This window comes from Serratia surfactantfaciens (assembly GCF_001642805.2).
In the GTDB taxonomy this organism is placed as follows: domain Bacteria; phylum Pseudomonadota; class Gammaproteobacteria; order Enterobacterales; family Enterobacteriaceae; genus Serratia; species Serratia surfactantfaciens.
Window position 1 is genome coordinate 3,639,984 of record NZ_CP016948.1, and the last position, 228,870, is coordinate 3,868,853.

The 228,870-nt window shown below is 60.3% G+C and carries 202 protein-coding genes, 2 tRNA genes, 1 other RNA gene, 1 pseudogene and 1 riboswitch (2 of these 207 running past the window's edge); of the genes and pseudogenes, 113 read left to right on the top strand and 93 right to left on the bottom strand.

What is annotated here, in order from left to right; genetic code table 11:
- The 4 genes from ATE40_RS17130 to ATE40_RS25100 all read right to left on the bottom strand — a co-directional run.
- On the bottom strand, nt 1-1,276 hold the 5' portion of the coding sequence (locus ATE40_RS17130) for a cytochrome c biogenesis protein DipZ (protein ID WP_063919979.1). It extends 458 nt beyond the left edge of the window; the window shows 1,276 of its 1,734 coding nt (coding positions 1-1,276); the start codon lies at nt 1,274-1,276; its stop codon lies off the left edge, out of view.
- Between the two features lie 13 nt (nt 1,277-1,289).
- On the bottom strand, nt 1,290-1,790 hold the full coding sequence (gene msrB, locus ATE40_RS17135; RefSeq protein ID WP_019456052.1) for a peptide-methionine (R)-S-oxide reductase MsrB: 501 nt from the start codon (nt 1,788-1,790) through the stop codon (nt 1,290-1,292).
- A 181-nt stretch (nt 1,791-1,971) separates the two neighbouring features.
- Entirely contained in the window at nt 1,972-3,948 is a 1,977-nt protein-coding gene (gene speA / locus ATE40_RS17140) for a biosynthetic arginine decarboxylase (RefSeq protein WP_019456053.1), read from the bottom strand.
- Nucleotides 3,949-4,182: 234 nt separating this feature from the next.
- A complete protein-coding gene (locus tag ATE40_RS25100) occupies nt 4,183-4,326 on the bottom strand; it encodes a hypothetical protein (RefSeq protein ID WP_464017219.1) in 144 nt (47 codons plus the stop codon).
- Between the two features lie 530 nt (nt 4,327-4,856).
- Between ATE40_RS25100 and metK the strand changes: the two genes are divergently transcribed.
- Nucleotides 4,857-6,011 carry a methionine adenosyltransferase gene (metK, locus tag ATE40_RS17145; protein ID WP_019456054.1) on the top strand — a complete coding sequence of 385 codons (1,155 nt, stop codon included), beginning with the start codon at nt 4,857-4,859 and terminating at the stop codon, nt 6,009-6,011.
- 123 nt (nt 6,012-6,134) lie between these two features.
- On the opposite strand, the gene ATE40_RS24315 is transcribed toward metK, so the two are convergent.
- The 7 genes from ATE40_RS24315 to hrpB all read right to left on the bottom strand — a co-directional run bounded on the left by ATE40_RS24315 (nt 6,135) and on the right by hrpB (nt 17,831).
- Nucleotides 6,135-6,287: a Hok/Gef family protein gene (locus tag ATE40_RS24315; protein WP_071892068.1), complete on the bottom strand. Its 153-nt coding sequence runs from the start codon at nt 6,285-6,287 to the stop codon at nt 6,135-6,137.
- Nucleotides 6,288-6,599: 312 nt separating this feature from the next.
- The gene (fhuB, locus tag ATE40_RS17150; RefSeq protein ID WP_019456055.1) at nt 6,600-8,588 is read right to left on the bottom strand and encodes a Fe(3+)-hydroxamate ABC transporter permease FhuB; all 1,989 of its coding nucleotides are present in this window, start codon (nt 8,586-8,588) and stop codon (nt 6,600-6,602) included.
- Nucleotides 8,585-9,493 carry a Fe(3+)-hydroxamate ABC transporter substrate-binding protein FhuD gene (fhuD, locus tag ATE40_RS17155; RefSeq protein WP_063919672.1) on the bottom strand — a complete coding sequence of 303 codons (909 nt, stop codon included), beginning with the start codon at nt 9,491-9,493 and terminating at the stop codon, nt 8,585-8,587. The genes fhuB and fhuD overlap by 4 nt, the downstream gene beginning before the upstream one ends.
- Nucleotides 9,493-10,290, bottom strand: a complete 798-nt coding sequence (fhuC, locus tag ATE40_RS17160; protein WP_019456057.1) for a Fe3+-hydroxamate ABC transporter ATP-binding protein FhuC — start codon at nt 10,288-10,290, stop codon at nt 9,493-9,495. Before fhuC ends, fhuD begins: the two co-directional genes overlap by 1 nt.
- A gap of 47 nt (nt 10,291-10,337) precedes the next feature.
- Nucleotides 10,338-12,530, bottom strand: coding sequence for a ferrichrome porin FhuA (fhuA, locus tag ATE40_RS17165; protein ID WP_063919673.1), 2,193 nt, complete (start codon nt 12,528-12,530; stop codon nt 10,338-10,340).
- A 251-nt stretch (nt 12,531-12,781) separates the two neighbouring features.
- Nucleotides 12,782-15,274 carry a bifunctional glycosyl transferase/transpeptidase gene (gene mrcB, locus ATE40_RS17170; RefSeq protein WP_019456059.1) on the bottom strand — a complete coding sequence of 831 codons (2,493 nt, stop codon included), beginning with the start codon at nt 15,272-15,274 and terminating at the stop codon, nt 12,782-12,784.
- Nucleotides 15,275-15,392: 118 nt separating this feature from the next.
- The gene (gene hrpB, locus ATE40_RS17175) at nt 15,393-17,831 is read right to left on the bottom strand and encodes an ATP-dependent helicase HrpB (RefSeq protein ID WP_177342844.1); all 2,439 of its coding nucleotides are present in this window, start codon (nt 17,829-17,831) and stop codon (nt 15,393-15,395) included.
- Nucleotides 17,832-18,019: 188 nt separating this feature from the next.
- Here hrpB and thpR point away from each other — a divergent pair, with 188 nt between their 5' ends.
- The 6 genes from thpR (at nt 18,020) to folK (ending at nt 22,998) form a co-directional block, all read left to right on the top strand.
- Nucleotides 18,020-18,562: an RNA 2',3'-cyclic phosphodiesterase gene (thpR, locus tag ATE40_RS17180; protein ID WP_019456061.1), complete on the top strand. Its 543-nt coding sequence runs from the start codon at nt 18,020-18,022 to the stop codon at nt 18,560-18,562.
- Nucleotides 18,559-19,266 (top strand): DNA/RNA nuclease SfsA, encoded by a 708-nt coding sequence (sfsA, locus tag ATE40_RS17185; RefSeq protein WP_019456062.1) that lies wholly within the window; start codon nt 18,559-18,561, stop codon nt 19,264-19,266. Before thpR ends, sfsA begins: the two co-directional genes overlap by 4 nt.
- Before the next feature lie 183 nt (nt 19,267-19,449).
- Complete coding sequence (gene dksA / locus ATE40_RS17190) at nt 19,450-19,905, top strand: RNA polymerase-binding protein DksA (protein ID WP_004937569.1); 456 nt, start codon at nt 19,450-19,452, stop codon at nt 19,903-19,905.
- 72 nt (nt 19,906-19,977) lie between these two features.
- The gene (gluQRS, locus tag ATE40_RS17195; protein WP_063919675.1) at nt 19,978-20,889 is read left to right on the top strand and encodes a tRNA glutamyl-Q(34) synthetase GluQRS; all 912 of its coding nucleotides are present in this window, start codon (nt 19,978-19,980) and stop codon (nt 20,887-20,889) included.
- 61 nt (nt 20,890-20,950) lie between these two features.
- Nucleotides 20,951-22,498 (top strand): polynucleotide adenylyltransferase PcnB, encoded by a 1,548-nt coding sequence (gene pcnB, locus ATE40_RS17200; RefSeq protein WP_071532880.1) that lies wholly within the window; start codon nt 20,951-20,953, stop codon nt 22,496-22,498.
- Nucleotides 22,498-22,998 carry a 2-amino-4-hydroxy-6-hydroxymethyldihydropteridine diphosphokinase gene (gene folK, locus ATE40_RS17205; RefSeq protein ID WP_019456064.1) on the top strand — a complete coding sequence of 167 codons (501 nt, stop codon included), beginning with the start codon at nt 22,498-22,500 and terminating at the stop codon, nt 22,996-22,998. Before pcnB ends, folK begins: the two co-directional genes overlap by 1 nt.
- A 5-nt stretch (nt 22,999-23,003) precedes the next feature.
- On the opposite strand, the gene qseC is transcribed toward folK, so the two are convergent.
- Nucleotides 23,004-24,362, bottom strand: coding sequence for a quorum sensing histidine kinase QseC (qseC, locus tag ATE40_RS17210; RefSeq protein WP_063919676.1), 1,359 nt, complete (start codon nt 24,360-24,362; stop codon nt 23,004-23,006).
- Nucleotides 24,359-25,021: a quorum sensing response regulator transcription factor QseB gene (gene qseB / locus ATE40_RS17215; RefSeq protein WP_004937550.1), complete on the bottom strand. Its 663-nt coding sequence runs from the start codon at nt 25,019-25,021 to the stop codon at nt 24,359-24,361. Before qseB ends, qseC begins: the two co-directional genes overlap by 4 nt.
- 167 nt (nt 25,022-25,188) lie before the next feature.
- On the opposite strand from qseB, the gene panB reads away from it, so the two are divergent.
- The 3 genes from panB to panD all read left to right on the top strand — a co-directional run bounded on the left by panB (nt 25,189) and on the right by panD (nt 27,387).
- The gene (gene panB, locus ATE40_RS17220) at nt 25,189-25,983 is read left to right on the top strand and encodes a 3-methyl-2-oxobutanoate hydroxymethyltransferase (protein WP_004937548.1); all 795 of its coding nucleotides are present in this window, start codon (nt 25,189-25,191) and stop codon (nt 25,981-25,983) included.
- A 23-nt stretch (nt 25,984-26,006) separates the two neighbouring features.
- Complete coding sequence (gene panC / locus ATE40_RS17225; RefSeq protein WP_019456066.1) at nt 26,007-26,861, top strand: pantoate--beta-alanine ligase; 855 nt, start codon at nt 26,007-26,009, stop codon at nt 26,859-26,861.
- 145 nt (nt 26,862-27,006) lie between these two features.
- Nucleotides 27,007-27,387, top strand: coding sequence for an aspartate 1-decarboxylase (gene panD, locus ATE40_RS17230; protein ID WP_004937544.1), 381 nt, complete (start codon nt 27,007-27,009; stop codon nt 27,385-27,387).
- A 35-nt stretch (nt 27,388-27,422) separates the two neighbouring features.
- On the opposite strand, the gene ATE40_RS17235 is transcribed toward panD, so the two are convergent.
- The 3 genes from ATE40_RS17235 to ATE40_RS17245 form a co-directional block, all read right to left on the bottom strand.
- The gene (locus ATE40_RS17235) at nt 27,423-28,703 is read right to left on the bottom strand and encodes a polysaccharide deacetylase family protein (protein WP_063919677.1); all 1,281 of its coding nucleotides are present in this window, start codon (nt 28,701-28,703) and stop codon (nt 27,423-27,425) included.
- Nucleotides 28,704-28,881: 178 nt separating this feature from the next.
- Nucleotides 28,882-29,652 (bottom strand): ABC transporter permease, encoded by a 771-nt coding sequence (locus tag ATE40_RS17240; RefSeq protein WP_063919678.1) that lies wholly within the window; start codon nt 29,650-29,652, stop codon nt 28,882-28,884.
- Entirely contained in the window at nt 29,649-30,572 is a 924-nt protein-coding gene (locus ATE40_RS17245; protein WP_015379030.1) for an ABC transporter ATP-binding protein, read from the bottom strand. The genes ATE40_RS17240 and ATE40_RS17245 overlap by 4 nt, the downstream gene beginning before the upstream one ends.
- A 210-nt stretch (nt 30,573-30,782) precedes the next feature.
- Between ATE40_RS17245 and can the strand changes: the two genes are divergently transcribed.
- Complete coding sequence (gene can / locus ATE40_RS17250; RefSeq protein WP_019456069.1) at nt 30,783-31,439, top strand: carbonate dehydratase; 657 nt, start codon at nt 30,783-30,785, stop codon at nt 31,437-31,439.
- Nucleotides 31,440-31,476: 37 nt separating this feature from the next.
- On the opposite strand, the gene hpt is transcribed toward can, so the two are convergent.
- Both hpt and cueO read right to left on the bottom strand, forming a co-directional pair.
- Nucleotides 31,477-32,013 carry a hypoxanthine phosphoribosyltransferase gene (hpt, locus tag ATE40_RS17255; RefSeq protein WP_048234659.1) on the bottom strand — a complete coding sequence of 179 codons (537 nt, stop codon included), beginning with the start codon at nt 32,011-32,013 and terminating at the stop codon, nt 31,477-31,479.
- Nucleotides 32,014-32,111: 98 nt separating this feature from the next.
- Entirely contained in the window at nt 32,112-33,758 is a 1,647-nt protein-coding gene (gene cueO / locus ATE40_RS17260; RefSeq protein WP_063919679.1) for a multicopper oxidase CueO, read from the bottom strand.
- Nucleotides 33,759-33,975: 217 nt separating this feature from the next.
- Here cueO and ATE40_RS17265 point away from each other — a divergent pair, with 217 nt between their 5' ends.
- The 3 genes from ATE40_RS17265 (at nt 33,976) to speD (ending at nt 36,136) form a co-directional block, all read left to right on the top strand.
- Nucleotides 33,976-34,323, top strand: a complete 348-nt coding sequence (locus tag ATE40_RS17265) for a YacC family pilotin-like protein (protein ID WP_004937515.1) — start codon at nt 33,976-33,978, stop codon at nt 34,321-34,323.
- 127 nt (nt 34,324-34,450) lie between these two features.
- On the top strand, nt 34,451-35,314 hold the full coding sequence (gene speE / locus ATE40_RS17270; RefSeq protein WP_019456072.1) for a polyamine aminopropyltransferase: 864 nt from the start codon (nt 34,451-34,453) through the stop codon (nt 35,312-35,314).
- Between the two features lie 27 nt (nt 35,315-35,341).
- Nucleotides 35,342-36,136, top strand: a complete 795-nt coding sequence (gene speD / locus ATE40_RS17275) for an adenosylmethionine decarboxylase (protein WP_063919680.1) — start codon at nt 35,342-35,344, stop codon at nt 36,134-36,136.
- A 31-nt stretch (nt 36,137-36,167) separates the two neighbouring features.
- Here speD and yacL read toward each other — a convergent pair whose 3' ends face one another.
- The gene (gene yacL / locus ATE40_RS17280) at nt 36,168-36,530 is read right to left on the bottom strand and encodes a protein YacL (RefSeq protein ID WP_004937507.1); all 363 of its coding nucleotides are present in this window, start codon (nt 36,528-36,530) and stop codon (nt 36,168-36,170) included.
- Between the two features lie 468 nt (nt 36,531-36,998).
- On the opposite strand from yacL, the gene ATE40_RS17285 reads away from it, so the two are divergent.
- Both ATE40_RS17285 and ATE40_RS24325 read left to right on the top strand, forming a co-directional pair.
- Nucleotides 36,999-37,289, top strand: a complete 291-nt coding sequence (locus ATE40_RS17285) for a hypothetical protein (RefSeq protein ID WP_025160355.1) — start codon at nt 36,999-37,001, stop codon at nt 37,287-37,289.
- Nucleotides 37,290-37,373: 84 nt separating this feature from the next.
- A complete protein-coding gene (locus tag ATE40_RS24325; protein ID WP_071532881.1) occupies nt 37,374-37,730 on the top strand; it encodes a hypothetical protein in 357 nt (118 codons plus the stop codon).
- 72 nt (nt 37,731-37,802) lie between these two features.
- On the opposite strand, the gene acnB is transcribed toward ATE40_RS24325, so the two are convergent.
- The 5 genes from acnB to pdhR form a co-directional block, all read right to left on the bottom strand.
- A complete protein-coding gene (acnB, locus tag ATE40_RS17295) occupies nt 37,803-40,400 on the bottom strand; it encodes a bifunctional aconitate hydratase 2/2-methylisocitrate dehydratase (protein ID WP_004937504.1) in 2,598 nt (865 codons plus the stop codon).
- Between the two features lie 515 nt (nt 40,401-40,915).
- On the bottom strand, nt 40,916-42,340 hold the full coding sequence (gene lpdA / locus ATE40_RS17300) for a dihydrolipoyl dehydrogenase (RefSeq protein WP_004937500.1): 1,425 nt from the start codon (nt 42,338-42,340) through the stop codon (nt 40,916-40,918).
- A gap of 233 nt (nt 42,341-42,573) precedes the next feature.
- Nucleotides 42,574-44,457, bottom strand: coding sequence for a pyruvate dehydrogenase complex dihydrolipoyllysine-residue acetyltransferase (gene aceF, locus ATE40_RS17305; RefSeq protein ID WP_063919682.1), 1,884 nt, complete (start codon nt 44,455-44,457; stop codon nt 42,574-42,576).
- 13 nt (nt 44,458-44,470) lie between these two features.
- A complete protein-coding gene (gene aceE, locus ATE40_RS17310) occupies nt 44,471-47,134 on the bottom strand; it encodes a pyruvate dehydrogenase (acetyl-transferring), homodimeric type (RefSeq protein ID WP_063919683.1) in 2,664 nt (887 codons plus the stop codon).
- Nucleotides 47,135-47,299: 165 nt separating this feature from the next.
- Entirely contained in the window at nt 47,300-48,064 is a 765-nt protein-coding gene (gene pdhR / locus ATE40_RS17315) for a pyruvate dehydrogenase complex transcriptional repressor PdhR (protein WP_004937490.1), read from the bottom strand.
- A gap of 631 nt (nt 48,065-48,695) precedes the next feature.
- On the opposite strand from pdhR, the gene ATE40_RS17320 reads away from it, so the two are divergent.
- On the top strand, nt 48,696-50,072 hold the full coding sequence (locus ATE40_RS17320; RefSeq protein WP_019456078.1) for an amino acid permease: 1,377 nt from the start codon (nt 48,696-48,698) through the stop codon (nt 50,070-50,072).
- Nucleotides 50,073-50,138: 66 nt separating this feature from the next.
- On the opposite strand, the gene ATE40_RS17325 is transcribed toward ATE40_RS17320, so the two are convergent.
- Genes ATE40_RS17325 through ATE40_RS17335 form a run of 3 tightly spaced genes read right to left on the bottom strand, consistent with a single transcriptional unit; the run spans nt 50,139 to nt 54,711 of the window.
- The gene (locus tag ATE40_RS17325; RefSeq protein ID WP_063919684.1) at nt 50,139-51,374 is read right to left on the bottom strand and encodes a cytochrome c; all 1,236 of its coding nucleotides are present in this window, start codon (nt 51,372-51,374) and stop codon (nt 50,139-50,141) included.
- Nucleotides 51,371-51,925 (bottom strand): (2Fe-2S)-binding protein, encoded by a 555-nt coding sequence (locus tag ATE40_RS17330; protein ID WP_063919685.1) that lies wholly within the window; start codon nt 51,923-51,925, stop codon nt 51,371-51,373. The genes ATE40_RS17325 and ATE40_RS17330 overlap by 4 nt, the downstream gene beginning before the upstream one ends.
- Nucleotides 51,922-54,711, bottom strand: a complete 2,790-nt coding sequence (locus ATE40_RS17335; RefSeq protein WP_063919686.1) for a xanthine dehydrogenase family protein molybdopterin-binding subunit — start codon at nt 54,709-54,711, stop codon at nt 51,922-51,924. The genes ATE40_RS17330 and ATE40_RS17335 overlap by 4 nt, the downstream gene beginning before the upstream one ends.
- Before the next feature lie 208 nt (nt 54,712-54,919).
- On the opposite strand from ATE40_RS17335, the gene ATE40_RS17340 reads away from it, so the two are divergent.
- Nucleotides 54,920-55,504 (top strand): nucleotidyltransferase family protein, encoded by a 585-nt coding sequence (locus ATE40_RS17340; RefSeq protein WP_063919687.1) that lies wholly within the window; start codon nt 54,920-54,922, stop codon nt 55,502-55,504.
- Nucleotides 55,505-55,512: 8 nt separating this feature from the next.
- Nucleotides 55,513-56,565 carry an XdhC family protein gene (locus ATE40_RS17345; protein ID WP_063919688.1) on the top strand — a complete coding sequence of 351 codons (1,053 nt, stop codon included), beginning with the start codon at nt 55,513-55,515 and terminating at the stop codon, nt 56,563-56,565.
- On the opposite strand, the gene ATE40_RS17350 is transcribed toward ATE40_RS17345, so the two are convergent.
- Both ATE40_RS17350 and fumA read right to left on the bottom strand, forming a co-directional pair.
- The gene (locus ATE40_RS17350; protein WP_019456084.1) at nt 56,489-57,355 is read right to left on the bottom strand and encodes a helix-turn-helix domain-containing protein; all 867 of its coding nucleotides are present in this window, start codon (nt 57,353-57,355) and stop codon (nt 56,489-56,491) included. The two genes, ATE40_RS17345 and ATE40_RS17350, sit on opposite strands and share 77 nt — an antisense overlap.
- A gap of 153 nt (nt 57,356-57,508) precedes the next feature.
- Entirely contained in the window at nt 57,509-59,155 is a 1,647-nt protein-coding gene (gene fumA, locus ATE40_RS17355; protein ID WP_063919689.1) for a class I fumarate hydratase FumA, read from the bottom strand.
- A gap of 349 nt (nt 59,156-59,504) precedes the next feature.
- Here fumA and ATE40_RS17360 point away from each other — a divergent pair, with 349 nt between their 5' ends.
- The 6 genes from ATE40_RS17360 to ruvX all read left to right on the top strand — a co-directional run bounded on the left by ATE40_RS17360 (nt 59,505) and on the right by ruvX (nt 63,695).
- The gene (locus ATE40_RS17360) at nt 59,505-60,017 is read left to right on the top strand and encodes a SprT family zinc-dependent metalloprotease (protein WP_063919690.1); all 513 of its coding nucleotides are present in this window, start codon (nt 59,505-59,507) and stop codon (nt 60,015-60,017) included.
- Between the two features lie 101 nt (nt 60,018-60,118).
- Nucleotides 60,119-60,814 (top strand): deoxyribonuclease I, encoded by a 696-nt coding sequence (gene endA, locus ATE40_RS17365; RefSeq protein WP_063919691.1) that lies wholly within the window; start codon nt 60,119-60,121, stop codon nt 60,812-60,814.
- Nucleotides 60,815-60,883: 69 nt separating this feature from the next.
- On the top strand, nt 60,884-61,615 hold the full coding sequence (gene rsmE / locus ATE40_RS17370) for a 16S rRNA (uracil(1498)-N(3))-methyltransferase (protein WP_019456087.1): 732 nt from the start codon (nt 60,884-60,886) through the stop codon (nt 61,613-61,615).
- A gap of 10 nt (nt 61,616-61,625) precedes the next feature.
- On the top strand, nt 61,626-62,576 hold the full coding sequence (gshB, locus tag ATE40_RS17375; protein ID WP_015379045.1) for a glutathione synthase: 951 nt from the start codon (nt 61,626-61,628) through the stop codon (nt 62,574-62,576).
- Nucleotides 62,577-62,709: 133 nt separating this feature from the next.
- Nucleotides 62,710-63,273: a YqgE/AlgH family protein gene (locus ATE40_RS17380; RefSeq protein WP_004937452.1), complete on the top strand. Its 564-nt coding sequence runs from the start codon at nt 62,710-62,712 to the stop codon at nt 63,271-63,273.
- On the top strand, nt 63,273-63,695 hold the full coding sequence (ruvX, locus tag ATE40_RS17385; protein WP_019456088.1) for a Holliday junction resolvase RuvX: 423 nt from the start codon (nt 63,273-63,275) through the stop codon (nt 63,693-63,695). The genes ATE40_RS17380 and ruvX overlap by 1 nt, the downstream gene beginning before the upstream one ends.
- Here ruvX and ATE40_RS17390 read toward each other — a convergent pair.
- Nucleotides 63,692-64,714 (bottom strand): type IV pilus twitching motility protein PilT, encoded by a 1,023-nt coding sequence (locus ATE40_RS17390; protein ID WP_063919692.1) that lies wholly within the window; start codon nt 64,712-64,714, stop codon nt 63,692-63,694. The genes ruvX and ATE40_RS17390 overlap by 4 nt on opposite strands.
- 20 nt (nt 64,715-64,734) lie before the next feature.
- On the opposite strand from ATE40_RS17390, the gene ATE40_RS17395 reads away from it, so the two are divergent.
- Genes ATE40_RS17395 through hemW form a run of 6 tightly spaced genes read left to right on the top strand, consistent with a single transcriptional unit; the run spans nt 64,735 to nt 68,903 of the window.
- The gene (locus ATE40_RS17395) at nt 64,735-65,442 is read left to right on the top strand and encodes a YggS family pyridoxal phosphate-dependent enzyme (protein WP_063919693.1); all 708 of its coding nucleotides are present in this window, start codon (nt 64,735-64,737) and stop codon (nt 65,440-65,442) included.
- Between the two features lie 20 nt (nt 65,443-65,462).
- Nucleotides 65,463-66,284: a pyrroline-5-carboxylate reductase gene (gene proC, locus ATE40_RS17400; RefSeq protein ID WP_019456091.1), complete on the top strand. Its 822-nt coding sequence runs from the start codon at nt 65,463-65,465 to the stop codon at nt 66,282-66,284.
- A gap of 31 nt (nt 66,285-66,315) precedes the next feature.
- Complete coding sequence (locus tag ATE40_RS17405) at nt 66,316-66,870, top strand: YggT family protein (protein WP_019456092.1); 555 nt, start codon at nt 66,316-66,318, stop codon at nt 66,868-66,870.
- Complete coding sequence (gene yggU / locus ATE40_RS17410) at nt 66,867-67,157, top strand: DUF167 family protein YggU (RefSeq protein WP_025160357.1); 291 nt, start codon at nt 66,867-66,869, stop codon at nt 67,155-67,157. The genes ATE40_RS17405 and yggU overlap by 4 nt, the downstream gene beginning before the upstream one ends.
- Nucleotides 67,158-67,174: 17 nt before the next feature.
- Complete coding sequence (locus tag ATE40_RS17415) at nt 67,175-67,768, top strand: XTP/dITP diphosphatase (protein ID WP_019456094.1); 594 nt, start codon at nt 67,175-67,177, stop codon at nt 67,766-67,768.
- Entirely contained in the window at nt 67,761-68,903 is a 1,143-nt protein-coding gene (gene hemW, locus ATE40_RS17420; RefSeq protein WP_019456095.1) for a radical SAM family heme chaperone HemW, read from the top strand. The genes ATE40_RS17415 and hemW overlap by 8 nt, the downstream gene beginning before the upstream one ends.
- A 36-nt stretch (nt 68,904-68,939) precedes the next feature.
- Here the strand turns inward: hemW and ATE40_RS17425 are convergent, their stop codons facing one another.
- The 5 genes from ATE40_RS17425 to trmB form a co-directional block, all read right to left on the bottom strand.
- Nucleotides 68,940-69,374, bottom strand: coding sequence for a DUF29 domain-containing protein (locus ATE40_RS17425; protein WP_019456096.1), 435 nt, complete (start codon nt 69,372-69,374; stop codon nt 68,940-68,942).
- A 100-nt stretch (nt 69,375-69,474) separates the two neighbouring features.
- Nucleotides 69,475-70,197 (bottom strand): YggN family protein, encoded by a 723-nt coding sequence (locus ATE40_RS17430; RefSeq protein WP_060441034.1) that lies wholly within the window; start codon nt 70,195-70,197, stop codon nt 69,475-69,477.
- Nucleotides 70,198-70,227: 30 nt separating this feature from the next.
- Complete coding sequence (gene glsB / locus ATE40_RS17435; protein ID WP_004937414.1) at nt 70,228-71,151, bottom strand: glutaminase B; 924 nt, start codon at nt 71,149-71,151, stop codon at nt 70,228-70,230.
- Between the two features lie 95 nt (nt 71,152-71,246).
- The gene (locus ATE40_RS17440) at nt 71,247-71,573 is read right to left on the bottom strand and encodes a YggL family protein (RefSeq protein ID WP_019456098.1); all 327 of its coding nucleotides are present in this window, start codon (nt 71,571-71,573) and stop codon (nt 71,247-71,249) included.
- Nucleotides 71,573-72,292, bottom strand: coding sequence for a tRNA (guanosine(46)-N7)-methyltransferase TrmB (trmB, locus tag ATE40_RS17445; protein ID WP_019456099.1), 720 nt, complete (start codon nt 72,290-72,292; stop codon nt 71,573-71,575). Before trmB ends, ATE40_RS17440 begins: the two co-directional genes overlap by 1 nt.
- 177 nt (nt 72,293-72,469) lie before the next feature.
- Here trmB and mutY point away from each other — a divergent pair, with 177 nt between their 5' ends.
- The 3 genes from mutY to mltC all read left to right on the top strand — a co-directional run bounded on the left by mutY (nt 72,470) and on the right by mltC (nt 74,979).
- Nucleotides 72,470-73,570 (top strand): A/G-specific adenine glycosylase, encoded by a 1,101-nt coding sequence (gene mutY / locus ATE40_RS17450; RefSeq protein WP_230329026.1) that lies wholly within the window; start codon nt 72,470-72,472, stop codon nt 73,568-73,570.
- The gene (locus ATE40_RS17455) at nt 73,567-73,839 is read left to right on the top strand and encodes an oxidative damage protection protein (protein ID WP_004937404.1); all 273 of its coding nucleotides are present in this window, start codon (nt 73,567-73,569) and stop codon (nt 73,837-73,839) included. Before mutY ends, ATE40_RS17455 begins: the two co-directional genes overlap by 4 nt.
- A 63-nt stretch (nt 73,840-73,902) precedes the next feature.
- The gene (mltC, locus tag ATE40_RS17460) at nt 73,903-74,979 is read left to right on the top strand and encodes a membrane-bound lytic murein transglycosylase MltC (RefSeq protein ID WP_025160359.1); all 1,077 of its coding nucleotides are present in this window, start codon (nt 73,903-73,905) and stop codon (nt 74,977-74,979) included.
- 50 nt (nt 74,980-75,029) lie between these two features.
- On the opposite strand, the gene speF is transcribed toward mltC, so the two are convergent.
- The gene (speF, locus tag ATE40_RS17465; protein ID WP_063919695.1) at nt 75,030-77,195 is read right to left on the bottom strand and encodes an ornithine decarboxylase SpeF; all 2,166 of its coding nucleotides are present in this window, start codon (nt 77,193-77,195) and stop codon (nt 75,030-75,032) included.
- A gap of 703 nt (nt 77,196-77,898) precedes the next feature.
- Between speF and ATE40_RS17470 the strand changes: the two genes are divergently transcribed.
- The 14 genes and pseudogenes from ATE40_RS17470 (at nt 77,899) to ATE40_RS17535 (ending at nt 96,302) form a co-directional block, all read left to right on the top strand.
- A tRNA-Phe gene (locus ATE40_RS17470) sits at nt 77,899-77,974 on the top strand.
- A gap of 19 nt (nt 77,975-77,993) precedes the next feature.
- Nucleotides 77,994-79,510: pseudogene (gene tkt, locus ATE40_RS17475) on the top strand (transketolase); the annotation flags it as partial.
- A gap of 1,526 nt (nt 79,511-81,036) precedes the next feature.
- A complete protein-coding gene (locus ATE40_RS17480) occupies nt 81,037-82,332 on the top strand; it encodes a lysine N(6)-hydroxylase/L-ornithine N(5)-oxygenase family protein (protein WP_063918748.1) in 1,296 nt (431 codons plus the stop codon).
- A gap of 40 nt (nt 82,333-82,372) precedes the next feature.
- A complete protein-coding gene (locus ATE40_RS17485; protein WP_063918747.1) occupies nt 82,373-83,257 on the top strand; it encodes an ATP-grasp fold amidoligase family protein in 885 nt (294 codons plus the stop codon).
- 617 nt (nt 83,258-83,874) lie between these two features.
- Nucleotides 83,875-84,789, top strand: a complete 915-nt coding sequence (locus ATE40_RS17490) for an alpha/beta hydrolase (protein WP_063918746.1) — start codon at nt 83,875-83,877, stop codon at nt 84,787-84,789.
- Nucleotides 84,790-85,217: 428 nt separating this feature from the next.
- Entirely contained in the window at nt 85,218-85,628 is a 411-nt protein-coding gene (locus ATE40_RS17495) for a GNAT family N-acetyltransferase (protein ID WP_019453029.1), read from the top strand.
- A 27-nt stretch (nt 85,629-85,655) separates the two neighbouring features.
- Nucleotides 85,656-86,345 (top strand): helix-turn-helix transcriptional regulator, encoded by a 690-nt coding sequence (locus ATE40_RS17500; protein WP_019453030.1) that lies wholly within the window; start codon nt 85,656-85,658, stop codon nt 86,343-86,345.
- 20 nt (nt 86,346-86,365) lie between these two features.
- Entirely contained in the window at nt 86,366-87,667 is a 1,302-nt protein-coding gene (locus ATE40_RS17505; protein WP_025160095.1) for a cytosine permease, read from the top strand.
- Nucleotides 87,668-88,193: 526 nt separating this feature from the next.
- Nucleotides 88,194-88,808 (top strand): helix-turn-helix domain-containing protein, encoded by a 615-nt coding sequence (locus ATE40_RS17510; protein ID WP_004937341.1) that lies wholly within the window; start codon nt 88,194-88,196, stop codon nt 88,806-88,808.
- The gene (locus ATE40_RS17515; RefSeq protein WP_019453032.1) at nt 88,809-89,705 is read left to right on the top strand and encodes a queuosine precursor transporter; all 897 of its coding nucleotides are present in this window, start codon (nt 88,809-88,811) and stop codon (nt 89,703-89,705) included.
- Nucleotides 89,683-90,522, top strand: a complete 840-nt coding sequence (gene queF / locus ATE40_RS17520) for an NADPH-dependent 7-cyano-7-deazaguanine reductase QueF (RefSeq protein ID WP_019453033.1) — start codon at nt 89,683-89,685, stop codon at nt 90,520-90,522. The genes ATE40_RS17515 and queF overlap by 23 nt, the downstream gene beginning before the upstream one ends.
- Nucleotides 90,523-90,645: 123 nt before the next feature.
- The gene (locus ATE40_RS17525; protein ID WP_063918745.1) at nt 90,646-92,790 is read left to right on the top strand and encodes a phosphocholine-specific phospholipase C; all 2,145 of its coding nucleotides are present in this window, start codon (nt 90,646-90,648) and stop codon (nt 92,788-92,790) included.
- Nucleotides 92,791-92,878: 88 nt separating this feature from the next.
- Complete coding sequence (locus ATE40_RS17530) at nt 92,879-94,015, top strand: ABC transporter substrate-binding protein (RefSeq protein WP_063918744.1); 1,137 nt, start codon at nt 92,879-92,881, stop codon at nt 94,013-94,015.
- Nucleotides 94,016-94,178: 163 nt separating this feature from the next.
- A complete protein-coding gene (locus tag ATE40_RS17535; protein ID WP_063918743.1) occupies nt 94,179-96,302 on the top strand; it encodes a TonB-dependent receptor family protein in 2,124 nt (707 codons plus the stop codon).
- Nucleotides 96,303-96,330: 28 nt separating this feature from the next.
- On the opposite strand, the gene ATE40_RS17540 is transcribed toward ATE40_RS17535, so the two are convergent.
- A complete protein-coding gene (locus ATE40_RS17540; RefSeq protein WP_025160097.1) occupies nt 96,331-97,227 on the bottom strand; it encodes a LysR family transcriptional regulator in 897 nt (298 codons plus the stop codon).
- Between the two features lie 272 nt (nt 97,228-97,499).
- On the opposite strand from ATE40_RS17540, the gene ATE40_RS17545 reads away from it, so the two are divergent.
- The 8 genes from ATE40_RS17545 (at nt 97,500) to ATE40_RS17580 (ending at nt 108,507) form a co-directional block, all read left to right on the top strand.
- The gene (locus ATE40_RS17545) at nt 97,500-98,816 is read left to right on the top strand and encodes a M20 family metallo-hydrolase (protein WP_063918742.1); all 1,317 of its coding nucleotides are present in this window, start codon (nt 97,500-97,502) and stop codon (nt 98,814-98,816) included.
- Nucleotides 98,813-100,264 carry a M20 family metallopeptidase gene (locus tag ATE40_RS17550; protein WP_063918741.1) on the top strand — a complete coding sequence of 484 codons (1,452 nt, stop codon included), beginning with the start codon at nt 98,813-98,815 and terminating at the stop codon, nt 100,262-100,264. The genes ATE40_RS17545 and ATE40_RS17550 overlap by 4 nt, the downstream gene beginning before the upstream one ends.
- A gap of 100 nt (nt 100,265-100,364) precedes the next feature.
- Complete coding sequence (abgT, locus tag ATE40_RS17555) at nt 100,365-101,891, top strand: p-aminobenzoyl-glutamate transporter (protein WP_019453040.1); 1,527 nt, start codon at nt 100,365-100,367, stop codon at nt 101,889-101,891.
- Nucleotides 101,892-102,068: 177 nt separating this feature from the next.
- Nucleotides 102,069-102,995 (top strand): aminoimidazole riboside kinase, encoded by a 927-nt coding sequence (locus ATE40_RS17560; RefSeq protein WP_063918740.1) that lies wholly within the window; start codon nt 102,069-102,071, stop codon nt 102,993-102,995.
- Nucleotides 102,996-103,189: 194 nt separating this feature from the next.
- Complete coding sequence (locus ATE40_RS17565; protein WP_063918755.1) at nt 103,190-104,599, top strand: carbohydrate porin; 1,410 nt, start codon at nt 103,190-103,192, stop codon at nt 104,597-104,599.
- A 63-nt stretch (nt 104,600-104,662) separates the two neighbouring features.
- Nucleotides 104,663-106,033, top strand: coding sequence for a sucrose-specific PTS transporter subunit IIBC (locus tag ATE40_RS17570; RefSeq protein WP_063918739.1), 1,371 nt, complete (start codon nt 104,663-104,665; stop codon nt 106,031-106,033).
- Nucleotides 106,033-107,442 carry a sucrose-6-phosphate hydrolase gene (locus ATE40_RS17575; RefSeq protein ID WP_063918738.1) on the top strand — a complete coding sequence of 470 codons (1,410 nt, stop codon included), beginning with the start codon at nt 106,033-106,035 and terminating at the stop codon, nt 107,440-107,442. Before ATE40_RS17570 ends, ATE40_RS17575 begins: the two co-directional genes overlap by 1 nt.
- 21 nt (nt 107,443-107,463) lie before the next feature.
- A complete protein-coding gene (locus ATE40_RS17580) occupies nt 107,464-108,507 on the top strand; it encodes a LacI family DNA-binding transcriptional regulator (RefSeq protein ID WP_063918737.1) in 1,044 nt (347 codons plus the stop codon).
- Between the two features lie 57 nt (nt 108,508-108,564).
- Here the strand turns inward: ATE40_RS17580 and exbD are convergent, their stop codons facing one another.
- Nucleotides 108,565-108,987: a TonB system transport protein ExbD gene (gene exbD, locus ATE40_RS17585; protein ID WP_004937307.1), complete on the bottom strand. Its 423-nt coding sequence runs from the start codon at nt 108,985-108,987 to the stop codon at nt 108,565-108,567.
- A 3-nt stretch (nt 108,988-108,990) separates the two neighbouring features.
- Nucleotides 108,991-109,968 (bottom strand): tol-pal system-associated acyl-CoA thioesterase, encoded by a 978-nt coding sequence (gene exbB / locus ATE40_RS17590; RefSeq protein ID WP_019453041.1) that lies wholly within the window; start codon nt 109,966-109,968, stop codon nt 108,991-108,993.
- A gap of 431 nt (nt 109,969-110,399) precedes the next feature.
- Here exbB and metC point away from each other — a divergent pair, with 431 nt between their 5' ends.
- Complete coding sequence (metC, locus tag ATE40_RS17595; RefSeq protein ID WP_019453042.1) at nt 110,400-111,596, top strand: cystathionine beta-lyase; 1,197 nt, start codon at nt 110,400-110,402, stop codon at nt 111,594-111,596.
- A gap of 145 nt (nt 111,597-111,741) precedes the next feature.
- Nucleotides 111,742-112,404 carry a DedA family protein gene (locus ATE40_RS17600; RefSeq protein WP_019453043.1) on the top strand — a complete coding sequence of 221 codons (663 nt, stop codon included), beginning with the start codon at nt 111,742-111,744 and terminating at the stop codon, nt 112,402-112,404.
- Nucleotides 112,405-112,414: 10 nt separating this feature from the next.
- On the opposite strand, the gene ATE40_RS17605 is transcribed toward ATE40_RS17600, so the two are convergent.
- Entirely contained in the window at nt 112,415-113,335 is a 921-nt protein-coding gene (locus ATE40_RS17605) for a LysR family transcriptional regulator (protein WP_063918736.1), read from the bottom strand.
- A 108-nt stretch (nt 113,336-113,443) separates the two neighbouring features.
- Here ATE40_RS17605 and ATE40_RS17610 point away from each other — a divergent pair, with 108 nt between their 5' ends.
- Nucleotides 113,444-114,472, top strand: coding sequence for a zinc-dependent alcohol dehydrogenase family protein (locus ATE40_RS17610; protein ID WP_063918735.1), 1,029 nt, complete (start codon nt 113,444-113,446; stop codon nt 114,470-114,472).
- Nucleotides 114,473-114,491: 19 nt separating this feature from the next.
- On the opposite strand, the gene ATE40_RS17615 is transcribed toward ATE40_RS17610, so the two are convergent.
- Complete coding sequence (locus ATE40_RS17615) at nt 114,492-115,379, bottom strand: AraC family transcriptional regulator (protein ID WP_232094201.1); 888 nt, start codon at nt 115,377-115,379, stop codon at nt 114,492-114,494.
- 226 nt (nt 115,380-115,605) lie between these two features.
- Here ATE40_RS17615 and yqhD point away from each other — a divergent pair, with 226 nt between their 5' ends.
- The 3 genes from yqhD (at nt 115,606) to ATE40_RS17630 (ending at nt 118,606) form a co-directional block, all read left to right on the top strand.
- The gene (gene yqhD / locus ATE40_RS17620) at nt 115,606-116,769 is read left to right on the top strand and encodes an alcohol dehydrogenase (RefSeq protein WP_063918734.1); all 1,164 of its coding nucleotides are present in this window, start codon (nt 115,606-115,608) and stop codon (nt 116,767-116,769) included.
- A 265-nt stretch (nt 116,770-117,034) separates the two neighbouring features.
- Nucleotides 117,035-117,859: a 2,5-didehydrogluconate reductase DkgA gene (gene dkgA / locus ATE40_RS17625; RefSeq protein WP_019453048.1), complete on the top strand. Its 825-nt coding sequence runs from the start codon at nt 117,035-117,037 to the stop codon at nt 117,857-117,859.
- Nucleotides 117,860-118,000: 141 nt separating this feature from the next.
- Entirely contained in the window at nt 118,001-118,606 is a 606-nt protein-coding gene (locus tag ATE40_RS17630; protein WP_025160100.1) for a transglycosylase SLT domain-containing protein, read from the top strand.
- A 66-nt stretch (nt 118,607-118,672) separates the two neighbouring features.
- On the opposite strand, the gene ATE40_RS17635 is transcribed toward ATE40_RS17630, so the two are convergent.
- Nucleotides 118,673-120,841: a YgiQ family radical SAM protein gene (locus ATE40_RS17635; RefSeq protein WP_019453050.1), complete on the bottom strand. Its 2,169-nt coding sequence runs from the start codon at nt 120,839-120,841 to the stop codon at nt 118,673-118,675.
- 80 nt (nt 120,842-120,921) lie between these two features.
- Nucleotides 120,922-121,656, bottom strand: coding sequence for a GntR family transcriptional regulator (locus tag ATE40_RS17640; RefSeq protein WP_063918733.1), 735 nt, complete (start codon nt 121,654-121,656; stop codon nt 120,922-120,924).
- A 655-nt stretch (nt 121,657-122,311) separates the two neighbouring features.
- On the opposite strand from ATE40_RS17640, the gene ATE40_RS17645 reads away from it, so the two are divergent.
- Both ATE40_RS17645 and ATE40_RS17650 read left to right on the top strand, forming a co-directional pair.
- Nucleotides 122,312-123,709, top strand: coding sequence for a purine-cytosine permease family protein (locus tag ATE40_RS17645; protein ID WP_019453052.1), 1,398 nt, complete (start codon nt 122,312-122,314; stop codon nt 123,707-123,709).
- Entirely contained in the window at nt 123,706-124,638 is a 933-nt protein-coding gene (locus ATE40_RS17650; RefSeq protein ID WP_025160101.1) for a PfkB family carbohydrate kinase, read from the top strand. The genes ATE40_RS17645 and ATE40_RS17650 overlap by 4 nt, the downstream gene beginning before the upstream one ends.
- Nucleotides 124,639-124,672: 34 nt before the next feature.
- Here the strand turns inward: ATE40_RS17650 and ATE40_RS17655 are convergent, their stop codons facing one another.
- The gene (locus ATE40_RS17655; RefSeq protein ID WP_063918754.1) at nt 124,673-125,923 is read right to left on the bottom strand and encodes a nucleoside permease; all 1,251 of its coding nucleotides are present in this window, start codon (nt 125,921-125,923) and stop codon (nt 124,673-124,675) included.
- Between the two features lie 81 nt (nt 125,924-126,004).
- Nucleotides 126,005-126,826 carry a xanthosine phosphorylase gene (gene xapA / locus ATE40_RS17660; RefSeq protein ID WP_063918732.1) on the bottom strand — a complete coding sequence of 274 codons (822 nt, stop codon included), beginning with the start codon at nt 126,824-126,826 and terminating at the stop codon, nt 126,005-126,007.
- Between the two features lie 136 nt (nt 126,827-126,962).
- Here xapA and ATE40_RS17665 point away from each other — a divergent pair, with 136 nt between their 5' ends.
- Nucleotides 126,963-127,874, top strand: coding sequence for a LysR family transcriptional regulator (locus tag ATE40_RS17665; RefSeq protein WP_063918731.1), 912 nt, complete (start codon nt 126,963-126,965; stop codon nt 127,872-127,874).
- A gap of 17 nt (nt 127,875-127,891) precedes the next feature.
- Here the strand turns inward: ATE40_RS17665 and ftsP are convergent, their stop codons facing one another.
- The 4 genes from ftsP to parC form a co-directional block, all read right to left on the bottom strand.
- On the bottom strand, nt 127,892-129,307 hold the full coding sequence (gene ftsP, locus ATE40_RS17670; protein ID WP_019453057.1) for a cell division protein FtsP: 1,416 nt from the start codon (nt 129,305-129,307) through the stop codon (nt 127,892-127,894).
- A gap of 132 nt (nt 129,308-129,439) precedes the next feature.
- The gene (locus ATE40_RS17675) at nt 129,440-130,174 is read right to left on the bottom strand and encodes a 1-acylglycerol-3-phosphate O-acyltransferase (protein ID WP_019453058.1); all 735 of its coding nucleotides are present in this window, start codon (nt 130,172-130,174) and stop codon (nt 129,440-129,442) included.
- A gap of 60 nt (nt 130,175-130,234) precedes the next feature.
- The gene (locus ATE40_RS24800) at nt 130,235-130,417 is read right to left on the bottom strand and encodes a hypothetical protein (RefSeq protein ID WP_156785440.1); all 183 of its coding nucleotides are present in this window, start codon (nt 130,415-130,417) and stop codon (nt 130,235-130,237) included.
- Between the two features lie 3 nt (nt 130,418-130,420).
- Nucleotides 130,421-132,694, bottom strand: coding sequence for a DNA topoisomerase IV subunit A (parC, locus tag ATE40_RS17680; protein WP_019453059.1), 2,274 nt, complete (start codon nt 132,692-132,694; stop codon nt 130,421-130,423).
- A 325-nt stretch (nt 132,695-133,019) separates the two neighbouring features.
- Here parC and ATE40_RS17685 point away from each other — a divergent pair, with 325 nt between their 5' ends.
- Together ATE40_RS17685 and ATE40_RS17690 are read left to right on the top strand one after the other, a co-directional pair.
- Entirely contained in the window at nt 133,020-133,601 is a 582-nt protein-coding gene (locus ATE40_RS17685; RefSeq protein WP_019453060.1) for an NAD(P)H-dependent oxidoreductase, read from the top strand.
- A gap of 33 nt (nt 133,602-133,634) precedes the next feature.
- Complete coding sequence (locus ATE40_RS17690; protein ID WP_019453061.1) at nt 133,635-133,943, top strand: putative quinol monooxygenase; 309 nt, start codon at nt 133,635-133,637, stop codon at nt 133,941-133,943.
- Nucleotides 133,944-133,951: 8 nt separating this feature from the next.
- Here the strand turns inward: ATE40_RS17690 and ATE40_RS17695 are convergent, their stop codons facing one another.
- The 6 genes from ATE40_RS17695 to nudF all read right to left on the bottom strand — a co-directional run bounded on the left by ATE40_RS17695 (nt 133,952) and on the right by nudF (nt 139,375).
- A complete protein-coding gene (locus ATE40_RS17695) occupies nt 133,952-134,848 on the bottom strand; it encodes a LysR substrate-binding domain-containing protein (RefSeq protein WP_019453062.1) in 897 nt (298 codons plus the stop codon).
- A gap of 88 nt (nt 134,849-134,936) precedes the next feature.
- Complete coding sequence (parE, locus tag ATE40_RS17700) at nt 134,937-136,832, bottom strand: DNA topoisomerase IV subunit B (RefSeq protein WP_004937254.1); 1,896 nt, start codon at nt 136,830-136,832, stop codon at nt 134,937-134,939.
- A 46-nt stretch (nt 136,833-136,878) separates the two neighbouring features.
- Nucleotides 136,879-137,463: an esterase YqiA gene (gene yqiA, locus ATE40_RS17705; protein WP_063918730.1), complete on the bottom strand. Its 585-nt coding sequence runs from the start codon at nt 137,461-137,463 to the stop codon at nt 136,879-136,881.
- The gene (cpdA, locus tag ATE40_RS17710; protein ID WP_019453065.1) at nt 137,463-138,290 is read right to left on the bottom strand and encodes a 3',5'-cyclic-AMP phosphodiesterase; all 828 of its coding nucleotides are present in this window, start codon (nt 138,288-138,290) and stop codon (nt 137,463-137,465) included. Before cpdA ends, yqiA begins: the two co-directional genes overlap by 1 nt.
- A 27-nt stretch (nt 138,291-138,317) precedes the next feature.
- On the bottom strand, nt 138,318-138,743 hold the full coding sequence (locus tag ATE40_RS17715; protein WP_004937244.1) for a DUF1249 family protein: 426 nt from the start codon (nt 138,741-138,743) through the stop codon (nt 138,318-138,320).
- Nucleotides 138,743-139,375, bottom strand: coding sequence for an ADP-ribose diphosphatase (gene nudF / locus ATE40_RS17720; protein WP_004937242.1), 633 nt, complete (start codon nt 139,373-139,375; stop codon nt 138,743-138,745). Before nudF ends, ATE40_RS17715 begins: the two co-directional genes overlap by 1 nt.
- A gap of 347 nt (nt 139,376-139,722) precedes the next feature.
- Here nudF and tolC point away from each other — a divergent pair, with 347 nt between their 5' ends.
- Nucleotides 139,723-141,237: an outer membrane channel protein TolC gene (tolC, locus tag ATE40_RS17725; protein WP_019453066.1), complete on the top strand. Its 1,515-nt coding sequence runs from the start codon at nt 139,723-139,725 to the stop codon at nt 141,235-141,237.
- A gap of 150 nt (nt 141,238-141,387) precedes the next feature.
- Nucleotides 141,388-143,337 carry a dihydroxyacetone kinase operon transcriptional regulator DhaR gene (gene dhaR / locus ATE40_RS17730; RefSeq protein WP_063918729.1) on the top strand — a complete coding sequence of 650 codons (1,950 nt, stop codon included), beginning with the start codon at nt 141,388-141,390 and terminating at the stop codon, nt 143,335-143,337.
- On the opposite strand, the gene dhaM is transcribed toward dhaR, so the two are convergent.
- The 5 genes from dhaM to ATE40_RS25030 form a co-directional block, all read right to left on the bottom strand.
- Nucleotides 143,334-144,764 (bottom strand): dihydroxyacetone kinase phosphoryl donor subunit DhaM, encoded by a 1,431-nt coding sequence (dhaM, locus tag ATE40_RS17735; protein WP_063918728.1) that lies wholly within the window; start codon nt 144,762-144,764, stop codon nt 143,334-143,336. The genes dhaR and dhaM overlap by 4 nt on opposite strands.
- An 11-nt stretch (nt 144,765-144,775) precedes the next feature.
- Entirely contained in the window at nt 144,776-145,408 is a 633-nt protein-coding gene (dhaL, locus tag ATE40_RS17740) for a dihydroxyacetone kinase subunit DhaL (protein WP_063918727.1), read from the bottom strand.
- A gap of 9 nt (nt 145,409-145,417) precedes the next feature.
- Nucleotides 145,418-146,488, bottom strand: coding sequence for a dihydroxyacetone kinase subunit DhaK (dhaK, locus tag ATE40_RS17745; RefSeq protein ID WP_019453070.1), 1,071 nt, complete (start codon nt 146,486-146,488; stop codon nt 145,418-145,420).
- A 51-nt stretch (nt 146,489-146,539) separates the two neighbouring features.
- Entirely contained in the window at nt 146,540-147,640 is a 1,101-nt protein-coding gene (locus tag ATE40_RS17750) for a glycerol dehydrogenase (protein WP_063918726.1), read from the bottom strand.
- 153 nt (nt 147,641-147,793) lie between these two features.
- A complete protein-coding gene (locus ATE40_RS25030; protein WP_261799241.1) occupies nt 147,794-147,925 on the bottom strand; it encodes a hypothetical protein in 132 nt (43 codons plus the stop codon).
- Between the two features lie 68 nt (nt 147,926-147,993).
- On the opposite strand from ATE40_RS25030, the gene ATE40_RS17755 reads away from it, so the two are divergent.
- Complete coding sequence (locus ATE40_RS17755; protein ID WP_019453072.1) at nt 147,994-148,662, top strand: DUF1190 family protein; 669 nt, start codon at nt 147,994-147,996, stop codon at nt 148,660-148,662.
- Between the two features lie 3 nt (nt 148,663-148,665).
- Nucleotides 148,666-149,826, top strand: a complete 1,161-nt coding sequence (locus ATE40_RS17760; RefSeq protein ID WP_019453073.1) for a glutathionylspermidine synthase family protein — start codon at nt 148,666-148,668, stop codon at nt 149,824-149,826.
- 48 nt (nt 149,827-149,874) lie between these two features.
- Here the strand turns inward: ATE40_RS17760 and ygiD are convergent, their stop codons facing one another.
- The gene (ygiD, locus tag ATE40_RS17765) at nt 149,875-150,657 is read right to left on the bottom strand and encodes a 4,5-DOPA-extradiol-dioxygenase (RefSeq protein WP_063918725.1); all 783 of its coding nucleotides are present in this window, start codon (nt 150,655-150,657) and stop codon (nt 149,875-149,877) included.
- 325 nt (nt 150,658-150,982) lie between these two features.
- On the opposite strand from ygiD, the gene ATE40_RS17770 reads away from it, so the two are divergent.
- The gene (locus tag ATE40_RS17770) at nt 150,983-152,515 is read left to right on the top strand and encodes an alkaline phosphatase (protein WP_063918724.1); all 1,533 of its coding nucleotides are present in this window, start codon (nt 150,983-150,985) and stop codon (nt 152,513-152,515) included.
- A 55-nt stretch (nt 152,516-152,570) separates the two neighbouring features.
- Here ATE40_RS17770 and ribB read toward each other — a convergent pair whose 3' ends face one another.
- Entirely contained in the window at nt 152,571-153,224 is a 654-nt protein-coding gene (ribB, locus tag ATE40_RS17775; RefSeq protein WP_004937218.1) for a 3,4-dihydroxy-2-butanone-4-phosphate synthase, read from the bottom strand.
- A gap of 109 nt (nt 153,225-153,333) precedes the next feature.
- Nucleotides 153,334-153,494: riboswitch (FMN riboswitch) on the bottom strand.
- A gap of 145 nt (nt 153,495-153,639) precedes the next feature.
- Between ribB and ubiK the strand changes: the two genes are divergently transcribed.
- On the top strand, nt 153,640-153,915 hold the full coding sequence (gene ubiK / locus ATE40_RS17780) for a ubiquinone biosynthesis accessory factor UbiK (RefSeq protein ID WP_004937216.1): 276 nt from the start codon (nt 153,640-153,642) through the stop codon (nt 153,913-153,915).
- Nucleotides 153,916-153,966: 51 nt separating this feature from the next.
- Here the strand turns inward: ubiK and hldE are convergent, their stop codons facing one another.
- From hldE to ATE40_RS17795, 3 genes are all read right to left on the bottom strand, one after another.
- Nucleotides 153,967-155,397: a bifunctional D-glycero-beta-D-manno-heptose-7-phosphate kinase/D-glycero-beta-D-manno-heptose 1-phosphate adenylyltransferase HldE gene (hldE, locus tag ATE40_RS17785; RefSeq protein WP_019453075.1), complete on the bottom strand. Its 1,431-nt coding sequence runs from the start codon at nt 155,395-155,397 to the stop codon at nt 153,967-153,969.
- A 77-nt stretch (nt 155,398-155,474) separates the two neighbouring features.
- A complete protein-coding gene (glnE, locus tag ATE40_RS17790) occupies nt 155,475-158,312 on the bottom strand; it encodes a bifunctional [glutamate--ammonia ligase]-adenylyl-L-tyrosine phosphorylase/[glutamate--ammonia-ligase] adenylyltransferase (protein ID WP_063918723.1) in 2,838 nt (945 codons plus the stop codon).
- Nucleotides 158,313-158,357: 45 nt separating this feature from the next.
- The gene (locus ATE40_RS17795; RefSeq protein ID WP_063918722.1) at nt 158,358-159,665 is read right to left on the bottom strand and encodes a CYTH domain-containing protein; all 1,308 of its coding nucleotides are present in this window, start codon (nt 159,663-159,665) and stop codon (nt 158,358-158,360) included.
- Between the two features lie 278 nt (nt 159,666-159,943).
- Here ATE40_RS17795 and ATE40_RS17800 point away from each other — a divergent pair, with 278 nt between their 5' ends.
- Nucleotides 159,944-160,564, top strand: a complete 621-nt coding sequence (locus ATE40_RS17800) for a TIGR04211 family SH3 domain-containing protein (protein WP_019453078.1) — start codon at nt 159,944-159,946, stop codon at nt 160,562-160,564.
- A gap of 122 nt (nt 160,565-160,686) precedes the next feature.
- A complete protein-coding gene (locus ATE40_RS17805) occupies nt 160,687-161,931 on the top strand; it encodes a multifunctional CCA addition/repair protein (protein WP_063918721.1) in 1,245 nt (414 codons plus the stop codon).
- Nucleotides 161,932-161,970: 39 nt separating this feature from the next.
- Here ATE40_RS17805 and bacA read toward each other — a convergent pair whose 3' ends face one another.
- A complete protein-coding gene (gene bacA, locus ATE40_RS17810) occupies nt 161,971-162,795 on the bottom strand; it encodes an undecaprenyl-diphosphate phosphatase (RefSeq protein ID WP_025160107.1) in 825 nt (274 codons plus the stop codon).
- A 132-nt stretch (nt 162,796-162,927) separates the two neighbouring features.
- Nucleotides 162,928-163,287 carry a bifunctional dihydroneopterin aldolase/7,8-dihydroneopterin epimerase gene (gene folB / locus ATE40_RS17815; protein WP_019453081.1) on the bottom strand — a complete coding sequence of 120 codons (360 nt, stop codon included), beginning with the start codon at nt 163,285-163,287 and terminating at the stop codon, nt 162,928-162,930.
- Nucleotides 163,288-163,394: 107 nt separating this feature from the next.
- Between folB and plsY the strand changes: the two genes are divergently transcribed.
- Nucleotides 163,395-164,033, top strand: coding sequence for a glycerol-3-phosphate 1-O-acyltransferase PlsY (plsY, locus tag ATE40_RS17820; RefSeq protein ID WP_025160108.1), 639 nt, complete (start codon nt 163,395-163,397; stop codon nt 164,031-164,033).
- 30 nt (nt 164,034-164,063) lie between these two features.
- Here plsY and tsaD read toward each other — a convergent pair whose 3' ends face one another.
- Nucleotides 164,064-165,077 carry a tRNA (adenosine(37)-N6)-threonylcarbamoyltransferase complex transferase subunit TsaD gene (gene tsaD / locus ATE40_RS17825; RefSeq protein ID WP_025160109.1) on the bottom strand — a complete coding sequence of 338 codons (1,014 nt, stop codon included), beginning with the start codon at nt 165,075-165,077 and terminating at the stop codon, nt 164,064-164,066.
- A 325-nt stretch (nt 165,078-165,402) separates the two neighbouring features.
- Here tsaD and rpsU point away from each other — a divergent pair, with 325 nt between their 5' ends.
- The 3 genes from rpsU to rpoD all read left to right on the top strand — a co-directional run bounded on the left by rpsU (nt 165,403) and on the right by rpoD (nt 169,502).
- Nucleotides 165,403-165,618: a 30S ribosomal protein S21 gene (rpsU, locus tag ATE40_RS24330; protein WP_001144069.1), complete on the top strand. Its 216-nt coding sequence runs from the start codon at nt 165,403-165,405 to the stop codon at nt 165,616-165,618.
- Nucleotides 165,619-165,754: 136 nt separating this feature from the next.
- Complete coding sequence (gene dnaG, locus ATE40_RS17830) at nt 165,755-167,503, top strand: DNA primase (RefSeq protein ID WP_019453084.1); 1,749 nt, start codon at nt 165,755-165,757, stop codon at nt 167,501-167,503.
- 157 nt (nt 167,504-167,660) lie between these two features.
- Nucleotides 167,661-169,502: an RNA polymerase sigma factor RpoD gene (rpoD, locus tag ATE40_RS17835; RefSeq protein WP_019453085.1), complete on the top strand. Its 1,842-nt coding sequence runs from the start codon at nt 167,661-167,663 to the stop codon at nt 169,500-169,502.
- Between the two features lie 56 nt (nt 169,503-169,558).
- On the opposite strand, the gene ATE40_RS17840 is transcribed toward rpoD, so the two are convergent.
- Nucleotides 169,559-170,011: a nuclear transport factor 2 family protein gene (locus tag ATE40_RS17840; RefSeq protein ID WP_084799181.1), complete on the bottom strand. Its 453-nt coding sequence runs from the start codon at nt 170,009-170,011 to the stop codon at nt 169,559-169,561.
- A 16-nt stretch (nt 170,012-170,027) separates the two neighbouring features.
- A complete protein-coding gene (mug, locus tag ATE40_RS17845) occupies nt 170,028-170,516 on the bottom strand; it encodes a G/U mismatch-specific DNA glycosylase (protein WP_063918720.1) in 489 nt (162 codons plus the stop codon).
- A 146-nt stretch (nt 170,517-170,662) separates the two neighbouring features.
- On the opposite strand from mug, the gene ATE40_RS17850 reads away from it, so the two are divergent.
- Nucleotides 170,663-170,738: transfer RNA gene (locus ATE40_RS17850), tRNA-Ile, on the top strand.
- 114 nt (nt 170,739-170,852) lie between these two features.
- Here the strand turns inward: ATE40_RS17850 and ATE40_RS17855 are convergent.
- A complete protein-coding gene (locus tag ATE40_RS17855; protein WP_019453088.1) occupies nt 170,853-171,257 on the bottom strand; it encodes a winged helix-turn-helix transcriptional regulator in 405 nt (134 codons plus the stop codon).
- A gap of 96 nt (nt 171,258-171,353) precedes the next feature.
- Here ATE40_RS17855 and ATE40_RS17860 point away from each other — a divergent pair, with 96 nt between their 5' ends.
- From ATE40_RS17860 to aac(6'), 3 genes are all read left to right on the top strand, one after another.
- On the top strand, nt 171,354-171,962 hold the full coding sequence (locus ATE40_RS17860) for an FMN-dependent NADH-azoreductase (RefSeq protein WP_063918719.1): 609 nt from the start codon (nt 171,354-171,356) through the stop codon (nt 171,960-171,962).
- Between the two features lie 141 nt (nt 171,963-172,103).
- On the top strand, nt 172,104-173,006 hold the full coding sequence (locus ATE40_RS17865) for a pirin family protein (RefSeq protein ID WP_063918718.1): 903 nt from the start codon (nt 172,104-172,106) through the stop codon (nt 173,004-173,006).
- 138 nt (nt 173,007-173,144) lie between these two features.
- Nucleotides 173,145-173,585 (top strand): aminoglycoside 6'-N-acetyltransferase, encoded by a 441-nt coding sequence (aac(6'), locus tag ATE40_RS17870; RefSeq protein WP_063918717.1) that lies wholly within the window; start codon nt 173,145-173,147, stop codon nt 173,583-173,585.
- Here aac(6') and ATE40_RS17875 read toward each other — a convergent pair whose 3' ends face one another.
- Nucleotides 173,586-174,302: an HPP family protein gene (locus ATE40_RS17875; protein ID WP_025160111.1), complete on the bottom strand. Its 717-nt coding sequence runs from the start codon at nt 174,300-174,302 to the stop codon at nt 173,586-173,588.
- Nucleotides 174,303-174,464: 162 nt separating this feature from the next.
- Between ATE40_RS17875 and yfcF the strand changes: the two genes are divergently transcribed.
- A complete protein-coding gene (gene yfcF, locus ATE40_RS17880) occupies nt 174,465-175,100 on the top strand; it encodes a glutathione transferase (protein WP_019453093.1) in 636 nt (211 codons plus the stop codon).
- Nucleotides 175,101-175,173: 73 nt separating this feature from the next.
- On the opposite strand, the gene ATE40_RS17885 is transcribed toward yfcF, so the two are convergent.
- Genes ATE40_RS17885 through ATE40_RS17895 form a run of 3 tightly spaced genes read right to left on the bottom strand, consistent with a single transcriptional unit; the run spans nt 175,174 to nt 179,206 of the window.
- Entirely contained in the window at nt 175,174-176,415 is a 1,242-nt protein-coding gene (locus ATE40_RS17885; protein WP_025160112.1) for an aromatic amino acid transport family protein, read from the bottom strand.
- Between the two features lie 58 nt (nt 176,416-176,473).
- Nucleotides 176,474-177,928 carry an NAD-dependent succinate-semialdehyde dehydrogenase gene (locus ATE40_RS17890; protein ID WP_019453095.1) on the bottom strand — a complete coding sequence of 485 codons (1,455 nt, stop codon included), beginning with the start codon at nt 177,926-177,928 and terminating at the stop codon, nt 176,474-176,476.
- Nucleotides 177,929-177,940: 12 nt separating this feature from the next.
- Entirely contained in the window at nt 177,941-179,206 is a 1,266-nt protein-coding gene (locus ATE40_RS17895) for a 4-aminobutyrate--2-oxoglutarate transaminase (protein ID WP_019453096.1), read from the bottom strand.
- 121 nt (nt 179,207-179,327) lie between these two features.
- On the opposite strand from ATE40_RS17895, the gene pdxR reads away from it, so the two are divergent.
- The gene (gene pdxR / locus ATE40_RS17900; protein ID WP_063918716.1) at nt 179,328-180,800 is read left to right on the top strand and encodes a MocR-like pyridoxine biosynthesis transcription factor PdxR; all 1,473 of its coding nucleotides are present in this window, start codon (nt 179,328-179,330) and stop codon (nt 180,798-180,800) included.
- 22 nt (nt 180,801-180,822) lie between these two features.
- On the opposite strand, the gene ATE40_RS17905 is transcribed toward pdxR, so the two are convergent.
- Complete coding sequence (locus ATE40_RS17905) at nt 180,823-182,442, bottom strand: ABC-F family ATP-binding cassette domain-containing protein (protein ID WP_063918715.1); 1,620 nt, start codon at nt 182,440-182,442, stop codon at nt 180,823-180,825.
- Nucleotides 182,443-182,749: 307 nt separating this feature from the next.
- Here ATE40_RS17905 and ATE40_RS17910 point away from each other — a divergent pair, with 307 nt between their 5' ends.
- The gene (locus ATE40_RS17910) at nt 182,750-184,771 is read left to right on the top strand and encodes an NADPH-dependent 2,4-dienoyl-CoA reductase (protein WP_063918714.1); all 2,022 of its coding nucleotides are present in this window, start codon (nt 182,750-182,752) and stop codon (nt 184,769-184,771) included.
- 34 nt (nt 184,772-184,805) lie between these two features.
- Here ATE40_RS17910 and rlmG read toward each other — a convergent pair whose 3' ends face one another.
- Nucleotides 184,806-185,945 carry a 23S rRNA (guanine(1835)-N(2))-methyltransferase RlmG gene (gene rlmG / locus ATE40_RS17915; protein WP_019453100.1) on the bottom strand — a complete coding sequence of 380 codons (1,140 nt, stop codon included), beginning with the start codon at nt 185,943-185,945 and terminating at the stop codon, nt 184,806-184,808.
- Between the two features lie 149 nt (nt 185,946-186,094).
- Here rlmG and ATE40_RS17920 point away from each other — a divergent pair, with 149 nt between their 5' ends.
- From ATE40_RS17920 to sstT, 5 genes are all read left to right on the top strand, one after another.
- Complete coding sequence (locus tag ATE40_RS17920) at nt 186,095-186,601, top strand: M48 metallopeptidase family protein (protein ID WP_004937154.1); 507 nt, start codon at nt 186,095-186,097, stop codon at nt 186,599-186,601.
- A gap of 50 nt (nt 186,602-186,651) precedes the next feature.
- The gene (locus ATE40_RS17925) at nt 186,652-187,632 is read left to right on the top strand and encodes a Gfo/Idh/MocA family protein (RefSeq protein ID WP_019453101.1); all 981 of its coding nucleotides are present in this window, start codon (nt 186,652-186,654) and stop codon (nt 187,630-187,632) included.
- Between the two features lies 1 nt (nt 187,633).
- Nucleotides 187,634-188,365, top strand: a complete 732-nt coding sequence (locus ATE40_RS17930; protein ID WP_019453102.1) for a glutamine amidotransferase — start codon at nt 187,634-187,636, stop codon at nt 188,363-188,365.
- 252 nt (nt 188,366-188,617) lie between these two features.
- A complete protein-coding gene (locus ATE40_RS17935) occupies nt 188,618-189,586 on the top strand; it encodes a TerC family protein (RefSeq protein ID WP_019453103.1) in 969 nt (322 codons plus the stop codon).
- Between the two features lie 263 nt (nt 189,587-189,849).
- Entirely contained in the window at nt 189,850-191,085 is a 1,236-nt protein-coding gene (sstT, locus tag ATE40_RS17940; protein WP_063918713.1) for a serine/threonine transporter SstT, read from the top strand.
- 53 nt (nt 191,086-191,138) lie between these two features.
- On the opposite strand, the gene ATE40_RS17945 is transcribed toward sstT, so the two are convergent.
- The 3 genes from ATE40_RS17945 to ATE40_RS24805 are packed head-to-tail and all read right to left on the bottom strand — an operon-like array spanning nt 191,139 to nt 194,277.
- The gene (locus tag ATE40_RS17945) at nt 191,139-192,626 is read right to left on the bottom strand and encodes a UxaA family hydrolase (protein WP_063918712.1); all 1,488 of its coding nucleotides are present in this window, start codon (nt 192,624-192,626) and stop codon (nt 191,139-191,141) included.
- Between the two features lie 20 nt (nt 192,627-192,646).
- On the bottom strand, nt 192,647-194,059 hold the full coding sequence (gene uxaC, locus ATE40_RS17950; RefSeq protein ID WP_063918711.1) for a glucuronate isomerase: 1,413 nt from the start codon (nt 194,057-194,059) through the stop codon (nt 192,647-192,649).
- 50 nt (nt 194,060-194,109) lie between these two features.
- A complete protein-coding gene (locus ATE40_RS24805; RefSeq protein ID WP_156785441.1) occupies nt 194,110-194,277 on the bottom strand; it encodes a hypothetical protein in 168 nt (55 codons plus the stop codon).
- A 77-nt stretch (nt 194,278-194,354) separates the two neighbouring features.
- Between ATE40_RS24805 and ATE40_RS17955 the strand changes: the two genes are divergently transcribed.
- From ATE40_RS17955 to ATE40_RS18005, 11 genes are all read left to right on the top strand, one after another.
- Nucleotides 194,355-195,653, top strand: coding sequence for an MFS transporter (locus tag ATE40_RS17955; RefSeq protein WP_063918710.1), 1,299 nt, complete (start codon nt 194,355-194,357; stop codon nt 195,651-195,653).
- A 119-nt stretch (nt 195,654-195,772) separates the two neighbouring features.
- Nucleotides 195,773-196,549: a transcriptional regulator ExuR gene (gene exuR, locus ATE40_RS17960; RefSeq protein ID WP_019453108.1), complete on the top strand. Its 777-nt coding sequence runs from the start codon at nt 195,773-195,775 to the stop codon at nt 196,547-196,549.
- Between the two features lie 186 nt (nt 196,550-196,735).
- Nucleotides 196,736-197,182: a hypothetical protein gene (locus ATE40_RS17965; protein WP_063918709.1), complete on the top strand. Its 447-nt coding sequence runs from the start codon at nt 196,736-196,738 to the stop codon at nt 197,180-197,182.
- 136 nt (nt 197,183-197,318) lie between these two features.
- Nucleotides 197,319-197,999, top strand: a complete 681-nt coding sequence (locus tag ATE40_RS17970) for a DedA family protein (RefSeq protein ID WP_063918708.1) — start codon at nt 197,319-197,321, stop codon at nt 197,997-197,999.
- Nucleotides 197,996-198,370: an EnvZ/OmpR regulon moderator MzrA gene (gene mzrA, locus ATE40_RS17975; RefSeq protein ID WP_004937130.1), complete on the top strand. Its 375-nt coding sequence runs from the start codon at nt 197,996-197,998 to the stop codon at nt 198,368-198,370. The genes ATE40_RS17970 and mzrA overlap by 4 nt, the downstream gene beginning before the upstream one ends.
- 242 nt (nt 198,371-198,612) lie before the next feature.
- On the top strand, nt 198,613-198,984 hold the full coding sequence (locus ATE40_RS17980) for a DUF1090 domain-containing protein (RefSeq protein ID WP_019453111.1): 372 nt from the start codon (nt 198,613-198,615) through the stop codon (nt 198,982-198,984).
- 164 nt (nt 198,985-199,148) lie between these two features.
- Complete coding sequence (locus ATE40_RS17985; protein WP_063918707.1) at nt 199,149-199,454, top strand: ElaB/YgaM/YqjD family protein; 306 nt, start codon at nt 199,149-199,151, stop codon at nt 199,452-199,454.
- A 2-nt stretch (nt 199,455-199,456) separates the two neighbouring features.
- Entirely contained in the window at nt 199,457-199,858 is a 402-nt protein-coding gene (locus ATE40_RS17990) for a phage holin family protein (RefSeq protein ID WP_015379160.1), read from the top strand.
- The gene (locus tag ATE40_RS17995) at nt 199,855-200,142 is read left to right on the top strand and encodes a YqjK-like family protein (RefSeq protein WP_063918706.1); all 288 of its coding nucleotides are present in this window, start codon (nt 199,855-199,857) and stop codon (nt 200,140-200,142) included. The genes ATE40_RS17990 and ATE40_RS17995 overlap by 4 nt, the downstream gene beginning before the upstream one ends.
- Before the next feature lie 296 nt (nt 200,143-200,438).
- A complete protein-coding gene (locus ATE40_RS18000) occupies nt 200,439-200,834 on the top strand; it encodes a DoxX family protein (protein WP_025160115.1) in 396 nt (131 codons plus the stop codon).
- A gap of 70 nt (nt 200,835-200,904) precedes the next feature.
- Nucleotides 200,905-201,891, top strand: coding sequence for a glutathione S-transferase family protein (locus ATE40_RS18005; protein WP_063918705.1), 987 nt, complete (start codon nt 200,905-200,907; stop codon nt 201,889-201,891).
- Between the two features lie 51 nt (nt 201,892-201,942).
- Here the strand turns inward: ATE40_RS18005 and ATE40_RS18010 are convergent, their stop codons facing one another.
- Nucleotides 201,943-202,839 (bottom strand): LysR family transcriptional regulator, encoded by an 897-nt coding sequence (locus ATE40_RS18010; RefSeq protein ID WP_004937113.1) that lies wholly within the window; start codon nt 202,837-202,839, stop codon nt 201,943-201,945.
- Between the two features lie 107 nt (nt 202,840-202,946).
- Between ATE40_RS18010 and ATE40_RS18015 the strand changes: the two genes are divergently transcribed.
- Nucleotides 202,947-203,648, top strand: coding sequence for a pirin family protein (locus tag ATE40_RS18015; RefSeq protein WP_025160116.1), 702 nt, complete (start codon nt 202,947-202,949; stop codon nt 203,646-203,648).
- Nucleotides 203,649-203,710: 62 nt separating this feature from the next.
- On the opposite strand, the gene rnpB is transcribed toward ATE40_RS18015, so the two are convergent.
- Both rnpB and rsmI read right to left on the bottom strand, forming a co-directional pair.
- Nucleotides 203,711-204,088, bottom strand: an RNA gene (gene rnpB / locus ATE40_RS18020) — RNase P RNA component class A.
- Nucleotides 204,089-204,129: 41 nt separating this feature from the next.
- The gene (rsmI, locus tag ATE40_RS18025; RefSeq protein ID WP_004937108.1) at nt 204,130-204,993 is read right to left on the bottom strand and encodes a 16S rRNA (cytidine(1402)-2'-O)-methyltransferase; all 864 of its coding nucleotides are present in this window, start codon (nt 204,991-204,993) and stop codon (nt 204,130-204,132) included.
- Between the two features lie 62 nt (nt 204,994-205,055).
- On the opposite strand from rsmI, the gene ATE40_RS18030 reads away from it, so the two are divergent.
- Genes ATE40_RS18030 through dolP form a run of 4 tightly spaced genes read left to right on the top strand, consistent with a single transcriptional unit; the run spans nt 205,056 to nt 208,672 of the window.
- On the top strand, nt 205,056-207,095 hold the full coding sequence (locus tag ATE40_RS18030; RefSeq protein WP_063918704.1) for a penicillin-binding protein activator: 2,040 nt from the start codon (nt 205,056-205,058) through the stop codon (nt 207,093-207,095).
- Complete coding sequence (locus tag ATE40_RS18035; protein ID WP_019453117.1) at nt 207,092-207,445, top strand: YraN family protein; 354 nt, start codon at nt 207,092-207,094, stop codon at nt 207,443-207,445. Before ATE40_RS18030 ends, ATE40_RS18035 begins: the two co-directional genes overlap by 4 nt.
- 51 nt (nt 207,446-207,496) lie before the next feature.
- Complete coding sequence (gene diaA, locus ATE40_RS18040; protein ID WP_004937103.1) at nt 207,497-208,087, top strand: DnaA initiator-associating protein DiaA; 591 nt, start codon at nt 207,497-207,499, stop codon at nt 208,085-208,087.
- A 9-nt stretch (nt 208,088-208,096) separates the two neighbouring features.
- A complete protein-coding gene (dolP, locus tag ATE40_RS18045) occupies nt 208,097-208,672 on the top strand; it encodes a division/outer membrane stress-associated lipid-binding lipoprotein (RefSeq protein WP_021505102.1) in 576 nt (191 codons plus the stop codon).
- 39 nt (nt 208,673-208,711) lie between these two features.
- Here the strand turns inward: dolP and mtgA are convergent, their stop codons facing one another.
- The 4 genes from mtgA to mnmL form a co-directional block, all read right to left on the bottom strand.
- A complete protein-coding gene (gene mtgA / locus ATE40_RS18050; protein WP_019453119.1) occupies nt 208,712-209,443 on the bottom strand; it encodes a monofunctional biosynthetic peptidoglycan transglycosylase in 732 nt (243 codons plus the stop codon).
- The gene (gene elbB, locus ATE40_RS18055) at nt 209,440-210,093 is read right to left on the bottom strand and encodes an isoprenoid biosynthesis glyoxalase ElbB (RefSeq protein WP_019453120.1); all 654 of its coding nucleotides are present in this window, start codon (nt 210,091-210,093) and stop codon (nt 209,440-209,442) included. The genes mtgA and elbB overlap by 4 nt, the downstream gene beginning before the upstream one ends.
- A gap of 237 nt (nt 210,094-210,330) precedes the next feature.
- The gene (gene arcB, locus ATE40_RS18060; protein ID WP_019453121.1) at nt 210,331-212,670 is read right to left on the bottom strand and encodes an aerobic respiration two-component sensor histidine kinase ArcB; all 2,340 of its coding nucleotides are present in this window, start codon (nt 212,668-212,670) and stop codon (nt 210,331-210,333) included.
- A 92-nt stretch (nt 212,671-212,762) separates the two neighbouring features.
- Nucleotides 212,763-213,701 (bottom strand): tRNA modification radical SAM protein MnmL/YtqA, encoded by a 939-nt coding sequence (mnmL, locus tag ATE40_RS18065; RefSeq protein WP_063918703.1) that lies wholly within the window; start codon nt 213,699-213,701, stop codon nt 212,763-212,765.
- A 692-nt stretch (nt 213,702-214,393) separates the two neighbouring features.
- Between mnmL and gltB the strand changes: the two genes are divergently transcribed.
- The 3 genes from gltB (at nt 214,394) to ATE40_RS18080 (ending at nt 220,932) form a co-directional block, all read left to right on the top strand.
- Nucleotides 214,394-218,854 carry a glutamate synthase large subunit gene (gene gltB, locus ATE40_RS18070; protein ID WP_019453123.1) on the top strand — a complete coding sequence of 1,487 codons (4,461 nt, stop codon included), beginning with the start codon at nt 214,394-214,396 and terminating at the stop codon, nt 218,852-218,854.
- Nucleotides 218,855-218,868: 14 nt separating this feature from the next.
- Nucleotides 218,869-220,287 carry a glutamate synthase small subunit gene (locus tag ATE40_RS18075; RefSeq protein WP_019453124.1) on the top strand — a complete coding sequence of 473 codons (1,419 nt, stop codon included), beginning with the start codon at nt 218,869-218,871 and terminating at the stop codon, nt 220,285-220,287.
- Nucleotides 220,288-220,452: 165 nt separating this feature from the next.
- Complete coding sequence (locus ATE40_RS18080) at nt 220,453-220,932, top strand: hypothetical protein (RefSeq protein WP_019453125.1); 480 nt, start codon at nt 220,453-220,455, stop codon at nt 220,930-220,932.
- Between the two features lie 63 nt (nt 220,933-220,995).
- Here the strand turns inward: ATE40_RS18080 and sspB are convergent, their stop codons facing one another.
- The 5 genes from sspB to zapE all read right to left on the bottom strand — a co-directional run bounded on the left by sspB (nt 220,996) and on the right by zapE (nt 224,707).
- Nucleotides 220,996-221,496 carry a ClpXP protease specificity-enhancing factor gene (gene sspB / locus ATE40_RS18085; protein ID WP_063918702.1) on the bottom strand — a complete coding sequence of 167 codons (501 nt, stop codon included), beginning with the start codon at nt 221,494-221,496 and terminating at the stop codon, nt 220,996-220,998.
- Between the two features lie 5 nt (nt 221,497-221,501).
- Nucleotides 221,502-222,143 carry a stringent starvation protein SspA gene (gene sspA, locus ATE40_RS18090; RefSeq protein WP_004937082.1) on the bottom strand — a complete coding sequence of 214 codons (642 nt, stop codon included), beginning with the start codon at nt 222,141-222,143 and terminating at the stop codon, nt 221,502-221,504.
- Between the two features lie 325 nt (nt 222,144-222,468).
- Entirely contained in the window at nt 222,469-222,861 is a 393-nt protein-coding gene (gene rpsI, locus ATE40_RS18095; RefSeq protein WP_004937080.1) for a 30S ribosomal protein S9, read from the bottom strand.
- Nucleotides 222,862-222,876: 15 nt separating this feature from the next.
- Nucleotides 222,877-223,305 carry a 50S ribosomal protein L13 gene (rplM, locus tag ATE40_RS18100; protein ID WP_004937079.1) on the bottom strand — a complete coding sequence of 143 codons (429 nt, stop codon included), beginning with the start codon at nt 223,303-223,305 and terminating at the stop codon, nt 222,877-222,879.
- A gap of 274 nt (nt 223,306-223,579) precedes the next feature.
- Nucleotides 223,580-224,707, bottom strand: coding sequence for a cell division protein ZapE (zapE, locus tag ATE40_RS18105; RefSeq protein WP_063918701.1), 1,128 nt, complete (start codon nt 224,705-224,707; stop codon nt 223,580-223,582).
- A 231-nt stretch (nt 224,708-224,938) separates the two neighbouring features.
- On the opposite strand from zapE, the gene zapG reads away from it, so the two are divergent.
- The 3 genes from zapG to degS all read left to right on the top strand — a co-directional run bounded on the left by zapG (nt 224,939) and on the right by degS (nt 228,039).
- The gene (gene zapG, locus ATE40_RS18110; RefSeq protein ID WP_063918700.1) at nt 224,939-225,340 is read left to right on the top strand and encodes a Z-ring associated protein ZapG; all 402 of its coding nucleotides are present in this window, start codon (nt 224,939-224,941) and stop codon (nt 225,338-225,340) included.
- Between the two features lie 181 nt (nt 225,341-225,521).
- A complete protein-coding gene (degQ, locus tag ATE40_RS18115; RefSeq protein ID WP_063918699.1) occupies nt 225,522-226,892 on the top strand; it encodes a serine endoprotease DegQ in 1,371 nt (456 codons plus the stop codon).
- Nucleotides 226,893-226,980: 88 nt separating this feature from the next.
- Nucleotides 226,981-228,039 carry an outer membrane-stress sensor serine endopeptidase DegS gene (gene degS, locus ATE40_RS18120; RefSeq protein WP_019453130.1) on the top strand — a complete coding sequence of 353 codons (1,059 nt, stop codon included), beginning with the start codon at nt 226,981-226,983 and terminating at the stop codon, nt 228,037-228,039.
- Between the two features lie 70 nt (nt 228,040-228,109).
- Here the strand turns inward: degS and murA are convergent, their stop codons facing one another.
- On the bottom strand, nt 228,110-228,870 hold the 3' portion of the coding sequence (murA, locus tag ATE40_RS18125; RefSeq protein WP_063918698.1) for a UDP-N-acetylglucosamine 1-carboxyvinyltransferase. The gene runs 499 nt beyond the window's last position; 761 of the gene's 1,260 nt are visible here — the last part of the coding sequence; the start codon falls outside the window, past its right edge; its stop codon occupies nt 228,110-228,112.

A 228,870-nucleotide genomic window follows, 5' to 3' on the forward strand; every position in this document is an offset into this window, starting at 1 on the left:
TGGCGGCCTGCTCCACGCCCTGCCCATGCACCTGACTGATAGCGGTGCTGGTGTCTTTTCCTCCCGCCAGTCTCAACAGCGTCTGAATTACGCGCTCAGACTGCGTATAATCGCCCTCACCAAAATGTTGGTAGCGTATGCGCCCGTTGGCGTCGATGAAATAGTGCGCAGGCCAATACTGGTTGTTGAACGCCTGCCAAATGCGATAGTTGTTATCGATGGCTATCGGATAATCGATACCGAGTTTTTTAGCCTCTTTAGCAACGTTAGCGGTATCTCTTTCGAAGGCAAACTCCGGGGCATGTACGCCGATCACCACCAGCCCCTGGTCACGGTATTTTTCCGCCCAGGCTTTCACGTAAGGCAGAGAACGCAGACAGTTGATGCAGGAGTAGGTCCAAAAGTCTACCAGCACCACCTTGCCGCGCAGCGCTTCGGCCTGCAGCGGCGGTGAGTTCAGCCACTGCACCGCCCCCGACAGCGAAGGCATTTCCCCCAGTTCGGCCAGCGCCGGAGCGGCGTCGGCCGTCGTTTGCAGCGCCGCCGGTCGGCTCGCCGGGTTAAACGCCTGCACCAGCCGCTGCTCGATACCGCCGCCAGATGCGGTGGAAATCCGCGCCAGCACGCCGGTGTCCAGGCCGAATGCAATCGCCGCCACGCCGAGTAACATGGCCACTCCCAAACCGCGGCGTATCCATTCGCCGGCGCCCAGCGAACGCTTCATGGCGCTAAAGACCTTGCCGCCGATCAACAGCGCCAACGCCAGTGACGTAGCGGCGCCGGCGGCATAGGCCAACAGCAGCAACGTCGAACCGACATTGGCGCCCTGCAGCGCCGCGCCGGTGAGCACCAGGCCCAGGATCGGCCCGGCGCAGGGCGCCCAAAGCAAGCCGGTGGCAACGCCCAACAGCAACGATGAACCCACTGAATTCTGTTTGTCCGCTGCAACCCGATCCGATAACCGATTACCGGCGGAGACCAACGGTCGCATTACGCGTTCGGCAAGCGCTGGAAACAGCAGCGTAACGCCAAACAGCGCCATCAGAAACAGCGCCAGCCAGCGGCCATATTGATTGACGGCGACCACCCAGCCCCCGCCGACGGCAGCCAGCGTGGCGAACAAAGCGAAGGTCAGCGCCATGCCAACCAACAACGGCAAACCGGAACGCAAGAACGGACGGTCTGCGCGTGCAAAAACGAACGGCAGCACCGGCAAAATGCACGGGCTGGCGATGGTCAAAATGCCGCCTAAGTAAGCCAGTATCAGGATCCACATATCGTTCTCTCCGCTATGCCGCCCGCGGCGTAAATTGTAAGGCAGCCCCGTTCATGCAGTAACGCAGCCCGGTCGGTGGTGGGCCGTCGTCGAATACGTGCCCCAAATGCCCACCGCAGCGCCGGCAGTGCACCTCATCTCGCACCATGCCAAACGAGAGATCTCGACGCTGGGCGACGGCGTGCTCGAGGGGCCGATAAAAGCTCGGCCAACCGGTGTGGCTGTCAAACTTGGTATCAGAAGAAAACAGCGGCAGGCCACATCCGGCGCACGAGAATATCCCTGCGCGGTGTTCGTCGTTCAATGGGCTGCTATAGGGCGCTTCGGTCCCCTGTTCGCGCAGAATATGATATTGCGCGCCGGTCAGGCGCTGACGCCACTGTTGGTCGCTGTAATTGACTGCAAATTGCTCCGGCGCCCCCGCATTCGCTTGCAGCAAAGGCCGCCATCCCAACGCCAGCAGCGCGGATAAACCGCCGCCGGCCAGAATAAATCGCCGTCTGTTGATCATCATGACCTTCTCCGCATCCAACTACTGCAAAGCCGATAAAGACAACCTATAAAGAAAGTGTTGACCAAGTCCTCACGGGAAGTTAACAAATTTGTGATAACTGATTAGCGGGGAGGGGCGGTGTGAAGGGTACGCGTTGAAAAAAAACGGGCGCTTCGCCAGCGCCCGTTTTTTCCTTACGAAATTACTCGTCTTCCAGATACGTGTAGCCGTACAGACCAGCTTCAAACTCTTCCAGGAACTGCGCCTGCAGCTCGCCGTCCAGATCGGTTTCTTTCACCTGATCGCGGAACTTGGACAACAGCGCGCTCGGATCGAGCTGCACATACTCCAGCATATCCGCCACGGTGTCGCCCTCGTCGGACAGCTCGGTCTCAACGCTGCCGTCCGGGAACACGTACACGTCAACCGAGGCGGTGTCGCCAAACAGGTTGTGCATGTTGCCGAGGATCTCCTGGTACGCGCCGACCATAAAGAAGCCCAACGCCGGCGGGTTCTCCGGATCGTACGGCGGCATCGGCATGGTGGTCGCCACGCCGTCGCCGTCGACGTAATGGTCGATGGTGCCGTCGGAGTCGCAGGTGATGTCGAGCAGCACCGCGCGGCCTTCCGGCGGCTTATCCAACCCTTCCAGCGGCAGCACCGGGAACAACTGATCGATACCCCAGGCATCCGGCATCGACTGGAACAGCGAGAAGTTGACGTAGAACTTGTCGGCCATACGCTCTTGCAGTTCGTCGATGATCGGACGGTGCGCGCGGTTGCTCGGATCGAGCTGCTGCTGAATCTTGTTGCAGATGTTCAGATACAGCTGTTCGGCCCAGGCGCGCTTGGTCAGATCCAGCATGCCGTGCGCATATTGGGTATGCACGTCGTGCAGATCCATCTGGCTGTCGTGCAGCCATTCGCGCAGCGAGCGGCGGTTCTCCGGCTCGTTCATTTCCAGCCAGGTTTCCCACATGCTTTCCAGCGCGCGCGGCGCGTCGGCTTCCGGCGGCAGCGGTTCGCTGAACTCATTGCGCTCAACGCCGATCACGTTGGAGACCAGCACCGTGTGGTGCGCGGTTACCGCGCGGCCAGACTCGGTGATCACCGTCGGGTGCGGCAGGCCGTGTTCGTTACAGGCGTCGCCGATGCCCCAAATCACGTTGTTGGCGTATTCGTTCAGCCCGTAGTTCACCGAGCAGTCGGACTGCGAACGGGTGCCTTCGTAGTCGACGCCCAAACCGCCGCCCACGTCGAAGCACTGAATGTTGACGCCCAATTTGTGCAGCTCAACGTAGAAGCGCGCCGATTCGCGCACGCCGGTGGCGATATCGCGGATGTTGGCCAGCTGCGAGCCCAGGTGGAAGTGCAGCAACTGCAGGCTGTCGAGACGGCCCGCTTCACGCAGGGTCTCCACCAGCTTCAGCACCTGCACTGCCGCCAGACCGAACTTGGATTTTTCGCCGCCGCTCGACTGCCATTTGCCGGAGCCTTGCGATGCCAGGCGCGCCCGCACGCCCAGACGCGGTATGACGTTCAACCGTTCGGCCTCTTCCAGCACCAGGTTGATCTCGGACATCTTCTCGATCACCAGGTACACCTTGTGCCCCAGTTTTTCCCCGATCAGCGCCAGGCGAATGTATTCACGATCTTTATAGCCGTTACAGACAATCACCGAGCGGGTCATGCCGGCATGCGCCAGCACCGCCATCAGCTCGGCCTTGGAGCCGGCTTCCAGCCCCAGCGGTTCGCCGGAGTTCACCAGCGACTCAATCACGCGGCGATGTTGGTTCACCTTGATCGGGTACACCAGGAAATAGCCGCCCTGGTAACCGAAGGACTCACGCGCGCGTTTGAACGCGGCGTTGATCGAACGCAAGCGATGCTGAAGGATCTGCGGGAAGCAGAACAGCGCCGGCAGACGCTGGCCGTCTTTCTGGCGCTCTTTCACCAGTTCTGCCAGATCGACACGTGCCTGTGGGACATCCGGATCCGGGCACACGCTGATATGGCCCAGCTCGTTCACGTCATAGTAATTGTTGCCCCAGTAGGCGACGTTATAAGTGCGCAGCATCTTGCTGGCATTACGATCATTCATGGCAACCTCCTGCATGGAGCGCAAAGATAAAGACTCGCCCGCAACCGGCGGGCGGTGAATCAACAGATCATCAGACATGGTTCGCCTCACATTCCGTACTGACGAAACCGTCAGCCACTATCGCAGCTACAACCCGCGAGAACAACCCAACAAGCCGCGCTGGCGGCAGCGAAGAGAACTGCCGTTCGCGGTCAGCGATCGGTTTATCACTCATATAATTGTAAGACACCCTGTTCAAACCTCGTGAATCGGGCCAAGAAACATCCCACAGGAAGGCTGCAGGCTACCCTTGTTCAGTTCTTCAGACGACCGTTAGCCGGCCCGAGAATCCTGAGTAGCGGCCAAGTGTTTATCGCACCTGGTAAGTGACAGAGAGACAAGACGGGAAATAGCAGAAGAATGTGCGCCAGAACGGCACTGCTGTTGGGAACCAACAACCGGTAGACAACGGATCATTAATCCAACCACCTCCACGCGCGTCGTTCGGAGTGAACGACCAAGCCTCTAAAATAGTGTAAGAACGTGACCGTTCGATGAAGCGGCGGCGCTCACGGCGAACGCCTGCGACGGATAATAGCGCAACGCCGGCGAATGCAAAGCGGAAGTTTATCGCACCTTCCCCACGTCAGATCGCCGTACTGTGCAGCAAATGAACCGCGCGCGCAGTTTATACCGGTAAGCAGGTGAAAAAGCAAAATGAAAATTCGCCGAAAACTGTTTCAAGCGATGAAAATGGCGCCAACCGGTTTGCGCAAAAGAGCGAAAGCGCAAAAAATTACTGGCAATCTGGCTAAACCCTGACCTAAAATAGACGTCCAGATGTTAATCCATCTATACTGGTTAACTGATAAACTGCTTAACGGCTTTGCCTGAGGGGCGTTGCAGGATGCATCTCGCGCCATCAGCGGAAGACCCTTCGCTTCGATGCCGGATCTCCAGCGCTGTGCAGTAATTTCTAACCCGTCTTATGCAAGGTAAAGAACACAATGGCTAAACACCTATTCACGTCCGAATCCGTCTCCGAAGGACATCCCGATAAAATCGCCGATCAGATCTCCGATGCCGTCCTCGACGCCATCCTGGAGCAGGATCCAAAAGCGCGCGTCGCCTGCGAAACCTACGTGAAAACCGGTATGGTGCTGGTCGGCGGTGAAATCACCACCAGCGCCTGGGTCGATATCGAAGAGATCACCCGCCAGACCGTGCGCGAAATCGGCTACGTTCATTCGGACATGGGCTTTGACGCCAACTCCTGCGCAGTATTGAGCGCCATCGGCAAGCAATCCCCGGATATCAATCAGGGCGTTGACCGTACCGATCCTCTCGAGCAGGGTGCCGGCGATCAGGGCTTGATGTTTGGCTACGCCACCAACGAAACCGACGTGCTGATGCCAGCGCCTGTCACCTACGCGCACCGTCTGGTGCAGCGCCAGTCCGAAGTGCGTAAAAACGGCACCCTGCCGTGGCTGCGCCCGGACGCGAAGAGCCAGGTGACCTTCCAGTACGACGACGGCAAAATTGTCGGCATCGACGCCGTGGTTCTGTCCACCCAGCACTCCGAAGACATCTCGCTGAAAGATCTGCAGGAAGCGGTGATGGAAGAGATCATCAAGCCGGTACTGCCGGCGGAATGGCTGACGGCGGGCACCAAATACCACATCAACCCGACCGGCCGTTTCGTTATCGGCGGCCCGATGGGCGATTGCGGCCTGACCGGCCGTAAGATCATCGTCGATACCTACGGCGGCATGGCACGCCACGGCGGCGGTGCCTTCTCCGGTAAGGATCCGTCCAAGGTTGACCGTTCGGCCGCTTACGCGGCGCGCTACGTGGCGAAAAACATCGTCGCCGCCGGCCTGGCCGATCGCTGCGAGATCCAGGTTTCTTACGCTATCGGCGTAGCGGAACCGACTTCCATCATGGTGGAAACCTTCGGTACCGAGAAAGTGCCAACCGAACAGCTGACGCTGCTGGTGCGCGAATTCTTCGATCTGCGCCCATACGGCCTGATCCAGATGATGGATCTGCTGCAGCCGATCTACCGCGAAACCGCCGCCTACGGCCACTTCGGCCGCGAGCACTTCCCGTGGGAAGCGACCGACAAAGCTGAGTTGCTGCGCGATGCCGCCGGCCTGAAATAAGCTCCGGTATCAACATGAAAACGGCGAGCCTTGGCTCGCCGTTTTTTTTGAATGGATGGGTGCTCATGGATCAACGCATCGACTGCCGGCCGGCGGAGGCAAAACCCCCGCCGCCGGGTTGCCTTACCGTTCGGATTCGTAAGCCAAAATGGCCGCAACCTCCGAAGTGCCCGATCGGATCCGCAGCTCACACAGCGTGCTGCGGGTTATCCATGCCAGTGATATTACCGTGGCACAAATAACCACCAATTTTAACAGGCTCCGTTTGTTCGGCATCATGCCTTCTTCTCCTTGCCTCGCGGCGGGTAAGAGGCTAACTTAACGTTGTCGTGCGTTAGAGTAGGCCTCGGGTTGATGGATATCGACTCGGGGCTTTTCTCTTTGTCTCTTTCGCACGGGCTCCAGAGACAAAGATCCAGAGCACCCGCCCGCAGTATATTCATCTCACCGCCACGCCTCGTGTTCCTTTTCGCACGCAATATCGTTTTTGCGCAACCGCTCGCAGCGCCTTGCAACATCCTGAAAAAATAAAAAAAGGCTCAGCGACGCTGAGCCTTTGATGGCAGAAAAAGCACGGCGAGACGCCGATTACGACGTCTGCTTACGCAACAGATAAACGAAGTACGGCGCACCGATAAAGGTCGCCAATAACCCGGCGGGGATCTGGTACGGGAACAGCAGCATCCTCCCGCACCAGTCGGCAAACACCATCAGCAAGCCGCCCAGCAGCGCGGCGATCACCATCTGCGGCAGCGCACGGCGGAAGCCCAGCATGCGCGCCATATGCGGTGCCATCAGCCCGACAAAGCTCAGCGGCCCCACGGTCAGGGTCGCCATAGCGGTCAGCGTGGCGGCCAGCAACAGGATGGTCAATCGCGCAGGCGTCAAGGCGATCCCCACCGAACGAGCGGTAGCGCCGCCGAGCGGCAGAATGGTCAGCCAGCGGCGGCACAGCGGCGCCAATATCATCAATCCGGCGGCGATCAGCGCGGTGCGCAGCGCCTGCGCCGGCTCCACCGAATAGGTTGAACCGGAGAGCCAGGTCAGCAAGCCCCCCATACGCGGATCGCCGCTGGCCAGCAGCAGGAAGATGACGGTAGTAAAAGCCGTGCTGAGCGCGATGCCGGCCAGCAGCATCCGTTCGGTCGAGAAACCGCCGCGGCCAGCGGCGATCATGATGATCAGCAGCGTCGCGGCCGCCCCCAGACTGCCGGCGGGCAACAGCCAAACGAAGGCGTCGCCCGGCACCATAAACAACATCATCACGACGCCAAAAGCGGCGCCGGAACTGATGCCCAACACTTCCGGGCTGGCCATCGGGTTGCCGGTCAGTTTCTGAATCAGCGTGCCGGCGACCGCCAGCATCATGCCCGCGGCCAGCGCCGACAGCACCCGCGGCCAGCGCCACGGCAGCAGGGAGTCCAGTTCCGCCCCCTGGCTCCAGTGCCAGCCGCCGGCATTTTTGCCCAGCATCAGTGCCAGCGTCAGGCCAATCAGCAACACGATGCCGGCCAGGCCAATCCAGCCCGCCAGATGCCCGCGTTCGGCAGGCACCTTGTCGCCCAGGTTCATCGGTGGCGGCGTGGCGGCGCTGCGCAAACGCGGCAACAGCCACAGCAGCAGCGGCGCGCCGAACAACGCGGTGGCCGCACCGGTCGGGATTTCACGCCACACCTGCGTCACCCCGATCATCACCTGATCGGTCAACCACAGCAACAGCGCCCCCAGCAGCGGCGCCAGCATCATGCGGTGCGCCAGACGACGGGCGCCCAGCATCTTCGCCATCAGCGGCGCGAACAGGCCGATAAAGCCGATAACGCCCACCGCGCTCACCAACATGGCGCTGAAGATAATGGCCAACCCGAGAGCGCAGAAACGCGCCATCGACAGCCCCAGCCCCAGGTTGCGCGCCACGCCGTCGTCCAGCCCCAGCAGCGTCAGCGGGCGCAGCAACAGCGCCGCCAGCGCGCCGGCCACCAGCAAGCGCGGCAGGATAAACTGTACCGCGCTCCAGTCCTGTTGGTTCAACGCACCGGTGCCCCACAGGAACATGCCCTGCAGCTGATCGTAATTAAACAGCGCCAACAGGCTGTTGACTGCGCCGCAGTACAGCCCCAGCACCAGACCGGCCAGAATCAGCGTAACCGGCGACATACGCTTGCCCCAGGCGACGCCGAACACCAGTCCTCCCACCACGACCGCCCCCACCATAGCGGCCAGTTGCCGGGTGAATTCGCCCCCCGGCAGCACCCACAGCGTGGCGATGGTCAAGCCGAGCTGCGCGCCGGCGGCAACGCCGAGCGTCGACGGCTCCGCCAACGGGTTGCGCAACACCTGCTGGAACAGGACGCCGACCAGCCCCAGACCGGCGCCGGCCAACAGCGACACCGTCAACCGCGGCAGCAGACTGTAATGGAACAGCATTTGCCGCACATCGTCGATGTCCGGCGCGCTGAGCGCCTGCGCCCATTGCGCCGGTGGCAATTGCTGCATCAGGTTGTATATCGTCAGGCCACCTGACGCCGCCAGCAACAGCAGGATCAGCGTCAGCGGTAATTTCCGGATGCCCGAATTCATGACGCCCTCTCCTGGGCCTGCGCCAACAGGCGGCAAAAGCGCATCGTCGACAGCGTGGCGCCGTAGAACCACACCGCCGGCACCTGCCGCAGCTGGTTTTGCCGCACGAAGGGCAACGACTGCCACAGCGGCGTCGCGCTGACCTTGTCCATCATCGCCTGATTACCGTGGTCGAGATAAATGACCCGGGCGTTACGCACCGAGGCCAACCGTTCAATCCCCACTACCGCCGTGCCCCAGAAGTCGGTTTGCTCCTGCCAGGCATTGCGAATGCCCAGTTGATCCATCGCTTCCTGGAACAGGCTTTTCTGGCCGATGATCAACGCATGGCGCGTGTCGATCAGGGAAAACAACAGCAGCGGTTGCCGGGTGTAGCTTTGCAGACGCTGACGTGCGTCCTGCATAAAGCGGTCGAACTGCGCCAGGTGATTTGCCGCCCGGCTTTCTATGCCCAACCGCTGCCCCAACGCCAGCAGCGACTGGCGGGCCACGGTCAGCGGTTTGCCGCTGCCGTCGTTGAAGCCGAAGCTCATGGTTGGCGCGATGGGCTGGATTTTTCGCGGTGTCGGGCCATAGCCTTGCGACAGCAACACCAGCGAAGGCTGGAGCTGCTGCAACAGTTCGAGGTTAGGCTCGGTGCGCTGCCCGACGTCGACCACCGTCGCCGGCAGCTTCGGCTCCGCCACCCACAGGTTGTAGTTATGGACATCGGCCACCGCCAGCGGCGTCACGCCCAATGCCAACAGCAGCTCGATCGGCAGCCATTCCAGCGCCGCAACGCGCGCGATATCCGGCGGCGCATCTGCCGCTCGACCGGGCAACGAGCCCAACAGCGGCGACAACGCCAACGCCATCAGCAGACGGCGGCGCAGTGGATCGTGAGAAGATGTGAATGCAGAAGACATCAGTAGACAAAACTCACCGGCGCGCCGCCGCTCGGGTGCGGCAACGTGCCCATAGGAATACCGTAAATTTGCTCCAGCACCGGCCCCTGCATCAATTCCAGCGGGCCGCCCTGGGCGATCATTTCACCGCCGCGCAGCGCCACCAAATGGTCACAGTAGCGCGCCGCCATGTTGATGTCGTGCAGCACGGCGATCACCGTGAGATCGCGTTCGCGGCTCAAGCGCTGGATCAGCGCCAACACGTCGACCTGGTGCGCGATGTCCAGCGCCGAGGTCGGTTCGTCGAGCAGCAGGCAGCGGCTGTCCTGCGCCACCATCATCGCCAGCCAGGCGCGTTGGCGCTCGCCGCCGGACAGGCTGTCCACCAGCCGATTGGCGAACGGCTTCAAGCCCACCAGCGCGATGGCCTCTTCCACCTGTTGACGATCGTTGGCACCAAAACGCCCCAGCGCGCCATGCCACGGATAACGGCCGACGGCCACCAGCTCGCGCACCGTCATGCCTTCCGCCGCCGGCAACTGCTGCGGCAGGTAGGCCACCTGGCGGGCGAAAGACTTGCTGTCCCACTGCGCCAACGGCTGCTGATTGAGCAATACCTGGCCGTCGCTGGGCGCATGGTGCCGCCCGAGCAGTTTCAACAAAGTGGATTTACCGGAACCGTTATGGCCGATCAGGCCGCAGACTTTGCCCTGGGGAAAACCGAGCGACAGCGGTTGCAACAGCACCCGACCGGGGACGGCGAAGCTGGCGTTATCCAGCGCGAAGGTCGCGCCGGGATTAAGAAGTTTGTCCTGCATAGATCCTGCTTTGTCCGGGGCGACACGGCGCCGCCCCGGCTATCCGGTTAGAAACGGAAGGTTGCGGTGGCGACCACCTGGCGTTCTGCGCCCCAATAGCAGGCGTAGTCGCTGTAGCAGCTCGACACGTAGGTCTTGTCGAACAGGTTATTGATGTTAACGCCCACGGATGAGCCCGGCAGGCCAAAGCGCGCCAGATCGTATTTAATGGTAGCGTCCACCAGCGTGTAGTCCGGTACTTTGAAGGCGGAGTTATCGCTGTTGAAGCTCGAGCTGGAGCCGACGTAGCGCACACCGGAGCCCAACGTCAGGCCGCTCAACGCCGTTTCGTGGAAGGTGTAATCCGCCCACAGCGAAGCCAAGTGTTTCGGCATCTCGACGGTCGGTTTACCCTGATAGGTATTGTCCTTGGTGTACTTCGCATCGGTATAGGTATAGGAGGCGATCAGGTTGACGTTGGCGTTCAACGCCGCCTTGGCTTCCAACTCCACGCCGCGCGAACGGATCTCGCCGCTCTGCACGCTGAACTGCGGATTGGCCGGATCCGGCGTCAGATTATTGCTTTTGGTCAGCTGATACAGGGCGCCGGTCAGCACGATCGGGCGATCCTTCGGCACGTATTTCACGCCGGCTTCATACTGCTTGCCGATAGAAGGCTTGAAGGTGCTGCCTCCGCGGGTTGTACCCAAATTCGGCTCAAACGACTCGCTGTAGCTGAAATACGGCGTCACGCCATTGTCGAACAGGTAGTTCAGACCGCCGCGCCAGGTAAACTGCCGGTCGGTTTGCTGATCCGTCAAATTCGTATCACGATTGTAAGCGGAGGTCTTCGCCCAGTCATAGCGACCGCCCAGCGTCAACAGCCACTGGTTCCACTCCCCTTGTTCCTGCACATACAGGCCGGTTTGCTCCTGACGGTTCAGGTAATGGTAGGGGAAGTTGATGTTGACAGCGTCATTTCCGTATTGCGGATTGGTCATACTAAGACCTTCCGCAGAACCATATGCGGCATTGATATCGTTACGCATGCGCGAGTAATCCACCCCAAACAATAGGGTGTGATCAACCTGTCCCGTTTTCACCTTCGCCTGCGCCTGGGTATCTACGGAGAAATTGTTCAGGTGTTCCTTCGATTGAACATAGAGGCGATTGATCGTCGTCGGCGATGACAAACCATATCCATAAATGCTCTTCATATCGGTGTCCAGCTGCATATAGCGCAGATTCTGGCGCACCGCCCAGGTATCGTTGAAGGCGTGTTCGAAGCTGTAGCCGATCATCCGTTGTTTGCGGGACATGTAGTTGCTGGCTTCGCCCTCGTTGAAATCGGTCGGCAGTTTGCTGCCATCCGGCAACGGTATCAGCGTCCCCTGTTTCGGCAACCAGCCGTAAAAGCCGGTATAAGGATCGTTTTGAATGTTGGCCAACAGCGTGAGGTTGGTTTTGTCATCTGGACGCCAGCTAAAGGATGGCGCGATCGCATAGCGCTTCTCTTTGCTCATGGTCTGCTGCGTATCGCTGTCTTTCGCCAGGCCGGTCAGACGGTAGGAATAGATGCCCTGATCGTCCAGCGCGTCGCTGAAATCGAAGCCAGTCTGGAACAGGTTATCGGTGCCCATCTTGAACTGGATTTCGCGCAGCGGTTCGGTGGTTGGCCGTTTGCTGACCATGGCGACCAAACCGCCCGGGTTGCTTTTGCCGTACAGCACCGAAACCGGGCCGCGCAGCAGCTCGGCTCGCTCAAGGAAATAAGGATCGATGGACGCTTCGCTGTAGTTGTTGCCCAGCAACCGCAGGCCATCCAGATACTGGGTGGTGTTGGTGGCCGGGAAGCCGCGGATCGCCACCGCGTCATAGGTGGTGGAGCTGCCGCGGCTGGCGAATACGCCCGGCGCATAGGCCAGCGCGCCTTTCACCGTATCCGGCTGGCGCATGTCCATCTCTTCACGCGTCACCACGGAAACGGACTGCGGGTTCTTCTCGATCGGCGTATCGGTTTTGGTGCCGGTGGCGCTGCGTTTGGCGACATAGGTACCGACCGGCCCCCAGGCGCTTTCCTGCTGGGCGGTATTGCTGCCGCCCACAACGGTAATCGTGTCTTCCTTGGCGGCCGGCTTGGCATCGGCGGAGAAAGCCGGCATTGCCAGCGTGCCCAACGCCGCGGCGACGGTGATCGCTAACGCGCTGACGGGAGTACGGCCCTGCTTGGCCGCAGATGATGAAAGACGCTTGGTCGGCATAGTTGATTTCTCTGATGAATAATTAAATGACGAATGTAAACGATAATAATTATTATAAGCGTCGCATTTTATGCAGAAGCCAAATTAAACTGCAAGCCGAATTCACAGGGCAAATAGGTTAAGGATTAGGCGCTTAGCCTTGCGGTTAGCAGGGAAATAAAACGAGCGGAAAAACAAAAAAACCCGCAACCAAGGTTACGGGCTTAATAACAAAGAAAAAATTTTCACTGGGGCCGGCGCCCCGGTAGCGATTACTGACCGAACATATCCTTGATCCAGCCGGCGACGCCATCGCCATCTTTTTGCTCACCCGCCGCCGGTTGCTGCTGTTGCTGCACCGCCGCCTGGCTGGCCTGGCACAATCCCTGCGGATTGTCGGTCCAGACCGGGATGGTGCGCCAACTGCCACCGCCGCAGATAAAGTTGCCGGCAGAGTCGATGCTCATCTGGTTAATGCCTTCCGGCGGCTGCAGCATCAGCGGCAGCGGCGTCTGGTTTTCCAGATAACGGCGATACAGGGTCAAGGCACCGTTGGCGCCGGTCAGCTTGGCCGGGCCGTTGTTGTCGCGCCCCACCCAGGCGATCGCCACCTCTTTACCGTCGATGCCGGCAAACCAGCTGTCGCGCAAATCGTTGGTGGTACCGGTTTTCGCCGCCAGGTTGTAGTTCGGGAACTTCACCGACAGCGAACGGGAGGTCCCGCGCGCTACGCCCTGCTGCATCGCATACAGCGTCAGGTAAGCGGCCTGCGCCGGCACCATGCGTTCCGCCTGCGGGAAGCTCTGGTACAGCACCGTGCCGTCTTCGGCGATCACCGAACGCACCGCCGACAGCGGCGCACGGTTACCGCCGCTGGCGATGGTCTGATACTCCTGCGCCACTTCCATCGGCGTCAGGCCGATCGCCCCCAGCAGCATCGAAGGCACCGGGTTGATCTCCGCTTTTGGGATGCCCAGACGTTGCAGCGTGGCGCTGATCTGATCCAGCCCAACCGACAGACCGAGGTTCACCGTCGGCACGTTCAGCGAGTTGGCCAGCGCATCCACCAGCATCACCTGACCGCGGAATTTACGGTCATAGTTGTTCGGCTGCCAAACGGCCCCGTTCGGCTGTTTCAGCGACAGCGGCGCATCCGCCAGCCAGGTGTTGAGGCGGTATTTATCCGGTTCGGATAGTGCGGTCAGGTACGTCGGCGGCTTGGCCAACGAGCCGACCAGACGGCGCGCCTGCATGGCGCGGTTGAAACCGGCGAACTGCGGGTTGGCGCCGCCGACCATGGCGCGCACTTCACCGCTGAAGCGATCGACAATCACCATCGCCGCTTCCAGATCCTGCAGATGACGCGCGGCGCGCAGCGCCGGAATGCCGTCTTCGACCGCTTTTTCCGCCGCGTCTTGCGACACCGGATCCAGCGTGGTGAAGATCTTCACGCCGGACAGGTCATTGACCTTATCGCCCAGCTTGCTCTGCAGTTCCTGGCGCACCATCTGCATAAACGCCGGCTGTGGCGTAATGACGCCGCCTTTCGGCTGCACGCCCAGCGGACGCGCGCTCAGCATGTCATACAGCTCGCCGTCGATCACGCCCTGGTTCTGCAACAGCTTGAGCACCAGATTGCGGCGCTCCAGCGCCAGTTTCGGGTTGCGCCACGGGTTGTACAGCGACGCGCCCTTGACCATGCCGACCAGCAGCGCCTGCTGATCGAGGCTCAGCTCGTCCACCGGACGGCCGAAGTAGTACAGGCTGGCCAACGGGAAACCGCGGATCTGATCGCTGCCGCTCTGGCCGAGGTACACCTCGTTCAGATACAGTTCCAGAATGCGGTCCTTGCTGTAACGGTAATCCACCAACAGCGCCATATAGGCTTCGTTGGCCTTACGCCACAGCGAACGTTCGTTGCTCAGGAACAGGTTCTTCACCAGCTGCTGCGTCAGGGTACTGCCGCCCTGCACTGCACGGCCGGCGGTCAGGTTGGCCAGCACCGCACGGCCGATGGAGTAAGGGCTGATGCCGTCATGCTCATAGAAGTGGCGGTCTTCCGTGGCGATCAGCGTATCCACCAGCAGATCCGGGAAGCCGGAGCGCGGTACAAACAGACGCTGTTCGCCGTTCGGCGACTGCAGCATGGTGATAAGACGCGGATCGAGGCGGAAGAAGCCGAAGCTGCGGCCGCTGTCCAGATTTTCGATCTTCGCCAGGCGGTTGTTCTGGAAATCGAGGCGAGCGCGGATCTGGCCTTCTTTACCATCCGGGAAGTCGAACGGGCGGCGCAGCATCTCGATGCTGTTAGCCTGCACGGTAAACTCGCCCGGACGTGTCATGCGGCTGACCTGGCGATACTGCATGCCTTCCAGCAGGTTGACCATTTCCTTCTTGCTGTACGGCATGCCCGGTTCCAGGTTGACCATGCGGCCGTACACCGCCGCCGGCAGCTGCCAGACTTTACCGTCGATGCGGCTGCGGATCTGCGAGTCCAGGTAGACGCCATAGATCGCCAACAGGACAGCGATCACCAGGATCAGTTTGATAAACAGGCCGAGCCAGCGGCGTTTTTTACGCGGCGGAGTCGCTTTTACCTTACGCGGCATGCGTTCCTCCTCCTCTTCATACTCATCATCGTCATACTCGTCTTCTTCGTAATCGTCATAATCGTCGTCTCGGCGGCGGCGCGGCGGCTTGCGCGACGCGGTGCTTTTTGGTTGTTTTCCTTTGCGCCCGATGGGCTCGCGGTCATCCCCAGCCATGGCTGTTGTTCTCCGAGCTTGCCGACACTGCCGGCCATAATGAGTCGCTTAATCTGTGCCGACGCCATGGCGCTGACCAGAAGAAACATCTGAATTCCAAACCTTAAATGCTCGCGGCCTACTGATATTTCTTCGTTCGGCGCGTCGGTACCGCCGTGGCCGGGTCGTCCGGCCACGCATGTTTCGGGTAGCGGCCCTTCATCTCTTTTTGCACCTCACGATAGGCGCCTTGCCAGAAGGCCGCCAGATCGCCGGTGATTTGCAACGGCCGGTGCGCCGGTGAGAGTAACTCAAGCACCACCGGGATGCGACCCTCCGCCAGCATCGGGCTGCGCTGCTCACCGAACACTTCCTGCAATCGTACCGCCAGCGCCGGCGGTTTGCCGGCCTCATAACGGATTGGCAAGCGGCTGCCGGTCGGCACAGTGTAATGAGTGGGTAGCGCATTATCCAGCCGCTGCTTTTGCTGCCAGTCCAACAGCCGTGACAGCGCCTCGGCGATGTTGACCTGCTTCAACCCGCGCAGATCGCGCACGCCGCTCAGCGACGGCAGCAGCCACTGTTCCAACGCCGCCAGCAGCGGTTCTTCGTCCATCGCCGGCCATTCCGCCTCCGGCAGCCAGGCTTGCGCGCACTGCAGGCGCACCCGCAATTGTTCGGCGGCGCCCTCCCAGTTGAGCACCGCCAACCCCTGCGCGCGCACCCAATCGAGCAGCGCCTGCTGCAGCTCTTCATCCGCCGGTTTGGCCAGCGGCTGGGCGCGCAGCGTCAGACGGCCGATCTGCTGGCGCTTCCAGGCGCGCAGCGTGCCCTTCTCTTCATCCCACTCCACCGCCGTACGCGGCGTGACGATCGCCGGCAGCTGCGCCGCCAGCGCCTCGATATCGACCGGCAACGCCAGCAAAATACGCGCATCGGGGCTGTTGTGGCCCTGCAACAGACTGGGGACGATCAGCCACGGCGCACGCGACAGCGCTTCGTCCTGGTTCATCGCCGCACCCATGCCGTTGGCCAGCAGGTAGCGGCCATCCTGACCGCGCCGCTGGGCGATGCGATCGGTAAACGCCAGCGCCAGCAGACGCGGTGCCAGATCGATATCGATTTGCCCCGCACGCTGCGGCAGGCGTTTGGCCAACTGCGCGGCGCGCTGCCGCCAATTCGGCTGCGGGCGGCTCAGCCAGTAGCCGATATCCATCTGCCCGCCGCGCGGCGGCTCCTCCAGCAATGCCGCCAGCAACGCCGCCGTTGCCAGGCCATCGGCGCTCAGCGCCGCGCCGGCGACCAGCATCGCCGCCAGCCGTGGCTCACAGCCCAATGCGGCCATCTGGCGCCCCGACGCGGTGAGCTTGTCGCCGTCATCCGTGGCCCCCAGCCGCTGCAGCAACGCCCTGGCCGCCGCCAATGCCGCCGCCGGAGGCGCGTCAAGCCAGGTCAGCTGCGCCGGATCATGACAACCCCACTGCAGCAGTTCGAGCCAGAAACCGGTGAGATCGCTCTGTAAAATTTCCGGTTCAGCGTGTTCCACCGCACGCTCCGCCTGCTCCTTGGCGAACAGGTGCCAGCAAATGCCCGGCTCCAGGCGCCCAGCACGCCCGGCGCGCTGCACCATCGAAGCCTGACTGATGCGCTGCGTCGCCAGCCGCGTCAAACCGTTGCGCACCTCGTAGCGCGCCACGCGCTCCAGGCCGCTGTCCACCACCAACCGAATGCCTTCAATAGTCAGACTGGTCTCGGCGATGTTGGTCGCCAGCACCACCTTGCGGCGGCCAGACGCCGCCGGCTGAATCGCTTTTTGCTGCTGCGCCAGCGGCAACGCGCCATACAGCGGGCAAAGATCGGTATCGCTCGCCACCTCGCCGGTCAACCGCTCCAGCACCCGATTGATCTCCGCCACACCCGGCAGGAACAGCAGCAACGACCCCGCCTGCTCGGCCAGCAGGCGCTTCACCGCCGCCGCAACGCCGTCTTCCAGCCGCAGATGGCTGGCCAACGGCTGATACTGGCGCTCAACCGGGAAGCTGCGCCCTTCGGACACCACCACCGGCGCTTCCGGCAGCAGCTGCGTCATACGGGCGTTATCCAACGTAGCCGACATGATCAGCAGTTTCAGATCGTCGCGCAGCCCTTGCTGCACATCGAGCAGCAGCGCCAGCGCCAGATCGGCCTGCAGGCTGCGCTCGTGGAATTCATCGAGGATCACCAACGATACGCCCTGCAGCTCGGCATCCTGCTGCAGCATGCGGGTGAGAATGCCTTCCGTCACGACCTCCAGCCGGGTCTGCGGCCCGCTTTTACTTTCGGCGCGCATGCGGTAGCCCACGGTCTGACCGGGCTCTTCTCCCAGTTGCTGCGCCAGACGGTAAGCGACGTTTTTCGCCGCCAGCCGCCGCGGCTCCAGCATGATAATGCGCCCCGGCAGCCCGGCGTTAGCCAGGATCTGCAGCGGCAACCAGGTGGATTTACCGGCGCCGGTCGGGGCGTGCAACAGCACCTGCGGGGCAGACTGCAGCGCAGCCAGCAACTCATCGAGCACCGCGCTGACGGGCAATGAAGACACTGAATTCTCCGTAGTGGTTAACGTTAAACGGCGTACAGTGTAGCATTAGCTGTATCCCCGTAGCCTTTCAAACTGCGGCGGCGTTAGCTATAGTACGGAGCTCATCCATGTGCCCCGCCCCTCGTGGGGCCGTTGCAAGCCGCATTCATGTCTGTCCCGACGGATTTGTCATTATTTACCGAGCCCCCATGTCCAATTCGCGCCGCCTGTTTTTCGCCTTGTCCTTGCCTGATGCCCTGCAACAGCAGGTGATCCGCTGGCGCGCCGAGGCGTTTGCGCCAGAGGCCGGTCGACCGGTGGTGGCGGCCAATTTGCACCTGACGCTGGCGTTTCTCGGCGAGGTCTCCGCCCAAAAAGAGCTGGCGCTGCGCAAGCTGGCCGGCCGCATCGTGCAACCCGGCTTCAGCATGCGGCTCGACGATCTCGGCCATTGGCCGCGCCCCGGCGTGGTCTGGCTCGGCACCCGCCGCGCGCCGCGCGGGCTGTTGCAGTTGGCCGAGCTGTTGCGTTCGCAGGCCGCCCGCAGCGGCTGCCATCAAAGCGCGTTACCGTTCCATCCGCATATCACGCTGCTGCGCGCCGCCACCCAGCCGGTGGCGATCCCGCCGGCGACGCCGGGTTGGACATTCAGCGCCGACGCCTTTTCCTTGTATGAGTCGGTATTCGAACACGGCCGCACTCGTTACCAACACCTCGAACAGTGGCCGCTGGCCAAGCAGGCATCCGCATGATTTTCTCTCCACCGCTGCGCTCCGCCACGCTGATCAAACGTTACAAGCGCTTTCTGGCGGACGTGATCACCCCGGAAGGGGAAACCTTTACGCTGCACTGCGCCAATACCGGCGCCATGACCGGTTGCGCTACGCCTGGCGACACCGTTTGGTACTCCACCTCGGACAATCCCAAACGCAAATACGCCCACAGCTGGGAACTGACCCATACCCAACAGGGGCACTGGATCTGTGTCAACACCCTGCGTGCCAACGCGCTGGTGCGCGAGGCAATCGAACACAATTTAATCAATGAATTATCCGGTTACAGTAAAATTAGCGGCGAAGTGAAATACGGCGCTGAAAACAGCCGTATCGATTTGTTATTACAGGCAGAAAACCGGGTTAACTGCTATATTGAAGTTAAGTCAGTCACATTACTGCAACAACAACGTGGTTACTTTCCTGATGCGGTAACGCTCAGAGGGCAAAAGCACCTGCGTGAGTTGCTCAGCGTGGTTGAAAGCGGGCAACGGGCGGTGTTGTTCTTTGCCGTGTTACACAGCGGTATTGAGCAGGTCGCACCGGCACATCATATAGATGAGCGCTATGCGGCGCTGTTGGCACAGGTCCGGCAGTTGGGAGTGGAAGTGGTTTGCTACGGGGCAAAATTATCACCTGACGGTATTTATCTCTGCGATAAGCTGCCGTTTTTTATCGATTAGCGCAGTCGGGTCCCTATAAATAGACAACCGACCAGCACGATCGCCAAATACGCCTTCCTTCACACGATTGTCAAGCGGGCGACAGGAATAATTGCCAACCTACCTTCCTTCTGTTATTTATAGCGGCCTGTTTTTCCCCCGCATTGGGGATTCGATAGTGCGTGTGTATGTAGGAGAAGCAACATGCAAGAAGGGCAAAACCGTAAAACCTCGTCCTTGAGCATTCTCGCCATCGCTGGGGTGGAGCCGTACCAAGAGAAGCCGGGCGAAGAGTACATGAACGACGCCCAGTTGTCGCATTTCAAGCGCATTCTTGAAGCGTGGCGCAACCAGCTCAGGGACGAAGTGGACCGTACTGTATCGCATATGCAAGAAGAGGCAGCCAACTTCCCTGATCCGGCCGACCGTGCCACTCAGGAAGAAGAGTTCAGCCTTGAACTGCGTAACCGTGACCGTGAACGCAAACTGATCAAAAAGATCGAGAAAACGCTGAAGAAAGTGGAAGACGATGATTTCGGCTACTGCGAATCTTGTGGCGTGGAGATCGGTATTCGTCGCCTCGAAGCGCGTCCGACCGCCGATCTGTGCATCGACTGCAAGACGCTGGCTGAGATCCGCGAAAAGCAGATGGCCGGCTAATACCGTTGTTACCGCTGCGGCGTGCGCACCCTCGCGCGCCGCACAGAGAAAAGGGAACCTCTCCCCTCTGATATGCAAGAAAGTCATTATGTGGGGCGCTTTGCCCCATCGCCTTCCGGGGATCTGCATTTCGGTTCGCTGATTGCCGCTCTGGGAAGCTACCTTCAGGCTCGCGCCCAACGCGGGCAGTGGCTGGTTCGCATCGAAGATATCGACCCGCCGCGTGAAGTCCCCGGCGCCGCCGTTCGCATCCTGTCCGCGCTGGAACATTATGGTCTCCACTGGGACGGCCAGGTCATCTATCAATCCCAACGTCACGATGCCTACCGCGCCGCGCTGGATCTGTTGCAGCGCCAGGGGCTCAGCTATTACTGCACCTGCCCCCGCAGCCGCATCCAGCACATCGGCGGATTGTACGACGGCCACTGCCGCGATTTGCAGCTCGGCCCGCAGGGTGCCGCCATCCGCTTGCGCCAGACCGCGCCCGTTTACGGCTTTCACGATCGCCTGCAGGGAGAGCTGCACGCCGATCCTGCTCTGGCGGGAGAAGACTTCATCATTCGCCGCCGCGACGGGCTGTTCGCCTATAACCTGGCGGTGGTGATCGACGACCATTTTCAGGGCGTGACCGAGATTGTGCGCGGCGCCGACCTGATCGAACCGACGGTGCGCCAAATCGCCCTCTACCGCCAGCTGCAGGCGCCGGTGCCCGCCTATGTGCATCTGCCGCTGGCGCTGGGCGCCAACGGCATCAAGCTGTCGAAGCAAAATCATGCGCCGGCGTTGCCCGCAGGCGATCCGCGCCCGGTGCTGATCGCCGCGCTGGAATTTCTGCGCCAACCGCTGCCGGAAAGCTGGCAAGATCTTGACCTGCCATTATTATTGAGCTGGGCAGTCGAACATTGGCGGTTGGAAAACGTGCCGCGTCAGGAGGCTATCCCTCTGGATGAAAACACGCCGGCATTCTCAAAGGAGCCCTGGTGAGCTATGATTAGCCGCTATTTTTTGTTAGCTCCATTTTTATCAGTCACTATCGAGGTGTACCATTTTTACCCGAGTAGCCAACTTCTGTCGTAAGGTACTGACCCGCGATGACAAGCTGCCCCGCGACGACGCGGCGGCCGGCGATAAAAACGTAGTCCGCGAAGAGCGTGCCGCGGCGCCAAGCCGCCCTGCGCCGCAGCCGCGCGCCGCCGATAACGGCAGCAGCGCCCCTGCCCGCCGCTCAACGCCGCGCAAGCGTCCGCCTTTCCCCCTCGCCGAGAGCAACGACTCGATGACCGTGATCCCGCGCGAACAGCACTCGATTTCCCGCAAAGACATCAGCGAGAATGCGCTGAAAGTGCTTTATCGCCTGAACAAGTCCGGCTACGAGGCCTATCTGGTCGGCGGCGGCGTACGCGATCTGTTGCTCGGCAAAAAGCCGAAAGACTTCGACATCACCACCAACGCCACGCCGGAGCAAGTGCGCAAGCTGTTCCGCAACTGCCGCCTGGTCGGTCGCCGTTTCCGCCTGGCGCACGTGATGTTCGGGCCGGAGATCATCGAAGTGGCTACTTTCCGCGGCCACCACGAACAAAATCAGGAATCCGACAAGAACTCCTCCCAGCAGGCGCAAAACGGCATGCTGCTGCGCGACAACATCTTCGGCTCGATCGAGGAAGACGCCCAGCGCCGTGATTTCACCATCAACAGCCTGTACTACGGCGTGGCGGATTTCACCCTGCGCGATTACGTCGGCGGCCTGAACGACCTGAAACAAGGCGTGATTCGCCTGATCGGCGATCCGGAAACCCGCTACCGCGAAGATCCGGTGCGCATGCTGCGCGCGGTGCGCTTCGCCGCCAAACTGGATATGCGCATCAGCGAAGAAACCGCCGAGCCGATCCCTCGTCTGGCCTCGCTGCTGCATGAGATCCCACCGGCGCGTCTGTTCGAAGAATCCCTCAAGCTGCTGCAGGCGGGTTACGGTTTCCAGACCTACCTGAAGCTGTGCGAATACCAGCTGTTCCAACCGCTGTTCCCGCTGATCGCCCGAAACTTTACGCCGAACCACGATACGCCGATGGAACGCATTCTGGTGCAGGTGCTGAAAAACACCGATCATCGTCTGCAGAACGACATGCGCGTCAATCCGGCGTTCCTGTTCGCCGCCATGCTGTGGTACCCGCTGCTGGAGCACGCGCAGAAGCTGGCGCAGGAAAGCGGCCTGGCCTATTACGACGCCTTCGCTCTGGCGATGAACGACGTGCTCGACGAGCAGTGCCGCTCGTTGGCCATCCCGAAACGCATCACCACGCTGGTGCGCGATATCTGGCAGCTGCAGCTGCGCCTGTCCCGCCGCCAGGGCAAACGCGCGCACAAACTGATGGAGCATCCGAAATTCCGCGCAGCCTATGATTTGCTGGCGCTGCGCGCGGAAGTGGAAGACAATCAGGAAATGTTGCGTCTGGCCGAGTGGTGGGGCGAATTCCAGGACGCCACGCCGGCGCGGCAGAAAGCCATGCTGAGCACCCTGGGTGACGATCCGGCGCCGCGCCGCGCGCGTCAACGCCGCCCTCGCCGCCGGGCACCGCGTAAAGAAGGGGCATAATGATCCGCGTTTATATCGCGCTGGGCAGCAACCTGGCGCAGCCGCTGCAACAGGTTAAAGCCGCACTGGAGGCGCTGGAGCATCTCCCGCGCACCCGGTTGGTCACCTGTTCTTCGTTTTACCGCACCAAGCCGCTGGGGCCGCAAAACCAGCCGGACTTTCTCAATGCGGTGGTGGCACTGGATACCCTGTTGCCGCCCGAACAGCTGCTCGACCATACCCAGGCGATAGAACGCAATCAGGGGCGCGTGCGCAAGGACGAACGCTGGGGGCCACGCACGCTCGATCTGGACATCATGCTGTACGGCGACAAGGTGATCCATACCGAGCGTCTGACGGTGCCGCATTACGGCCTGAAAGAGCGCGAATTCATGCTCTACCCGCTGGCGGAAATCGCCCCTGACCTGATTTTCCCCGATGGCGAACCGCTCGCCAGCTGCCTCAAGCGCGTGCCGGAAAACGGCATGGCGCTGTGGCATCAGCCCAAACCGAAGTCCTGACCCGCCTACAGCGCCAGCCGCGCAACGAACCCGCCCGCCGGGCGATTGGCGAAGCTGACCTGCAAACCATGCAGCCCGGCGATGCGCTGTACGATCGATAATCCCAGCCCGCTGCCGGTTTGTTCCTGCCCCGGCGGGCGATAGAAGCGTTCTCCCAGCCGCGCCAGATGCTCCGTGGTCACCCCCGGACCGTCGTCCTCCACCGTCAGCGAGCGTTCGCTCAATGTCACGGTGACCACGCCGCCCTTCGGGGTGTAGCGCACCGCGTTGTCCAGCAAGTTGCGCAATAGCAGCGACAGCAGTAAGGTCTGGCCCTGACGCGCCGGCGGCGTTCCCTGCTGTTCATAACGCAGCGTCACGCCCGCCGCATGAGCCTGCTTATCCTGTTCCGCCAGGGTCATCGTCACCAGTTCGTTCCAGTCGACCGGCGCCAGCTCGGCCAAATCCGACAGCGAATCCAGCCGCGACAGCGTGAGCAGTTGATCCACCAGCCGGGTGGCGCGATCGATGCCCACCGTCAAATTGTCCAGCGCATGCTCGCGCATCGGCGCATCGTCCCCCGCCAACTGCACCACTTCGGTCTGCACCCGCAGCGCCGCCAGCGGGCTACGCAGCTCGTGCGCGGCATCGGAGGTGAAGCGCCGTTCCCGCACCAGCAAAGCGTTGATGCGGGCGAACAGCGCATTGAGCGCATCCACCAGCGGACGCACCTCGGTCGGCACCTGGCGCGCGTCCAGCGGCGTCTCGTCATCGGGTGCGCGCCGGCGCAAACCGGCCGCCACCGCGCGCAGCGGCCGCAGCTCGCGCCCTACCATCAGCGCGATCAGCAGCATCAGCACCGGCAGCGTCACCAGCCAGGGCACCAGCTGGCCGGTCACCATGCCCAGCGCCATATCGCGCCGGTAATCCCATTCCTGACCAACCACGATACGGTAACGACCATCCGGGCTGGTCAGCCACAGCAGACGCCAGCTGTCGTCATCACCTTTGCGCTCGCCGTCGGTAAAACCTTCTCGCTCTTCGTCAAACAGGAAGTCGGCGCCGTTCTCGCCGTCGTTGAGCAGCATCTTGCCCTGGCGATCGAAGATGGCGAACGCCAGCGCGTCGTCGTCCTGCTCGCCACGCTTGCCGTGGTGCACCAGCTTCTTGGTTTTCGGCAGGCTGCGCGCGCTTTCATCGGCCAGCAGATCGCCAAGGTTGGCGGTCGCCAGCCGTTTGGCGAACAGCATCTGTTGGGTGTCGAACACTTCGTTGATGGTGTTGCGCGACATCACCCAGGCCACCACGCTGGCGGTGCTCCAGGTCAGCAGCGCCAACAGGCTGAAGATCAGGATCAGACGCAGCCGCAGGCTGAGACGCTTCACGGCGCATCCCCCAGCGTGTAACCCACGCCGTGGATGGTGCGGATGAAACCGTTGCCCAGCTTGCGCCGCAGGTGATGAATATGCACTTCCACCGCGTTGCTGCTCACCTCGTCGTCCCAGTTATACAGCTTCTCCTGAATCAACGGCCGCGCCAGCACCCGCCCCTTGTTGTGCAGGAACAGTTCCAGCACCGCCAATTCACGCGGCGTCAGCGTCACCGGCTCGCCGTTGCAGCTCACGCTGCGGGTGGCGCTGTCGAACACCACGTTGCCGTGCGTCAACTGCGGCATCAGTTGGCCGTGGCGACGACGGATCAGCGCCTGCAGCCGCGCCGCCACTTCGGCCAACGCGAACGGCTTGCACAGGTAATCGTCGGCGCCGCTTTGCAGCCCGCTGACCCGCTGCTCCAGCGCGTCGCGGGCGGTGAGGATCAATACCGGCACATCCTGCCCGGCCTGGCGCCACTGGCGCAGCAGATCCAGGCCGTCGAGGCCCGGCAGACTGAGATCGAGGATCACCGCGTCATACGGCGCGCTGTCCAGCGCGTTTTTACCGACGGCGCCATCGGTGAACCAGTCCAGATTGAAGCCGAGTTTGGTCAGCCCGGCCTTGATGCCGTCCCCGATCAGTTTGTCATCTTCGATCAGCAAAATTCGCATGAGTATCCCTTTTAAGTCATGGCGCCATTGCACCACAAGGTTCTTAAGAACCGCTTAAGCATGGCGATCCGCGCTACCCACCCCGATCGGGTTACAGTAGAATGGCTGCACTTTTTTTGCAGCCTGGGCCTGCGTACGCCGCACGGCCCGTTTCAGGAGACGTTGTGATGAAACCCACCACCGTGACCCATTTGCGCCAGTGGAAACAGGAGCAACGCAAGTTTGCTACCCTTACCGCCTACGATGCCAGCTTTGCCAAACTGTTTGAAGAGCAAGGCATCAAAGTCCTGTTGGTGGGCGATTCGCTGGGCATGACGCTGCAGGGCCACGACTCCACGCTGCCGGTCACCGTCGCCGACGTGGCCTATCACACCCGCGCCGTGCGCCGCGGCGCGCCGGCCTGCCTGCTGCTGGCCGATCTGCCGTTCATGAGTTACGCCACCCCCGAACAGACCTTCGCCAACGCCGCCGAGCTGATGCGCGCCGGCGCCAACATGGTGAAACTGGAAGGCGGCAGTTGGCTGTGCGACACGGTGAAAATGCTCGCCGAGCGCGCGGTGCCGGTGTGCGGCCACCTGGGCCTGACGCCGCAGTCGGTCAACGTGTTCGGCGGCTATAAGGTGCAAGGGCGCGACGAACTGGCCGCCAAACAGCTGCTGCAGGACGCGCAGAATCTGGAGCTGGCCGGCATTCAGCTGCTGGTGCTGGAGTGCGTGCCGACCGAACTGGCGCGCCAGATCACCGAAGCGCTGTCCATTCCGGTCATCGGTATCGGCGCCGGCAACGGCACCGACGGCCAGATCCTGGTGATGCACGACGCCTTCGGCATCACCGGCGGCCACACGCCGAAGTTCGCCAAGAACTTCCTGGCGCAGAGCGGCGATATCCGCACGGCGGTGCAGCACTACATTCAGGAAGTGGAGCAAGGCCTCTACCCGGCGGCTGAACACTCTTTTAACTAAGCGATGGTTCCAGGAGTCACCCAATGATTATTATCGAAACCCTGCCGATGCTGCGCCAGCAGATCCGCCGCTGGCGCCAGGAAGGCAAACGCATCGCGCTGGTGCCGACCATGGGCAACCTGCACGACGGCCACATGACGTTGGTCGATGAAGCGCGCGCCCGTGCCGACGTGGTGGTGGTGAGCATCTTCGTCAACCCGATGCAGTTCGAGCGACCGGACGATCTGGCGCGCTACCCGCGCACGCTGCAGGAAGACAGCGAGAAGCTGACCCGCCGCGGCGTCGATCTGGTGTTCGCGCCGGCCCCGGCCGCGGTCTATCCGCAGGGGCTGGAGCAGCAGACCTACGTCGACGTGCCGGGCATCTCCACCATCCTGGAAGGCGCCAGCCGGCCGGGCCACTTCCGCGGCGTTTCCACCATCGTCAGCAAGCTGTTCAATCTGGTGCAACCTGATTTGGCCTGTTTCGGCGAGAAGGATTACCAACAGCTGGCGCTGATCCGCAAAATGGTGGCGGACATGGGTTACGACATCGACATCGTCGGCGTGCCGACCGTACGCGCCAAAGACGGCCTGGCCCTCAGTTCGCGCAACGGTTACCTGACCGCCGAAGAGCGCAAGATCGCGCCGCAGCTGAGCAAGATCATGAACGCGCTGGCGCAACAGCTGGCCAATGGCGAACGCCATGTCGAAGAACTGCTGGAGCAGACTGCCGAGCAGCTGCGCGCCGCCGGCTTTACGCCGGATGAGCTATTCATTCGCGACGCCGACAGTCTGCAGCCGCTGACGGTGGACAGCCAACGGGCGGTGGTGCTGATGGCCGCCTGGTTGGGCAAGGCGCGTCTTATCGACAACCAGCAGGTCGATCTGACGCTGTAAGCCATTTTTTATACTGTCGTCACCCTGAAGCCAAGACCATTGGTAGACAATGGCGGGGCAATCGGTGACGATAGAGATTGCAGGGATGCAGGAGAGATGTTCAACCCCAGCGCCTGTGAAGGCCGATATTCAGTTAGGTAAAGCTATGATACGTACTATGCTGCAAGGCAAGCTGCATCGCGTCAAAGTCACTCAGGCTGACTTGCACTATGAAGGGTCCTGCGCCATCGACCAGGATTTCCTGGAGGCCGCCGGCATTCTGGAATATGAAGCGATCGACATCTACAACGTGGATAACGGCCAGCGCTTCTCCACCTACGCCATCGCCGCCGAGCGCGGTTCGCGCATCATTTCGGTCAACGGCGCCGCCGCGCGCTGCGCCTGCGTAGGCGACAAACTGATCATCTGCTCCTATGTGCAGATGACCGACGCCGACGCTCGCCAACATCACCCGAAAGTCGCCTATTTCGAAGGTGACAACAACCTGCAGCGCAAGGCGAAAGCCGTGCCGGTTCAGGTCGCCTGACAATAAAAACGGGCGCCTTGCGCGCCCGTTCTCCCTTACTGCACCACCACCGTGCCCGGCTTGTTGGCTATTCGATCCGCCATGGTCTGGATCGAATCGGTGCGCAGAATATACAGCCGCTTCAGCGTATAGGGATTATCCCCCGGCTTCACCTTGCCCTGCACCGTGGTCACCGCCATATGGAAGCCGGCATCCTGCGCCGCCTGAATCGCCCGCTGATTGTAGCCGCCGAACGGATAAGACAGATACAGCACGTGCGGATTGAACTGCGACAGCGCGCGGCGTGAACGCTCAAAATCGAACTCGATATTGTGCAGCGAACGGCTCAGCAAAATCGGCTGGCGATTGCCGTCGGTGCGGTGCAGGAAGTGGGTATGCGACTGTACGTCGAACACATCCTGAATCTGCTTCAGCTCCGAGATGCTCATAAACTGCAGCGAGTCCGGGTTCCATTTTTGCGGGTGGCGCTTGATGCGCGAAGAGATGATGAACGCCGTCGCGCGGAAACCGTAATCCTTCAATACCGGATAAGCGTAGCGATAAACCGATTTCAGCCCGTCGTCGAAGGTCAGCACGATCGCCTTGCCCGGCAGGTTGATCTGGTTCTTCAGGTAGGCTTCCAACTGATACAGCGAAATGGTGTCGTAGCCCGCCTGTTTCAGGTAGGTCATCTGGTTGCTGAACGCCGCGTCTGAGGTGGTGGTCGACGTGTGGCGGAAGCGCTTGTTCTCTTCGTTTTTCAGCAGGTGGTGGTAAGTCAGCACCGGTATGCCGTTATCGATCTCGCAGTCCAGTTCATTGACGAACCCCAGCCGATCGCCGATGTTGACCTCGTACCAGGTGTTGTTAAGCCGATCCTTCAGCTTGCCGATGATCGGGTAACGCAGGTTGCCTTCCAGCGTGCCAAAGACCTCGCTCTCTTTGTCCGCCACAGTGTAAACGTCGATCGCCTTTTGGGTGATCAAATTCTGGTTGGTCAGCGGCTTGTTCAGTTCGCCCAGATCGTCTTGCACCTTGCGCGACTTCTTCAGCTCACGCACGTCGTCTTTATCGATAAAGCCGGTGCCGTGCCCGAATTTGAATTCGTAGTATTCCGCATCCGCCGGGAACACCTGGATCAGTTGCCCGCGTTTCACTTCCCCTACCGGGATCACATGTTCTCCGACCAACGCATAAACTTCGCTGTCGCGTTGCGCTTCCATGTATTCAGATTTAACCGCGCTGTCTTCCGACAGCAAATTCGCCAGGCTCACAGGGGAAACCAACGACATCAGAATGCCGAGTAACCCAGCCGCTAACTTGTATTGAGGCCGCATGATGATGTTCTGCTTACGAGTGCGTAATGACAAAAGTGAAGGAAATGTGGAGCGCCAGCATAGCACGATTTGAACAACGGGGAACTAACGGTTATTTGAGCAATTCTATTGATTTACGCGCCGTCTGCGCCAGATCAAGGAAAGCGCCCCCCGCCGGGAAAGCGAGGGCGCGCCGGGATCAGCTGCGCAGGCCGCGGCCGCGCTCGATCAGGTACCAGGACGCTAGGTAGAACACCGCGATAAACGCCACCAGCACCGCCATGGTGAAGGCCAGCGGCACGTCGTTAACGCCGAGAAAACCGTAGCGGAAACCGCTGATCATATAGACGATCGGGTTCAGCTTGGACACCGCCTGCCAGAATGGCGGCAGCAGCGACAGCGAGTAGAACACCCCGCCCAGGTAGGTCAGCGGCGTCAGCACGAAGGTCGGGATCAGACTGATGTCGTCGAAGGTGGTGGCGAACACCGCGTTGATCAGCCCCGCCAGCGAGAACAGGATCGCCGTCAGCAGCAGCGTCAGCGCAATCACCCACCAGGCGTGCACCTGGAGCGGTACGAAGAACAGCGAGATGATGGTCACCAGCACACCGACGCAGATGCCGCGCGCCACGCCGCCGCCGACATAACCAGCGATCACCACGTGGGTCGGCACCGGCGCCACCAGCAGTTCCTCAATGTTGCGCTGGAACTTGGCGCTGAAGAACGACGAGGCGACGTTGGCGTAGGAGTTGGTGATCACCGCCATCATGATAAGGCCGGGCACGATGAACTGCATGTAGCTGAAGCCGTGCATATCGCCGATGCGCGAACCTATCAGGTTGCCGAAGATGATGAAGTACAGCGTCATGGTAATCACCGGCGGCACCAGGGTCTGGATCCAGATGCGCGCGAAGCGGTTCACCTCTTTGGCCCAGATGCTCTGCAAGGCCACCCAATACAAACGCGTCATGCTTTCTCTCCATTGCCGTTAACCAGGGTGACAAACAGCTCTTCCAGGCGATTCGCCTTGTTGCGCATGCTCAGCACCTGCACGCCCTGCGCGCTCAGCTGGGCGAACAGGCCGTTCAGCCCCTGCTCGCGCATCACTTCCACTTCCAGCGTCGAGGTATCCGTCAGGCGGCTATGATAACCGTCCAGCTTCGGCAGCGGGCTTTTCGCCGCCAGATCGAGGATGAAGGTTTCCGACTTCAGTTTGGCCAGCAGCCCCTTCATCGACGTGTTTTCCACCAGCTCTCCGTTCTGGATGATGCCGATGTTGCGGCACAGCATTTCCGCCTCTTCCAGATAGTGGGTGGTGAGGATGATGGTAGTGCCCTGGGCGTTCAGCTCTTTCAGGAAGCCCCACATTGAGCGGCGCAGCTCGATATCCACCCCGGCGGTCGGTTCATCGAGGATCAGCAGCTTCGGCTGATGCATCAGCGCGCGGGCGATCATCAGGCGGCGCTTCATGCCGCCGGACAGCATGCGGGCGCGCTCGTTGCGCTTGCCCCACAGGTCCAGCTGATTGAGGTATTTTTCGGCGCGGGCCATCGCTTCACGCCGCGTGACGCCGTAGTAACCCGCCTGGTTCACCACGATCTGCAACACGGTCTCGAACGGGTTGAAGTTGAACTCCTGCGGCACCAGGCCGAGCTGGCGCTTGGCGTTGACGATGTCTTTATCGATGTCGTAACCGAAGACCCGCACGCTGCCGGCGGTTTTGTTCACCAGCGAGCTGATGATGCCGATGGTGGTGGATTTTCCGGCGCCGTTGGGCCCCAGCAGGGCATAAAAATCCCCCGCTTCGACGCTCAGGTCGATGCCGCGCAGCGCCTTGACGCCACCGGCGTAAGTCTTGGTCAGCTGCGCTAATTCCAGTGCATAATTCATATGTAAAATAGTACCTTATGACGATGAGTATGCCGCCGCGCCCCTGTTTGCAAGGCTTGAAACAATAACAATAATCCTAGCATCAGCGGCGTTTTCACTGAGTCGAATCCGTGCGGAAAATGAGGTTGCGCCACTGTTCCGATTTCCAAATTGTGACGCTTACCCTATATTACCCCAACGCAATCTGTTCGTTACGAGTCAATAACCTCCATGAAAGAAATCGAAGAGCTTATCGCCAACAACCAGGCTTGGTCGGCCAGCATCAGCCAGGAAGACCCGGAATTTTTTGAACGTTTAGCCCAGGCGCAAAAGCCCCGTTTCTTATGGATTGGTTGCTCTGACAGCCGCGTTCCCGCAGAACGCCTGACCGGTCTTGAGCCGGGTGAACTGTTCGTCCACCGCAACGTAGCGAACCTCGTTATCCATACCGATCTTAACTGCCTGTCGGTGGTGCAGTATGCGGTAGATGTGCTGGAAGTCGAACACATCATCATCTGCGGCCACCTGGGTTGCGGCGGCGTACAGGCGGCGGTGGAAAACCCGGAGCTGGGTTTGATCGACAACTGGCTGCTGCACATTCGCGATCTGTGGTACAAGCACAGCTCGCTGCTGGGCGAGCTGCCGCCGGAACAGCGTTTCGACATGCTGTGCGAGATCAACGTCATTGAGCAGGTATACAACCTGGGCCACTCCACCATCATGCAGTCCGCCTGGAAGCGCGGTCAGAAGGTGATGATCCACGGCTGGGTATACGGCATTCAGGACGGCCGTCTGCGCGATATGGAAGTGCTGGCGACCAGCCGCGAGAGCCTGGAGATGGGCTACCGCAAAGCGATAGCCAAACTGAAGCAGGATAAAGGCGTATAACCCCGCTGCGGGCGCGGTTTGCCGCGCCCCACATCGATCACTCGTCCAGCAGCACCACTTTGCCGACGTACGGCAGGTGACGATAGCGCTGAGCGTAGTCGATGCCATACCCCACCACGAACTCATCCGGGATCGAGAAGCCGACATATTCGACCGGCACCTGCACTTCACGGCGCTCAGGTTTGTCCAACAGGGTGCAAATCGCCAGCGATTTCGGCCCGCGCAGCGCCAAAATCTCGCGCACCTTGTTCAGCGTATTGCCGGAATCGATGATGTCTTCCACGATCAGCACGTCTTTGCCACGAATGTCTTCGTCCAGATCCTTGAGGATCTTCACGTCGCGGGTGGTGGACATGCCGCTGCCGTAGCTGGAGGCAGTCATAAAGTCGACTTCGTGCGGCACGTCGATCGCGCGGCACAGATCGGCCATGAACATGAAGGAGCCGCGCAGCAGCCCGACCAGCACCATGTCACTGCCGCTGTCGCGGTAATGTTCGGTGATCTGGCGGCCAAGTTCGGCGATACGGGTCTTAACTTCCTGCTCGGAAATCATTACGTCTACAGTGTGTTTCATAGTATTCAGGTCAGTTGCCGGAAGAAAGGCGCAGAGTTTAGCATAGCCTTTCGCCGGTGGCGACGCGAGCGCGCCGCCACCTGAGCGCCGGACCGCGATCAATCGGCGACGGTGAAGCCCATCATCATGCCGGTATCTTCGTGCTCCAGCAGGTGGCAGTGGGCCATGTACGCATGTTCGCTGCTGGCTGGATGGTCGAAACGCACCAGCACTTCGCTGCGCCATCCTTCTACGCGCACCGTGTCCTTCCAGCCACTGCGGTGCGCCGCCGGCGGTTTGCCGTTTTCCGACAAGATGCGGAACTGAGTGCCGTGAATATGGAACGGGTGCAGCATCATGTCGCCCTCGCCGGAAATGGTCCATTTTTCATACTGGCCCCGTTTGGCGGCGAACAACGGCTTGGCCATATCGAAGGCCTTGCCGTTGATCATGTTGCCATGGCTGAAATCGAACGGTTTGGCTTTGCCCTGCGTACCACCGTGATCCATCCCGGCCATCTTGCCATGATCCATGCCTTTCATGTTGCCCATGTTGCCATGGTCCATGTTCTGCATGCCGCCCTTTTTCATACCCGGCATGTTGCCGTGGTCCATGCCTTTCATGTCTGTGCCGGCCATCGCCTGGTGGCCATAGCGATCCATCAGCGCCTGCATGCCCAACATATCCAGCTGCGGATCCATCATCAGCTGTAGCCAGCGCTCCTGGATGCCCGCGGTGGCAGGCAATGTCGGCAGCTTCACCAGGCTGTCCGGCATGGTTTTGACGCCCTGCGCCAACGACGGCTGAATGCGCAACACCGGCAGCGCTTGATCGAACGGTGCCAGCGTCATGCCCATCTGTTTAACCGGCAGCGTCACGATATCGAACGCTTTCCCGTCGGAAGCATCGACCAGCACTTCAAAGCGTTCGCCCATCAACATCGGCAACTCGGTCAGTTTCACCGGCTCCGCCAGGAAACCGCCGTCGCTGGCGATGACGTACAGCGGACGGTTGTCGCTGGCCGCCAGATTCAACGAGCGGGCGTTGCAGCCGTTAAGGAAACGCAGACGCAGCCAACCGCGCGGCGCCAGATGCTGCGGATACTGCGCGCCGTTGGTGAACATACGATCGCCAAACCAGCCCACCGCCGCGCTCATTACGTCCAGGCGGTATTCGATCTGCGCGTCTTTGCCCAACCGCTTATCCTGCAGGATCACCGGAATATCATCCTGCCCCCAGGTTTTCGGCAGCGGCAGTTTGGCGCTTTCTTCATCTTCCAGCAGCACCAGCCCCGCCAGCCCCATCATCACCTGGCTGCCAGTTTTACCGTGGGTATGCGGGTGGAACCAACAGGTGGCCGCCGGCTGTTCGACGGTGAAATTCACCGTGCGCGTCGCGCCGGGATGGATCAGCGCCTGCGGGCCGCCATCGACATCGCCGGGAATTTCCAGGCCGTGCCAGTGGACGGTGCTGGCCTCCGCCAGGCGGTTTTTGATATCGACCGTCACCGGTTGGCCCCGCTGCAGTTTCACCGCCGGCCCGAGCAACGCGCCGTTGAATCCCCAGGTTTTGGTCGCGGCACCGGGCACCCAGCGGGTTTCCCCCGCCTGCAGCGCCAGCGCAATCCTTCCCTGCGCGTCCGGCGTCAACAGCGGCGGCACCGGTAAAGACGGCCGATCGGCCGCCCAGGCGGCCCGGCTCCATAACGGCAGTGCGCTCGCAGCGCCCAGCGCGGCGGTTAATTTAATAAAATCACGGCGTAACATCGCTGACTCCCTTTTCCCAGTGACATAGCTCAATGCCGCCAGCCTAAACCTTCCCCTTGGCGGAAGGTCAAGCCTTTCCTGGCGGTATTTTAAGCTATGCCTCACAATCAAGAGAGTGCGACTGGCGAACATTACGCTGGCCCGCCGGCAATAAAATTTGGTGCCTTTACAGGCAAGTGTGGTAACGTCTGCAGACGACAAACAGGTCTATTTCATGATGAAAAAAACAACGTTATCGATGCTGCTGCTGGCGATGCTGGGCTTCTCCAACGCCAGTCTGGCGCTGAATGAATCCGAGGCGGAAGATCTGGCCGATCTGACGGCGGTATTTATTTATTTGAAAAATGATTGCGGCTACAACGATTTGCCAAACGCGCAAATCAAACGCGCCATCGTCTATTTCGCGCAACAAAATCGCTGGGATCTGAGCAACTACAACAGCTTTAACATGAAGGCGCTGGGCGAAGACAGCTATCGCGATCTCAGCGGCATTGCCATTCCAACGCCTAAAAAGTGCAAATCGCTGGCGCGCGACTCTTTGAGCCTGCTGGCTTACGCCAATTAATTCCCCCCCCCCCTTTCCCGTCCGCCTTCCGCTCCCTCTGTCTGAAATTCAACCGTGCATCGCCAGGCAGAGTTAGCTATTATGTTGCGCCGATTTTTCATGGCTGTTATTACGGAGTTTCCCGCACATGACCCAGAAAGAAATTTGGTACGAAACGCTGCATACGGGCTTCGGCCAGTACTTCTCGGTAGAGAAGGTACTGTACCGCGAGAAGACCGATCATCAGGATCTGGTGATCTTCGAGAACCCGGTGCTGGGGCGCGTGATGGCGCTCGACGGCGTGGTGCAAACCACCGAGCGTGACGAGTTCATCTATCACGAAATGCTGACCCATGTGCCGCTGCTGGCGCACGGCGCGGCGAAGAAAGTGCTGATCATCGGCGGCGGCGACGGCGGCATGCTGCGCGAAGTCAGCCGGCACCCTGGCGTGGAGCAGATCACCATGGTCGAGATCGACGCCGGTGTCGTCGAATTCTGCCGCCAGTACCTGCCCAACCACAGCGCCGGTGCCTATGACGATCCGCGTTTCAAACTGGTGATCGACGACGGCGTCAATTTCGTGAATCAAACCGACGAAACGTTCGATGTGATCATTTCCGACTGCACCGATCCGATCGGCCCCGGCGAAAGCCTGTTCACCTCGGCGTTTTATGAAGGCTGCGCCCGCTGCCTGAATGAGGGCGGCATTTTCGTCGCGCAAAACGGCGTCTGTTTCCTGCAGCAGGACGAGGCGGTCAACAGCCACGCCAAACTGAGCCGCTATTTTACCGACGTCAGCTTCTATCAGGCTGCGATCCCGACCTATTACGGCGGCATCATGACCTTCGCCTGGGCGAGCCAGAACCCGGCGCTGCGCCAGCTCGGTCAGCCTGCCCTGCAACAGCGCTTTAACCAAAGCGGCCTGCACTGCCGTTATTACAACCCGGCAATTCACGTTGGCAGTTTTGCCCTGCCGCAATATTTGCTCAATGCCCTGAACGTAACACGTTAAGCGAGAAGATAAAGGAGGTGGCCCAAATTGCATAAGCTAAAACTGCACGGCTTCAACAACCTGACCAAGAGCCTGAGTTTTTGTATTTACGATATTTGTTACGCCAAGACCGCAGACGATCGCGACGGCTATATCGCCTACATTGACGAACAATATAATGCCAACCGGCTGACCGAGATCCTGAGCGAAACCTGCTCGATCATCGGCGCCAATATTCTGAACATCGCGCGCCAGGACTACGATCCACAGGGCGCCAGCGTCACCATCCTGGTCAGCGAAGAACCGATCGACCCGAAAGATGTCGATACGTCGGAACACCCCGGCCCACTGCCGAATACGGTCGTCGCGCACCTGGACAAGAGCCATATCTGCGTGCACACCTACCCGGAAAGCCACCCGGAAGGCGGGCTTTGCACCTTCCGCGCCGATATCGAGGTTTCGACCTGCGGCGTCATTTCGCCCCTCAAGGCGCTGAACTACTTAATTCACCAGTTGGAATCCGACATCGTCACCATGGACTATCGCGTGCGCGGTTTTACCCGCGACGTGAACGGCGTGAAACATTACATCGATCATGAGATCAATTCGATTCAGAACTTTATGTCGGAAGACATCAAAGCGCTGTACCACATGATGGACGTGAACGTTTATCAGGAAAATATCTTCCATACCAAGATGTTGCTGAAAGACTTCGATCTGAAGCACTACCTGTTTAACGCAGAACCGGAAGCGTTGAGAGCCGCCGAGCGCAAACAGATCACCGATCTGTTATGGAAAGAGATGCAGGAAATCTATTACGGCCGCAATATCCCGCATCTGTGATGGAAGGGGCGCACACGGTGCGCCCCGATGCTTAATACTTCAGCATGAAAGAACGATAGGCCTTCAACACCAGCAGGAAATCCTCAACGCCGCAGAATGAGAGGCTTTCTTCGTCGTAGTAATTCATCCCCTCTTCCATTTCATCGCCTTCGAACTCCAGCTGATTGGCGCGGATCATCACCTCTTCACCATCCATCAACAGCGTATATTCATGGCCTTCCAACTGCCATTGACGCTCGCTGCCTTTTACCTCGGCCGCACCGGCTTCAATGCGGTCCAGCAGGTTGAAATCGCCTTTGACTTCTTCGTTGATCCAGTGGCCAATCGCTTCATGCCCCATCGAAAATCTGACGATCACCTGACCGGTAACGTCACGCAGAAATTCGTAATCCATAGCATGCCCTCCTGAGCCCTTTTTCTTAGTGTAAACATAAATTGATTGCTAACTCAGTGAGCGCTCGCAAAGTTGGCAACTCGGCAAAATAAAACCTCGGCGGCGCGCAATATAGCGGCTTGCGGCGGTGATGGGAAGACGCCGGATGCGATCTATCGAGGAAAGGGAAATGAATACATCATCACCGTGCGGCGCAGGCTCGCCATGCGGAAAGTGTGCCGAGCGTCGGCAGATAACAGGCTATTTATTTGAATCATGTAGAGACCGTGAAGATGTATGTCATGATTTTATCAGATTAATTATTTCCTTTTAAAATAAACAAGTTACCAATTCATGATGCGAGGAGGCTTGATTGACATCTCCTCAATATCGATTAGCTTTTAAATAAAGGAGCTTGAATTGTGTTCACTAGCGGCCAGAGGTGTCCTCACCTCCTTCATACCTATCACCACGATCAGGATGTGTGCCATGAAATACATAATCTCCATTATTGCACTGAGCGTAATGTTCTCTGCATCGGCGTTCGCCGCCAAGCAAATCACGCTTGAAGAATCAGCCAATTACACCAAACTTGGCGATCTCTCCGTTCAACAGACCGGCCTGCCTACCGTCGGCCATAAATACATTTCCGCAGCCGTTGATAAAAAATGTAATGAACTCAGTGGGCTGGACGGGAAGGACTGCTTCTATCGCATCGTCTCCGCCAGCGGACAAGAGAGCGACCACAAAGACATCCATGTAGAGATATTTAAAAAATAGCCCATGCAGCCGCGTACCGACCTCGTCTCGCCACCGTGAAGATGTCGCCGGATGCAGACCATTTCCTGTATCAGGAGATTGAAAATGAACGCTATTTTATCGAAATATCCTATGTTGTTGCTGGCGTGTTTGCTGCTGTTGCCCACGACCAGAGCGGCTGCAGACGTCATCGTCAATATCGGCCCGGAACCCGCTTGCCCCTATGGCTACTACGATTATGCGCCCTACTATTGCGCCCCTTACGGCTATTACGGCCCCGATTGGTTTATCGGCGGCAGATTTATCGGCGCAGGGCCCTGGTTCCACGGTCCACGAGAATTTCGCGGCCATGTGGATAACCGTTTCGATCCCAAACACGGTTACCGAGGCGCATTTCCGGAGCGTGGAGATGTCCCCTTCAACCATTTTAGGGGCAACGAGATGCGCAACGGGCGTGGCTAACCGTATGAATATCTGGATGAAAAAAATGGGGCCCTTAATGGGCCCCATCGTTTGATTTAATGCCAATCCGAATTAAACCGCGGTTTGGAAGATCACGCCGTCGGCTTTTTCGGTGTACTGCCCCAGTTGGTCAAAGTTCAGGTAGCGGTAGGTATCCGCCGCCGTCTTGTCAACCTGCGCCATATAGGTCTGGTACTCGTCCGGCGTCGGCAGGCGGCCCAGCAGGGACGCAACGGCAGCCAGTTCGGCAGAGGCCAGATAGACGTTGGCGCCGGTGCCCAGACGGTTCGGGAAGTTACGGGTCGAGGTGGAAACCACCGTCGCGCCGTCCGCTACGCGCGCCTGGTTGCCCATGCACAGCGAGCAGCCCGGGATCTCGATACGCGCGCCGCTCTTGCCGAAGACGCTGTAATAGCCCTCTTCGGTCAGCTGAGCCGCGTCCATCTTGGTTGGCGGCGCCACCCACAGACGGGTCGGCAACTGCCCCTTGTGCTGATCCAGCAGCTTGCCGGCAGCGCGGAAGTGGCCGATGTTGGTCATGCAAGAACCGATGAACACTTCATCGATTTTGCTGTTGGCCACGTCGGACAGCAGGCGTGCATCGTCAGGATCGTTCGGCGCACACAGGATCGGCTCTTTGATCTCGTTCAGATCGATGTCGATCACCGCCGCATATTCAGCATCCGCATCGCCTTCCAGCAACTGTGGATCCGCCAGCCATTTCTCCATGCCCTGAATACGGCGCTCCAGCGTACGGCGATCGCCGTAGCCTTCGGAGATCATCCACTTCAGCAGCACGATGTTGGAGTTCAGGTACTCTTCGATCGGCGCCTTGTCCAGCTTGATGGTACAACCGGCGGCGGAACGTTCGGCGGACGCATCGGTCAGCTCAAACGCCTGCTCGACCTTCAGATCCGGCAGGCCTTCGATCTCCAGAATGCGGCCGGAGAAGATGTTTTTCTTGCCCTTCTTCTCGACGGTCAGCAGACCCTGCTGGATCGCGTAGTAAGGGATGGCATGCACCAGATCGCGCAGGGTGATGCCCGGCTGCATTTTGCCTTTGAAGCGCACCAGCACCGACTCAGGCATATCCAGCGGCATGACGCCGGTCGCGGCGGCAAACGCCACCAGGCCGGAACCGGCCGGGAAGGAAATGCCGATCGGGAAACGGGTGTGGGAATCGCCGCCGGTGCCGACGGTGTCAGGCAGCAGCATGCGGTTCAGCCAGGAGTGGATCACGCCGTCGCCCGGACGCAGCGAGACGCCGCCACGGTTCATGATGAAGTCAGGCAGCGTGTGGTGCGTGGTCACATCAACCGGTTTCGGGTATGCGGCGGTATGGCAGAACGACTGCATGACCAGATCGGCGGAGAAACCGAGGCAGGCCAGGTCTTTCAGCTCATCGCGGGTCATCGGGCCGGTGGTGTCCTGAGAACCGACGGAGGTCATCTTCGGTTCGCAGTATTCGCCAGGGCGAATGCCGGCGACGCCGCAGGCGCGGCCCACCATTTTCTGCGCCAGCGAGAAGCCTTTGCTGCTGGCGGCAACCGGTTTGGCGATGCGGAACACGTCGCTGTGCGGCAGGCCCAGCGCTTCGCGCGCCTTGGTGGTCAGGCCGCGACCGATGATCAGCGGGATGCGGCCGCCGGCGCGCACTTCATCCAGCAGCACGTCGGTTTTCAGCTCGAAGTTGGCGATCAGCGCGCCGGTCTCGTGGTTGCGCACTTCACCTTTGTACGGGTAAACGTCGATCACGTCCCCCATGTTCAGCTCGGACACGTCCACTTCGATCGGCAATGCGCCGGCATCTTCCATGGTATTGAAGAAGATTGGCGCAATCTTGCCGCCCAGCACCACGCCGCCGCCGCGCTTGTTCGGCACGTGCGGGATGTCGTCGCCCATAAACCACAGCACGGAGTTGGTGGCGGATTTACGGGAAGAACCGGTGCCGACCACGTCGCCGACGTAGGCCAGCGGGAAGCCTTTCTTGTTCAGCAGCTCGATCTGTTTGATCGGGCCAACGCTGCCCGGCTGATCCGGCACGATGCCTTCACGTTCGTTTTTCAGCATCGCCAGCGCGTGCAGCGGGATGTCAGGGCGCGACCAGGCGTCCGGCGCCGGAGAAAGGTCGTCGGTGTTGGTTTCGCCGGTGACTTTGAACACGGTGACGGTGATCTTTTCCGCCAGTTCAGGGCGCGACAGGTACCATTCGGCGTCTGCCCAGGACTGCATGATCTGCTTGGCGTGCGGATTGCCGGCCTTCGCCTTCTCTTCCACATCGTAGAAGTTGTCGAACATCAGCAGCGTGTGGGACAGCGCTTTGGCGGCGATCGGCGCCAGCTTTTCGTTGTCCAGCGCTTCAATCAGCGGATGAATGTTATAGCCACCTTGCATGGTGCCTAACAGTTCAATCGCTTTCTCGGGGGTAACCAGGGGGGATGTCGCTTCACCTTTGGCGATGGCCGCCAGGAAACCTGCTTTGACGTAGGCGGCTTCATCGACGCCCGGTGGAACACGGTTAATCAGCAGGTCTAACAGGAATTCTTCTTCGCCTTTTGGCGGATTCTTCAGTAGTTCGACCAGCGCGGCCATTTGGGTGGCGTCTAGCGGCTTAGGGGCGATGCCCTCAGCAGCACGCTCGGCTACGTGCTTACGGTATTCTTCTAGCACGACGTTCTCCTCGCTCTCATTGTCATTTATTGTGCCTGGCGTATATGCAAACCGGGTTTATACCCTTGGGTTTCACACTGTGGCTAGGCGATCGGCCCGTAAAGTCCCCGAAACGGTGATTGGGGTAAACAAGCACGGTCAAACAGCGTTGCAGCATGAAAGACTGATGGGTAGAGCGCACGGCGATATTGATGCCATCTATCCTGACGGGGCACTGCTGTCGATGTCCTGGACTGTAAGGTACAGTGCCCGGTTCCGCTCAGCCAGCATATCAGGATTTGAAACGGTTGTTAATTCGTTCACATAAAAGCAACATTAAATCTTTGCTGAATCGTTGAGCGCAGCGTAATCGGCTGCCGGACTAGCAGGGCATTATATCCATAGAGTTAGAATGGATATAAGCATGGGGATCGGAATTTGGCGCAGCGGCCACAAAAAAACCGCTCCCTGAATCTGAGCCAAAAAAAAACGGCCCCTTTTCAGGAGCCGCTTGTTAACCGGTCAAGCCAGCAGAATTACTTCTTCTTGGCTTTCGGGTTAGGCAGGTCGGTGATGCTGCCTTCATAGATTTCCGCCGCCAGACCCACGGATTCGTGCAGGGTCGGGTGAGCGTGGATGGTCAGCGCGATGTCTTCCGCGTCGCAGCCCATCTCGATAGCCAGACCGATTTCACCCAGCAGCTCGCCGCCGTTGGTGCCGACAATCGCGCCACCGATGATGCGGTGAGTTTCTTTGTCGAAGATCAGTTTGGTCATGCCGTCTGCACAGTCGGAAGCGATCGCACGGCCGGAAGCCGCCCACGGGAAGGTGGAGGTTTCGTAGCTGATGCCTTTCTCTTTCGCTTCTTTCTCGGTCAGACCCACCCATGCCACTTCCGGCTCGGTGTAAGCGATGGATGGGATCACTTTCGGGTCGAAGTAGTGCTTCATGCCGGCGATGACTTCCGCGGCAACGTGGCCTTCGTGCACGCCTTTGTGCGCCAGCATCGGCTGACCGACGATGTCGCCGATAGCGAAGATGTGCGGCACGTTGGTGCGCAGCTGTTTGTCGACGTTGATGAAGCCACGCTCGTCAACTTCAACACCGGCTTTGCCGGCATCCAGCAGTTTGCCGTTCGGCACGCGGCCGATCGCCACCAGCACCGCGTCGTAACGCTGTGGTTCTGCCGGCGCTTTTTTACCTTCCATCGTGACGTAGATGCCGTCTTCTTTGGCTTCTACCGCGGTCACTTTGGTTTCCAGCATCAGGTTGAACTGCTTGCTGATGCGCTTGGTGAAGACTTTCACCACGTCTTTATCTGCAGCCGGGATAACCTGATCGAACATTTCAACCACGTCGATCTGTGAACCCAGCGCATGGTATACGGTGCCCATTTCCAGGCCGATGATGCCGCCGCCCATAACCAGCAGACGCTCTGGGACGGTTTTCAGTTCCAGCGCATCGGTAGAATCCCACACGCGTGGATCTTCATGAGGAATGAATGGCAGTTGGATCGGACGAGAACCTGCAGCGATGATGGCGTTGTCGAAGTTGATGGTGGTTGGGCCGTTTTCGCCTTCCACAACCAGGGTGTTAGCGCCGGTGAACTTGCCCAGGCCGTTGACCACTTTCACTTTACGGCCTTTCGCCATGCCAGCCAGACCGCCGGTCAGCTGAGTGATGACTTTTTCTTTCCAGACGCGCACTTTATCGATGTCGGTTTTCGGCTCGCCGAAAACGATGCCGTGTTCGGCCAGCGCTTTGGCTTCTTCGATCACTTTGGCAACGTGCAGCAGTGCTTTGGAAGGGATACATCCCACGTTCAGGCAAACCCCGCCCAGAGTGGAATAACGTTCAACCAGAACGGTTTCAAGACCTAAGTCAGCGCAACGAAAGGCTGCAGAGTAACCTGCCGGGCCCGCCCCAAGTACCACGACCTGAGTTTTAATTTCAGTACTCATCATGACCTCTTAATTGATTGTCCGGCGGGTCAGACGTCATTTTTATTGCTAATCGATCTCATAACGCCCTTCATCCACCGGGACGCTTACACCGCGAGCAGTTTACAGAATTGTTAATAATCTGCAAAGCGTGTTCGAGTGACCCGTGTCTCAACAATTTTGTCGAGTAATGCAAAATCCGACAAAACTGCTACAGAATCGTCAGGGGCGCAGCATGCTGCGCCCCTTTTGCATTACATCACCAGACGGCGAATGTCGGACAACATGTTGTTGATGATGGTGATGAAGCGCGCACCATCGGCACCGTCGATAACGCGGTGGTCGAAGGACAGCGACATCGGCATCATCAGGCGCGGCATGAACTCTTTACCGTTCCAGACCGGCTCCATCGCAGACTTGGAGACGCCCAGGATTGCCACTTCCGGCGCATTGACGATCGGCGCGAAGTGAGTCGTCCCGATACCGCCCAGGCTGGAGATGGTGAAGCAACCGCCCTGCATCTCGCCCGCGGTCAGCTTGCCGTCGCGCGCTTTCTTGGAGATGGCCATCAGTTCGCGAGACAGCTCGGTGATGCTCTTCTTGTTCACGTCCTTGAACACCGGAACCACCAGGCCGTTCGGGGTATCTACCGCCACGCCGATGTTGATGTATTTCTTCAGCGTCAGCTTCTGGCCATCTTCGGACAGCGAGCTGTTGAAGCGCGGCATCTGCTCCAGAGCGGCGGCGACGGCTTTCATGATGAACACGACAGGCGTGAACTTCACGTCCAGCTTGCGCTTGGCCGCTTCTTCGTTCTGCTGCTTGCGGAACGCTTCCAGATCGGTGATGTCGGTTTTGTCGAAGTGAGTCACGTGCGGGATCATCACCCAGTTGCGGCTCAGGTTCGCGCCAGAGATTTTCTGGATGCGGCCCATTTCGACTTCTTCGATCTCGCCGAACTTGCTGAAGTCCACTTTCGGCCATGGCAGCATGCCCGGCAGACCGCCGCCGGCAGCAGCCGGGGCCGCTTCGGCGCGTTTCACCGCGTCTTTCACGTAAGTCTGAACGTCTTCGCGCAGGATGCGGCCTTTACGACCGGTGCCTTTCACTTTCGCCAGGTTAACGCCGAACTCACGCGCCAGACGACGAATGACCGGGGTCGCGTGCACGTAGGCCGCGTTCTCGGCGAACTCGCCCTTGTCGTCAGCTTTCGCAGCTGGTGCGGCGGCTTTAGCGGCGGCCGGAGCCGGCGCAGCTTCCGCTTTAGCAGCTGGAGCGGCGGCAGCGGCTGGCGCAGCGCCTTCCACTTCGAACACCATGATCAGGGAGCCGGTTTTCACTTTGTCGCCGGTCGCGATCTTGATCTCTTTCACGGTACCCGCGAACGGCGCAGGCACTTCCATAGAAGCCTTGTCGCCTTCCACGGTGATCAGAGACTGCTCGGCGGCAACCTTGTCGCCTACCTTAACCATCACTTCGGTCACTTCGACTTCGTCGCCGCCGATATCCGGCACGGCGACGTCTTTGGCCGCAGAGGCCGCTGGCGCTGCAGCGGCGGCAGGAGCTTGCGCCGCAACCGGGGCCGCAGCGGATGCGGCGCCGGCCACTTCGAACACCATGATCAGGGAGCCGGTTTTCACTTTGTCGCCGGTCGCGATCTTGATCTCTTTCACGGTGCCCGCGAACGGCGCAGGGACTTCCATGGAAGCCTTGTCGCCTTCAACGGTGATCAGGGACTGCTCGGCTTCCACCTTGTCGCCCACTTTCACCAGGATCTCGGTCACTTCAACTTCGTCGGCGCCGATGTCCGGCACGGCAACGTCTTTGGCCGCAGCGGCAGCCGGGGCAGCTGCTGCTGCCGCCGGTTTTTCTTCCGCTTTCGCCGCCGGTGCAGCTTCCGCTGCGCCTGCCGCTTCGAAGATCATGATCAGTTTGCCGGTTTCAGTTTTATCGCCGACCGCCACTTTGATCTCTTTCACCACGCCCGCCTGCGGGGATGGCACTTCCATGGAAGCCTTGTCGCCCTCCACGGTGATCAGCGATTGTTCCACTTCAACTTTATCGCCGACCTTCACCAGAATCTCGGTGATTTCGACTTCATCTGCACCGATGTCCGGTACGTTGATTTCGATAGACATTATTCAGTACCTCTTAGGCCAGACGCGGGTTAACTTTTTCTGGGTTGATGTTGAATTTCTTGATTGCATCAGCAACCACAGAAGCTTCGATCTCACCGCGTTTAGCCAGTTCGCCCAGAGCAGCAACCACCACGTAAGACGCATCGACTTCGAAGTGGTGACGCAGGTTTTCGCGGCTGTCCGAACGACCGAAGCCGTCGGTGCCCAGTACGCGATAATCGCTGGCCGGCACATAAGTACGAACCTGCTCGGCGAACAGTTTCATGTAGTCGGTAGAGGCTACCGCCGGCGCGTCGCTCATCACCTGAGCGATGTAAGGCACGCGTGGCGTTTCGGTTGGGTGCAGCATGTTCCAGCGCTCGCAGTCCTGGCCGTCGCGCGCCAGTTCGGTGAACGAGGTCACGCTGTAGGTGTCGGAACCCACGCCGTAGTCCTTCGCCAGGATCTGCGCAGCTTCACGCACGTGGCGCAGGATGGCCCCGGAGCCCAGCAGCTGTACTTTGCCTTTGCTGCCTTCCAGCGTTTCCAGCTTGTAGATACCCTTGCGAATACCCTCTTCCGCACCCTGCGGCATCGCAGGCATGTGGTAGTTTTCGTTCAGCGTGGTCAGGTAGTAGTACACGTTTTCTGGGTTGTCGCCATACATGCGCACCAGACCGTCGTGCATGATTACCGCTACTTCGTACGCGTAAGCCGGATCGTAAGAGATGCAGTTAGGGATGGTCAGAGACTGAATGTGGCTGTGGCCATCTTCGTGCTGCAGACCTTCGCCGTTCAGGGTAGTACGGCCCGACGTCCCGCCGATCAGGAAGCCGCGCGCCTGTTGGTCGCCTGCTGCCCAGCACAGGTCGCCGATACGTTGGAAACCGAACATCGAGTAGTAGATGTAGAACGGAATCATCGGCAGATCGTTGGTGCTGTAGGAAGTCGCTGCGGCCAGCCAGGAAGAAGCTGCGCCCAGTTCGTTGATGCCTTCCTGCAGGATTTGGCCTTTCTCGTCTTCTTTGTAGTAAGCAACCTGCTCACGGTCCTGCGGAGTGTACTGCTGGCCGTTCGGGCTGTAGATACCGATCTGACGGAACAGACCTTCCATACCGAAGGTACGCGCTTCGTCAGCGATGATTGGCACCAGGCGATCTTTGATCGACTTGTTCTTCAGCATCACGTTCAGGGCACGCACGAAGGCGATAGTGGTGGAGATCTCTTTGTTCTGCTCTTCCAGCAGCGAGCTGAAATCTTCCAGCGCCGGCATTTCCAGCTTCTGGGTGAACTCCGGCAGACGAGTCGGCACGTAGCCTTTCAGCGCCTGGCGACGTTCGTGCAAGTATTTGTACTCTTCGGAATCTTTCTCGAAGGTGATGTACGGCAGTTTTTCGATGTCAGCATCGGCAACTGGCACGTTGAAACGATCGCGGAAGTGGTGAACCCCTTCCATGTTCATTTTCTTCACCTGGTGAGCGATGTTTTTACCTTCCGCGGTTTCACCCATGCCGTAACCTTTGATGGTGTGGGCCAGGATAACGGTCGGTTTGCCTTTGGTGTCCTGCGCTTTTTTCAGTGCAGCGAAGATTTTCTTCGGATCGTGACCACCACGGTTCAGCGCCCAGATTTCGTCGTCGGTCATGTCTTTGACCAGCGCAGCGGTTTCCGGGTAACGGCCGAAGAAGTGCTCGCGCACGTAAGCGCCGTCTTTGGATTTGAAGGTCTGGTAGTCGCCGTCCAGGGTCTCGTTCATCAGCTGAACCAGTTTACCGCTGGTGTCTTTACGCAGCAGCTCGTCCCAACGGCCGCCCCAGATCACTTTCAGCACCTGCCAGCCTGCGCCGGAGAAGATGCCTTCCAGTTCGTTGATGATCTTGCCGTTACCGGTGACCGGGCCGTCCAGACGCTGCAGGTTGCAGTTGATGACGAACACCAGGTTGTCCAGCTTCTCGCGGGTCGCGATGGTGATGGCGCCTTTGGATTCCGGCTCATCCATCTCGCCGTCGCCCAGGAAGGCGTAAACGGTTTGATCAGAGGTGTCTTTCAGGCCACGGTGTTCCAGGTACTTCAGGAACTTCGCCTGATAGATGGCGCTGATTGGGCCCAGGCCCATGGAAACGGTCGGGAACTGCCAGAATTCCGGCATCAGCTTAGGATGCGGGTAAGACGACAGGCCGTTGCCGTGCACTTCCTGACGGAAGTTGTTCATTTGTTCTTCGGTCAGGCGGCCTTCAAGGAAGGCACGCGCGTAAACGCCCGGAGAGATGTGGCCCTGGAAGTACACCAGGTCGCCGCCGTCTTTCTCGTTGCGTGCGCGGAAGAAGTGGTTAAAGCAGACTTCATAGAAGGTCGCGGAAGACTGGAAGGAAGCCATGTGGCCGCCCAGCTCCAGGTCTTTTTTGGATGCGCGCAGAACGGTCATGACCGCGTTCCAACGGATCGCTGAACGAATGCGGCGCTCCAGATCCAGGTTGCCCGGGTAAGCCGGTTCGTCTTCGACCGCGATGGTGTTGACGTAGTTGTGCGCTGCAGCACCGGCCGCAACGTTAACGCCGCCTTTGCGGGCTTCTCCCAATACCTGATCAATCAGAAACTGAGCTCGCTCAACACCCTCTTCACGGATGACCGATTCGATCGCCTGCAGCCAGTCGCGGGTTTCGATCGGATCCACGTCATTGTTTAAACGTTCTGACATGGTGGTATTCCTTATCTGTCTAATGGTTTGTTTGGAGCCTGTCTTCCTGTGCTCTGTGAAAAAACACACGAAGACAGGCCCATCAGTTTAGTTGCCGCTTAAGTACTTAACTAAGTACCTCGAACTTAACCCCCGCAGGCTGGTGTACCCTGAAGAGGACAGCTCTTAATCCTTGCGTTGCTGGAGACGCCGTAGCGATCTCTCGCGTCGGGTATGCTCCCGGCTGAGATCCAGCAAGATTTCCTCGATAAACGCCAAGTGGCGATGCGAGGCTTCACGGGCCTTTTCCGGCTCGCGTGCCACAATCGCCTCAAAAATTCCGGCGCGGTGGCTGCTCACTTTTGCCAACATCTCACGGCGCGAGTAGAGCAATTCAAAGTTCTGACGCACGTTCTGTTCCAGCATCGGCCCCATGCAGCGTAGCAGGTGAAGTAACACAACGTTGTGGGCGGCTTCGGTCACGGCGATTTGATACTGCATGACCGCATCGGCTTCGGCGTCGAGATCGCCGCTGTCCTGAGCCTGCTGAATCACAATGTGGCAATCGCGGATGCGCGCCAGATCTTCATCGGTGCCGCGCAGCGCCGCGTAATAGGCGGCGATGCCTTCCAGCGCGTGACGGGTTTCCAGCAGATCGAACTGTGATTCGGGATGGTCGGCCAGCAGCTCGGCCAGCGGATCGCTGAAGCTCTGCCACAGATTAGTTTGCACGAAGGTGCCGCCGCCCTGACGGCGCAGGAGCAGCCCTTTCGCTTCCAGGCGCTGAATGGCCTCTCTCAGAGAAGGACGGGAGACATCAAACTGTTTCGCCAGCTCGCGCTCCGGAGGCAGTTTTTCGCCTGGGCGCAGTGTCCCCTCGAGGATCAGATATTCGAGCTGTTGCTCGATAACATCTGACAACTTGGGTTGGCGGATTTTGCTGTAGGCCATGAGTGAATTCTTCTCTGCGAATGGCGCGGAGTCAATTGGTAATACCAATTTCAAAAACGTGACGGTAAAGTAACAAAGTATTCACCTCCTGTCCATACGGGCCTTGATCGAAATCAGGTTACCCGCACATTTTAACACCCCGCTGAAAACCCCGCTGCAAACCGGTAACGCCGTGATGGTATTACCATTTACGCGACGGGTTATGGATTTAACTTTTACCAAACCTTACGCAAGGAAGAGTGCAAACTTTTTGCCCGAGTTTTATTGCATGGTTATTACGCTTTGATGAATGACTATTTGGCGAGCAATACGGTGCTGATTTGTTCATTATTTGAACGCAGCCCACCGCACAGATCTACGTTATTTTTGCGCATTATGTGATTTGTTGCTTATTTCATGCACTGAATCCCCCCCGCCGTCACACAACCCGCATTTTGTTTCCTAAACTGCTGCAATCTTAATCACTCACACGACAAAGCAGGTGCAAACCGACGCACATAACATTATTCTCTGCCAAACGGTAGCGGCGCCGTGGAATTAATAGATATAACGTCGTAAATAAAACAAAACACACATCGTAACCACTGCTTTACAGGCATGTGGGCATTCACAACGACAGAGGGTTAGATTGATGGATGGTCAACAGCATGGTGACCAGCTGAAACGCGGCCTGAAAAACCGCCATATTCAGCTCATCGCCTTAGGTGGCGCAATCGGCACCGGATTATTTCTCGGTATCGCTCAAACAATAAAAATGGCCGGCCCGTCAGTGCTTCTCGGCTACGCCATCGGTGGCTTCATCGCGTTTCTGATCATGCGCCAGCTGGGGGAAATGGTGGTGGAAGAGCCGGTCGCCGGTTCCTTCAGCCACTTCGCCTACAAATACTGGGGCAACTTCGCCGGCTTCGCCTCCGGCTGGAACTACTGGGTGCTGTATGTCCTGGTGGCGATGGCGGAGCTGACCGCGGTCGGCATCTACGTACAGTACTGGTGGCCGGAGATCCCCACCTGGGTTTCCGCCGCGGTGTTCTTCCTGGCGATCAACGCCATTAACCTGGCCAACGTCAAAGTTTACGGCGAGATGGAGTTCTGGTTCGCCATCATCAAGGTGGTAGCGATTATCGGCATGATCGTGTTCGGCGCCTACCTGCTGTTCAGCGGCCTGGGCGGCCCGGAAGCCACCGTCACCAACCTGTGGGCGCAAGGCGGGTTCTTCCCGAACGGCATCATGGGCCTGGTGATGGCGATGGCGGTGATCATGTTCTCCTTCGGCGGCCTCGAGCTGGTCGGCATCACCGCCGCCGAAGCCGACAACCCGCAAAAGAGCATCCCGAAAGCCACCAATCAGGTGATCTACCGCATCCTGATCTTCTATATCGGTTCACTGGCCATTCTGCTGTCGCTGTACCCGTGGGGCAAAGTGGTCGAAGGCGGCAGCCCGTTCGTGCTGATCTTCCACGCGCTGAACAGTAACCTGGTGGCGACCGTGCTGAACATCGTGGTGCTCACCGCCGCGCTGTCGGTCTACAACAGCTGCGTCTACTGCAACAGCCGCATGCTGTACGGCCTGGCGCAGCAGGGCAACGGGCCGAAAAGCCTGCTGAAGGTCGATGGCCGCGGCGTGCCGGTGGTGGCCATCGGCATTTCCGCCCTCGCCACCGCGCTGTGCGTGCTGATTAACTACCTGATCCCGGGCCGCGCCTTCGAACTGCTGATGGCGCTAGTGGTGTCGGCGCTGGTGATCAACTGGGCGATGATAAGCCTGGCGCACCTGAAATTCCGCGCCGCCAAAAACCGCGAAGGCGTAGTGCCGAAGTTCAAAGCGTTCTGGTACCCGTTCAGCAACTACCTGTGCCTGCTGTTCATGGCCGGCATCCTGGTGATCATGTATCTGACGCCGGGCATTCAAATCTCGGTGCTGCTGATCCCTGTGTGGGTGGCGATCCTGGCCGTCGGTTACGCCATCAAACAGCGCAGCCAACGCGTCGACGGCGTCACCAGCCGTTGAATCCCGTAACCGCGCAATAAATAAAACGGCCCGCAGATGCGGGCCATTTTTTTGCCTGAACGCCGCTTACTTACGCAGCGCTTTCACCTGCTCGGCGGTGATATCCGCCGGCAAACCGCCCCAGGTCACACGCAGGTAATTCACCAGCTCGGCCACGTCAGCATCGCTCAGCCGCTCACCGAAGCCCGGCATGCTCTGCATGCTTTCACCGTTCGGGAACTGCTGGGCCGGCAGGCCGTCCAGCACCGACACGATCAGGTTCTTGCCGTCCGCCTGGCGCAGCGTGGCGTTATCGCGCATCGCCGGCGCGACGTGCGGTTTGCCCTCGCCTTCGCGCGCATGGCAGCCGGCACACTGATCCAGATAGGTCATGCGCCCGACATCGCTGCCCTGGCCCACTGTTACCGGCACTGCCGCCGGCGGCTGCTCGCCCATCAGATACAGCGCCAATGCCTGATGGTCTTGCGGCGTCAAATGACGGGTGCTGAGATCCACCACCATATGCATTTCACTGAAGGCGGAACCCTGCGGTGCAAGGCCGGTGCTGAGGAAGCGGCTGACGTCCTGCGGCGTCCAGCCGCGCTGCGCCAGGCCATGCGGCGTAATGTCCGGCGCCATGAAGCGACCGAGATCGCCGCCCTGCATCGGCTTGCCGAGATCCATCTGCCCCAGCGCGCCGCGCGGCGTGTGGCATTCACCACAGTGGCCCAGCACATCGGCCAGATAGCGGCCGCGCTGCCATTGCGGCGAGCTGCCCTGCGAACTGGCCGGCAGCGGATCCTGGCTGCGGAACAGCAGATTCCAGCCGATCAGCGCCATCCGCTGGTTGAACGGGAACGGCATCTCGTTGGCCGGAATGGCCACGTCTACCGCCGGACGCGTCATCAGGTAAGCATAGATATCATCGGCGTCCTGACGCGAAATACCCTTGTACGAGGTGTAAGGCATCGCCGGATACAGATGGCGCCCGCCCGGTGCCACGCCCTGCGTCAGCGCCAGGAAGAAGTCGTCCTTGCTCCAGCGCCCGATGCCGTGATCGGCCGACGGCGTCAGGTTGCTGCCGTAAATCGTGCCGAACGGCGTGTCCAGCGGATAGCCGCCGGCCAACGGCGCCCCGCCGCTGGCGGTATGACAGGCGGCGCAGTCGGCGGCCTGCGCCAGATAGCGGCCGCGGGCGATCTGTTCGGCGCTGGCGGTCACCTGCTGCACCGGACCGTCGTAACGGCGGTTTTCCCGCCACCACAACAGCGCAATCACCACGATCGCCACCAGCAAAATCAACCCTGCGAGACGTTTTTTCATTGTGCCGTCTCCTTTAACAGCCCCGGCGTTTTCAGCACCACGTCGCGCACCGCTTCGTAGTAACGCACGTAGCCGGTGCAGCGACAGATATGGCTGTCCAGCGCCTGCTCGATGGCGTTTTCCAGCTGATCGCGGGCAATCGGCTCACGCTTGAGCTTTTCCACGAAAATGGTGGCGGCATTGACGAAGCCCGGCGTGCAGTAGCCGCACTGGAAGCTGTAGTGCTCCAGAAACGCCTGCTGGATCGGCGACAGCTCAACCACCTCGCCCTGTTCGTCCACCTTGGCGTGGCCCTCGACGGTGCGCACTTTCTTGCCGTTGAAGAAATGCGCGCCGGTGATGCAGGTACGCACCTCTTCGCTGGTGCCGCTCGGGTGATCGACGATCGCCACGCAAGCGTGGCAAATGCCCTGCCCGCAACCGAGGCGAGAACCGGTCAGATCGAGATACTCGTGCAGGAAATCGATCATCATCAAGCCTTCCGGCACCTCGATCGGGCCGTACGGTTTCTCGTTGATAGTCAGGGAGATCGGCTGGGTTTTAATGCTCATTGTAATACCTCACGAATATTTTCTGCACGAACGGGCAAATCACGGAAACGGTGGCCGGTGGCGTCGGCGATGGCGTTGACCAGCGCGGCCACGATCGGGATCATCACCACCTCCGCCATGCCTTTCGGCGGATCGGTTTCCGACAGCGCCGGCAGGATGTCGCCGCTCTGTTTCCACACCGCCACGTCGCTGGCGCGCGGCAGGTGGTAACGGTTGAAGTTCCAGGTGCCGTTGCCCGGGCCGTCTTCGTACAGCGGTAAATATTCGTGCAGCGCGTGGCCGATGCCCATCGCCAGCCCGCCCTGCAGCTGGCCGGAAACCAGTTCCGGCACGATCAGGTTGCCGCACTCCATGATCGAATGGTGATTCAGCAGTTCCACCTGGCCGGTGGCGATATCCACCGCCACTTCCGCCAGCGTGCCGACGGCGCTGTAGTAGGTCACCGCCGCATTGTTGCGCTGGGTCGGCGGGTAGTAGACCTGCCCGCGCGCCAGCGGTTTGAATTCGCCGCCGGCGTTGCGCAGCGCCATGCCGTCGACCGGCAGGCGTTCGCTTTTGCCGTTCAGCGTGAAATCGGCCTCCGCCCACTGCCAGCGGTTGAAGACATGCACCGCCGCGCCGGTGACGCCGCCCATCTTATAAGCCGTCTTGGCCAGCAGTTCGAGGCTCAGCACCGACATGCCCGCCGCCGTCAGGCCGCCTTCGACCCAACGCGCATCTTCGCGCCGCACCACCAACGGCGCCGCCTGGCCGCCGCCGATACCGGCCTGCCACAGCGCCATCGCCGCCGGCCACAGGCCGTGATCGAAGATCAGGCGCGCCGCTTCGCGGGTGCTGTGTGAGAAGTAATAGGCCGAGTTGCTGGCGCTGGACGGCGAACAGTAGCTCGGCGTCCAGTTAGGGTTGGTTTGCAGCTTGTCCTGCTCTTGCTGCGACATCAGGTAAGGATCGCCGCTGGTGACCATCGGTAGCACCGACCAGTCGGTGACCGAGAAGTGCGCTTCGTCGGCCGGTTTGCCCAGCCACTGGGCGCACAGCACCGACTGCGAGGTCGACATGCCGGTGCCCATCTCCGCGCCGCTGTGATGCAGGGTGATGCGGCCATCTTCGCTCAGCTCCACCCGGGCGAACGAAGTTTCCGCCCCGGTGCCGAAATCTTTCTGCACGCAGCCGAAACCAACGCCATAGCGCTTGCCGGGATGACGGCTCTCAAACTCGGCCTTGCGTTCGGCGCGCTTGAGCCACATCTCATGCTTCGCCGCCTTCTCCAGCACTTCATCGGCGCGGATCGCACCGGCCGGGATCGCCCCCTGAGTGTTTTTCATACCGGATTTCAGCACGTTGCGCAGGCGAAACTCGATAGGGTCGATCTTCAGCTCGGCGGCCAGTTCATCCACCATCATCTCGGTGGCGGCCATGCTCTGCAGCGTGCCGTAACCACGCGCCGAACCGGCGTCGATGGCGCGTGAAGCTAATCCGACCGACGACAGATCGCTTTTCGGGAAGTAGTAAATCGACTGGGCGGCGGTCGCGCCGACCATCACCACCGAAGGGGTAAAGTTGCTGCGGCCGCCGCCGTCCGCGGTCATGTCACCGAGGAACGACTGCATGACGCCGGTCTGACGGTTCACCGCGATGCGGTAGTTCATGTCGAACGCGTGACGCTTCAGCGCCGTCTGGAACTGTTCGAAGCGGTCGTTGGCCAGGCGCACCGGATGGCCGTCACCGTACATCGCCGCCACTGCGCCGTAATACGGGAAGTTGTAGTGATCTTTCGAACCGTAGCCCACGGTGTAGCACGGGTGCAGGATCAGCTGTTTCACCGGCGGGTTGCGTTTGGCCAGCATGCGCGGCATTTCGTCGGCCACTTCCTGCGGCGACTGGGTCGGCACCACCAGATGCAGCGTTTGCGTCTGTGCGTCAAACCAGCCGTTGGCGTTGTCCGGCTCCAGCGCCGAGGTGTCGATGGACTGCGTGGTGTAACGGCGCGACATCACCAGCCAATCGGCCGGCGGATTCGCCAGCTCGTCGGCGATCAGGCCCGCATAGCGCATGCCTTCCTGATCCAGCTTGCCGCCCTCGCGCCCTTCCGGCCATACCGGCAGGTGTTTTTTCATCGACACCGGGAAAATCGGCGTGTCCTTCAGGCTGGAGAAGCGATCGTCGTCGAACGGCTGCTCCCCGCCCACCCGCACATAGCGGAAGCTGCCCCAGGGATCGCGCTCCAGCGGGCCGGTCACCGCGCCGTATTTGATGGTCTCTTCACGGAATTTCAGCTTGTCCTTGGCGAAACGGAAACGGGCGAAGTCGTGATAGATCAGGATTGCCACCGCCTGGCCAAGGTAGGCCGGGGTTTTGCCGCTCGGCAGCAGCATGTCATCACCGTAGAACGCCGGGAAAGCCAGGCCGTCGCGCGCCAGATCTTCCGCCGTCACCAGGCGATCCGGCTGCAGATCGTCCCCCAGCAGCGACAGATCGACCCCTTCGAACAGCCGGTCGGCTTGGGTGACGCGCAGAATAAAGGCGTGCGCCTGTTTCTGCGGCCAGTGCGGCATGTCCACCGCGCGGATATCGCGTGCGAACACCTTCTGCCCCATAACCTTGGCGCGGCCGTCGATGCGGAAACGCACGCGCTTGGCCTGCGGATCCCAGTTGGGCGACTGGAGGATTTTTTGCTCGAACAGCGCGGCGTAGGCGCGGCTGTACAAAGGCGCGAGGTACACGGATACCCCCGCAATCACGGCGCTTTTGATAAAGCGGCGCCGCGACGGGTTGAAATTGCTCATAAATAAGTCCTTCACGTCTTTCTTGTAATTGGTTTTTGTTCGCGGTGTTGTTGCGCAAACGCTGACGACCTTGCCGTAGACGTCATAAGCATATGCTTATAACTAAAATTATGTGATGATTAACAGGCTGTTTTCAACAAAAAAACATTTGCAAAACACTTATGGTTTGTATGCTAATAAATAATTTGCGCAAACGCGGGCTTCAACCATGACTACGGGCATTGTCATTACCGCCGCCGGACGCGGGGAGCGATTTATTCAGGCCGGCGGCCAGGGCAACAAGTTAAACGCAGGATTTGCCGATGCGGCGGGCGAGCGGCGTTCGCTGTTCGAGCACACCCTATGCCAGGCGCTGGCTTCCGGCCTGCCGGTACAGGTTGTGACCCGGCCGGATAATCTGCCGGTACTGGCAGCCTGCGCCGCCAACCAGGTGCCGGTCACCCTGCTCGCCAGCGCGGGCCTCGGCGACTCGATCGCCGCGGGCGTTGCGGCCACGTCGCACTGGCAAGGCTGGTTGATCCACCTGGCGGATATGCCGTTCGTCAGCGCCGATGTCTTTCGACAGGTGGCGAACGCCTTACGGCAACACGCGATCGTGCGCCCCAGCTATGCGCAACAGCCCGGTCACCCGGTCGGCTTTTCCGCCCTATTGCGCAAACAACTTTGCCAATTGCACGGCGATAATGGCGCGCGTGGGCTGCTGCAAGGCGCAGCGGTACACCTGTTGCCGCTTGAGCACCCCGGCGTCGTGCAGGATATTGATCTTCCATCGCAACTCCCGGCCAGCGAGTAAATTCACCTATGCAACATCTTGATGTCACCGTGGTCAGCCAGGCGATAAGCTGGCTGCAACAACAGCCGGTCTGGCTATGCACCGTGCTCAGCACCTACGGCTCTTCGCCGCGGTCGCCGGGCGCGCTGATGGCGGCGACCCGTGACGGCCGCTACAGCGGCTCATTGTCGGGCGGGTGCGTGGAGGAAGACTTTCTGCGGCGCGTGGCCGCCGGGGAGTATCAGGCGGCCAGCCAGGTGATCCGTTACGGCGAAGGCGGCATGACGCCCAATGTAGCGCTGCCGTGCGGCGGCGTGTTGGACGTGCTGATCGAGTATCTGCCGGCGGGAGAAGCCAGCGTCGCTTACCTGCAGCGCATCGCCGGCGCGCTGGAAGGGCATCATGCGTTGCTCAAACGCCTGACGCTGCCCAACGCCTGCCATAGCCTTGAGCAGAGCCATTTCACCAGCGCCACTCAGGTTGAACGCCGGCTCGAGCAGATCACCCTGCATATCGCGGCCGCGCCGCGCCTGCTGATCGCCGGGCTGTCCAGCGTGGCGCTGTACTGCGCCGATTTCGCCGTAGCGCTGGGGTTTGAGGTGCTGGTGTGCGAGAACCGCCCTGAGGCGCTGGACAACTTCGCCGCCGAGCTGAAGCCCGGCGTGACGCTGCTGCGCCAGTTTCCGGCCAAGTTCATCGAGGAAGGCGGCTGCCATGCCAACACCGCCGTCGTGGCGCTGACCCACGATCCGCGGATGGACGACCTGACACTGATGGAAGCGATCCACACCCCGGCGTTTTACATCGGCGCCATGGGCTCGCTCAGAAACAGCGCGCGGCGGCGCCAGCGTTTGCAGCAGATCGCCGAGTTCACGCCGCAGGAGCTGGAACGCATCCATGCGCCGATCGGCCTGCCGCTCGGCAGCAAAACCCCGGCGGAAATCGCCCTGGCGGTGATGGCGGCTATCGTGCAGCAAAAAAACCGGCTGCCGGCCGCCGACGGGCTCAGTGCAGCGGCACCACCGGCACCAGATGCTGCAGCTCCAGGTGCAGCTCCTCTTTCCCGCTCAGCGAATAGCTGAACACCGTCATGTCCGGCCCGTCACCGCGGGCCAGCCCCATTTCGGGCAGCACCTGCGTGTAAATCTTAATGATGTGATCGTTGAGCGCCACCGGCTTGCCTGAATAGCGAAAACGGCAAAACTCGCCGTGGATCTCCGGCAGCGGCTCCAGCGCCACGCCTTCGCGCAGCGGATATTCCGTCTTCACGCCCAGGGTATAGTCGACTCTGACCCGCTCGCCGTCCGGCACCAGCTGGGTAAATGAATAGGTCTGCGTCGGGCGCTCGCCCAACAAGGTGTAGAACTGCGCCCGCAGCGCGCTGCGCAGCGGCAGGTGCGACTTATCCAGATTCTCGATATCCAGATGGTACGCGTAATGCTTGCCGTGAAACGCGTATTGTCCTCTGGCGATGCTGACGCGTTCGACCTGAATATCGCCGGGCTGGCTGGCCGCCAGCGAACGCACCAGGTTGCTGAAGTCCTGTTTGCGGGCATGGCGATACACGCTGGGCGATTCGGCGAAGTGTTTCTTGAAACAGCGCGAGAACGTCTGCTGATTATCGAATTGATATTCTACCGAAATATCGAGGATGCTCTTCTGCGTGAAACGCAAGGCGAAAGCGGCGAGATAGAGGCGGCGAGCGCGAATGTAAGAGGCTAACGACAATCCGGTCTGCTTCTTGAACATGCGCTGCAGGTACCATTTCGTATAGCCTGACTTGGCGGAAACGATATCCAACGACAGCGGATTGGTCAGGTTATCTTCAATCCAGACCAGCAGTTCCCTGATATGATTTTCCTGCGTTCCCATGTGCTTGCTGAAACCTTCTGTTGCCGATATTCCATTAGTCGAATTTTAGTGCTATCCACGTAGGGTATACAGGTTAAAACTCGGCGTCCAGCAAGCTACAGGACTTTACACAACCCCCTCCACCGCCCGCAGGCGGTGGAGGGGGAGCAGCGATTATTTCAGGCAGCTGGAGCACTGACCGGCCTGGATCTTCTGGAAGAAGTCATTGCCTTTGTCATCCACCAGGATAAACGCCGGGAAATCTTCCACTTCGATTTTCCAGATCGCTTCCATACCCAGCTCAGGATACTCCACGCACTCCAGGCTCTTGATGCTCTGCTGCGCCAGCACCGCCGCCGGGCCGCCGATGCTGCCGAGGTAGAAACCGCCGTGCTTGTGGCAGGCATCCGTCACCTGCTGGCTGCGGTTGCCTTTCGCCAGCATGATCATGCTGCCGCCGTGGGATTGCAGCAGATCGACATAGGAATCCATACGCCCGGCGGTGGTTGGCCCCAACGAACCGGACGCATAGCCTTCCGGCGTTTTGGCCGGGCCGGCGTAATAGATCGGGTGATCCTTGACGTACTGCGGCAGGCCTTCACCGCGATCCAGACGCTCTTTCAGCTTGGCGTGCGCGATATCGCGACCGACGATGATGGTGCCGCTCAGCGACAGACGGGTGGAAACCGGGTACTGCGACAGCTGTTTGAGGATCTCGGCCATCGGGCGGTTGAGATCGACCTTGATCGCCTCGCCCTCCCCGGCCTGGCGCAGCTCCTGAGGAATGAATTTACCCGGATTGTGCTCCAGTTTTTCCAGCCAGATACCGTCGCGGTTGATCTTGCCTTTGATGTTTCGGTCCGCCGAGCAGGAGACACCCATGCCGACCGGGCAGGACGCGCCGTGGCGCGGCAGGCGCACTACGCGGATATCGTGCGCGAAGTATTTACCGCCGAACTGTGCGCCCAGCCCCAGATTCTGCGCTTCTTGCAGCAGTTCCGCTTCGAGTTCCAGATCGCGGAACGCCTGGCCATGCTCGTTGCCTTCGGTCGGCAGACCGTCGTAATACTTGGTCGAGGCCAGCTTGACGGTTTTCAGCGTCGCTTCTGCCGAGGTGCCGCCGATGACGAACGCCACGTGATACGGCGGGCAAGCCGCAGTGCCCAGCGTGCGCATCTTGTCGACCAGATAGTTTTTCAGTTTGCCCGGCGACAGCAGCGCCTTGGTTTCCTGATACAGATAGGTTTTGTTGGCGGAGCCGCCGCCCTTGGCGATGCACAGGAACTTGTACTCTTCGCCGTCCACGCTGTAGAGATCGATCTGCGCCGGCAGGTTGCTGCCGGTATTGACCTCTTTGTACATATCCAGCGCGGCGTTCTGCGAATAGCGCAGGTTTTCTTCGATGTAGGTGTTATATACCCCGCGCGACAGGGCAGCTTCATCGCCGCCGCCAGTCCAGACGCGTTGGCCTTTCTTGCCCACGATGATCGCCGTGCCGGTGTCCTGGCAGGTCGGTAAAATACCCTTGGCGGCGATTTCTGAGTTACGCAGAAATTGCAGCGCAACGTACTTGTCGTTTTCGCTGGCGTCCGGATCTTTGAGGATATCGGCCACCTGCTGTTGGTGCGCCGGGCGCAGCATGAACGACGCGTCGTGGAACGCGTGCTGGGCAAGCAGGGTTAACGCTTCAGGGGCAACTTTCAGAACTTCCTGGCCTTCAAATTCGCTCACGGAAACGTGGTCGCGGCTCAGCAGGTAGTATTCGGTATCGTCTTTCTTCAGCGGGAACGGATCTTGATAGTGGAACGGTTTATTCGACATTGATCTCTCACTTGCAACATCAGCTGCGTTAAATTCACACTTGCGGCGCACGGCTCGGCGCCTTGTCAAAAAACTGCCTCCACCTTACGTATTTTTAATCAGTCAGTTATTGCGCCAAATCGCAAAATAACCGCTCTTTGCGTAAGGGATTACCACAGGCGGCGTTTCAACCTTGCTCGGTGAGAACTGCGGGTACAGGCTCATCATGCACGCTTTATTATCCCGCAGTTAACACATTGATTACAATCCATCGGCAGCGATCGTCTTATCAATGTGGTGAAAAAGCGCCGGATGCGGATTTGCGACGGGCATATTGTCAGCCGCCCCGCCATTGCTTAAGCTAGCCGCAATGAACAAACCAAGAATCCCCATCGCGCTGCAACAAGCGGTGATGCGCTGCCTGCGAGAAAAGCTGCAGTTGGCCCGCCAGCATTTTGCCGCCGAATTCCCCGAACCCAGCATCGTCTATCAGCAACGCGGCACCAGCGCGGGCACCGCCTGGCTGCAAAGTTGGGAAATCCGCCTGAATCCGGTGCTGCTGCTGGAAAACCAACAGCCGTTTATCGATGAAGTGGTGCCGCACGAGCTGGCGCACCTGCTGGTGTTTCGCCAATTCGGCCGGGTGGCGCCGCACGGCCGCGAATGGCGCTGGATGATGGAAAGCGTGTTGTTGACGCCCGCCAGCCGCACTCACCGTTTCGAAACCGCCTCGGTGCAAAGCAAAACCTTCCCCTACCGCTGCGGCTGCGGGCAGCACCAGCTCACCATCCGCCGCCATAACCGCGTGCTGCGCGGCGAAAGCGAATACCGCTGCCGCCGCTGCGGTGAGAAACTGAAATTTCTCGCCAGCGAGAACCTTTAGCTAAACGATTTATACGTTAAAACAAGCAAATATCGCCATTTGCCACTGCCGGCAAGTTCCGCTACCCTGCCTGCTTTTCCAATTTTGAGCTGTTTTGGAATATGCTTCGCAGAATTTTGTTTATGGCGGTTTTCACCGCAGGCGCCGCACAGGCGCACGGCATCAATAACTTCTCTCAGGCCAAAGCGGCGGCGGCCAAGATTAACCAGGATGCGCCAGGCAGTTTTTACTGCGGCTGCCGTATCGACTGGCAAGGTAAAAAAGGCATCCCGGATCTCGCCGGCTGTGGCTATCAGGTGCGTAAAAACGCCCAGCGCGCACAGCGCATCGAATGGGAACACGTGGTGCCGGCCTGGCAGTTCGGCCACCAGCTGCAGTGCTGGCAAGACGGCGGGCGCAAGAACTGCAACAAAGACGCCACCTATCGCCAGATAGAAACCGATCTGCACAACCTGCAGCCGGCGATCGGCGAAGTGAACGGCGACCGCAACAACTTCATGTACAGCCAATGGAACGGCGGCGAAGGCCAGTACGGACAGTGTCCGATGAAAGTGGACTTCAAGAATAAACAGGCGGAACCGCCTGCCCGCGCCCGCGGTGCCATCGCCCGCACCTACTTCTACATGCGCGATCGCTACCAGCTGCGGCTATCGCGCCAGCAAACCCAGCTGTTCGAGGTGTGGAACCGGCAATATCCGGTGAGCCAATGGGAATGTCAGCGCGAAGCACGTATCGCCAAGGTGCAGGGCAACCACAACCCCTATATTCAACAGGCTTGTCAGCAGCGGAAAAGCTAACCTACTATAGCCGTTATCTTTCATGGTGCCGCCAACCTGCGGCACCGTTTCGTCAGGATCAGACTACCCATGCGCATACCCCGCATTTACCATCCGCAACCGCTGACCGACCAGGCGGAGATCGCCCTCAGCGAGGACGCAGCCAACCATGTCGGGCGCGTGCTGCGCATGAGCGCCGGCCAGGCGCTGCAGCTGTTCGACGGCAGCAACCAGGTGTTCGACGCCGAGATAGTTCGGGTGGACAAGAAGAGCGTGCTGGTGCGCCTCGGCGACGGCCGCGTAGATGACATCGAATCGCCGCTCAACCTGCATCTGGGCCAGGTGATCTCGCGCGGCGAGAAGATGGAGTTCACCATCCAGAAATCCATCGAGCTGGGCGTCAACGTCATCACCCCGCTGTTTTCCGAGCGCTGCGGCGTCAAACTGGACGGCGAGCGTCTGGCGAAGAAAATCCAGCAATGGCAAAAGATCGCCATCGCCGCCTGCGAACAGTGCGGCCGCAACCGCATTCCGGAAATCCGCGAGGCGATGTCGCTGGAGGCCTGGTGCGCCGAGCAGGACGGCAGCCTGAAGCTCAACCTGCACCCGCGCGCCAGCCACAGCATCAACACGTTGCCGCAGCCGGTGGATCGCGTTCGCCTGCTGATCGGCCCGGAAGGCGGTTTGTCCGCTGACGAAATCGCCATGACCACCGACCACGGATTTACTGATATTCTGCTGGGACCACGCGTTCTGCGTACCGAAACCACAGCGCTCACCGCCATTACCGCTCTGCAGGTCCGCTTCGGCGACCTGGGTTAAAGGAGAAAAGATGATTAAGCTCGGCATCGTGATGGACCCAATCGATTCCATCAACATCAAGAAAGACACCAGCTTCGCCATGCTGCTCGAAGCGCAGCGCCGCGGTTACGAATTGCACTACATGGAGATGAACGATCTCTATCTGCATGCCGGTGACGGGCGCGCCCGCACCCGCCTGCTGAGCGTGAAGGAAGACAAGGAGAGCTGGTTCAGCTTCGGCGCCGAGCAGGATCTGGCACTGCACGAGCTGGACGTGATCCTGATGCGCAAGGATCCGCCGTTCGATACCGAATACATCTACGCGACCTACATTCTGGAACGCGCCGAGGTTAAAGGCACGCTGGTGGTCAACAAGCCGCAAAGCCTGCGCGATTGCAACGAGAAGCTGTTCACCGCCTGGTTCCCGGAGCTGACGCCGGATACGCTGGTCAGCCGCAGCGCCGCGCACATCCGCAAATTCCACCAGCAGCACGGCGACATCATCCTGAAGCCGCTGGACGGCATGGGCGGCGCGTCGATCTTCCGCGTGAAGCAGGACGATCCTAACCTGTCGGTGATCATCGAAACCCTGACCGAACACGGCAGCCGTTTCTGCATGGCGCAGAACTTCCTGCCGGCGATCAAGGACGGTGACAAGCGCATCCTGGTCGTCGACGGCGAGCCGGTGCCTTACTGCCTGGCGCGCATTCCGGCGCAGGGCGAGACCCGCGGCAACCTGGCGGCCGGCGGCCGTGGCGAAGCGCGCCCGCTGAGCGAGAGCGACTGGAAAATCGCCCGCACCGTCGCCCCGACGCTGAAAGAGAAAGGGCTGATCTTCGTCGGCCTGGACGTGATCGGCGACCGCCTGACTGAAATCAACGTCACCAGCCCGACCTGCGCGCGCGAGATCGAAGCGGCATTCCCGATTTCGATTACCGGCATGCTGATGGACGCCATTGAAAAGCGCCTGGCGGCGAAGTAATGCGCAATGCGGGCGGCATGCCGCCCGCTGTTCTGCATCGCGCCCGCCAAAGCGCGCCTTGAAAGGCGGCGGGTATAGCCGCATACTGGCGGCTGTTTATTTTCTCACCCATTGATTACCTTATACTAACGCCATGAATTTACAGCACCATTTTCTGATCGCCATGCCAACCTTGCAGGATCCTCGCTTCAAACGCTCGGTGATTTATATCTGCGAGCACAATGAAGAAGGCGCCATGGGTTTGGTGATCAATAAACCGGTGGAGCAATTCACGGTAGCCACGGTGCTGAGCAAGCTGAAGATCATGCCGCCTGCGCGCGATCCGGCCATCAGCCTGGACAAACCGGTGTTCGCCGGCGGCCCCCTGGCGGACGATCGTGGGTTTATCCTGCATACGCCGCGCCACGGCTTCGGCGCCAGCATTCAAATTTCTCCCAACACCATGATCACCACCTCGAAAGACGTGCTGGAGACGCTCGGCACCCCGGAACAACCGGACGACGTGCTGGTGGCGCTGGGCTATGCAGGTTGGGAAAAGGGCCAGCTGGAGCAAGAGGTGTTGGAAAACGCCTGGCTGACCATCGAAGCCAACACCGACATTCTGTTCCGCACGCCGATCGCCAGCCGCTGGCGCGAGGCGGGGAACCTTCTGGGCATCGATATTCGCAGCATCGCCAACCACGCAGGACACGCCTGATGAGCAACCGCACCATTATCGCCTTCGACTTCGGCACCAAAAGCATCGGCGCGGCCATCGGCCAGGAGCTGACCGGCAGCGCTCGCGCACTGGCGGCGTTCAAAGCGCAGGACGGTTCGCCGGACTGGCTGAAAATTGAAAAACTGCTGAAGGAGTGGCAGCCGGATCTGGTGGTGGTCGGCCTGCCGCTGAACATGGACGGCACCGAACAGCCCGTTACCGCCCAGGCGCGCAAATTCGCCAATCGCCTGCACGGCCGTTTCGGCATCCAGATCGAGCTGCAAGACGAGCGCCTGAGCACCGTAGAAGCGCGCGCCAACCTGTTCGATCGCGGCGGCTTCCGCGCACTCGATAAAGGCAGCGTGGACTCCGCCTCCGCGGTGGTGATCCTCGAAAGCTGGTTCGAACGGCAGCTGGGCTAAAAGCCCGCCCTCTCCCCCGCGTTATCCCCCAGCAAACCGACGTCGATCCGCTGCTGCAAACCTTGCTCAAAGGTTTGCATGCCGGACTGCGCGCCGGTTTGCAACACGCTCGCCAGCTGATGCGTTTTCCCTTCGCGGATCAGGCTGCTGACCGCCGCCGTCGCCGTCAGCACTTCGAAGATCGCCACTCGCCCGCCGCCGGGCCGTCTCATCAGCTTTTGCGCGATCACCGCCTGCAGGCTGCCCGCCAGTTGGGCGCGCACATAGGGTTTCTCGTCCGCCGGAAACACGTCCACCAGCCGCTCCACCGCCTGCGGCGCGCTGCGGGTGTGCAGCGTCGCCAGCACCAGGTGGCCGGTCTCCGCCGCGGTGAGCGCCAGCCGGATAGTGGCGACATCACGCAGCTCGCCCAGCAGGATCACGTCGGGATCTTCGCGCAGCGCGGCGCGTAACGCCGCATCGAAGCTGTGGCTGTCGCGGCCGATCTCTCGCTGCTGGATCAGCGATCGTCGGCTGCGGTGCAGGAATTCGATCGGATCTTCCAGCGTCAGAATGTGCCGCTGCTGATGCCGGTTGATCTCGTCGATCATCGCCGCCAGCGTGGTGGATTTACCGCTGCCCGTGGCGCCGCTGATCAGGATCAAGCCGTCGTCGCGCTGCAGCAGCGCCGGGACGATGGCCGGCGCCGCCAGCTCGGCAAGCGAGGGCGACTGCCCGGCGATGTGCCGCAACGCGAGAGACATCCCCGCGCTTTGTTGAAAAACATTGGCGCGCAGCCGCTCCCCGCCCGGCCGGTGCAACGCCAGATCGATCTGCCCCAACCGCTGCAGGCTCTCGCGCTGCTGCGCATTCAGCAATTCGTCGCAGAGGGTCTGCACGCCTTGCGCCGTCAGCGTTGGCGCCGCCGCCAGCGGCTGCAGTTCACCGTCGATGCGCAACATCGGCGGATGACCGGCACAAAGGTGCAGATCGGAAGCATTATGCTTTACACTAAGGGCCACGAATTCATCGATATCCATATCACTCTCCCGGGTCAATAATGAGCACTATCCAACAGAACCTGCAGGATGTCAGAAACCGCATCGCGGCCGCCGCGCAAAACTGCGCGCGGGCGCCAGAAGAAGTTGCCCTGCTTGCCGTCAGCAAAACCAAACCTGTGGCGGCGATCGCAGAAGCCATCGCCGCTGGCCAGCGCGCCTTCGGCGAGAACTACGTGCAGGAAGGGGTAGACAAGATCCGGTATTTCGCCGAATCGCCGCAGGGCGGCGAGCTGGTGTGGCACTTTATCGGCCCGCTGCAATCCAATAAGAGTCGGCTGGTGGCGGAACACTTCGCCTGGTGCCATACCGTGGATCGGCTGCGCATCGCCCAGCGCCTGAGCGATCAGCGCCCGGCCGACATGCCGCCGCTCAACGTGCTGATTCAAATCAACATCAGCGACGAGCAAAGCAAATCCGGCATCGCGCTGGCCGAACTGCCGGCGCTGGCCGAGGCGATCGCCGCGCTGCCGAACCTGGCGCTGCGCGGCCTGATGGCCATCCCGGCACCGGAAGCAGATTATCAGCGGCAGCTGGCGGTATTCAGCCGGATGAACGACGCATTTCTCGCCCTGCGTCAGCGTTATCCGCAGGTCGATACGCTGTCGATGGGCATGACGGACGACATGGCGGCGGCGATCGCCGCCGGCAGCACCCTGGTGCGCATCGGCACCGCAATTTTTGGCGCCCGCGACTACTCGCAGGCCTGACAAAACAGACGAGGGATTTGATGCAACATCGCAAGATTACCTTTATCGGCGCCGGCAACATGGCGCGTGCAATCATCGCCGGCCTGGTGGCGGGCGGCTATCCGGCCAAATCCATCAGCGTCTGCGCCCCTTCGCCGAAAAACCGTGACGCGCTGGCGGCGGACTACGGCATCGTCAGCAGCGGCGACAACATCGCCTGCGCGCGCGAGGCCGACGTGGTGGTGCTGGCGGTCAAACCGCAGATGATGGCCGACGTGTGCCAACCGCTGCGCGAGCAGGTCGATTTCAGCGGCAAACTGGTGCTGTCGATCGCCGCCGGCATTCAGGTCAGCCGGTTCTATCAGCTGCTGGGCGACAAGCTGGACATCGTGCGCATCATGCCCAACACCCCGTCGCTGGTCGGCAAAGGTATGAGCGGGCTGTACGCGCCAGCGCAGGTCAGCCAGCAGGATCGCGATTACACCGGCGATTTAATGGCGTCGGTCGGTAAAGTTTGCTGGGTAGATGACGAAAATGGCATCAACGGTGTGATCGCCGCCGCGGGCAGCGCCCCGGCTTATTTCTTCCTGTTTATGGAAGCGATGCAAAAAGAAGCCGAGCGCATGGGCTTCGATAGCCAGACCGCGCGCGATCTGGTGCAGCAGGCCGCTTCCGGCGCCGCCGCGCTGGTTGAAGCCAACCCGGATACGCCGCTGGGCACGCTGCGCGAGCAGGTGACCTCCAAAGGCGGCACCACCGCCGAAGCGCTGCGGGTGTTCAACGAACGCCAGCTGCCGGAAACCGTGGCGCAAGCGATGCAGGCCGCCGTTTCCCGTGCGCAAGAGATGGAAAAATTATTTTAAATAACCACGAGTTAAGGAGAAGGACCACTTCATGCTAACGCTGACTTTCCTGGTCAAGACCGTTGTTGATCTGTACGTGATGGTGCTGTTGCTGCGCATTTGGATGCAGTGGGCACGCACCGATTTTTACAACCCGTTCTCGCAGTTTGTGGTGAAGATCACCCAGCCGGTGGTCGGCCCGCTGCGCCGCATCCTCCCGTCGCTGGGGCCTATCGACAGCGCTTCGCTGTTGCTGGCATTCCTGCTGATGACCATCAAGTACCCGCTGCTGCTGCTGATCCAGGACGGCGCGATATCGCTCAGCCCCTATAACCTGCTGTTCGGCCTGATCTCGCTGGTGAAGTCCGTCGGCTACCTGATCTTCTGGGTGATGATCATTCGCGCGCTGATGAGCTGGGTAAGCCAGGGCCGCAGCCCGATCGACTACGTGATGTACCAGTTGACCGAACCCTTGATGGCGCCGATCCGCCGCATCATCCCGGCGATGGGCGGCATCGACTTTTCCGCCATGGTGGTGATCCTGATCCTCTATCTGCTCAACTACCTGGGCATGGATCTGTTCCCCCAACTTTGGTTCCTGCTGTGAGTGCAGTCACTTCGGTGCTGGACGGGCTGGCGATCAGGCTATATATTCAGCCGAAAGCCAGCCGCGACCAAATTATCGGCTTGCATGGCGACGAACTGAAAGTCGCCATCACCGCCCCGCCGGTCGACGGCCAAGCCAACGCCCATCTGATCAAGTTTATCGCCAAGCAGTTCAAAGTGGCGAAAAGCAACGTCACCATCGAGAAAGGCGAACTGGGGCGGCATAAACAGTTACGCATCGTGAATCCGCAACAGCTCCCCGCCGTGGTCGCGGCGCTCATCGAATAATTTTCAAGGTAGTCATTATGCAAAAAGTCGTTCTTGCCACCGGTAATCCGGGCAAAGTGCGCGAACTCGCCGACCTGTTGGCCGATTTCGGCCTGGACGTGGTCGCGCAAACCGATCTGGGCGTGGAATCTGCCGAAGAGACCGGCCTGACGTTTATCGAAAACGCCATTCTGAAAGCGCGCCATGCGGCACAGGTCACCGGCCTGCCGGCGATCGCCGACGACTCCGGCCTGGCGGTCGACGCGCTGGGCGGCGCGCCGGGCATCTACTCCGCACGCTACGCCGGTGAAGACGCCGACGATCGGCAGAACCTCGACAAGCTGCTGGCGGCGCTGAAAGACGTGGCGCCAGGCCAGCGCGGCGCGCAATTCCACTGCGTGCTGGTCTATCTGCGCCACGCGCAAGACCCGACGCCGCTGGTGTTCCACGGCAGCTGGGCCGGCGAGATCGCCGAGCAGGCAGCAGGTGAAGGCGGCTTCGGTTACGATCCTGTCTTCTACGTGCCGGAACTGGGCCGCACCGCCGCCGAGCTGAGCCGCGACGAAAAGCGGGCGATTTCTCACCGCGGCAAGGCGCTGAAGCTGATGTTGGAAACCCTGCGCAATGCTTAAGCTGCCCCCGCTGAGTCTCTATATCCACATCCCGTGGTGCGTGCAGAAATGCCCGTACTGCGATTTCAACTCCCATGCGCTGAAGGGTGACGTGCCGCATCAGGAGTATGTCGATCATCTGTTGGCGGATCTGGATGCCGATCTGCCGCTGGCCGGCGGCCGGGAGATAAGCACCATATTTATCGGCGGCGGCACCCCCAGCCTGCTGAGCGCCGAGGCGATGCAAGCCTTGCTGGACGGCGTGCGGGCGCGCATTCGCGTCGCCGACGACGCCGAGATCACCATGGAAGCCAACCCCGGCACCGTGGAGGCCGATCGCTTCAGCGGCTACCAGCGCGCCGGCGTCAACCGCATCTCCATCGGGGTGCAGAGCTTCAGCGCCGAGAAGCTGACCCGCCTGGGGCGCATCCACGGCCCGGAAGAGGCCAAGCGCGCGGCGACTCTGGCGACCGGCCTCGGCCTGCGCAGCTTCAACCTCGATCTGATGCACGGCCTGCCGGACCAGTCGCTGGAAGAGGCGCTGGACGATCTGCGCCAGGCTATCGCCCTCAACCCGCCGCACCTGTCGTGGTATCAGCTTACCATCGAGCCGAACACCCTGTTCAGTTCACGCCCGCCGGTTTTGCCGGACGACGATGCGCTGTGGGACATCTTCGAACGTGGTCACCAGCTGTTGAGCGCCGCCGGCTATCAGCAGTACGAAACCTCGGCCTACGCCAAGCCGGGCTACCAATGCCAACACAATCTCAATTACTGGCGCTTCGGCGACTATCTGGGGATCGGCTGCGGCGCGCACGGCAAGGTGACCTTCAGCGACGGCCGCATCCTGCGCACCGCCAAGACCAAACACCCGCGCGGCTTCATGCGTGGCGACTACATGGACAAGCAGCATGAGGTGGCGGCGGCGGATCGGCCGTTCGAGTTCTTCATGAACCGCTTCCGCTTGCTGGAAGCCGCGCCGCGCGCCGACTTCGTCAACTACACCGGGCTGGCGGAAAGCGTCATTCGCCCTCAGTTGGACGAGGCATTGGCCAAAAGCTATCTGGAGGAAACCGCGGAGCACTGGCAGATCACCGAGAAGGGCAAACTGTTCCTCAACTCGCTGCTGGAGCTGTTCCTGGCGGACGACGAGTAAAAAAAAGCGCTGAATGATCAGCGCTTTTTATTGGTGTTAATCCGGGTAAAACGTCTGAGACAGAATCTGCTGAGTTTCCCAGATGCCGTTTTCCGGATAGACATCCAGCCCAGTTTCGGCCGTAGCGAGCGCAACGGCCTTCGACCAGACGACATCCAGCCAATCAGCATCGCCCAGTTTACCTTTTAGGCTAGGCGACTCTTTCAAGCTGTAAAGCACCTCTTTACGCTGCGCTTTAATCGTTCTCTCCCAGCTGGTTCCGCGCCTGGCCGGCTGATATTTCCATTTAAGCAAATGTGCAATCAGCACCGTCATCCGGCTAGCAAGTTCCCTTTGCTCGCTCTTCCCCACGTCCTCAATCTCCTCGGCGATCTTTTCAATATCGATCTCAGACAATTTTCCGGAGCGCAAAAGAGCGGCCTGTTCATTTGCCCAGGCAACAACATCGGTTTCGTAGCGTGTATGGCTCATAGCGTCCTCCGTCAACATCCATAAATCTGTACGTAGTTTAACCAGTCTGTCAGATAAGCTTCAGAAGGTCAAAAAACAGACTACCGAGAAGGTTCTTAAATCATTTCAACGCCTTCAGCAGATCCTTGCGCTGAGTTTCCAGTGCGGTGACGCGGTTGCACACATCGTGGCCGAAGTTCTGGAAGTCCTGCTCCTGGTTGTTCCACTCGTTCTGGATCGCCTTCTGCAAGCCACCCAGGTTGCCCATGATCGCCTGCAGCGGGTTGCCGCCGCTGTTGGCAGCCTGTTTGACGCCCATCTCGTTCAGGCTGTCCTGCAGCACGCCGCCCATGCTCTGCTGCACGATGTTGCGGCCGTCCTGTTCCACCTGGTCGATCGCCTTGTGGTGGAAGGTCAGGCCGTCGCTGCGGTGCTCGATGATACGGTTCATTTGCTGTTTCAGCTGGCCATTCAGGGTGGTCAGGCGGTTGCGCACGTTGCTGTTGCTGCCCAGCTCTTTGACAATCACCTTATCCAGCGCCGAGCGGGCTTTCTCCAGGTGTTTCTGCGCGCCGTCGTCGATCCACGGCAGCTGCTTGCGCAGCGCGCTCTGGTAACTGAAGGCTTTCTGCCGCTGGCTGTCGTTCAGGCTCAGCGCCTGGCCGTTGCGGATCACGTCGCCGTCCGGCGAGATTTGCAGGTCGCCGCTGGCGCCTTTCACCTGCACGCTTTGCGGGCTGATGATCACATCGTCCTGGGGTTTAACGCTGCATTGGTACTCGGCGTGGGCCTGCGCGGCAGTCGCCGCCAGCAGCAGTAAGGCTAACCCGGTTTTCTTCAACATAGCTTCTCCTGACTCCCATCCAGATTGGGATTAAAAAATCGAACGACCGATACGTTGAGACAACAGTTCCAGCGCCGCAGTTCCCGCCAACGAGTTGCCGGATGCATCCAGCTCCGGCGACCAGACGACGATCGACAGCTCATCCGGCACGATGGCCACGATGCCGCCGCCCACGCCGGACTTGCCAGGCATTCCCACCCGATAGGCGAATTCGCCGGCACCGTCGTACATGCCGCTGGTCATCATCAGGGCGTTGATCTGCCGGGCCTGCAGCGGGCTGATCACCGCCTCGCCGCTGAGATCGCGGCCGTGGTTAGCCAGATAGACGAAGCTGCGCGCCAGTTCCACGCAGCTCATGCGCAGCGCGCAGTAGTGGAAATAGGTTTGCAGCACGGTGATCACGTCGTTTTCGAAGTTGCCGAACGACTTCATCAGATAGGCGATGGCCGCATTGCGATCGGAGTGTTCGAACTCGGAGCGCGCCACCCGCAGGTCATAGGCCAGATCGTCTTCGCCAGCCAACTGACGCACCACCTCCAGCATGCGCTGTTTGGGGGCGCTGAGCCGGGTTTGCAGCATGTCGCACACCACCAGCGCGCCGGGGTTGATAAACGGATTGCGCGGTTTGCCCTGCTCCATCTCCAGCTGTAGCAGCGAGTTGAACGGCAGGCCGGAAGGCTCTTTGCCCACACGCCGCCAGATCTCAGGCTCCTGATAGCGCGTCAGCGCCAGCGTCAGGCTCAGCACTTTAGAGATCGACTGGATAGAGAAGCGCTCCGCGGCGTCGCCGGCCTGGAACAGTTCACCGTCCACCGTGCAAACGGCGATCGCCAACCGGTCGGCGGGCACTTCTGCCAATGCAGGGATGTAGTCGGCCACTTTCCCCTGGCCAATCAGTGGGCGCACCTGTTGCAGGATCTCCTCCAGCAACGCGTTATCCAATGTTGTTACCACCTCGGTCACACTCCGGGCAAAACAAAGGCGCCGTTAAGGCACCTTAGATCAATAAAACGGCGCGGCACGAAGCCGCGCTCACCGGGCAAGCGCGATCAATCCCACCAGATATCGAACAGATCGCTGACCTTAACGTCGGTCAGTTTGCGCGCTTCCAGCCAGTTTTTCACCAGCTCGCGCTGCTCATCGGTGCAGTGGCCGATCTTCTGCAGGCAGATCAGACCTTCCCACTGCAGGTAGCCGCTGCCGTCAAACGCCAGACCGTTCGGCTCGATCACTTCATCGATGAAGGTATCCAGCGTGCTGTCGATGTCTTCCACCGACGTGCCTTCGGCGAAGCGCCAGGCTACGGAGAAACCCAGCTCCTGAAACTCTTCAATGTGCAATTTTTTACGTAAACGACGACTGCGGTTCTTAGCCATTATTCTTTCCTCTCAAACATCAAGTCCCAAACGCCATGTCCCAGGCGCTGGCCGCGTAATTCAAATTTCGTCAGCGGGCGTGAATCCGGACGCGGCACGTAATCATTATCGCTGGAAAGATTACGATAGCCTGCGACCCCGTTCATAACCTCTAACATATGTTCCGCATAAGGTTGCCAATCGGTGGCCATGTGGAAGACGCCGCCGGTCTTCAGTTTGCGCAGTACCAGTTCGACAAACGGCGTTTGCACGATGCGGCGCTTGTTGTGGCGCGCCTTGTGCCACGGATCGGGGAAGAACAGCTGCACCATGTCCAGCGAGCCGTCCGGGATCATGTTTTCCAGCACTTCAACCGCGTCGTGACACATCACGCGCAGGTTGCTCAGCTCCGCCTCGTGGGCGTCGGCCAGGCAGGCGCCCACGCCCGGCGAGTGCACCTCAATCCCTAAAAAGTTCTGCTGCGGGTTGTTGCCCGCCATGGTCACCAGCGAGGCGCCCATGCCAAAACCGATCTCCAGCACCGTCGGCGCTTCGCGGCCAAACAGCGCGGCGAGATCGACAGCTTCAGCCTGATACTCCACGCCCATCACCGGCCAATAGTTCTCCAGCGCGTGCTGCTGGCCTTTGGTCAGCCGCCCCTGGCGGCGGACAAAACTGCGGATACGGCGCATCGCGCGGCCGTTCTCATCAAATTCCGGGGAGATGACGTCATTAATCATAGTGCTTTCTGTCTGTTTGGCTGCCAATTAGGGAAACGCGCATTATGCAAAGATACATTGGTTTAGCAAGTGTTCATCTTCTGTACCCGCCGTGCGGCGTCGGAAAGTTCCGGTTTACAGCATCATGACTCTATGCTGCAATCTCGCTTCATTTTCTGCCGGATAACGACTCTGCTCATGATGCAAGCACAACAATTCGCACAGGTGGTGCTTGACTGGTACCAGCGCTACGGCCGCAAAACCCTGCCGTGGCAGCTGGAGAAAACCGCCTATCAAGTATGGCTCTCCGAGGTGATGTTGCAACAGACTCAGGTTGCCACCGTCATTCCTTATTTTCAGCGCTTTATGGCTCGTTTTCCCAACGTGCGTGCGCTGGCGGAAGCCCCGCTGGACGAAGTGTTGCATCTATGGACCGGTCTCGGCTATTACGCCCGCGCCCGCAACCTGCACAAGGCGGCGCAGACCATTGTCTCACAGCACGGCGGCGAGTTCCCGACAACCTTCGAAGAAATCGCCGATTTGCCGGGCGTCGGCCGCTCCACCGCCGGCGCGGTGCTGTCGTTGGCGCTGGGCCAACACTATCCGATCCTCGACGGCAACGTGAAGCGCGTGCTGGCCCGCTGCTACGCGGTGGAAGGCTGGCCGGGCAAGAAAGAGGTCGAAAACCGGCTGTGGAAAATCAGCGAAGAGGTCACCCCGGCACAGGGCGTCGGCCAGTTCAACCAGGCGATGATGGATCTGGGCGCCATGGTCTGCACCCGCTCCAAACCCAAGTGTGAACTCTGCCCGCTCAACGTCGGCTGCCTGTCTTACGCCAATCACAGCTGGGCCAACTACCCCGGCAAGAAACCCAAGCAGACCCTACCGGAAAAAACCGCTTATTTCTTGTTGCTGCAGCACGGCGACCGCGTGTGGCTGGAACAACGCCCGGCGGTGGGCCTGTGGGGCGGCCTGTTCTGCTTCCCGCAGTTCAGCGCGCGCGTGGATTTGGAACTCTGGCTGCAGCAGCGCGGTCTGAAAGGCAAGCGCCTCGAGCAGTTGACCGCGTTTCGCCACACGTTCAGCCATTTCCATCTCGATATCGTGCCGATGTGGCTGTCGCTCGATGCGGCGGGCAGCGGCATGGATGAGGGCGCAGGTCTCTGGTATAACTTAGCGCAGCCGCCATCGGTCGGGCTGGCAGCGCCGGTGGATCGCCTGTTGCAACAGCTGGCGAAGCAGCCCCCGATCCAACAAAACTTATATGGCGATAGCGCCATCGATGAGGAATTAGCATGAGCCGCACCATTTTTTGTACTTTCCTGCAGCGCGACGCCGAAGGCCAGGATTTCCAGCTTTATCCGGGCGACGTCGGCAAACGCATCTACAACGAGATCTCCAAGGAGGCCTGGGGCGAGTGGATGAAGAAGCAGACCATGCTGATCAACGAGAAGAAGCTGAACATGATGAACGTGGACGACCGCAAGCTGCTGGAAGAGGAAATGATCAAGTTCCTGTTCGAAGGACACGACGTGCACATCGAAGGCTATACGCCGCCGAGCGAATAACGCTGTTGGGGCCAGGCGCTGGCCCGCTTCAATCCTCTTATACTTCTTCCAAACGGCTTTAAGATGAAGAAAATTTTAGCTTTGCTCGTAATAGCGCCTTTGCTGATCTCCTGTTCCGGCAAAAAAAGTGAAGAAATCAACGAAGCCTGGATCAAAGATACCAACGGCTTCGACATTCTGATGGGCCAATTCGCCCACAACATCGAGAACATCTGGGGTCTGAACGAAGTTCTGATCGCCGGGCCAAAAGACTACGTCAAGTACACCGACCAATACCAAACCCGCAGCCACATCAACTTCGACACCGGCGCCATTACCATCGAGACCATCGCCACCACCGATCCGGCCGCGCATCTGCGCCAGGCGATCATCAGCACGCTGCTGATGGGTGACGATCCGGGCTCCATCGATCTCTATTCTGACGCCAACGATATCCAGATCAGCAAAGAGCCGTTCCTGTATGGCCAGGTGCTGGATAACAAAGGCGCGCCGATCCGCTGGGAATGGCGCGCGGCGCACTTCGCCGATTATCTGCTGCAGACCAAGCTGCAAAAACGCACCTCCGGCCTGCACGTGATCTACTCGGTCACCATCCAGCTGGTACCTAACCACCTGGACAAACGTGCGCACAAATACCTGCCGATGGTGCGCAAGGCGTCGGAAAAATACGGCGTGGACGAGTCGCTGATTCTGGCGATCATGCAGACCGAATCGAGCTTCAACCCGTATGCGGTGAGCGGTTCTGACGCACTGGGCCTGATGCAGGTCATGCAGCATAGCGCCGGCAAGGACGTCTTCCAGATGCGCGGCAAGTGGGGCGTGCCGAGCCGCAGCTACCTGTTCGATCCGGAAAACAACATCGACACCGGCACCGCCTATCTGGCGATCCTGCAAAACAACTACCTGGGCGGCATTCAGAACCCGACCTCGCGCCGCTATGCGGTGATCACCGCCTACAACGGCGGCGCAGGCAGCGTGCTGCGGGTGTTCTCCAGCGACAGAACGCGCGCGGTGGGCATCATCAACGGCATGCAGCCGGGCGACGTGTACCAAACGCTGACCACCAAACACCCGGCCGCCGAGTCGCGCCGCTATCTGGTGAAAGTGAATACCGCACAGAAGAGCTACCGCAGAAAGTAACGCTTCCCGCGTGGATAAATGAGAAGGGCCGGTGCGAACCGGCCCTTTTTTTACTGCTTGATCATATAACCGAAGATGCGCTTCCAGCCGTGATCTTTCTTCTCGATGTAGACCCCCTGCAGCTCCGGCGAGAAGCCCGGCAGGCGGTTGATGCCCTCCTCCAGCGCCAGGAAGTAGCGCTGCACCGCCCCGCCCCACACTTCACCCGGCACCACGCACAGCACGCCCGGCGGATACGGCAAGGCCCCTTCCGCCGCGATGCGCCCTGCAGCCTGGCCGATCGGCACCAGCTCGACGTTGTCGCGGATAAACTCCACGTTGGCGTCCTGCGGGTTCATCACCACCGGCGGGAAATGATCCTGACGGAACATCTCTTTTTGCAGCTGTTTGACGTCAAAGCTGACGTACAGATCGTGCATCTCCTGACACAGCCGACGAATGCTGTAGCCACGATAACGTTGCTCGTTCTTGCGGTACACCGTCGGCAGCACCACGCTCAGCGGCGCATCTTCTTCAACATAGCGTTCGAACTGCGCCAGCATATCCACCAGCTGCTCCATCTTGGCCGGGTTCTCCGCCGGGGTCAGCAGGAACAGGATCGAGTTGAGATCGCACTTCTCCGGCACGATGCCGTTCTCGCGCAGGAAGTTGGCCAGAATGGTGGCCGGCACGCCGAACGCGGTGTATTGGCCGGTCGTGGCGTCAATACCCGGCGTAGTCAGCAGCAGCTTGCACGGATCGACCAAATACTGATCCTGGGCATAGCCTTCAAAGCCGTGCCACGTTTCCCCCGGCACGAAGGTGAAGAAGCGCGCGTCGTTGGCGATCAGATCGGTATCGTGATCCTGCCAATCTTTGCCCGCCACCTGCTGCGGAATAAACGGTTTCAGTTGGGAACAGCGCTTGAGCAGCTGTTTGCGCGTCTCGATGCCCAGCTTGACGCAGTCCATCCACATGCGGCGCCCGGCGGGGCCGGCGTGCATCTTGGCGTTGACGTCCAGCGCGGCGAACAGCGGATAGAACGGACTGGTCGACGCATGCAGCATAAACGCATTGTTCAGATGCTTATGGTTGCAGTGGCGCTTTTGCCCTTTGATATGGTCGTCTTTCTTATGGATCTGCGACGTCTGCGAGAACCCCGCCTGCTGCTTATGCACCGACTGAGTGACGAAGATGCCCGGATCGTGCTCGTCCAGCTCCAGCAGCAGCGGCGAGCACTCTTTCAGCATCGGAATAAAACCCTCGTAGCCCACCCAGGCGGAGTCGAACAGAATGTAATCGCACAGGTGGCCGATGGTGTCGATCACCTGGCGAGCGTTGTAAATCGTGCCGTCGTAGGTGCCGAGCTGAATGATAGCCAGCCGGAACGGCCGCGCTGCCGCAGCCTTCTCCGGCGCCACTTCGCGGATCTGCTCGCGCAGGTAACGTTCGTCGAAGCAGTGCGCATCGATGCCGCCGATAAAACCGAACGGGTTGCGGGCGGTTTCCAGATAGACCGGCGTAGCACCGGCCTGGATCAGCGCCCCGTGGTGGTTGGATTTATGGTTGTTGCGATCGAACAGCACCAGATCGCCGCGGGTCAGCAGCGCATTGGTCACCACTTTGTTGGCCGCCGAGGTGCCGTTGAGCACGAAGTAGGTTTTATCGGCGTTGAACACCCGCGCCGCGTGCTTCTGCGCATCTTTGGCCGAGCCTTCATGGATCAGCAGATCGCCCAGCTTGACGTCAGCGTTGCACATGTCGGAACGGAAAAGGGTTTCACCGTAGAAATCGAAAAACTGCCGGCCGGCCGGGTGCTTGCGGAAAAACTCGCCGCCCTGGTGCCCCGGGCATGCAAAGGTAGAATTTTCCATCTCGACGTAGGTCTTCAGCGTTTTGAAGAACGGCGGCAGCAGCGCCTGCTCATAGGCATCGGCAGCGGCCTCCAGCTGCGCCATGTAGAACGGCTTGCTGGCGCCGGCCAGCAGCGCGAACACCCCACTGACGAACGGCAGATAGTCCGGGGAAAGATGCTCGTCCCCTTCCACCGCCACGAAGGTCGGAATGTCGAACCCCGTCGCCTGCAAGCGCGCCAGAATGCCGGCGTTCACGTCGGCGACCGACACCACCACCGCCGCCACGTCGGTGTAATCCGTCTGCTCTACGCGCACGATCTGGCGCAGCGTCTCAATGGTGGCGACCAGGCTGGCGCTGGTCGCGATTTTCAATTCTTTCATCATGCTGACTCTCAAACGGTGAAGGATGAGGGTGTGCCACCGGCACGGTAATGAGATAACGCGGTTATCCCGGCAAAAGCGATGCCCGGGCACGGCAGCATAAGCGACGTGCGTGACCGCCTCATGATCGGGGATCGTGACGGTTATCGGAGGAACTGATCTGGGCAGCGTCCGACAGGCATCAGTAAAATCAGGGCCGCAGCGCTGGCTTTACGCATGCCTAACAGCGAGCATCAGGCGGGCTTACCGCATGGCCGGCAGGCGTATTCGGACGGATGACGTACGGAGGAAGCAGCGACGGAACGGTGGCGGCGTCAGATGTCTGGAGCACGAAAGCGTTTGAGCGACAAAACCAGTCATGCCAATAACCCTCTGACTTATAAGAAGCGTGAACACCGTCAGGGAACGGAGAGTGCTAAAATTTGCGCAATGATTGCATGATTCGCTGCGGGGTTCAAGCAAGAGTCATCTTGATTGAGCGTCCGTTGATTAAACCTTAATACGCTGTTATTTAAATAGAATTATATATAAACCCATTTCCTTTACTGTATAAATACACGTTTTATATGCATATTTATTGGATAACAATCGCCGCCTGCCTCACCCCACACCTGGCTCGCTGCCTGAAAATAGAGCAACCGATCGGCTTTGTGACAGAAAGCGATTGACGCCATCCGGCCAATACGGTTTAATGCGCCCCGTTGCCCGGATAGCTCAGTCGGTAGAGCAGGGGATTGAAAATCCCCGTGTCCTTGGTTCGATTCCGAGTCCGGGCACCATATTTAGAGAACCCAGCCTATGGCACTCAGCATGGACGCCGTACAAAAAGCAAATTCCGGCCACCCGGGTGCCCCTATGGGCATGGCGGACATCGCCGAAGTCCTGTGGCGTGACTACCTCAACCACAACCCGACTAACCCGCACTGGGCTGACCGCGACCGTTTCGTGCTCTCCAACGGCCACGGCTCCATGTTGATTTACAGCCTCCTGCACCTCACCGGCTACGACCTGCCGATGCGCGAGCTGGAGAACTTCCGTCAGCTGCATTCCAAAACCCCGGGCCACCCGGAGTACGGCTACACCCCGGGCGTTGAGACCACCACCGGCCCGCTGGGCCAGGGCATCGCCAACGCCGTCGGCTTCGCCATCGCCGAACGCACCCTGGCGGCGCAGTTCAACCGCCCTGGCCACGACATCGTCGACCACCACACCTACGCCTTCATGGGCGACGGCTGCATGATGGAAGGTATCTCGCACGAAGTCTGCTCCCTGGCCGGCACCCTCAAGCTCGGCAAGCTGACCGCTTTCTACGATGACAACGGCATCTCCATCGACGGCCACGTCGACGGCTGGTTCACCGACGACACCGCCCTGCGTTTCGAAGCCTACGGCTGGCACGTGGTGCGCAACGTCGACGGCCACAACCCGGACGCCATCAAGGCGGCGATTGAAGAAGCCCGCAAGGTGACCGACAAGCCGTCGCTGCTGATGTGCAAGACCGTTATCGGCTTCGGTTCGCCGAACAAGGCCGGTACCCATGACGTGCACGGCGCCGCGCTGGGCGCAGCCGAAGTGGCCGCCACCCGCGAAGCGCTGGGCTGGAAATACGCCGCCTTTGAAATCCCGCAGGACATCTACGCCCAGTGGGACGCCAAGGAAGCCGGTCAGGCCAAGGAAGCGGCCTGGAACGACAAGTTCGCCGCCTACGCCAAGGCCTTCCCGGAGCAGGCTGCCGAGTTCAAGCGCCGCATGAACGGCGAGCTGCCGGCCGACTGGAAAGCCGACGCCAAAGCGTTCGTGGAAAAACTGCAGGCCAACCCGGCCAACATCGCCAGCCGCAAGGCGTCGCAGAACGCGCTGGAAGCGTTCGGCAAGGTGCTGCCGGAGTTCCTGGGCGGCTCCGCCGACCTGGCGCCGAGCAACCTGACCATGTGGTCCGGCTCGAAAGCGCTGAACGTTGACCCGGCGGGCAACTACATTCATTACGGCGTGCGCGAGTTCGGCATGACCGCCATCACCAACGGCATCGCGCTGCACGGCGGCTTCCTGCCGTACTCGGCGACCTTCCTGATGTTCGTGGAATACGCCCGCAACGCGGTGCGCATGGCGGCGCTGATGAAGCTGCGCAACGTGTTCGTCTACACCCACGACTCCATCGGTCTGGGCGAAGACGGCCCGACCCACCAGCCGGTGGAGCAGCTGGCGAGCCTGCGCGTGACCCCGAACATGAGCACCTGGCGCCCGTGCGACCAGGTGGAATAGAGAACCCAGCCTATGGCTGGGTTTTTGCTTTTCAGAGACAGGACTCTCCATCGAACTGCGTTCGATTATTCGGCCAAAGGCCTCACCCTGCGGGCCAGCGCTGAAGCGCTGTTCAACACGGCGCCAGCGCCGGTTGTCCGAGTCCGGGCACCATCTTCAGAAGAACCCGCCTATGGCGGGTTTTTTGCTTTCTGGGGTACGGACTCTCCATCGAACTGCGTTCGATTATTCGGCCTAAAGGCCTCACCCTGCAGGCCAGCGCTGAAGCGCTGTTCAACACGGCGCCAGCGCCGGTTGTCCGAGTCCGGTCGCCCTATTCAAAAGAACCCGCCTATGGCGGGTTTTTCGCTTTCTGGGTTCGCGCTACCCGACCGTACAGGTTCTGATTAATAAAATGCTATCTGAATTATTAAAAATATTACTCAGCTAATAAATCTCCCGCAAAAATTCCGTTCCTCCCGTGCATATCCATTAGCCAAAAAGTGAATGCCCTCCTCATTACACGCGGAAGGTGTATTGATCATGCTCAGTCAAATGAGTAGTGGAGGAAAGAGAGGCAGAACAGCAAACGGCATTATTTACGAATAGGCCGTAGTTTTAATAAAAAATAAAGCTAAATATATTGCCTTACATAGAGTAATAACGCAGGTCTATGCACATCCCTGACCAGACAGTTTTTCACTCTGGCTGGAGAGTAGAAATGCATGGAGTTAACCGGGCTCTCCACTTGGTTGCCCTGCGGGTTAAATGCCAGTCACGATGGCCAAACGGATTGTCGGATAGAACTCGCTAGCCTGGTCGCCGTACCAGAATCTTTCGCAGCCGGCTCGAGCAATCACCCTCCCCTGGCAATCGTTGCCCTCATTAGTTAAACAAAAGGTAAACCCAAGAGTTAACGCGAACAATCCATGCCCACGGGTTTATGCAACGGGTGGGTAAAATCTTACTGTTTAGCGCGGTAATAAGGAAAAACCAGGGGAAAAATGCCAGGCTCGACTCCGGTTAACTGGCGCGCCACGCCCCAGCGGAACAAAATCAACCCATTGAATTTATTTAAAAAACAGAAATAAAAACCAATCGATTTTATAATTTCACTTCTGATTTCATATTTTCAAAAAGCACCCGGCTTCTAATATCACGTTATTTCACCTTCCCAGCGCCTATTTTAAGGCTATCCTAAGCAACAAATACCTGATCTCAGAAATGCCAGACGAACGCAGGCTGGCGCATACAGCAGAAAAACAGATGAGTACCCGAACGGTTGACCTCTTCCCCAAGGTTACTGTTTTCATGACGTGATGAATCAGGTTTATCAGATTCTTACTTAAGAATATTAATTAAATACACACGCAAGCTTTCATAGGGATTTTCATGGAAAGAAAACACCCGTAGCCTTTACCTTATGCGCTACCGAATTTTAAACGGACATTTAAAAATACGACATTTTTAACCCGTGCAATTTTTAATCACATTTAATTCGTGAAGTTTACTTATAAGAAAAAGACAGCCTGGTTGCTATGAGCCACCCCATCTGCAGCCGTATTTCTGGGTATTATTCTCATTATACTGGAGCTTATTAATGAATCAGCGTTTGGATATCATCGGTATTGGCCTTGGCCCGTCGAATCTTAGCCTGGCGGCCTTAGGGAGTGAAATAGAGGGATTTACGGGGCAATTCCTTGAACGCAAACCTCATTTCTCTTGGCATCCAGGGATGATCCTGGCGGATTGCAGCATGCAGACCAACTTTTTAAAAGATTTGGTGAGCGCAGTTGCCCCAACCAACCCCTATAGTTTTCTCAACTATCTGGTAAAAAACAGAAAGTTCTACCGATTCCTGACAACGGAACAGCGCACCGCGTCGCGTGAAGAATTCGCCGATTACCTCACCTGGGCCGCGAGCGGAATGGGATCGTTGGCGTTCAATCAAGACGTTCAGCGGGTCGAGTTTGACGATCGGGAACGCCAATTCGTGGTCACGACCTCAAATGCAGTATTCCACGCCAGACACGTAAGCATAGGTATTGGTAAGAAAATAAAGTTGCCGGACTGCGTGACGGCGCAAAACGATCGCTGTTTCCATGCCAGCGAAATGATGCTGCGCAACCCCAACCTGGCAGGCAAACGCGTGGCGATCGTCGGCGGTGGCCAGAGCGGCGCGGATCTGTTCCTGAATATTTTTAAAGGGGAATGGGGGCAGCCGGAACAACTCGACTGGATATCACGGCGCAATAATTACAACGCGCTTGATGAAGCGGCCTTTGCCAACGAATATTTCACGCCTGATTACGTCGAGAGCTTTTACTCGCTCGATAGCGCGGCCAAGCGGCATATGCTGGCCGAGCAGAAGATGACCTCAGACGGCATCACCAGCGAATCGCTGCTGGCCATTTATCGTGCCATGTACCACCGCTTCGATGTATTGCGCGAGAAATTATGGGTGCGCCTGCTGCCCAGCCGTTCGCTAACGGCCTTGAAGCACACGCTGGATAACGCCTACCAACTCGAAACGCACCATCATCTCGATCATGGCCAGGAAGCCTTCAAGGCGGACGTGGTGATCTTTGCTACCGGTTATCAATCGGCGACGCCAGAGTTCCTTGAACCTTTAGCCCACCGTTTATTGACCACTGCCGACGGCGAATACCGCATAGCCCCTGATTTTACCTTTGAGTGGGAAGGCCCTGCGGAGAACTGTTTATTCGCCATGAACGCCAGTATGCATAATCACGGCATTGCCGATCCTCAGTTGAGCCTGATGGCGTGGCGATCGGCTCGCATTCTTAATCGGGCGTTAGATCACCAGCCATTTGATCTGGGAACCACGCCGACCGCCATGCAATGGCGCAGTGAAAGCGTGTTACCCGCGCTTTAAGTCTTAATCATTGTCACTACGCTTTGATGGAATCAGGTATATGAAAAGACAAATCATTAAATTTATTACGAAGAATCTGGCCGTATTGGCCCCCGAATTCAAGGCCAGATTGCTCTACAAAAAGGCATTTGGCAAACCGTTAAACTTACAGGCGCCATCTACCTGGAATGAAAAGATCAATCACCTGAAGTTGAATGGCTATAGTCATAATGCGTTGGTGAAGCAGTGCGCGGATAAATACGCGGTAAGACAGTACATCAAAGATCAAGGGTGCGAAGAGATCCTTAATGAATTGTACTTTGCCTGTGACTCAGTAAGCGATATCCCGTGGGACTCATTGCCGGATAAGTTCGTGATCAAAGGGAATCATGGTTCCGGATATAACCTGATTTGCCAGAATAAAAAATTACTGAATATCAAGAGCGCTGCCAAATTGATCGATGGCTGGATGAGGGATGATTATTGGAAAACCTATGTAGAGCTCAACTACAAAGGAATACAAAAGAAGATCATTGGGGAGAAGTATATCGAATCGGCCAATGGCCACGGACCTGAAGACTATAAGATCTATTGCTTCCGCGGTGTGCCATACTGCACCTTGCTGTGCGTCGGCAGAGAGACCGGGTCGCCAAAATATTACTTCTTTGACAAAGATTTCAAGTTTCTGTGCTACAGCGAAGACTGCCAGGCATTAAACCAGGAACAGATAGACGCTTTCGTAAAACCTGAAGGTTACGACGAGCTGTTTGAGTATGCCGCACGCTTGTCGACGCCCTTCGAGTTTGTTCGCGTTGATTTCTACATTTCCAAAGGTCAGATCATTTTCGGCGAGCTGACCTTTACCCCTTCCGCCGGGTTGGATACGGATATCCTGCCGCCAACCGATGTTTTACTTGGCGAGATGTTGACGTTGCAACAGCACTGATTTTCAGCGGACAGCCGCTGAGGAGAAATACCGGCAGGCATTTTTGCAGCCCGCCAGCCGGTATTGCCTTAAGGATCATCGGGCCGATGATCCCGCCTGTTCCATACCGCCGTTACAGCACAGCTCCCAGCCTCCTGCCCCTCAGCCTGCCCAACACATGATTCAGGAACAATACCTCAGCCAGGCTGCATAACCGCTTGAAAAACAATGGCATTAATACATTAATAAGAATCGTTTACATATTTATAATAAAATGTTCTATATGTATAGGTAGCTATAATATAAGATACCGGAAAGTTTCCCTGGTGTTGTTGTGTGTCTTTGCCCTATTTTATAGGGCTTTTTTCACTGATATTATTGGATAACCTTGTGTTTACATGCCTTCACGCAGATTCTCTTCCTCACAAAAATCATAACCATTTCTAATTAATTTTAACCCCTCTTATTCCTGTACTCGCCAATAATAACAATGGGTTGCTATTAACTCTGCAAAGCGACTGACGGCCCGCTTGTGGGCTTCGGCCGCAATTCGCCGCCGGAATGCCCATCCAAAGGATAGGTTTTTACCGGGCGCGTACGGGTGCTAATATCGACTTTTTCCGAGGATGTTGACCTGCATGTTATTGTCTAACCGGAATTTTATTTCCGCGCTTCTGGCGCTCGCCATCGGCGTTGGGCTGCCGGGCAGCGTGCTGGCCAGGCCCGATCTGGAACGCAAGATCGGCGTTACCGTCGCCGATAGCGATTCAACGGATTACCGCTTCAGCGATCTGCGCTTCGCCTCCGCCGATGGCGAGCGGCATTATCGCATTCGTATCGCTCAGCCGCGTCAGGCGCCTGCGCCTGGTGGCTATCCAACGATTTATTTCCTCGACGGCAATGCGGTGCTAATGGAGCTGAACGCTGCCCTGCTGGCAAAACTGGCGGCGGCGAAGCGGCCGCCGGTGCTGGTCATGATCGGCTATGACAACGATCTGCGCATCGATGCCGCCGGCCGTGCCTACGACTATACGCTCCCTCTGCCGGCAAGCATGAAGAAACCGCCGCGGGCCGTGGGAGGCGCTGATGCCTTCTTGCAGTTGATTGAAACGCAGATCAAACCGGCGATCGCCGCCAAAATAGCGATCGATCCGCAGCGACAAACGCTGTGGGGGCACTCCTACGGCGGGCTCTTCGTTCTGCACACGCTATTCACCCGTCCCGCCGCCTTCCAGCGCTACATCGCCGTTGAGCCCTCGCTGTGGTGGGGGCAGGGTATGATCCTGCGGGAAGCGCAACAGATGATCGAACGGCGCCCGACGCTGGCGGCAAGTCTGCAATTATGGGTTGGTCTGGCGGAACGCGATCGCGCGGCACCGCCCGGCGTAAAGAACCCCGCGCTGCCGGCGGACGCGACGCATTTGCTGGCCGAACACCTGGCGCCGCTCAACGGCCTTGCCGTCGGCTACCGGGAATGGCCCGCCTTAGGGCATGGTGCCATGCTGGGCGCCACCATCGAGCCGGCGCTGCGCGGCGTCATATCAGAGGACTAAATCAGCGGATCAGCAGGTATCGGCCGCATTTTCATCTGCGACTCATATCTTCTGATAAGAAGAGTGTTTAATATCTGAGACAGAGAGTGGCCAACGTGGAATGGCTGCGGCAAAAACAAAGTGGCTCCCCCGTCGGCAAGTTAGCTTGCTCTATCCGGTGGAGCCATACAGTACTGCAGTTTTCCCGGTGGGGCCCTGGTGAGGCGCAAGATAGGAAAAGATGGTGTAAGCAGGGCATTTCAGCGTTTTAATACCGCCTGTTTCACTATTTTCTTCTCCCTGTGGCAGCTACTATAAGCGCCCTCTCACCTGGCGGAAAAGGGTGAAAACCACCCTTGAAATACATTAATGAAAGTGATATTAGAAGCGGTTAAGGCGAAAACGCCTAGTTCAGTTTTGAATAATTAAATCAGGGAATTATATTAAAAATGAATATTAATATCACCGACAAACCCAACCCGCAGGATGAAGAGTTCGTTATCGACAGTCTGTGGGCTCACAACCATAAAACCCAGCCCGTAGACATTCACCCGTTGTTCCTGACCGTTACCGACGACAATCAGCAGATCGTCGGCGGCCTGGTCGCGCGCACCTGGTGGGGCGGCCTGGAAGTGCAGTATCTGTGGGTCGGCGATCAATGCCGCAAAAGCGGTTACGGCCGCCAACTGATGCAGTTGGCCGAAGAAGAAGCCCGCAAACGCGGTTGCCACATGGCCTATGTCGATACCTTCGATTTCCAGGCCAGAGGCTTCTACGAAAAACTGGGCTACCGGGTCTACGGCGAACTGGGCGATTACGCACACCGCCACACCCGCCATTACCTGGCTAAAAGCCTGTAACGCGGCCTGAGCGGCGCAGAGGTAGGTATGGGTTCCTCGCATAAAAATAATGAATCTTATTTTAAGGGTCTCATCACCATGATGGAGCACCTGAGCGAGCCCTGGGGCATCAAAGACCAGCTGTCCCGCCACCTCTATATGAACCGCGCCGCTTATCTCTATACCAATACGCCGCTGAACTTCGACGTCGCCGGTAAATATGACCACGAATTCCCCGCCGACTGGGCCGACTCCGCCGCCGACTTTATCGAGCACGATAAAATGACCGAAGCGGCGCGCGATCGGGTCACGGTCATAGAAACGCACTATTGGTACGGTAAAGACAGCCTGACGCCGTTTATCAGCGAAAAGCTGCCGGTGTACAACGACGACAAACAGGTGATTGGCGTGATCTGGAACGCCAAGCCGATGAACAGCCTGTCGCCGCTCAAGTACATCAACCAGCAAAAGCCCAGCGTATTGACCACCGAGGTCAACAACGAGCTGTTCACCCGCGCTGAACTCGATGTCATTTTCCTTATGCTGCAGCGATTTACGGTGAAAGAGATCGCCAAAATCTATAGCGTCAGCAATAAGACCATCGAAAACCGCATTTATAACATCTACCAGAAGGCCAACGTGCATACTCAGCAGCAATTTGAGGAGTACTGCAAATACGCCAACCTGGATAACTACATACCCGATCGCCTGATAACTAAAGGCATTCAGTTTATTTGAACCGCAAGGAAGATCTCACCGTGATAAAGATCGAAGATTATCCGCTCACCCGGGTGCCGCAGGATAAAAGAGTCTCATTTTTAAGCGTGGCCATCGTGCATATGGGCATGCTGACCGCGCTGGATCAGTTCATGCTCGGCGCCGTGCTCGGCAACTCCATGTCGCTGATTGACGCCTTCACCGCCATTTTCGTCGGCAGCCTGATCTTCGGCGTAGTGACCTACGGCCTGGGGCTGGCGGGCATGCGCGAAGGAATTTCCGGCAGCCTGCTGGCGCGCTGGTGCGGCTTCGGCCGTTTGGGGTCGGTACTGATCGGCGTCGTGGTGGCCGTCAGCCTTCTGGGCTGGTTCGGCATTCAAAACGCCATTTTCGCCAAGTCGCTCGACTTCGCGCTCGGCAATAAGCTGGGCTTCGGCCTGGCCGCCGGGCTCTCGGGCACGCTGCTGACCATCCTGGTGGCGTTCGGCTTCAAGGCGCTGCGCATCGCCGCTCGCATTGCCGTACCGATGTTCATCATGCTGGTGGCCTATATCTCCGTGACGGCGCTTTCCGGCCATAACCTGCAGGAGATCATCCAGCTGGCTCCGCCGGGTGAGCCACTGACCATCAGCGCCGGCATCACCATCGTTGTCGGTGGCGCCATCGTCGCCAGTCTGATGACGCCCGATCTGACCCGTTATTCCAAAAACGGCAAACACGTGCTCGGCGTCACGCTCTTCACCATCATCGCCGGCGAGTTCGTGGTGAACGGCCTGGCTATCCTCATTGCCAAAACGCTGGGCACCGCAGACGTCGTCACCATAATGTCGCAAGCGGCCGGCGGCGCGGGCCTGCTGGTGGTGGTGTTCTCTACCCTGCGCGTCAACGATCTCAACCTGTATTCTTCTTCGCTGGGCATCGTCAACGCGGTGGAAGGCATCACCGGCAAAAAGCTGAAGTACACCTACACCACACTGGTGATCGGCATTCTGGGCACCACGCTCTCGGTGCTGGGTATTCTCGACCGCTTCGTCGATTTCCTGACGGTGCTTGGCGTGGTCTTCCCGCCGATTATCGGCATCATGCTGGTGGACTATTATCTGCTGCGCAGCCACCGCAAAATCCTCGACGAGAGCCGTCGCACGGGCCAACTGCCGAACGAAACGCCGACCATCGGCTGGGCGGCGATCGTCGCCAGCATCGCCGGCGGCGCCGTTGGCCTGGCGACCGAATGGGGCGTACCGACCATCAACTCCCTGGTGGCCGCCAGCCTGCTGTATTGGGTGCTTAAACTGGCCTTCAGCCGGGCGCAAAAACCGCTGGCCTCGCAAAAGTCACTCTGATTGGCAGGCACGCGCGAATGCACTCCTCCGGTAACGGGGGAGTGTTATACGCTTGAAAATACGGATTTCAATGCAGGAGAATGAGCCGCTCGTACAGACAAACGGCTGCGGTGAGGGTCCCTGGTGTCGGTAGCAAGTATCCATCATGCTCAGAGTGTGGAAACGCCCCCTCTGAGCTTTTTATTATAAATAATCGAAGCTTCCGTGTTTTTATCGTAAAGAAAAACTTCAGCTTGCATGAACAGTAGCCCATGAAATCGGTTTTGGTCAACATAAAAGTAAACACAAAATCGGCTTTTGTGTTCACTTTTCCATAAGCAAAACCTAATCAATTGATTTACACGGTTTTATCATGTGCTCGGATAAACTGGATAACTCCGCTAGCGCCAATAGGCTAACCAGCTGGAAGAAAACAATAATTACCGTAAATAATCAGTCTGTTACCCTTTAGCCGGCGCCTTTTTATCTGGACAACGCCGATGCGTAAGATATAGTGAAGCCTGCGTAATGTTTGTAAGGACAGCCAATGAAAACCACCAACGCACAGCGCAAAATCAACATCATTAAAAACATTGAATATCTGATGCGTACCCGCGGTGAAACCAAGGCTTCCTTTTCCAACCGCAGCGGCCTGACGCGCACCACCCTCTACAAAATTCTCGACGGAAGAGTGAACAACGTTCAGCAATCCACCGTTAATCGAATTTCCGATTTCTTCGGCGTCTCCTGCGAAGAGATCGAAGACTACGATCTGGAAAAACTCGAGCTGCTCAACGAAACGCTGTCCACCGAAGGCAACAAGAACCCTTCCGCCATTCCGGTGATCCCGCAGTCGCGCTACCTGGCCGTCTCGCAGCGCAAGATCGGGCAACTGGTCACCGAGTTTCCTTTGACTTATTTCTTCGGCGATGAGTCAAACATGTTGGCAATGAAAATAGAGACCGAAATTAAAGGGTCATTTATTCCCGGCGAAGTCATTATCATCAAACGTCCGCCGGTACTGATTTGCGATTCGCCTTTGCTGTATCACTCGGGAAAAAGCGGCTTCTTTGTGGTTGACGACAAAGACAGCGAAAGCATGGACAAACGCCCTCAGGACACCGTGCAATTCCTGGGTTACATCGTTGGAGAAAGGCTATAAATGGAACCGAATCAGAAGTTCAAGCTGTTGGGCTTCACCCGGCATGGCACTATCGCGGCCAATGTTATGGTATTGGCCACCGGTAAAACCATCACCATGGGGCTGAATGAACTGGCCGATAGTGAGATATCAGAAGATTTAAGCCGGCATGAGCTGCAGGCGCTGTACCGCAAACTCTATGGCGATAACAAGCAAAAAACCGCCTACGAACTCAGCGATCGCCATGAACGCTCTTGGTACGCCTATTTGATCATCACCGTTGCGCTCAGCGTGATTTATATTTTCTCAACGCTGTGCGGCGTCAAACCGATCCAAATTCCGGTGCTGAACCTCATCACGCCGCCGGCGATCTTCATCTATCCGCTCACCTTCATCCTGGTGGACATCCTCAACGAGTTCTATGGGCTGCGGCTGGCCAGACGCACCATCATCATCTCGTTTATCGCCAACCTGACCTTCGTCCTCGGCGTTTGGGTAACGACGCTGGTGCCGAGCATTCCGCAGTGGGAGTACAGCGAGACCTACAATGGCATCGTGCACAGCATCATGGCGGTGCTGGTGGCCTCGTCGGCGGCCTATCTGATCTCCGAGAACGTCAACTCCTACCTGCTTTGCAAAATCAAAGAGTTGACCAACTCCCGCTACCTGTTTGTACGCGTGATCACCAGCACCGTCGTGGCGTCGGCCATCGACAGCGTGGTGTTCTGTACGCTGGCGTTCTACAACGTGCTGAGCTGGGATATCATCAAAACCATGATCCTGTCGCAGTTCCTGATCAAGGTGGTTTACGCCCTGCTGGGCGTCGGGCCGATCTACGCCACCCGCAGTCTGTTTAACCGCTACATCAATACCGAACAAGCAAAAGGCAATGAATATGCATATCCAAAAGCAAGATAAGATCACCCATCTTGGCGCCAACTCCGATTATCCGGATCAATATGCTCCCGCATTGCTCGAAGCCTTGCCGCGCGCGCGTGGCCGCGATCTGATCGGCGTCGACGAGCGGCAGCTGCCGTTCAGCGGCTTCGACCTGTGGACCGCCTTCGAGCTGTCCTGGCTCAACGGCAAGGGCAAACCGGTGGTGGGCATCGGCGAGTTTACCTTCCCGCACTCCTCGTCGAACCTGATCGAGTCCAAGTCGTTCAAGCTGTATCTCAACAGTTTCAACCAAACGCGCTTCGACAGCGTGGAACAGGTGAGCGCCGCCATGCAGCAGGATCTGTCGCAGGCGGCCAACGGCCAGGTCACCGTCAAACTCTATCCGGGGCTGGAAGGTTATCCGGCGCAGATCGACCGCCTGCCGGGCATCAACATCGACGATTTGGACATCGCGGTTGACGACTTCACGTTCAAGCCGGAATACCTGTGCGGCGCGGCCGATCAAGGGGAACCGGTAACGGAGACGTTGTCTTCCAACCTGCTGAAGTCCAACTGCCTGGTCACCAATCAACCAGACTGGGGCAGCGTGGTTATCCGCTATGAAGGCCGCAAAATCGATCGCGAAAGCCTGCTGCGCTACCTGATCTCCTTCCGCCAGCACAATGAATTCCACGAGCAGTGCGTCGAACGTATTTTCAACGACATCAAGCAGCACTGCCGCCCGGAAAAACTCAGCGTGTTCGCGCGCTATACCCGCCGCGGTGGCCTGGATATCAACCCCTTCCGCAGCGATTTCGAAACGGCGCCGGCGCTCGGCCGCCTGATCAGACAGTAAGCGTCATCCACCAATGCTCCCGCCAGGGAGCATTGTTTTCCTCGATTTCATCTCCCTGTTATTTTTCGCCATTATCGTCGTCAGCGGCTATCTTCAAAGCACACTGACGGAGATTAACGACGCATGCCTGACCTTTCACGCAGAGACATACTGCGGGCTGCCGCCATCGGATCGGCGTTCTCGCTGCTGCCCGCTTCGATTCGCAAAGCGCTGGCCATTCCCGCCAATAATCGCACCGGCACCCTGCGCGACGTCGAACACGTGGTGATCCTGATGCAGGAGAACCGCTCTTTCGACCACTACTTCGGCACCCTGCCGGGCGTACGCGGCTTCAGCGATCGCTTTACCATCCCACTGCCCGACGGCCGCCACGTCTGGCAGCAACAGGGCGCCGAGCGGCTGGTGCTGCCCTACCACCTGGACAGCAAACGCGGTAACGCCCAGCGCGTCACCGGCACGCCGCACTCATGGGTGGATGAACAGGCCGCCTGGGACCACGGCCGCATGAGCGCCTGGCCGACCTACAAAACGCCGGCCTCGATGGGCTACTATCGCCAGCATGAGCTGCCGTTCCAGTTCGCGCTGGCCAACGCCTTCACCCTGTGCGACGCCTATCACTGCGCCATCCACGCCGGCACCAATACCAATCGGCTGTTCCACTGGACCGGCACCAACGGCCCGTCCGCCGCCGACGTGGCGGTGGTGGTCAACGAATGGGACAGCCCCGGCCCGGCAGAGATCGGCTACCAGTGGACAACCTATCCGGAACGGTTGGAGGCGAGCGGCGTCAGTTGGAAGGTGTATCAATTCCTGCCCGACAACTTTACCGACAACCCGTTGGCGGGCTTCCGCCAGTACCGCGCCGCCAGCATTCAGGTGGGCAACCCGGCGCGGCCGCCGAAAGACTTCAACGCCTTCGTGCCCTATCGCGACGAGCTCAACGCAAGCGCACCGCTATACAAAGGCAACGGCAACACCCTGCCCGCCGCCAGCGGCAACGATCTGGACGCCATGCTGGCCGGGTTCCGCGCCGACGTGCAGCAAGGCAAACTGCCGCAGGTCAGCTGGATCATCGCGCCGGCGGCCTATTCGGAACACCCCGATCCCTCCAGCCCGGTGCAGGGCGGCTGGTTCACGCAAGAGATCCTCAACGCGCTGACCGATAACCCGGAGGTATGGAGCAAAACCATCCTGCTGGTCAACTACGACGAAAACGACGGCTTTTTCGATCACATGCCCTCGCCTTCCGCGCCGTCGCTGCGTGAAGACGGCAGCTTCGCCGGTAAATCGACGGTGCCGTTCGACACCGAGATCTTCCAGCACGTGGCGCCGCCCGGCTCGGAGGATCAGCCACCGCCGGACGGCCGCATCTATGGCCCCGGCCCGCGGGTGCCGATGCTGGTGCTGTCGCCCTGGAGCCGCGGCGGCTGGGTCAACTCGCAGGTCTTCGATCACACCTCGGTGCTGCAATTTCTGGAGAAGCGCTTTCAGGTGCATGAACCCAACATCAGCGCCTGGCGCCGCGCGGTGTGCGGCGATCTCACCTCGGCGTTCAACTTTGTCGACCCTAACGGCGAAGCATTGCCGAGCCTGCCCGCCACCAGCCGTCGCGCCGCCGACGGCCTGCGTCAACGCCAGGAGCAGCTGCCGCAGGTGCCGCTGCCGTCGCCCGCCCACCAGCGTTTGCCGCATCAACGCCGCCTGGCGCGCCCTTCTCGCGCATTGCCCTACCAGCTGCACGTCGAAGCCGCCGTCGCGGCCGAGCAGCGGCGCGTCACGCTGAATCTGTTCAATACCGGCGAGCAGGGGGCGGTGTTTCACGTTTACGATCGGCGAGATCTGGCACAGATCCCGCGCCGCTACACCGTCGAGGCCGGCAAAGCGGTCAGCGACGACTGGCAGACGGAGGATGAGTACCATCTGTGGCTGCTCGGCCCCAACGGTTTTCATCGTGAACTGCGCGGCGCCCTGAGCCGGCCGCAGCCGGAAGTGCGTTTGCGCCCGGCGGGGCGCAGCCTGCAGCTGCAGTTGAACAACCCGGGCACCGAAGCGATAGCGGTCACCCTCGAACGCTGCCCCTATACGCAGCAGGGCCCGTGGCACATCACGCTGCCGGCGGGCGGCAGCCACCAGCAAACGTTTGACGCCCGCGCCAGCGGCGGTTGGTATGACCTTACGCTGCAAAGCCCCGGCTGGCTGCGCCGCCTGGCGGGCCGGTTGGAAGACGGCGAACACAGCGTCAGCGACCCGCTGATGGGCCAGGAGTAGCCACTATCGGCATCAAGGGTGTTCAAAAAGCGAAAGGATATCGCTTATCATTGCGCTCTCGTTCCTCGCCGATTACTCAAGGATCTCCATGTCCGCTGTTCTTATCGCCAAAGCCGGCCGCTGGCTGGCCGCCTGCATTCTGCTGTTGGCCGGCGCCGCTCAGGCCGCGCCGATCGTCGTCACCGATGTCGCCGGCCGTCAGGTCACTCTGCCGCAACCGGCCAAACGCGTTATCCTGGCCGATGCCCGTGCGCTGTTGGCGCTCAATATTCTGCATCCGCAGGAACCGCTGAAAAACATCATCGCCTGGGACAACTCGCTGAAGGTCAAAGCACCGGATCTGGTGGAGGCCTACGCAAAAAAATTCCCGCAGGTCATGCAGATCCCCACCTTCGACAACCCCTACACCAGCGATTTCAGCGTAGAAAGCGCGGTGGTGCGCCAACCGGATCTGGTCATTTTCGACATCGGTCTGCTGAGCAAATTGAAGGACAGTGGCGTACTGACCCAGCTGGAAAAAGTCGGTATCCCGGTGCTGATCATCGATTTTCGCCAGCAGCCGTTGACCAACACCGTCGCCAGCATGCAGCTGCTGGGTAAAGTGTTTGATGAACAGCCCAACGCCGACGCCTTTATTCAGCTTTATCAGCAACGGCTCGACTTGGTGCGCCAACGGGTCGCCACGCTGAAACCGGAGCAGCGCCCCAGCGTCTTCATCGAACGCAGCGCCGGCATCAAAGGCGAGCAGTGCTGCAACACTTTCGGCAAAGGCAGCTTCGGGCAGTTTATCGAGACCGCCGGCGGCGACAATATCGGCAGCAAGCTGTTTTCCGACATGGGCGGTGAAGTGAACATCGAGCAGGTGATCGGCAGCAACCCGGATTTCTATCTGCTGACCGGCGCCGACTGGAGCCGTGGTCATCGCGGCACGCTGGCGGTGCCGCTGGGCTACACCACCGATATGGCCACCAGCCAAAAGAAACTGGCGCATCTGCTGGATCGCACCGGCATTAACGTGCTGAAAGCGGTGAAAGAAAAACGCGTGATGGCGATTTACCATCAATTTTACGACACGCCGCTCAACTTTATCGCCGTTGAGGCGATCGCCAAATTCCTGCACCCGGCGCTGTTTAAAGATATTGATCCGCAAGCGGATATCGAAATGGTCCACCAGAAATTCACCGCGCTGGATTACAGCGGCGTCTTCTGGCTTACGCCGCAATAATGTCCGTTCAGGGCCCACCCTCCGGGCCCTGACACCCCGCCCGCGCCACATCGTTACCCGCTTAACTATCCCGTAACAATTCTATTTACTTGCCAATAATTATCATTAAGATTGTCTTTTCTAAAAAAAACACATCCGGGTCTGAAACTCTTAAGGCATTATTATGTCACCTCTTTTTCGGCTTTCTTTGCTGACGGCCTCCATCGCCGTCGCATTCCCTGTCCTTGCTGCTGATAACTCATCTCAAAACGATGCCGACACCGTGACCGTCGTCGGCAACTGGCTGGACAACCCTGATACCAGTTCGGTGCTGCTTAACCATCCCGGCGCGCGCTCCATCGTCACTCAGCAGCAGATGCATGAACAGGGCGATCAAACCATCGCCGACAGCCTGCGCGGCGTGCCCGGCGTGCAGGTGCGCGACAGCAACGGCACCGGCGGCAGCGACATTTCGCTCAACGTCGGCGTGCGCGGCCTGACCTCTCGCCTTTCTCCGCGATCCACCATTCTGATGGACGGCGTTCCATTGGCGGTTGCGCCTTACGGCCAGCCTCAGCTGTCGATGGCGCCGCTGTCGATCGGCAATCTGCAATCGGTTGACGTGGTGCGCGGCGGCGGTGCGGTGCGTTACGGGCCGCAAAACGTTGGCGGCGTGATCAACTTCGTCACCCGCGACATTCCCAAACAGTTTGGCGGCACCGCCAGCGTACAGACCCAGGGCGCCAGCCACGGCGGCCTGAAAACCCTGACCAGCGCCTCGGTGGGCGGCACCGCAGATAACGGCCTCGGCGCCGAGCTGCTCTACTCCGGCCTGCACGGTCAGGGCTACCGCGACAATAACGACAACACCGACATCGACGATTTCATGCTGAAAACGCGTTATGCGTTCACCGATCGCGATGAACTGCTGGCCAATTTTCACTACTACGACGCCAAAGCCGGCATGCCGGGCGGGCTGAGCAAAGCGCAATACGCGCAGAACCCGTTCCAGTCCACGCGGCCGTGGGATCAGTTCGAAGGCCGCCGCAAGGATATGTCGTTCAAATACAAGCATCAGGAAGACGACAAACAGTTCGAAGTGCTGACCTACTTCACCGACAGCTACCGCGGCAGCAACATCGAATCGGAAGGCACCGGCAAAAACGCCGGATTGCGGCGCATGGTGTCCTATCCGCGCCACTATTCGACCTGGGCGATCGAACCGAGCTATTCACAGCTGTTTCGTTTCTGGGATATGGCGCACGAGATCACCCTCGGCTACCGCTACCTGAATGAAACCATGGATGAAAAGGCGTCGCGTTCGGCCTGGTATAACCCGGCGAACGTCGGCGCCACGCCGGATACCCCGGACTATTACCAGCACACCTCCGGCGGCACCGCAGCCAACGCGTTCTACATCGACGACACCATCAACGTCGGCAACTGGACGGTCACGCCTGGCCTGCGCTACGAAAGCATCCGCACTCACGTGGACGATTCGTTCAACAACATCAGCCGCGAGAAAAGCTACAGCGAACCGCTGCCGTCATTGAACGTGATGTATCATCTGTCCGACGCCTGGAAACTGTTCGCCAACGCCAATACTTCGTTCGGCAGCATGCAGTATTTCCAACTGACCAAAGGCGGTAACGGCAACCAGCCGGCGCCGGGGCTGACGGCGGAAAAAGCGCACACCTATGAGTTCGGCACCCGCTACGACGATACCGTGGTCAAGGCCGAGGCCACGCTGTTCTACATCGATTTCGATAACCAGCTGCAGTACATCAGCAACGACGTGGGCTGGACAAATATGGGCGCTACCAAGCACAAAGGCATCGAGCTGGCGCTCAGCTACGATCTCAGCGAGCTGAATCGCGCGCTCGACGGCGCCAGCGTCTACACCAGCTATACCTACACCAAGGCCAGCACCGACAAGGGCGATTTCGCCGGTAAAGACCTGCCGTTCTACTCGCGTCAGGTGTATACCGTCGGCACGCGCTACGCCACCGGCAACTGGGTGTGGAATCTGGACGGCTACGCGCAGTCCAAACAGCACTCGCCGGGCACCGGGCCGGAGTACATCACGCAGGAGAGCGCCGACGGCCAGTTTGGCGATATCGCCGGTTACATGGTGTGGAACATGCGCGGGGAATATAATTTCGGGCCGCAGCTGTCGAACCTGACGCTGGGTGCCGGGGTGAAAAACCTGTTCGATCAGCGCTACTTCACCCGCTCCAACGACAACAACTTCGGCAAATACGTCGGCGAACCGCGCATTTTCTTCGTGCAGGGCTCGATCGCGTTCTGATACCGAGGCCCCCAACGGGGCCTCGGTATCACCGACAGTAAAGGCGAAACAGGCGCGCCAGGTGCGCGCCCATCGGCGTCAGGGTGGTGTCCTTGCGTTGGATCAGATAAAACGTCGCCTTCGGCAGGCTCTCTTCCAGCTCGAGCGGCACCAAATGCTTGCCCAGAATCGGATCGGAGATCACGTCCACCGACAGAATGCTGACAAAATCGCTCTGCGCCACCAGGCTGGTACAGGCCATAAAGGTCTCGCAGGTCACACTGATCGACGGCGCCATGCCCAAGTCCCCGAACAGATCGTGCAATAGCCGGTAATAGCTGCCTTTCGGCGTCGGCATGGTCCAGTCGCAGTGCTGCAGCTGTTTCAGCGAGGTCGCCTCCTCCATCGGATGCCCTTTGCGCACCACCACCCGATACTCTTTTTCCATCAGCCGTTCGTACTGCAGCTCGTTATCGAGGCTGCTGGGATAGTAGGTATTGACGGTAAAATCCAGCTCGCCCTGGCGCAGTTCAGGGATCATCGACACCAGCTGCCCCTCGACGATCCGCACCTTCACGTTGGGATACTCACGGTGAAACTGGGTGACCACCTGCGGCATCACGGTGCGCGCGATGCTGCCGCCAACGCCGATATTTACCGTACCGCCCGCCAACCCCAACCGCTGCTGAATGTCTTCCTGCGCCACCCGCAGCTCTTCGAGGATCAGGCTGGCATGCTGGAAAAAGTTATCGCCGCAGTCGGTCAATACCACCCCCTGACTGCGGCGAATAAACAGCTTGGCGCCCAGCACCTCTTCCAGTTCCTGAATGGCCTTGGTCAGCGCAGGCTGGGAAAGGCGTGAGGTACGACTGGCGGCGCGGATGCTGCCCTGGCGGCTAACGTCCACAAATGCACGTAATTGGTGCAATTTTATCGAGGCTGGCATAGGCGAAAGGCGATAACCGTTATTTATCAATAGCAAGATATTGGCATCTTATTTAGCCAGATTCCATTGTGTACATTCGGAAAAAACATAATAAATAACCAAATTCTTATTTCGCTTAATTAAGCGCATTTTCTGCGCCAATAAGCGCCATTCACGGCAGTTAGTAACCAAATACACCTTTTTCTTTGCAATAGCTTCACCGTCTGATTTCAGTTCAGAGCATAACTGCTGCCTGGAGCGATCCAGCGCGCGATAACTTATGAGATATCACTATGACTAATTCGCTTTCGATGTTGGTGGCCGATTTGTACCCGCAATTGCAGGCCTGGCGCCGCGACTTCCATCGCTATGCCGAGTCCGGCTGGTTTGAGTTCCGCACCGCCACCCTGGTGGCGGAAGAACTCGATCGGCTGGGTTATCACCTGCAGCTGGGCCGCGAGGTCATCAAGGCAGAGGCGCGCATGGGGCTGCCCTCTCCCGCCGAGCTGGAAGCGCAGGAACAGCGCGCCCGCAATCAGGGGGCGTTGGAGAAATGGCTGCCGCACTTTTCCGGCGGCTTCGCCGGCATCGTCGCAACGCTCGATACCGGCCGTCCCGGCCCTACCATCGCCTACCGCGTGGATATGGACGCCCTCGATCTCAACGAATTGCTGGAGCCCGAACATTTGCCGTTTCGTGAAGGCTTCGCCTCTTGCAACAGCGGCATGATGCATGCATGCGGTCATGACGGCCATACCACCATCGGCCTGGGGCTGGCGCACGTGTTCAAAAGCCTGGAACCCCAGCTTAGCGGCACCGTCAAACTGATCTTCCAGCCGGCGGAAGAAGGCACTCGCGGCGCTAAATCGATGGTAGAGGCCGGCGTGGTGGACGACGTCGATTTCTTCACCGCGGTGCATATCGGCACCGGCGTGCCAGCCGGTGAGCTGGTGTGCGGCAGCGACAGCTTTATGGCCACCAGCAAGCTGGACGTCACCTTTCGCGGCGTCGCCTCGCACGCCGGCGCCAAGCCGGAAGACGGTCGCAACGCGCTGCTGGCAGCGGCGCAGGCTGCGCTGGGGCTTTACGCCATCCCGCGCCACAGCGAAGGCAGCTCGCGCATCAATGTCGGCGTGCTGCAGGCCGGCACCGGCCGCAACGTGATCGCCGATCGGGCGTTTATGAAGGTAGAAACGCGCGGCGCCACCAATGAGATCAACGCGTTCGTTTATCAACAGGCGCTGAACGCCATCGAAGGTGCCGCCAGGATGCACGGCGTCGCCTGCGATATCGCGCTGATGGGCGCGGCGCAGAGCAGCAAACCGACCCAACCGTGGGTGGATTACATCCGCCGCCAGGCGCAGCAGATAACCGAGCTGGCCTCGGTGGTCGATCGCCGCGAACAGGCCGCCGGCTCAGAAGACGCCACCTACATGATGGAACGGGTGAAATCGCACGGCGGCCAGGCCTCATACGTCATTTTCGGCACCGAGCTGAGCGCCGGACACCATAACGAAAAATTTGACTTCAACGAGCAGGTGATGGCGGTGGCGGTGAAAACGCTGGCGTCGCTGGCGCTGAACCTGCCGACATTCGGGAGCGAAGCATGAGCAATCCACAACGGCAGGCATTTATCGGCGACTACATTGACCAACGCCAACCCCGCTTCAGCGCGCTGAGTGACGCGATTTGGGACCATCCGGAAACGCGCTTCAACGAGACCTATTCCGCCACGCTGCTGGCCGATGCGCTGGAGCAGGAAGGCTTTTCGGTTGAACGCGGCGTGGGCGACATCGAGACGGCGTTTATCGCCAGCTACGGCAGCGGCCACCCGGTCATCGCGCTGCTGGGCGAGTACGACGCGCTGGCCGGGCTGAGCCAGCAGGCCGGTTGCGCCACGCCGCAGCCGCTGGTGGAAAACGGCAACGGTCATGGCTGCGGCCACAACCTGCTGGGCACCGCGGCGCTGGCCGGCGCCTTCGCCGCCAAGGCGTGGATGCAGCAGAACCGGCTGACCGGCACCCTGCGCTTCTACGGCTGCCCGGGCGAAGAAGGCGGCTCCGGCAAAACCTTTATGGTGCGCGAAGGCTTGTTCGACGACGTCGACGCCGCCCTCACCTGGCACCCGGAAGGCTTCAGCGGCATGTTCAATACCAGCACGCTGGCCAACATTCAGGCGGCGTTTCACTTCAAGGGCGTCGCCGCCCATGCCGCCAACTCGCCGCACCTGGGGCGCAGCGCGCTGGACGCGGTGACGCTGATGAATACCGGCGCCAACTTCCTGCGCGAACATATCGTGCAGGAAGCGCGGCTGCACTACGCGGTCACCAACACCGGCGGCAGCTCGCCCAACGTGGTGCAGGCCGACGCCGAAGTGTTGTACCTGATCCGCGCGCCGCAGCTCGATCAGGCGCAGGACATTTACCAACGGGTGATCAACATCGCCAAGGGCGCAGCGTTGATGACTGACACCCAGATGGAGGTGCGCTTCGATAAAGCCTGCTCCAATTATGTGCCGAACCGCAGTCTGGAACGGGCGATGTATCAAAACCTGTGCGATTTCGGTCTGCCCGAGTACAGCGACGCCGAACGCCGCTTCGCCAAGGAAATCCGCCAGACGCTGAGCCGCGACGATCTGCGCAACGCCAAACTCAATATTGCCCGCACCGGCGGCGCGGCCGGGCGCGAGTGGGTGCAACTGCTGGGAGATAAGGTGCTGATGGACGAGGTCGCGCCTTATGTGGAATCCGACGACCTGCTGTACGGCTCTACCGACGTTGGCGACGTGAGCTGGGTGGTGCCGACCGCCCAATGCTTCAGTCCCTGTTTCGCACTCGGCACTCCGCTGCACACCTGGCAACTGGTGGCGCAGGGCCGCACCGCTATCGCCCATAAGGGCATGTGCCTGGCCGGCAAGGTGATGGCGGCGACCGCCATCGATCTGCTGAGCGACAGCGCCCTGCTGGCGCGCTGCCGCAGCGAGTTCGAGCGCCAACGCGCCGAACAGCCGTACCGCTGCCCAATCCCGCAAGAGGTGCAACCATCGCCATTGAAATAACATGAACAGACAGGGCCCGGGCAATCGGGCCAATAAACATAATTATAAATAAATCAAATAATAACAATCACACAACAGAGCAAACACAGAGGGTAAAATCATGAGTGAGGCCACAACGCCAATCAATAAAAGCCCCGGACGCATTTTTTACTGGGTGGAACGCATCGGCAATAAGATCCCCAATCCGTTTCTCCTGTTCGTCTATTTGATCATGGTGCTTATGCTAGCCACCGCACTGTTTTCCTGGCTCGACGTGGCGGTGAAAAACCCGGCCACCGGCGAACTCATCAAGGTAAATAACCTGATGAGCGTGGCGGGCATGCAATGGATATTCCCCAACATCATCCATAACTTCAGCAGCTTTGCGCCGCTGGGGGCTATTTTGGCGCTGGTGATAGGCGCCGGCCTGGCAGAAAAGGTCGGCCTGCTGCAGGCGCTGATGTACAAAATGGCCTCGCGCGTCAGCGCCCGCTACGCCAGCTATATGGTGCTGTTTATCGCCTTCTTCAGCCATATATCATCGGACGCCGCGCTGGTGGTGATGCCGCCGCTTGGCGCGCTGATGTTTATAGCGGTGGGCCGACACCCGATAGCCGGGCTGCTGGCGGCGATCGCCGGCGTCGCCTCCGGCTTTACCGCCAACCTGTTAATCGTCACCACCGACGTATTGCTTTCCGGCATCAGCACCGAAGCCACCAAGGCGGTGGACGGCGCGGTTCACGTCAGCGTGATCGACAACTGGTACTTTATGGCCACCTCCGTGATCGTGCTGACCATCGCCGGCGCGCTGCTCACCGACAAGTTTATCGAACCCCGACTGCCGAAGTGGCAAGGCAGCGCCGAAGACAAAATCGCAGCGCTGACCCCGCTGCAGAACCGGGGGCTAATGATGAGCGGCATCGCCGCGCTGGTGTTTATCGCCATCATCGCCGCCCTGGTGGTGCCGGAGGCCGCGCCGCTGCGCGATCCGCACACCGGTTCGGTGATCCCTTCCCCGTTCATCAAGGGCATTGTACCGATCATCATCCTGTTCTTCTTCACCGTCGCCATTACCTATGGCGTGGTCACCAAACAGATCCGGCGGCCGGACGATATTCCCCACCACTTGCTCGATCCGATGAAAAGCATGGCGGGTTTTATCGTGATGGTGTTTCCGCTGTCGCAGTTCGTGGCGTTCTTTAACTGGAGCAACATGGGCAAGTTTATGGCCGTCGGCCTGACCGACATGCTGGAAGCCGCCGGCATGAGCGGCGCACCGGCGTTTCTCGGCCTGATGTTCCTCTCCGCCTTCCTGTGCATGTTCATCGCCAGCGGCTCGGCGATCTGGTCGATTCTGGCGCCGATCTTCGTGCCGATGTTTATGCTGCTCGGTTTTCACCCGGCATTCGCCCAGATGATCTTTCGCATCGCCGACTCTGCGGTGTTGCCGCTGGCGCCAATGTCGCCGTTCCTGCCGCTGTTCCTCGGCTTCCTGCAGCGCTACCGCAAAGACGCGCAGCTCGGCACCTATTACGTGCTGATCCTGCCCTATCCTTTGGTGTTCTTCAGCGTGTGGATTTTGCTGCTGCTGGCCTGGTATGCGCTTGGGTTGCCAATCGGCCCCGGCGTCTACCCGAAGATGGGCTAAGCCACCCCGTTATCTCGCCCCGCGCCGGTTCGCGGGGCAGACTCCCTTCCCCAGGCCAAGCAGAAAGATTGATCTTCCTCACCCTCCAAACACCTTAACGCATTATTTCATTGCCTTGCTAAACCGGTTCTTCTATTTTAGCAACCCATCTAACAAGGACAAAAACAGGGATTATGCATGATGAATCGCGTATGGGTACTGGGCGACGCCGTGATCGACCTGGTGCCGGAAAATGCCAACGGCTATCTCAAATGCCCCGGTGGCGCGCCGGCTAACGTGGCGGTAGGTATCGCCCGCCTCGGTGGCGACAGCGCCTTTATCGGCCGGGTGGGGCAAGACAGCTTCGGCGCCTTTTTGCAGCAGGTGCTAAGCGATGAAGGGGTGGATATCGGCCATATGCGGCCGGATCCCGAACATCACACCTCCACGGTCGTGGTGGATCTCGATCAGCATGGTGAGCGTTCATTCACGTTTATGGTGCAGCCCAGCGCCGATCTGTTTTTGCAGCCCGACGATCTGCCGGTTTTCCAACAGGGGGAATGGCTGCACCTCTGCTCCATCGCGCTCTCTCAGGAACCCAGCCGCAGCGCGGCCTTTGCCGCGATGGAACGCATCCGGGCGGCCGGTGGCCGGGTCAGTTTCGATCCCAACATCCGCGAAGAGGTCTGGCGCCAGCCGGAAGCGCTGCGCCCCTGTCTGCAAAAGGCGCTGCTGCTGGCGGACGTGGTGAAACTGTCGCGCGAAGAGCTGGCTTTTATCAGCCATCTTGACGATCTGGAGAACGCCATTCGCTGGATGATGCAAACCTATCCGCTGCGCCTGCTGCTGGTAACGCTGGGCGGCGATGGCGTCTGCGTACACGATGGGCATCGTCTGCGCCATTTCCCCGCGCCGCCTGTCGTGCCGGTAGATACCACCGGCGCCGGCGATGCCTTCGTCGCCGGGCTGTTAGCGGCGCTGGCACGTCTTCACGAATTGCCGCAAGAAGCACAATGGTCGGCGATCATCGCCCAGGCTCAGGCCTGCGGCGCGCTGGCCACCACCGCCAAAGGCGCCATGACCGCCCTGCCCTGCGCCGACGAGTTGGCTGCTTTCCTGCGTTGACTCTCTGCGTCCACGGCGCTCTCCTTAGCGCCGTGGTCTTTTAGCCCACGATTTGCGTACTCGATCACAATAGCTGAATCGGGTTAGCAAACTTGATTGCCAGTCCGCTTCTCGATCGCTATCTTTCGCCTTGAAAAACCGGTTTAGCAATTTAGCAAAAAATAATAACAACCCTTCCCGGATGATAGACGATGATGAAAAAACTCAGCTATTTGGCGATAACAACAGGGCTTTTCCTCTCCGCTTCCAACGCAGCGGCCTCGAGCGGCAACAGTATCGAGGCGCGTCTCAACGCGCTGGAGCAACGTCTGGCGCAGGCGGAACGGCGCGCCACACAGGCAGAAACCCGCGCCACGGCGGCTGAACGTCGGGCGCAACAGCTGGAACAGCGCACCGCCAACACCGAAAGGCAAACCGCTCAGGTCGCGCAACGTGCCGCCGCGCCGGAAACGCAATCTCCCTCGACCGGCGCGCTGAAACTGAACGGCTTCAACGATCTGAAGCTGTACGGCGACGTGGAGTTCAATCTGGACGGCGCCAGCCGCAGCGGCCAGTTGACGTCGTTGAAAGGCAGCGATCACAAGGATTGGAAACCCGGCAACAAAGAGCGCTGGGATATCAACGGCCGCATTCTGGTGGGGCTGGACGGCTATCGCCGCAATCCGGGCGGCAACTTTTCCGGCTTCAGCGTCCAGCCGCTGGCGGACATGACCGGCAAAATGAACCTGGACGACGCAGCTTTCTTCTTCGGCAATGAAAAGAACTGGCAAACCAAAATCGGCCGCTTCGAAGCCTACGACATGTTCCCGCTGAATCAGGACACCTTCATTCAATACTCCGGCAATACCGCCAACGATCTGTACGCTGACGGCTTTGGCTATATCTATATGATGAAAGAAGGCCGTGGCCGCAGCAGCAGCGGCGGGAACCTGATGTTGAGCAAATACGCCGGGGATGTCTATTTCGAACTGAACACGCTGGTGGAAGACGGCACTTCGCTGTTCCAGGACAGCAGCTACCACGGCAATGCGCTGGACAATAAGAAAAACGTCGCCTATTTGCGCCCGGTGATCGCCTGGAAGAAAGATGCCTTCAGCATCGCGGCGGCGATGGAAAGCAACGTGGTGAATAATGCCTACGGCTATCAGGACAGCCAGGGCCGCTTCGTCGATCAATCGAAGCGCAACGGCTACGGCATGACCATGAGCTGGAACACCAACGCGGCCGATCCGGATAACGGCATGGTGGCCAACCTGAGCACCGCCTATCTGGATGCGTCAGGCGAGCAAGACTTTACCGCTGGCGTTAACGTGCTGTGGCGGCGCTTCGAACTGGGTTATATCTATGCCCATAACAACATCCAAGAGTTCAATACCGCCGGGATCGCCGCCGATATCCACAATCCGCTCAGCGAGCCGGGCAACTACGACATCCACACCGTTCATGCGTCGTATCAGATACCTAATATTATGAATATGAAGAATTTCAATGTGTATTTAGGCGCCTATGTTTCGCTGCTGGAAGCCAACGCCGAGAACAAGATCGCCAACGGCGACAACGACCAGCGTTACGGCGTGCGCGCCAGATTCAAGTATTTCTTCTGACACCGATTCACGGAATTGCGCCGCAAACTGCACGGCGACATTTTAATTTAGCAAGGGGACAACATGGACATTACCGCAACCGCCAACGCGCTGTTGCCGCTGCTCGGCGGTAAAGAGAACATCGCCAGCGCCGCCCACTGCGCCACGCGCTTACGCCTGGTGCTGGTGGACGACAGCAAGGTGGACAAAGAGGCCATCGGCAAACTGGACGGCGTCAAAGGCTGCTTCAGCAACGCTGGCCAGATCCAGGTGATCTTCGGCACCGGGCTGGTCAACAAGGTGCATGCGGAATTCATCAAGGCGGCAGGCGTCAGCGAATCCAGCAAGGCCGAAGCCGCCGATATCGCGGCGAAAAAACTCAACCCGCTGCAGCGCATCGCCCGCCTGCTGTCGAACATCTTCGTGCCAATCATCCCGGCGATCGTCGCTTCCGGTCTGTTAATGGGGCTGCTCGGCATGGTGAAAACCTACGGCTGGGCCGATGCCGACAGTGCGTTGTTCATCATGCTGGATATGTTCAGCTCGGCGGCGTTCATTATCCTGCCGATTCTGATCGGTTTCACCGCCGCACGCGAATTCGGCGGCAACCCTTATCTGGGCGCCACGCTCGGCGGCATTTTGACACATCCGGCGTTGACCAACGCCTGGGGCGTCGCCGGAGGGTTCCACACCATGAACCTCTTCGGTCTGGAAATCGCCATGATCGGCTATCAGGGCACCGTGTTCCCGGTGCTGCTGACGGTATGGTTCATGAGCCTGTTGGAAAAACGCCTGCGCAAGGTGATCCCCAACGCGCTCGATCTGATCCTGACGCCGTTCCTGACGGTGGTCATCTCAGGCTTTGTCGCCCTGCTGTTTATCGGCCCCGCCGGTCGGGCGCTGGGCGACGGCATCTCCTTCGTGCTCAGCACGCTGATTGTCCATGCGGGGTGGTTCGCCGGGCTGCTGTTCGGCGGTCTCTATTCCGCTATCGTCATCACCGGCATCCACCACAGTTTCCACGCGGTAGAGGCCGGGCTGCTCGGCAACCCCAATATCGGCGTCAACTTCCTGCTGCCGATCTGGTCGATGGCCAACATCGCTCAGGGCGGCGCCTGTCTGGCGGTTTATTTCAAAACCCGCGACGCCAAAATCAAAGCTATTGCGGTACCTTCGGCCTTTTCCGCCATGCTCGGCATCACCGAGGCGGCGCTGTTTGGCATCAACCTGCGCTTCGTGAAACCGTTTCTGGCGGCGCTGGCGGGCGGAGCGCTCGGCGGTGCCTGGGTGGTGGCCAACCATGTCGGCATGAACGCGGTCGGGCTGACGGCGATCCCCGGCATGGCGATCGTGCAGGCCAGTTCTCTGGTCAGCTATATCATTGGTCTGGCGATCGCCTTTGGCAGCGCCTTTGTCCTCTCCCTATTGCTGAAATACAAAACGGACGCGCAATGATGGAAGAACTCAGCTTAATCAAGCAGGCAATGCGGGCGTTAATGAACGGCCAGCCGCTCGCGCGGCGCGATCCGCACCGACCGGACTGGCATCTGGCACCCAGCGTTGGCCTGCTGAACGATCCCAACGGCTTTATCCAGCACAACGGCATTTATCATCTGTTTTATCAGTGGAATCCGCTGGGTTGCGATCACCGCAACAAATGCTGGGGACACTGGCAGTCAGCCGATTTACTGCATTGGGAGCACCAGCCGATCGCCCTGGCGCCCGGCGCCTGTTACGACAGCCACGGCTGTTACTCCGGCTCGGCCGTGGTGGCGGAAGACAAAATCACGCTGATCTACACTGGCAACGTGAAATTCCCAGACGGCTCACGCACCGCCTACCAATGCCTGGCTCAGGAAAGCGAGCGGGGCGAATATCGCAAACTCGGGCCGGTGCTGCCGCTGCCGGAGGGCTACAGCGGTCACGTACGCGATCCGAAAGTGTGGCGTCATCAAAATGACTGGTACATGGTGCTCGGCGCACGTGACTTGCAGGATCGCGGTAAGGTGCTGCTATGTCGTTCCAGCGATCTGCGCGACTGGCAAGCGCTGGGAGAAATCGCCGGTTCCGGCCTGAACGGTCTGAGTGAATTCGGCTACATGTGGGAGTGCCCGGATCTGTTCTCGTTGGACGGTGACGAGGTGTTGATCTGCTGCCCGCAGGGACTGACGCCGCAGCCGGAACGTTACCTCAATCGCTATCAGGCCGGTTATCTGCTCGGCAAGCTGGATTACCAGCAGGCAGCCTTCCGTCACGGCGAATTTCGCGAACTGGACGCCGGCTTCGAGTTTTATGCGCCGCAGACAACGCTGGCGGAAGATGGTCGCCGCCTGATGTTCGGCTGGATGGGCGTACCCGAACAAGATGAAGAAGCCCATCCGACGCGCCTTTACGGCTGGCTCCACACCATGACCTGCCCGCGCGAGCTGTTGCTGCAGCATGGCCGCCTCCACCAGCGCCCGGCACGCGAGCTGCAACAGCTGCGCGGCGAACCAACATGCTGGCAGGGGCGCGCCGATGACGCCCCCGTCTACGCACTGGGCGCGGCAGAGCTGCAATTAACGCCACAGGGCCCGTTCAACGCAACCTTTGGCGACGCGATGACGCTGAACTGGGACGGCGAAAGGCTGCAGCTGACGCGAGCTTCCCTGGCCGACGGCCGGCCGGAGCACCGTTACTGGCGCGGCCCGGTCACGCATCTGCAACTGCTGTTCGATCGTTCCAGCGTGGAGATTTTCATCAATCATGGCGAGGCGGTGATGAGCGCACGCTACTTCCCGGCTGGTGAGCCGCAACTGCGGCTGTGCGGGAGCGCGCCGCTGGCGTTGGAATACTGGCCGCTGACGCCATGCATGCTAGAATGACGCATCCTCCGATGACTTCAGATGGCGTCAGTGAAAAAAAATAAACGCATTACCATCAGTGACATCGCCACGCTGGCCGGGGTGTCGAAATCGACCGCCAGCCTGGTGCTGAACGGCCGCAGCAAGGAATACCGGGTGTCCGACGACACCCGCGATCGCATTCTGGCGCTGGCGCACGAACACCATTATCAGCCCAGCATCCACGCCCGCTCTTTGCGCTCCAACCGCAGCCACACGCTGGGGTTGGTCGTACCGGAGATGACCAACTACGGTTTTGCGGTGATTTCGCGCGAGCTGGAAACGCTATGCCGCGAAGCCGGGCTGCAGCTGTTGATCGCCTGCACCGATGAAAACCCAGCGCAGGAAATGATGGCGGTGAACAGTCTGGTGCAGCGGCAGGTGGACGGCTTGATCGTCGCCTCCAGCCAGTTGAACGATGCCGAATACCAGAAGATCAACGCCGGGCTGCCGGTGGTGCAGATGGATCGTCTGATCGCCGGTTCCGAACTGCCGCTGGTGATCACCGATTCGGTCAACTCGACCGCCGACCTGGTGGAAAAGGTCGCGCGCCAACATCCGGACGAGATCTATTTTCTCGGCGGGCAGCCGCGCATTTCGCCGACCCGCGATCGGCTGGCCGGTTTCCAGCTTGGCCTGCAGCGCGCCGGCATAACGTGCAAACCGGAATGGATCATCAACGGCAACTATCATCCCAGCTCAGGTTACGAGATGTTCGCTCAGCTTTGCGCACAGTTGGGGCGGCCGCCCAAAGCGCTGTTTACCGCCGCCTGCGGCCTGTTGGAAGGGGTATTGCGTTATCTGACTCAACATCAGCTGATGGAGAGCGACATCCACCTGTGCAGCTTCGACGATCACTACCTGTTCGACTGCATGACGCTGAAGATCGACACCGTCGCACAGGACTGCCGGGCGTTGGCGCAATATAGCTTCGACCAAGTCACCGCACTGATCGACGAGCGGCCGCTGGAACAGAACGCGCTTTATCTGCCGGGCCGTATCCGCTGGCGCCATGCCGGTTCCCGGGCTTTGTTGGCCGGAGAGTGATATCTCTGAACCAGTAAAAAAGGGCGCCGAAGCGCCCTTTTCTGTTTCATCAGCCCGCTATTTGGCGGCGCCTTCCATGCCCACCAGCCCCACTTTCAGGTAGCCGGCTTTACGCAGAGTGTCCATCACGCTCATCAGCGTTTCATAGTCCACGCTCTTGTCCGCCTGGAAGAAGATGGTGGTTTCTTTGTTCGCCTGAGTGCGTTGATCCAGCACCGAAGTCAGCTGATCGGCATTCACCGGCTGATCGCCGACGTAGAGCTGCTTGTCGGCCTTCACCGACAGGAACACCGGTTTCTCCGGCCGCGGCTGCGGCTTGGCGGAGGAGGCCGGCAGATCGACGCGGATATCTACCGTTGCCAGCGGCGCGGCCACCATAAAGATGATCAACAGCACCAACATGACGTCGATAAACGGCGTTACGTTGATTTCATGCAGTTCGCCGCTGTCGTCCAGATCTTCATTTAAGCGCATCGCCATGACTCACCCCGCCCGCAGTTGGTGTGCGTGCTGTGAGCGCTTGGCTTCCGCCGTCGCGGCCAGATCCAAATCACGGCCCTGCAGCAGCAAGACCTGTGCCGCTACGTCGCCCACCTGGGCGCGATGGCCGCTGATGACGCGAGCGAAGATGTTGTAGATAACGACGGCAGGGATAGCCGCGACCAGACCTAGTGCGGTCGCCAACAGCGCTTCCGCGATGCCCGGCGCCACGACCGCCAGGTTGGTGGTCTGCGAATGGGCGATGCCGATGAAGCTGTTCATGATGCCCCACACGGTACCGAACAGACCGACGAACGGCGAGATGGCGCCGATGGTGGCCAGGAAACCGTTGCCGCGGCCCATGTTGCGGCTGTAGGCCGCTACGCGGCGCTCGAGGCGGAAACCGGTGCGCTCTTTGATGCCGTTGTTGTCGTTGGATTCCGCAGACAGCTCCAGCTCATTTTGCGCGTCGTTCAGCAATACCGCGCTGACGCTCTCCGGTGAGAAGTTTTGCGCCAGTTCGGAGGCTTCATCCAGAGAACGCGCTTCGGCCAGCGTCAGCTGTTCGCGGCGCAGACGGCGCTTGGCGCGCAGCAGTTCGCTGCCCTTGGAGAATAGAATGGTCCAGGTCACGATCGAGGCCAACACCAGGCCGATCATCACCGCTTTCACCACCGCGTCGGCGTGCTGATACATGCCCCAGACGGACAGGTCCATGCCGCGAGTTTCCGGTGGTTGGATCGTTGGTGCCGGGTTCACCGGCGTGATGCTCTCAGGCGCAGCGGCTGCCGGCGCAGGCGCGGTGCTCGGCGCAACGCTTTCGGTAACGGCCGGGTTGGTCGCCGGCGCGGCCTGCGCGCTGCCGGCCAGCCCCACGACCAGCACCATAGAAGCCATCAGGCTGCGGCCAAAGGCCTTGCCCCACTGCGCCCGGCCCTGACCGAACGATCCTTGATTTAAATTCTTGCCAGCCGTTTTCACGCTGTGCCTCCACCCATTACCGATCAAAATTAAGGAATAATTCAGCGTGCGATCATATCAAACCAACCGGGGATTGATAGTAGTTCTCATTATTATTTACCAAATAAACGAGAAAATTTTAGACAGCCTTGCCGCAAAGTGCCAATCCGCGTCCGTTCAGCGCTAAAAGCCCCTTTTATAGGGCGATTTCGTTACTTTTATCCCACAACGGTGCAACAAGACCACGCTGCCGAACGGCGCCTCAGCCGAGGAATGGGCTTCTCTCTTCCCACTCGGCAGAAGGATGACGCGAGAAATGCGTGACCGGCAGCCAATTATAGCCGTTTCTATATCCAGAAGTTAAAACGTCTGGATGGCTATATTAACTCATGCTAACGTAAGGGCTATCGCAAACGGGCACGTGCAGAGCAACCAGAGGTGAGCCAGGTACCATGACGTCAAAACACATCGAAACCACGCTGATCGGCGCCGGCCGCGGCAAACGCTACACCCAGGGCTCCGTCAATCCCGTTACGCAACGCGCCTCTTCCCTGGTCTTCGACTCCGTCGCCGCCAAAAAACACGCCACCGCACAGCGCGCCCACGGCGAGCTGTTTTATGGCCGACGCGGTACCCTGACCCACTTTGCGCTGCAGGATGCGATGGTGGAGCTTGAGGGCGGTGCCGGCTGCGTGCTGTACCCTTGCGGCGCGGCGGCGGTGGCCAATGCGATCCTGTCGTTCGTCGGCGCCGGCGATCACCTGCTGGTCACAGGCTCGGTGTACGAGCCGACCCAAGATTTCTGCACCCATATCCTCGGCCGCATGAACGTCAGCACCACCTATTTCGATCCGCTGATCGGCGCCGACATCGCCAATCTGATCCAACCCAATACTCGCGTGGTGTTCCTTGAGTCCCCCGGTTCCATCACCCTGGAAGTGCAGGATATCCCGGCCATGGTGCAGGCCATTCGCGCCGTGGCGCCGGACGTGGTGATCATGATCGACAACACCTGGGCGGCGGGCGTGCTGTTCAAGGCGCTGGATTTCGACATCGACATTTCTATTCAGGCCGGCACCAAGTACCTGATCGGCCATTCCGATTACATGCTCGGCACCGCCGTCGCCAACGCGCGCTGTTGGGACCAACTGCGCGAGTACTCCTATCTGATGGGGCAGATGGTGGATGCCGACACCGCCTACATGGCGAGCCGCGGCCTGCGCACCCTGAGCGTGCGGCTGAAACAGCACGAACGCAGCAGCATCGAGGTAGCCAACTGGCTGGCCGCGCGGCCGGAGGTGGCGACGGTCAATCATCCGGCCCTGCCGAGCTGCAAGGGCCACGAGTTCTACCGCCGCGACTTCAGCGGCTGCAACGGGCTGTTCTCTTTCGTGCTGAAGGAACGGCTGGACGATACGCAGTTGGCCGCTTACCTGGACAACTTCAGCCACTTCAGCATGGCCTACTCCTGGGGCGGCTTCGAGTCGCTGATCCTGGCCAACCAACCGGAAGAACTGGAAGCGATCCGCCCGGCGGGCGGCGTCGACTTCTCCGGCACGCTGGTGCGCTTACACATCGGCCTGGAGAACGTCGAAGACCTGATCGCCGATCTGGCGGCCGGTTTCGATCGCCTCAGCGGCGTGCGCTAAGGCGGATTCCGGTAATTTTCTTCGTCTCGTTTAATGTCGGCTTAAGCTATTAGCGGTACACTAACCGGGTAACTGTCAGATACGGTAACCGCCGCACCCTGGAGAACGTGACCCCGGGCGCAACCGGCATGCAACAGGACATAAAATGGATGTATTACGAGAGATTATTCATGCGCTTTGGCAGCAGGACTTTGTCGCCCTCGCCGATCCAAGCGTGATTTGGGTGGTTTACGCCGTGCTTTTCACCACCCTGTTTTTGGAAAACGGACTGCTGCCCGCCTCCTTCCTCCCCGGCGACAGCCTGCTGCTGCTGTCGGGTGCGCTGATCGCCAAAGGCGTGATGGGCTTTGCCCCCACTCTGCTGATTTTGACCGCCGCCGCCGGCCTCGGCTGCTGGCTGAGCTATATCCAGGGCCGCTGGCTGGGCCATACCAGCCTGGTAAAAGGCTGGCTGCTGCAGTTGCCGGCGCAATACCACCAGCGCGCGCACAGCCTGTTCAACCGCCATGGGCTGACGGCGCTGCTGATCGGCCGCTTCCTCGGTTTCGTGCGCACGCTGCTGCCAACCATGGCCGGCATCTCCGGGCTCAATAGCTCGCGCTTTCAGGTGTTTAACTGGCTGAGCGCGGCGATCTGGGTCTGTGCGCTGGTGGGCCTCGGCTACGCTTTCAGCCAAATCCCGCTGGTGAAACGCCACGAAAGTCAGGTGATGACCGGCTTGATGTTGCTGCCGCTGCTGCTGCTGTTTGTCGGCTTATTGGGCGCCATGTTGGTGATCTGGCGCAAGAAGCGCGCCGCCTCGTCTTAAGCCAGGCGCGTTATAGCGCCTTTTCGACCAGCGCCAGGCTGGGGGGCAACTTGCTCACCAGCGTATCCACCGCCAGCCGCACCTTCAGCGGCAGATGGGGCGTGTGCAGCCATACCGCATGCGCTTCAAAGGCCGCACCCGGCCGATCGCGCAGCAAACGCACCAACGCCCCGCTCAGCAGCTGTTCACGCACCAGCCAGCACGGCAGCCAGGCGATACCGAATCCTGCCGTCGCCGCATCCGCAATGGCCTGCAGGTCGTCCATCTGCAGCCGGTTGTTCGGCATCACCTCCTGCGGCTTGCCGCCTTCGTCCAGCACCCGCCAGCTGCGCCGCGCGCCGGCGCGCATGTAGGTCACCGCCTCATGCTGCGCCAACTGCTCGATGTTATGCGGTTCGCCGCGACGCTGCAGATAGGCCGGCGAGGCGCACAGCGCCATGCGGTGATCGCCGATACGCCGCGCCACCAAGCCGCTGCTGTTGGCCAGTGTACCGTTGCGAATCGCCATATCGAAACCGTCCTCAATCAGGTCCACCACCCGATCGCTGAACGACAGCTCCAACTCCAACCCAGGATGCTCGCGCGTCAGTTCGGTCAGCAGCGGCGCAATGCACATGCGGCCAAACAGCACCGGCATCGACACTCGCAGCCGGCCGCTGACCTGTCGTTTTCCCGACTCCAGCAGCGTTTCTGCGCCGCGGATCTCCTCCAGCGCCCGCAGGCAACGCTCGTAGAACAGCGCACCGTCGTCGGTCAGGCTCTGGCTGCGCGTGGTGCGATGAAACAGCCGCACCCCCAGCCGCTGCTCCAACCGGGCGATGGTTTTGCCGACCGCCGAACGCGAAAGATGCAGCCGGCTGGCCGCCACTGCAAAACTGCCCGCCTCCACGGCGATAACGAATACCGAAATGCCGCTCAACCGATCGCTCATGATTTGTCGCTCTGAAAGAAACAATCTGCGGAAATCTTATCGCCACTGGCGAACCTTTATCAACGATATTATCGGCAGGTCTGTTAATCGCTGACTTTGGAGAACATCATGACCAACACCATGCAACGCTGGACGATGAGCGCCCTGGGGCGTGAGCACCTGCAGCTGAGCGCAAGCGCCATCCCACAGCCGGGACCGCACGAAATCAGAGTGAAAGTGAAGGCTATCTCACTCAATTACCGTGACAAACTGATGATAGAAAGCGGCATGGGGCTCACGCTGCCGCAGCCGTTCACTCCCGCCTCGGACATGGCCGGCGAGGTCGATGCCATCGGTCCCGGCGTCAGCCGCTTTCAGCCCGGCGCGCGCGTCATTTCCACCTTCAGCCCCGGTTGGCTCGACGGCGAGCAAAAACCCTACGGCGATGCGCGCCGGGTGCCTTATCACACCCTCGGCGGTTTTTATCAGGGCGTGCTGGCGGAATACGTGATACTGCATGAAGATTGGCTGGTGGCGGCGCCGGCGTCGCTGGACGATGCCCAGGCCAGCACCTTGCCGTGCGCCGGGCTGACCGCCTGGTTCGCACTGGTGGAGCAAGGCAGACTGCGCGCCGGCGACTCGGTATTGGTACAAGGCACCGGCGGCGTGGCGCTGTTCGCGCTGCAGATCGCCAAAGCGCAGGGTGCCGAGGTGTACGTCACTTCCGGCAGCGACGAAAAATTGGCGCGCGCCAAGGCGCTGGGCGCCGACCACGGCATCAATCGTCTGCATGGCGACTGGGTGGAGAAGGTCTATCAGCTGACCCAGGATCGCGGCATCGACCATGTGGTGGATACCGTGGGCGGCACCAATCTCGGCAACTCGGTGCGCGCCGTGGCGGTGGGAGGACGTATCTCGGTAATCGGCATCCTGGAAGGCAGCGAAATCTCCGCCCCCGCCGGCCCATTGCTATTGAAATCCGCAGTGATTCAGGGCATCGGCGTCGGCCACCGCCGCGCGCTGGAAGACCTGGTGCGCGCCGTGGACGCCGTTAAACTGCAGCCGGTGATCGATCAGGTATACCGCTTAGATCAACTGCCCCAGGCGTTGGATCACCTCGATCGCGGGCCGTTCGGCAAGATCGTATTGACTCCATAACCCACCGCCCGGCGGCGACTCACCCCTCCAACAGCAGCGGGTTGGCGTCGCGCAGCCGGGCGACTTCGTCGCTCGGCGTCATGCCGAACAGCCGTTTGAACTCGCGGCTGAACTGCGACGCGCTTTCGTAGCCGACGCGGATCGCCGCGGTGCTGGCCTTCAGGCCGTCATGCACCATCAGCAGGCGCGCCTTGTGCAGCCGGTACGACTTCACATACTGCAGCGGCGAAGTGTTGGTCACCGCCTTGAAGTTGTGATGGAACGCCGACACGCTCATATTGACTTCGCCGGCCAGCTGCTCGACGTTGAGATTGTCAGCATACTGATTTTCTATGCGCCGCAGCGCCTTGGCGATCTGGCTGAAGTGGGTATGGCGATTCACCAGTTCCTGCAGCGAGGCGCCGCAGGCGCCGCGCAGCACATAGTAGAGAATCTCCCGTACGATCTGCGGCCCCAGCACCCGGGCGTCGAGCGGATTGGCCATCACGTCCAGCAGACGCTCGGTGGCGCACAGCAACTCTTCCGTCATTTCCGCCAGGTTCACCCCGTTGCTCTGGGCGCGCGGTTGCATCAGGTAGTCGTCGTCGCCGATGTCGATCAGCAAGTCCTGCAGCATTTGGGTATCGATATTGACCGCCAACCCAACCAGCGGCAGTTCCGGGCTGGCGAAGGTTTCGCATTCAAACGGCAGCGGCACCGTCATCAGCAGGTAGTTGCGCGGATCGTATTGGAACTTCTTATTGCCGCAATAACCGACCTTGTGCCCCTGAAAAACGATGACGATCCCCGGTTCATACATCACCGGCTGACGCGGACTGTGGCGATCGACATACAAAATCTTCACCCGCGGCACCGGCGACGGCGTGTAGCCATTGCCGCTGGCGATAGCCATCGCCTGGCGCGCCATGCGGCCGCGCAGCGCATCGATTTCAATCACGGAAACACCCTCTTACAGTCAGAACGATTCGGCATAAATAATAATTTAAAACTCTCTATTTCTACATCTACTTGTAGGAATAGGCAAGAACCAGACAGGAATATGCATTGTGCGTTGCCGCCCGGTTCCTGACAATACGGGCCAGACACCTTTGCGCCGCTTTGGCGCCCGCCTGACAGAAAGAGAGAAATTAGCCATGCAAAACTTCATTCTGCATACCCCAACCAAAATCCTGTTCGGCAAGGAGCAAATTGCCGACGTGGCCGGCCAGATCCCGGCGGACGCACGCATCCTGATCACCTACGGTGGCGGCAGCGTAAAGAAAAACGGCGTGTTGGATCAGGTGCATAGCGCGCTGGCCGGCCGCGACGTGCGGGAGTTCTCCGGCATCGAGCCTAACCCGACCTACGAAACGCTGATGAAAGCGGTCGAGGTGGTGAAAGCGGAAAACATCGATTTCCTGCTGGCGGTCGGCGGCGGTTCGGTGGTTGACGGCACCAAGTTCATCGCCGCCGCCGCCCGCTATACGGCCAGCAGCGACGCCTGGCACATTCTGCAAACCGTCGGCAGCCACATCACCGACGCGGTGCCGATGGGCTGCGTGCTGACACTGCCGGCCACCGGTTCAGAATCCAACAGCGGTGCCGTGATCACTCGTAAAAGCAGCGGCGACAAGCAGCACTTCTTCTCGCCGCTGGTGCAGCCGCGCTTCGCCGTGCTGGATCCGGTGGTGACCTACTCGCTGCCGCCGCGCCAGGTAGCCAATGGCGTGGTCGACGCCTTCGTACACACCCTGGAACAGTATTTGACCTACCCGGTCGATGCCAAGGTGCAGGATCGTTTCGCCGAAGGCCTGCTGCTGACCCTGCTGGAAGACGGCCCGCGCGCGCTGGCCGAGCCGGAAAACTATGCGGTGCGCGCCAACGTGATGTGGAGCGCCACCATGGCGCTGAACGGCCTGATCGGCGCCGGCGTGCCGCAGGACTGGGCGACTCACATGCTGGGCCACGAGCTGACCGCCATGCACGATCTCGACCATGCGCAAACGCTGGCCATCGTGCTGCCTGCGCTGCTGCACGAGAAGAAAGCGCAGAAGCGCGAAAAACTGCTGCAGTACGCTGAACGCGTCTGGGGCCTGCGCGAAGGCAGCGAAGAGAGCCGCATCGACGGCGCCATCGCCGCCACCCGCGCCTTCTTCGAACAAATGGGCGTGCCGACCCGCATGGCGGATTATGGGCTCGACGGCAGCAGCATTCCGGCGCTGCTCAACAAGCTGCATCAGCACGGCATGACCGCCTTAGGCGAGCACCAGGACATCACCCTGGACGTCAGCCGCCGCATTTACGAAGCAGCTCGTTGATCGCAAAACGGCGATTTTTTGCTAGGCTTTAGTCTCCGTCTGGCATCCTGCGCCCGGCCGATCGCCGGGCGCCTCAATGCGCCGCCGATCGTTTCGTACCACCCGTCTTACCGCTCATTCGCAGGGAGAGCGGGGAGAAAGTCGCCCTCCCGTCACCGCTGAAATTAGGCTGACAAACCCGGCAACCGCCCATTTTGCCAACTAGAATTTATCTATAGCCGTTTCGGCGCCGCAGGCGCCGCAATCCGTACACAAGGAGAAGCGCATGACAACGCAACAACCCATCATCAAACTCCACGATGGTAATCTGATGCCGCAGTTGGGTCTCGGCGTTTGGCAGGCGAGTATTGAAGAGACCACCCGCGCGGTGAGCAAAGCGCTGGAGATCGGTTACCGCTCCATCGATACCGCCGCGATCTACAAGAACGAGGAAGGCGTGGGCGCCGCGCTGCAGGCCAGCTCGCTGCCGCGCAGCGACCTGTTCATCACCACCAAGCTGTGGAACGACGATCAGGGCGATCCGCTGGCGGCGCTGGAAACCAGCCTGGAAAAACTCAAGCTGGACTATGTGGATCTGTATCTGATCCACTGGCCGCGCCCGCAGCAGGATCAATACGTCTCCGCCTGGCGCGAACTGATCAAGCTGCGCGATCAAGGCTTGGTGAAAAGCATCGGCGTGTGCAACTTCCATACGCCGCACCTGCAGCGCCTGCTGGATGAAACCAACGTAGCGCCGGTGGTCAATCAGATCGAACTGCACCCGCTGCTGCAACAGCGCCAGCTGCGCGCCTGGAACGCCACCCATCACATCGCCACCGAATCCTGGAGCCCGCTGGCGCAAGGCGGCGAAGGGGTGTTCGACCAGCCGCTGATCAAGGCGCTGGCCGAAAAATACGAGAAAACGCCGGCGCAGATCGTGGTGCGCTGGCACCTGGACAGCGGCCTCATCGTGATCCCGAAATCGGTCACGCCGTCGCGCATTCGCGAAAACTTCGAGGTGTTTGATTTCAAACTCGATAAGGACGAACTGGGCGAGATCGCCAAACTGGACGTCGGCAACCGCCTCGGGCCGGATCCGGATACCCTGTAATCCCTCCCCAAGCCCTCTTCGCCGAGGAGGGCTTTTCCTTTCCGCGCATTGCTCCCTTCCATTGCCTGACGTTATGATGACAACGCCGGAGACCCCGGCCGCCGGTTAACGCCGTTAAAAAACAGACAAGCACGGAGCACCATGAAACCCTCTTTCTCACACTGGTCACGGCTGGGCATGCTTTGCGTCATGCTGGTGCTGGCGGGCTGCGCCGGCAAGAAACAGCGCGTCAGCTACGATCGCCACGCCTTTGATGGCGCCATCAAAGACGCCGCCAGCGAATACGGCGTGGACGCCAAGCTGATCACCGCCATGATCCAGGTGGAGTCCGGCTTCAACCCCGCCGCCGTCAGCAAGTCCAATGCGATCGGCCTGATGCAGCTGAAAGCCGATACCGCCGGCTGCGACGCCTATCGCTACAAAGGGAAACGCGGCTGCCCGGACGACGATGACCTGCGGGATCCTGACACCAATATCGATCTCGGCGCCGCCTATCTGGCCATCTTGCAAAAACAACAGCTTAAAGGGATCGCCAATCCCGTCACGCTGCGCTACGCCACCATCATCGCCTATGTCAACGGCACCGGCGCACTGCTGCGCACCTTCTCCAGCAACCGTCAGCAGGCCATCGCGATGATTAACAACCTGTCGCCGGAAGCCTTTAACTGGCACGTGCGCAAATATCATCCCGCACCGCAGGCGCCGCGTCATTTGATGAAAGTGGAAGCCGCTTACGAACGGTTGTGATGAACCAAAGTAAATAAAAAGGAGAACCCGAGGGTTCTCCTTTTTGTTTGCGCGTGAGCCTGGCCGTTACGGCTTGGCCTTGCGAATCGGTTTGCGCGGCGGCCGGTTGGACGGCGTGCGCTGCCGATTGATGTCGGTGTGTTTGGTCAACGCCGGACGGGTATGGCGCTGCAGACGTTTCGCTTCGCGCTGCTCATCGATGCTCGGCGCCGGCACCAGGCAATCGCGACGGCTGCCGATCAGGTGCTTCAGCCCCATCTCTTCCAGCGCGGTGCGGATCAGCGCCCAGTTGGCCGGATCGTGGTAACGCAGCAGCGCCTTATGCAGACGACGCTGGCGATCGCCGCGCGGCACCACCACGTCTTCGCTCTTGTACCCCACCTTGCTCAGCGGGTTTTTGCCGCTGTAGTACATGGTGGTCGAGTTGGCCATCGGCGATGGATAGAAGTTCTGCACCTGATCGAGGCGGAAACGGTTCTTCTTCAGCCACAGCGCCAGGTTCACCATGTCTTCATCACGGGTGCCCGGATGCGAAGAGATGAAGTACGGGATCAGGTACTGCTCTTTGCCCGCCTGCTTCGAGTAGTGATCAAACAGCTGTTTGAAGCGATCGTAGCTGCCCATGCCCGGCTTCATCATTTTCGACAGCGGGCCTTCTTCGGTGTGCTCCGGCGCGATCTTCAGGTAGCCACCGACGTGGTGGGTCGCCAGCTCTTTGATATAGCGCGGATCTTCCACCGCCAGATCGTAACGCACCCCGGAGGCGATCAGGATCTTCTTGATGCCCTCCAGCGAACGCGCGCGGCGATACAGCTTGATGGTCGGCTCGTGGTTGGTATCCATGTAGGTGCAGATCTCCGGATACACGCACGAGGCGCGGCGGCAGGTCTGTTCGGCGCGCGGGTTGGTGCAGCGCAGCATATACATGTTGGCGGTCGGGCCGCCCAGATCGGAGATCACGCCGGTAAAGCCCGGCACCTTGTCGCGGATCTCTTCAATTTCGCGAATGATCGAATCTTCTGAACGGCTCTGGATGATGCGCCCTTCGTGCTCGGTGATCGAACAGAACGAACAGCCGCCGTAGCAGCCGCGCATGATGTTCACCGAGAAGCGGATCATGTCGTAGGCCGGAATGCGATCCTGACCATAGGACGGATGCGGCACGCGCTGATAAGGCAGGGCGAAGACACTGTCCATCTCCGGCGTGGTCAACGGGATCGCCGGCGGGTTGATCCACACATAGCGATCGCCGTGCTTTTGCATCAGCGCGCGGGCGCAGCCCGGGTTGGTTTCATGGTGCAAAATGCGCGAGGTGTGCGCATACAGCACCTTGTCGCCCTTCACTTTCTCGAAGGACGGCAGCAGCACGTAGGTCTTCTCCCACGGCTTCGGCTTGGCGGCGCGCACGGTGATCGGTTTGGCTTCCGGCTCTGCCGGCTTGGCGCCGTCGGCGCAAGGCAGGTCGTCGCCGTACGGGTTTGGGATAGGCTCAATGCGACCCGGCTTGTCGAGGCGGGTGGAATCCACGCCGCTCCAGCCCGGCAGCGCTTCTTTACGCATCACCGCAGTATTGCGGATATCGTGGATATCGCCGATCTTCTCGCCGGCGGCCAGGCGATGCGCCACTTCCACCAGCGGGCGTTCGCCGTTGCCGTAGATCAGCATGTCGGCCTTGGAATCCACCAGCACCGAGCGGCGCACGGTATCCGACCAGTAATCGTAGTGGGCGATGCGACGCAGGCTGGCTTCGATGCCGCCCAGCACGATCGGCACGTCTTTGTATGCTTCTTTACAGCGCTGGCTGTAGACCAGGGTCGCGCGATCCGGGCGCTTGCCGCTGACGTTGCCGGCGGTGTAGGCGTCGTCATGGCGCAGTTTGCGATCGGCGGTGTAGCGGTTGATCATCGAGTCCATGTTGCCGGCGGTGATGCCGAAGAACAGGTTCGGTTTGCCCAGCCGCATGAAATCTTCTTTGTTGCTCCAGTCCGGCTGCGCGATGATGCCGACGCGGAAGCCCTGCGCTTCCAGCATGCGGCCGATGATCGCCATGCCGAAGCTCGGGTGATCGACATAGGCGTCGCCGCTGATGATGATCACGTCGCAGCTGTCCCAGCCCAGTTGATCCATCTCTGCCCGCGTCATCGGTAAAAACGGCGCGGTGCCAAAACATTCGGCCCAATAGGGCTTATAGGAAAACAGTTCACGATCGGGTTGGATCAGGCTGGTGGTGCTCATTCTGCCGCTCTTTTTACAGGTTAATTAATCGCCGGGCGGCGATTATACGCACTAGTGACAAAAAGAGCATGGTTATTTCGCTAACCGTTCACTTCGAATTCATATACGTCGCTGCGGCACAAAATATCGCTGAACTCCAGCGCCTCCCCCTTGGCGTTACGGCTGGTCTGAGTGATATGCAACAGCGGTGCGCCGCACGGCACGTTCAGCAGTTCGGCGACCTCGTCGCTGCAGGACACCGCCTTCAGCAAAAAGTGTTTATCCTCAGGCACGATGCCGCGCGATTGCCATAACGCATACAGCGAGTGCTCCAGCTGCGCCGGCTCAGGCAGGAAGCGCGGCGGGATATAGGTGGTTTCCAGCGATACCGGGCTGCCGTTCAACAAGCGTAGACGCCGCAGCTTGACCACCTCATCCCCTTCCGTTAACCCCAGCGCCGCCGCGGCCTTGGCCGGCGCGCCGACCCGTGTACGCAGCAGCCAGCAGTTGCTGACGCTGCTGCCGTGACGCAGCGCCTGCGCGGTGAAGCCGCTGTCCTTATCGAGGGAATAGCCGATACGCATCGCCACGCGGGTGCCAACGCCCTGCTGCCGCGAAATCAATCCCTTCTCCTCCAGCAGTTTCATCGCTTTGCTGACGGTGACGCGCGACAGCGTCAAGCCCTCAGCCAGTTGCCGTTCCGCCGGCAAAAACGCCTCAGCCGCCAACACCTGCTGCCTGATCGCGGTTTCTATCGCCGTCGCCAGCTGAATATAGCGCGGCGCCGCCGTTCCCTGCGCCAGATGTTCACGCAACCAGGCCATAAAATCCGTCATTCGCCAACCCTCTTGTCTCGCCATTTGTCCCTGGTTCGCCGTTATCCTATCGCCGGTTCGGCGACAAAGCCCTTCACCATAACTAAAATATCGCTAATGTTTTCAGAGTGACATCACAATTTTTGCTCAATGGACTTTCATTGGATCTAGATCGCGCGTAATCTGTGCTTATTGATGTTGATACATCAATCGCACCAACACCAGGGACCCACTTTAAAAACAATAAAAAACCCGCTGCCGCGCCTAAAGGATACCCTTGATGGTCGGCAGCGGGTATATACTGTCAGCATAAACGCCCTATAATAAGCAACGGAGCTAATGGATAGCTTGCTCACTGCTCATAGCCATATCACAGGATCCCTTTGCGGCGGGCGACACGGATCGATGTCGGCATATAGAAACGTTCCCGCTTCGCCCCCCCGCTGCAGACCCACTCTTTGACTACACTCATTGGCGCCGTGCGGCCGACGTGCCTCACCCGAAAAGACGGGCATCGCCCTCACTTTGACAGACCTGGCGGCATCAGCCGCTATACACTGCGCGGTATCGACACCTGTCCCGACCGCGGGATAGCCAGTGTCAACCGCGCCAACGGAATCGATTTTCAGTCAACTGCGGCGGCCCTCGCGGCCCTGCGCAACAGGGATCATTTGCTATGACCGATATCAATCGCAATGAAGCATGGAAGGTAGAGAGCACCGGTATCGACCGGGTGCCTGACGCGGAGCAAACCGGTAAGCCCATCGAGCTGTTTTGGATCTGGTCGGCAGCCAATATCGGCATTCTCGGCGTGGTGTACGGCGCCATCATCGTCGGCTTCGGCTTGTCATTCCTGCAATCGGTACTCGCCGCACTGGTCGGCGTCGCCAGTTTCGTGCTGGTCGGCCTCACCAGCTTCGCCGGCAAGCGCGGGCGCACCTCTACGTTGACGCTCTCGCGGGTGATTTTCGGCCTGAAGGGCAACGTGGCGCCGACCCTGTTCAGTTGGATCAATCTGATGGGTTGGGAAGCGGTCAACGTGATCACCGGCACCCTGACGCTGGCGGCGCTGTTCGAGGCCTTCGGGCTCGGAACCAGCCACCTGCTGACCGCGCTCAGCCTGCTGCTGTTCGGCGGGCTCACTATCGTTGTCAGCCTGCTGGGGCAAAATACCGTGGTCTGGATGCAAAGCTGGTTCAGCCGCATCTTCGGCACCATGACGCTGATCGTGGTGCTGTATATCCTGTTCAATACCGAGTGGAGCCAGGTGCTGGCGCTGCCTTCCGGCAGTTGGTTGACCGGCTTCCTGCCTGCGGTCTCGGTGATCGCCGCCGGCACCGGCATCAGTTGGGCGATCGCCGGAGCCGATTACAGCCGCTATCAAAGCCCGAACTCCTCGAGCAAAAGCATTTTCGCCGCAGTGATGGGCGGTGCCTGCTTGCCGCTGATGCTGCTGATGCTGGCCGGCATCCTGCTTTCCGTGCAGTTGCCCGATCTGGCCAGCGCCGCCAACCCCATCGCACTGATTGGCTCGGTGTTGCCCGCCTGGATGGCCATTCCTTATCTGCTGGCCGCCACCGCCGGCATCGTCACCATCGCGGTGCTCAGCCTGTATTCCGCCAGCCTTAACCTGCTGACCATCGGCGTGCAGGTCAAACAGTGGTTGGCGGTGTCGATCGACGCCGTAGTGGTGTTGGGCATCGCGCTGTATGTGCTGTTCATCTCCGGCGACTTTATGGGGCCGTTCATCTCCTTCCTGGTGTTCTGCGGCGTATTCCTGGCGGCCTGGGAGGCGATTTTCCTGCTCGATTACCTGTGCCTGCGCCGCCGCCACGGGTATGATGGCAACGCTTTGTACGGCCTGCATGGCCAGAACCGCGGCGTGCGCAAAGCCCCGCTGTTCTGCTGGTTCCTCGGCGCCCTGTGCGGCCTGCTGGTCACCAAAACCGGTTTTATCGACGGCCCGCTGGCCAAAGGCTTGTTCGCCGATTCCAGCCTGGGGCTGTTTGTGTCGTTTGCGGTTAGTCTGATCGCTTACGGTCTGTACCTGACCCAACGCAGAGAACATCAATGAGTGAGTGGGAAGCTGTAACACCTGTCCTGGTGATTGGGGGCGCGGTCGGCGATCTGGTGATGACGCTGCCGCGCCTGCCGACCAGCGGCGAAGATATCGAAGCCCAGCCGCAGGCGCGGCAAATCGGCGGCTGCGCGTTCAACGTGGCGCGCGCGCTGGTGCACCTCGAGGCGCCGGTGATCAACGGCATGCCGGTCGGCAACGGCGAATGGGGCGCGGCGATCGAAGCCGCCATGGGCGAGCTCGGGCTGGAGGTGCTGTTGCGCCACGGCCAGATGGACAACGGCTGGTGCCTGGCGCTGGTGGAACCGAACGGCGAACGCACCTTCATCACGGTTTCCGGTTGTGAAAGCCAGTGGAATAAAGCGCAGCTGGCCACGCTGCCGCTGGCGGAGCACACTCTGATCTACGCCAGCGGTTACGAACTGGCGGGCGAAAGCGGCGAGGCGCTGCGCGAGTGGCTGACGCGTATGCCGTTCGACCAACCGCGCCTGATCGATCCCGGCCCGCGCATCGCTCAGCTCAGCGAAGATTTCTTCGCCATGCTCAGCGACAGCCACACCCTGTTGACGCTCAACCGCGACGAGGTGGCCACGCTGTGCGGCGCCGGTGACGCCGTGGAAGCCGCGCAGCGCTATGCCGCCGCGCGTAATCTGACGCTGATTTGCCGCCTGGATCGCGACGGCGCATGGATCTGCGATGGCCGCACGCCGCCGCTGCACGTTCCCGCCTATCCGGTGGACGTGGTCGATACCATCGGCGCGGGCGATGCCCACTGCGCCGGTTTGCTGGCGGGCCTGTCCGCCGGCTGGCCGCTGCCGCAGGCGGTCGATTTGGCCAACCGAGTCGCCGCCTGCGTGGTGGCCAGCCTCGGCGCAGCCAATCCGCCGAGCCGGCAGCAACTGCAACAGCGCTTCCCTCAGGCCTGACGTTGCCGGGCGCAGCCAGGCTGCGCCCTCTGCCTCACTGCGCCGCCGCCGCGTTCTCCTGCGGCTGGTGGCGGTAGTTGAAGCTCAACGCGAAGACGATCCCCAGCACCAGCGTATACAGCGCAAACACCAGCCAGATGCTCTGCCAGTCTTTCACGCCGTCATGGCTGAAGAAGTCCACCACCTCGCCGCTGGCGAGCGCCCCCAGATAGGCGCCCAAACCGTTGACCATGGTCATGAACAGCCCCTGCGCGCTGGCGCGGATACGGTGATCGGCCTCCTTCTCGACGAAAATGGCGCCGGAAATATTGAAGAAGTCGAACGCACAGCCGTAGACGATCATCGACAGCAGCAGCAGCACGAAACCAAAGCCGACCGGCGTGCCATAGGCCAGGAACAGGAAGCGCAGCGTCCAGGCCGCCATGCTGATCAACATGACCTGCTTGATGCCGTAACGGCGCAGGAAGAAGGGAATGGTGAGGATAAAGAACACTTCGGAGATCTGCGACAGCGACAGCAGCACCGCCGGATACCGGACGCTGAGGCTGTCCTGATACAGCGGATTGAGCGACAGATCGTGCAGGAACGGATTGCCGAAGGTATTGGTTATCTGCAGCGCCGCGCCAAGCAACATGGCGAACAGGAAAAACAGCGCCATGCGCCGCTGGCGGAACAGCACCAGCGCATCCAATCCCAGCACGCTGACCCAGCTCTTCGACTCGGCCGCGCGGTTGGTCGGGCAGCGCGGCAACGTCAGCGAGTAGGCGGACAGCAGCAGCGAGGCCGCAGATGCCAGATACAGCTGCAGGTTGCTGAGCTCGATTTGGCTGAAACCGACCAGCCACATCGCCAGAATGAATCCCACCGTGCCGTACACCCGCACCGGCGGAAAGTCCTTCACCGTGTCAAAGCCGTGTTTCTCCAGGCAGAAATAGGAAATGGCGTTGGAGAGCGCGATGGTCGGCATATAGACCATGGCGTTGAACAGCATCACCCAGAACATCAGCATCGGTTGTTCAACCTGCGCCGCACAGTACAGCGCCAGCGCCCCGAGCAGGTGGCAAAGCGCATACAGGTAGTTGGCCTTCATCCACCGGTCGGCGATGATGCCCGCCAGCCCCGGCATGACCAGCGCCGCGATGCCCTTGGCGCTGTAAACCATCCCCACCTGCATGCCGCTGAAATGCAGCGTGTTGATCATGTAGGAGCCCAGCGTCACCAGCCAGGCACCCCAGATAAAGAACTGCAGGAAAATCATTAACTTCAATCGTGTTTTTATCGCCATCGCCATCACCTTGTTATTATGCTTTCAACGATGATTGGTGCGGCGGGCCCCCTGCAGCCCGCCGCCGGTATGCTTGCGGTGTTACAGCGTTTTGAACAGCTCGCGGATCAGACGCATGAAATCGTCCGCCGCCAGCGCCGCGCAGCTGAGCGTTTGTTCATGGGAGAGCGGGGTATCCGACAGCCCTTCGGCGTAGTTGGTCATCGCGGACACCACCAGCACCTTGAGGCCACAGTGGCGCGCCGTCAGAACTTCCGGCACGATCGACATGCCCACCACGTCACAGCCGAGGGTCTGCATCATGCGGATCTCCGCCGGCGTTTCGAAGTTCGGCCCGGTGTAGGCGGCGAACACCCCTTCCGCCAGCGGGATGCCGGCGCTTTCGGCCACCGCCGCCAACTGGGCGCGCAGATCGCGATCGTAAGCGTTCGCCAGGCTGAAGAAGCGCGGCCCGAAGCGATCGTCATTGGCGCCGACCAGCGGCGATTCCGGCATGAAGTTGATGTGATCGGTAATGGCCACCAGGCTGCCCGGTGCCACCGAGCGGCGCAGCGAACCGGCAGCGTTGGTCGCCAGCAGGAATTCACAGCCCAGCAACTTGAAGGTGCGTACCGCAGTCGTCATCACCTGCATGCCACGCCCTTCATAGAAATGACCGCGCCCTTTCATGCACAATACCGGCACGCCCTCCAGCTTGCCGGCAACCAGTTGCCCGGCGTGGCCGGCGACGCCGCTCACCGGGAAACCCGGCAGCTCCGCGTAATCGATGGTGACGGTTTCGGTCATCACCTCCGCCAGGGCGCCGAGCCCGGAGCCGAGAATCAAGGCCGCCTTCGGCTGGAAACCCGGCAGGCGGGCGCGGACGACATCGGCGCAGGTAAAAGCATCTTCTTGATTAAACATCGTATTCTCTCTTTCAGCGGGGGACAATAATGCCCATAGTAGAGAGCGAGGCATGGCCGAGACCAATACATTCTTGGCGGCCGATTTATTCCATTTACCTATAAGTTGAGCTGCGTCACAGGAGGCGTTACCCCGGATGAACCCGCCCCATGCCCTGCCCGATCCCGGTCGGATTAACTTCCGCCTGCTGCATTATTTCCGCGTGGTGGCGGAAGAGATGAATTTCACTCAGGCGGCGCGGCGGCTGAATATGTCACAGCCGCCGCTTAGCAAGCACATCAAGGAACTGGAAAGCCAGCTCGGGGTAGTGCTGTTCAAACGCACCACCCGCTCCATGACGCTGACGCCGGCCGGCCGCACGCTACTGCGCAACGTCGAACGGCTGCTGGATCAGGCCGACAGCGCGCTGCATCAGGTACAACAAATGGGGCGCGGCGAAGGCGGCCACATGGTGGTCGGCATGGTCGGCACCTCAGCCTGGGGCGGTTTGATCGCGGCGCTGCGGCGCTTCAGCGAGCAGAGCGTCGGCGTCACCTGGTCGTTGAACGAGCTGACGCCCAGCCAGCAAATCGCCGCGCTGCAAAAGCGGCATATCGATATCGGGGTATGGCGAGAGGCGCAGCAGCAGACGCTGCCGGGATTGACCTGCCAACGGCTGGCGTGCGAAAGCATCGCCGTGGTGCTGCCGCTCGGTCACCCGCTGGCGCAGCAGGAAAATATTCCGCTGGCGGCGCTGCAGAACGACAGCTTCATCGTGCTGCCGCCGCATGAGGCCAGCCTGGGGCTGTATCTGCACAATCTGTGCCTGCAACAGGGATTCCTGCCGGACGTCGCGTATCAGGTTAACGAGCCGCAGACCCTACTGGCGCTGGTGGCGGAAGGCTGCGGCATTACGCTGCTGCCGGACAGCTACGGCCGTATCCCATGGCCCGGCGTGCGGTTTTGCTCGCTGCAGCACGCGCCTTCGGCGGATCTGTACGCGGTATACCGCACCGACAGCGTGACACCGGTGGTGCAGGCCTTTTTGGAAATGCTGCGGGCGCCGTAAGCGGCCCGCAGAGCAGGTTACATCGCCGGCTGCACCATCAGCTGGCCGGCGGTGCCGCGGTCGGCCATCTCCAGCGTCTGGCTGTAATACAGGAACGGGAAGTGTTCGGAGGTGGGTTGGTTGAAATACACCAACAGCTCAACGTCGCCATCGACCCAGACGGTATCCTTCCAGCCGCGATCTTCCGCCATCGGCTGCGCGCCGTTAACGCGTTTGATCAGGAACTGCACGCCCTGAATATGGAACGCCTGCGGCGTATCCGCATGAATGTTCCAGCGTTCCCAGGTGCCTTGCTGCGCCTGCACGTCGATGCGGTTCATGTCCCAAATCGCGCCGTTGATGCCGACGCCACCCTCACCCAGGCGGAAATCGCGGGTGCGGCTGGCGCTGCCGTCCAACAGCTGATCCGCCAGCAGGCGCATCGGCAGGTTGTCGGTCACCAGCGGCAGCAGGCCGGTTGGGCGTAGCGTCAGCACCTGAGTGGACACCAGAATGCTCGACGGTTCGAACAGGCCGCGCAGGCGATCCATGATGCCCGCCGCTTCACCGGCGGTGATGGTCACCTCGTCGCCCTTCGACATGTCGATCAGCACTTCCCGACGTTCCCCCGGTGCCAACGACAGCTGTTGCACCGCGACCGGCGCAGGCAGGAAGCCCTGATCGCTGGCAATCACGTTGAACGGCCGCCCGTCGCTGAGCTGCAGGGTATAACGCCGGGCATTGGAAGCGTTGAGCAAACGCAAACGCACCCAGCCGCGCGACACTTCGACATACGGGTTTTGCACACCGTTGACCAGCAGCGTATCGCCGACGAAACCGCCCTGCGACGGCGCATCGTATTGCGGCGTGCCAAAGTTATCGAAGCGTTTGTCCTGAATGATCAGCGGGAAGTCGTCGACGCCATAGTGGTTGGGCAACGGCAGCGCTTTGCTGACGGCGTCCTCCACCAGCCACAGCCCGGCCAGCCCGTTGTATACGTGCGGCGCCATACGGTTTGGCGTGTTGGCGTGGTACCAGCAGGTGGCCGCCGCCTGGCGAATAGGCAGCACCGGCGACCAGTCAACGTTAGGCGACATCATGCGCGGCGCGCCGCCCATCAGGGTGCCCGGCACCTGCAGACCGCTGATGGTCATCGCCACCGGCTCCTGCAGACGGTTGCTGTAGATCAGTTTGACGTCATCACCGCTGTAAACCCGCACCGTCGGCCCCAGGTACATGCCGTTGATGCCCCACACCGCCGCTTTGCGGTTATCCATAAACGCCCAGTGGGCGCGCTGCAAGGTCAGGAACAGCGGCTGACCGCGGCGAGATTCCAGCAGCGGGGGAATGGGTAACGGGGTCTGCGTTCCGCTCGCCTCAGCCCTCAGCGGCACGGCGCCCGCGCACAGCGCCAGGCCCGATGCCTGTAAAAACTGACGTCGACTGAGTGACATATTTTCTCCATGAAAAGCAATAACTAAACCGTGTGCAAAACCCAAACGCCCGCCAATCAAGATTAGCAGGCGTTCAGGCGTTAACGGCGCTGAACGCCAATTAAAACCCTATTCTTTGAAGCCGGTAGACTCTTATTTTTTTGCGGCGTTGCGCTGGGCGACTTCGGCGTCCAATTCGGCGATCTTCGCCTCCATCAGCTCGCGGCAATGGGCCGCCAGCTCGCGCACGTTTTCTTTGCCGTACTTGCTGGTATCCACCGGCGCCAACATCTCGACGATCACATGACCGTTATTCCAACGGTTAAGATTTATATTACCGCTGGTGGTGGATACGCAGATCGGCACAATCGGCACGCCGGCGGCGATGGCCGCGTGGAACGCGCCGGTTTTAAACGGCATCAGCCCGCGCCCGCGGCTGCGGGTCCCTTCCGGGAACATCCAGATCGAAATGTCTTTCTTCTTGAACTGCTCCGCCACCTGGGCGATGGTGCCGTGCGCCTTGGCGCGATTATCACGATCTATCAGCAGATTACCGGTCAGCCAATACAGCGGGCCGAAAAACGGGATCCACACCAGATTTTTTTTACCGACGGTCACGGTGCGCGGCTGCACGATATTGGAGGCCGTCACCATGTCGTAGTTATTTTGGTGGTTGGCGATATAGATGCAGTTGCCGTTGTTGGCCGCATCGGCCGGCACGCGGGTTTCAACCTTGATGCCGAACAGCGTCGACAGACGGCCGAAAAGATGGCCGAAGGTCGCCACATGGCGAGGGTTGCGCGGGCTGAACAAGCAATAAACAGAACCGAAAATACACACCAGAATACAGAAAAGAGTGGCGAGAACGGCACGCAAAATCAATAACATAACAACCTCATTAGCACACTGCCAACGCAGTTTACTTCGCTGCGCAGATTCCTTTACTCATTATTTGCCGGCAAGGCGGAAAGCACGCCCATGTCGCCTGCATTTCTCGCTATTTTCCCGCCCGGCGGCAGTACGCACAATAATTTTTTGCGCAGAAATGTTAACTATTTGGAAAATAAACGCCAGCAAAAATAAATAAGGCGGCCACAGCACGCTGCGACCGCCCATTAACGCCAGCGCCAACGCTTACTCTTCGCTGTCGCCGCCCGCAGCCCGCACCGGCGCATCCACTTCGACGCGATCGATGCGCTGCAGGCCGCGCGGCAGCTGGGTGCCTTTGCGGCCGCGTTCCGCACGGAATTTCTGCAGATCTTCAGGACGCAGCGTCAGCTTGCGTTTGCCGACGTGCAGCGTGACGGAGGCCTGCGGCGGCAGGACGAACAGCCAGGCCAGTTTGTCTTCGCCGGCCGCGGCCTGCGCCGCCGGAATGGAGACGATCTTGTTGCCCTTGCCCTTCGACAGCTGCGGCAGATCGGCGACCGGGAACATCAGCATGCGCCCGGCGGCGGTGATCGACAGCAGCATGTCGTCTGCGCCGTGGATCTCCATCGGCGGCAGCGCTCTGGCGTTGTCCGGCAGCGTGATCATCACCTTGCCGGCGCGGTTGCGCGCCACCAGATCGTTGAAGGTGCAAACGAAGCCGTAACCGGCGTCGGAGGCCATCAACAGTTTCTGATCGTCGGCCGCCATTAGCACCTGTTCAATGGTGGCGCCCGGCGGCGGCGTCAGCTTGCCGGTCAACGGCTCGCCCTGCCCGCGCGCCGAAGGCAGCGTCATCGGATCGAGCGCATAGCTGCGCCCGGTAGAGTCGATGAACACCACCGGCTGGTTGCTCTTGCCGCGCGCCGCGCCACGGAAGCTGTCGCCGGCCTTGTAGCTCAAACCGCTCGGATCGATATCGTGACCCTTGGCGCTGCGCACCCAGCCCATTTCCGACAGCACGATGGTTACCGGCTCGGACGGCACGAAGTCGTGCTCGCTCATTGCCTTGGCTTCCGCACGCTCGGTCAGCGGCGAACGGCGATCGTCGCCGTAGGTCTGCGCGTCGGCCTGGATCTCTTTCTTAATCAGCGTGTTCAGCTTGCGCTCGGACGCCAGCAGCGCCTGCAGCTGATCGCGCTCTTTCGCCAGCTCATCCTGTTCGCCGCGGATCTTGACCTCTTCCAGCTTGGCCAGGTGACGCAGTTTCAGCTCGAGGATCGCTTCCGCCTGGGTGTCGGAGATGCCGAAACGCTGCATCAGCACTGGCTTCGGTTCATCCTCGCTGCGGATGATGTGGATCACCTCGTCGATGTTGAGGAACGCCACCAGCAAACCTTCGAGGATATGCAGGCGCTTCAGCACCTTCTCGAGGCGGTAGTTCAGGCGGCGGCGCACCGTATCGCGACGGTAGGCCAGCCATTCGGTGAGGATCTCCACCAGCCCTTTCACCTGCGGGCGGTTGTCCAGACCGATCATGTTCATGTTGATGCGGTAGCTGCGTTCCAGATCGGTAGTGGCGAACAGGTGATTCATCACCTGCTCCAGATCGATGCGGTTGGAGCGCGGCACGATCACCAGACGCGTCGGGTTTTCGTGGTCGGACTCATCGCGCAGATCTTCAACCATCGGCAACTTTTTAGCGCGCATCTGACTGGCGATCTGCTCCAGCACCTTGGCACCGGACACCTGGTGCGGCAAGGCGGTGATCACCGCGCTGCCGTCTTCTTTCTTCCACACGGCGCGCATGCGCACCGAACCGCGGCCGCTCTGGTAGATCTTACGAATTTCATCGCGCGGGGTGATGATCTCGGCTTCGGTCGGGAAGTCCGGCCCCTGCACGAATTCGAGCAGATCGTCGAGTGAAGCGCCCGGCTTGTCGAGCAGCGCCACCGCAGCGGCGGCGACTTCGCGCACGTTATGCGGCGGAATATCGGTCGCCATGCCGACCGCGATGCCGGTGGTGCCGTTCAGCAGGATGTTCGGCAGACGCGCCGGCAGCATCTTCGGCTCTTGCAGCGTACCGTCGAAGTTCGGGATCCAGTCGACCGTGCCCTGACCCAGTTCGGCCAGCAACACTTCGGCGTATTTGGACAGGCGCGATTCGGTATAACGCATCGCCGCGAACGACTTGGGATCGTCCGGCGCACCCCAGTTCCCCTGGCCGTCCACCAGCGGATAGCGGTACGAGAACGGCTGCGCCATCAGCACCATGGCTTCATAACACGCGCTGTCGCCGTGCGGGTGGTATTTACCCAACACGTCGCCCACGGTACGGGCGGATTTTTTGAATTTGGCGCTGTTGTTCAGCCCCAGCTCAGACATGGCGTAGATGATGCGGCGTTGTACCGGCTTCAAACCGTCGCCAATGTACGGCAACGCCCGATCCATGATGACGTACATGGAATAGTTCAGATAGGCGTTTTCAGTGAATGTGTGCAGCGGTAAACGCTCTACACCGTCATGAGTCAGATCACTCATTACTCAATTATCCTCAGACCGTGGCTTGGCAATCCCTTGGACGACAAAAGGCATCGCTTGTCGATTCTGCCCGCGATAGTAACCCATCTGCGGGGTAGCTGTCACAGTTGGCGCAAGGATCGCCGGCGACGGCCGGTTGCGCTATGCGGTTTATGCAAAATTTCGCTCTCTGGCGGCCTGTTTATTGACTGACAGTCAACACTGTTGTGCGCCAGATCGCATTTTTACCTGCGCGGCTAACGATTACACTCATCGCCAGCTAGGTAGTTTCCCCCTTTGCGGCGGGAAGCATGCCATATCTTAACTCTGACGGGAGCCGCGAAAGATGAGCAATATCCTGATTATCAACGCTAAAAAGCAATTCGGCCATTCTAACGGCGAACTCAACCAAACCCTGAGCGACGTGGCGGAAAGCTTCCTGCGCGATCTGCAGCACGATGTGCAGGTCACCGTGGTCGACGACGGCTATGACATCGAGGCCGAAGTACAGAAATACCTGTGGGCCGACGCGGTCATCTATCAGATGCCGGGCTGGTGGATGGGCGAGCCCTGGATCCTGAAAAAGTACATCGATGAAGTGTTCACCGCCGGTCACGGCAGCCTGTACGCCAGCGACGGCCGCACCCGCACCGATGCAGGTAAAAAATACGGCTCCGGCGGCCTGATTCAGGGCAAGAAATACCTGCTGAGCCTGACCTGGAACGCCCCGCTGGAAGCTTTCACCGATCCCGACCAGTTTTTCCACGGCGTCGGCGTCGATGGCGTTTATCTGCACTTCCACAAAGCCAATCAGTTCCTGGGGATGGAAGCGCTGCCGACCTTTATCTGCAATGACGTGATAAAACAACCGGATATCGAAACGGATATCGCACGTTATCGCGAGCATCTAGCGAAAATTTTTGCTTAACTGAACCAGAATATCTTCATTAACGAGGCAAGCATGATCACTGTAATTGCAGAAATCAAAGCCAAACCGGGCCACCGCGCCACCGTACTGCAAGCCATTGAAAAATTGGTGCCGCTGGTGCTGGCGGAAGAAGGTTGCGGCGAATATACGCCGATGATCGACAGCAATACCCAAGCCCCCTGGCAGAAGCTGTCGCCGGATTCGGTATTCATGCTGGAGAAATGGGAAAGCATGGCGCATCTGGAAAAACACCTGGCGATTGAGCACATGCTCAAACACCGCGACACCATCAAGGACAGCGTGCTGGGCACCGAGATCTACATTCTGGAAAACGCCCTGTAAACCCCGCCTTATAACGTCTGCGCGTCGATGTGCGCGCTGACGTAGTCAAGAAAACAGGTGATGCGCGCCGCCAATTGCGTATTGCGGTAATAAACGGCATTGATCGGCTGGCGCACGTCCAGCGTCTCCTGTTCCAGCAACGTCACCAGCCGGCCCTCTTCACGATCGCGGCGGGTCATGAAGTCTGCCAGCTGTACGATCCCCTCGCCTCGCAGCGCCAATTGCCGCAGCGTTTCACCGCTGGATGCAGCCAGGGTTGGCGTGATGGTGAAATGTGGCGCCTGGCGATAACGCAATGGCCACTGGTTCAGCGATTCCGGCTGGGTAAAACCCAGCAGGCAATGATGATGCAGCTCATCCACGCTCTGCGGCACACCGCACCGCTGCAGATAAGCCGGGCTGGCGAGAATGCGCAGTCGGCTGGCCCCCAGCGCGCGCGCGTGAATGGTCGAATCACGCAGCACGCCGATGCGAATGGCGATATCCGTGCGTTTTTCCAGCAGATCGATAATCAGGTTGTCGGTGTTCAATTCGAGCGAAATTTGCGGATAGCGTTCTCTGAACCCGGCCACCATCGGCACGATGACGTGCTCCATGAAAGGCGCGGCCGCGTTGATCCGCAACCGCCCGGCTGGCATTTGCCGGCGCACCGCCATTTGCTCCTCGGCATTTTCCACCGAGCTGATGATCGTACGCGCATGGCTCAGGAAACTCTGCCCCTCTTCGGTCAGCTCTAAGCGACGCGTCGTGCGGCGCATCAGGGTGGTATCGAGCTTGTTCTCCAGGCGGCTGAGCGCGCGGCTGATGCCGGAGGTGGTCTGGCCGAGCTGATCGGCGGCGGAGGTAATGGAGCCGCTGTCGACCACCGAGGTGAACGCCAGCAATTCTTCGAGCGTGATCTTCATGCACTCCGCCCCAGGTTATCGGGCGCCGCATGAACGCCCTGCGGGAAAGCAGGCCCGACGAACCGCCGGGCCAGGGTCAGGGTCAGGCTCAGACCGCCAATTCGGCCATGTCGCCCTTGTCTTGCAGCCAGTTGCGGCGATCTTCCGAGCGCTTCTTGGCCAACAGCATGTCCATCACCGCCAGCGTCTGATCGACGTCATCCTCCGCCACCGTCAACTGCACCAGACGGCGGGTGTTCGGATCGAGGGTGGTTTCGCGCAGCTGCAGCGGGTTCATCTCGCCCAGGCCTTTAAAGCGCTGGACGTTCGGCTTGCCCTTCTTGCGCTTCAGCTGTTCCAGCACGCCGGCTTTTTCTTCTTCATCCAGCGCGTAGAACACCTCTTTACCGAGATCGATGCGGTACAGCGGCGGCATGGCGACATAGACGTGGCCGCCCTTCACCAGCGAACGGAAGTGGCGCACGAACAGCGCGCACAGCAGCGTGGCGATATGCAAGCCGTCGGAGTCAGCATCCGCCAGAATGCAGATTTTGCCGTAGCGCAGCTGGCTGAGATCTTCGCTGTCCGGATCGATGCCGATCGCCACGGAAATGTCGTGCACTTCCTGCGAGGCCAGCACTTCGTCCGAGGAGACTTCCCAGGTATTCAGGATCTTGCCCTTCAGCGGCATGATCGCCTGATATTCGCGATCGCGCGCCTGCTTGGCCGATCCACCCGCTGAGTCCCCTTCCACCAGGAACAGTTCGGTCATGGCCAAATCCTGCGAGGTGCAGTCCGCCAGCTTGCCCGGCAGCGCCGGCCCGCTGGTCAGCTTCTTGCGCACCACTTTCTTGGCGGCGCGCAGACGGCGCTGGGCGCTGGAAATCGCCAGTTCGGCCAGCTGTTCCGCCGCCTGAACGTTCTGGTTCAGCCACAGGCTGAAGGCGTCTTTCACCACGCCGGAAACGAAGGCCGCGCATTGACGCGAGGAGAGACGCTCTTTGGTCTGCCCGGCGAACTGCGGATCCTGCATCTTCACCGACAGCACGTAGGCGCAGCGATCCCAGATATCCTCCGCCGACAGCTTCACGCCGCGCGGCAGAATATTGCGGAATTCGCAGAACTCGCGCATCGCGTCCAGCAGCCCCTGACGCAGGCCGTTGACGTGGGTGCCGCCCTGCATGGTCGGGATCAGGTTGACGTAGCTTTCGGTCAGCAGCTCACCGCCTTCCGGCAGCCACAGCAGCGCCCAGTCCACCGCTTCGGTGTCACCGGCGAAGTTGCCGACGAACGGCGCTTCCGGCAGGGTGATCAGGCCGTTGACCGCTTCCATCAGGTAGTCGGTCAGGCCGTCCTGGTAGCACCAGCGCTGTTCGGTGTTGTTCACCTTGTCGATGAAATAGATCTCGACGCCGGGGCACAGCACCGCTTTGGCTTTCAGCAGGTGAGTCAGGCGCGATACCGAGAAACGTGGGCTGTCGAAGAACTGTTCGTCGGGCCAGAAGTGCACGCTGGTGCCGGTGTTGCGTTTGCCGCAGGTGCCGGTCACCGTCAGATCTTGCACCTTGTCGCCGTTTTCGAAGGCGATGCTGTAAACGTTGCCGTCGCGGCGCACGTTGACTTCCACCCGCTTCGACAGGGCATTGACCACCGAGATGCCAACGCCGTGCAGGCCGCCGGAGAACTGGTAGTTTTTATTCGAGAATTTACCGCCGGCGTGCAGCCGGCACAGGATCAACTCAACCGCCGGCACGCCCTCTTCCGGGTGGATGTCCACCGGCATGCCGCGGCCGTCGTCGATCACTTCCAGCGACTGATCGGCGTGCAGAATCACGTCGATGCGCTTGGCGTGGCCGGCCAACGCTTCGTCGACGCTGTTATCGATCACCTCTTGGCCGAGGTGGTTTGGGCGCGTCGTGTCGGTATACATGCCGGGACGACGGCGCACTGGTTCTAGACCGCTGAGTACTTCAATGGCATCAGCGTTATAGCTGGATTGAGTCATCGTTGATTATTTTTTCGTGGTTAAAGGGAGGTGCCGGAACGGTCCGTCAGACCGCGTTTAGCCCTAAAAAATCCACAATCTGGGGGAAGTAGTGCTCGAAACCGACGAAGGCGTGGTTTCCACCCGACTCCACCGTTTGCCGACACGCGGTGTAATACGCCACTGCCTGGCCGTAATCGAGAATTTCATCGCCCGTTTGTTGCAGCAGCCAGATTAAATCCGGCGACTCCAAAGGATCGATCTGCATCACTTTCAGATCGTAAACGTGCCGAGACTCTAACACATATTGCTGGCCGGTGTAGGGGTTCTCGTTGGCGCCGAGGTAGTCGACCAGCAGCTCAAACGGCTTGACCGCCGGGTTGACCACCACCGCCGGCAGCGAAAAACACTGCGACAGCCAGGTGGCGTAATAGCCGCCCAGCGATGAGCCCACCAGCCCGAGCGTTTGCCCGGCGCGTTCCAGCACCAGGTTCTCCAGCATCTCGGCGGCCTCCGCCGGAAACGCCGGCAGCTGCGGCACCAGCATCTCGATATCGGGATGACGCTCGGCCAGCCAGGCCTTGAAGGCCACCGCCTTGGCCGACTGCGGCGAGCTGTTGAAACCGTGCAGGTAGAGCAGTGTCGAAGGCATCAGTATCCATCCGAGTCCATATCGGGGCGGAAGTCGTCGTTTTCCAGGCGGAACACCTGCGTCTCGACGCGGCCGTCCGGCAGCAGATCGAGGTAGCGCCAACCGGGAGAGACGTCGTCGATGGTAAAGTTAGTGCAGTGCGGCTTGAATTGCACGCAGGTGGACGGCGTCGCCAGCAGACGCCGGCCTTGCCATTCCAGATCCAAATCCTGGTGAATGTGCCCGCACACCACGGTGTTCACTTTCGGGTAGCGCAGCAGGATCGCCCCCAGCATATGCGGGTTGCGCAGGCTGTGCTGATCGAGCCAGGTACAGCCGGAAGGCAGCGGATGATGGTGCAACAGCAACAGCGTATAGCGCTCGGGGTGAGCCTGCAGGCAGCGCTCCATCCATTCGAGCTGGTATTCGCTCAATTCGCCGTGCGGTACGCCGAATACCTGGCTGTCCAACATCAGCACCTGCCAGCTGTCGCCCAGCAACACCTGCTTGGAAGGGGCGATGCCAGCGGCGGCCAACGCGTCGACCATCGCCGGTTGAAAATCGTGGTTGCCCGGCAGCCACACGCAGGGAGCCGGCAGTTGCGCAATGCCGGCGGCAAAGTGGCGGTACGCCGCCTGCGAATGATCCTGCGCCAAATCTCCCGTGGCGACGATCAGATCGACATCGCGGCGCTGCGCCTGAATGGCCTCCAGCACCGCGTGATAACTGCGATAGGTATTGATGCCGAGCAGCGTCTCGTGTTCGCCGGCAAAAAGGTGGGTATCTGTTATTTGTAGAATCCTGACCGCGGCCCCACTCGCCACAGGCAGTTTAAACAGGCTTTCCAAATGGTGTCCTTTGTTATTTCAGTCTGTCTAACAAACCGGAACCGCCATCGCTCCATGCGCCAAACAGTAGCGCAGCCAATCAGCAAGAAACTGGTTAATTTGATGCTTTTCGTCGCGTTGATGCAACTTTTTATTAGGATAATCATAACGCGCTTTAAAGCGGTAGATCTGCTGACTGGAACACACTTCCGCAACCATGGCGTCATGGTATAACCGCACCGTCATCGCGGGCAGGCTCCAGTAGCTGACCGCCGGAAAAATCTGCTCGATCTCCACCAGCGACGTGTAACGCGTGGACTCAACGATGGTCAAACGATAGCCGGCGCCGTTCACCTGATAAGTTACCGTTTCACCCGCTTCGTCGTTGCGCGGCAGCAAGCGGCGCAATTGCGCGAAGTTGGTTTCGCACAATCTCATCATTTCGGGGAAATCAGGGGTATAGCGCTGTTTCATTAGTTGGCCCACTCTTTTCTCAACGATTCATGGTGCAACGCCAGCCATTGCAATGCAATCACTGATGCGGCGTTATCGATCGCGCCCTCTTCGACCCAACGGTAAGCCTGCTCGCGGCTGACCACGTGGACGCGGATATCTTCATGCTCTTCCGCCAGGCCGTGGATGCCTTCGGCGGTGCCGGCGTCCACCTCGCCGACCATGATCGACAGACGTTCGCTGGTGCCGCCGGGGCTCGCCAGGTAGCTCAGCACCGGTTTGCAACGTCCGACCACCACGCCGGCCTCTTCCTGCGCTTCGCGGCGGCACACGTCTTCGACGCTTTCGCCGGTTTCGATCATACCCGCCACCATTTCCAGCAGCCAGGGCGAATTACTGGTATCGACCGCGGCGATGCGCAGTTGTTCAATCAGCACGACTTCGTCGCGCACCGGATCGTAAGGCAGCAGCACCGCCGCATGGCCGCGCTCGAAAATTTCACGCGTGATTTCAGGACTCATTTCGCCATTGAACAAGCGATGACGGAACCGGTATAAATTGAGTGAAAAAAAACCACGGTACAGCGTCTCGCGTGCAATAATCTCTACATCTTTTTTGTCGAAAGTGACGGGCGACGGCTGCGAACGGTTCATTAGCGAATTCTCCTGCGTGAGTATGCCGATAAAATAAACGGTTTTGATGACAGAAACAGCGGGACTGTCCGCCGCGGCTTTATGTTAGGCTGTTTTTCGCCGCCGGATGCGGCACGTTTGTGCGCTCGCATGTAATAGTGGGAAACAATCCGGATTGTCAGCCATAATATCAGCTGCAGTCGACCCGGGCAGTACGTCAAGGTAAATAGGCGGTCTGAAAGGTAAAAGTTGCGCGAGATGGCACATTCAGCCACCTGATGCGCACCGCAGACTCTGCTAGAATCGGCAACTATTTCGTCTATCGTCAGCGCTAACATAGCAATATTGCTGCACAACAAGGAATGCAAATGAAGAAACTGCTCCCCCTTCTTATCGGACTGAGCCTGGGCGGCTTCAGTGCAATGAGCCAGGCAGAGAACCTGCTGCAGGTCTACAAACAGGCCAGGGAAAGTAACCCGGATCTGCGCAAAAGTGCTGCTGACCGCGACGCCGCATTCGAAAAGATCAATGAAGCGCGCAGCCCGCTGTTGCCGCAGCTCGGCCTGAGCGCCGGTTACAACTACAATAACGGCTATCGCGACAGCAACGGCGTCAACAGCAATGTCACCAGCGCTTCGCTCGGCCTGACCCAAACCATTTTCGACATGTCGAAATGGCGCGCGCTGACGCTGCAGGAAAAGACCGCCGGCATCTCCGACGTGACCTTCCAGACGGCGGAACAGCAGCTGATCCTCAACACCGCGACCGCCTATTTCAACGTGCTGAGCGCCATTGACACGCTCTCCTATACCCAGGCGAACAAACAAGCGGTTTACCGTACGTTGGATCAAACCACCCAGCGCTTCAACGTAGGCCTGGTGGCGATCACCGACGTGCAGAACGCCCGTTCCTCCTACGACACCGTGCTGGCGGCCGAAGTCACCGCCCGCAACAACCTGGACAACGCGCTGGAAGCGCTGCGCCAGATCACCGGCACCTTCTATCCGGAGCTGGCCTCGCTGAATACCGATCGCTTCAGCACCCAGCGCCCGGAAGCGGTGAACAACCTGCTGAAAGAAGCGGAAGCGCGCAACCTGAGCCTGCTGTCCGCCCGTCTGAGCCAGGACCTGGCGCGCGAGCAGATCCGCTCTGCGCAGACCGGTTATATGCCGACGGTCAACCTGAATGCGTCGACCGGGATCACCAATACCCGTTACAACGGTTCCGCCACTCACGACACGCTGAGCTCCAGCCGTTACAGCAATTCTGATGCCGGCCAAAACCAGGTGGGCGTTTCGATCAGCCTGCCGCTGTACAGCGGCGGCGCAACCAACTCGCAGGTGGAACAGGCGCAGTACGGCTTTGTCGGCGCCAGCGAGCAGCTGGAAAGCGCCCACCGCGGCGTGGTGCAGACCGTGCGTTCGTCATTCAACAACGTCAACGCCTCGATCAGCAGCATCAACGCCTACAAACAGGCGGTGATCTCCGCGCAGAGCTCTCTGGATGCGATGGAAGCCGGTTACCAGGTGGGTACCCGCACCATCGTCGACGTGCTGAACGCCACCAGTACCCTGTATAACGCCAAGCAGCAGCTTTCCAGCGCGCGTTATACCTACCTGATCAACCAGTTGAACATCAAGTCGGCGCTCGGCACGCTGAACCAGAACGATCTGCTGACGCTGAACGGCGCACTGGGCAAACCGGTGTCGACCGCGCCTGACGCCGTCGCGCCGCAGAACCGTGCTCAGGACGCCTACGCGGACGGCTATCAGGACAACGCGCCGATGCAACAGGTCGCCGCGCCTGCGCCAACCGCTACCCGCGCTGCCGCACCGGCCGTCAGCCAGCCGGTTCGCAACAGCGGCAACCCATTCCGCAACTGATGCGCGCACGTTGATAAACACGGGGTTCGGCCTGCGCCGCACCCCGTTTTTTTTGCCCTATTTCCCCCGCTTCTGCCCACCGCCTCACAGCCGCCGCTGCGCCAGGTGGTATCATCGTCACTCTCGTTTTCGCAGTCTGGATGAGGTTCGATGGACAACGATTCACGCTGGCAGCGTTTGATTAACGACGGCGAACTGCCGCCGCCACTGCGCCCGACGCAGGCGGTTTACGCCTCCTGGCTGCGCTGCCGCAGCCTGATGCAGCCCGAGGTCTGGCAAGCGCCGCACCGCGCGCAGGGCGCCACCTTCGAATCGATTTGTCGCCGCAAGAACGACCTGCTGACGCTCGGCCAGGCGGCGCTGGAAGACGCCTGCGAATACATGGAGCCGCGCCGCTGCCTGCTGATGATCCTCGACGAGAGCGGCTGCATGCTGTGGCGCTGCGGCGACGCCCAAACCTGGGAGCATTTGCAGCAATTGGGGTTCGCCCCCGGCGCTTATTGGGCAGAGGGGCAGATCGGCACCAACGCCCCGGCGCTGGCGGCGGCGGAAGGCCATCCGGTGCGAGTGAGCGGTGAAGAACATGTGCGCCGGGCGCTGCACGGCTGGTCGTTCTGCGCCACGCCGGTTTACGACAACAGCGGCCGTCAGCGCGGCTCGATCGCGTTGGGCTGCCTGCTGGCCGATTGCGCCGCCGGTGATTTGTCGCTGACGCTGGCCATCGCCCGCGAAATCGGCAATTCACTGAACGCCGACGGCCTGCTGGCGGAGTCCAATCGCCATCTGAATCAGCTTTACGGCCTGCTGGACGGCGTGGACGACGGCGTAATGGCCTGGGATCACCGCGGCTACCTGCAATACATCAACCAACGCGCCGCCGGCCTGCTGAAGCTGGACGAACAGCAGAGCCAGGGCAAACCGCTGGCGCAACTGCTGACGCTGCCTGCCCTGCTCAAACGCGCCATCGCCGCTCGACAACCGCTGCAACACGTCGAGGTCACCTTCGAAAGCCAGCGGCAGTTTATCGCCGCCTTGCTGACGCTAAAGCCGATTTTCGACGGCGATCGCTGCAGTTTCATCGCTCTGCTGCACCCGCTCGAGCGATTGCGCCAGTATGTCAGCAGCCAGTTGGGGCGCGTCAGCCACAGCTTCGAGCAGATGCCCTCCGCCTCGCTGGAGATGCGGCGGCTGATCCGTTATGGGCAGCAGGCGGCCAAAGGCCAGCACCCGATCCTGCTGCGCGGGGAGGAAGGCGTCGGCAAAGAGCTGCTCAGCCAGGCCATCCACAACGCCGGCGAACGCGCCGCCGGGCCGTATATCGCCCTCAACTGCCAGCTGCTGCCGCAGGCGCAGGGGCTGCGTGAACTGCTGGGCAGCGACGCCAGCGAAGAAGAGGCCGGTCAGCTCAGCAAATTCGAATTGGCCAACGGCGGCACGCTGTACCTCGAACAGATCGAATACCTGCCGGCGGAGATGCAGTCGGCGCTGCTGCAGGTGCTGAAAACCGGTGTAGTGATCCGCCTCAATTCCAGCCGGGTGATCCCGGTCGATGTGCGGGTGATCGCCGGCAGCGCCGCCGATCTGCCGCTGCTGGTGCAGCAAAACCGCTTCCGCCGCCAGCTGTTTTACAGCCTGCAGGCGTTCGAGATCCAGATCCCACCGCTGCATCAGCGGCTGAGCGATATTCCGCTGCTGGTCAAACACCATCTGCGCACGCTGGAGCAGCATTTTCAGTGCCGCTTTCGGGTGGATGACGAAGTGATGACCCAGTTGGCGCTCTACCTGTGGCCGGGCAACGATTTGGAACTGAAAGGGGTGGTGGAGCGCGCGGCGATGATCTGCCACGGCCACCACATCCAGCTGGCGGATCTGCCGGCGCACCTGCTCGGCCAGCCGTCACTGCTGGAGAGCGATCCGCAGCCCGGCGCGCCGCTGTTGACGCTGACGGACATGGAGCGCCAGGCGATCCTCCGCGCGGCGACCGTCAGCCGCGGCCAGCTGACGGAGATGGCGCAGCTGCTGGGCATCGGCCGCACCACCCTGTGGCGGAAGATCAAACAGCACGGGATCGACATCCGCCAATTCAAGCTGCGCGCTTAGTGGCTGAGCTGCAACACCCCGCGCGCGGCGTCCAACATCGCTTTCTGCCCGCTGCGGGTTTTGCTCAGGCAATCCTGCATGCCGACCACCATCGGAATGCCCATCGCCTTCGCCAAAATGGCGCTGTGCGACAGGGCATTGCCGCCGCTCAGGCAGATGCCGAGCACCAGCCGGCGGTCGAGCATCACCACCTCTGAGGGCATCAGCTCGTCCATCACCAGTATCGACGGTTCTGCCAGCGCGATGGCCGGCAGCGCCTGCCCCTCTAGATGGCACAGCGTGCGGCGCAGCATGTCGCGCACGTCCAGTTCGCGCGCCCGCATGTAGTCGTCATCCAGCTCGCGGTACTCTTCGGCGATCGCCTCCAGCACCTGTCGCCAGGCCTGCTCGGCGCTGCATAGCTGCTGCGCAATGCGGGTGTAAGCCGCCTGCTGCAGATCCGGGTCGTCCAGCAGCATGCTGTGAGCGCCGAAGATCGCCGCCTGCGGCTTGCCGATCAGCGTGCCGGTGCGCTCCGCCAGCCGGTTCAGATCGCTCAACGTTTGCTGCAGCGCCTCCCGCAGGCGTTGCTGTTCGCCCAACACCTCGTCCGCGCCAATCCGTCGATCGGCGGCTGGCGGCCAGAAACTGCGGGCCTGAAACACCGGCCCGCTGGTGACGCTTTCCGCCACCGGGATGCCATGCAGCGAAGGCTGCTGCCGCTCGGAGACCGTCTCGCCGAAGTGTTGCTCCGCCAGCGCCTTGAACGCCGCCAGCGCTTCGTCCGCCTGCGCGCCGTCGGCGATCAGGCGAATGGTGTCGCCGTGACGCACCTGCAGCAGCGCCAGCTGATTGAGGCTGCGCGGATCGACGCACTGCCCCTGTTTTTCCAGCACCAGCTCGGCCTTGAACGGCGCCAGCGCCTCGACCAGCCGCGCCGCCGGGCGCGCGTGCAGCCCGTGCGGGTTCTGCACCGTCCAGGTTATGCTTTTGCCCTGCGCCAGCGGCAAAGCCGCGTTCTTCGCGGCCGGTGAGCCTTCGCCCAGCTGCGCCTGCTTGGCCTGCAGCGCGCCCTGCGCCTCCGCCACCACCTGCTCCAGCGAAGCGCCGGAGTTGGCGGCCACCACCGCCGCCAGCGTGCCTTCGACCAGCGGCGCGGCGCAAAGCCGCACCTTGGCGGCCAACTCCGGATCCAGCAGATCGAGCGCGGTTTCCGCACTGAGCAGCGCGCTGCCCAAATCCATCAGCACCAGAATGCCATCGCCGTCGGCGACCGATTCAATAGCCTCCATGACCTTGACCGCGTCGGTGCCGATCGGGTGCTCCTCGTCATCCACGCCCGCCGCCAGCGCCAGCTTGCAGCCGTCGCCACGCATCATCTGCCGCGCCAACTGCTCAACGCCGCGCGCCAGCAACGCGCTGTGCGAAACCACCACGATATTAATCATCTCGCCTCCTGCTAACTGCCGGCGACCTCGGCCAGCGTTTTCATCATCAGCATCACCGAAGTGGCGCCGGGATCCTGGTGGCCGATGCTGCGCTCGCCCAGGTAACTGGCCCGCCCCTTGCGCGCCTGCATGGTGATGGTGCTCTCCACCGCCCGCTCGGCGCTGTCGGCGGCGCGCTGCAACGCCTCCGCCACGCTCAGGTTCTGCTGCGCGGACTGACCGAGGCTCACCACCACCGGCCACCAAACGTCGCACATGGTCTTGTCGCCCGGCTCCGCTTTGCCGCGCATCACCACGCCTTCAACCCCTTCCTGCATTACCTGATGCAGCTCCGTCAGATCCAGGCTTTGCTTGGCGTTCGCCGCCTGCGCCGCGCGGATGAAGAAGGTGCCGAACAGCGGGCCGCTCGCGCCGCCTACGCTCGACAGCAGCGTCATGCCGGTGTTTTTCAGGATAAAACCGATGTCTTTGTCCGCCACCGACGGCAGCTTTTCCACCACCTTATTGAAACCGCGGTTCATGTTCAGACCGTGGTCGGCATCGCCGATCTCGGTGTCCAGCTGGGTCAGAAAATCGCGCTCCCGGCTGAACACTTCGCCGCAACGCATCAGCCAATCGACGACCTGTTGTTTGGTCAACGCCATGATTCCTCCTCAGCAACCCCAACGCAGCGCAGGCGTTTTCACCGGCGCATCCCACAAGGACAACAGCTCGTCGTCCACGTTCAACAGCGTGATGGACACGCCTTGCATATCCAGCGAGGTGCAGTAAGCGCCCACCAGGTTGCGTTCGATGATGATGCCCGCCTCGGCGCAACGTTCCGCCAACCGATGGTACACACCGTACAGTTCGGACAGCGGCGTGGCACCCAGGTTGTTGACCAACGCGATCACCCGATCGCCGCGCGTCAGCGGCTGCTTGGTCTGCATCTCGTCGCGCCACTCGCCCTGCTGACGATCCCAGACGCGGATCGTGCGCTGATAGTGACCGTGGTCGATCAGCGTATGGAACATGTCATCCACCGCCGCGTTGAGCGTGGTGAACGGGCGGCGCGCAATACCCGGCTCGCCGTGAATGCCGACGCCGAACTCCATCTCGTTCTCCGCCAGGGTGAACGACGGCTTGCCGGCGGCCGGGACGGTACAGGCGCCCAGCGCAATGCCGATCGAATGCCCGTGGTTGTTGATGCGATGCCCCAGCGTCACCACGCTGTCCAGGTCGTCGCCGCGCGCCGCAGCGGCGCCCAACAGTTTCTCCATCAGCACGGTGTTGGCCACCCCGCGCCGCCCGGCGGTGAACAGGCTGTCTTTGACCGCCACGTCGTCATCCACCAGCACCGTCGCCACCGCGACGCCGCTGTCGTGCAGCAGCTCGGTGGCGGTTTCGAAGTTGAGCACGTCGCCGGTGTAGTTTTTAATCAGCAGCAATACGCCGGCGCCGCCGTCGATCGCCTGACCGCATTCGTACATTTTATCCGGCGTCGGCGAGGTGAAAATCTCGCCCGGACAGGCGCCGTCGAGCATCCCTTCACCGACGAAACCGCAGTGCATCGGCTCGTGGCCGCTGCCGCCGCCGGACAGGATCGCCACCTTGCCCGCCACCGGCGCGTCGGCGCGGGTCACGAACACCGGATCCGCGTGCACCAGCAGCTCGGGATGGGCTTCCGCCAGCCCCTGCAACTGCTCTTCCAACACCGACTCGACCTGATTGATCAGTTTTTTCACGATGGTTTCCTTTGTAAGAACAGGGGCGCGGCGCACCGCGCCCCAAGGGTATCAATGACGCTGCAGCCAGGCAGCGCCCAGCCGATCCGCCGTCAGGATCGCCGCCTGCACGCTGGCGGGGGTGACCTCGAACGGCATGTTGTGAATGGTTTCGCCGGCGGCGCAGCTGGCCTCGGCCACCGCCATCATCTTCGCCGTCGCATCGCCGGCGACGCCCATCTGCGCCAGCGTGATCGGCAAGCCGATGCTGTGGCAAAACGCCAGCACGGTCTCAATCTGCGCCATCGGGCTGTTCTGCAACACCAGCTGCGTCAGGGTGCCGAACGCCACTTTCTCGCCGTGATACAGGTGGTGGCACTCCTCCAGCACCGTGAAGCCGTTGTGAATGGCGTGCGCCGCCGCCAATCCGCTGCTCTCGAAGCCGATGCCGCTCAGGTAAGTATTGGCTTCGATGATGCGTTCCACCGCTTCCGTCACCACGCCGGCCTCGACCGCCAGTTTGGCCTTCACCCCTTCGGCCAGCAGCGTGTCATAACACAGCCGCGCCAGGCTGAGCGCCGCCAGCGTCGATTTGCCGCCGGCCATGCTGGTAGCCTGCGCGTCGAAGCAGGCCTGCGCCTCGAAATAGGTGGAGAGCGCGTCGCCCATGCCGGCCACCAGCAGGCGCACCGGCGCTTTGGCGATGATGGCGCTGTCCATCACCACCATGTCCGGGTTGCGCGGGTAAATCAGATATTCGGCGAATTCGCCCTGTTCGGTGTAGAGAACCGACAGCGCGCTGGTCGGCGCATCGGTAGAGGCGATGGTGGGGATGAGCACCACCGGCAGCTGTTGGTAGTGTGCGACGGCCTTGGCGGTGTCGAGCGTCTTGCCGCCGCCGACACCGATCACGCCGCGGCAACCGTGGGCCTGCAGCTCGCGGCCGAGCCGGTCTATCTCTTTACGGCAGCACTCGCCGTTGAAGCGGGCCGCATGATGCTTCACGCCGTGCTGCTGCAGGCTGCCCATCAGAGTGTCGCCCGCCAGTTGCATCACGAAGTCGTCAGCGATCACGAAATAGTGATCGGCGAGGGATTTGGCGTATTCGCCGACGGCAGCCAACGCATTGGCGCCCTGAATGTATTTGCCTGGTGACTGGATGATTCTCAACATAACCGGATCCTTGTAGGGAATTGGCGATGGTAACGTTCAGATATCAGGTGATGACGCGCCGACTTCGCCGCCGGCTTGTTGTTATGCTTCGACTATGAGCGCCTGCCGTCCGCCTGGCGAGCCTCGCGATTTTTGTTCCATTATGGAACATCATCATAGCGCTAACGTTTCATGATGAAACGCCAACGCGCGTTTTTTCGCCGTGAAAGCGAACTGGCGCACACCCCAACGTATAACTGCGTAAAGAGTGGCTTCTGCGGGCGTTTCAGCTTTAATTTTGACCATGTTTCCCCTATCCTTAGCGCCACTACTGGGAAAGGGCGAAAACAGCCCGCATGATGGGATTGATAACGATGAAACGGACAAAAAACATCAACCAAGAGACGTTCCGCAAATCCTGGCGCAGCTACCGTGTCGCGCCCGTGGCCTTGGCGATCAGCGCCGTCTTTATGCTGGCCGGCTGCGAGAAGAGCGATGAAACGGTCTCCCTGTATCAGAATGCCGATGACTGTTCGCGCGCCAACCCTTCGATGAGCGAGCAGTGCACCACCGCCTACAACAACGCCCTGAAAGAAGCGGCGAAAACCGCGCCTAAATACGCGACCCGCGAGGACTGCGTCGCCGAATTCGGCGAAGCGCAGTGCACTCAGGCGCCGGCCCCGGCGCAGGCCGGCATGGCGGCGGAATCGCAAAGCAGCGGCAGCTTCTGGATGCCGCTGATGGCGGGCTACATGATGGGCCGCCTGATGGGCGGTTCCGGCTTCGCGCAGCAGCCGCTGTTCACCTCCAAGAACGCCGCCAGCCCGGCGAACGGCAAATTTGTCGACGCCAGCGGCAAGAGCTACGGCCCGGCCACCGCCGGCGGCCGCACCATGACGGTGCCGAAAACCGCGATGGCGCCAAAGCCTGCGGTCACCAACACCGTGACCCGCGGCGGCTTCGGCGAGACCGTGGCCAAACAGACCAGCATGCAGCGCAGCAGCGCTACCTCCAACTCCAGCTCTCGCAGCATGGGCGGTTGATGCATGAAACGTATTGCCATTACCGAGCGCCCGGACTGGCGCGAAAAAGCGACCGAGTTCGGTTTCCGTTTCCACACCATGTACGGCGAGCCGTACTGGTGTGAAGACGCCTATTACCAGTTCACGCTGGCGCAGATTGAAGAGATCGAAAGCGCCACCGCCGAGCTGCACCAGATGTGCCTGCAGGTGGTGGAGAAAGTGGTCGCCAGCGACGAGCTGATGGCCAAGTTCTGCATCCCGAAACACACCTGGGAGTTCGTACGCAGCTCCTGGCGCACCAACCAGCCGTCGCTGTATTCGCGTCTCGATCTGGCCTACGACGGCGTCAACCCGCCGAAGCTGCTGGAGAACAACGCCGATACGCCGACCTCACTCTATGAGGCGGCCTTCTTCCAGTGGCTGTGGCTGGAAGACCAGATCAACGCCGGCAAGCTGGATCCGCAATCGGATCAGTACAACAGCCTGCAGGAGAAGCTGATCGAGCGTTTCGCCGAGCTGAAAGCGCACCACGGCTTCGGTCTGCTGCACCTGGCGTGCTGCCAGGACAGCGAAGAAGATCGCGGCACGGTGCAATATCTGCAGGACTGCGCGCAGGAAGCCGGTCTGCCGACCGAATTCCTGTTCATGGAAGACATTGGCCTTGGCGAGAAAGGCCAGTTCACCGATCTGCAGGATCAGGTGATCGGCAACCTGTTCAAGCTCTACCCGTGGGAGTTCATGCTGCGCGAGATGTTCTCCACCAAGCTGGAAGACGCCGGCGTGCGTTGGCTGGAGCCGGCCTGGAAGAGCATCATCTCCAACAAGGCGCTGCTGCCGCTGCTGTGGGAAATGTTCCCGAACCACCCTAACCTGCTGCCGGCTTATTTCGCGCAAGACGATCATCCGCCGATGGATCATTACGTCACCAAGCCGCTGTTCTCACGCGAAGGCGCCAATATCCAGATCGTCGAAAACGGTCAGGAAGTGGCGCGCGTCGATGGGCCGTACGGCGAAGAAGGCATGATCGTGCAGCAGTTCCATCCGCTGCCGAAGTTCGAAGACAGCTACACGCTGATCGGCAGCTGGCTGGTGAACGATCAACCTTGCGGTATCGGCCTGCGCGAAGATCGCGAACTGATCACGCAGGATCTGTCGCGCTTCTATCCGCACACCATCCTCGGCTGATCGCACCGCTGAAGGCAAAAACGCCAGTCAGAGACTGGCGTTTTTTCTTTATCCCACCTGTACCGACAGCATACTCAGCGCCCCCATTTCGATACCATCGATCGGCACGCTGATGGCCTCTTTTCCATCCCAACCGCCAAGCACATACAGCAACGGCAGATAGTGTTCCGGCGTCGGATTCGACAGCGCCGCCCCCTCATGGCGCATGAAATCCACCAGCGGATGGTTATCGCCCCGATAACGCAGGTTATCCCGGACAAAGTTATTGAATGATTCCGCCCACGGGTAGGCGCTGGTATCGCCCTGCCATTTCACCATGCGCAGGTTGTGCACCACGTTACCGCTGGCGACGATCATCACGCCCTCGTCCCGCAGCGCGGCGAGTTTGCGGCCCAGCTCATAGTGATAGGCCGCCGGCTGTGTGCCGTCGACGCTGAGCTGCACCACCGGAATATCAGCATCGGGATACATTTTGATCAATACGCCCCAGGTACCGTGATCCAATCCCCACTCGCCGAGATCCGCCGTTACCGGCACCGGCGCCAGGATTTGCTGCAGCTGCGCGGCCAGCGTGGGAGAGCCCGGCGCCGGATAGCGGGTATCAAACAGCGCCTGCGGGAACCCCCCGAAGTCGTGAATGGTTTTGGGTTTTTCCATCGCGGTGACCGCAGTGCCGCGGGTGTACCAATGCGCGGAAACCGCCACGATCGCCTTCGGGCGCGGCAATGACTCACCCAACGCACGCCATGCCCGGGTGTAGCGGTTGTCTTCCAGCACGTTCATCGGGCTACCATGGCCCAGGAACAGTGCCGGCATACGAGAGGTGTTCATAGGGGGATCCTTAGTTCAAATTGTGCTATGGCGTTACATTACGCGCTTTGCCGCAGCAACACAGCCGGATAACCGTGATGATGATCTTCAATAAATTTGAATTAAAAAGCGCAAAAATGCACCGACCAACAGAAAGTTAAAAAACACATACTTTTCAATTAATTAATAAATTCTGTGAATACCATGGCATTACTGCCACACAGATCTAATTTGTGAACAATTTATGTATTTTTTGTTAACGCAGTCGATACACTCCTCTTTCAGTCGACAGGGTGTTGGCAGCCCGTCGGCGCTACGGGAATCACGTCTCACCAAGGAGGAATTCATGTTCAGACCCACACTGGCAACCCGCCTGGCGCTTTCCATGACCTTGCTGGCCACCGCAACGGCAGCCGCCGGCGCGGCGGACAAAGCGCAGCTGACGCAGCGCGAAGACCCTTATTTCCTTCAGGCGCAAACTCAGCTGCAACAGCGGCTGAAGCAAACACCAAACACCAACCGCGCCAAAAACGTCATTCTGGTGGTCGGCGACGGCATGGGGTTTTCCACCGTGACCGCCGCTCGCATTTTTGAAGGGCAGCAGCGCGGCGTGGACGGCGAATCCAACGTGCTGGCCTGGGAAGCGTTCCCCTATCTGGCGGCGGCCAAAACCTATTCCGCCGACGCCCAAATCACCGACTCCGCGCCCAGCGCGGTGGCGATGACCACCGGTGTCAAAACCATCAACGATCTGATGGGCCTCAACCATACGGCCGCCCTCAACAATTGCGAAGACCAGCAAACCAAGACCGTCACCACGCTGTGGGAGATGGCCGCAACGCTCGGCATGTCCACCGGCGCCGTGACGACCGCGACCATTACCCACGCCACGCCGGGCGCCACCTATGCCCATATCGCCAACCGCGACTGGGAATCCGACGCCAAAATGCCGGCGGATGCTCTGGCCGCAGGCTGCCGCGACATCGCACGCCAGCTGGTGGAAATGAAATACGGCAACGGCCTGAACGTGGCGATGGGCGGTGGGCGCGCCAACTTCCTGCCCGACGGCGTGAGCGATCCGGAATACCCCGACAAGAAAGGCGCCAGAAAGGATGGCCGCGACCTGACGCAGGCCTGGCTGCAACGCTACGGCGAGCGTGGGCAATACGTATGGAATCAAGCGCAGTTCGACAAAATCGATCCGGCCAAAGTCGACCACCTGCTGGCCCTGTTCGAACCGTCGCACATGAACTTCGAGCACGATCGGCGGCAAGACGCGGCGGGAGAGCCTTCGCTGGCGGAAATGACCGGCAAGGCCATCGATATTTTGGCCAGGAATCCCGAAGGCTACCTGCTGTTGGTGGAGGGCGGACGCATCGATCACGGCAGCCATAACGGTAACGCCTACCGCACGCTGAGCGACGCGGCCGCGCTGAACGAAGCGGTGAAAACCATCGTCGACAAGGTCAATCTGGACGAGACCCTGGTGATCGTAACCGGCGATCACAGCCACACGCTGACCATTGCCGGCTATGCCAAGCGAGGCAATCCCATCCTCGGCATTTCCGTCGGCGTCGACGGCAAACCGCGGCTGGGCAGCGACGGCAAGCCTTACACCACCGCCGGCTTCGCCAACGGCCCCGGCGGCACAATCCCATTGACCGAGCGCCCGGCATTGACCATGGAGCAGGCCACTGCGCCCGACTTTATTCAGCCAGCGCTGGTGCCGCTGAAAAGTGAGACGCACGGCGGGGAAGATCTCGGCATCTACGCCATCGGCCCCTGGGCGCATCTGTTCCAGGGTACGGTAGAGGAGAACTACACCTTCCACGTGATGAATTACGCCAGCCGCATCGGCGAACGCCTGTCAAAACAGTAGCCACAAAAAAAAGCCGCGTTGAGCGGCTTTTTTTATCGTTGAAAGCGGCCGGCTATCAGCTGGCTTTTTTCTCGTGCGCCTGGCGGTAGGCCACCAGATCTTCGATGGTCAGCACCACCATGTCGTGCTGTTTGGCGAAGGTGATCACTTCCGGCGCATGCGCCATGCTGCCATCGTCGTTGGTCAGTTCACACAGCACGCCAGCAGGTTTGAAGCCGGCCATGGAGACCAGATCGATGGTCGCTTCGGTGTGACCGCGGCGGCTCAGCACGCCGCCCGGCTGCGCGCGCAGCGGGAATACGTGGCCCGGACGGTTCAGGTCGCTCGGCTTGGCGCTGTCTGCCACCGCCGCACGGATGGTGGTCAGGCGATCGGAAGCGGAAACCCCGGTAGTCACGCCCTGCGCCGCTTCGATGGTCACGGTGAAGGCGGTCTGGAACTGGCTGGAGTTGTTGGTCACCATCATCGGCAGCTCAAGCTGCTGACGGCGTTCTTCGGTGATGCACAGGCACACGATACCGCTGCCGTGGCGAATGGTCAGCGCCATCTGCTCAACGGTCATGGTTTCCGCGGCGAAGATCATATCACCTTCGTTTTCACGATTTTCATCATCGAGCACCATCACGCCGCGCCCGTTGCGCAGTGCGTCGATCGCGCGTTCAACGCGTTCTGTCGGCGTGCCGAAGTCTGAAAGTAGCGTCTGATTCATGGTAAAAAACCTCATTAAAAATTATGGATTACCAGAACCAGGGCGATCTTGAGGAGTAGCTAACAATAGCTAAAAAAATAACGCAAGCGGGCGCAAGCCCGGCAGATACCGTTACTCTCTCCCATCCGGACTATAACCGTCGGCCCCGGAATTACACCGGATCTGCTGACCTCTAACCGGCCTTTACAGGCTGGCTGAGCGCTCGCGGGCTTTCACCGTAGAAGGTGATTTACCGCCGGTGGGGACTTTCACCCCGCCCTGAGAATAAGCAGGATGACTATAACGCTAATGGGTAGGCAGGGCAATTGGCAAAAGCACAATTCGGCCACGCACGGCGAATGCGCTTAATGGTTTATCCGGCGGGCAACTCGCATTACACTAAGCGGCAGCTATTAAACTCTGAAAGGGATACGCCATGATTGACCCGAAAAAAATCGAACAAATCGCACGCCAGGTTCATGAGTCCATGCCTAAAGGCGTTCGTGAATTCGGGGAAGACGTTGAGAAAAAAATCCGTCAGGTACTGCAGTCGCAGCTTACCCGCCTGGATTTGGTTAACCGCGAAGAGTTCGACGTACAGACTCAGGTGCTGCTGCGCACCCGCGAGAAGCTGGCGCTGTTGGAACAGCGCATGGCCGAGCTGGAAAGTAAACTGAGCGCGGCGCCGGCGGCCAAACAGGAAGACGAGTAATTCCCGCCAAGGGCGCGCACCGCGCGCCCTTGTTCTTTACGTCGCCCGGCGTTAGCCGCGCCCGTCTTTGATCGCTTTGATGATGTTGGTGGTCGACAGGCCGTCTTCAAAGTTCAGCACTTTGACATCGCCGCCGTTGGCCCACACTTCCGCACTGCCGGCAATCTCTTCCGGTTTGTAATCACCGCCTTTCACCAGCAGATCCGGCAGAATGTCGGCAATCAGACGCTGCGGCGTGTCTTCTTCGAACGGCACCACCCAATCCACCGCTTCCAGCGCGCCCAGCACGATCATGCGATTCTCCAGCGCGTTGACCGGGCGTGTTTCCCCTTTCAAACGCTTGGTCGACGCATCGCTGTTCACCGCCACGATCAGGCGATCGCCCAGTTTGCGAGCGTTGGCCAGATAGGAAACGTGGCCGGCATGCAGAATGTCGAAGATGCCGTTGGTCATCACGACTTTCTCGCCGCGCTGGCGCGCCTGCGCCACGGCGTGTTTCAACTGCGCTTCGGTCATCACGCCAAAACCGGTTTCGGCACGGCCGCGCACCGCGTTTTCCAGCTCGATAGGCGACACGGTGGACGTACCGAGTTTGCCCACCACTACGCCGGCGGCGGCGTTGGCCAGGAAACAGGACTCTTCCAGCGAGTTGCCGGCGGCCAGCGAGGCGGCCAGCACGCCGATCACGGTGTCGCCGGCGCCGGTCACATCGAACACTTCCTGCGCCTGGGTCGGCAAGTGCAGCGGCTCAACGCCAGGCTGCAGCAGCGTCATGCCGTGCTCGGAACGGGTGACCAGCAGCGCCGACAGCTCGAAATCCGCCACCAGCTTCATGCCGCGTTCCACCAGTTCCGCCTCATCCTTGCAATGGCCCACCACCGCTTCAAATTCGGACAGGTTCGGCGTCAGCAGCGTCGCGCCGCGATAGCGTTCAAAATCAGAACCTTTCGGATCGATCAGCACCGGCACTTTGGCGGCGCGCGCCAATTGGATCATGCCCTGCACCTGGCTGAGCGCGCCCTTGGCGTAATCGGACAGCACCAGCGCGCCGATCTGCGGCAGCGCCTGCTGAATGCGCTCCAGCATCGGCTGCGGATCGACGTTGGAGAAGCCTTCTTCGAAGTCGAGACGGATCAGCTGCTGGTTACGCGACAGCACGCGCAGCTTGGTGATGGTCGGATGGGTCGGCACCGAGACGAAGTCGCAGCGCACGTTGACTTCATTCAGCTTGGCGCTCAGCGCCCGCGCCGCATCGTCGATGCCGGTCAGGCCCACCAGGCGGGACGTTGCCCCCAGCGAAGCGATGTTCATCGCCACGTTAGCCGCGCCGCCGGGACGCTCTTCGATGGTATCGACCTTGACCACCGGCACCGGGGCTTCCGGTGAAATGCGGCTGGTCGGCCCATACCAATAGCGATCCAACATGACGTCACCGACCACCAGCACACCGGCGCGGCGAAAATCAGGCAGCGTAACTTTCATCCGATAACTCCAAAAAAGAACAAAATTTTAGTGGCGCAGATATTACCACAGACCGCCGGAATACCCGCAAAAAGGTATTAATCCAGCCATTTGGCCCAGCTGACGCGCACCTGCTCACGCTCGGCGGCGAACTGCTCGCTGCCGACCTTGCCGGAATGCTCCTGCAGCGCCAGATGGTGGATCTCGTCGCGCATGGTGACATAGGCCTGGGTCAGCGCGCGCGCCTCCTCTTCCGGCATGATGTCGTAATTGGCCATCAGCTCGAAGATGCGCACGTTGTCCGACCAACGCGTCAGGCGCGGTTCGCCCGGCGCATAGCGTAAGACCAGATATTGGGCGATAAATTCGATGTCGGTAATGCCGCCCTCATCGGTTTTGATATCAAACAGATCGCGCTGTTTGTTGCCGAGATGGTTGCGCATCTTTTCGCGCATCTCGCGCACTTCACGCTTCAGCACCTCCGCATCGCGCGTTTTGCACAGGATCTCGCGCCGGATCGCGTCGAACTGCTGATGCAGCGCCGGATCGCCATGCACGATGCGCGCACGCACCAAGGCCTGATGCTCCCAGGTCCAGGCTTCGTTTTGCTGGTAGTCGGCGAACGCCTCGACGGTGCTGACCAGCATCCCCGCAGCGCCGGAAGGCCGCAGGCGCGCGTCCACTTCATACAGAATGCCGGAGGAGGTGCGGGTGCTGAACAGATGCATCACCCGCTGCGCCAACCGCAGATAGAACTGACGGCCGTCGATGCAGCGATCGCCGTCGGTCATCACCTCCGGCGGGCAATCCAACAGGAACACCAGATCGAGATCGGAACTGTAGCCCAGCTCCCAGCCGCCCAGCTTGCCGTAGCCGATCACCGCAAAGCCGCGCCCTTCGCGCTCCTGCAGATGGGTCGGTTGGCCGTAGCGCGCCACCATGTCGCTCCAGGCCTGTTGCACCACCGCGTCGATGATCGCCTCAGCCAGGTAAGTCAGGTGATCGCTCACTTTCATCACCGGCAGCGCCCCGGCGATATCCGCCGCGGCGATGCGCAGCTGCTGCGCCTGTTTGAATTGGCGCAGCGCCTCCAGCTTTTGCTCTTCGTCGTCTTCCGGCACCCGCAGCAGGTACTGACGCAGCTCGCTGCGATAGGCGTCCAGCGCCACCGGCTGATACAGCGTGGCCGGATCCAGCAGTTCGTCCAGCAACAGCGGGTAACGCGACAGTTGGTTGGCGACCATCGGCGACGCGGCGCACAGGCGGATCAGATGGCTGAGCGCCGCATGATACTCCACCAGCAGCTCGAGGTAGGTGGTGCGGGTGACGATGCTCAGCAGCAGCTGCGCCAGCCGCACCAGCGCGGTCGGCGCGTCCTGCCGCGGGCACACCTCCGCCAGCAGGCGCGGCATCAGCTGATCGAGCACGTCGCGGCCGCGCGGGCCGATGGTGCGCTTGTCGACGTCATGGCGGAAATCGGCGATGGTGCGCAGCATCTGTCGGCGCCCCTCTTCATCGAGGTGCGGCGTCAGCGGCGCCAGCTCGTTCTCCTCCAGCGCGTCCTGCCACAGGCTGTGGTAGTGCTGATAGTCGGGATCTTCGCCGACATCCGGACTATCGTCGCCGATCAGGTCGTCGAACACCGCACGCACCGCCTGCATATGTGCGTCCAACGCCGCCATCAGCGCCGCCCAATCCGCCAGCCCCATGCCGTAAGCCAGCCGCGCCTGATCGAGCACATCCTGCGGCAACGTCTGGGTTTGCTGATCGCCGATCGCCTGCAGCAGGTTCTCCAACCGCCGCAGGAACAGGTAAGCGGCGCTCAGCGCCCGCACCTGCTCGTTCTCCAGCAGCCCCAGTTCTCCCACCGCCTGCAGCGTCGGCAGCAGCGAACGCCCCTGCAGCGCCGGCTCGCGGCCGCCGCGGATCAGTTGAAACACCTGAGTGATAAACTCGATTTCGCGAATGCCGCCGGCGCCCAGCTTGATGTTATCCTTCAGGCCCCGCCGCCGCACTTCACGGGCGATCATGCCCTTCATGTTGCGCAATGATTGAATGACGCTGAAATCGATATAGCGACGGAACACGAACGGCCGCAGGGTTTTGCGCAGCTCCTGGCTGTAAGCGTCTTCCGCCCCGCCCATCAGGCGCGCCTTCACCATCGCATAACGTTCCCAGTCGCGCCCCTGCTCCTGGTAGTAATCCTCCAGCGCCGCAAAGCTCATCACCAGCGGGCCGCTGTCGCCGAACGGCCGCAGCCGCATATCCACGCGATAGACGAAGCCGTCGATGGTCTGCTGATCCAGCGCTTTGATCAGCCGCTGGCCGAGGCGGGTGAAGAACTGGGCATTGTCCAGCTCGCGCCGCCCGCCCTGGGTTTGGCCGTTTTCCGGGTAGGCGAAGATCAGATCGATATCCGACGAGAAGTTCAGCTCGCCGCCGCCCAGCTTGCCCATGCCGAGGATCAGCAGCGGCTGTGGTTCGCCGGCGGCGTTGCACGGCGTGCCCCACTCGCGGCAACAGGTTTGGTACAGCCAGTCGCGCGCGCTGACGATCAGCGTTTCCGCCAATCCGCTCAGCTGCAGCAGCGTTTCTTCGGTCGAACACAGCCCCTGCGCCTGCGCCCAGGCGATGCGCACCAGCGTTTCGCGGCGAAACAGACGCAGCGTGCGCATCAGCTGCGCTTCATCGCGCACCTCTTCCAGTTCGTCCTGCAGCCAGGCGGCGTAGTGTTGCCACTCGCCGGGCGCCGGCGGCTGTTCGCGCAGCGTCGCCAACCAGGCCGGCTGGGCGAGAAGCGCGTCGCTGACGAAATCGCTCGACGCCAGCACCCACTGCTCTTGCTCGCTAAAGGCGCAGTCTGCGCCGTGAACTTCCTGAAAACGCTGCACAACCTGCTGTGCCTGAGCCTGCAACGCGGCTGAAAGTGGCGACATAGTGTATGACCCGTTCTGCGGCCCACGGCTGGCGGGCCGGCTGGATTAACGAAGCGCGCCGTTTAACCAGAATGGCGCATGCGATAAGGCCTGTTTGCGGCTGGCTTCATACCAGCCCTGGCGGCGCTCGCTCAGCGCCGCCTGCAGCTCGCGCCAGGCGTCGATATAAGGCCCGGTCTGCTCGTCGGGGTAGGCGCCCGACAACAGGATCAGCGCCGCAATCTGACGCGTCAGGCGCGGCAATTGTTCCTGATATTCATCTTCGTTCAGCGTACGGCTGAAGGCTTCTTTCAGCTCGGCGCCGCTGCGCCCCAGCATGATATCGCTGAAGCGTTTGAAAGAACCGTCCAGCTTGGCCTGCGCTTTGGCGTCGATAAACGGCCGCCAGGCGCCGCTCACCAGCCATGATGTGAGTGCCAACTTACATTGTAGGTAAGCGGCGCTATAGCACAGGCTCTCGGGTTGCGCGGCTTTGTCCGCCAACAGCGGTTCGAGCTCGGCCAGGCGGGCGCGCAGATCGGCGCTGGCCTTGCGCGGCACCAGGCCGCCGAAGATCACCAACGCCTGGCGGATCGTGCCGACCGCCTCGATGACCGCAGCGCGCGCCTGCGCATCGCCGCGCAGCCACAGCTCTTCATGATACTGCCAGTGGCTGAGCGCCAGCTCGAAGGCGGCGATCATTCCCTGCTCCACGGTCGCCTTCGCCGCCGGCTTCAGCACCCGCAGCGGGCGCACCTCGCGCGGTGGATTACCCTGCGCCAGATGGTAGCCGCGCGCCGCCTTACTCAGGCTGCCCTGCCGCAGCCCGCCATGCGCCGCCAGCTCGCCGGCCAACGCCAGCAGATCGGCGGTGTTGCCGTTCAGCAGCTCCAGTTCGATCTCGCTCAGGGCTTCGCTGAGATCGCCGGCGCGCACCTCCCCCTGATCCAGGCCAATCTCGATCTCGCTTTGGCCGTAAGTAACCACCCACTTTTCACGCGCGAAGTCGGTACGGAACAGCGGCTGCAACGCCTGCTGCAGCGCCGTGATATCGCAATCCTGCGGCCAGATGTCGGCAGGGAACTGCGCCAACGCCAGCTGCGGCTCGGCGATAGCGACGTTGTATTCCGGGCGCTGATGCAGGCCGGCCACCACTTTACCGGCGGTTTTGATGGTCATTTCATAGCGATCGTCAAAACCGCGAATGCGCAGCCCCATATCATGACTGCGCAAGAAGTTGTCGGCCGTTTCGAAGTAAATGTTGGTCAGCTTTTGCGGCGCGGAATACTGATGCGGCCAGGCGGCGAGCCATTGCGGCAACGCGGCCACCGCTTCTGGCGCGGCAATGAATTTCAGTTCAATTTCAACGGTCATAATTCTTTAACACCAATAAGTTACGCATTCACGTCTGTTTCAGCGCGGCGCGCTCGGCCCGCCGCATGCTGCCCAATGACGCACAGTTGCCATTATCTTACCGCGATTTCCGGCGCCTTAACCCTGCTGACTGTAGAAAAAACCTGTTACGTTATAAAACGCTGCGCAACTCACAGAATCAGCCACAGTAAGATAGTTCTCATTCCGGTTTTGGCGTTGCGTCGTCAGACTGAACGCTCTACTATCGTTCCATAAATTCACCCAGAAACGATGAACTAATGCAGAAATTACGCCTGATTTGCCTTGCCGCGCTGAGCTTCAGCATCACTTGGGCCGCACATGCCGAAGATAAACGCTATATCTCCGATGAGTTAAGCACTTACGTCCATAGCGGCCCAGGTAATCAGTACCGTATTGTCGGCACTCTGAACGCCGGTGAAGAAGTCACCCTGCTGAGCGTCAACGACAGCACCAACTACGGCCAAATCCGCGATCCGAAAGGCCGCACCACCTGGATCCCGCTCGATCAGCTCAGCCAGACGCCAAGCCTGCGCACCCGCGTGCCGGAGCTGGAACAACAGGTGAAAACCCTGACCGACAAGCTGGCCAACATCGATAACACCTGGAACCAGCGCACCTCGGAAATGCAGGAAAAAGTCGCGGGCAGCGACAGCACCATCAGCAGCCTGCAGAAGGAAAACCAGGATCTGAAAAACCAGCTGGTGGTCGCGCAGAAGAAGGTGAACGCCGTTAACCTGCAGCTCGACGACAAACAGCGCACCATTATCCTGCAGTGGTTCATGTACGGCGGCGGCGTCGCCGGCGTCGGTTTGCTGCTGGGCCTACTGTTGCCGCACCTGATCCCACGCCGCAAAAACAACAATCGCTGGATGAACTGATCTCAGTATCGTTCAGTTTGAGTATGGGCGCCTGCGGGCGCCCTTTTCATTGGTGCCGACATCCCACGGCCAATTCATGTAATCTGATAGACAGAGCCTTACACGATATTCAGGAGTCAACAGTGCAGATTTATCTGGTCGGCGGCGCCGTTCGCGACAGCCTGCTCAACATTCCGGTGGTCGATCATGATTGGGTGGTGGTGGGCGCCACGCCGGCAGAGCTGCTGGCGTTGGGTTACCAGCAGGTCGGCAAAGATTTTCCGGTGTTCCTCAATCCCGAGACTCACGAGGAGTATGCGCTGGCGCGCACCGAGCGCAAATCCGGCCAGGGATACACCGGCTTTACCTGCTATGCCGCGCCGGACGTGACGCTGGAAGAAGATCTGCTGCGGCGCGATCTGACCCTCAACGCCATCGCCCGTTCCGCCGAGGGGGAGCTGATTGACCCTTATGGCGGCGTGGCCGATCTGCAGGCGCGCGTGCTGCGCCACGTTTCCGACGCTTTCGGCGAAGATCCGCTGCGCGTACTGCGCGTGGCGCGCTTCAATGCCCGCTTCGCCCATCTGGGTTTTCGCATCGCCGACGAAACGCTGGCTTTGATGCGCCAGATGGCGCACAGCGGTGAACTGGCCGCGCTGACCGCCGAACGCGTCTGGAAGGAAACCGAAAAGGCGCTGCAGAGCCAGAGCCCGCAGGTCTATTTTCAGGTCCTGCGCGACTGCGGGGCGCTGGCGGTGCTGTTCCCGGAAATCGACGCGCTGTTCGGCGTGCCGGCCCCCGCCAAGTGGCACCCGGAGATCGATACCGGCGTACATACGCTGATGGCGCTGGCGATCGCCGCCCGCCTCACTCCCGAGGTGGACGTGCGCTTCGCCACCCTGTGTCATGACCTCGGCAAGGGCTTGACGCCAAAAGAGTTCTGGCCGCATCACCACGGCCACGGCCCGGCGGGCGTGCGGCTGGTCGAAGCGCTGTGCCAACGGCTACGGGTGCCCAACCCAGTGCGCGATCTGAGCAAGCTGGTGGCGGAGTACCATGATTTGATCCACACCGTGAACAAGCTGCGGCCGGAGACCCTGTTGAAGTTGTTCGACGCCATCGACGTCTGGCGCAAGCCGCAGCGGCTGGAGCAGATGATCCTGACCAGCGAAGCGGACGCGCGCGGCCGCACCGGCTTTGAGGAGAACCCTTATCCGCAGGGCGACTATCTGCGCCAGGCGTATCAGGTAGCGAACGCGGTATCGATCAAAGAGGTGGTGGCCAGCGGGCTGCAGGGTACCGCGATCCGCGACGAGCTCAAACGCCGCCGCCAACAGGCGCTGGCCGAGTGGAAGCGCAGCCAAACCATCATCAACGATCAGGCATAAAAAAACCCCGCTGAGCGGGGTTTTTCCTGGCATAGAGGCTTACAGGAACACCATGTAAACCACGGCCGCCACGATAAAACGGTAGATGGCGAACGGCACAAACGAGATGCGTTTGATCAGCGACAGGAAGGTCTTGATCGCAATCAGCGCCACCACGAAGGCGGTGATGAAACCGACGGCGAACATCGGCAGATCGCCCCAGGTCAGGAAGTGCAGGCTCTTGTACAGATCCAGGCCGCTGGCGCCGATCATCATCGGCACCGCCAGGATGAAGGAGAACTCGGAGGCCGCATAGCGGTTCACGCCCACCAGCATGCCGCCGGCGATGGTGGAACCCGAACGGGAGAAGCCCGGCCACAGCGCCAGACACTGGAAGCAGCCGATCATGAACGCCTGGCGGTAGGTGATGTCATCCAGCCCTTCCGCGCTCGGTTTCTTCGGCTTCAACCATTCCGCCGCCAGCAGCAGCAGGCCGCCGACCACCAACGCGTACATCACGTTTTTCGGCGCAAACAGCGACTTGATGAAATCATGGAAGGCCAGGCCCAGCACCACCGCCGGGATCATCGCCAGCAGGATGTGCCCCAGCTTCAACTGACCGCTGGTTTTGCCTTCATGCTCCACCGGCTTGCCGCCGAAATGAATGCCGATCAGGCCGAACAACCGGCGCCAGAACATCACCACCACGGCCAGGATTGACCCCAGCTGGATAATCACTTCAAAGGTTTTGGCTTTGTCGCCGGTAAAGCCCAGCCACTCGCCGACGATGATCATATGCCCGGTGGAAGACACCGGCAGAAACTCGGTTAATCCCTCGACAACCCCAAGAACAAACGCAATAAACAATGAATGCATGTCTGCCATGTGCTTCGCTCACCCCATAAAATAACGGCTATCACATAAAAAAGCGGCAATGTTTAAAGACAATGCCGCTAAAACAATTCTCAGGATTAAGACCAGGTTAACGGCCTTTCGTTGCAAGCAAATGACATAAAATCATGCGGGACGAGTGCCGCGCTCAATGATCACGCCGACCCGGCTGGCATGTGCTACAGCGCCCGGTTTGCTGACCTTAATACGGACCCAGGGGGAATTGAAGCGCTGAAGCAAAATTTCAGATATTTCCTCCGCCACTCGTTCCACCAGCGCAAAACGGTTCGACTCCACGTGCTGGATCACGGCGTCGCTGACGTCGGCATAGCTCAGACAGTCAGTTACGTCGTCGCTGGCGGCGGCCGGCCGGTTATCCCAGCCCATTTCGATATCGAACACCAGCTTCTGACGAATGCCCTGTTCCCACTCATAAACGCCAATGGTGGTAATTACGGTAAGCTCTTCAATAAATACGATATCCATCACGTCATTCTCTGTTTTTGGCCTTGCCGGATACCACTTCCAGCGGAATGTGCGTATTATCCATAGATGTTGCGAGTAAAACGACCATTATTAAACGGAACCGCGTTATGAGTGCTACCGCGCTTGGCATGATTATCTTCGCGTATCTGTGCGGCTCGATTTCCAGTGCGATCCTGGTTTGCCGGATCGCCAGGCTGCCGGATCCGCGTGAGCATGGCTCAGGAAATCCCGGGGCGACCAACGTCCTGCGCATCGGCGGCCGGCTGGCGGCGGCGGCGGTGCTGGTGTTCGATATTCTGAAAGGGATGTTGCCGGTCTGGCTGGCCTATAAACTCGATGTGCCGCCGCTGTACCTCGGCCTGACGGCGATCGCCGCCTGTCTGGGGCACATCTATCCGGTGTTCTTCCACTTCCGCGGCGGCAAAGGCGTGGCGACGGCGTTTGGCGCCATCGCGCCTATCGGTTGGGATCTGACCGGCCTGATGACCGGCACCTGGCTGCTGACGGTGCTGCTCAGCGGCTACTCTTCGCTCGGCGCCATCGTCAGCGCGCTGATCGCCCCGTTCTACGTCTGGTGGTTCAAACCGCAGTTCACCTTCCCGGTAGCGATGCTCTCCTGTCTGATCCTGATGCGGCATCACGACAATATCCAGCGCCTGTGGCGCGGTCAGGAAGGCAAGATTTGGGGCAAGTTCCGCAAGAAGAAAAACGCGGCGGATAACGGCGACCAGCCGAAAGACGAATAGCAGAAGGGCCGGATGATCCGGCCCTTTGTTTTATACCGCAGGCAGTTCCGCCAGCGGCCAGCGCGGCCGCACCGAAACGCTCAGCTCCGGGTTGGCGCCGCTCTTCAGGCGCACCATGCCGGCATAGGCGATCATCGCGCCGTTGTCGGTGCAAAATTCCGGACGGGCATAGAACACTTCCCCGCCGCGCTTGTGCATCATCTCCGCCAGTTTGGCGCGCAGCGTGCGGTTAGCGCTCACGCCACCGGCCATCACCAGCCGTTTGAAACCGGTCTGCTCCAGCGCGCGCTTGCATTTGATCGCCAACGTATCCACCACCGCATCCTCGAAGGCGCGGGCGATGTCGGCGCGCGTCTGATCGTCGTCGCCGTTGGAGCGAATGGTGTTGGCGGCGAAGGTTTTCAGGCCGGAGAAGCTGAAGTCCAGCCCCGGGCGATCGGTCATCGGCCGCGGGAAGGTGAAACGCCCCGCCGTGCCCTGCTGCGCCATCTTCGACAGCATCGGCCCGCCGGGGTAATCCAGGCCGAGCAGCTTGGCGGTTTTGTCGAACGCTTCACCGGCGGCGTCGTCGATCGATTCGCCCAGCAGTTCATACTCACCAATGCCGGTGACACTGATCAGCTGAGTGTGGCCGCCGGAGACCAGCAGCGCGACGAACGGGAACGCCGGCGGGTTATCTTCCAGCATCGGCGCCAGCAGGTGGCCTTCCATATGGTGCACCGGCACCGCCGGCACGTTCCAGGCGAACGCCAGCGCGCGCCCGACGGTAGCGCCGACCAGCAGCGCCCCCACCAGGCCCGGCCCGGCGGTATAAGCCACGCCGTCGATGTCGGCCGGGGTCAGGTTGGCCTCTTTCAGCGCCGCCTGAATCAGCGGCACGGTTTTGCGCACGTGATCGCGGGAAGCCAGTTCCGGCACCACGCCGCCGTAGTCGGCGTGCAGCTTCACCTGGCTGTATAATTGGTTGGCCAACAAACCGGTTTGATCGTCATACACTGCAATTCCGGTTTCATCGCAGGACGTTTCTATACCCAGTACTCGCATTACATTTCCCATCATTCACGTGCGGCCGCCAGTCTACCACATTCCGCCGCATTTACCGCCGGTGCAGCGCATCTTGTCACCGGCTCGCGCCTATGTCGATGATTCATCCAGAAAATGCCCGCGCGATTAAACACGAGCATTTTTTTCTGATTAGTCTATAATCAGCGCCCGGTGCAAAATTGCGCACGTTGCGGCAGAGCGACGCGGGTTTCAATTTGCGGTGATGCTTTACAAAGCAGCATCCATTGGAGTAAAATTCCGCACCATTTTGAAAAGGCTGGCGCTTGGCCAGCAGCAAACCGAATTTTATTGAGGTGAGAGGCACATGCCGGTAATTAAAGTACGTGAAAACGAGCCATTTGACGTTGCTCTGCGTCGTTTCAAACGCTCTTGCGAAAAAGCGGGTGTTTTAGCTGAAGTTCGTCGTCGTGAGTTTTATGAAAAACCAACTACCGAACGTAAACGCGCTAAAGCTTCTGCTGTGAAACGTCACGCGAAGAAACTGGCTCGCGAAAACGCACGCCGCACTCGTCTGTATTAATTCTTCGGGGGCAACCCCACCGCGTGAATTTCTGATTTTCAAAATCGCGCAGACCGAGTAGTTGCATACGAAGGCCGTGCTTTCCGAAAGGAATGCGCGGCTTGTTCTCGTTTATAGGCTAATGAAGTAAGGGCTTATGGCTGGACGAATTCCGCGCGTATTTATCAATGACTTGCTGGCTCGCACCGACATCGTCGATTTGATCGACGCCCGCGTGAAGCTCAAGAAGCAAGGCAAGAACTACCACGCGTGCTGTCCGTTCCACCACGAAAAGACGCCTTCATTTACCGTTAATGGCGAAAAGCAGTTTTATCACTGTTTTGGATGTGGTGCGCACGGCAACGCCGTCGACTTTTTGATGAATTACGACCGACTCGAGTTTGTCGAAACCATCGAAGAGCTGGCGACCATGCACGGGCTGGAAGTGCCTTACGAAGCAGGCACCGGGCCAACCCAGATCGAACGCCATCAGCGCCAGAGCCTGTACCAACTGATGGAACAGCTCAGCGCGTTCTATCAACAGTCACTGCAGCAGTCCTCCGGGGCGCCGGCGCGCAACTATTTGCAGCAGCGCGGATTAAGTGACGACGTTATTCGCCATTTCGCCATCGGCTTCGCGCCGGCGGGATGGGACAACGCCCTGAAGCGTTTCGGCCGCGACGCCGACTCGCGCCGCGCATTGAACGATGCCGGCATGCTGGTGACTAACGATCAGGGGCGTTCGTACGACCGTTTCCGCGAACGGGTGATGTTCCCCATCCGCGACAAGCGCGGGCGCGTGATCGCCTTCGGCGGCCGCGTATTGGGCGACGGCATGCCGAAGTACCTGAACTCGCCGGAAACCGAAGTTTTCCATAAGGGCCGCCAGCTGTACGGCCTGTATGAAGCACAGCAGAACCACCCTACCCTGCAGCGGCTGCTGGTGGTGGAAGGGTATATGGACGTGGTGGCGTTGGCGCAATTCGGCATCGATTATGCCGTCGCCTCGCTCGGAACCTCGACGACAGCTGAACACATTCAGCTGCTGTTCCGCGCCACCGACAACGTCGTCTGCTGTTACGACGGCGACCGCGCCGGCCGTGAAGCGGCCTGGCGAGCGCTGGAAACCGCGCTGCCGTACCTGAATGACGGGCGCCAGCTGCGGTTCATGTTTTTGCCCGACGGCGAAGACCCGGACACGCTGGTGCGCAAAGAAGGCAAAGAAGCCTTCGAACAACGAATGGAGCAGGCGCAACCGCTGTCCACGTTCCTGTTCGAAAGCCTGCTACCGCAGGTGGATCTGAGCAGCCCGGACGGGCGCGCCAAGCTGAGCACGCTGGCGCTGCCGCTGATTACTCAGGTGCCGGGCGAAACGTTGCGCTTGTACCTGCGTCAGGAGCTCGGCAACAAGCTGGGGCTGCTGGACGACAGCCAGCTCGACAAGCTGATGCCCAAGCAGGCTGAAAATGCGAATCCTTATCAGGCGCCCCAGCTAAAACGCACAACCATGCGTATACTGATAGGGTTACTGGTGCAAAATCCGCAGTTGGCTACACTTATCCCTTCGCTGGAAGGGTTGGAGCAGACCAAACAGGCGGGATTGCCGCTGTTCGTCGAACTGGTGCAGACCTGTTTGGCGCAGCCGGGCCTGACTACCGGGCAATTGCTGGAGCTGTATCGCGACAACAAATTCAGCCAGCAGCTTGAAACCTTGGCGACATGGAACCATATGATCGTTGAGGACATGGTCGAACAGACCTTTTTGGATACGTTGGCCAGCCTGTACGACTCGGTGCTCGAGCAACGGCTGGAAACGCTGATCGCCCAGGCCAGAACGCGCGGCCTGAGCCCGGAGGAACGTGAAGAAGTCCGTTCTCTCAACCAGGTTTTAGCGAAGAAAAACTGAATACCAAACGGCTTAAGTGCCGATAATTGCGAGGGCAGAGCCCTGCACAGTGCCGCCATAGTGGGCCGCGGCGATAACGAAAACGCCCCAAATGCTATTGTTGGCGGTTTCGCCGACCGACACCAACCTAAATACTCTGAAGTGTGGATACCGTCTTATGGAGCAAAACCCGCAGTCACAGCTGAAGCTACTTGTCACCCGTGGTAAGGAGCAAGGCTATCTGACCTATGCTGAGGTCAATGACCATCTGCCGGAAGATATCGTCGACTCCGATCAGATCGAAGACATCATCCAGATGATTAACGACATGGGCATCCAGGTGATGGAAGAAGCACCGGACGCCGATGACCTGCTGCTCGCCGAAAACTCGAACAGCACGGACGAAGATGCGGAAGAAGCCGCCGCACAGGTTCTGTCCAGCGTGGAATCCGAAATCGGCCGCACCACCGACCCGGTGCGCATGTACATGCGCGAAATGGGTACCGTCGAACTGCTGACGCGCGAAGGCGAAATCGACATCGCCAAGCGCATCGAAGACGGCATCAACCAGGTTCAGTGCTCGGTTGCCGAATACCCGGAAGCCATCACCTATCTGCTTGAGCAGTACGATCGTGTCGAAGCGGGCGAAGCGCGCCTGTCCGACCTGATCACCGGCTTCGTCGATCCTAACGCGGAAGAGGACATCGCCCCAACCGCCACCCACATCGGTTCTGAACTGTCGAGCGAAGAGCAAGACGACGACGACGAAGATGAGGACGCCGAAGACGACGATACCGAAGACGACAACAGCATCGATCCTGAGCTGGCGCGTCAGAAGTTCGCCGAGCTGCGCGATCAGTACGAAGCAACCCGTCAGATGATCAAGAAAAACGGCCGCAGCCATGCCAGCGCCGCGGACGAGATCCTGAAGCTGTCTGAAGTGTTCAAGCAGTTCCGCCTGGTGCCGAAACAGTTCGACTTCCTGGTCAACAGCATGCGCACCATGATGGACCGCGTTCGCACCCAGGAACGCATCATCATGAAGCTGTGCGTTGAACAGTGCAAAATGCCGAAGAAAAACTTCGTCACCCTGTTCGCCGGCAACGAAACCAGCGATTCCTGGTTTGAAGCCGCGCTGGCGATGGCCAAGCCATGGTCGGAAAAGCTGAAAGACGTTGCTGAAGACGTGCAGCGCAGCCTGCAGAAACTGCGTCAGATTGAAGAAGAAACCGGCCTGACCATCGAGCAGGTCAAAGACATCAACCGTCGCATGTCGATCGGTGAAGCGAAAGCTCGCCGCGCGAAGAAAGAGATGGTTGAGGCCAACCTGCGTCTGGTTATTTCTATCGCCAAGAAATACACCAACCGCGGCCTGCAGTTCCTGGATCTGATCCAGGAAGGCAACATCGGCCTGATGAAAGCGGTAGACAAGTTCGAATACCGCCGCGGTTACAAGTTCTCGACGTACGCCACCTGGTGGATCCGTCAGGCTATCACCCGCTCCATCGCCGACCAGGCGCGCACCATCCGTATTCCGGTGCATATGATTGAGACCATTAACAAGCTCAACCGTATTTCGCGCCAGATGCTGCAAGAGATGGGCCGCGAGCCGACGCCGGAAGAGCTGGCCGAGCGCATGCTGATGCCGGAAGACAAGATCCGCAAGGTGCTGAAGATCGCCAAAGAGCCAATCTCGATGGAAACACCGATCGGCGACGACGAAGATTCGCATCTAGGCGACTTCATCGAGGATACCACCCTCGAGCTGCCGCTGGACTCCGCGACCTCGGAAAGCCTGCGTTCCGCCACCCACGACGTGCTGGCCGGCCTGACCGCGCGCGAAGCGAAAGTGCTGCGCATGCGTTTCGGTATCGACATGAACACCGACCACACGCTGGAAGAGGTAGGCAAGCAGTTTGACGTTACCCGTGAGCGTATTCGTCAGATCGAAGCCAAGGCGCTGCGCAAGCTGCGTCACCCAAGCCGCTCCGAAGTGTTGCGCAGCTTCCTGGACGACTAAGTCCGGCTGCCGCATCAAAAACAAAAAACCCCGGCCTGCCGGGGTTTTTTTATGCCTCAGAACATGCTCTTGCCACTGGCGGTCTTCTCCGGCACCGGCTGCGTCACGTCCCAGTGCTCGACGATTTTTCCGGCGCTGTCGAGACGGAAGATATCGACGATCGCCGCCGTCTTGCCGGCCTCGCGTCCGCTGACCTCCACATGCAGGATCACGTAGTCGCCGTCGACGAACGCCTGTTTAATCTCGCTGTGCGAGTTGGGGTAACGCGTTTTCAGCAGCTCGACAAATTGACGAAATCCCTCCACGCCGTCTTGGGCATTGGGGTTATGCTGCTTGTACTGCTCACCCAAAAACGGCCGCGCCGCCGCAAAATCCTTGTTGTTGAGCCCCTGCCGATAAAACTCCAGCACGTTCTGCTGGTTGCGCACTTCCTGCGGCGAATGCCCCGCCTGCGCGGCGCCGGTCACCAACAGCAGCGCCATCAAACAGCCTTTCATCATCGATGTCATCGCACACTCCCTTATGTCATTGCAGCGCCAGGAACAGCTCACGATAGCTGGCGGTAAGCTGCTCCAGCGTGGCGCGGTTCAATCCGCTGGGGTTGGGCAATACCCACACCTCGGTTTCCCCCAGCATCATCACCTGCTTGCCCCAGGGCGCGTTTTTCACCTCGAAGGCGGTGGTGAACGCCTGCTTGCCCAGAATCGCCAGCGCACGCGGCTGATAGCGCAGGATCTTCTCTTGCAGCGCCTCGCCACCGCTGCGCAGCTCATCGCGCGACAGCTCGCTGGCTGCCACCGTCGGGCGCGCCACCAGTGCGGTAATGCCGCAGCCGTTGTCCTTCAGCTGTTGCCACTGCTCCGGCGCCAGCTGGCTCGCGGTAAAGCCGGCCTGATGGATCACCTTCCAGAAGCGGTTGCTGCCGTTGGCGAAAGGATAGCCCTGATGGGCGGAAGAAAGGCCGGGATTGATGCCGCAAAACACCACCCGCAGGTTGGGCGCCAGAAGTTCCATGAGTATCGTGAGTCCATTGCAGGGATTTACTGCGGTTATCGCAAAATCCGCCAGCAATTACAACAGGCTAGAACTGCGCAGAAAAGCAACATACGGGCGGGTAACAGTAGACCGATGCTTAAGGATTCCCTATAATCTCGCGGCTTGGCCCCTTAGCTCAGTGGTTAGAGCAGGCGACTCATAATCGCTTGGTCGTTGGTTCAAACCCAACAGGGGCCACCAAATTATCAAGGGGTTACGTTCACAGCGTAGCCCCTTAGTTTTTTCTGCGGCGCAACCAGGCATTCGCCTCTTTTGGCAACCGAACGCAAATTTCATTCGCTTCCCTGCAGCCTCTTACCGTGACTTAGCATCGTCACAAGCCTCTCGGTTTTGCTCATCGAATGCGGTTCTGGCCGCATCAATGTCGGCAATATGTTCATTCGCCCAGGTTCCCAACGCGATGACCGGCACCGTCAATGAGCAACCGAGCGGCGTCAATTCATATTCGACATGCGGCGGCATGACGGCAATAACCGTCCGCTTGACCAATCCGTCCCGCTCCATACTGCGCAGGCACAGCGTCAACATCCGCTGAGATATCCCATTGATTGTACGTTTTATTTCAGTAAATCTGCGCGGCCCGTTCGCCAAGAACATAATGATCAGGACACTCCATTTTTCACCAACGCGCGCCAATACCTGACTGATCTTTTGGCAGTCAGCATGTCTTAAATCTCGAGGTTGATTAGTCACATTCATGATACCGGGTTCTCCTAATGTGCCTTATTGTCTGCCATTTTAGGACATGGTTATATTGTTATCCCTAGTTACCATTTTATACCTAAGGATCTCTCTATGACACTGCTTCATGTCGACTCCAGCATTCTCAACGAGCAGTCGGTTAGCCGCCAGCTCACGGCGGCGATCGTCAAACATCTGTCTGCGGCTAAGCCAGACGCCAGGCTCATTCATACCGACCTTGCCGCCGACCCGATTAACCACCTTTCCAGCGCCGAATTTCTGGCCCTGCAGGGCGTGGAACCTCAAGACGAGCACGTCAAACAGGCCGTTGCCCGTAACGCCAAACTCGTCGACGACTTCCTTGCCGCCGATATCATCATCGTCGGCGCCCCTATGTATAACTTCACGCTGCCTACTCAGCTGCGCGCCTGGCTTGATCGGCTCGCGGTACCCGGCAAGACGTTCCGCTACGCGGAAAACGGCGCGGAAGGGCTGGCCAAGGACAAACGCGTTATCGTTGCCTCCACCCGCGGCGGTCTGTATGGCGAAGGCGCGCCGTCGGCCTTTCTCGACCATCAGGAAACCTATCTGCGCAGCTTCTTCGGTTTCCTTGGCATTACGGACATCACCTTCATTCGAGCTGAGGGACTGGCGCTCGGCCCGGAAAATCGCACGGCCGCCATCGACGCGGCGGTGTCTCAGGTTGGCAGCCTGACCGCTTGAGCTTCGGCCAATTCGGAACAGCACTGTCATGTTGACGACTCAGCCTCATTTTCGGGGCTGAGCACTGGGCATACGGCCCAGCGCCATATTGCTCCCCAACAACCATTTGCACCAGACCGGCAACCCGCAGGAGCCACCATCATGAACGCCATGTTTTCCACACCACGTTCCCCCAGCTCACGACGTATTGCGCAGCGCACTCGCGGCCACGGGCAGGGCCCGATAACCCGACTGATGAGCCCGTCCGACCTGGGCCAGGTGATTAAACCTTTCGTCTTCCTCGATCTGTTCGATGCGGATCAGCGCACCATGGCAATGCTGGCCAACATGCCGCTGCATCCGCATTCAGGCATAGCCACCGTGACCGTGCCGCTCGAAGGCGCTTTTCACTACGAAGATCCCGCCAGTGGCACTGTCGGGACGCTCGGCTATGGCGCGGTAGAGTGGGCGCGTGCCGGCGGTGGGATGTGGCACGGCAAAGAATTGTCCGCCACGGATACGCCGCGCATCCGAGGATTCCAGCTCTGGTTGGCCCTGCCCGCCGAGCTGGAGAACGGTGAACAGGAAAGCCGTTATATCGAAGCCCGGAACATGCGCCAAATCGGGCCGGCGCATATCATCGTCGGCAACCATGAAGGCGTGCAAAGCCCGGTGCCCGCGCACGAAGACATCAATTATTTGCTCGTCACCCTCAAACCCGGCGAAAGCTGGACTTACCTCCCGCCAGCCAAGCATTCAGTCGGCTGGCTCGCGCTGGCCAAAGGCCGGCTCAGCGCAGACGCGCCTATCAACGCGGGCGAGATGGTGGTATTCGAACCGGGGGAAATGCCCATAGCGCTCGAAGCATCCGGCAATGAAGATGCCGTATTCGTTCTCGGCTCAGCCGTGCCTCACCCGTATCCGCTGCACCTCGGTTCCTATTCGGTACATACCTCAGCATCCGCGCTGGAAGCCGGCGAACGTCGCATCGCCGAACTGGGGCGCAGACTTAAAGAGGCCGGCGAGCGGCGTACGGCCTCGGGCACGATCCCCATCTTCCGATGACGTTGATGATGGGATCACAATCTGCGACGAACGATCCAGGGCAGGCTAATCTCATGCGCCGACGTATCCGGCCGCTCGCTGGCGGCGCAACGTGATATTATCGCCCCACTCCCTTCAGTTGCCGAATAAGGATCCCGCATGATCGTCATCTGCGACCACGACAACCTCGACGCCTGGCTGGCGCTGCGCGCGGCGCTGTGGCCATCCAGCTCGCCTGAAGAACACCGCGCGGAGATGCGCGAAATATTGGCTTCGCCGCACCACACCGCGTTTATGGCGCGGGGGCTGGACGGCGCTTTCATCGGCTTTGCCGAAGTGGCGCTACGCTACGATTACGTCAACGGCTGCGAGTCATCGCCGGTGGCGTTTCTGGAAGGGATCTATACCGTCGAACGCGCCCGCCGCCAGGGCTGGGCCACGCGATTGATCGCACAGGTGCAGGAATGGGCCAAGCAGCAAGGCTGCAGCGAGCTGGCGTCGGATACCGATATCGCCAATCTGGACTCCCAGCGCCTGCATGCCGCGCTGGGCTTTGCCGAAACGGAACGGGTGGTGTTTTACCGCAAAACGCTGGGCTGATCAGGCGGTCCTGCTTTGCCGCTGATGCGCCAGCTGCTCGGCGCGCAGCAGGATCTCCTGCAGATCGTCCTCATCGATATCGAACAGATCCCCCTCCATCAACGCCTCGTGCAGATCGGCGCGGGTGATGGAAACCGCATCGATCGGCAGATTGGCCGGTTTGGCCTCCGCCGGCGCCAGCGCGTGCGGATAGCGGCGCCCGGCCAGGTTATTGAACAGAATGGCCAGCGCCGCCAGCAGCACCGAATTCAGCAACACCGGGTACAACACGAAGTGGTAGCCCATCTGATGAATGCCGGGGCCGCCGAGGATAGCGGTCAGCGCCACCGCTCCGCCCGGCGGATGCAGGCAGCGCAGCTTGAACATCAGGCCGATGGCCACCGCCGCCGCCACGCCGCAGGCCAGGCCCGGATCGGGGATCAGCAGGCCGGCGCTGACGCCCACCGTCGCCGCCAGCGCATTGCCGCCGACGATCGACCAGGGCTGCGCCAGCGGGCTGTTGGGCACGCCGAACAGCAACACCGCCGAAGCGCCCATCGGCGCGATAAACCACAGGTTCACCTCACCCAAAATAAAGTGGCTGATCCAGCCGGCGAGCATCAACCCCAAACCGGCACCAACGCTGGAAATCAGCATTTCTCGCTTGCCCACCGCCAGCGGATGCGGCCACAGGCGCGCGCATCCCACTTTCACTCGTTCTATCCACTGCGTCTTCATGTTACCCGGTACGACTCAATTCACTTGTTGGCAACAAATATATCACATCGCGCCAGCGCCGCCGCGCACCCTGCCCTAAAAGAACTTTTGGCCTAACAGATTGATTTTTAGCCTCCCCTCGACAATGATCAATGTTCCCCCCTTAACCCCGAGGAACCGCCGATGTCTCAATCGATCACCGAACTTTATACCGACAGTGAATTTTTCAGCCCGTACGCCATGTCCGCCTTTGTCGTGCTGACGGAAAAAGGCATTCCGTTCACCGTGAAGCCGGTAGACCTGGCGAAAGAGGAGAACAAAGAGGCGGCCTATGCGGCGTTGTCGCTCACCCGCCGGGTGCCGACGCTGGCGATCGGCGAATTTCAGCTCTCGGAGTCTTCGGCGATCGCCGAATATCTGGAAGACATCCACCCGGCTCACGCCGTGTACCCGCGCGACGTAAAGCTGCGCGCCAAGGCGCGCGAAATCCAGGCTTGGCTGCGCAGCGATCTGCTGCCGATCCGCGCAGAGCGCCCAACCGAAGTGGTGTTCAGCAACGGCAAGTTCCCGCCGCTGTCCGAAGCGGCTCAACAGGCCGCGCACAAACTGATCGCCGCCGTGGAAAAGCTATTGAGCCACGGGCAGGATAATCTGTTCAGGGAATGGTGCATCGCCGACACCGATCTGGCGCTGATGCTCAATCGGCTGGTGATGCACGGCGATACGGTGCCGGAGCGCGTTCGCCATTATGCGCACAAGCAGTGGCAGCGCCCTTCGGTGCAGGCCTGGCTGGCGCTGTCGGAAAAGCGGCGCACCTGAGAAAAAAATCGGCGGCCACGACGCCGCCGTTCTCAATGCCGAGAAACAACATCACTGCTTGAGGGAAGGCAAATCACCATCCAGAGGGCAGATAGCCTAACAATGAAGCGATGGCGTACACCGCGCTGGCCAGGTACAGCAACACAATGCTGATCTGCAGCAGCGGGTGCGTGATCCAGTTGCACTGCCAGCGTGGCGTCTGGTCGCCGTGTTTGCGCGCGCCGCGCAGGATCAACATCGGCATGATCGACAGGATCACCCCGCTGAACACCCCGGCAAAGTAGAGCGCGTTGACGAACGACACCAGCCCGCTGTAGGCCAGCGCGAACGGCGGCACCACCACCAGCAACAGCACGCCGAAGCGGCGCAGCGGCAGCTCGTCGTTGCCCAGCCGGAACTTGTCGAAAATATTGGTCAGGAAGCTGCCGCCCAATCCCCAGTACGAGGTCAACATCGCGCACAGCGCGAAGATGTTGGCGGAGAAGAACGCCCACTGCCCCAGCGCCTGGCCCCAGGAAATGGTGGCCACGTCGGAGATGTCATCCAGCCCGCTGAGCGCAATCACCGACATCGGCACCGCCGCCAGCAGAATGAAGGTCACCGCCATGCCGACGATGATCGCCTTCGGCAGCTGTTCCGGCTTGTCGGCAAAGCCGCGCGCCATCTCCGGCACGATGTACTGCGCCGAGAAGCAGAACACCACCACGTTGAACACCGGCACCATATAGCGCCAGTCGCCGTCCAGCAGGTTGCGCATCTGGGTGGTGTCTTTCAGCAGCGTCGCCGCCACCAGCGCGGTCAACATTACCACCATGCCGATGCTGATGAATTTCTCGCCGCGGCCGATCGCTTTCAAACCGAGGTACAGCACGCCGGCGGCGGGTACGAAGAACAGCAGGCTGCCCAGCGCCGGCGAGATGCCGAACAGCGATTGCAGCAGCTTGCCGCTGCCGGTCATATAGGCGGTGAGCGCCCCGACGCTGTTGACGCACACCGAAGCGAACATCAACCAGGCACCCAGCCCACCGACGTAGCGCTTCGCCAGCCCGCTCAGCTGCAGATGCGCGCGGGTGCGCAGCGTGGATTCAGCGACGTACAGCATGGTGATGGTGGTCAGGCTCCCCACCAGTACCAGCCAGAACAGCAGCGGCAGGAAACCGGCCTTGCTGGAGGCATAGGCAATGGAGAGCACCCCGGCACCGATGTTGGTGCCGACGATCATCGCCACCCCTTCAAGGAAACTTAACGATTTGGCGGGTGCAGGTGCTCGCACCCCGGCGGCAAGCGCCGGAGAAACAGAGATATTATCAGACATGCATCATCCTTTATCGCCCGGCGACGCTGGCCGCCGGGATGGGTTAACGTCCTGACGCTCAACAGCTCACATCGATACACAGGTATTTCAGCTCCAGATATTCATCTATCCCGTAGCGCGATCCTTCACGCCCGAGCCCTGACTGTTTCACGCCGCCGAACGGCGCCACTTCATTGGAAATCAGCCCGGTGTTGATGCCGACCATGCCGTACTCCAGCGCTTCCGGCACGCGCCACTGGCGCGCCGCGTTCTGCGTGAACAGGTAGGCGGCCAGGCCGAATTCGGTGTCGTTGGCCATGGCGATGGCTTCCGCCTCGTCATGGAAACGGAACAGCGGCGCCACCGGCCCGAAGGTCTCCTCTTTGGCGAAGCGCATCTTCTGCGTCACGCCGGTCACCACCGTCGGCTGGAAGAAGGTGCCGCCCAGCGCGTGCGGCTGGCCGCCGGTGGCGATCTGCGCCCCTTTGATCAGCGCGTCATCGATGTGGCTCTGCACCTTCGCCACCGCATCGCTGTCGATCAGCGGTCCCTGGGTGGTGCCTTCGTGGCTGCCGTCGCCGACTTTCAACTGCTCGACCGCCGCCACCAGCTTCTCCGCCAGCCGCTCGTAGATGCCATCCTGCACGTAGATGCGGTTGGCGCACACGCAGGTCTGGCCGCTGTTGCGGAACTTGGAGGCCATGATGCCCGCTACCGCCGCGTCCAGATTGGCGTCGTCGAACACGATGACCGGCGCGTTGCCGCCCAGCTCCAACGACAGTTTCTTGATGCTCGGCGCGCACTGCGCCATCAGGATGCGGCCGACCTCGGTCGAACCGGTAAAGCTCAGCTTGCGCACCACCGGGCTGTCGCACAGCACCTTGCCCACCTGCGCCGCTTCGCCGGTCACCACCTGCAACACACCGGCGGGAATGCCGGCATCCTGCGCCAGCTTGGCCAGCGCCAGCGCGGTCAGCGGCGTTTGCTCGGCCGGTTTGACGATGATGGCGCAGCCCGCCGCCAGCGCCGGCGCCACCTTGCGGGTGATCATCGCCGCCGGGAAGTTCCACGGGGTGATGGCCGCGCACACGCCGATCGGCTGCTTCACCACCACCAGGCGCTGCGAAGCCTGCGGCGCCTGCAATACCGCGCCGTCTACCCGCTTGGCCTCTTCGGCGAACCAGGTGATGAACGATGCGGCGTAGGCCACTTCCCCGCGCGCTTCCGCCAGCGATTTGCCCTGCTCGGCGGTCATCAGCTGCGCCAGATCCTCCTGCGCGGCCAACACCTTATCGGCCCAAGCCAGCAGCAGCGCGGAACGCTGCTTGGCGGTCAGCTGTTTCCAGTCGTTTTGCGCCCGCTGCGCCGCTGCGATCGCCTGCTGGGTTTCCTCTTCGCTGACCAGCGGAATGCTGGCCAGCTCGGCGCCGGTGGCCGGGTTGATCACCGCTTCGCGCTTGCCGCTCAGGGCGTCGCACCATTCGCCATTGATCAGACACTGGCTGCGCAACAGCTCGGGATTGTTCAATTTCATGCCGTTCGCTCCTTAGTGGGCCAGCGCGCGGGACAGAATGCCCATCGCCTTGGTGAACTGATCGTCCGGGATGGTCAGCGGATACAGGAAGCGGATCACGTTGCCGTTCACGCCACAGCTCAGCAGCAGCAGCCCTTCCTCCATCGCCTTCTGCTGCACCTGACGGGTGATATCGGCTGAAGGTTTACCGGTAGCCGGATCGTTGAACTCCACCGCCACCATCGACCCCTGCGCGCGCACATCGGCGATCGCCGGGCTGGTTTTACGCGCCTGCTGGAGCACTTCCACCAGGTGTTGGCCGAGGCGTTGGGCGCGCTGGCACAGCTGTTCTTCGTCGATCACGTCCAGCACCGCGTGCGCCGCGGCCACCGCCAGCGGGTTACCGGCGTAGGTGCCGCCCAGCCCGCCCGGCGCCGGCGCGTCCATCACCTCGGCGCGGCCCGCCACCGCCGACAGCGGCATGCCGCCCGCCAGGCTTTTCGCCATGGTGATCAAATCGGGCTTAACGCTGTAGTGTTCCATGGCGAACAGCTTGCCGGTACGGGCGAAGCCGGTCTGCACTTCGTCGGCGATCAGCAGGATGCCGTGCTGATCGCACAGCGTGCGCAGCGCCTGCATGAACTCGGCCGGCGCCACGTTGAAGCCGCCCTCGCCCTGCACCGGCTCCAGCACGATCGCCGCCACCTGCTTGGGATCGATATCCGCTTTAAACAGGCGGTCCAGGCTGTTCATCGCGTCTTCAGTGGTCACACCGTACAGCGCGTTCGGGTACTGGCCGTGGAACACCGAACCGGGGAATGGGCCAAAGCCCAGTTTGTAAGGCGCCACTTTGCCGGTCAGCGCCATGGTCATGTAGGTGCGGCCGTGGAAGCCGCCACCGAAAGTGATCAACCCCGGGCGGCCGGTATAAGCGCGGGCGATCTTCACCGCGTTTTCCACCGCTTCCGCGCCGGTGGTGAAGAAGGCGGTTTTACACGGGCCGGCGATCGGCGCGCGCTGGTTGATGCGCTCCGCCAGCGAGACATAGCTTTCGTAAGGAACGATCTGATAGGCGGTGTGAGTGAAGGCCTGCAGCTGCTTTTCAATCGCGGCGATCACCTTCGGGTGACGGTGGCCGGTGTTCAGCACGGCGATCCCCGAGGCGAAGTCGATCACTTCTTTGCCTTCCACATCCCACAGCGTGGCGTTCTCTGCGCGCTCGGCGTAAAAACCACACATCACGCCCACTCCGCGCGGGGTGGCGTCCTGACGGCGTTGGTTCAATTCTGCGTTTTTCATGCTGTTCTCTCCGGTCGGTGCCAGTTACACGTTTCGTTCACATTCGTGAAACAATGCCGTTTATTTACACAGGATGTGGCCCTATAATCGAGTGCCAGTTACGAATAATTGAGGGATCCAATTGCGTTCATTGAGTGGTGATCTGTTGCTGCAGCGCCTCGGCGAACAGCCTGATGACAAGCTGCACAAGCGGCTTTACAACGCGATTCGCACCAGCATTCTCGACGGCAGTCTGCCGCCCTCCAGCCGCCTGCCCGCCTCGCGCGACCTGGCGCAGGAGCTCAGCCTGTCACGCAACACCGTGTTAACCGTTTATGAACAACTGCTGGCGGAAGGTTACGTGTCGGCGCGCGCCGGCAGCGGCACCTTCGTCGCCGAAACGGTGCCGGACAGCTGCTTGTCCACCGGCGGCGCTCCGGCGGACGACAGCAGACAACCGCGGCGCATCGAGCTGTCGGAACGCGGTGCTACGCTGCTGCACCACGCCAGCGCCAGCCCCAAACAGTGGGGGGCGTTCATTCCCGGCGTGCCCGACGTCAACGCCTTTCCCCATCAGCTATTCAGCAAGATCCAGGCGCGCCTCAGCCGCCGCCCGGCGCCGCAGCGGCTGACCTACAGCAATCAGGGCGGTAGCCCGGAGCTGCAGCATGCGCTGGTGGAATATTTACGGGTGGCGCGCTCGGTGCGCTGCTCGCCGGAACAGATCCTGATCACCGAGGGCATCCATCAGGCGATCGATCTGGTGACGCGCATGCTGTGCAATCCGGGGGATGACGCCTGGATCGAAGAGCCGGGCTATTGGGGGATCCGCAATATCCTGCGCATCAATGCGCTGAACATCTGCCCGCTGGCGGTGGACGAAGCCGGGCTGGTGCCGCCGGAGCAGCCGGTCAACCCACCGCGGCTGATCTTCGTTACCCCGTCGCACCAGTATCCGCTCGGCTCGGTGATGAGCCTGGCGCGCCGCCAACGGCTGCTGGCGCTGGCGCGCAACGCCGGCGGCTGGATCGTCGAGGACGACTACGACAGCGAATTCCGCTTTTCCGGCCAACCGATCCCGGCGCTGCAAGGGCTGGAGGCCGACGCGCCGGTGATCTACATCGGCACCTTCAGCAAAACGCTCTACCCGGCGCTGCGCCTCGGCTATGTGGTGTTACCGCCGCCGCTGGTGCAGGCGCTGAAAACCGCCCACGCCGAGCTGTACCGCGGCGGGCACCTGCTGATCCAGAGTGCGCTGGCGGAGTTTATTCAGGCAGGGCACTACACCGCGCACATCCGCCGCATGCGATTGCTGTACGCCCGGCGGCGCGCCTTCCTGACCGGGTTGATCGAACAGCACCTCGGCAAGCAGGCGCTCAGCGAGTTCAACAGCAACGCCGGCTTGCATCTGATCCTCAACCTGCCGAACAAGGCCGACGACGTGGCGATCGCCGCCGCCGCCGGCGCGCGCGGGGTGTTGGTGCGGCCACTGTCGCGCTATTACATGCTGCCCAACCGCCGACGCGGCCTGCTGATGGGCTTCGCCTGCGTGCCGGAAGAGCAAATGGCCGCCGCCTTCACCCAACTGCTGGCGTGCATCAACGCCCCGCACTAGGTCAGAGCGCCGCCCGCCTGCCTCACCAGGCCTGCAGTCGCCAACCGTCCGCCCGTAGGTGCAGGCGATGCGTCGGCCGCAGCGCCTGCAGGAAGTCCTCGTCATGCGACACCACCAGCATCGCGCCGGGGAAATCCGCCAGGGCGGTTTCGATCGCCAGCGACGACGCCAGATCCAGATGGTTGGTTGGCTCGTCCAGCAACAGCAGCTGCGCCGGTTGTCGCCGCCACAGCGCACAGGCCAGCGCCGCCTTCAAACGCTCACCGCCGCTGAGCGAGCCCAGCGGCAACGCGATGCGGTCCGCACCGAGCTGCAGCTGCGCCAGACGGGTGCGCAACGCGCCTTCCGCCAGCGGCGAATCCTGCAGCCCCAGATGTTCCATCACCGACAGGCTCGGGTCGAGCTGCGACAGGGTTTGATCGAGGTAGGCCGCCGACAGCGGGCAATGACAATGGCCGGAAAGCGCCGTCAGCTGGCCGAGAACGGTCTTCAGCAGGGTGGATTTGCCGCAGCCGTTGGGGCCGGTCAACGCCACGCGCATCGGGCCGTCGATCCGCAAATCCAGCGGCGGCGCGCTGACGAACGGCAGCTGCAGCCGCTCGAGCACCAGCACCTGCTTATTTGCGCTCACTTCGCTGCCCGGCAACGCCAGCAACACCGGCTGTTCCTCTTCTACCCGCTGATAGGCTTCGCGCACCGCCGCATCGAGACTGTCGCGCTGATCCTGATGCTGTTTGCGCAGCGTGCCGAGGCTCTCCTTCGCCGCTGATTTGTAGGCCACCCGCTCGAAAGAGGCGATATTCAACGTATCGACGACGCGCAGCGTTTGTGCCGAGCGCCGCTGGCTCATGTCGTGCTCCTTCTGCTGACGGGCGCGAGTGCGGCGGCGCTCTTCGCGCGCATGCTCCAGATCGGCACGCGCCGCCTGCTGCTGCGCATCGCGCTGGCGCCGGTAGTCGTCGTAATTGCCGCCGTAACTGCGCAGCGCGCCGGGCGTCAGTTCGACGATGCGCTCCATGCGCGCCAGCAGTTGCCGGTCGTGGCTGGCGATCAGCAACCCGCCGCGCCACTGATCCAGCTGGTGATACAGCCAGGCGCGGCCGGCGCTGTCGAGGTGGTTGGTCGGTTCGTCCAGCAGCAGAAAGTCCGCCTCGCCCAGCAAGGCGCCGCACAGCGCCGCGCGCATCCGCTCGCCGCCGCTCAGAGAGTGTGCGGATCGCAAAGGATCGAAGGCCGGCAGCCCGGCGGCAGCGAAGGCATTTTTCAGGCGATCGTGGAGATCCCATCGCCCTTCCAGACGATCGATATCGTCCGCCAGCGGCCGCCCCTGCTCGAGACGCGCCAGCGCGGCGAACACCTCACCGTAGCCCAGCAGCTGCGCCAGCGTGGTGTCCGCGCCGATCTCCGGCTGCTGCGCAACGTAAGCCAATGCGGCATGGGATTCGACGTGCCCGTTGCCCGGCTGATCCAGCCCGGCGATCAGGCGCAGCAGCTGGGTTTTGCCGACGCCGTTGCGCCCTACCAGGCCGCAGCGCTGCCGATCGAAAGCGAGATCCAACGGGCCGAACAGCGTTTCGCCGTCAGCAAATTGGTAGGTCAGTTGATGTAAAACGAAATAAGGGGACTGCGCAAAATGAGCCATAAGCACTCCTGAATGAGATCAAAACATCCCCACAGGGCGCGAGAGCGCACGGCGTGGGACCAGATATCAACAGGCGTGGTTGTTCATTTTCGGTTATGGCTCCGCAGAGAGAAGGAATTTGCAACGCACAAAGGCTAACCGATCTTTTGTTCGTTATGCAAACAGAGTCTGAGATTCATGATGTCTATCACATTCGGCACAACGCGGATTCCCAAGCGGCGCGACAACGGCTAGATTTATCTCATCCGACCACTTTTGTTCACATAATAATAACAACGGGCCCTGATTTCACCCGATGGAGAGTGCAATGAGCAATTACCCTCACCTGCTGGCGCCACTGGATCTCGGTTTCACCACCCTGAAAAACCGGGTGCTGATGGGATCGATGCATACCGGCCTGGAAGAGCTGCCCGATGGCCCGCAGCGCCTGGCTGCGTTCTATGCCGAGCGCGCCGCCGCCGGCGTAGCGCTGATCGTCACCGGCGGCATTGCCCCGAACGAACAGGGCGTGGTGTTTCGCGGCGGATCGATCCTCAACAACGAGGCGCAATTGCCTCACCACCGCCCGGTGACCGAAGCCGTCCATCAAGCGGGCGGCAAAATTGCGCTGCAAATCCTGCACACCGGCCGCTACAGTTATCAACCTAAACTGGTGGCCCCTTCCGCGCTGCAGGCGCCGATCAACCCGTTTACGCCGAGCGCGCTCAGCGAAGCGGAGATTGAGCAAACCATCGCCGATTTCGCCCGCTGTGCGGCGCTGGCGCAGCAGGCCGGCTACGACGGCGTTGAGGTGATGGGTTCCGAAGGCTACCTGATCAACCAATTCTTGACGACGCGCACCAACCAGCGCGACGACCAATGGGGCGGCAGCTTCACCAATCGCATGCGCTTCGCCGTCGAGACCGTCAGGGCGGTGCGCCAGGCGGTGGGCCCGGAATTCATTCTGATCTACCGGCTGTCGATGCTCGACCTGGTGGAAGACGGCTCCAGCTGGCAGGAGATCGAACAGCTGGCGCTGGCGGTCGAACAGGCGGGGGCGACGATCATCAACACCGGCATCGGCTGGCACGAAGCGCGCATCCCGACCATCGCCACCATGGTGCCGCGCGCCGGGTTCAGCTGGGTGACCCGCAAGCTGATGGGCAAGGTCGGCATCCCGCTGATCACCACCAACCGCATCAACGACCCGGCGGTGGCCGAGCAGGTGCTGGCGGACGGCTGCGCCGATATGGTGTCGATGGCTCGTCCGTTCCTCGCCGACGCTGCCTTTGTGCAAAAAGCCGCCGAAGGGCGCGCCGACGAGATCAATACCTGCATCGGTTGCAATCAGGCCTGTCTCGACCAGATCTTCGAAGGCAAGTTGACTTCCTGCCTGGTCAACCCGCGCGCCTGCCGCGAAACTGAAATGCCGCTGACGATGGCGGAGAAACCGAAAAAACTGGCGGTGATCGGCGCCGGCCCCGCCGGACTGGCCTTCACCACCACGGCCGCCAGCCGCGGCCATCAGGTAACGCTGTTCGACGCCGCCGATCAGATCGGCGGCCAGTTCAACATCGCCAAGCAGATCCCCGGCAAGGAAGAATTCCATGAGACCCTGCGCTACTTCCGCCGCCAGCTGGCGCTGCGTGAAGTGACGGTCAGGCTGGGCGTTAAGGTCGAGGCGGCGGATTTAAGCGAATTCGATGAGGTGATCCTCGCCTGCGGCATCGTGCCGCGCACCCCGGACATCCCCGGCATCGAGCACGCCAAGGTGCTGAGCTATCTGGACGTGCTGCGCGATAAAAAACCGGTCGGCCAGCGCGTGGCGATCATCGGCGCCGGCGGCATCGGCTTCGATACCGCCGAGTACCTCAGCCAGCACGGCGTGTCCAGCAGCCTGGATCAGGCGGAATTCAACCGCGAATGGGGCATCGACGGCCGCCTTGAGCAGCGCGGTGGGCTGGCGGAGCAAGGGCCGCAGGCGCCGCGCGCCGCCCGGCAAATCTACCTGTTGCAACGCAAAACCAGCAAAGTGGGTGAAGGCCTGGGCAAAACCACCGGTTGGATCCATCGCGCCAGCCTGGCGATGCGCGGCGTGAAGATGCTCAACAGCGTCAGCTATCGGCTGATCGACGACGAAGGGCTGCACATCACCCGCGCCGAGCAAGATAGCTGCCTGCCGGTGGACACGGTGATCGTCTGCGCCGGGCAGGAACCGCGCCGCGAGCTGCAGCAACCGCTGCTGGCGATGGGCAAAACCGTGCACCTGATCGGCGGCGCCGACGTGGCCGCCGAGTTAGACGCTCGTCGCGCGATCGATCAGGGTACGCGGTTGGCGATGGCGCTATAAAAAAGGAGCGCCCGGCGCCCCTTGTTATTCACTCTCAGCGACGCGCGCCAGATTTCACCGCTCGAAGGATCACGAACTTCTTGTTCGAGGCCACCAGCGTACAGTTGCCGAACAGGCGCTTGAGCTTCTGGTGATAGTCGAGATGACGGTTGCCGACGATGCGCAGTTCGCCGCCCACCTGCAGGCAGCGCTTGGCGTCGCAGAACATCTGCCAGGCAGTGTGATCGGTGATGGCGTGTTGCTGGTGGAACGGCGGGTTGCACAGTACCGCCTGCACGCTTTCACGCTCGATGCCCGCCAGCGCGTTGTTCACCTCAAACTGACAGCGATCCAACTCTTGCGGCAGATTGTGCTCCACGTTCAGTTCGCTGGAGGCCACCGCCATGTAAGATTCATCGACGAAGGTCACCTGCGCTTCCGGGTTCTGCGCCAGCGCCGTCAGACCAATCACGCCGTTGCCGCAGCCCAGATCAACAATGTGGCCGTTCAGGCCGCGCGGCAGATGTTGCATAAACAGGCGCGCGCCGATATCCAGGCTGCCGCGCGAGAAGACGTTGGCGTGGTTGTGGATCAGCCAATCGGTGCCGTCCAGCGTCCAGTCGGTGGTTTCTGCCGCCGCCGGTGGGACGATGTCCGCCGCCTGGCAGAAGATCAGGCGCGCCTTCTTCCACGCCAGGCTGGTGCGCGTTGGGCCCAGCACCTTTTCAAACAGCTGCATCGTCGAGGTGTGCACGTCGCGGGCTTTGGCGCCGGCGACGATCAGCGTGTCTTCGGTAACAACGTGGCGCAGCGCGCGCAGCTGCTGTTCCAGCAGCGCCAACGCTTTCGGCACGCGAATCAGCACCACCGCCGGCGCCGCCGGCAGTTCGGCCAGGCTGTCCAACAGCGTGACCTGCTCAGGATCCAATCCGTTGAGCTTCAGGTTGTGGCGCGTCGCCAGCTGGCTCATGTACGAGTCGCTGACGCTGTAAGGGCGATGCGCGTGCAACGCACAGGCCAGGGTGCCGAAGTTATCGTTGAAAATCAGCACCGGGCGGCCGCCGATATCTACATTTTCAAGCTGTTGCAGCAGATATTCGTCCGCCGCTTCCCACGCCTGCAGTTGGGTGGATTCTTCCTGTTGGGGATAACGCTCCAGCTCAAGTTGCTGTGTTCCCAGATCGAGTTGGCTCATTGCCCCTCCTGACTGATAAAATTTGGGCTGTTTATCCCCTAAAAACGCCCGTCAGTAAAATGTTTTTTCGGATAAATTGCGTATGTCAGGATTTGAGCGAAAAAACAGCATAGAATGACCGGCTGAATGGCCGTTGATACGGAACAAGAATGTCTGAATTGACCTACCTGCAAGGCTACCCAACGCATCTGCAAAGTCAGGTGCAGCAACTGATCCATCAAAACCGGCTGGGTGACGTGCTGCTGCAGCGCTATCCGCAGGTGCACGACTGTACCACCGACAAATCGCTGTATCAGTTTACCGTCGATCTGAAAAATCAGTATCTGCGCAACGCCCAGCCGCTGAGCAAGGTGGCTTACGACAGCAAGATCCACGTCATGAAGCATGCGCTTGGCCTGCATACCGCCATCTCGCGCGTGCAGGGTGGCAAGCTGAAGGCCAAGGCGGAGATCCGCGTGGCGACGGTGTTCAAAGTCGCGCCCGAGCCGTTCCTGCGCATGATCGTGGTGCATGAGCTGGCGCACCTGAAAGAGAAAGATCACAACAAGGCGTTCTACAGCCTGTGCTGCCACATGGAGCCGGATTACCACCAGCTGGAGTTCGATACCCGGCTGTATCTGACGCACCTTTCGCTGTTCGGCGAGCTGTATGCATAGCGAGTGGGGGCGTGATAATCTGCGGTTTTAGGCCTGGACCGGAGCTCGCCATGATTCGCTTTGCCGTCGTCGGCACCAACTGGATTACGGAACGTTTTATCGATGCCGCCCATGAAAGCGGCAAACTCAAGCTGAGCGCCGTGTATTCACGCTCGCTGGAACAGGCGCAGGCGTTTGGCGCCAACTATCAGGTCACGCAGTTTTTCGACTCGCTGGAGGCAATGGCCCAGTCCGACGTCATAGACGCGGTGTATATCGCCAGCCCCAATTCCCTGCACTGCCCGCAATCGCTGCTGTTCCTGCGCCATAAGAAGCACGTGATCTGCGAGAAGCCGCTGGCTTCCAACCAACGCGAAGCGGAACAGCTGGTGGCCTGCGCGCGGGAAAATCAGGTGGTGCTGTTCGAGGCGTTCAAAAGCGCCTATCTGCCTAATTTCCTGGCGCTGCAGCAGGCGTTGCCGAAAGTCGGCCGGCTGCGCAAAGTCTTCATCAACTACTGCCAATACTCGTCACGCTACCCGCGCTATCTGGCCGGCGAGAACCCCAACACCTTTAACCCGCAGTTCTCCAATGGCTCCATCATGGACATCGGCTACTACTGCCTGGCCAGCGCGGTGGCGCTGTTCGGCGCGCCGCAGTCGGTGCTCGCCAGCGCCACGCTGCTGGATACCGGCGTGGACGCCCACGGCACCGTCTGCCTGAACTACGGCGATTTCGACGTTACGCTTTCCCATTCCAAGGTCAGCGACTCGGCGCTCCCCAGCGAGATCCAGGGAGAAGAAGGCACGCTGATTATCGACAAGATTTCCGAGTGCCAGGGCGTGGCGCTGACGCCGCGCGGCGGCAACCGCCAGGATCTGAGCCAGACGCAGCACATCAACACCATGCTGTATGAAGCGCTGGCCTTTGCCGAGCGGGTTGAGAAGCACCAGGTCGAGCATCCGGGATTGGAGCATTCGCTTATCGTCGCCCGCCTGCTGACCGACATCCGCCGCCAGACCGGCGTCGTCTTCCCCGCCGACGGAGAATAAGATGAAACCGCTGCTCGTCATGCAAACCGGCGATGCGCCGCAGGCCATTCGTCAGGAACTGGCCAACTTCGAAGGCATGTTCCTGCAACAGGGCAATATCGATGCCGAACGCGCGCACATCGTGCATCTGCCCGCCGGCGAGCGGCCACTGCCGCCGGCCACCTATTGCGGCGTGGTGATCACCGGTTCGCCGGCGATGGTGACCGAACAGCTGCCGTGGAGCGAAGAGGCCGCCGAGTGGCTGCGTCAGGCGATGGCGATCAAACTGCCACTGTTCGGTGTTTGTTATGGTCACCAACTGCTGGCCTATGCGCTTGGCGGCGAAGTGGGCTACCACCCGCAGGGCATGGAGGTCGGCACGCTGGAGATCGAGCTGCTGCCCGCCGCGGCCGACGATCGGCGGCTCACCCTGCTGCCGCCACGCTTCAAGGCCAATCTTATCCACTCGCAGAGCGTGCTGGCGCCGCCCGCCGGCGCGCAGACGCTGGCGCGTTCGCAACAGGATGCGCACCAGATCCTGCGCTATGGCGATCATGCCCTGACCACTCAGTTCCACCCGGAATTCAACGGCGCGGTGATGAGCCAGTATCTGCAGTGGCTCGGTGAGCTGCATCCCGAGCAGCAATCCCTCTATCAGCAGAAACAACAACAGGTTAGCGATACGCCGTTCAGCCGCCTGCTGCTGCAGGGATTCGTCGTCAGCCTCGGCGCGCAAAAAGCGTTGGCCGGCTAACGCGATTCACGTTGACCGCCGACATATTTTGCATTACTTTCTGCTCTGCAAAGGGGAGTAACTTCATTGCCGGTCAATCGTCATTACGATGCGCAAGCATCCGGTTACCGGGCAACCTGATGTCAAAGGTGTAACTACCTTCATCAACGTTGTAAGTGAGACCTTGCCGGAAGGCGAGGTTTGCTTGCAGCGTTCACAGAGCGGCTGGCGTCTTCCGACGTTGGCCGTTTTTGTTTTTGAAGGATACCTCTGATGATGAATACCGTTGGCACACCGTGGTTATGGGGCAGCTTCGCCGCCGTCATAGTCGTGATGCTCGCAATCGACCTCCTGTTGCAGGGCCGTAAAGGCGCGCACACCATGACCCTGAAGCAGGCCGCCAGCTGGTCGCTGGTGTGGGTCAGCCTCTCCCTGCTGTTCAACTTCGGTTTCTGGTACTACCTGAACGAAACCGCCGGGCGCGCCGTCGCCGACACCCAGGCGCTGGCCTTCCTGACCGGTTACCTGATCGAAAAAGCGCTGGCGGTGGATAACGTGTTCGTCTGGCTGATGCTGTTCAGCTACTTCTCCGTGCCAGCCAACCTGCAGCGGCGAGTGCTGATCTACGGCGTGTTGGGCGCGATCGTGCTGCGTACTATCATGATCTTCGCCGGCAGCTGGCTGGTCAGCCAGTTCCAGTGGCTGCTGTATCTGTTCGGCGCTTTCCTGCTGTTCACCGGTATCAAGATGGCGCTGGCGAAGGAAGATGACTCGGCGATCGGCGACAAGCCGCTGGTAAAATGGCTGCGCAGCCGCCTGCGCATGACCGACAGCCTCGAAGGCGAGCGCTTCTTCGTGCGCCGCAACGGCATCCTGTTCGCCACCCCGCTGGTGCTGGTGCTGATCCTGGTAGAGCTGAGCGACGTGATCTTCGCGGTGGACAGCATTCCGGCGATCTTCGCCGTGACTACCGATCCGTTCATCGTGCTGACCTCTAACCTGTTCGCCATCATGGGTCTGCGCGCCATGTACTTCCTGCTGGCCAACGTGGCGGAGCGGTTCTCGATGCTGAAATACGGCCTGTCGGTGATCCTGGTGTTTATCGGCATCAAGATGCTGATTATCGACTTCTTCCACATCCCGATCGGCGTGTCGCTCGGCGTGGTGGCGGGCATCCTGGCGCTCACCTTGCTGATCAACGCCTGGGTCAATCGCCGCAACGATCGTCTGGCGAAGAAATAACCATAATCTGTTATCCGGGGCGCTAGTCGCCCCGTGATTGTTTGGCAATTCCCGCAAAACACCAAACGTTATTACGATCACACAAATGTAACCAGTATGTTATCAAGTGTTGATCCGCGCTCAGAATTTCACCCTCGCCTCTTTCCAACATCATTCGATTGCTGAATACTGATTCGGCAAACACACTTAGTTACAGAATCACATAAAGCTACCCGGCGTCGTTCCCGCCGCGGCGGCCAGATAACATCAGGAAGAGAAGCACTATGCAAAAACTACTACAAAGGATCACACAGGGCAGCCTGGTCAAACAAATCATGGTCGGCCTGGTGGCCGGCATTCTGCTGGCGCTGGTTTCGCCGGCGGCGGCAACGGCGGTCGGCCTGCTCGGTTCCCTGTTCGTCGGCGCGCTGAAAGCGGTGGCGCCGGTGCTGGTACTGATTCTGGTCATGGCCTCCATCGCCAATCATAAACAGGGGCAGAAGACCAATATTCGTCCGATCCTGTTTCTCTACCTGCTGGGCACCTTCGCCGCCGCGCTGGTGGCGGTGGTCGTCAGCTTTATCTTCCCTTCCACGCTGGCGCTGACCACCGGGGCGACGGACATCACCCCGCCAGGCGGCATCGTGGACGTCATGAAGGGCCTGTTGATGAGCGTGGTGGCCAACCCGTTCCATGCGCTGATTAACGCCAACTACATCGGCATTCTGGCCTGGGCCGTCGGGCTGGGGCTGGCGCTGCGCCACGCCTCCGAAACCACCAAAAACCTGATCAACGACATGTCCCATGCGGTTACGCTGGTGGTGCGTGCGGTCATTCGCTGTGCGCCGCTCGGCATCTTCGGCCTGGTGGCTTCCACGCTGGCGGAAACCGGCTTCGGCGTGCTGTGGGGCTATGCCCAGCTGCTGATGGTGCTGCTCGGCTGCATGCTGCTGGTGGCGCTGGTGCTCAACCCGCTGATCGTTTACTGGAAGATCCGCCGCAACCCATACCCGCTGGTGTTCGCCTGCCTGCGCGAGAGCGGCGTGACCGCCTTCTTCACCCGCAGCTCGGCCGCCAATATCCCGGTGAACATGGAGCTGTGCAAGAAGCTGAACCTGAATGAAGACACCTACTCGGTTTCCATTCCGCTGGGCGCAACCATCAACATGGCCGGCGCGGCGATCACCATCACCGTGCTGACGCTGGCGGCGGTGAACACGCTGGGCATCGCGGTGGACGTACCGACCGCCCTGCTGCTGAGCGTGGTGGCGGCGCTGTGCGCCTGCGGCGCCTCCGGCGTAGCGGGCGGCTCGCTGCTGCTGATCCCGCTGGCGTGCAATATGTTCGGCATTCCGAACGACGTGGCGATGCAGGTGGTAGCGGTCGGCTTTATCATCGGCGTGCTGCAAGATTCGGCGGAAACCGCCCTCAACTCCTCCACCGACGTGCTGTTCACCGCCGCCGCCTGCCAGGCGGAAGACCAACGGCTGGCGAATGAAGATCCGCTGAAGGTGCGTTAATCCCACCTGGCCTCATAGAAAAGGCGCTCTTTCGAGCGCCTTTTTTGTCAGTCTTACAGCGTCACCCCGCTTTTAAATATCGCCAGCTCGCGGAAATCGTTGGCTTCATTGCGCGCCGGGCGGCCGTTGGCGATCTCGACAATCAGATCGACGAAGCGGCTGAGCAGCTCGTCCATGGTTATCCCGTGAATCAAGCCGCCGGCGTCGAAATCGATCCAGTGCGGTTTCTTCGCCGCCAGCTCGCTGTTGGTGGCCAGCTTCACCGTCGGTACAAAACCGCCGTACGGCGTGCCGCGTCCGGTGCTGAACAGCACCATATGGCAGCCGGCGCCGGCCAGCGCGCTGGTCGCCACCGCATCGTTGCCCGGCGCGCTGAGCAGGTTCAGCCCCGGCACGCGCAGCCGCTCGCCGTATTTCAGCACGTCCACCACCTGGCTCAGGCCCGCCTTTTGGGTGCAGCCGAGCGATTTTTCCTCCAGCGTGGTGATGCCGCCGGCCTTGTTGCCCGGCGACGGATTCTCATAAATAGGCTGCTGGTGGGCGATGAAATAGCGTTTAAAGTCGTTGATCATGTCGACGGTCTTGCCGAAGGTTTCCCAATCGCGACAGCGGCTCATCAGAATGCGCTCGGCGCCAAACATCTCCGGCACTTCGGTCAGCACCGTGGTGCCACCGTTGGCGATCGCATAGTCGGAAAAGCGCCCCAGCAGCGGGTTGGCGGTAATGCCCGACAGCCCGTCCGAACCGCCGCACTCCAGGCCAAACCTCAGCTCGCTCAAGTGGCCTGGTTCGCGCCTATCGTGGCGCATCTCCCGATACAGCTCGTGCAGCAGCGCCAGTCCGGCCTCCACCTCGTCGTCCTGCTGCTGGCACACCATAAAGCGCAGCCGCCGATCGTCCTCGATCCCCAAGGTGGCGCGAAAGGCCTCCACCTGATTGTTCTCGCAACCCAGCCCGATCACCAGCACCGCGCCGGCATTGGGATGGCGGACCATGTTTTGCAGCATGATGCGGGTATTGGCATGATCTTGCCCCAACTGCGAGCAGCCGAACGGATGGCTGAACAGATGCACGCCGTCGATCCCGTCCGCCTGAGTTTGCTGTAAAAAGCGCTGCTGGATCTGGCGGGCGATGCCGTTGACGCAGCCGACGGTGGGCACGATCCACAGCTCGTTGCGGATCCCCACTTCGCCGCCGGCCCGGCGATACAGCTGCACCTCGCGATCCGCCGCCTGCGGCGGCAGCGCCGGGAACTGCGGCTGGTAACGGTAGCTGTCCAGATCGCTCAGGTTGGTTTTGGCGTTATGCGAATGAATATGCTCCCCTGGCGCGATGGCCGCGAGCGCATGGCCGATCGGCTGACCATATTTGATGATGTCCTCACCCTCGGCGATCGGGCCGAGCGCAAACTTGTGCCCGCGCGCCACCGGCTGCGCCAATCGAACGCTCTCCGCTTCCAGCTCAACCGTTTCTCCAGCGGCCAGGTCGCGCAGCGCCACCGCTACGTTATCCTGCTCATGAATCTTTATCGTACTTTGCATAAACCGGTCCCGGATAACGGCTACGCCAGTTCAATGGCGAAATAGTTTTTGGCGTTGTCGAAGCAGATGTTTTGCACCATCTCGCCCAGCAGCGCGATGTCCGCCGGCGCTTCGCCATCCGTCACCCAGCGGCCGATCATCTGGCAAAGGATGCGACGGAAGTATTCATGGCGCGTGTACGACAGGAAGCTGCGGCTGTCGGTCAACATGCCGACGAAACGGCTCAGCAGTCCGAGCTGCGCCAACTGCGTCATCTGCCGTTGCATGCCGTCCTTTTGATCGTTGAACCACCAGCCGGAGCCGAATTGCATCTTGCCGGGCGTGCCTTCCCCTTGGAAGTTGCCGACCATGGTACCGATCACTTCGTTATCGCGCGGGTTGAGGCAGTAGAGAATGGTTTTCGGTAGGCCACCCTGCCGCGCCTGGGCATCCAGCAGCCGCGACAGCGGTTCCGCCAACGGCCGGTCGTTGATCGAATCGAAACCGATATCCGGGCCGACGGCGGCCAGCATGCGGCTGTTGTTATTGCGCAGCGCGCCGATGTGATACTGCTGCACCCAACCACGGCGCCGGTACTCGCCGGCCAGAAACAACAGCACCGCGCTTTTGAACTGGGCGCTCTGTTCCGGCGTCGGCAGTTCGCCGTTCAGGCGGCGCAGCAGGATCGCATCCAGCGTCGCTTCATCGGCCTCGCCGAACACCACCACGTCCAGCGCATGGTCGGCCACCTTGCAACCGTGGGCGGCAAAGTGATCCATGCGCTTGTACAGGGCGTCACACAGCGTGCTGAAGCGGCCGATGGCAGTGTCAGCCGCCGCCTCCAGCTGCCGCAGATAGTCGTTGAAGCCCGGTGCATCGATAGTGAAAGCCTTGTCCGGCCGCCAGCTAGGCAGCACTTTGATCTCGAAGCTGCGATCGTCGGCGATCGCCCGATGATGGCGCAGATCGTCGATAGGATCGTCGGTGGTGCCGACCATTCTCACGTTCATCTGGCGCATGATGCCGCGCGCGCGAAACTCATCCTGCGCCAGCAGCGCATTGCCGCGCTGCCAGATCTCGTCCGCCGTGGCCGGCGACAGCAGCGTGCCGGTGATGCCGAACGGCCGGCGCAGCTCCAGATGCGTCCAGTGATAGAGCGGATTACCGATGGTATGCGGCACCGTGGCGGCCCAGGCGTCGAACTTCTCGCGATCGCCCGCATCGCCGGTGCACAGTCGCTCCGCTACGCCGTTGGTGCGCATCGCCCGCCATTTGTAGTGATCGCCCCGCAGCCAAATATCGTACAGGTTGCTGAAGCGGGTGTTCTCCGCGATCTGCTGCGGCGGCAAATGGCAGTGATAATCGAAAATCGGCTGCGGCGCCGCATAGTCGTGATACAAGCGCCGGGCAAACTCGCTGTCCAGCAGGAAATCTTCGCTCAAAAACGTCGCCATTTCGGGCTCCTTACTTGCCGTGCGGCACGGGAATCGAATCGCAAAAGTTATCACACCAATTCTAATGAGCGTCCAGCAAATTTTTCCCGCCATTTGCCGTTTTGCTGTCCTTCAATCCCTTTTTCGCTCAGTTTTACGGCAAATGTGCGGCATAAACGCACTATTTCACCGGCAACAGTATCGCTCAGGCGAATAATTCCTTTTGTGATATCACTCAACTTTTAAACCTGTATGACAGGTTATTGTCTCGCCAGCCGCATCGCCGGCCACACCTTCAAACGGGGAGACATTTCGGATGCGTAAAATTAAAGGGTTACGCTGGTACATGATCGGACTGGTGACCATCGGCACCGTGCTGGGCTACCTGACCCGCAACGCCATCGCCGTCGCGGCGCCAACGCTGGAAGATACGCTGCACATCACCACCCAACAGTATTCCTATATCGTCGCCGCCTATTCCGCCTGCTACACCGTGATGCAGCCGGTGGCGGGCTATGTGCTGGACGTACTGGGCACCAAAATCGGCTACGCCATGTTCGCCATTCTGTGGGCGCTGTTCTGCATGGGCACCGCGTTGGCCAACAGCTGGGGCGGCCTGGCGCTAGCGCGCGGCGCGGTCGGCATGGCCGAAGCGGCGATGATCCCCGCCGGGCTGAAGGCCAGCAGCGAGTGGTTTCCGGCCAAAGAACGTTCGATCGCCGTCGGCTATTTCAACGTGGGGTCGTCGATCGGCGGCATGATCGCCCCACCGCTGGTGGTCTGGGCCATCGTGGCGCACAGCTGGGAAATGGCGTTCATCATCACCGGCGTGCTGAGCCTGATCTGGGCCATCTGTTGGCTGCTGTTCTACAAACATCCGAAAGATCAGAAGAAACTGAGTCAGGAAGAGCGCAGTTACATCCTCGAAGGCCAGGAAGCGCAACACCAGACCACCCACGCCAAAAAGATGTCGGCCTGGCAGATCGTGCGCAACCGCCAGTTCTGGGGCATCGCGCTGCCGCGCTTTCTGGCGGAGCCGGCCTGGGGCACCTTCAACGCCTGGATCCCGCTGTTCATGTTCAAGGCCTACGGCTTTAATTTGAAAGAGATCGCCATGTTCGCCTGGATGCCGATGCTGTTCGCCGATCTCGGCTGCATCGTCGGCGGCTACCTGCCGCCGCTGTTCCAGAAGTATTTCAAGGTCAATCTGATCGTCTCGCGCAAGCTGGTGGTGACGATGGGAGCGGTGTTGATGATCGGCCCCGGCATGATCGGCCTGTTCACCAGCCCTTACGCCGCCATCGCGCTGCTGTGCGTCGGCGGCTTCGCCCATCAGGCGTTGTCCGGGGCGCTGATCACCCTCTCTTCCGACGTATTCGGCCGCAATGAGGTAGCGACCGCCAACGGCCTTACCGGCATGGCGGCCTGGACCGCCAGCACACTGTTCGCCCTGGTGGTCGGCGCGCTGGCGGATACGCTCGGCTTCAGCCCGCTGTTCGCGGCGCTGTCGGTATTCGACATTCTCGGCGCGATCGTCATCTGGACGGTGCTGCAAAACCGTCCGGCCGCCGAACCGCAGTCAACCGCGCTGCAGCCGACCCCGGCGCGCAGCTGATCCCACCGCCCGGCCGCCGCGCCGGGCCCCTTACCCCTCTGGCAGCAGTGCCGAATAAGTGGTATAACAAATCCAATGGCTACGCGCCCCTTCCCACCGCACCGTATAGAGCATTCACTATGGAATTCACTGAAACCAGACGCCTGTATCAGCAACTGGCCGCCGAGCTTAAGCACCGTATCGAAAGCGGGCGCTACCCGGTGGGCGACAAACTGCCGGCCGAGCGATACATCGCCGAAGAGATGAATGTCAGCCGCACCGTGGTGCGCGAAGCGATCATCATGCTGGAAGTGGAAGGCTATGTGGACGTGCGCAAAGGATCCGGGATCCACGTGGTCTCCAACCAGCAAAAGCACCTGGTGGTGCCGGGCGACAGCATCGAGTTCGCCACCGCCGGCCCGTTTGAGCTGCTGCAGGCGCGCCAGCTGATCGAAAGCAACATCGCCGAATTCGCCGCCACCCAGGTGACCAAGCAGGATATCGTGCAACTGATGGAGATCCAGGAGCACGCCCGCAAAGAGGATCGCTTCCGCGACTCGCAGTGGGATCTGAAGTTCCACGTGCAGGTGGCGCTGGCTACTCAGAACACCGCCATGGCCACCATCGTGGAGAAAATGTGGGTGCAGCGGGTCAACAACCCTTACTGGAAAAAGCTGCACGAGCACATCGACGAACGCTCGATCGCCAGCTGGTGCGACGATCACGATCAAATCCTCAAGGCGCTGATGCGCAAAGACCCTTACGCCGCCAAGCTGGCGATGTGGCAACATCTGGAAAACACCAAGCAGATGCTGTTCAACGCCACCAGCGACGACTTCGAATACAACGCCGACCGCTACCTGTTCGCCGAGAATCCGGTAGTGCATCTGGATGGCGTGAGCCACGAGCCGAAATAGCCACTGCGGTCAAAAACCGTCGGCTTATGTCAGGTAATGTAAAATCCGCTGAATCGATGCCGTAACCGCCGTTTGCCGTGTACTATTTCACCGCTGGCAACGTAGATTTCCCTGTTGCCAATCGTGCTATTTTGGTAGAGTTAGCCCACTTTTTTACCCATTGCTGCGGGGGCGGAACGCGAATAAATGCGCTGGTTGTTTGCCATGCTGATTGCTCTTTTCTGCTGGACCGGTTCGGTCTCCGGCCAACAGCTTTGCGTGGCGTCATCCAAGCCCACCCCCAGCGCGCTGAGCAGCCTGCCGCTGCTGGCGGAGCCGGCGCTTTCCCCCTATGATCATGTATATCGGGCGCCGGCCGAAGCGCGCCGCAAAGCCCCCGGCAAGTTGCCGCTGCTGCTGCCCAGAGCGCACTCTTTCTCCGGCTCGCTGCTCGCATTTTCCCTGCTGGCGCCGGTCTATACCTTGGCCGCTGAGCCGGGCTACCGAATTCGTTTCCCCCGCCAGGACACCCCGGCCCCCAACCGGCTTGCCCAGGTCGACTGGATGCTGGACGCCTCCAGGCAACAGAGTCGGCAAGCCGGCTGGAAAGAAAGTAACATGCAGTACCGTGGCACGCTGACTTACCACCTATGACCGGTGTCGCACCGCTTAGAAACTTTAAAGCAACGCCGTTTCATCGTTATCAGCAATCAGGATCGCCGCGCGCTTTCAGCCCACGTCCGCTCCGCCGCTGAGATAAAAATAAACAATGACGTTTTAGGAACACCGGATGGATATCATTAAAGAACTGATACATGCCTTGTGGCAGCAGGATTTTGAGACGCTGGCGAACCCTTCGTTGGTGTGGACCCTCTACATCCTGCTGTTCATGATCCTGTTTTTGGAAAACGGCCTGCTGCCGGCCGCTTTCCTGCCGGGCGACAGCCTGCTGATCCTGGTCGGCGTGCTGATCGCCAAAGGCACCATGGGCTTCCCGCTGACCGTCGTGATCCTGACCGTCGCCGCCAGCCTGGGGTGCTGGGTCAGTTACATACAGGGCCGATGGCTCGGCAATACGCGAACGGTGCAAGGCTGGCTTTCGCACCTGCCGGCCCACTACCATCAGCGGGCGCACAACCTGTTCCACCGCCACGGGCTTTCCGCCCTGCTGGTGGGCCGCTTCCTGGCCTTCGTGCGCACCCTGCTGCCGACCATCGCCGGGCTGTCCGGCCTGAGCAACGCGCGCTTCCAGTTCTTCAACTGGATGAGTGGCCTGCTGTGGGTCTTGATCCTGACGACGCTCGGTTTTGCGCTGGGTAAAACCCCGGTGTTCCGCAAGTATGAAGATCAGCTGATGTTCTGCCTGATGATGTTGCCGCTGGTGTTGCTGGTGGTCGGTCTGGTCGGCTCGCTGATCGTGCTGTGGCGCAAGAAACGCGCCAGCGGCCAGAACCCGGGGAAAGGGGCGTGACAGCAAAGCGCCCGCGCTGGCAATACGTCCTGATGATCGCGCTCGCCCTGCTGGCGTTGGCGACGCTGTTGGTGCCATGCATGGTGCGCACCGAGAGCGAGCTGCGCATTCGCGCCAGCCAGCAGGGGCTGTCGCTGCCCGACGGATTTTATGTCTACCAGCGCCTCGATGAGCGCGGCATCCGCATCAAGAGCATCACGCCGGAAGGCGATGGCCTGGTCATTCGCCTGGATTCGCCGGAGCAGCAATTGCTGGCGCGCGAAGCGTTGCAAACCATCCTGCCGCCCGGTTACCACATCGCATTGAGCGAGTCCCCGGTGCCGTCGCATTGGGTGCGCGAATTTGCGCGTTCCCCACTCAATCTGGGATAATACCCCTTCAGATGAAGGGGTTTCCTTTCGCTGCCGTTATCTTCATTTTCATTCGCACCGTTTAGCTCAAAAATCAGTCAGTCGACACCATGCCGCGGCTGATTCTTTGGAGGCACGCCGGTTTCATGACTATGCTGAAGGGTAACTTCAGCCGGCGATGAACGCCCTCCTCTCACGCTGCCGTCTTCGGCAGTCAGGAAAGCGGATGCCTGTGCAGGCATCCCATGAAAAGGAACTGAAAGATGAAATTACGCCATTCACTGTTACTGCTGCTGCCACTCTGCGCGCTGCCGGCACTCGCTTCGGCCGCAGAGGGCGGCTGCGCCGCCAAAGCGCAAAGCATCCAACAACAAATCGACTACGCCACCCAGCACGGCAACACCCACCGCGTGGACGGGCTGAAAAAGGCGCTGAGCGAAGTGCAGACCCACTGCACCGAAGCCGGCCTGCAGGCCGAACGCCAGAAAAATATCGCGGAGAAACAGCGCAAGGTTGACGAACGCCGGGAAGAACTGAAAGAAGCGCAGCAAACCGGCAAGCTGGACAAGGTCGCCAAGAAACAGCAAAAGCTGGCGGAAGCGCAGGCTGAGTTGAAACGCGCCCAGGCGGAATAATTTTTTTACACCAGCGGATTTATCGATGAGAGCCCCATCACGCGGGATTTCTTAAGCATATGAAAGTGATGTCTGGTGTTATCTGCTAGTCATCACCCCTTTGCTCCGGCGAAAAAATCCGCTATGTTAAAAGTCTGTCGAAATAAACGTTAAGGAATAATCACATGGCACATGATTCAAATGCAGAAAACTTACGCGCTGAACTGAAGTCCTTAGCCGATACGCTGGAGGAAGTGCTGAACTCCTCCACCGACAAGCCGAAAGCCGAGCTGGAGAAGCTGCGTTCGAAAGCGGAAGGCGCGCTGAAAGAGACCCGCGCTCGCCTGAGCGACGCCGGTGACAGGCTGGCTTCGCAAACCAAACAGATCGCCGGCCAAGCCGACGACTACGTGCGCGACAACCCGTGGACCGGCATCGGTATCGGCGCGGCGGTCGGCGTGGTGCTGGGCGTGCTGCTCGCGCGTCGCTAATCATGGCTGAACAACCGCAAGTGCGCGCGCAGGGCCCCGCCAAAGGGGTCCTGGATATCGGTCAGCGCATCATCACGATCCTGGTCGGCATGGTGGAAACCCGTGTCCGGCTGGCGGTCGTCGAGCTGGAAGAGGAGAAAGCCAACCTCATTCAGCTGCTGATCATGGCCGGTATGACGCTGCTGTTCACCGCCTTCGGTTTGATGAGCCTGCTGATCCTGATCTTCTGGGCCATCGATCCGGTCTACCGGCTGGTGGCGCTGGGTGCCACGACCGGCGTGTTGCTGTTCCTGGCCGTGGTCGGCACCATCTGGACGCTGGTCAAGGCCCGTCGCACCACGCTGCTGGGCGCCACGCGCAAGCAGCTGGAGCTCGACCGCGCCGAGCTGGAGCGCGAACCATGAGCCGCCGCCGCTACCTGGAATGGAAGAAAGAGAGGCTGATTCGGCAGATCCAGCAACAGCGTCTGGATCTGGCCGAACACAAGTCTCTGTGGCTGGAAAAGACCGAACGCATCGACCGCGGCTGGCAAACGGTGTTTGGCCTGCGCCGCTATCTGGTGCTCGGTTCCAGCATCATAGCGCTGTACGGCATCCGCCATCCCAGCAAGATGATCCGCTGGTCGCGCCGCGCTTTCGGCGCCTGGAGCGCTATCCGTCTGTTTAAGAAGACGTTCTCTACCAAGTAAGCCGCCGCGTTTTTCCTTCAAACCTCCTGTTGCTCTGCCCCCATTTTTCCCCCTGAAACAGCATGCCTAATCCCGGGGCCGGGCAGCCTGCTGACCAACGGCAATTTATTAGCACGCTAAAGATTCAGATTTTTTGAAAAATTACGACAGTTTTACTTGCTAACAACCTGAGCACTTCCCGCTTAACATTCACTCCATCAATACGATACGGACCGGACAGGGTCAAAGACCCGCTACGCCGCCCGCTGATATGACTACCGCCGAACAGGCGCACAAAAACACTTTTGGAGTTGATGATGAAAAAATTAGAAGATACAGGTTTGCTGGTTGCTCGTATTCTGATGCCAATCCTGTTCATCGTGGCAGGCTACGGCAAAATGGGTGACGCCTACGCCGGCACCCAACAATACATGCAATCGATGGGCGTGCCTGGCTTCTTGCTGCCGCTGACCATCCTGCTGGAATTTGGCGGCGGCCTGGCGATCCTGTTCGGTTTCCTGACCCGCACCGTGGCGCTGTTCACCGCCGGTTTCACCATCCTGACCGCGCTGCTGTTCCACACTGACTTTGCAGAAGGCGTAAACCAGCTGATGTTCATGAAAAACCTGACCATCGCCGGCGGCTTCATCGTGTTGGCAGTCGCAGGCCCAGGCGGCTTCAGCATCGACCGTATTCTGAACAAGAAATGGTAATCTAAACTGTCATTCAGGGTCCGGCATGCCGGGCCCTGTCGTTTTTCACTCGGACACCAAGGAGATTCCCATGGGACAACTCGTCGATGGCGTTTGGCAAGACATCTGGTATGACACGAAATCTACCGGCGGCCGTTTCAAACGTTCAACCGCTCAGTTTCGCAATTGGGTGACCGCCGACGGTCAGCCGGGCGAACACGGCGCGGGCGGCTTCCAGGCCGAAGCGGGCCGTTATCACCTGTATGTTTCTCTCGCCTGCCCCTGGGCGCACCGCACGCTGCTGATGCGCAAATTGAAAGGGCTGGAGCAGATCATTCCAGTTTCCGTGGTGCACCCGCTGATGCTGGAAAACGGCTGGACCTTTGGCCAGGATTTTCCTGAGACCACCGGCGATCCGCTGTATCACGCCGACTTCCTGTACCAGATCTACCTGCGGGCCGACCCGCACTACAGCGGGCGCGTGACCGTGCCGGTGCTGTGGGATAAACAGCAGCAAACCATCGTCAGCAACGAATCCGCCGACATCATTCGCATGTTCAACAGCGCATTTGACGGCGTGGGCGCCCGCGCGGGCGATTACTACCCGGCCGAACTGCGCGGCAAGATCGATGAGCTGAACGGTTGGATTTACGATCGGGTGAACAACGGCGTGTACAAGGCCGGTTTCGCCACCAGCCAGGAAGCGTATGACGAAGCGGTCCACGGGGTATTCAGCGCGCTGGAGCGCCTGGAGCAGATCCTGGGGCAGCACCGCTATCTGACCGGCGATCGGCTGACCGAGGCCGACCTGCGGCTGTGGACCACGCTGGTGCGTTTCGATCCGGTATACGTCACCCACTTCAAGTGCGACAAACACCGCATCAGCGACTACCTGAACCTGTACGGTTTCCTGCGCGACATCTACCAGATGCCGGGCATCGCCGAGACGGTCAGCCTGCCGCACATTCGCAATCACTACTACCGCAGCCACGCCACCATCAACCCGTATGGCATCATTTCCATCGGGCCGGCGCAGGATCTGGACGAGCCGCACGGCCGCGACCAGCGCTTCGGTTAAGACGAAAAAAATCCCCTTGCCGCCCGGCAAGGGGATGTCATTCAACGAACGTTAACGCTGTGCGAACAGGCGCGGAATTTCGCGCAGGAACCAGGCTTTCGCCTCTCCCATGCTGTCGCGCCGCCAGGCCATGATGATGTCGGCTTCGCGGCTGTATTCCGGCCCCACCACCCGCAGCCGCCCGGCTTCGATATCTTTCTCCACCATCGGATACGGCATGGTCGCCACCCCCAACCCGGCCAGCAGCGCCAGACGCTTGTCTTCAATGGTGCTCACCGTCAGACGTTGTTGTTTATCCAGCAGCTGAACGGTCAACACCGGGCGCTCGCGGGCGGTATCCGCCACGGCGATGCCGCGGTACTTCACGCGGGTCACCTCGGACAACGGCTCCGGCTCCTGATGGATCGGGTGATCCGGCGCGGCGACATAGACGCTCATCACCTTGTACAGTTTGCGGGTGTTGATCTCCGAGGATGCGCGGAAATGCATATCCGGTGCGATCACGATGTCGGCGCGCCCCTGCTCCAGCCGCTCCCAGGCGCCCGCCAACACTTCGGTGAAAATCGACACCTGGGTATTGGCCTTCAGCGCCAGCTTGTCGACCAGCGGGAACAGCAGGCTCGGCGGTGATAACGCTTCGCTGACGATGGTCAGGTGGGTTTCCCAACCGCGCGCCAGCGCTTCGGCGTCAGTGGTCAGCTTGTCTGCCGCCTCCAGCAGCACCCGCCCGCGCTCCAGCAGCATGCGCCCCACGTTGGTGAACTTGGTGCGGTGGCCCGAACGGTCGAACAGCACCACGTCCAATTCTTCTTCCAATTTTTGCATGGTGTAGCTGAGCGCCGACGGCACCCGGCCCAATTCGTCGGCGGCCGCGGCGAAACTGCCACGCCGGTCGATCGCGTCCATCACTCTCAGCGCCTCAAGCGTGAGCGCCCGATCTCTGGCCATCACATCCCTCTGTCAGGAAATTTGAATATGCCGACCAGATTAACTGGCTAACAATCCGACGTCCAGATGCTTACCATTTGGATAATGAATTTAGAGAGCCGATTGCCATGATTACATGCAGAACAGCACAACAATGCGGGCAAGCTGACTTTGGTTGGCTGCAGGCTCGCTACACCTTTTCCTTTGGTCACTACTTCGATCCCAAACTGATGGGCTACGCCTCGCTGCGGGTACTGAATCAGGAGGTGCTGGCACCGGGCGCGTCGTTCCAGCCGCGCACCTATCCCAGCGTGGACATCCTGAACCTGATCCTGCAGGGCGAGGCGGAGTACCGCGACAGCGACGGTAACACGGTGCGTGCCAAAGCCGGCGAAGCGCTGCTGTTGGCCACCCAGCCGGGCCTGAGTTACAGCGAGCAGAACGTCAGCGGCGACACGCCGCTCACCCGTCTGCAGCTGTGGCTGGACGCCTGTCCGGAACGCAGCAACGAGCGGGTGCAGCGCCTGACGCTGCCGGCGGCAGGCAACCTGCTGCTGGCCTCGCCGGACGGCGCGCAGGGCAGCCTGCAGCTGCGCCAGCAGGTCTGGATCCACCATCTCGATCTGCAAGCGGGTGAACAGCTGACGCTGGCGATTAACGGGCCGCGCGCTTATTTGCAGTCGATCCACGGCACCATCACCGCCAACGGCGAGCACCACGAAGAACAGCGTCTGACCTGCGGCGACGGCGCCTTCGTGCGCGAGGAGAATCGCCTGACGATCCGCGCCGAGACGCCGCTGCGCGCGCTGCTGATCGACCTGCCGGTGTAAACCAAACCGGCCGGAAAACGAAAAACCCCGCGCAACTGACGTTGCGCGGGGTTTTCTTTTGTCGAGGGAGTTGACCGGTAAGCCGGGTTCTGTCGTGGACAGTCATTCCTCTAGGCCAGCAATCGCTCACTGGCTCAAGCAGCCTACCCGGGTTCAGTACGGGCCGTACCATGTGAACCCCTATTTGGCCTTGCTCCGGGTGGAGTTTACCGTGCCACGAACTGTTGCCAGCCGCGCGGTGCGCTCTTACCGCACCCTTTCACCCTTACCTGATCCCGCTTGCGCGGGCCATCGGCGGTTTGCTCTCTGTTGCACTAGTCGTAGGCTTGCGCCTCCCAGGCGTTACCTGGCACCCTGCCCTATGGAGCCCGGACTTTCCTCCCCTCCATCTGTCTCCCCGAAGAGGACGGCAATGAAGCGGCGACTGTCTGGTCAACTCCGGCGCGGATAGTAGCGTCGCGACGGCGGCAGGTCAACCGCTTTACGGCTGTTGTTGCTCCAGCGCGTGCTTATACAACGCATTTTTCTTCACGCCGTGGATTTCCGCCGCCAGCGCCGCCGCCTTTTTTAGCGGCAGCTCTTTTTGCAGCAGCGCCAGCGTGCGCAGCGCCTCGAGCGGCAACGCATCCTCCTGCGCCTTGTGGCCTTCGACGATCAGCACCATTTCGCCGCGGCGGCGCACTTCATCTTCCTGCACCCACGCCAGCAGTTCGCCCACCGGCGCGCCGTGGATGGATTCCCAGGTCTTGGTGAGTTCGCGCGCCAGCACCACATAGCGCTGCGGGCCCCAGACGGTGACCATGTCCTGCAGGCTTTCCAGCAGACGATGGGTGGACTCATAGAAAATCAGCGTGCGCGGCTCCTCCGCCAGCGCCATCAGCGTATCCTTGCGCCCCTTGGTTTTCGCCGGCAGGAAGCCTTCGTAGCAGAAACGGTCGGAAGCGACGCCCGCAGCGCACAGCGCAGTCGTGGCGGCGCAGGCGCCCGGCAGCGGCACCACGCGAATGCCTGCCTCGCGGCAACGGCGCACCAGGTGATAACCGGGATCGTTGATCAATGGCGTGCCGGCGTCGGACACCAGCGCGATGCTCTGGCCTTCCTGCAGTTTCGCCAGCAGTTGATCGGCCTTTTGCTGTTCGTTGTGATCGTGCAGTGCGAACAGGCGCGCGTTGATCGCGAAGTGTTGCAGCAGCAATCCGGTATGGCGCGTATCTTCCGCCGCGATCAGATCAACGCTTTTCAGTACCTCTAACGCACGGTGGGTAATATCGCCCAGATTGCCGATTGGAGTGGGCACCACATACAGCGTTGATGCAGAAATGACTGATTGTTGGTGTTGATTCATTGTTTCATCCGGGTTGCCGATTTAATATTGAGCATCTTGAAAAAAACATCACTGGATACAGTATGCTTTCCTCAACATTCGTTCGTACCAAAGCAGGGCGTTCCAAGCCTGTCCGACTGACCGCAGTCATCGCCGCCGCCCTTTTCCTGGCGGGCTGTCCAAGTCGGGCCCCGCAAACGCCGCCCGCCAATATACAGGACGAAGCGAGCGCCAGCTCCGATTACTACCTGCAGCAGTTGCAGCAAAGCAGCGATGATAACAAGGCTGACTGGCAATTACTTGCTATTCGCGCCTTGCTGCGTGAAGGAAAACTGCCGCAGGCCGGCGACCAGTTGAATCAACTGCCGAAAAACCTCAGCGGCGCGCAGCAGACCGAACGCCAATTGCTGACCGCCGAACTGCAGATCGCCAACAAGAGCTACGTCAGCGCCCGCAGCACGCTGGGCCACCTGGACAGCAGTTCGCTGTCACCGAATCAGAAGGTGCGTTACTACCAGGCGCAGATCGCCGCCAATCAGGGCAAAGCGTCGCTGCCGCTGATCCGCGCCTATATCGCGCAGGAGCCGCTGCTGACCGGTAAACCGCACCAGGAAAACCTGGACCAGACCTGGCAGGCGCTGCTGCAGCTGACGCCGCAGGAGATGAACAGCCTGGTGATCAACGCCGATGAAAACGTGCTGCAAGGCTGGTTGGATCTGCTGCGCGTCTATCAGGACAACAAGCAGGATCCCGATCTGCTGAAGGCCGGCATCAAAGATTGGCAGAACCGTTATCCGAAAAACCCGGCGGCCAAAACGCTGCCGGCTCGCCTGAACCAGGTGCTGAACTTCACCCAAGCCTCTACCTCGAAAATCGCCCTGCTGCTGCCGTTGAACGGCCAGGCGAAGGTGTTCGCCGACGCCATCCAGCAAGGCTTCGAAGCGGCGAAAAACGGCGGCTCCATGCCGGCGCCACAGCCTCAAGCCGCACAACCGGCTGCCACAGCGGCCCAAACGGCGCCGGCCGACCAGGCCGCTGCGGGTGACATCAACGCCAACGGCGCGGTCAGCCCTTCAGCGCAAGAGAGCCAACCTGCCGTGACCGCCGCGCAACCCGCCGCACCGTCCAGCGCGCCGGTAACGCCGCTGCAGGCCGCCAATGCGCAGGTCAAAGTGTACGACACCACTAGCCAGCCGCTGGCCGCCTTGCTGAGCCAGGCGCAGCAGGATGGTGCCACTCTGGTGGTCGGGCCGCTGCTGAAAGAGAACGTCGACCAGCTGTCCGCCAGCACCACCACGCTGAACGTGCTGGCGCTCAACCAGCCGGAAACGCCGAAGGATAACCTGAACATCTGTTACTTCGCTCTGTCGCCGGAAGATGAAGCGCGCGACGCCGCCCGCCACATCTGGGAACAACAGAAGCGCCAGCCGTTGCTGCTGGTGCCGCGCGGTGCCTTCGGCGATCGCGTCGCCAAGGCCTTTAACCAGGAATGGCAGAAACAGGGGGGGCAAACCGTGCTGCGTCAGGACATCGGCTCCGCCGGTGAACTGCGCCAGATGGTGAACAGCGGCGGCATCCGCATGACCGGCACGCCGATGTCGAGCGCCCCGGCGCCGCAGAGCGTCACCATCGCCGGGCTGACCATTCCGGCGCCGCCGAGCGACGTACCCGCCGCCACCGGCGGCAACGTCGACGCGGTATATATCGTCGCCACCCAGTCCCAGCTGACGCTGATCAAACCGATGATCGACATGGCCACCAGCTCGCGCGGCAAACCGGCGATGTACGCCAGCTCGCGCAGCTACCAGGCCGGCGCCGGCCCGGACTTCCGTCTGGAAATGGAAGGCCTGCAGTTCAGCGATATTCCGCTGTTGGCCGGCTCAAACCCTCAGCTGCTGCAGCAGGCCAGCGCGCGTTTCCGCAACGATTACTCGCTGGTGCGCCTGTATGCAATGGGGATGGATGCCTGGACATTGGCCAACCATTTTGCTGAAATGCGCCAGCTGCCGGGCTTCCAGGTTTCCGGCACCACCGGTACGCTGAGCGCGTCGCCGAACTGCGTGATCAACCGCAAACTGCCTTGGCTGCAATACCGTCAGGGTACGGTCGTCCCGGTCTCTTGAACCCACGCGCCTCAGGGGCGGGCTATGAGTTACTGGCCCGCCGTCATCTGGAACACGCCGGGCTCACCTTCTGCGCCGCCAACGTCGCGGTGCGCGGCGGTGAGCTCGACCTCATCATGCGCGACGGCGCCACCTGGGTGTTCGTCGAAGTGCGCTACCGCCGCAACGACGCTTTCGGCGGCGCGGCCGCCAGCGTCACCTCTCGCAAACAGCAGCGGTTGCTGCACGCCGCCGCCGTCTGGCTGGCGGGACGCGGAGCCAGTTTTGACACATCATCTTGCCGTTTTGATGTTTTGGCCATTACCGGTAGCCAGTTAGAATGGATACCCAACGCCTTCAATGCGGATTAATCGGGGTTTTGCGGCGCAGACCGGCCCTTTGACTTAGTGGATTAATACAACGTGCTGGATAGAATTAAAGTCTGTTTTACCGAAAGCATCCAAACCCAGATCGCGGCGGCGGAAGCGTTGCCTGACGCCATTTCCCGCGCGGCGATGACGCTGGTTCAATCCTTACTCAACGGCAACAAAATCCTGTGCTGCGGCAACGGCACCTCGGCGGCCAACGCGCAGCACTTCGCCGCCAGCATGATCAACCGTTTTGAAACCGAGCGCCCCAGCCTGCCGGCCATCGCCCTCAATGCCGACAACGTGGTGCTGACGGCGATCAGCAACGATCGGCTGCACGACGAAGTGTACGCCAAGCAGGTGCGCGCGCTCGGGCACACCGGCGACGTGCTGCTGGCGATTTCCACCCGCGGCAACAGCCGTGATATTGTGAAAGCGGTCGAAGCGGCCGTCACGCGCGACATGACCATCGTCGCGCTCACCGGCTACGACGGCGGCGAACTGGCCGGGTTGCTCGGCCAACAGGATGTCGAGATCCGCATCCCGTCGCACCGCAGTTCGCGCATTCAGGAAATGCATATGCTTACCGTAAACTGCCTGTGCGACCTGATAGACAATACGTTATTCCCCCACCAGGACGATTAAGGAACTGAGATGAAGCTAAAAGCCACATTTGCAGTGCTGTCCAGCGCCCTGCTGTTGCAAGGCTGTATCGCCGGCGTCGTCGTCGGCAGTGCGGCCGTCGCCACCAAAACCGCCACCGACCCGCGCAGCGTAGGGACTCAGGTAGATGACGGCACGCTGGAAGCCAGGGTCGAGAGCGCCCTGAGCAAAGACCAGCAGTTGAAGAAAGAAGCCCGGGTGGTCGCCACCGCCTATCAGGGCAAGGTGCTGTTGACCGGTCAGTCGCCTAACGCCGACCTCACCGCGCGCGCCAAGCAGATCGCCATGGGCGTGGAAGGCACCACCGAAGTGTATAACGAAATCCGCCAGGGCACGCCGGTCAGCCTGAGCACCGCCTCCTCCGACACCTGGATCACCACCAAGGTGCGTTCGCAGCTGTTGACCAGCGATACGGTGAAATCGTCCAACGTGAAGGTCACCACCGAAAACGGCGAAGTGTTCTTGCTGGGCCTGGTCACGCAGCAGGAAGGGCAATCGGCGGCGCAGATCGCCAGCCAGGTCAGCGGCGTGAAGCACGTCACTACCGCCTTTACCTATGTGAAGTAACCCTCTCTGCGGGAGCGGCGCTACGCCGTTCCCGCTCGCTTAATCCAGCTTGTTCTCGCGTAAAAACGTTTCCCCGCCCAACTGCCGCATCTGACGCATGATCCACTGTTGACGCTGCACCACATAGCCGGACGGCGCATCGGCCCTGAAACGGTGCGGATTCGGCAATACCGCCGCCAGCAGCGCCGCTTCGGCTGCGGTCAGGCGCTTGGCCGGCTTATGGAAAAAGCGTTGTGAAGCCTCCTCCACGCCGAACACCCCATCGCCGAACTCTACGATGTTCAGATACACCGTCAGAATGCGCCGCTTGGTCCACACCAGCTCGATGCCCGACGTCAGCCCGGCCTCCAGCCCTTTGCGCAGCCAGCTGCGGCCATCCCACAGAAACAGATTCTTGGCGGTTTGCTGCGACAGCGTGGACGCGCCGCGGATGCGCGTCGGGCGTTTCTCGTTGTGGCTGAGCGCCTTTTCAATGGCCGCCACGTCGAAGCCCCAATGATCGGGAAACTTCTGATCTTCCGCCGCCATCACCGCCAGCGCCATCTGCGGCGAGATATCGTCCATCGACACCCAGTCAGAATGAGCGACGTAGCCGAAGTCGCCGCTCAACCAGGCGCTGACTTGCCGCTCCACCATCACGGCGGAAAACGGCACCGGCAGGAAAGCAAAGGCCACAATGCCCAGCACCCACAGGCCGATAATCGCGATGACGCCGCGCTTCAGCCAATACCACGGGCGCAGCCGCCGCCATCCGCCGAGCGATTTTCTCATTCAGCCAGTTCCAGCACCCGCGCCACCAGTTTGTCGATGCCGAGGGCCGCCTGCGCGATCGACGGCGCCAGCATATAGGCCGGCGTGGTCACGATCTTATGTTCGCGGTCCACCACGATGTCGTCCACCGGGCAAATCACCGGCTCTCCGCCCATGGCGTCAATCACTTCCCCCAGGTCGGGATCGTTGCCAATGGTCAGCCGCGCTTGTTGATCCAGCAGCTTCGGCAACAGCGCCGGCGCGATGCACATCAGGCCAATTGGTTTGTTGGCCTTATGCATCTCGCGCGTCAGGCGCGCCAAATCTTCATCGACCCAACATTCCGCGCCGGCTTCGGCGAAATTGCTGAGATTCTTGGCGGCGCCGAAGCCGCCGGGCACGATCAGCGCATCCAGCTGCGCGGCTTCCGCCAGCGCCAGCGGCTGCACAGCGCCGCGGGCGATGCGCGCCGATTCAATCAGGACATTGCGCGACTCCGCCATCTCATCACCGGATAAGTGATTGATAACATGGCGTTGAGGTTTATCCGGCGCAAAGCACACCGCCTGGGCGCCGGCGCGGTCCAACGCCAGCAGCGTCAACACCGCTTCATGGATCTCTGTACCGTCATAAACGCCGCTGCCGCTGAGGACGACACCCACCTTTTTCATCACTCTTACTCCTGTCGCTGCTGTCAACTGGTTCGTGCTCGGAGTTGACAAACACTAATCTACATCACACATTTTAATGAATCTTCTAACAAGAGCGCTTACATTTGCTATGTTGTTGGCTGTATGATGTTTAGGAATTCGCTACAACCTGCTCGACCAGAACACTGAAACCAATACGCAGGTTCACAATTTCCCTGGTGTTGGCGCAATATTCGCGCACCCCGGCTTAGGTCGGGGTCATTTTTTTTCAGCGTTCTCAACCCAAGCCCGCAGCACCTGCACATCGTTGCGCCACTCTTGTTTCAACTCATCCACCCAATCCTGCACGTTATCCCACCAGGCCGGCAGCGTAGGCGTTTGAATTTGTTGTGCCAGCTGCTGCAGGTGGCGCAGACCGACCGAACCGGCAGCGCCCTTGATCTTGTGCCCTTCCTCGGTGATGCCTTTCTGATCGCGCGCCGTCATGTTGGAATCCAGCACCGCCAGATAGCCCGGCATCATCTGTTCGAACATCTCCAGGCTTTGGTGGATCAACTGCGGGCCAACCAGGTCCATGTACTGCTCCAGCATCGCGGTATCGAGTAACGACTCATTAATCTGCATCGCCTTGTGCTCCGTTTTCTTAGAAGTGTGAGAAGGTTGATGATCCCAATAGTGTTTGATGACCTGGGTCAGCGCCGGCACCGACAACGGCTTGCTCAGCACATCGTCCATGCCCGCCTCGAGATACTCTTTTTTGTCTTTCAGCACGTTGGCGGTCAGGGCCACCAGCGGCGGCAGCGCCTGCCCGGCATAGCGCTCACGCAGCGCCCGGGCGATATCCAGCCCTGTCATGTCCGGCAGTTGGATGTCCAGCAGCACCAGATCGAACTCGTCCGGATCGAACATCGCCAGCGCGTCGTGGCCGTTCATCGCCACCTCGACGCTGTTGCCCAGCTTCTCCAGCACCGAGCGCGCCACGATCACGTTCAGTTCGATATCCTCCACCAGCAGGATGTGCAGCGCCGGCAACGGCAGCTCCTCTTCCTCCGGCGCCGCGCTGACGGCTTCCTGCACCGCCGGCGCCTTGATGGTCAGGGTGAAGCAAGAACCGTGCCCCTGTTCGCTGCGCACGGTGATGTCGCCGCCCATGCTCTGCGCCAGCCGCTTGGAGACCGCCAGCCCGATGCCGGTGCCGGTGGCCGGGCGGCCACCGCGCTGATCTTTCACCTGATAATACATGGCGAAGATCTTGTCCTGCTCGTCCTGCGGGATGCCCATGCCCGAGTCCTCCACCTCGAACACCAGCTTCTCCGGCGCCTCGCGCCGCACGCGCACCACGATTTGGCCCTGCTGGGTAAATTTCACCGCGTTGCCGATCAGGTTCCACAGGATCTGCCGCAGGCGGGTGCCGTCGGTCACGATCTGCTGCGGCAGCGGCGTCTGCGGCTCCATGACGAACTGCAGCCCTTTCGGCTGCGCCAGCAGGCCCGAGAGGTTCTCCAAATCCGCCAGGAAGCCGGTGAAGTCCACCGGCTGGTTGTCGAGCTGCACCTTGCGCCGCTCGAGCTTATCCATTTCGATAATGTCGTTGAAGATGTTGCCGAGGGTGATGGCGCTGACGTGAATGGTCTTCAGGTATTTCAGCTGCTCATCGTTCAGCTCGGTATCGAGCAGGATGCGGCTCAGGCCGACGATGCCATTAAGCGGCGTACGCAGCTCGTGGCTGATCGTTGAGATAAAGGTGGTCTTCTCCCTGCTGGCATTCTCCAGCGCGTCCTGGTAGCGCTTACGCTCGGTAATATCGCGGCCGAAGCCCATCAGGCCGTGGCGTTTGCCCACCCGGTCGTAAAACGGCACCTTGCGCAGCTCGAAACAGGCCTTGCGGCCATCGGGATACACTAACCACTGTTCGTAGGTCAGCGAGACGTTGTGGCGGAACACCTTCTCGTCGGTTTCGATCACCTTTTCGGCGATCTCCTGGCCGTAGACGTCGAACGGCGTCAGGCCGATCAACTGCTTCTCGCTCTTGCCGGTCAGCAGCTCCATCGCGCGGTTGCAACCGGAAAATTCTTTGTCTTCGTTGCGGTAATAAACCAGATCCGGCGAGGCATCGAGGAAGGAACGCAACAGCGCCGATTGCTGGCCCAGCTCAATCTGCGCCAGTTCGCGCTGTTCCATCTCTTCCGTCAGCTTTTCCATCACCTGCAGACGCTCTTCCTCCGCCTTGATACGGTCGGCGATCTCCTGGTTCAGCTGGCTGATATTGTCTTTAAGCTGCTGGTTGAGCTCCAGATCGCGGTGGCGCATCTCCTCCAGCTTGTCCACCAACCGCGCCAGCCGTTGGCGCGACTCCTCCAGCTGCTCCACCACCACAGAGAGGAAATAGACCGCCCACGGGGTGATCAGCAGGCCGAAGAAGATCGAACGCACCACGTCGATGCTTTCCACTTCGCCGCGCAGCAGCATGGTCACCGCCATCTGCACCACCATCGCCAGCACCACCAGCGCCGAGGCCAGCAGCAGCGAGAAGCGCACCAACCCCAGTTTTACCATTAAATCGACGTAGTACTGGGCCAACACCCGGATTTGCTTCATAGCGGCTCCCATCAGACACAATCTTTTGAATCATACCGTAAAACAGCGGTGAGATAAGGCGGCAAACGCCGAAGTGTGGCAAAGATTGCACTTCAGAGCGGCATGCCAGGGCGGTAGCGCCGCTTTTCATCCAGCGCGCTGCCCTGCCCGCCGTGCCGTTGCAGATAAGCGCCGACTGCCTGCATGCCGCTCCAGCGGTTTTCGCACCACAGCGGCGCCAGCAGCGTAGGCCGGCGGGCGCTGGCGGAAAGGCGGTGGTACACCACGTCCCCCGGCGTATGGCGGATCATCTCCCCGGCGCTGGCGGCATAATCCTCCAGCGCCAGTTCGGACAAACGCCCGGCCTGCCAAGCCCGCGCCAGGGTGCTGCCGGTGACGACGTGCAGCGGGTGGAGCTTGATGCCGTCGACGCCGGTCTGCGTCACCTGCTGCAGCGTGAGCAGATGATCGCGCTGGGTTTCTCCCGGCAGCCCGACGATCAGATGGCAGCACACCTTCAGACCGCGCTGTCGAGCCAGCCGTGCGGTCTGCTGATAGCAGCGGAAATCATGGCCGCGGTTGATGCGCTTTAGCGTTTTATCGTGCGCCGTCTGCAGCCCCAGTTCCAGCCACACTTCATAGCCTTGTTCGCGGTAGCCCGCCAGCAGGTCCAACGCGGCGGGCGGCACGCAGTCCGGCCGGGTGCCGACGCACAGGCCGACCATGTCGCTCTGCGTTAGCGCCTGCCGATACATCGACGCCAGCAGTTCGACCTCCGCATAGGTGCTGGTATAGGCCTGGAAATAGGCCAGATAGCGCCGCGCCCGGTCGACCCGTGCGGCCTGCCGCGCCAGCTGTTCGGCGATGCTCTGCTGCTGCATCGTTTCATCGGCGAACGACGCGACGTTGCAAAATGTACAGCCACCGCGTCCCAGCGTGCCGTCGCGGTTTGGGCAGCTGAATCCGCCGTGTAGCGTGAGTTTATGGATCTTTTCGCCATAGCGGCGCTGGAGATCCGCGCCAAACATATTGACTAATTGCGGCAACTGCATAATCTTGGTGATTCTCTGTGTTCAAAGCCGCGATGCTAATAAGAAACGGTTTTTCCCGCGATGACAGAGATCAACGCTTTCCCCGCAAGGCGCCATCACGCATAACCATTCATCATAAACGCAAATAAATTCACTATAATTCTGATGAATTATTCTAATCGTCACGCAACCGTTAACGGCAATATGACAATGCGGTGAAAAATAGTCATAAACATCAACAAAGCAATATCTTATAGAATAAAACTCTGTCATTAACCCCCGCACTAGCATGGTGCAGAGATTAAGGGGTTGCACTATAGTGAGACAGCTCACACTTCTGCGGGGATCCGCGTTGCCCCACGATAGTGCAAAAATGCATTAAAACACTTATTTTTCAAATAAATAAACATCATCAATTCGATAAGAATCTATCTTAAGCCCACATTTGACCTGCGAATTCTTTCTCGCTAAGTTGGAAGTCCGCTGGAAGCTTTCTGGACGGGCAAACGTCTCGTCATATTTATGCAGTAATTGAAGACTCCCTCTTAAAACAAGTCCTATACCACTTGTGAGACCGTCACGAGAGGCCATTGATGGAGGGCGGAAAAGCAGATTGGCGGGGTTAACTTGCTGATTGGACTTCTGCCTGAAATTGGGAAGCCCCCTCGCAGTAGGTTGTGAGAGTCACGCAGAGCCTGGGGAGGTTCACTGATATGTTGTACGATAAATCCCAAGAGAGGGACAACTGTGGTTTCGGCCTGATCGCCCACATAGAAGGCGAACCTAGCCACAAGGTGGTGCGCACCGCCATTCACGCGCTGGCCCGCATGCAGCACCGCGGCGCGATCCTGGCCGACGGCAAGACCGGCGACGGCTGCGGCCTGTTGCTGCAAAAACCCGATCGCTTCTTCCGCATGGTGGCGGAAGAGCGCGGTTGGCGCTTGGCCAAGAACTACGCCGTCGGCATGATGTTCCTTAGCCAGAATGAAGAGGAAGCGCGCCTCAGCCGCCGCATCGTGGAAGAAGAGCTGCAAAACGAAACGCTGTCGATCGTCGGCTGGCGTGAAGTGCCGACCAACCCGGACGTGCTGGGTGAAATCGCCCTCTCCTCCCTGCCGCGCATCGAGCAAATCTTCGTTAACGCCCCGGCCGGCTGGCGCCCGCGCGATATGGAACGCCGCCTGTTCGTGGCGCGCCGCCGCATCGAGAAACGCGTGCAGGACAACAGTTTCTACGTCTGCAGCTTCTCCAACCTGGTGACGATCTATAAAGGCCTCTGCATGCCTGCGGATCTGCCGCGCTTCTATCTCGATCTGGCGGACCTGCGCCTGGAATCGGCCATTTGCCTGTTCCACCAGCGTTTTTCCACCAACACCGTGCCGCGCTGGCCGCTGGCGCAGCCGTTCCGTTACCTGGCGCACAACGGCGAAATCAACACCATCACCGGCAACCGCCAATGGGCGCGCGCCCGTACCTATAAATTCCAAACGCCGCTGATCCCGGATCTGCAGGCCGCCGCGCCGTTCGTCAACGAAACCGGCTCCGACTCCAGCTCGCTGGACAACATGCTGGAGCTGCTGCTGGCGGGCGGGATGGATCTCATCCGCGCCATGCGCCTGCTGGTGCCACCGGCCTGGCAGAACAACCCGGACATGGACGGCGATCTGCGCGCCTTCTTCGACTTCAACTCGATGCACATGGAGCCGTGGGACGGCCCGGCCGGCATCGTGATGTCCGACGGCCGCTACGCCGCCTGTAACCTCGATCGCAACGGCCTGCGCCCGGCGCGCTACGTGATCACCAAAGACAAGCTGATCACCTGCGCCTCCGAAGTCGGCATCTGGGATTACCAGCCGGACGAAGTGGTAGAAAAAGGCCGCGTCGGCCCCGGCGAGCTGATGGTGATCGACACCCGCAGCGGCCGTATCCTGCACTCGGCGGAAACCGACAACGATCTGAAAAGCCGCCATCCGTATAAAGAGTGGATGGAGAAAAACGTCAAACGTCTGGTGCCGTTCGAAGATCTGCCGGACGATCAGGTTGGCAGCCGCGAGCTCGACGACGCACAGCTCGAGACCTACCAGAAACAGTTCGGCTACAGCAGCGAAGAGCTGGATCAGGTGATCCGCGTGCTGGGCGAGATCGGCCAGGAAGCCACCGGCTCGATGGGCGACGATACCCCGTTCGCCGTGCTCTCCAGCCGGCCGCGCATCGTTTACGACTATTTCCGCCAGCAGTTCGCGCAGGTCACCAACCCGCCTATCGATCCGCTGCGCGAAGCGCACGTCATGTCGCTGGCCACCAGCATCGGCCGTGAAATGAACGTGTTCTGCGAAGCCGAAGGCCAGGCGCACCGCCTGAGCTTCAAATCGCCGATCCTGCTGTACTCCGATTTCAAACAGCTCACCACGCTGGAAGGCGAATACTATCGCGCCGAGACCCTCGATCTGACCTTCGATCCGCAACAGCAGGATCTGGAGCAGACCATTCGCGCCCTGTGCGACGAAGCGGAACGCAAGGTGCGCGAAGGCGCGGTGCTGCTGGTGCTGTCCGACCGCGCCATCGCGCCCGGCCGCCTGCCGGTACCGGCCCCGATGGCAGTTGGCGCCGTACAAACCCGCCTGGTGGAAAAGAGCCTGCGCTGCGACGCCAACCTGATCGTTGAAACCGCCAGCGCCCGCGATCCGCACCACTTCGCCGTGCTGCTCGGCTTCGGCGCGACCGCCATCTACCCGTATCTGGCCTATGAAACCCTGGCCAAGCTGGTGGATAGCCAGGCGATCGACAAGAAATACCGCGACGTGATGCTGAACTACCGCAACGGCATCAACAAGGGCCTGTACAAGATCATGTCCAAAATGGGCATCTCGACCATCGCCTCTTACCGCTGTTCCAAGCTGTTCGAAGCGGTCGGCCTGCACCGCGATCTGGCAGATCTGTGCTTCCAGGGCGTGGTCAGCCGCATCGGCGGCGCCAGCTTCAGCGACTTCCAGCAGGATCTGCAGAACCTTTCCAAGCGCGCCTGGCTGAAACGCAAACCGCTGGAGCAAGGCGGCCTGCTGAAGTTCGTGCACGGCGGCGAATACCACGCTTACAACCCGGACGTGGTGAACTCACTGCAAAAAGCGGTGCACAGCGGCGAGTACAGCGACTATCAAGCCTACGCCAAGCTGGTGAACGAGCGGCCGGTCGCCATGCTGCGCGATCTGCTGGCCATCACGCCGAAAGGCGAACCGATCCCGGTCGATCAGGTTGAACCGGCGGAGTCGCTGTTCAAACGCTTCGACACCGCGGCGATGTCGATCGGGGCACTGAGCCCGGAAGCGCACGAGTCGCTGGCGATCGCCATGAACGGCCTCGGCGGTTTCTCCAACTCCGGCGAAGGCGGCGAAGATCCGGCGCGCTACCGCACCAACAAGGTGTCGCGCATCAAACAGGTGGCCTCCGGCCGCTTCGGCGTGACGCCGGCCTATCTGGTGAACGCCGATGTGATCCAGATTAAGGTGGCGCAGGGCGCCAAGCCGGGCGAAGGCGGCCAACTGCCGGGCGACAAAGTCACCCCGTATATCGCCAGACTGCGTTACTCGGTGCCGGGCGTGACCCTGATCTCCCCGCCGCCGCACCACGATATCTACTCGATCGAAGATCTGGCGCAGCTGATCTTCGACCTGAAGCAGGTCAATCCGAAGGCGGTGATCTCGGTGAAACTGGTGTCCGAACCGGGCGTCGGCACCATCGCCACCGGCGTGGCAAAAGCCTATGCCGATCTCATCACCATCGCCGGTTACGACGGCGGCACTGGCGCCAGCCCGCTGTCCTCGGTGAAATACGCCGGCTGTCCGTGGGAATTGGGCCTGGTGGAAACCCAGCAGGCGCTGGTGGCCAACGGCCTGCGCCACAAGATCCGCCTGCAGGTGGACGGCGGCCTGAAAACCGGCGTGGACATCGTCAAAGCGGCGATCCTGGGCGCGGAAAGCTTCGGCTTCGGCACCGGGCCAATGGTGGCGCTGGGCTGCAAATACCTGCGCATCTGCCATCTCAACAACTGCGCGACCGGCGTCGCGACTCAGGACGACAAACTGCGCCGCGATCACTACCACGGCCTGCCGGAACGCGTGACGAATTACTTCCAGTTTATCGCGCGTGAAACCCGCGAGATCATGGCGCAGCTGGGCGTGAGCCAGCTGGTGGATCTGATCGGCCGCACCGAGTTCCTGACCGAGCTGGACGGCATCTCCGCCAAACAAAACAAGCTGGATCTGTCGCCGCTGCTGAAAACCGCCACGCCGCATCCGGGCAAAGCGGTGTACTGCACCGAAAGCAGCAACCCGGCGTTCGACAAGGGCCTGCTGAACAAAGAGCTGCTGGCGCAGGCACAGCCGCACATCGAAGCGAAACAGGGCAAAACCTTCTACTTCGACATTCGCAACACTGACCGCTCCGTGGGCGCCATGCTGTCCGGCGCTATCGCCAACGCGCACGGCGATCAGGGCATGGCGGCCGATCCGATCAAGGCGCACTTCTCCGGCACCGCCGGGCAGAGCTTCGGCGTCTGGAACGCCGGCGGCGTCGAGCTGACCCTGACCGGCGACGCCAACGACTATGTCGGTAAAGGCATGGCCGGCGGCAGCATCGCGGTGCGTCCGCCGATCGGCTCCGCCTTCCGCAGCCATGAAGCCAGCATCGTCGGCAACACCTGCCTGTACGGAGCCACCGGCGGCAAACTGTTCGCCGCCGGCCGCGCGGGCGAACGTTTCGCGGTGCGCAACTCCGGCGCCATTACCGTGGTGGAAGGCATCGGCGACAACGGCTGTGAATACATGACCGGCGGCATCGTCTGTGTGCTGGGTAAAACCGGCATCAACTTTGGTGCCGGCATGACCGGCGGCTTCGCCTACGTGCTGGACGAAGACGGCGAGTTCCGCAAGCGCGTGAACCCGGAGCTGGTGGAAGTGCTGGATGTCGATCAGCTGGCGATCCACGAGGAGCACCTGCGCGGCCTGATCACCGAACACGTGCAGGCGACCGGCTCTTCCCGCGCGGAAGAGATCCTGGCCAACTGGCCGGAGTGGGCGCCGAAGTTCGCCCTGGTCAAACCGAAGTCCAGCGATGTCAAAGCGCTGTTGGGTCACCGTAGCCGTTCCGCAGCCGAGCTGCGGGTGCAGGCGCAGTAAGAGGTAGGTCATTAATGAGCCAGAACGTTTATCAATTTATCGACCTGCAGCGTGTTGATCCGCCAAAGAAACCGCTGAAAATCCGCAAAATCGAGTTCGTCGAGATCTATGAACCGTTTTCGGAAACCCAGGCCAAGGCCCAGGCGGATCGCTGTCTGTCCTGCGGCAACCCGTATTGCGAGTGGAAGTGCCCGGTGCACAACTACATCCCGAACTGGCTGAAGCTGGCCAACGAAGGCCGCATCATGGAAGCGGCGGACCTGGCGCATCAGACCAACAGCCTGCCGGAAGTGTGCGGCCGCGTATGCCCGCAGGATCGCCTGTGCGAAGGCTCCTGCACCCTGAACGACGAGTTCGGCGCGGTCACCATCGGCAATATCGAGCGCTACATCAGCGATAAGGCCATCGAAATGGGCTGGAAGCCGGACATGTCGCACGTGCAGCCGACCGGCAAGCGCGTGGCGATCGTCGGCGCCGGCCCCGCCGGGCTGGCCTGCGCCGACGTGCTGACCCGCAACGGTGTCAAAGCGGTGGTGTATGATCGTCATCCGGAGATCGGCGGCCTGCTGACCTTCGGTATCCCGGCCTTCAAGCTGGAAAAGGACGTGATGATCAAACGCCGCGGCATCTTCAGCGAGATGGGCATCGAGTTCCAGTTGAATACCGAAGTGGGCAAAGACGTCAGCATGGAGACTTTGCTGAGCGAGTACGATGCGGTGTTCCTCGGCGTCGGTACCTATCAGTCAATGCGCGGCGGCCTGGAGAACGAGGAGGCGCAGGGCGTGTACGACGCACTGCCGTTCCTCATCGCCAACACCAAGCAGCTGATGGGGTATGAAACCGAGCAGCACGAGCCGTATGTCAGCATGGAAGGCAAACGCGTGGTGGTGCTGGGCGGCGGCGATACCGCCATGGACTGCGTGCGCACCTCGGTGCGTCAGGGCGCGACGCAGGTCACCTGCGCCTACCGCCGCGACGAAGCCAACATGCCGGGCTCCAAGCGCGAAGTGAAGAACGCCCGGGAAGAAGGAGTGGACTTCCAGTTCAACCTGCAGCCGCTGAGCATCGAACTGAACAGCGCCGGCCGCGTAGCCGGAGTGAAAATGGTGCGCACTCAGTTAGGCGCGCCGGATGCCAACGGCCGTCAGGCGGCGGAGCAGGTGCCGGGTTCCGAGCACGTGATCGACGCCGACGCGGTGGTGATGGCGTTCGGCTTCCGCCCGCACCGCATGGACTGGCTGGCGGCGCATGACGTGCAGCTCGATAAACAGGGCCGCATCCTGGCACCGGAAGGCAACGACAACGCGTTCCAGACCAGCAACCCGAAAATCTTCGCCGGTGGCGACGCGGTGCGCGGCTCCGACCTGGTGGTGACGGCGATCGCCGAAGGCCGCAAAGCGGCAGACGGCATCATGAACTACCTGGAAGTGTAAACCTCCCGTACCATCCGAGGCCCGGCACATTGACGGGCCTCTGTTTTTAGCCTGCCACGCTTTGTAACAACCTCCCCTCTCCTTACCGCCTCAACGCGCTATAGTATTGAGTTAGCACCATTGCGGGGCGCGGCTGCGCCTGACACCGAGATAAGGATAGCGAACATGAAATGCTCCATTTCCCTGTTGGCCGGCGCGCTGCTGGCCGCCAGTTTCAGCGCTTCAGCCATGGCGCCGGATTCGCAGGAGGTCGGTTACAATATCGAAGCACGCGGCGCGCGGCCGGTCGTGGCGCAGTTGGGTAAGGCCGGGCAGTTCAGCGCCGTAGAAAACAGCATCCGGCTGGGGGACGACAACTGGATTGCCCTGGCGCCCAAGCTGGCCGGCGGCGGCAACGCCGGCTTTACCGCCGGTATCAAATCGGCCCTTTCCGCGGCCCTGATCTACAATCCGGCGGCGGTGTTGCAGGCGCTCAACCAAGGCAACGATCTGCCGCTCAATGACATCTGCACCGCGCCGCCGGAGGTGCAAGGCGACACCGCCATCACCAGTTTCCGCCAGCGCGCAACCCGCGCCCTGTCTACCGTGCGCGTCGGCGATCTCAGCGCGCCCCGCGATGCCTGCATTGCCGCCCTGAAAGGCTGACCCGCTTCTACCGGGCAAAAAAAAAGCACCCCTTAGGGTGCTTTTTCATTTGCTCTGGCGGGATTATTTCACCACGCGCAGCGCCGGGCGGCCACCGCGCGGCGGCTGCGGCGGCTCGTCATCCGAGCCGTTGTCTTCCGCAGTATCCGGGCGATCGCCGTCGATCACTGACATCAGCGTTTCCGAAGGGATCGTCTCATTGTCCAGACCTTCGAACACGCCTTCGCTCTCGTCGTAGGCGGCTTCCGGTTCGAACATCGTGCCGGCGCCGTTTTCACGCGCATAGATCGCCAGCACGGCAGCCATCGGCACCGAAACCTGACGCGGCACGCCGCCGAAGCGCGCGTTGAACTGCACGTCTTCGTTGCCCAACGCCAGGTTGCCTACCGCGCGCGGCGCGATATTCAGCACGATCTGGCCGTCACGCGCGAATTCCATCGGCACCTGAACATCAGGGCGAGTCACGTCGACCACCAGGTGCGGCGTCAGCTGGTTATCCAGCAGCCAGTCGTAGAACGCCCGCAGCAGATACGGGCGACGCGGCGACATCTGAGACATGTCCATCGCGCTTAGCCCCGGGTTTGCAGGCGCATTTCACGCTCGGCTTCGGTCAGGGAAGCCAGGAAAGCGTCGCGTTCAAAGACGCGGGTCATGTAGCCTTTCAGCTCTTTGGAGCCGGCGCCGCTCAATTCGATGCCCAGCTGCGGCAGACGCCACAACAGCGGTGCCAGGTAGCAATCCACCAGGCTGAACTCTTCGCTCATGAAATACGGCGCCTGACCGAAGATCGGCGCGATCGCCAGCAGCTCTTCGCGCAGTTGGCGACGGGCGGACTCCGCTTCCTGACCGCTGCTTTTCTCGATCTTGTCCATCAGCGAGTACCAGTTCTTCTCGATGCGCAGCATCATCAGACGGCTCTCGCCACGGGCAACCGGGTAAACCGGCATCAGCGGCGGGTGCGGGAAACGCTCATCCAGGTATTCCATGATGATGCGGGATTCATACAGGGTCAGTTCGCGATCGACCAGCGTAGGCACCGTCTGGTAAGGGTTGAGGTCAATCAGATCTTGCGGCAGGTTATCCATTTCGACCTGCTCGATCTCGACGCTGACACCTTTCTCCGCCAGTACGATGCGTACTTGATGGCTAAAAATGTCGGTCGGGCCAGAGAACAGCGTCATTACCGAACGTTTGTTGGCAGCGACAGCCATGAAAACCTCCAAGTTATCTAGAAAATACTGCGAATAGCCAACTGACAGGCTGCTATCCTGAATAATCTTGCCGCAGGCCGGCAGCACGCAGCGCGACCCGAGCCCATGAAAAACCGGCCCAGGCGGTCAACTGCACGGCGAACAGGCGCAAAAGTGGGTGATAGTTTACCAGATTTTGCTTGTTTTGTGGGGACGGTGCGGCGAATTCATGTTGAATTGTCTGATATGCCACAGATTTTAGTCGGGGACGGCGGATTTCAGGCATAAAAAAACCCGGTGCAGCACCGGGTTTTTTGCGTAAATCGCACTGCCGAAGCAGCGAAAATTAACGCTTGGAGAACTGCGGACGACGACGTGCTTTACGCAGGCCGACTTTCTTACGTTCAACCTGACGAGCGTCACGGGTGACGAAGCCAGCTTTACGCAGTTCAGAACGCAGAGTCTCATCGTACTCCATCAGTGCACGGGTGATACCGTGACGGATAGCGCCAGCTTGACCGGAGATACCACCACCTTTAACGGTGATGTACAGGTCCAGTTTGCCAACCATGTCGACCAGCTCCAGCGGCTGACGAACTACCATGCGGGCAGTTTCGCGACCGAAGTACTGTTCCAGGCTGCGCTGGTTGATAACGATGTTACCGTTGCCCGGCTTGATGAAGACGCGAGCGGCGGAGCTTTTGCGGCGACCAGTGCCGTAGTATTGATTTTCAGCCATTGCCATTAATCCCGATTAAATGTCCAGAACTTGCGGTTGCTGTGCCGCGTGATTGTGCTCGGTGCCCGCGTAAACTTTCAGTTTACGGAACATAGCACGACCCAGCGGGCCCTTTGGCAGCATGCCTTTAACCGCGATTTCAATCACGCGCTCAGGACGGCGGGCAATCATCTCTTCAAAGGTCGCTTGCTTGATACCACCGATGTGGCCGGTGTGGTGGTAGTACACTTTGTCTGTACGCTTGTTGCCGGTTACAGCAACTTTGTCAGCGTTCAGAACGATGATGTAATCACCGGTATCCACGTGCGGGGTGTATTCCGCTTTATGCTTGCCGCGCAGGCGACGAGCCAGTTCAGTAGCGAGACGGCCTAAAGTTTTACCATCTGCATCAACAACGTACCAGTCGCGTTTTACGGTTTCTGGTTTAGCTGTAAAAGTTTTCATTAGAAAGCTTACCCAATAATTAGTTACACGTTGGTGAACACCCAAACGCTCGAAAACAGTTGAGGCTCACACGACCATACAAGTCCAGCAAACCTACCCCTTCGAATAGCCATTGCCGGCACTATAAAGTTTTTGGGAAAAAAAACTTTGTTGTAACGTGGGGTCGCAAGATTATAGAGAAGTCGCTCACAAAGATCGAACGGTTTTTGAATGGAAAATAAATTTATCGCCGGTGGCGGACAACCGGCGATACGGCGGCGACAAGCCTGCGGACTCAGGGCAGATGCGGCAGCTTGAGATACTCTTCGCTCTGCATTTCCTGCAGGCGCGACAGGCAGCGCTGGAATTCAAATTTCAGTTGCACCCCCTGATAGATCTCGAACATCGACGCTTCGGCACCGATCACCAGCTTGATGTGCCGCTCGTAGAATTCGTCCACCAACGCCAGGAAACGGCGCGCGGTATTCTCTTTCAGCGGCCCCATCACCTGCACATTATACAGGATCACGCTGTGATACAGCCGCGACAGCGCAATATAGTCCAGCTGGCTGCGCGCCTCTTCGCACAGCGTGTGGAAATCTACCGCCAGCACGCCGTCCACCGAACGGATCGCCTGCAGCGGCCGATGGTTAATCTGCAGCACCGGCGCCTCCTCCCCCGCCTTGCCCGCCAGCTTGACGAACATCCGATCCAGGGTCTCGCGCGTTTGCTCGCCCAGCGGCGTCAGATAGAGGTGCGCCTGGGTCAGGGTGCGCAGGCGATAGTCGATGCCGGCGTCGACGTTCATCACGTCGCAGTATTCGTTGATGAGATCGATGGCCGGCAGAAAACGCGCCCGCTGCAGGCCGTTGCGGTACAGATCGTCCGGCGGGATGTTCGAGGTGGCCACCAGGGTGATGCCGCGCGCGAACAGCGCCTGCAGCAGCGTGGCCAGCAGCATGGCGTCGGTGATGTCGGACACGAAGAACTCGTCGAAGCACAGCACGTCGGTTTCGGCCTTGAAGCCGTCGGCAACGATTTCCAGCGGGTTTTCCTGCCCTTGCAGCTCGGTCAGCTCTTCATGCACCCGCAGCATGAAGCGGTGGAAGTGCAGACGCATTTTGCGATCGCCCGGCAGGCTGTGGAAAAACATGTCCATCAGCCAGGTTTTGCCGCGCCCGACGCCGCCCCACATATACAGCCCCTGCACCGGACGCTGCGGTGCCGTTTCGCCGCCCTTGCCCAGCAAACGGCTGAGCTTGCCGCGCAGCCCGCCGGCAGGTGCGCTCACCGCCGTTTTTTGCAGCAGGGCCTGATAAATGCGATCCAGTTGAGTGACGGCCCGGCGTTGAACCTCATCGGCCTGATATTCCCCCGCATCCAGCGCCTGCTGGTAGCGAGATAACGGTGATAGTGCCTGCATCTGTTCGATGTTCCCTAAGAACGCTTAGAAATTATTTAGCCAACGTTGGCGGCAAGTTGATGCCGATTCGCACCGTTATCGCCACAAATGCCCGCTGCGGGCGCCGTTGAAAACCCTGTAAACACTGGGTGGAAGCGCATCAGGATTCCACTCGGACAAGGTTAACGGTTATAGTGGATATTATTAAGTGAAAAATCCCTGCGGAACAACGAAGTCAAAATAGGAGTCATCATGACCTGGGAGTATGCGCTGATTGGTTTGGTCGTCGGTATCGTGATTGGTGCGGTGGCGATGCGTTTTGGCAACCGTAAATTGCGTCAACAACAAGTCTTGCAGAATGAGCTGGACAAGAGCAAAACCGAGCTGGAAGAGTACCGTCAGGAGCTGGTCGGCCACTTCGCCCGCAGCGCCGAGCTGCTGGACAACATGGCGCGTGATTATCGCCAGCTGTATCAGCATATGGCGAAAAGCTCCAACAACCTGCTGCCGGATCTGCCGATGCAGGAGAACCCGTTCCGCTATCGCCTGACCGAAGCGGAAGCGGACAACGATCAGGCGCCGGTGGAAATGCCGCGCGACTATTCGGAAGGCGCTTCCGGCCTGCTGCGCGGCCAAGGCGCGCGCCGCGACTAACATCTCGCCCTTCGCCCGCGGGGCCACCCGCGGGTTTATTTCTCCGTTTGCCTGATTGACCTTCCTTCGCATTACCTTTACTGAACTTTGCACGCAAATTCACGGTCTTACCCTTCACTATGACAAGGTGATTGCCTTATCATCAAATTTTCATCGGCAGGTATTGAGAGAGTTATCATCAATGAAGAAAAAATCGTTAATTCTTAGCGCATTGGCAATGAGCCTCGGCCTGGCGCTCAGCTCCGTACCGGCGGCTAACGCGGCCCTGCCCGTCGCCGTTCAGGGTCAGCCGCTGCCGAGCCTGGCGCCGATGCTGGAAAAAGTCTTGCCCGCCGTCGTGAGCGTGCATGTCGCAGGCACTCAGGTGCAGCGCCAACAGCTGCCGGAAGAGTTCAGACGCTTCTTCGGCCCCAATTTCCCCGGCCAACAGCAGAGCTCCCGCCCGTTTGAAGGGCTGGGTTCCGGCGTGATCATCGACGCCGCCAAAGGCTACGTGCTGACCAACAACCACGTCATCAACAACGCCGATAAAATCCGCGTGCAGTTGAACGACGGCCGTGAGCTGGACGCCAAGCTGGTCGGCCGCGATGAGCAATCCGACATCGCCCTGCTGCAGCTCAGCGACACCAAAAATCTGACCGCCATCAAGATGGCCGACTCCGATCAGCTGCGCGTCGGCGACTTCGCCGTGGCGGTCGGCAACCCGTTTGGCCTGGGCCAAACCGCCACCTCCGGCATTATCTCGGCGTTGGGCCGCACCGGCCTGAATCTGGAAGGGCTGGAAAACTTCATTCAGACCGACGCCTCGATCAACCGCGGCAACTCCGGCGGTGCGCTGGTTAACCTGAACGGCGAGCTGATCGGCATCAATACCGCCATCCTGGCGCCGAGCGGCGGCAACGTCGGCATCGGCTTCGCCATTCCGAGCAATATGGCGCAGAACCTGAGCCAGCAGCTGATCGAATTCGGCGAAGTGAAGCGCGGCCTCTTGGGCATCAAGGGCAGCGAAATGACCCCGGACATGGCCAAAGCCTTCAACACCGACGCGCAGCGCGGCGCCTTCGTCAGCGAAGTGCTGCCGAAATCCGCCGCCGCCAAGGCCGGCATCAAAGCCGGGGATATTCTGGTCTCCGTCGACGGCAAGCCGGTGAACAGCTTCGCCGAGCTGCGCGCCAAGGTCGGCACCACCGCGCCGGGCAAAACCCTCAAGGTCGGCCTGCTGCGCGACGGCAAAGCGCAGGAAGTCTCGGTCACGCTGGACAACAGCGAGAGCGCCTCGACCAACGCCGAAACGCTGTCGCCGGCGCTGCAGGGGGTTTCCCTCAGCAACGGCGCGCTGCCGAGCGGCGACAAGGGCGTGAAGGTGGAGAACGTGGATAAAGGCTCGACGGCGGCGCAGATCGGTCTGCAAAAAGGCGACGTGATCATCGGCGTCAACCGCCAGCGCGTGGACAGCATCACTGCGCTGCGTAAGGTGCTGGAAGCCAAGCCGCCGGTGATGGCGCTCAATATCGTGCGCGGTAACGAAACCATTTATCTGCTGCTGCGTTAATTTGTGCAAAAACCGGGCTCGGTGACATACTGCGCCCGGTTAACTCATGCTATCCTCCGAACATCGTTCACCACACCACGAAAACTCCATGTTTGCTAAGCTCTTGCGTTCTGTCGTTATCGGTCTCATCGTTGCCGGCCTGCTGTTGGCCGCCCTGCCCATGCTGCGCTCTTCCAACGGCCTGTTTGCAGAAAAAACCGAGAATACCAGCGACGAAACGCCGGTGAGCTACAACAAAGCGGTGCGCCGTGCTGCGCCCGCCGTGGTGAACATCTACAACCGCAACCTGAACGGCGCCGCCAACGTGCTGTCGCTCGGTTCCGGCGTGATCATGAACGAACGCGGCTATATCATCACCAACCGCCACGTGATCAAAGACGCACAGCAGATCACCGTGGTGTTGCAGGATGGCCGCCGCTACGAAGCGCTGCTGGTCGGCTCCGATGGCCTGACCGACCTGGCGGTGCTGAAGATCGATCCCGGCAATTTACCGGTGATCCCGACCAATAAAAATCGCGTTGCCCACGTCGGCGACGTGGTGCTGGCGATCGGCAATCCCTATAACCTGGGGCAGACCGTCACTCAGGGCATCCTCAGCGCCACCGGGCGCATCAGTATGAGCACCACCGGCCGGCAGACGTTTCTGCAGACCGACGCCTCGATCAACCGCGGCAACTCCGGCGGCGCGCTGGTCAACTCGCTGGGCGAGCTGATCGGCATCAACACCCTGACCTATGACAAAATCACCGACGGCGAAACGCCGGAGGGCCTCGGCTTCGCCATTCCGATCGAACTGGCCACCAAAATCATGGACAAGCTGATCCGCGACGGCCGCGTGATCCGTGGCTATTTCGGCATTCAGGGCAAAGAGATCATCCCGCTGCGCTCGTCCAATTCCGGCATCGATCGCCTGCAGGGCATCATCGTGACCGAGATTACGCCAAACGGTCCGGCGAGCAGCGCCGGTTTCCAGATCAACGACATCATCATCAACGTGGATAACAAACCGGCGGTGTCCGTGCTGGAAACCATGGATCAGGTGGCGGAGATCAGGCCGGGCACCGAGATACCGGTTATCGTGCTGCGCGACGGCAAGCGCATTACGTTGAAAATGACGGTGGGTGAATTCCCGGAAGACAGCAATTAAAAAAGGGCCGGCTTGATAGCCGGCCCTTTGATTTTCATCCTGCCGACGCAGCCGCGCCGGCGCTAATGCGTTATTCGCCTTTCACACGCTCGATGTTCGCACCCAGCGCGCGCAGCTTGTCTTCAATACGTTCATAGCCGCGATCGATGTGATAGATGCGATCGACAACGGTCACGCCGTCGGCGATGCAGCCGGCAATCACCAGGCTGGCGGAAGCGCGCAGGTCGGTCGCCATCACCTGAGCGCCGGACAGCTGTTCAACGCCATGACAGATCACGGTGTTGCTCTCGATTTCCGCGTGCGCGCCCATGCGGATCAATTCCGGCACGTGCATGAAGCGGTTTTCGAAGATGGTCTCGGTGATGACGCCGGTGCCTTCCGCCACCAGGTTCAGCAGGCTGAACTGGGCCTGCATGTCGGTCGGGAAGCCCGGGTGCGGCGCGGTGCGCACGGTGACCGCCTTCGGACGTTTGCCGTGCATGTCCAGGCTGATCCAGTCTTCGCCCACTTCGATATCGGCACCGGCTTCGCGCAGCTTGGCCAACACCGCATCCAGCGTGTCCGGACGGGTGTTGCGGCACATCACTTTACCGCCGGAAACTGCGGCGGCGATCAGGAAGGTACCGGTCTCGATGCGGTCAGGCAGCACGCGATACACGCCGCCGCCCAGACGCTCGACGCCCTCGATGGTGATCTTGTCGCTGCCGGCGCCGCTGATCTTCGCGCCCAGCGTGTTGAGGAAGTTGGCGGTATCGACAATTTCCGGCTCACGCGCGGCGTTCTCGATAACGGTGGTGCCGGTCGCCAGGGTCGCAGCGCTCATGATGGTCA

Excerpts from the sequence above, each read along its gene's own strand:
- arcB (WP_019453121.1), bottom strand. The coding sequence starts at position 212,670 with ATGAAGCAAATCCGGGTGTTGGCCCAGTACTACGTCGATTTAATGGTA.
- dksA (WP_004937569.1), top strand. The coding sequence starts at position 19,450 with ATGCAAGAAGGGCAAAACCGTAAAACCTCGTCCTTGAGCATTCTCGCC.
- mtgA (WP_019453119.1), bottom strand. The coding sequence starts at position 209,443 with ATGAGAAAATCGCTCGGCGGATGGCGGCGGCTGCGCCCGTGGTATTGG.
- abgT (WP_019453040.1), top strand. The coding sequence starts at position 100,365 with ATGAGTGAGGCCACAACGCCAATCAATAAAAGCCCCGGACGCATTTTT.
- ATE40_RS17645 (WP_019453052.1), top strand. The coding sequence starts at position 122,312 with ATGACCGATATCAATCGCAATGAAGCATGGAAGGTAGAGAGCACCGGT.
- glnE (WP_063918723.1), bottom strand. The coding sequence starts at position 158,312 with ATGTCGCCACTTTCAGCCGCGTTGCAGGCTCAGGCACAGCAGGTTGTG.
- ATE40_RS25030 (WP_261799241.1), bottom strand. The coding sequence starts at position 147,925 with ATGGTCAAAATTAAAGCTGAAACGCCCGCAGAAGCCACTCTTTACGCA.
- ATE40_RS17540 (WP_025160097.1), bottom strand. The coding sequence starts at position 97,227 with ATGCCAGCCTCGATAAAATTGCACCAATTACGTGCATTTGTGGACGTT.
- panB (WP_004937548.1), top strand. The coding sequence starts at position 25,189 with ATGAAACCCACCACCGTGACCCATTTGCGCCAGTGGAAACAGGAGCAA.
- ATE40_RS17580 (WP_063918737.1), top strand. The coding sequence starts at position 107,464 with ATGGCGTCAGTGAAAAAAAATAAACGCATTACCATCAGTGACATCGCC.
- speF (WP_063919695.1), bottom strand. The coding sequence starts at position 77,195 with ATGAAAGAATTGAAAATCGCGACCAGCGCCAGCCTGGTCGCCACCATT.
- ATE40_RS17565 (WP_063918755.1), top strand. The coding sequence starts at position 103,190 with ATGAAAAAACTCAGCTATTTGGCGATAACAACAGGGCTTTTCCTCTCC.
- ATE40_RS17550 (WP_063918741.1), top strand. The coding sequence starts at position 98,813 with ATGAGCAATCCACAACGGCAGGCATTTATCGGCGACTACATTGACCAA.
- dhaM (WP_063918728.1), bottom strand. The coding sequence starts at position 144,764 with ATGATTAATATCGTGGTGGTTTCGCACAGCGCGTTGCTGGCGCGCGGC.
- ATE40_RS18010 (WP_004937113.1), bottom strand. The coding sequence starts at position 202,839 with ATGGCCAGAGATCGGGCGCTCACGCTTGAGGCGCTGAGAGTGATGGAC.
- fhuD (WP_063919672.1), bottom strand. The coding sequence starts at position 9,493 with ATGTCTTCTGCATTCACATCTTCTCACGATCCACTGCGCCGCCGTCTG.
- speA (WP_019456053.1), bottom strand. The coding sequence starts at position 3,948 with ATGTCTGATGATCTGTTGATTCACCGCCCGCCGGTTGCGGGCGAGTCT.
- proC (WP_019456091.1), top strand. The coding sequence starts at position 65,463 with ATGCAACATCGCAAGATTACCTTTATCGGCGCCGGCAACATGGCGCGT.
- yqiA (WP_063918730.1), bottom strand. The coding sequence starts at position 137,463 with ATGCCTTCGACACTGCTCTACCTGCACGGTTTCAACAGCTCGCCGCAG.
- ATE40_RS17535 (WP_063918743.1), top strand. The coding sequence starts at position 94,179 with ATGTCACCTCTTTTTCGGCTTTCTTTGCTGACGGCCTCCATCGCCGTC.
- ATE40_RS17875 (WP_025160111.1), bottom strand. The coding sequence starts at position 174,302 with ATGAAGACGCAGTGGATAGAACGAGTGAAAGTGGGATGCGCGCGCCTG.
- ATE40_RS24325 (WP_071532881.1), top strand. The coding sequence starts at position 37,374 with ATGAACGCTATTTTATCGAAATATCCTATGTTGTTGCTGGCGTGTTTG.
- rpsU (WP_001144069.1), top strand. The coding sequence starts at position 165,403 with ATGCCGGTAATTAAAGTACGTGAAAACGAGCCATTTGACGTTGCTCTG.
- ATE40_RS17750 (WP_063918726.1), bottom strand. The coding sequence starts at position 147,640 with ATGTTGAGAATCATCCAGTCACCAGGCAAATACATTCAGGGCGCCAAT.
- ATE40_RS17715 (WP_004937244.1), bottom strand. The coding sequence starts at position 138,743 with ATGAAACAGCGCTATACCCCTGATTTCCCCGAAATGATGAGATTGTGC.
- ATE40_RS17510 (WP_004937341.1), top strand. The coding sequence starts at position 88,194 with ATGAAAACCACCAACGCACAGCGCAAAATCAACATCATTAAAAACATT.
- ATE40_RS17905 (WP_063918715.1), bottom strand. The coding sequence starts at position 182,442 with ATGGCTCATTTTGCGCAGTCCCCTTATTTCGTTTTACATCAACTGACC.
- parC (WP_019453059.1), bottom strand. The coding sequence starts at position 132,694 with ATGAGTGATCTGACTCATGACGGTGTAGAGCGTTTACCGCTGCACACA.
- ATE40_RS17630 (WP_025160100.1), top strand. The coding sequence starts at position 118,001 with ATGAAACCCTCTTTCTCACACTGGTCACGGCTGGGCATGCTTTGCGTC.
- ATE40_RS17795 (WP_063918722.1), bottom strand. The coding sequence starts at position 159,665 with ATGACCGTTGAAATTGAACTGAAATTCATTGCCGCGCCAGAAGCGGTG.
- ATE40_RS17865 (WP_063918718.1), top strand. The coding sequence starts at position 172,104 with ATGAACGCCATGTTTTCCACACCACGTTCCCCCAGCTCACGACGTATT.
- ATE40_RS17490 (WP_063918746.1), top strand. The coding sequence starts at position 83,875 with ATGTTATTGTCTAACCGGAATTTTATTTCCGCGCTTCTGGCGCTCGCC.
- mltC (WP_025160359.1), top strand. The coding sequence starts at position 73,903 with ATGAAGAAAATTTTAGCTTTGCTCGTAATAGCGCCTTTGCTGATCTCC.
- mug (WP_063918720.1), bottom strand. The coding sequence starts at position 170,516 with ATGGAACTTCTGGCGCCCAACCTGCGGGTGGTGTTTTGCGGCATCAAT.
- sspA (WP_004937082.1), bottom strand. The coding sequence starts at position 222,143 with ATGGCTGTCGCTGCCAACAAACGTTCGGTAATGACGCTGTTCTCTGGC.
- ATE40_RS17425 (WP_019456096.1), bottom strand. The coding sequence starts at position 69,374 with ATGAGCCATACACGCTACGAAACCGATGTTGTTGCCTGGGCAAATGAA.
- hpt (WP_048234659.1), bottom strand. The coding sequence starts at position 32,013 with ATGAAACACACTGTAGACGTAATGATTTCCGAGCAGGAAGTTAAGACC.
- tolC (WP_019453066.1), top strand. The coding sequence starts at position 139,723 with ATGAAGAAACTGCTCCCCCTTCTTATCGGACTGAGCCTGGGCGGCTTC.
- fhuC (WP_019456057.1), bottom strand. The coding sequence starts at position 10,290 with ATGCAGGACAAACTTCTTAATCCCGGCGCGACCTTCGCGCTGGATAAC.
- sspB (WP_063918702.1), bottom strand. The coding sequence starts at position 221,496 with ATGGACATGTCTCAGATGTCGCCGCGTCGCCCGTATCTGCTGCGGGCG.
- ubiK (WP_004937216.1), top strand. The coding sequence starts at position 153,640 with ATGATTGACCCGAAAAAAATCGAACAAATCGCACGCCAGGTTCATGAG.
- zapE (WP_063918701.1), bottom strand. The coding sequence starts at position 224,707 with ATGCAGGCACTATCACCGTTATCTCGCTACCAGCAGGCGCTGGATGCG.
- ATE40_RS17655 (WP_063918754.1), bottom strand. The coding sequence starts at position 125,923 with ATGGCGATAAAAACACGATTGAAGTTAATGATTTTCCTGCAGTTCTTT.
- ATE40_RS17380 (WP_004937452.1), top strand. The coding sequence starts at position 62,710 with ATGAATTTACAGCACCATTTTCTGATCGCCATGCCAACCTTGCAGGAT.
- ATE40_RS17525 (WP_063918745.1), top strand. The coding sequence starts at position 90,646 with ATGCCTGACCTTTCACGCAGAGACATACTGCGGGCTGCCGCCATCGGA.
- qseB (WP_004937550.1), bottom strand. The coding sequence starts at position 25,021 with ATGCGAATTTTGCTGATCGAAGATGACAAACTGATCGGGGACGGCATC.
- panC (WP_019456066.1), top strand. The coding sequence starts at position 26,007 with ATGATTATTATCGAAACCCTGCCGATGCTGCGCCAGCAGATCCGCCGC.
- rsmE (WP_019456087.1), top strand. The coding sequence starts at position 60,884 with ATGCGCATACCCCGCATTTACCATCCGCAACCGCTGACCGACCAGGCG.
- ATE40_RS17320 (WP_019456078.1), top strand. The coding sequence starts at position 48,696 with ATGGATGGTCAACAGCATGGTGACCAGCTGAAACGCGGCCTGAAAAAC.
- cueO (WP_063919679.1), bottom strand. The coding sequence starts at position 33,758 with ATGTTACGCCGTGATTTTATTAAATTAACCGCCGCGCTGGGCGCTGCG.
- trmB (WP_019456099.1), bottom strand. The coding sequence starts at position 72,292 with ATGATTAATGACGTCATCTCCCCGGAATTTGATGAGAACGGCCGCGCG.
- aceE (WP_063919683.1), bottom strand. The coding sequence starts at position 47,134 with ATGTCAGAACGTTTAAACAATGACGTGGATCCGATCGAAACCCGCGAC.
- ATE40_RS17405 (WP_019456092.1), top strand. The coding sequence starts at position 66,316 with ATGCTAACGCTGACTTTCCTGGTCAAGACCGTTGTTGATCTGTACGTG.
- ATE40_RS17480 (WP_063918748.1), top strand. The coding sequence starts at position 81,037 with ATGAATCAGCGTTTGGATATCATCGGTATTGGCCTTGGCCCGTCGAAT.
- metC (WP_019453042.1), top strand. The coding sequence starts at position 110,400 with ATGACGTCAAAACACATCGAAACCACGCTGATCGGCGCCGGCCGCGGC.
- degS (WP_019453130.1), top strand. The coding sequence starts at position 226,981 with ATGTTTGCTAAGCTCTTGCGTTCTGTCGTTATCGGTCTCATCGTTGCC.
- ATE40_RS17890 (WP_019453095.1), bottom strand. The coding sequence starts at position 177,928 with ATGAAATTGAACAATCCCGAGCTGTTGCGCAGCCAGTGTCTGATCAAT.
- ATE40_RS17640 (WP_063918733.1), bottom strand. The coding sequence starts at position 121,656 with ATGACGGATTTTATGGCCTGGTTGCGTGAACATCTGGCGCAGGGAACG.
- ATE40_RS17265 (WP_004937515.1), top strand. The coding sequence starts at position 33,976 with ATGAAAAAAACAACGTTATCGATGCTGCTGCTGGCGATGCTGGGCTTC.
- ATE40_RS25100 (WP_464017219.1), bottom strand. The coding sequence starts at position 4,326 with ATGATCCGTTGTCTACCGGTTGTTGGTTCCCAACAGCAGTGCCGTTCT.
- degQ (WP_063918699.1), top strand. The coding sequence starts at position 225,522 with ATGAAGAAAAAATCGTTAATTCTTAGCGCATTGGCAATGAGCCTCGGC.
- can (WP_019456069.1), top strand. The coding sequence starts at position 30,783 with ATGAAAGAAATCGAAGAGCTTATCGCCAACAACCAGGCTTGGTCGGCC.
- pdhR (WP_004937490.1), bottom strand. The coding sequence starts at position 48,064 with ATGGCCTACAGCAAAATCCGCCAACCCAAGTTGTCAGATGTTATCGAG.
- ATE40_RS17965 (WP_063918709.1), top strand. The coding sequence starts at position 196,736 with ATGCGCTGGTTGTTTGCCATGCTGATTGCTCTTTTCTGCTGGACCGGT.
- ATE40_RS17345 (WP_063919688.1), top strand. The coding sequence starts at position 55,513 with ATGCAACATCTTGATGTCACCGTGGTCAGCCAGGCGATAAGCTGGCTG.
- speE (WP_019456072.1), top strand. The coding sequence starts at position 34,451 with ATGACCCAGAAAGAAATTTGGTACGAAACGCTGCATACGGGCTTCGGC.
- ATE40_RS17600 (WP_019453043.1), top strand. The coding sequence starts at position 111,742 with ATGGATGTATTACGAGAGATTATTCATGCGCTTTGGCAGCAGGACTTT.
- ATE40_RS18005 (WP_063918705.1), top strand. The coding sequence starts at position 200,905 with ATGGGACAACTCGTCGATGGCGTTTGGCAAGACATCTGGTATGACACG.
- ATE40_RS17770 (WP_063918724.1), top strand. The coding sequence starts at position 150,983 with ATGTTCAGACCCACACTGGCAACCCGCCTGGCGCTTTCCATGACCTTG.
- folB (WP_019453081.1), bottom strand. The coding sequence starts at position 163,287 with ATGGATATCGTATTTATTGAAGAGCTTACCGTAATTACCACCATTGGC.
- ATE40_RS17430 (WP_060441034.1), bottom strand. The coding sequence starts at position 70,197 with ATGTTGAAGAAAACCGGGTTAGCCTTACTGCTGCTGGCGGCGACTGCC.
- gluQRS (WP_063919675.1), top strand. The coding sequence starts at position 19,978 with ATGCAAGAAAGTCATTATGTGGGGCGCTTTGCCCCATCGCCTTCCGGG.
- bacA (WP_025160107.1), bottom strand. The coding sequence starts at position 162,795 with ATGGCAGACATGCATTCATTGTTTATTGCGTTTGTTCTTGGGGTTGTC.
- ATE40_RS17530 (WP_063918744.1), top strand. The coding sequence starts at position 92,879 with ATGTCCGCTGTTCTTATCGCCAAAGCCGGCCGCTGGCTGGCCGCCTGC.
- endA (WP_063919691.1), top strand. The coding sequence starts at position 60,119 with ATGCTTCGCAGAATTTTGTTTATGGCGGTTTTCACCGCAGGCGCCGCA.
- exuR (WP_019453108.1), top strand. The coding sequence starts at position 195,773 with ATGGAATTCACTGAAACCAGACGCCTGTATCAGCAACTGGCCGCCGAG.
- lpdA (WP_004937500.1), bottom strand. The coding sequence starts at position 42,340 with ATGAGTACTGAAATTAAAACTCAGGTCGTGGTACTTGGGGCGGGCCCG.
- dhaL (WP_063918727.1), bottom strand. The coding sequence starts at position 145,408 with ATGGCGTTGACCAAACAACAGGTCGTCGATTGGCTGATGCGTTGCGGC.
- ATE40_RS17610 (WP_063918735.1), top strand. The coding sequence starts at position 113,444 with ATGACCAACACCATGCAACGCTGGACGATGAGCGCCCTGGGGCGTGAG.
- tsaD (WP_025160109.1), bottom strand. The coding sequence starts at position 165,077 with ATGCGAGTACTGGGTATAGAAACGTCCTGCGATGAAACCGGAATTGCA.
- fumA (WP_063919689.1), bottom strand. The coding sequence starts at position 59,155 with ATGTCGAATAAACCGTTCCACTATCAAGATCCGTTCCCGCTGAAGAAA.
- ATE40_RS17910 (WP_063918714.1), top strand. The coding sequence starts at position 182,750 with ATGAGCAATTACCCTCACCTGCTGGCGCCACTGGATCTCGGTTTCACC.
- ATE40_RS17935 (WP_019453103.1), top strand. The coding sequence starts at position 188,618 with ATGATGAATACCGTTGGCACACCGTGGTTATGGGGCAGCTTCGCCGCC.
- parE (WP_004937254.1), bottom strand. The coding sequence starts at position 136,832 with ATGACTCAATCCAGCTATAACGCTGATGCCATTGAAGTACTCAGCGGT.
- plsY (WP_025160108.1), top strand. The coding sequence starts at position 163,395 with ATGAGTGCTACCGCGCTTGGCATGATTATCTTCGCGTATCTGTGCGGC.
- dhaR (WP_063918729.1), top strand. The coding sequence starts at position 141,388 with ATGGACAACGATTCACGCTGGCAGCGTTTGATTAACGACGGCGAACTG.
- rplM (WP_004937079.1), bottom strand. The coding sequence starts at position 223,305 with ATGAAAACTTTTACAGCTAAACCAGAAACCGTAAAACGCGACTGGTAC.
- ATE40_RS18080 (WP_019453125.1), top strand. The coding sequence starts at position 220,453 with ATGAAATGCTCCATTTCCCTGTTGGCCGGCGCGCTGCTGGCCGCCAGT.
- ATE40_RS17970 (WP_063918708.1), top strand. The coding sequence starts at position 197,319 with ATGGATATCATTAAAGAACTGATACATGCCTTGTGGCAGCAGGATTTT.
- mrcB (WP_019456059.1), bottom strand. The coding sequence starts at position 15,274 with ATGGCTGGGGATGACCGCGAGCCCATCGGGCGCAAAGGAAAACAACCA.
- fhuB (WP_019456055.1), bottom strand. The coding sequence starts at position 8,588 with ATGAATTCGGGCATCCGGAAATTACCGCTGACGCTGATCCTGCTGTTG.
- nudF (WP_004937242.1), bottom strand. The coding sequence starts at position 139,375 with ATGAACCGTTCGCAGCCGTCGCCCGTCACTTTCGACAAAAAAGATGTA.
- zapG (WP_063918700.1), top strand. The coding sequence starts at position 224,939 with ATGACCTGGGAGTATGCGCTGATTGGTTTGGTCGTCGGTATCGTGATT.
- rpoD (WP_019453085.1), top strand. The coding sequence starts at position 167,661 with ATGGAGCAAAACCCGCAGTCACAGCTGAAGCTACTTGTCACCCGTGGT.
- panD (WP_004937544.1), top strand. The coding sequence starts at position 27,007 with ATGATACGTACTATGCTGCAAGGCAAGCTGCATCGCGTCAAAGTCACT.
- ATE40_RS17500 (WP_019453030.1), top strand. The coding sequence starts at position 85,656 with ATGGGTTCCTCGCATAAAAATAATGAATCTTATTTTAAGGGTCTCATC.
- ATE40_RS17395 (WP_063919693.1), top strand. The coding sequence starts at position 64,735 with ATGAGCACTATCCAACAGAACCTGCAGGATGTCAGAAACCGCATCGCG.
- ATE40_RS17390 (WP_063919692.1), bottom strand. The coding sequence starts at position 64,714 with ATGGATATCGATGAATTCGTGGCCCTTAGTGTAAAGCATAATGCTTCC.
- dkgA (WP_019453048.1), top strand. The coding sequence starts at position 117,035 with ATGACAACGCAACAACCCATCATCAAACTCCACGATGGTAATCTGATG.
- ATE40_RS18075 (WP_019453124.1), top strand. The coding sequence starts at position 218,869 with ATGAGCCAGAACGTTTATCAATTTATCGACCTGCAGCGTGTTGATCCG.
- ATE40_RS17995 (WP_063918706.1), top strand. The coding sequence starts at position 199,855 with ATGAGCCGCCGCCGCTACCTGGAATGGAAGAAAGAGAGGCTGATTCGG.
- ATE40_RS17945 (WP_063918712.1), bottom strand. The coding sequence starts at position 192,626 with ATGCAAAGTACGATAAAGATTCATGAGCAGGATAACGTAGCGGTGGCG.
- ATE40_RS17560 (WP_063918740.1), top strand. The coding sequence starts at position 102,069 with ATGATGAATCGCGTATGGGTACTGGGCGACGCCGTGATCGACCTGGTG.
- ATE40_RS17990 (WP_015379160.1), top strand. The coding sequence starts at position 199,457 with ATGGCTGAACAACCGCAAGTGCGCGCGCAGGGCCCCGCCAAAGGGGTC.
- hldE (WP_019453075.1), bottom strand. The coding sequence starts at position 155,397 with ATGAAAGTTACGCTGCCTGATTTTCGCCGCGCCGGTGTGCTGGTGGTC.
- mnmL (WP_063918703.1), bottom strand. The coding sequence starts at position 213,701 with ATGCAGTTGCCGCAATTAGTCAATATGTTTGGCGCGGATCTCCAGCGC.
- ftsP (WP_019453057.1), bottom strand. The coding sequence starts at position 129,307 with ATGTCACTCAGTCGACGTCAGTTTTTACAGGCATCGGGCCTGGCGCTG.
- elbB (WP_019453120.1), bottom strand. The coding sequence starts at position 210,093 with ATGAAAAAGGTGGGTGTCGTCCTCAGCGGCAGCGGCGTTTATGACGGT.
- ATE40_RS17650 (WP_025160101.1), top strand. The coding sequence starts at position 123,706 with ATGAGTGAGTGGGAAGCTGTAACACCTGTCCTGGTGATTGGGGGCGCG.
- ATE40_RS17955 (WP_063918710.1), top strand. The coding sequence starts at position 194,355 with ATGCGTAAAATTAAAGGGTTACGCTGGTACATGATCGGACTGGTGACC.
- ATE40_RS17615 (WP_232094201.1), bottom strand. The coding sequence starts at position 115,379 with ATGGCGCGCCAGGCGATGGCTATCGCCAGCGGCAATGGCTACACGCCG.
- ATE40_RS17455 (WP_004937404.1), top strand. The coding sequence starts at position 73,567 with ATGAGCCGCACCATTTTTTGTACTTTCCTGCAGCGCGACGCCGAAGGC.
- ATE40_RS17895 (WP_019453096.1), bottom strand. The coding sequence starts at position 179,206 with ATGAAAAACGCAGAATTGAACCAACGCCGTCAGGACGCCACCCCGCGC.
- ATE40_RS17515 (WP_019453032.1), top strand. The coding sequence starts at position 88,809 with ATGGAACCGAATCAGAAGTTCAAGCTGTTGGGCTTCACCCGGCATGGC.
- ATE40_RS17350 (WP_019456084.1), bottom strand. The coding sequence starts at position 57,355 with ATGGGAACGCAGGAAAATCATATCAGGGAACTGCTGGTCTGGATTGAA.
- ATE40_RS17635 (WP_019453050.1), bottom strand. The coding sequence starts at position 120,841 with ATGAGCACCACCAGCCTGATCCAACCCGATCGTGAACTGTTTTCCTAT.
- ATE40_RS17340 (WP_063919687.1), top strand. The coding sequence starts at position 54,920 with ATGACTACGGGCATTGTCATTACCGCCGCCGGACGCGGGGAGCGATTT.
- ATE40_RS24315 (WP_071892068.1), bottom strand. The coding sequence starts at position 6,287 with ATGCCGAACAAACGGAGCCTGTTAAAATTGGTGGTTATTTGTGCCACG.
- ygiD (WP_063918725.1), bottom strand. The coding sequence starts at position 150,657 with ATGAACACCTCTCGTATGCCGGCACTGTTCCTGGGCCATGGTAGCCCG.
- ATE40_RS17925 (WP_019453101.1), top strand. The coding sequence starts at position 186,652 with ATGATTCGCTTTGCCGTCGTCGGCACCAACTGGATTACGGAACGTTTT.
- ATE40_RS17930 (WP_019453102.1), top strand. The coding sequence starts at position 187,634 with ATGAAACCGCTGCTCGTCATGCAAACCGGCGATGCGCCGCAGGCCATT.
- folK (WP_019456064.1), top strand. The coding sequence starts at position 22,498 with ATGATCCGCGTTTATATCGCGCTGGGCAGCAACCTGGCGCAGCCGCTG.
- rlmG (WP_019453100.1), bottom strand. The coding sequence starts at position 185,945 with ATGAGCCAACTCGATCTGGGAACACAGCAACTTGAGCTGGAGCGTTAT.
- ATE40_RS17920 (WP_004937154.1), top strand. The coding sequence starts at position 186,095 with ATGTCTGAATTGACCTACCTGCAAGGCTACCCAACGCATCTGCAAAGT.
- gshB (WP_015379045.1), top strand. The coding sequence starts at position 61,626 with ATGATTAAGCTCGGCATCGTGATGGACCCAATCGATTCCATCAACATC.
- ribB (WP_004937218.1), bottom strand. The coding sequence starts at position 153,224 with ATGAATCAGACGCTACTTTCAGACTTCGGCACGCCGACAGAACGCGTT.
- ATE40_RS18015 (WP_025160116.1), top strand. The coding sequence starts at position 202,947 with ATGATTACATGCAGAACAGCACAACAATGCGGGCAAGCTGACTTTGGT.
- dolP (WP_021505102.1), top strand. The coding sequence starts at position 208,097 with ATGAAGCTAAAAGCCACATTTGCAGTGCTGTCCAGCGCCCTGCTGTTG.
- ATE40_RS17325 (WP_063919684.1), bottom strand. The coding sequence starts at position 51,374 with ATGAAAAAACGTCTCGCAGGGTTGATTTTGCTGGTGGCGATCGTGGTG.
- ATE40_RS17330 (WP_063919685.1), bottom strand. The coding sequence starts at position 51,925 with ATGAGCATTAAAACCCAGCCGATCTCCCTGACTATCAACGAGAAACCG.
- ATE40_RS17855 (WP_019453088.1), bottom strand. The coding sequence starts at position 171,257 with ATGAATGTGACTAATCAACCTCGAGATTTAAGACATGCTGACTGCCAA.
- ATE40_RS17360 (WP_063919690.1), top strand. The coding sequence starts at position 59,505 with ATGAACAAACCAAGAATCCCCATCGCGCTGCAACAAGCGGTGATGCGC.
- uxaC (WP_063918711.1), bottom strand. The coding sequence starts at position 194,059 with ATGGCGACGTTTTTGAGCGAAGATTTCCTGCTGGACAGCGAGTTTGCC.
- metK (WP_019456054.1), top strand. The coding sequence starts at position 4,857 with ATGGCTAAACACCTATTCACGTCCGAATCCGTCTCCGAAGGACATCCC.
- hemW (WP_019456095.1), top strand. The coding sequence starts at position 67,761 with ATGCTTAAGCTGCCCCCGCTGAGTCTCTATATCCACATCCCGTGGTGC.
- ATE40_RS17685 (WP_019453060.1), top strand. The coding sequence starts at position 133,020 with ATGAGCAATATCCTGATTATCAACGCTAAAAAGCAATTCGGCCATTCT.
- yacL (WP_004937507.1), bottom strand. The coding sequence starts at position 36,530 with ATGGATTACGAATTTCTGCGTGACGTTACCGGTCAGGTGATCGTCAGA.
- msrB (WP_019456052.1), bottom strand. The coding sequence starts at position 1,790 with ATGATGATCAACAGACGGCGATTTATTCTGGCCGGCGGCGGTTTATCC.
- ATE40_RS17665 (WP_063918731.1), top strand. The coding sequence starts at position 126,963 with ATGAACCCGCCCCATGCCCTGCCCGATCCCGGTCGGATTAACTTCCGC.
- thpR (WP_019456061.1), top strand. The coding sequence starts at position 18,020 with ATGTCCAATTCGCGCCGCCTGTTTTTCGCCTTGTCCTTGCCTGATGCC.
- aceF (WP_063919682.1), bottom strand. The coding sequence starts at position 44,457 with ATGTCTATCGAAATCAACGTACCGGACATCGGTGCAGATGAAGTCGAA.
- ATE40_RS17285 (WP_025160355.1), top strand. The coding sequence starts at position 36,999 with ATGAAATACATAATCTCCATTATTGCACTGAGCGTAATGTTCTCTGCA.
- ATE40_RS17840 (WP_084799181.1), bottom strand. The coding sequence starts at position 170,011 with ATGACATCGATGATGAAAGGCTGTTTGATGGCGCTGCTGTTGGTGACC.
- sfsA (WP_019456062.1), top strand. The coding sequence starts at position 18,559 with ATGATTTTCTCTCCACCGCTGCGCTCCGCCACGCTGATCAAACGTTAC.
- ATE40_RS17675 (WP_019453058.1), bottom strand. The coding sequence starts at position 130,174 with ATGTTATTGATTTTGCGTGCCGTTCTCGCCACTCTTTTCTGTATTCTG.
- ATE40_RS17235 (WP_063919677.1), bottom strand. The coding sequence starts at position 28,703 with ATGCGGCCTCAATACAAGTTAGCGGCTGGGTTACTCGGCATTCTGATG.
- ATE40_RS17605 (WP_063918736.1), bottom strand. The coding sequence starts at position 113,335 with ATGAGCGATCGGTTGAGCGGCATTTCGGTATTCGTTATCGCCGTGGAG.
- yqhD (WP_063918734.1), top strand. The coding sequence starts at position 115,606 with ATGCAAAACTTCATTCTGCATACCCCAACCAAAATCCTGTTCGGCAAG.
- rpsI (WP_004937080.1), bottom strand. The coding sequence starts at position 222,861 with ATGGCTGAAAATCAATACTACGGCACTGGTCGCCGCAAAAGCTCCGCC.
- ATE40_RS17760 (WP_019453073.1), top strand. The coding sequence starts at position 148,666 with ATGAAACGTATTGCCATTACCGAGCGCCCGGACTGGCGCGAAAAAGCG.
- fhuA (WP_063919673.1), bottom strand. The coding sequence starts at position 12,530 with ATGCCGACCAAGCGTCTTTCATCATCTGCGGCCAAGCAGGGCCGTACT.
- ATE40_RS17860 (WP_063918719.1), top strand. The coding sequence starts at position 171,354 with ATGACACTGCTTCATGTCGACTCCAGCATTCTCAACGAGCAGTCGGTT.
- ATE40_RS17240 (WP_063919678.1), bottom strand. The coding sequence starts at position 29,652 with ATGACGCGTTTGTATTGGGTGGCCTTGCAGAGCATCTGGGCCAAAGAG.
- ATE40_RS17485 (WP_063918747.1), top strand. The coding sequence starts at position 82,373 with ATGAAAAGACAAATCATTAAATTTATTACGAAGAATCTGGCCGTATTG.
- xapA (WP_063918732.1), bottom strand. The coding sequence starts at position 126,826 with ATGTTTAATCAAGAAGATGCTTTTACCTGCGCCGATGTCGTCCGCGCC.
- ATE40_RS17980 (WP_019453111.1), top strand. The coding sequence starts at position 198,613 with ATGAAATTACGCCATTCACTGTTACTGCTGCTGCCACTCTGCGCGCTG.
- ATE40_RS17545 (WP_063918742.1), top strand. The coding sequence starts at position 97,500 with ATGACTAATTCGCTTTCGATGTTGGTGGCCGATTTGTACCCGCAATTG.
- gltB (WP_019453123.1), top strand. The coding sequence starts at position 214,394 with ATGTTGTACGATAAATCCCAAGAGAGGGACAACTGTGGTTTCGGCCTG.
- ATE40_RS17690 (WP_019453061.1), top strand. The coding sequence starts at position 133,635 with ATGATCACTGTAATTGCAGAAATCAAAGCCAAACCGGGCCACCGCGCC.
- ATE40_RS17245 (WP_015379030.1), bottom strand. The coding sequence starts at position 30,572 with ATGAATTATGCACTGGAATTAGCGCAGCTGACCAAGACTTACGCCGGT.
- dnaG (WP_019453084.1), top strand. The coding sequence starts at position 165,755 with ATGGCTGGACGAATTCCGCGCGTATTTATCAATGACTTGCTGGCTCGC.
- ATE40_RS17415 (WP_019456094.1), top strand. The coding sequence starts at position 67,175 with ATGCAAAAAGTCGTTCTTGCCACCGGTAATCCGGGCAAAGTGCGCGAA.
- ATE40_RS17985 (WP_063918707.1), top strand. The coding sequence starts at position 199,149 with ATGGCACATGATTCAAATGCAGAAAACTTACGCGCTGAACTGAAGTCC.
- rsmI (WP_004937108.1), bottom strand. The coding sequence starts at position 204,993 with ATGAATCAACACCAACAATCAGTCATTTCTGCATCAACGCTGTATGTG.
- ATE40_RS17495 (WP_019453029.1), top strand. The coding sequence starts at position 85,218 with ATGAATATTAATATCACCGACAAACCCAACCCGCAGGATGAAGAGTTC.
- yfcF (WP_019453093.1), top strand. The coding sequence starts at position 174,465 with ATGTCTCAATCGATCACCGAACTTTATACCGACAGTGAATTTTTCAGC.
- ATE40_RS17335 (WP_063919686.1), bottom strand. The coding sequence starts at position 54,711 with ATGAGCAATTTCAACCCGTCGCGGCGCCGCTTTATCAAAAGCGCCGTG.
- sstT (WP_063918713.1), top strand. The coding sequence starts at position 189,850 with ATGCAAAAACTACTACAAAGGATCACACAGGGCAGCCTGGTCAAACAA.
- exbD (WP_004937307.1), bottom strand. The coding sequence starts at position 108,987 with ATGGCGATGCGCTTAAATGAAGATCTGGACGACAGCGGCGAACTGCAT.
- ATE40_RS18000 (WP_025160115.1), top strand. The coding sequence starts at position 200,439 with ATGAAAAAATTAGAAGATACAGGTTTGCTGGTTGCTCGTATTCTGATG.
- ATE40_RS17755 (WP_019453072.1), top strand. The coding sequence starts at position 147,994 with ATGAAACGGACAAAAAACATCAACCAAGAGACGTTCCGCAAATCCTGG.
- ATE40_RS17570 (WP_063918739.1), top strand. The coding sequence starts at position 104,663 with ATGGACATTACCGCAACCGCCAACGCGCTGTTGCCGCTGCTCGGCGGT.
- ATE40_RS17695 (WP_019453062.1), bottom strand. The coding sequence starts at position 134,848 with ATGAAGATCACGCTCGAAGAATTGCTGGCGTTCACCTCGGTGGTCGAC.
- ATE40_RS17575 (WP_063918738.1), top strand. The coding sequence starts at position 106,033 with ATGGAAGAACTCAGCTTAATCAAGCAGGCAATGCGGGCGTTAATGAAC.
- ATE40_RS17440 (WP_019456098.1), bottom strand. The coding sequence starts at position 71,573 with ATGGCTAAGAACCGCAGTCGTCGTTTACGTAAAAAATTGCACATTGAA.
- ATE40_RS17885 (WP_025160112.1), bottom strand. The coding sequence starts at position 176,415 with ATGTCTGATAATATCTCTGTTTCTCCGGCGCTTGCCGCCGGGGTGCGA.
- ATE40_RS18030 (WP_063918704.1), top strand. The coding sequence starts at position 205,056 with ATGCTTTCCTCAACATTCGTTCGTACCAAAGCAGGGCGTTCCAAGCCT.
- ATE40_RS17800 (WP_019453078.1), top strand. The coding sequence starts at position 159,944 with ATGCAGAAATTACGCCTGATTTGCCTTGCCGCGCTGAGCTTCAGCATC.
- ruvX (WP_019456088.1), top strand. The coding sequence starts at position 63,273 with ATGAGCAACCGCACCATTATCGCCTTCGACTTCGGCACCAAAAGCATC.
- queF (WP_019453033.1), top strand. The coding sequence starts at position 89,683 with ATGCATATCCAAAAGCAAGATAAGATCACCCATCTTGGCGCCAACTCC.
- mutY (WP_230329026.1), top strand. The coding sequence starts at position 72,470 with ATGATGCAAGCACAACAATTCGCACAGGTGGTGCTTGACTGGTACCAG.